Genomic DNA, 224,148 nt, shown 5'->3' with positions numbered 1-224,148 from the left:
GGCGTTCCAGGTTGCGGAGCTGGACCGCGAGGTCGCCCTCCACGGCGGCGTGGGCGGGGCCGCTGCGGCCGATGGGCAGGACCTCCTCGCTGCGCATGTCCTCCAACATCAGGGCGAACGCGGCGTACATCGCGACGAGCGCCACCAGGAGGCCGAGGACCCCGGACGTGCGCGTGAGCCATTCGGCGCCGGTGAGACCCGACAGACCGGTGGCGGCCCAGCGGGGCAGGGAGACCGCCAGGACGAGCCACAGCGCGCGCTTGGGCCGGGTCACGGCGGTCATCAGCGCCCCGAAGCAGAGGAGCGCCAGATTGAAGACGCCCAGCACGCGCAGGCCGTCGGCCGCGCCGCTGAACATGACGAGTGCATAGGCCAGCCAGCTGCCGGCGAAGACGGCCATGAGCGTCGCCGCGATCACGTCACGGGCACCGAAGGCCAGGATGCTCACGAGGAATTGCAGGGCGAAGGCGGGCAGTACGCACAAGGCGACGGCGCCGCGAGCCGCGTCCTCGAAGAGCCCGAGCTGCATGCATCCCGTCATCACGGAGGCGATCGCCACCGTGAAGAAGCCCAGCGGCATCGGTGAGGCGATGGGGCGCAGGTTGATCCGGGTCATCGACCGGAGGTCCGGTTCGAAGCGGCGTCCCGGGGGAGCGTCCGGTCGGCCGGACGGCCCGTCGTCGGCGCCGTCGGCGGAGGCGGAGTCTGTACTCATCGTGGGGATCTCTCGTTCAGTGCTCGAAGCAGGGGTCGAGGAACGGCGGAGGCGTCTCGGGAGTGGAGCCACGGGCGACGCGCCACCGGCGGTGCTGCTCGGACTCGGCGACGGCCTCGGCCACGAGCGTCGCCTGGCGGGCACCGCTCTGGTAGCCGCCGAAGTGGGCCACCGGGCTCCACTCCGGGCTGACCGGCGGGACGGCTTCGTCGAGTCCCTCGTACTCCGCGCTCGCGTAGACGATGCGGCCGCCGACGACGGTGAGCACGGATTCGATGTCGGGGATGGCGGCCTCGGGCACGGTGAAGTAGTCGTCGGACAGGATCGCGAGGTCGCCGTAACAGCCTTCCCGCAGGCTTCCCTTGACGTCCTGCTCGCCGGTGAGCCGGGCTCCGCCGCGTGTGTAGAGGCCGAGGGCGGTCTCCCTGCTGATCAGGTTCCCGGCCGGGTAGAGCGCTGTGCCGCCGACCGTGCGCCCGGTCACCAGCCAGTGGAGCGCAACCCACGGGTTGTACGAGGAGACGCGGGTGGCGTCGGTTCCTGCGGCGACGGTCAGGCCCCGGTCGAGCATGGCCCGGACCGGCGGGGTGTGGGCGGCGGCCTCGGCGCCGTAGCGGTCGCGGAAGGCCGTGCCCTGGAAGGACATGCGGTTCTGGATGGACACGGCGCCGCCGAGGGCGGCGATCCGGTCCAGGCTGTCGGCCGAGACGGTCTCCGCGTGATCGAAGAGCCAGCGGTTGTCGCCGGGGAAGAGTCCTTCCGCGGCGAGCTTCTCGAAGACGGCCAGATCGCGGCGGATCGTCTCGTCGTAGGTCGCATGGAGCCGGAAGCCCCAGCCGCTCTCCATCAGGAGTCGGACGGCCCTCTCGAACTCGGCCTCGTACCCATCGGCGAGCTCGGGACGGGGCTCGGAGAAGTTCTCGAAGTCGGCGGCGGCCCAAGTCAGGTTCTCGCCCGCGCCGTTCAGCCGGAGCCACTCGTCCCCGTCCTCGGGCTTCACCATCTCGGTCCAGCGCTTCAGGTCGGCGAGCTCCTGACCGGCCGTCTGCGGGAACAGGTGGTAGGCGATCCGCAGGGACAGCTCCCCCGACCTGGCGAGGTCGACGACCGTGGCGTAGTTGTCGGGGAAGTTCTGGAACCCGCCGGCGGCGTCGACCGCAGAGGTCAGCCCGAAGCGGTTCAGCTCGCGCAGGAAGTGTCGCGTCGACGTCCGCTTGTCGGCCTCGTCCAGCGTCGGCGCCTTGGCCAGGGTCGAGTACAGGATGAGAGCGCTCGGCGCCGCGAGGAGGACGCCGTTGGGTTCGCCGTCCCGGCCCCGTACGATCTGGCCGCCGCGCGGGTCGGGGGTGTCGCGGGTGAACCCGGCGGCCCGCACCGCGGCCCGGTTCATCAGGGCGGACTGGTACAGGTGCAGGACGAACACGGGGGTGTCGGGAGCGGCGGCGTTCAGCTCGGCGACGGTCGGCATCCTGCGTTCGGCGAACTGTTCGGCGGTCCAGCCGCCGACGACCCGGATCCACTGCCCCTTGGGGGTGCGGCCGGCCTGCTCGCGCAGCATGGCGAGGGCGTGGCGGAGGCTCCGCACCCCGTCCCAGCGCAGCTCCAGGACGTAGTTCAGGCCGCCTCTGATGACGTGCAGGTGCGAGTCGTTCAGACCGGGGATCACCCGGCGGCCGAGGGCGTCGACGACCCTGGTCCCCGGCCCGACGAGGTGGGCGAGGTCGTGGTCGTCGCCGAGGGCCGCGACCCGGCCGTCGCGGATCGCGACGGCGCGGGCCTCGGGACGGCCGGGGTCACCGGTGAACACCTTCGCGTTGCGGACGAGGAGGTCGGCCTGTACGTGTTCCTGCCGCGGTGCGGGAACGACGCCCGCGACGGGCATGCTCGTCGACGGCCCGGTCATGCCAGGGCCTTGCGCAGGGTGTCGGTGGCGACGCCGATGGCGAGTTCGGCGGCCTGCGTCTCGCGCAGCGCGTTCAGCATGACGAAGTCGTGGATGGCCCCTTGTACGCGAAGGGCGGTGACGGGGACGCCGGCGGCGCGGAGCTTCGCCGCGTACGCCTCGCCCTCGTCGCGCAGGACGTCGGCCTCGGCGGTGATGACCAGGGCGGGCGGCAGGCCGGTGAGCTGCTCGGTGGTGGCGCGCAGCGGCGAGGCGGTGATCTGGGCGCGCTCGGCCTCTTCGGTCGTGTACTGGTCCCAGAACCACTTCATGGCGTCGCGGCGCAGGAAGTAGCCCTCGGCGAAGTCGTGGTATGAGTCGGTGTCGAAGCCGGCGTCGGTGACCGGGTAGAAGAGGACCTGGTGGGTGAGGCGGACGTCGCCACGCTGCTTGGCCATGAGGGTGAGGGCGGCGGTCATGTTGCCGCCGACCGAGTCGCCCGCGACGGCGATCCGCGTGCCGTCGAGGTCCTTGTGGTGTCCCTCGCGGGCGATCCACTGGGCGACGCTGTAGTTCTGCTCGATGGCGACGGGGTAGCGGGCCTCGGGCGAGAGGTCGTACTCGGGGAAGACGACGGCCGCCCCGGTGCCGACGGCTAGTTCGCGGACGAGCCGGTCGTGGGTGTGGGCGTTGCCGAAGACCCAGCCCGCGCCGTGGATGTAGAGGACGACGGGGAGCGGGCCGGTGGCGCCGCGCGGGCGGACGATCCGGGCGCGGACGTCGCCGGTCGGACCGCCGTGGACGGTGACCCATTCCTCGTCGACGGCGGGCAGGGGTACACCTTCACCGCTCTGGACGTCGTCCACGGCCTTGCGGCCGTCCGCCACGGGGATCTGGTAGAGGTACGGCGGCTGGGCGGTGGCGTCGGCGAAAGCCTGGGCGGCGGGTTCGAGGGTCGGCCGGTTCGGCATGAGGGGTTCTCCTTCGGAGGGTGTGCGGGGTGGGGCGAGTCGGGACGGTTCTCAGCGGGTCGCGCGCGCGGCGTCGAGGATCACGTCCGTGACCACGGCCGGGCGGGAGACGACCACGGCGTGCGACGCGTCCACCTCGGTGGTGTGCGAGCCGGCGCGCCGGGCCATCCACCGCTCGGCGGCCGGCGGGATGTTCTTGTCGGCGGTGGCGATCAGCGCCCACGACGGGATCGTCTTCCACGCCGCTTCCCCCGCCTTCTCCTCCAGCGCGACGGTGGAGACCGGGCGCTGGGTCGCGGCCATGACGCCCGCGTCGGCGGCGGGGACATCGGCGGCGAACTGACGGTGGTACTCGGCCTGGTCGATGACGAGTTCGGTGCCGGTGCCGCCGTCGGGCAGCGGGTACGGCTGCGGGTCGACCGTGTCGCCGAGGGTGGATCCGGGGAACTTCGCGGCCAGCTGGGCCGCGCTCTCGCCCTTGTCCGGGGTGAAGGCGGCGATGTAGACGAGGGCCTTCACGCGGCTGTCGCCCGCGGCGGCACCGCTGATGACAGCGCCGCCGTAGGAGTGGCCGACCAGGACGACGGGGCCGTCGACGGTGGCGAGCACGCCCCGGAGGTAGGCGGTGTCGTCGGCGAGGCCGCGCAGCGGGTTGGCGGTGGCGACGACGGAGTAGCCCGCGCGACGCAGTCGCTCAATCGTGCCGCTCCAGCTGGAGGCGTCGGCGAACGCCCCGTGGACCAGAACGATGGTGGGCTTGGGAGCATGCCGGACGGTGCCGGCGGCGGGCGAGCTGCTCGCGGGTGCGGCACCGATCAGGGAGGCCAGCATCGCGGGCAGGGCGAGGGCGAGGGCGAGGGTGCGCTTCGTGGGAAGCATGTGCGGTTCCTTGTCGGGTGGTGAAGCGGCAGGCTTGCTCAGTCGAGGAAGGCGAGCAGGGCGGTGTTGACCTCGTCGGCGTGGGTCCAGATCAGGCCGTGCGGGCCGCCTGGCACGATCGTCAGCTGGGCGCCGGTGATGCGCTGGGCCAGCGGGATCGCGGTGGCCTCGACGGGCAGGGTGCGGTCGGCGTCGCCGTGGATGATGAGGGTGGGGACATCGATGCGCGGCAGGTCCGCGCGGAAGTCCGTGAGCCAGGCCTGGACGCAGTCCAGGGTGCCCTTGGCGGAGGCGCTGACGGCGACGTTCCAACTGGCCTGGACCGCCTGCTCGCTGATGCGCTCGCCGCCGAGCACGTCGACGTTGTAGAAGTCGGCGAGGAAGGCCGTCATGAACGCGAACCGGTCGGCGGTGATGGCCTCTTCGATGCCCTCGAAGACGCTCGCGTCCACCCCGCCCGGGTTGTCGTCCGCCTTCAGCAGGAAGGGCGGGACGACTCCGATCATGACGGCCTTGGCGATGCGGTCGGAGCCGTACGTGCCGAGGTAGCGGGTCACCTCGCCGCTGCCCATGGAGAAGCCGACCAGGACGGCGTCGCGCAGGTCGAGGGTGGTGAGCACCTCGTTCAGGTCGGAGGCGAAGGTGTCGTAGTCATAGCCGTCGGCCGGCTGGTCGGAGCGACCGAAGCCGCGCCGGTCGTACGTGACGACCCGGTGGCCGACGGCGAGGAGTGCGGCGGTCTGCTTCTCCCAGGAGGCCCCGTTGAGCGGCCAGCCGTGGATCAGCACGACGGGCTGTCCGGTGCCGTGGTCCTCGTAGTACAGGTTGATGGGTGCAGAGCCGCCTTCGGCGACCTTGATGAACGGCATGGTGGTGCGCTCCTTGCGTCGGTGTGTCGTTGCGTTTCGGATGGACGGGCGGAGGTGGCCTCAGAGTCCGTACGCCTCCAGCAACCGCAGCCAGACTTCGCTGACCGTCGGGAAGGCGGGGACGGCGTGCCACAGATGCTCGAGCGGGACTTCTCCCACGATGGCGACGGTGGCCGTGTGGATGAGCTCGGTGGCCATCGGGCCGGTGAGGGTGCAGCCGACGACGACGCCACGGGTCTCGTCGACAACGAGCTTGGCGTGGCCGCGGTAGTCGTCCGCGTACAGCGCGGCTCCGGCGACGTCGTCGATGCGGTATTCCACCGCGCGTACCGCGACTCCCGCTTCGCGTGCCGCGCGTTCGGTGAGACCGACGCTCGCGACCTCGGGGTACGTGAAGACTGCCTGGGGGACGGCGATGTGGTCGGCCTCCGCGCTCCAGGCCTGCCGGCGGCCGGTGTCGGCGGGGCGGCCCGCGGCGCGCTCGGCGATCGCCGCGGCGCAGGCGCGTGCCTGGTACTTGGCCATGTGGGTCAGCGGCGCACGGTGGTTCACGTCGCCGACTGCGTAGAGCCAGTCCCCGTCGAGAGCGGTGACGCGGCAGGTGTCGTCGACCGGGAGCCAGTCACCGGGCGGCAGTCCGACGGTCTCCAGGCCGAGGTCCGCGGTTCGCGGGCGGCGGCCGACTGCGGCAAGCACCTCGTCGCAGACGAGGGTGGCGCCGTCGTCGGTCTCCACGGTCACGACACGGGTGGTCTCGTCACGGGCGACCCTGGTGGCCGAGACCCCGAAGCGGATCGTGACGCCCAGACCGGTCAGACCCCGGGTGACCTCTTCGCCGGCACACGGCTCCCAGCCGGTCAGCAATGCCTGGTCGCGGACGAGCAGGGTGACGGAGGAGCCGAGAGAGCACCACGCGGTGGCCATCTCACAGGCCACCACTCCCCCGCCGATGACAACGAGCCGCTCGGGCACCGCGTCGGCCGTGGTGGCCTGCCGGTTGGTCCACACACCGATCCGGTCGAGCCCTTCGACCGGCGGCAGCGCGGGTTCCGTGCCGGGGCCGAGGACGACCGCGAGCCGGGCCCGCAGGGTGCGGACCGTGCCGTCGGCCCCGGACACCTCCACCCGGCGCTCTCCTGCGAGCCGTCCACGCCCTCGTACGAGGGGTATGCCGGCGCTGTTCAGCCAGTCGGCCTGGCCGGTGTCGTCGCCTCGGCCGGTGAACCGGTCGCGGCGGGCCAGGACGTGCGCCGGGTCGAGCGCCGCGGTCACCGACTGCCGCGCCCCGTCGACCGACCGCGCGGCTTCCCTGGCCGCGCCGGGACGCAACATGGCTTTGCTCGGCACGCATGCCCGGTAGGAACACTCGCCGCCGACCATCTCGGCCTCGACGACGACGGCGGTCAGTCCTGACCGGACGACCCGGTGGGCGGCGACCTCGGCGGCCGGCCCGCCACCGACCACGACGACGTCGTACGTGTCCTCCATCAGCCGTGCACCAGGGGGGTGTCCACGAGGTGCTCGGCCAGGAACCACACCTGCGCCTCGCCGGTGCGGATGACGTCGGAAACGAGCAGGTCGGTGCTGCCCTCGTCGCCCTCTGCCGATATCCGGGCGGCGGCGTCCCGCGCGTCGATCAGGATCCGCTCGTGAGCGTCGAGGAGCCGCGACAGCATGACGGGGACCTTCTCCACGCCGTCCGGCGGCCGGGGAATCGCCGTCAGCTCCGCAACGTGGCGCGGGTCTCCGACAGCGACGCCGCCGAGGCTCTGGATCCGCTCGGCCAGCATGTCCACGATGCCCAGTTGGGCCTCCGCATGCTTGTCCAGCATGAGGTGGAGCGAGTAGAAGGTCGCCCCGCGCATGAGCCAGTGGTGCTTCTTGTAGAGGGAGTACAGGATCTGCGTGTCGGCGAGTACGCGGTTCAGTCGCTGGCACGCGTACATGCGGGTGTCGTGGCTGAGGCCGATCGGCAGCTGCTTGAGCGTGCCGAACGTCTGGGTCTCGTCGCCCTTCTGGTGCAGCAGCGGCTGGCCGCCGCCGCGCGGGGGTGTGGTGGTGGGTGCGGATTCCATCAGGTGCTCCTGTTGTTCGGTGGTGGGCCCGGCCGTCCGGGCGGGGGGCGCGGGACGGCCGGGCCCGGTCTTCGCGGCTCGCGCTCAGCGCCCGCCGTGGCCGGCGCTCTGCGGCGCCGCCCGGTGCAGTACGAGCCGAGTGAGCAGCCCGCTCCCGACGCCCGCCGCGAGCACGAGGGCCGTCCACCACAGCGGGTACGGCGTGAAGCCGAGGGCCGCGTCGAGGGACCAGGCGCCGGGTCCGGTGGCGACGAGAGCGGCGGCGGCGCCGATGAGGACGAGCGGGTACTCGTAGCCGTCGTTCTGCACCCAAAGGCCGTTGTGCCATTTCACGGTGAGGGCGACGGTCATGACCCCGATGGCCCCGGTCGCCGCGAGCGGGGTCAGAAAGCCTGAGGCGAGCAGCAGACCGGATCCGATCTGGCCACCGCCCGCCGCCAGTGCGGTGAGGGCTCCGCCGCGGAATCCGTCGGCGCGGAACTCCTCCGTGCCGCCCTCGAGTCCCCTGCCGCCCAGGTGCGAGCTGATCTTCTGCACGCCATGACCGGCGACGAGCAGGCCCACCAGCAGACGCAGGATCAGAATGCCGGTGTCCAAGGGGGTCAGCCCGCCGCGTGCGCGCCGATGACGCTCTGCGCGTACACGACACCCAGGCCGTACGCGCCCGCGTGGGCCTTGACGATCTCCATGACCGCGCCGTACGTCTCCTGGCGCGCCCAGTCGCGCTGCAGCTCAAGGAGCACCTGCACCCAGGTCACCGGCACCGCGCCGGCCGCGATCATCCGCTGCAGCGCGTGCTCGTGGGCGGCCGGGCTGACGCCGCCGGAGGCGTCGGAGACCACGTACACCTCGTACCCCTGCTCCAGCGCGGACAGTGCGGGCAGCACCAGGCAGACCTCGGTCCACAGGCCGGAGAGGATGATCTTCTTGCGCCCGGTCGCCCTGACCGCCGCCACGAGCGCCTCGTCCTCCCAGGCGTTCATCGTCGTGCGGTCGATGACCTCGTGCTTGGGAAACACCTCGGCGAGCTGAGGCAGCAGGGGCCCGGAGAACGACTCAGCGGCCACCGTGGTCAGGACGGCGGGCACATCGAACGCCTGAGCCGCCTTGGCGAGACCCACGGTGCTGTTGATGATCGCGGCGCGATCGCCGCTCCCGGTGCCGAAGAACATCTGCGGCTGGTGGTCCACGAAGAGCATGACCGCGTTGTCGGGCGTGAGCAGGTCCGCGCTCGGGGCAGCCTGCACCTTGGTGATGTCGAACATGAGGGGTCCTCTCGGAACGGTCGGTACTGCGCCTGCCGCCTTCCCGCGGCTCGGCACACCCCGAAGCTACGACCATCCCGACCGACCGACTTGTCTCTCTGTGCTCAGGAGTTGGCACGACAGCGCACCATCCGCCCAGGACCGGGACCCCTTTCCGGTCGGCCGGCACCCACGTCCGTTCAGCAGCAGGTCAGGGCGGCTCGATCCAGTCGCCGGGATCCGGGGGGGCAGCGAATACCTCGCCTGATCCAGCGGATCACGTGGAGAGCCGGATGCTCGGCCAACGGGCACGTCCGGTTCGGCGGGCGGGGACGGGAAAACCGGCACTGGTAACAGTGCACGGCGTCTCGTCCCCGACCCAACACATGGAACTGGACTGTCACGGCGCTGAGCTGCTGTTTCAGGTTCTGACCGAGCGAGAGGAGGAGAACAGTGTCGCCATCGCGTCCAACAAGTCCTTCGGACTCTGCGCGGCCATCGTCGACCGCCTGACGTTCAACGGCACGATCATCGGGACCGGCACCGACTCCTACCGGATCGCCTCCACCCGGGCACGAGCCGAAGAACCCGCCACGGCCGGCTGACCGCCCGCGGTGCGACTCAACGGCCCGCCTCAGGGCAGGCCCCGGGAGGCAAAACAGCCGGCCGGGGCCAGCCTTGAGGGCCGGTCATTTTCGCCAGAACAGGTGGTGCGTCACCCCGCTCGGGCTGGGAACGACCTCCAGGTGGAACCGGTCGAGCAGCTCATCGGGGGACTCCCAGAGTCGTACTCCGGACCCGAGCTTCACCGGCGAGACCGCCACGTGCAGCGTGTCAACGAGGTCGGCGTCAAGGAACTCCCGGATGGTGGTAGCCCCGCCGCCGAGTCGGACGTCCTTGCCCTGCGCCGCCTCCCGGGCCTGTTCGAGGACCGTGGCAGGGTCGCCGTCGACGAAGTGGAACGTGGTGTCGGAGAGCGTGAGCGAAGGACGCTTGTGGTGCGTCAGCACGAATACCGGGGTGTGGAACGGGGGCTCGTCACCCCACCAGCCCTGCCACTCATGGTTGTGCCAGGGCCCGCGCTGGGGCCCGAACTTGTTGCGGCCCATGATCTCGGCGCCGATGTTGCGGGCGTAGTCCCGCGTGAGGTAATCGTCCAGGCCCCGGCTGCCCCCGGGGTCGGTGCGCATGGGCCAGCTCGCCGTGGCGCCGGCCCAGGCGAACAGCCTCTCGGGCTCGACATGACCGAATGGCCTCTCGAGGGTCTGGTCCTCACCGGCACCGATTCCGTCACTCGAGACGTTGAAGTTCTGGACTCTCAGTAGCTGAGCCACATGTTCCTCCTGTGTTGTCGACGGTGGTGAGACTTGCCGGGCCGGGAAAACTCATCGCTGCGTCCGTGACCAGTCAGAAACTCGGCGTCGGCAACCTCAACCGCCAAGCCCCTGCACCCAACTCATTCCGAAATGATCAGCTAGCCAAATGAGTTGGCTTCTCACTCTCAGGATGAGTCTCCGTAGCGGGTGGCAATCGCGGCGGCGCGGTTGCGTAGGGAGGTGCGCAACGACTGCGGGGCCAGGGCTTCCGCGTCCGTGCTGAGCTGCCACAGCGCCCATTCGGCGTGTCGTGAATCTTGGAAGGTCACCTCCAGCCGCAGCCGGCCGTCTGCGTCGGGTTCTTCTGCGCGGACGGCCAGCGCGGTGTCCAGCAGGTCCTCCCGCCGCGCCGGGTTCACCCGTACCAGCACGGTGATGTGGTCGCCGGAGAGAAACTGCGCGGAGCGCTCCCGCCAGATCCGGTCCAGATCGACCCGGTTTGGTCGCTGTGCCGTTTCGGGGAGTTCCTCGGCGGCCAACACCCGCGACAGCCGGTAGGTGCGGTCCGCGCCAGATCTCGTGGCCAGCAAGTAGACCCGGTCGCGTACGGTGACCAGGCCGATCGGGTCCACCGTGCGCCACTGCGGTGTCTGGCCTGTGGCCGCGTAGTGGATGCGCAGCTTGTGTCCGGCGAGCACCGCGCGCCTGACCTCGATCATTGTGGTGTCGGGTACCTCCTCAATGACCAGCCGGCGTGAGAGCAGGTCGGTCTCCGGGTCGACGAGAAATCGCTGGGCCGCGTCGCTCGCGGTGGCCCGGTGGCTTTCGGGCAGCGCGTCGACCACCTTCCGCATGGCCGAAGCGAGCGCCGAGCCGAGGCCGAATACCTGCTCGCCGCGGCCCGATCCGGCGGTCAGCAAGGCAAGGGCCTCGTCGTGGTTCAGTCCGGTGAGCTCGGTCCGGAAACCGGGCGACAACGCGAAACCGCCGTGCCTGCCGCGTTCGGCGTAGACCGGGACGCCGGCCGCGGACAGCGCCTCGATGTCGCGCAGCACGGTGCGGGTGGATACCTCCAGCTCGCGGGCCAGCGTGTCCGCTGTCAGCCGACCGCGCTGGCGCAGCAGTAGCACGAGTGAGACCAACCGGTCGGCACGCATACGAGAACTTTAACGGAATACATGACTGAGGGTGTCGTGATTTGTTGGGAGGCTCGTTGACGCGACGTCAAAGCCGGCGGCTACCGAGCCGATGGACGTACGTACTCCCGATGAATCGAATGGAGCTGATATGGCAGTGGAACGAACGGCGGTCAACCCGGTGACGTGGTCGGTGGAGATGGGATTCAACCAGGGTGAGGTCGTCTCCGGGCACACACGGACCCTGTACATCTCGGGGCAGACCGCGATGAGCGGCGACGGCAAGCCCCAGCATGACGGTGACATTGCAGCGCAGTTGACGCTGAGCATCGACAACCTGGAGGCCGTGCTCGGCGAGGCCGGCATGTCTCTCGCGAACCTCGTCCGGCTCAACGTCTACACGACCGACGTCGATCTGCTTTTCCAGCACTACGGCGTGCTGGCAGCGCGGTTGGGCGCCGCCGAGGTGGCGCCGACCACCACGATGCTCGGGGTGACGCGACTGGCGATACCCGGCCAGATGGTCGAGCTTGAGGGGACCGCCGTCGCGTAATGCGACCTCGCCCTGCCTGCTACTTGTGCCGGTTGAACCGGCACAAGTAGCAGGCAGATGGGTGACTACCTGTGCTCAGAATGGTGACAATCGGCGCCCATGGCCTCGACGGCGAGTCCTTCCTGCAACGACTGCGCGACCGGTGTAGCCGCCTTCGGCCCACACCAGGCTGATCTTCCTGAACCGCTCACGCATCCGGGGCAGCATGATGCGGGCAGCCTGGCGGTCGGTGACGTCCGCGGCAGTCACCAGGACCATCAACAGCAGGCCGAGGCTGTCCGTGATGACGTGTCGGCGCCTGCCGTTGATCTTCTTCCCGCCGTCGTAACCGCGTGAGGCCGCGGGCACCGAGGCGGCCGCCTTGACCGACTGCGAGTCGATGATCGCCGCAGTCGGCTCGCGGTCGCGGCCCGCGGACGCTCGCGGGCCTTGCCGCGCAGCCGGTCGTGCAGCTCCTTGACCAGCCGTTCCTGCGCCACCTGCGGAAGAAGTCGCAGACGCGGTCCCATGCGGGAAAGTCCGCAGGAACGGAGCGCCACTTGACACCGTTATCGGTGACGTAGAAGACCGCATCCAGCATCTGCCGGTGACAGTAGCCCTCCGGCTGGCCGCCCCGGCCCTCCAGTCACGCAGGCACCGCCAGCGCGTCACGCACCACCACCCACTCCGCGTCGGTCATGTCCGACGGATGCCGCCGCACCCTCTCCAGCCGGTCGGCTGCGTTCCCGAACCGGTGAGCGAGGCAATCGCACACCGACGGCGCCGAGTTGAACCCCGAGGACGAAACCGCGCACAACTGCATCAACAGGGCCGCCGGTCTCACGAGTTGGCTTCAACAACCCTAATGCTGCACCAGAGGCCCTGCCTTCATGCACCCCCACCCGGCCAAGTCCACAAGACCAGGCACCCTGTTCGACCAGAACCGTCCTCGTGATCGATAGGAATACGGCTTCTAAAGATCAAGCTGACCACGCTATCGCTTTGTGGCATGCGCTGGGGACTACGACTTGGGTGCTGTCTCGGGTGCGGGCCTGTACGCCGACGGGGACCACGGCTGCGGCTGCTCGAAACGTACAGCCACTCCTGAGTGCGGAGGGCGCCCGCAGCCTCAAGCCTCAGTCGACGTCCGCGTACGACGTGCCGAGTTTGAGGCTGTCGATGCGGTTGATGATCTCGTTCTCCGGGTGATCGCGGTCGTAGGCGCCCCACTTGGGATCGTTGTAGGTGTCCCAGGTGCGGCCGGTGTAGCGCGTGGAGCCGTTGATGAAGGTCTGCTGGGCCCCGTCGAGCCGCAGCTCGATCCAGCCTCCGGTGGTCGAGTCCGAGGTGTGGATCGCGAAGGCGAACCGGTGCCAGTCGAAGGCCGCGATCGGAGCGGACCAGATCTTGTTCCACACCTCGCCCGGTTCGATGTAGTAGAGGTTGGCTGAGCCGCCGGAGACCGTCATCAACACCGGGTAGTTCTGGCTGGAGTTGGGATACGACTTCCACTGGAAGACGACGAAGTCGCCGCTGGCCAGGCTGGTGGTGGACAGTTTGCTCTCCCAGCCCAGGTAGTACGTGCTGTTGTTCTGGAACGTGTAGTTGGAGCCGCCGATCCTGATGCCCTTCGACTCGCAGCGGTCGATGCCAACTGCCTTGGTGTACCGCCAGATGTCTCCGTGGCCGTCGGTCTGGGCCGCGGAGACGATGCCGCCCGGTGACGGGCACTCCAGACTGCCGAAGACACCGATTCCGTTGGTGGTGTCACCGTCCCAGGTGAGCGAGGCGCTCGCGGGTGAGGCGACGATGACGGACCAGGCGAGTATCGCTGCGGGGAGAGCCAGAAGACGCTTGCGCACAGGTTTCCTTTCACTGGGCAGTGGGCGGCAAAGGGCCTTGCCCACAGGGAACTTGATGCCCAGCGAGTGTGATCCACAGGCTTGAGAAAGCGGAATACCTTGTTCTGTTTTTTCTTTCCCGAACCTCAGAAAGGCGCTTCACAACAGCCCGTGGTGGCAGTGCGCTTTCGAGCGGCTGCGCGAGGAAGCCCATCGGATCCTGGCCGAACTCGGCGAGGTGGAGAGCCGGCTGGAGCGGTTGGTCATCGCGCGTGAGACGGTGGCCGGGGTGCTGATCGGCCCCGCCATCAAGGGCTCGGAGTGCTTCGGCCCCCGTGCTGCTGTGTAGCGCGGGGGCCGAAGGGGTGCCGTCCTCGCTCCGACTCAGGTCACTGGATTCCGGCGGCTCTGGTCACCATGCGTTGATGACCGGCGCGTCGGGTTCGTGCTCCCGCCAGGCCTCGTTGAGGCGCGCGAGCCGGTCCGCGGCGGCGATGCCGCGCAGGGACGCGACCTTGCCGTCGCTGACTTCGAACGCCACGGCGCCCACGACCCGGTCGTCGACCACGGCGAGGACGGCCGGGGAACCGTTGATCAGCGCGATATGGATCGCGGGCGAGCCGCCGGCCAGCCGCCGCTTCGCCGGCGTGGGCTTGAAGCCGGCCCGCACGTAGGAGGCGACCCGCTCGCGCGTCTTGTACCGCAACAGCCGCTTGCCCAGTCCGGCGCCGTCCGAGACCGCCGTCACGTCGTCGGTGAGCAGCGCCACCAGCCGTTCGGTGCGCCCCGACGTGGCGGCGGCGAGGAACTCCTCGACGACCCGGCGCGCGGACGCGGGGTCGGCCTCGACGCCGCTGCGGCGCTCGGCGGCGACCCGGATCCGGGCCCGGTGGACATGCTGCTGGCTCGCGGACTCGGTGATGTCGAGGATCCCGGCGATCTCGGCGTGGCTGTACGAGAAGGCCTCACGCAGGACGTAGACGGCCCGCTCGACCGGCGAGAGGCGCTCCAAGAGGGTAAGTACGGCCAAGGACACCGATTCGCGCTGCTCGAAGGTGTCGGCCGGGCCGAGCATCGGGTCGCCCTCGAGGAGCGGCTCGGGCAACCAGGCACCGGCCGCTCGCTCGTGGCGCGCCTGCGCCGAGCGGAGCCGGTCGATGCAGAGATTGGTGACGACCTTGGTCAGCCACGCCTCCGGCACCTCGACCCGTTCGCGGTCTGCGGCCTGCCAGCGCAGGAACGTGTCCTGCACGGCGTCCTCGGCGTCGGCGGCCGAGCCGAGCAGACGGTACGCGAGCGAGGCCAGCCGGCCCCGGCTGGCCTCGAACCGATCGATGGCTGCGTTGTCCATGCGGAACAGCCTATGCGGCGACCCTCACACCGGCCCGGTCAGGCGCGGTGGCCAGGCGGCGCTTGCGCTTCGGCATGCCGAAGGTCGGGTGGGCGATGCCCCACCCGGCCCCCTTGAGCACGCCCGACTTGAGCCGCGCGGCGGTCCGGCCGCCCAGGTACCAGGACTTCGACCGGACGTCCCCGTCCACCATCTGGAAGATCGCGTCCCGCCGCCCGAGGCTGATGTGGTTGCCGTGGTACTTCAGCCCGGTGGTCGGGACCTCGCTGCCCGTCAGGCGCGCGATGATCGCGGCGGTCGCCTGCATGTTGGTGAAGCCGGCCGAGGCGCAGGACATCGGCAGCGGCCGGCCGTTCTCGCCGATCGCGTAGGCGCAGTCACCGGCGGCGTAGACGTCCGGGTGCGAGACCGAGCGCATGGTGCGGTCGACGACGATCTGGCCGGTCTCGGCGACCTCCAGGCCGCTGGCGGCCGCGATGGGGTGCACGGCGAACCCGGCCGACCACACGGTCACGTCGGCCGGGATGGACGTACCGTCGGCGGCGATCGCCCGTGTCGGCTCGACGGCTTCGATGCCGGTGTGCTCGTGGACGGTGATGCCGAGCCGGTCGAAGGCCTGGCGCAGGTGACGGCGGGCCTTCGGGGAGAGCCAGGCGCCCAGCTCGCCGCGGGCGGCGAGCGCGACCGAGAGGTCGGACCGGGACTCGGCGAACTCGGTGGCGGTCTCTATGCCGGTCAGCCCCTCACCGACGACCAGCACAGTGCCACCCTCGCCCAGGCCGGCCAGGCGCTCGCGCAGACGCAGCGCCGAGGACCGGCCGGTCACATCGAAGGCGTACTCGGCCACGCCGGGGACGCCATGGTGGGCTACGGAGCTGCCGAGCGCGTAGAGAAGCGTGTCGTACGCGAGCTCGCCGTCGCAGTCCTCGCCGGTCACGGCGACGGTCCTGCGCTCGGGGTCGACACCGGTGACGCGCGCCAGGCGCAACCGCACCCCCGTGCCCGCGAATACGTCGGCGAGCTTGCGGAACGCGAGGTCCTGGCCGATCGCGAGCTGGTGGAGCCGCATCCGCTCAACGAAGTCGGGCACGGCGTTGACGACGGTGATCTCGGTGTCGGCGGGGGAGAGCCGGCGGGCCAGGTTTCCGGCGGCGAAGGCCCCGGCGTATCCGGCGCCGAGTACGACGATGCGGTGTTTCATGGCGTTGCTCCTGTCTCGTTCGCGTGCCCTTTGAACGAGACGGCGCCCCGATTGCTGACAGGAGCCGGGTGTGACGCGGGTCACCGAACCAAGACGAGCGGCTGAGCCTCCGACAGGCGCTTGGGCCTGTCTTGGGCAGTCGAAACGGGGTGATGGGCAACTACGGATCGAGATGGCCAACTATCGGTCGGCGTTACACCAGTCCAAGCTTCTGTGTGTTGTGGTCGGGTAGCCGGATCACGTTGCTTCATGTCCACCCTGACCAGCGTCCGCTACGACTCAACTCCCGGACCTTCTACAACTGGAGCGAGGGCAAGCGGCACGTCCAAGCTGTGATCGTCATGGCACCTCGTAGGCACCGCCGTCTACAGATCGCTCTGTTGCTCCAGGCGCTGAACGACACGGGCGGCGTGCTCAGCACTCCTGCGCGCCTCCCGCAGGGCACGCTCCGCCGCCTGCACAGCCGAACCAGCCTCCACCGCGGCCGCCCCGGTCTCGGCCTTGGCCTGACGGGCCGCCTGCAGCTCGCGCTCCAGGTGGCGAACCCGTTCGGTCGCTTCCTCGGCCCTCCCTCCGGCAGATTCCTGCGCATCGCGGGCCTCCCCGAGCTCCTGCTCGTGTCCGGCGACCTTAGCGTCGGCCTCCTCCGCAGTCGCACGAGCCCGTTCGAGGTTATGGCGCCGAGCCGCTTCACGCCCTGGCTTCTTCTTCGGCGCGGGCTGTTCCGCCGAGGCCGGGAGGTCGGGCACCGTCTCCGGGGTGACAGCGGCAAATCCGACCGTGACCTCGGGCACCTTCACGAGCCGGCCCTTCGACCACTGATCGGCGACGTCCGGGTGGGTGAGCACGCCGTGGAGGCTCTGCTCGATCTCGTGCAGCACCGTGTCGCTCACCGGCTCCCCGGCTCCCCGGGCCAGTCCGGCAGCCGTACGTGCAAGAGCGGTGACGAGCTGGTGCTGCTGCTGGCTCGCCGCACGCAGCCGCTCGGCATCAAGCGTCCGGTGGGCCTCGCGCAGCGTCTCCCCCAACGCCAAAAACTGCTCCGCCTCCTGCCGCCCCTCACGGGCCAGAAGGTTCGCAGCCCACGCCGCGAGCACCGGCCGACGCAACGCGGCGATCGCCTTCGCCCCGGCCATGTCCTTCTCCTTCCGAGCCTCGGCAACGTACGCATCCCGCGCCGGAACAAACTCGGCCGGCTTCAGCCCATACAGCTTCTCGGCAATCTCCTCGACATCCACGCCACCCACTCTGCGCCGCCCACACGCGGCCGACACGATCGCGCCCGTCGCACCTCCGCCGGATGCCCGACCCGATCACCCACCCGGCCGCTGCTTCATTGCTGGCCCCGCGGGGTGCCGATTCCGCTGCTCGCCGGCACCCGGTTCTTCGCAGGAAGAATCTCCAGGTCCGGGCGAGCAGATCAGAGCCGAGTCACCCCGTAGCAGGCCGGCGGCGCGGGCCCCGTGTGCACGGTGGACGAGTTCGCGGACGGCCGTTGGGGCGATTGATCGTCGGTGAGCTCCTCCGGCGATCGTCCGGCGTGTGCGGCGAGGGCCCCAGAAGGCAGCCGCGCACAGTGGACCGGGGCTTCCGGCACCGGCCCGGTCCAGCAGGGAACGGAGACAGCGTCGACGGACACCGAAATCGACAGAATGATCTTCCTCATGACGCTCCTCCTCCAAAGACTTGAGCGTCATGGTGGCGAGGATCGCTCCGGTGGTCGTCGCACCACGCCGACGGAGTGGGGCGCGGTCAGCCCGGGTACCCCCCAAGCCATGCCGACAACTCGCGCTGCAGCCGCAACTCCGCCTCGCTCAAGGGAATCTCCGGACACAGCCGCTCCGGATGGCCGGGCGTGGGGCCCTGCGGGGACGCGGCGGGCAGCGGGGGCGGAGGGGGCGGGACCCAGAGCCCACCGAAGGCGATGAGCGCCTCCATGAGCAGACGCAGGCCGCGCAGAACGAACAGAGACATCCGGCCACTGTGGTGCCCGCTGCCAAAGCACCGCTAAATGAGCGCCGATCAGAATCAGCCAATGAGCGCTACGTACGTACTTTCCCCGATGTGCGGACATACGCGCGAAGCGGACAGTTGTTCGGGAACGCACACTCGATCCCCGACTGTACGAGGTCTCGATGCGCTACGAACTGCTCGGCCCCCTCCGGGTACGCCACGCCCAGGAGTGCTTCTCCTTGTCCGCCCCCAAGATGGAGATGATGCTGGCCGCTCTGCTGATCGGGAGCGACCGGGTCATCACCAAACAGCAGCTGGTCACCGAATTGTGGGGGGACCGGCCACCGCGGCGGGCCTCCGCCGCGGTGCATGTGTACATATCGCAGCTGCGCAAGTTCCTCGCCACTGCGGGCGATCCGGAAGGCCGGGCCATCGTCACCAAACCGGCCGGTTACCTGCTCCGCCGGGAGGGAGCGGGCCATGACGTGGACGAGTTCAAGGACGCCATGCGCCAAGGACGGGCGCAGCATGCTTCCGGCCGTCTGGAAGAGGCGCTGCATTCGTTCGACCGGGCTTTGTCACTCATCCGCGGGCCGGCACTTGACGGACTCGCGGAGGGTCCGGTGCTCACCTCGTTCGCGACCTGGGCCGAGGAGGAACGCCTGGAGTGCCTCGAACTGTCGGTGGAGGCCCGTACGGCGCTCGGCCGGCACCGGGAGGTCATCAGCCTGCTGAACACACTGATCGCCCAGCACCCGCTGCGCGAGACGTTCTACCGGCAGCTGATGCTGGTGCTCTACCGCTCGGAACGGCAGGCGGAGGCCCTGCAGGTGTACCGCTCGGCGCAGCGGGTCCTGCGGTCCGAACTGGGTCTGGAACCGCATCGCTCGTTGCGCCGCCTGCATCAGGCGATCCTCACCTCGGACCGGCTGCTCGATCTGCCCGCGGCGAGCTGAGCCGCGCTGGGGGCCGACCGGACCGGGCGTCGGGGTCACGGTCCGGCCGGCCCGCTCGAGCCTGTCGTCAAACTCGCGGCGCAGGCGGGGGTTTGACGACAGGCTCTAGCGCGGGCCGGTCATCATCCGGACCAAGGCGGCGCGGGTATTGATCCCCAACTTGCTGTAGATGCGCGTCAGATGGGCGTCGACCGTGCGCGGGGACACCAGCAGACGCTGGGCGATGTCCCGGGTCTTGAGCCCCTCGGCAGCCAGTTCCGCCACTTCGCGTTCACGGCTCGTCAGCTCCGTCAGCGAGTCCACCGCGACTCCGCCGGACGCCCGGCGTGCCGTACGGGCGAGCTCCTTGGCCCGCAGTCCCGCCGCGGTGTCGCCCAGCATCCCGTACGCCTCGTCGTAGCAACGGGCGGCCTCGGCCGGCAGCGACCGGGCCAGCTGCACGTGTCCGTGGGCCAGCAGGGCGTGCCCGGCCGGTTCGGCGAGGTTGACGGCGGCTGCCGCGGCGGCCGCGCGTTCCACCCACTGTTCGGCGTTGCCGCCGGTCGCCGCTGTGGCGGCGGTGAGCAGTTCGTACACGCGGGCCGCGAGGATCGGCGCCGGTTCGGACACCCTTCTGGCGTCCCTCGCCGGGAGCAGCAGGGCGAGGGCCGTGGCCCCGTCTCCGTCGGCGAGCGCCGCCTCGGCGAGCAGCAGCGCCACCACCGTGGCCCGCGGGGCCCCTCCCGCCGAACCGGGCGGTACCGCAGTGCGCGGACTGTCCGTCCGGGTGCGGCCGAGCCAGGCCCAGGCGGCCGTGGTGACGGCGTCGGCGAGCGCCGCGAGATCGGTGCGGCCCGCGGCCAGGGCGGCGGTGCGAGCCTGCGTCGCGATGTCGAGCGCCTCCGCCATCGCGCCGGCCTGGTAGTCGATGTAGGCCAGCAGGTTGAGCAGGACCGGCAGCAGATGGAGGTCGCCGCGCAGCCGGGCCTCGGCCAGGGCGCGTTCGGTGTGGGCGCGGGCGGGCCCGTACCAGCCCATCGCCGATTCGGCGCAGCCGAGCACCATCAGATACGAGGCGAATGCGCCGCCTGCCGGGGCGTCCGGCTCCAGTCCGTCCAGGTGGTGGGCTCCGGCGTCGATGGCCGTCTCGGCGGCGTGCAGGTCACCGGCGAAGACCGCGCTCAGACCGCGCAGGGCGAGCGCGCCGCCCGTGGTGACGGCATCGGCGTACTCGGTGTGTCTGCCGAGCGCCTCGACATCGGCGCGCTGTGGCACGTGGCCGGCGAGCACGCCGACCAGCTGGGTCTGTACATGAAGCGCGGCGGCCTCCGTACGGTCGGCAGGGTCCTGGGCGGACAGAGCGGTGGCGAGCAGCACGCGGGCGTCCTCGACCCGGCCGAGCGCGGCCTGTACGAGCGCGAGGGAGGCGGCAGCGGCGGACCGTTGTGCGGAGGGCCGGTCGGCGAGGACGGCGAGGATCTCCCGTACGAGAGCGCGGATCCGCTCGGTGTCGCCGTCGGCGGCAAGCGCGCGCACCACCGTGAGCCACAGGGCGCAGGACTCCGGGTCGTTCCCGCTGCCGGCCGTCGGGCTGTGGTCGGCGCGGTGCAGGCGCAGGGCGAAGGTGAGCCAGTGCGCGGCGAGCGACACCTTGCCCGCGGGCAGGGCTGCCCGGGCCGCCGCGGTGAGGACCTCCCGGTCCGAGGGACGTGCTCCGGCGCCGGATCGTACGACATGGGGTGCGCGTTCCATGGGGGGTGCGCCGAGGGAGGAGAGGTGGTCGAGCGCCCTGCGGTGCGCGGCGGCGCGCCAGCAGGGGTCGGCCTCGCTGTAGAGGCAGTCGCGCAGGAGCGGGTGGCGGAAGGAGAGGCCGTCCGGACCGGTGGCCGAGCGGATCAGGTCGCGCTTGCGCAGGGCGCCGAGCACCCGGCAGGTCTCATCCGTGCCCAGTTCGGCGACGGCGGCCACCGCGTCCACGTCGAAGGTGTTGCCGAGGACGGCTGCGGCGTGCGCGGTGAGCCGTTCGGTGCGGCTGAGGAGGGCGTACTCGGAAAGGAGTCTGGCGGTGAAGGTGTCCCGTGCGCCGAGGCCGGGTGAGTGGTCCGCCGACCGTTCGACGGCGGCGAGGGCAGTGAGGTAGAGGGGGTTGCCGCCGCTGCCCTCGTGGAGTCTTTCCAGGCCCGGTTCGTCTACCTCGACGCCGAGCAGTTCGGCGCTCTGGCACAGCGTGAGGGGGCCGAGTGCCACCTGTTCCACCGTGCCGAGTTCGACACCACGCCGGACGGAGACCCTCAGGGCGAGAGGTGCCTGACGGGGCCGGTGCGCCACGGCGATGGCGAGCCCGCCGCCGACGGGCCAGCGCATCAGCATCTCCAGGAGCTGTACGGAGCAGGCGTCGGCCCAGTGGAAGTCGTCGAGGAGCAGCAGGAGTCCGTGCGGTGACGCGGCGACGCAGTCCGCGATCATCCTGCGTATCTCGGCGAAGAACTGGCACTGGCGGGTGAGGCTGCCCGCCTCGGGCTCGACGGTGTCGGGGTCCTGCGGGGGTTCCGCGAGGGTCCTGATCAGTCCGGCCGCCGCGGTGGCCCGGACGCCGGATCCGCCGCCCAGGGATCCCAGCGCCTCGATGAACGGGCGGAAGGGGGCCCCGCGTTCGGCCTCGACACAGAGTCCGCGGAGCACGAGCACACCGTGCTGCCGGGCCTCCCGGGCCAACAGGGTGAGCAGTCCGGTCTTGCCGGATCCCGGGTCGCCGGTGAGTTCCGCGGCCGCGTCGTGTCCTGCGGCGGCGGCCCGTACGAGGTGCCTGAGTTCCTCGAACTCCGCTCCTCGGACGGTGGACTGGTGGTGTGTGCCTGCGGTCTTCTGCCATCGGAACGCCGGGAAGGCCCAGGAGCAACTGCGGCCCGAACGAAGCCTAGGAGAGTGCACAGCGGACGGATTGCTGCGTAACAGAACCTTCATGGACCGCTTACGAATCAGCGGCTGCCCGGCGAACGGGACACGCCCCAGAGGCTGGAGGGGAGAGCGGTTGCGCGGGCTTGGCGGCGCCGGGGCCGAACCAGAAGGCCAGCGAGACCAGGATGGCTGCGACGGTGAGCACCGAGGCCCAGACGAAGACCGAGGAGATGTTCTCGGCGACGCCGCCGTCGCCGGAGGTGAACGGCACCAGGAGCACCGCGAGACCGACGGAACCGCCGATGGTGAGGGCCGTCTGCAGGACACCCGCGGTGACACCCGCGTACTCGGGCGGCGCCGTGGTGAGGACGACCATGTTGAACGGGATGATCGCGATGCCGACGCCGATGCCGATCAGGACGATCTGCGGGAGCACCCCGGCGGCGTAGGTGCTGTCACCGTCGAGGCGGGTCAGCCAGGCCACTCCGGCCAGGACGAGGACCAGTCCGCCGACCGCGCGGACTTTGAGCTCGACGTTGGCGATGTACTTGGTCAGTACCTGGGTGCTGACCAGCAGCGCGAATCCGAAGGGCAGGATCGCGAGGCCGCTCTCCAGGGCGTTCAGATCCAGCACTCCCTGGAGGTACTGGACCAGGTAGATCAGAAAGCTGGTGAGTACGGCGGCCAGGAGCAGCAGGTTGATGAAGGCGCCGGCCCGGACGCGGTCGGCGAAGACCTGCCGCGGGAGGAGCGGCTCCGAGCTGCGCGAGTCCACCAGGAGAAGCGCGATCCACAGGACGAGGGAGGCGGCCAGCGGAATGAGGGTCCAGGTGTCGCCCCAGCCCTCTTCGGCAGCGTGCACGAGCCCGTAGACGGCGGCGGTGACAGCGGCGGTGACCAGTACGGCGCTGGGCAGTCCGAGCGAGCGGGCGTGCGTGGGCTCGTCCTTGACGCCGAGCGCCTTGACCGTGACGAGCACGATGGCCAGGCCGACCGGCACGTTCACCAGGAGGCTCCAGCGCCAGTCGCCGAGCCAGGTCAGTACGCCGCCGAGCACCATGCCTGCGGATGCGCCGAGGCCGGTGACAGTGGAGTACAGGCCGAAGGCGCGCTGTTGCCGCTCCCCCTCGAAGACGACGGTGAGCAGGGCAAGTCCGGTGGGTCCTGCGATGGCCGCTCCCGCGCCTTGGAGCACCCGGCCCACGAGCAGGACTTCCAGGTTGGGGGCGAGTCCGGCGAGCAGGGAGGCGACGATCACCAGGCCGATGCCGCCGAGGAAGACCTTGCGGTATCCCAGTACGTCCCCGAGCCGGCCGGCCAGCAGGAGGAGTCCGCCGAACGCCAGGAAGAAGGCGTTCGGCACCCAGGACCCGGTGGCGACCGTAACGCCGAGGTCGTCCTGGAGGGTGGGCAGCGCGACGTTCACGATCGTGCCGTCGAGCTGGAGCATGAATTCCGCGCCCACGATCGCGGTGAGCGCCAAGGCCCACGGCGTACGGGACGGGGCGTCCCGGGACGGAATGTCGCCGGAAACGGTGTCAGCGGTCATGGGGTCCTCCACGGTCAGCGGCCGGGTTACTATGGTGAGCCAGCCTCAGGTTAGGCAGCCGCAGTTAACCTGAGGCACTCTCAGGTAGTCAAGTGGAGGCATCGTGGCCGAGACCGAGCCCTATATCGCGCAGCGTCCCAAGCGCGCCGACGGCGCCCGCAACTACGACGCGATCCTGGCCGCGGCACGCAAGGCGTTCGAGGCGGAGGGATCCGAAGCCTCGCTGGAAGACATCGCATCCCGGGCGGGCGTCGCGATCGGCACGCTGTACCGCCACTTCCCTACCCGCGCCTCCCTCGTGGAGGCCGCCACCCGGGACGGGCTCGCCGACCTCGTGGCCCACGCCGAGGCACTGGCCGTCGGCGACGACCCGCTCGAAGCACTGGCGGAGTGGATGCGCCAGGCTGTGCGGCACTTCAGCACGTTCCGCGGTCTTGTCGGCATCCTCGCCCAGAGCATGTACGACGAGGGCACGCCGTCGCACGCCGCCTGCAGCGCCATGCACGGCAGCGGAGCCCGGCTGCTCCGAGCCGCGCAGGACGCCGGCCAGGTACGGGCCGACCTCACGGCGGACGAGTTGTTCGACCTGCTCAGCGGCGCCGCGTGGGTGCGGGAGAACGCCCATCCGGAGCGTGACGGCAGTCCGCGCTTCCTCCAGCTGCTCCTGGAAGGCATCGTCACCGGCGCCCCCGGGCGCTGACGCACGCCCGCAGGTGCACAGTCCTTTTAGGACCGCTTGAGAGGCCCCTCGTAGCGTCTGCGCGCATCGGCGTACGACGTATAGGAGGCCACATCGTGGTGTTGAAGGCCCTGTCGGACCGGCTGTCCCCGGTGTTCGGCACAGTGAATTCCGCGGTCGGTGCCGGCCCGCGTCCAGTTCGCCCCGCGCTGAACCCACCCGCGTCCCCAGCCATCCGCGCGTTCACCGGGCGCCCCCCTCGGCGCCGTCGCCGTCCGTGCTGTGGCTCTCCCTGTCGTCGCCGCCGAGCAGTTCGGCGACATCGTCGCGGAGCAGCATGCGCACGCACCAGCGGAAGTGGCCGTCCGCGCCCGCCGGATCAGCCAGTCGAGTTCGAACCGGCCGTTCTCCGGTTCCCAGGTGGACCAGACCGACTCGCCGACGCGGATGACGGTGAACTTCGCCTCCGCCATGAGATCGAGGTCGGTCTTGAGCCGCTCGTGCGGCTGGTACTCGTGGCAGTAGGCCGCGCCGAACAGGACGCGCGCGGGCAGATCAGTCATGCGAAGCCCTCGGGAGACGTATGGGTTCTGGCCGCCGGGATCCGGTCGTGCGTCCCGGCGGCCGGGACGGGGAGGTGGTGGGCGTTGGAGGTCGAGCCGGTCACGGACGTACCGGACTTGGTCACGTGGTAGGTGAGGGGGCGTCGCTGTAGAAGTGGGACTTCAGCGTCACCGGTGCGCCGTCACGCAGCGAGCCGAGGAACTTGTCGGTGAGGGTGATGGTGTTGTTCTCGTAGCCGGGGTTGAAGGAGACGTTGTACTCCTGGTAGGTCGTCCAGTCGGAGGGGCCGGCGTTGCTGCCGTCGGCGTACGTGGCCTCCATCGTGGCGAGCTGGTGGTCGCGGAACTGAGTCGGTATGGGGAGCGAGTTGCTGGTTCCCGTCGCGTTCGCCTGTTGTGGGGTGTCGTACGTCGTCACATGGATCTTCCAGGGCAGACCGCTGGAGAACCGGGCCTGGAGCGTCGCGTTGACGCCGTCGTCGTGATCGCCGGTCAGCCTGGTCAGTGCGCGGACGGTGAAAGGTGAACCGGTCGCCGGAGAGGGTGTCGCCCCGTCCCGGGAGAAGCTTGGTCCTGCCGTGCCACAGGCCCCGGAAGCGGCGTCGCCGTGCAGCTTTTGTCGGGAGGCGAGGAAGGGTTGACGCCTCACGCGGTCAGCGGCTCGTAGCCGTACCGGTCGAAGTGGTTGACGCCCTGGGCGGCATGCAGGCCGATCACCCGGCCGATGAAATCGCCGGCCGCCTCGGTCGGTAGACAGCGGCCGTCGAGTGTCGCGAGCGAGGTGAAGGTTCCGTCCGGTAGTTCGACGCCGAGGGAGACGACGTCGGGTCGGTGCGCGCGTCGCGCGGTGTGGGCGGCTCGGCTTTCCGCACGCCGAGAACAATCGGGCCCAGGGGCACCGGCTGTGTGGCCAAGACGGCGCGCACCGAGCCGACGCGCGAGACCTCGCGCCTCGGTGCCGTCCGCCTCGATCTCGTAGCGGTGTTCTTCGTCGAGCCGTACGGCGAGCCCGCCGCATCCCTGCGCCGGATCGATCAAAGGGCGCGCCCGGCACGCCCGATACTGGTGGCGCAGACCGACGAGGACGACGTCCGGCTCATCCAAGGAGGCGCCGCGTGCTCGCAGCGTCAGAGAGCGTGGGCGCTCCTTCGTGGTCCAGTGCTCGGCGGACCGGTCGCGCACGGAGATCCAGGTGGGATGCAGTTCGCTGCGGTCGAAGTCGTCACCGTCGTCCCAGGTGACCGGGGCGAGGAAGGCCTCGCGGCCGAGCACGTGCCATCCGGGGGTGCGGCTCACCGTGGAGCCCGCGGACGGCAACAACGGCTCATCTGGTGATTCATGGCAGCAGCCCCCTCGGAGGATCGTCGAAGCGCTTCACCCAATGACGCAAGGCATTGAGGAATTTCTGACGAAACAAGAGGCTGCAGGCAATGCAACCTTCTTTCTTGTCAGGCATTGACATCACATCTTAGGCAGTGGCAGCGTCGAAGCGCTTCACTAACCGATGTCTCTCCCTCTCGTTGAGGTGGCCCTCCCGTGGGTTCTGCTTTCCTACCCGCCGTCGGCCGGCGGTCGTTCCGCGATCCCGCGCTCCCGTGGGCCCAGCGCGTCGACGACCTGCTGCAACGGCTCACGCTCGAAGAGCGGATCGCTCTGCTTCACCAGTACGCGCCGCCCGCCGAGCGCCCGGGCGCCGCCTCCTTCCGCACCTGGACGGAGGCACTGCACGGCGTGGCCTGGCTCGGCGGGGCTGTCTTCCCGCAAGCGGTGGGGCTCGGCGCCATCTGGGACGGGGACCTCGTGCACGAGGTCGCCACGGCCGTGTCGGTGGAGAGGCGCGCCTTCCACCGGCACCGCCGGCCGACGATCGGCTCCGGCACCAACAGCCTTAGGCGTGGGCGCCCGTGGTGAATCTGTTGCGCGATCCGCACTGGGGTCACAACGAGGACAGTTACTCCGAGGACCCGCACACCGGTCGGCCGACGACGGCCTACTGCCGGGGCCTTGGCCGCGAGGGCCCGTACCCGAAGATCACCAAGTACCCGCACCGGCACAGCCGCGACCGTGTGGAGGCGACCTTCGCCACCCTCGACTGCCTCGACGGCGTCCACTTCGCCCAACGGGCCACCGCTCCGGCGCTGTTCAGCGTCGGCCTGACGGCCCCTGTATGCCCGCCCTCCACGGTCGACGCCGCCATCAACCACTACGCGGGCCAGGACCGCACCGTGACCGTGTGGCCGTTCGCCGACCACGACGGCGGCTGTGGCTCCAACCCGCCCACCCGACTGGCCTGGCCGCACCGGCGCGGCCTGGCTCCGGAGCTCTGAACACCGTGTCCGACGCATCCGGGCCCACCGATCGCCCGTTCCCCGACCTGCCCGCCGGGTTCCGCTTCGGAGCCGCGACCGCCGCCTACCAGATCGAGGGTGCCTATGACGAGGACGGCCGTGGCCCGTCCATATGGGGCACCTTCAGCCACACCCCTGGCCGTACCCTCGGCGGCGCCACTGGCGACACCGCCTGCGACCACTACCACCGTTACCGCGAGGACATCGCCCTGCTGCGCGGACTGGGCGTCGACGGCTACCGGTTCTCGATCGCCTGGCCCCGCCTGCTGCCCCAGGGCACCGGGCCGGTCAACGCCAAGGGCCTGGACTTCTACGACCGGCTGATCGACGAGCTGCTGGCCGCCGGTGTCGCGCCCGCCGTCACGCTCTACCACTGGGACCTACCCCAGGCCCTGGAGGACCGCGGTGGCTGGCGCGTCAGGGAGACCGCCGAGGCGTTCGCGCAGTACGCGGCCCTCGCGGCCGAGCGCTACGGGGACCGGGTGGAGCGCTGGATCACCCTCAACGAGCCGTACTGTTCCGCCTTCGTGGGTTACGCCGAAGGCCGGCACGCGCCCGGCGCCGAAGAGGGCCGCGGCGCGCTGGCGGCCGCCCACCACCTGCTGGTCGCCCACGGCCTTGCGGTACGTGCGCTGCGCGCCGCGGGCGCCCGCGAGATAGGAATCACCCTCAACCTCGACCGCATCCACGCCGCCTCCGACCTCCCCGAGGACCGGGCCGCCCTGCGCCGGGCCGAGGTCCTCCACAACGAGGCGTGGACCGAGCCGCTCCTCGCCGGACGCTACCCCGCACACGAGGACCAGACCTGGGCCGGCCTCGCCGCCGGCCCCTGGCGGCGGCCCGGCGACCTGGAACTGATCGGCGCCCCGCTGGACTTCCTCGGCATCAACTTCTACCGCCCCGTGACCGTCGCCGCCGCACCCCACCGTACGGACGACCCCGAACTCCGCACCGCCGTGGACATCGGCGTCATCGAGCTGGACCCGTACGGGACCCGGCACACCACCATGGGCTGGCCCGTCGTCCCGGAGGCACTCACCGAGCTGCTCTGCGGACTTCGCGCCCGCTACCCGCGGCTTCCACCGGTCTGGATCACCGAGAACGGCTCCGCCGAGGCCGACACCGTCGGCCCCGACGGCCGGGTCCACGACACCGCGCGGATCGACTACCTCACAGACCATCTCGCCGCCGTTGCCGCCGCTGTCGCCGCCGGGGTGGACGTGCGTGGCTACTACGCCTGGTCCCTGCTGGACAACTTCGAGTGGGCGCGCGGCTATGGCCAGCGCTTCGGCCTCGTCCACGTCGACTACGACACGCTGACTCGAACGCCCAAGGACAGCTACCACTGGTACCGGGGCCTGATCACCGCGCACCGCGCGCGGACGGAGGAAACCACCCCATGAAGTTCACCGACGGCTACTGGCTGATGCGTCCGGGCGTCACCGCGCGCTACGCCACCGAGGTCGCGGACGTCCGGGCCGACGAGCACCGGATGACCCTCTACGCGCCGGTGAAGCACGTGCGCCGCCGCGGCGGCATGCTCAACAGCGCGCTGCTGACGGTCGAGTGCTGGTCGCCGGCCGAGGGCGTGATCGGGGTACGTGCCACCCACCACGCCGGGTCGGGGCGGCGGAGGCCGGAGTTCGCACTGCCCGGCGCGCAACCGGATGTGGGAAAGGTGTGCCGGGACGGCGCGGTGGTCGAGCTCAGTGCGGGTGAGCTGTCGCTGCGGGTGGACACCTCACAGCCGTGGCACCTGGAGTTCACCGCCGACGGACGGGTGCTGACCTCCGTGGGCGAGCGCGGCACCGGCTTCGTCACCGACGCCGCCGGCCGGCACTTCATGCTCGGGCAACTCTCCCTGGGCGTAGGAGAGTCGGTGTACGGACTGGGTGAGCGGTTCACCCCGTTCGTCAAGAACGGGCAGGCGGTGGACATCTGGCAGGCTGACGGCGGCACCAGCAGCGAGCAGGCGTACAAGAACATCCCCTTCCACCTGACCAACCGCGGCTACGGCGTCTTCGTCAACCACCCCGGCAAGGTCAGCTACGAGATCGGCTCCGAGTCGGTCGGCCAGGCCCAGTTCAGCGTCGAGGACCAGTCGCTGGAGTTCTTCGTCGTCCACGGCCCGACCTCGAAGCAGATCCTTCAGCGTTACACCGCGCTCACCGGCCGCCCCGCTCTGCCCCCGGCCTGGGCGCTCGGCCTGTGGCTGACCACCTCCTTCACCACCGACTACGACGAGGCCACCGTCAACCGCTTCGTCGACGGCATGGCCGAGCGCGGCATCCCGTTGAGCGTCTTCCACTTCGACTGCTTCTGGATGCGCGGCTACCAGTGGTGCGACTTCGCCTGGGACTCCGACACCTTCCCCGACCCGGCCGGCATGCTGAGCAGGCTCAAGCAGCAGGGGCTGCGGATCTCCGCCTGGATCAACCCGTACATCGCGCAGAAGTCGGCGATGTTCGAGGAGGCCATGCGCGAGGGCTATCTGGTGCGGCGCCCGGACGGCAGCGTGTGGCAGTGGGACCTGTGGCAGCCCGGCATGGCCCTGGTGGACTTCACCAACCCGGCCGCGCGCGACTGGTACACCGGCAAACTGAAGACGCTGCTCGACCAGGGCGTGGACTGCTTCAAGACCGACTTCGGCGAGCGCATCTCCACCGACGTCGTCTGGCACGACGGCTCCGACCCCGAGCGGATGCACAACTACTACACCCACCTCTACAACCAGGCCGTCTTCGAACTGCTGCGCGCCGAGCGAGGCGAGGGCGAGGCGCTGCTGTTCGCCCGCTCCGCCACGGCGGGCGGCCAGCAGTACCCGGTCCACTGGGGCGGCGACTGCGCGTCCCACTTCAACGCCATGGCCGAGTCGCTGCGCGGCGGCCTCTCCCTCGGCCTGTCCGGCTTCGGTTTCTGGAGCCATGACATCGGCGGCTTCGAGGGCACCCCGACCCCGGCCGTGTTCAAGCGCTGGGTGCAGTTCGGGCTGCTCTCCTCGCACAGCCGCCTGCACGGCAGCAAGTCGTACCGCGTGCCGTGGGACTACGGCGAGGAGGCCGTCGACGTCACCCGCGAGTTCACCCTGCTCAAGCACCGCCTCGCCCCGTACCTCCAGCGCGCCGCGCAGCAGGCGCACACCACCGGTGTCCCGGTGATGCGCGCCTTGGTGCTGGAGTTCCCCGACGACCCGACCGCCGCCACCCTCGACCGGCAGTACATGCTCGGCGACGACCTGCTCGTCGCCCCGGTCTTCACCGACGACGGCACAGTCGAGTACTACGTGCCGGAAGGCACCTGGACCAATGTGCTGACGGGCACTCAGATCACCGGTCCGCGCTGGGCCCGTGAGCAGCACGGCTTCCACACCCTGCCGCTGCTGGCCCGCCCGGACTCGGTCATCGCACTGGCCGCCGACGACCAGCACCCGGTCTCCGCCTGGGCGGACGGCGTCGAACTGCGGGTGCACGCCTTCGCCGACGGCGCGGAGCACACCGTGGTGATCCCCAGCACCGACGGCCCCGGTGAGACGGCCCGCTTCCACCTGCGCCGCCGGGGCGGCCGCCTGCACGTGACCACCGACAGCCCGCACCCGTGGCAGCTACGGATCGGCGGCCCGAACGCAACCGTGCACACCCGGCCCGCCGGCACCTCGGAGGCCGACCTGCCGTACCCGGCCTGAACCGGCCAGCCAGGGCGGGGTCCCTGCGCGGCCCCGCCCTCGGCGCGGTTCGCCGCCGACGCCGCCGATCTCCACGCCCACAACCCGAAAGCATGCCGCCATGCGTAGCCAGACCAAGCGACACCTGGCCCCCGATCAACTGGACGCCCTGCTGCGCGCCGGCGCCGGCGTCGGATGCCGGGTGGAGAGCGAACTGTCCGACGGCTGGTTCAGCGCCGTCTACCGAGTCCGGCTCGACGACGACCGACCCGCCGCCGTCAAACTCGCCCCGCCGGACGGGGCCGCCGTACTGCGGTACGAACGAGGCATCCTCGGGACGGAGGCCATGGTCTACCGGCGGATCGCAGGTCTTCCCGGCGGCGGGGTACCGGTTCCGACACCTGAACTGCTCTACGCGGGGAGGGAGTTCCTCGTCCTCTCGGTCGTCGAGGGCACCGCGTGGGACAAGGCCGCCGGCCGCCCGACCCACCCGGCCGAGGCGGCGGCACGCCGCGAACTGGGCGCGATCACCGCACGCCTGCACACGCTGGCACCCGAGGACGGCCGGTTCGGCTACCCGGCCGCGCAGTCCGGGCTCTTGGCCACCGACTGGCGGACGGCGTTCACCGCGATGGTCGAGGCGCTCCTGGAGGACGCCGAGCGCTGGCAGTCCCCGCTGGACGCGCCGCCCGCCGAGATCCGCAGGCTCGTCGCCGAGGGCGGCCACGCCCTCGAAGAGGTCACGGAACCCAGGCTGGTCCACTTCGACCTGTGGCCGGGCAACATTTTCGTCGACCCCGCCGACGACGGGAGCCACGCGCGGATCACCGGACTCATCGACCACGAACGGGCCTTCTGGGGCGACCCGGCCGCCGAACTGGTCTCGCTCGCCTTCGGCGGCGACGCCGGCCCGGACAGCGACCTCATCGCCGGCTACACCGCGGCGGGCGGAAGCCTCGACTTCGGCCCGGCCTTCCAACACCGGCTGGCCCTCTACCAGCTCTACCTCTGCCTGCTGTTGGTCGTCGAGTGCGGGCCCCGCGGCTTCGGCCCCACGCACCTCGCGTTCTGCCGCCGCATGCTCGCCGACGCCGTCACCCGCCTCCGCACCGCTGCTCGGACGGCTCCGTAACGGCCCCGGCAGGTGCCGTGTCCAGCGAGCCCATGAGCGGGCGCAGGGCGGCGAGCAGTACGACGGCCGGGGTGAGAAGGCGACAGCCGAGGCGTCGAGGGTCAGGCCGACGACTGTGGCGCAGAACGGGGTCCCCGAGGCTGCCGGACATCCAGATCACGGTCGCGGTGCCCTCAGCCCGACCGGACCGCCGGTAACTGGCCTGTCGTGACAGGAAAACGTGGTGCGGACGGACCAGTGCGGTGTCGCCTGAGCGAGGGTCCATGAGCAGCTCCAACGCCATTGATGAGGCTTCGCGGAAAGTTCCACCGCCTACGGAACCGAGCGCGGGCGCAGACACGGAGGCACGCCCCCACGCCCGTCGGCCGACGGCGAGAGTCCCGCCCTGGGGCGTACCCAACCCGGGGCGGGACTTGACGGTTCCGGCAAGGCGGCCGTCACCCCCGAGGCGTGTACGGCCTCGGCGAGAACGTAGGCGTACGGGTCACGAGCGCAATCACGGTCTTCAGCACGAGGTCCTCGCGTCGACGCCGGATCAGCGCCCCGAACCCACCCGGGAAACGCTCACCGGAATCCGCTCGGTGGATCCGGGCTCAGCTCACGGCACCCGACCTCACGACCCGCACATGGCCGGCCGGTATGTGCAACGCTCCGCTGACGGGTTCGTCAGTGAGCATTTCCCGGCCCTGTGCTGTGACGACCGCATCGTTGTCGGCGTGGTTGACGAAGAAGGTGAAGGTCTCCTCGTCGTTGCGGCGCACGAGCACTTCGACCCCGCTCGGCATGTTCGCCACGCCGGTGGGGCGCACCAACGAACGCGCCAATGCGAGCAGCGCATCGCTGTCGAGTCCGGCCGAGACGTAGACCGCACAGCCCCCGGTCTCCAGCGAACGCGATGTGATCGCTGGACGACCGCCGAGGTGCCCCCCGGAGTACCGAGCGATCACCTCGGCGTCGCCCACGCGGACGAGTTCGGTCCACTCTGCGCCGGACCACCCGTTGTCGAGGGTGAACGTCTCGCCCTCCTGCAGCGGCCGGAACTCCTCGCACCACGCGCCCAGGAGGTCACGGAACGCGCCGGGGTATCCGCCGAGCCGCACCCGGTCGTGCTCGTCCACGATCCCCGAGAGGAAGCTCACCACGACCGTGCCGCCCGCCTCGGCGAAAGCGCTCACGCGCGCCGCCGTCTCGTCGTCGGTCAAGAAGAGCCCCGGCACCACGAGCACCTCGTACCCGGTGAAGTCGGACCAGGGCGGAAGCACCTCGATGCTCTGGTTCAGCCGCCAGAACGCGTGATGCCAGTCCCGGACGATACGACCGTAGGCGAGGTGATTGTTTGGCTTGACGCCCTTCATCATGGCCCAGCCCGCCTCGTCGTCGAAGAGGATGCCGACACGGGCCTGGGGAGCACGTGAGCCCATGACCGGGGCGAGCCGCTGCAGGTACCGGCCCAGCGTGCACACGTCGCGGTAGAGATCGGTGTCCTCACCGCCGTGCGGAACCATCGCCGAGTGGAACTGCTCCGCGCCGGCCCGGGAGGCGCGCCATTGGAAGAACAGGACGCCGTCGGAGCCGTGACCCACGTGGCTCAGGCTGTTCCGGATCAACTCGCCTGCCGTCTTGGCACGGTTGCGCGGTTGCCAGCTCACGGCGCTGGTCGAGTGCTCCAGGAGCATCCACGGACGGCGCTGTGTCGTCATCGCCCGCATACGGTCACCGGAGAATGCGACGTCCTGCTCGGGGAACGCGTCGGATGAGCGCGTGTAGTGGTCGTTCGCGACGATGTCCATGTGCCGCGCCCACCGCGGGTAGTCCACGCAGTCGGGCTCGGCGCCGACCATGAAGTTCGTCGTGACGGGGAGCTCGGGCGTGACGCTCTTGAGCACCTCACGCTCGGCAAGGTAATGCGCCAGGAGCTCGTCCGAGGAGAAGCGGTCGAAGTCGAGCACGAGCGACGGATTCTTCGAGTCGTTGCCGTGGGGCGGGATGATGTGTGCGAAGTCGCGGTACGTGTGGCCCCAGAAGGCGGTTCCCCATGCCTCGTTGAGAGCGTCGAGCGTCCCGTACTTGCGCTGCAGCCAGCCGCGGAACGCCGTCGCCGACGTGTCGCAGTAGCAGCTGCCGTTGCCGCCCCCCAACTCGTTGCTGACGTGCCACATCACGACGTGGTCGCGGTGGCCGTAGCGTTCGGCGAGCGCACGGGCGATTCGGAGCGCGTACGCGCGGAAGACCGGACTGCTCGGGCACCAGCCGAGCCGGGAGCCTGGCCAGCGCGGCCGCATGTCGTGGTCGAGAGGGGAGATCTCGGGGTGGGCCGCAAGCAGCCAGCTCGGGGGCGCGGCCGTCGGGGTGGCGAGGTCGACGGCGATGCCGTTGTCCGCGAGGAGGTCGACGATCTCGTCCATCCACTCCCAGTCGAACTCACCGTCGGCCACCTCGATGAGGCCCCAGGAGAAGATGCCGAGCGAGACGAGGTTGACGCCGGCCTGCGTCATCAGGCGGACGTCTTCCTTCCATACCTCCTTGTCCCACTGCTCGGGGTTGTAGTCGGCTCCGAAGCTCAGCCCGCGCGTGGGCCAGTCGTTGTCAGCGTGGGACCAGGTCATCCTTTGACTCCTCCAGCTATGAGGTCGAGGCGCCAGAACCGTTACAGGAACAGCACCAGGGCGATGAGGGGAACGATCGCGAGCGCGGCGCCGACGATGGCCGGCGTGTAGAGGGAGAGCGAGCCGGAGCCGCGCTGCAGCAGGGAGTTCAACCCGACGGTGAGGGGGAAGGCTCGGGTGTCGGAGAGCATGAGGACGGCAGCAGGAAGTTGTTCCGGATGCCCAGGAACTGCAGCAGGAACACCGTCACCATCCCGGGCACCATGAGGGGGAACACGACGCTGCGGAAGATCCGCCACTCGCCGGCGCCGTCGATCCGCGCGGCTTCGAGCATCTCAGCCGGGATGGTGCTCGCGGCATACACCCGGCACAGATAGATGCCGAATGGGCTGATGTTGCTCGGGAGCAACACCGACCACTGCGTGCCGGCCAGCTCCGGATCGGACAACAGCAGGTACTGCGGCACCGCGAGGGTGATGCCGGGTATGAGCATCCTGCGAGAATCGCGACGAAGAAGATCCGTCCCGCTCGGAACTAAAACTTCGCCACGGCGGAGCCGGCGGAGGCCGACACGAGCGTTGACAAGATGCCGCCCACGCCCGCATGGAGGAGCGAGTTCAACGCCCACATTCCGTAGGCGCCGCCGTCATAGGAGGAGAGGTCGCCGAGATTGTCGAGCGCAGCGGTTCCGGGGAGGGAGGGCAAGGGCCGGGCGCGAACGCCCGGTGCGGCGGCGTCAGCCCGTTGCTCTGCCGGTGACGGTGGTGCCGTTCCTGGTGACCTGGTAGGTCACCTTCGTGCCGGTCCAGAAGTGGAACGTCAGGGTGACGGGTTCGCCGTCCCGCACCGCTTCGAAAAAGGCCGGGAGCAGGGCGATGGTGTCGCCCGCGTGGTCGGGGGCGAAGCTGCGGTTGTACTCCTTGTACGTCGTCCAGTCCGGGGGCCCGGCCGCCATGCCGTCCGCATATGTCGCTTCCATGGTGGCCAGGAGGTCGCCGCGGAAGGCCATCGGCACGGTGAAGCCGGCCGTGGTGCCGGAGGCGTCCGAGGCGGTCGGAGTTCCGGCGGTGATGATCCGGAACTCCCAGGGCAGGCCGGTGGAGAAGTCCGCGTGCAGGCGGGCGTTGAGGCCGAGGGCGCGGTCCCCGGCGAGACGGGTGAGCAGGGACGACTTCAGGGTGAGCTGGTCGCCGGAGACGGCGTACTCCGTGCCGTCGACCGGGCCGGAGGCCGTCCGCAGTCCTTCGAGGCGGGCGCCGTTGAGCTGGAGGCCGAGGGTGCGGTCCGGGACGGCGCCGGTCTCCGGGAGGAAGACCAGGTCGCTGTCGGCGGTGGCCGAGCGGGTCGTCCAGCTGGACTTGATCTCGTCGAAGACGCCCTGGTCGCGCCACTTCATCGCGCGGCGGTCGTAGAAGGCGCCGTTGTCCCACAGGGCGATGGTGACGCCGTGGGTGCGGGCGGCATGGCCGATGGCTTCGAAGTACTTCAGCATCTCGCCGCGCTCGATGGCCCCCTCACCGGAGTCGAAGCCGAGCAGCCCGTACTCACCGAGGTAGACCGGGATGCCCTTGGCGATGAAGTTGTCCCGCATCAGGCCGAAGACCTCGGCCATGCTCCGCCGGGAGTCCTCGTCGAAGCGGATGCCGCCGGCGATGTTCGCACTGAACGGGTAGTGGCCGTAGTAGTGGACGGTGGCGGCCAGGTGGGGGTCGTCGAGCTTGGCGATGGTGGCGTTGAGGTCGTCCATCAGGGCCTGCGACGGGGAGGCGTGCAGGGTGGGCAGGACCAGGACACGGGAGTCGTTCTTGCCGCCCGAGCCGCGCACGATCTTGTGGAACGAGGTGTTGAGCTCGTCGAGGAGCGCGGTCTTCTGTGCATCGGTGGCGTCCTTGAACTGCGGTTCGTTGACGCTCTCGAAGAGCAGCTTCTGCGAGGTGTTACGGAAGGTGGCGGCGATCTGCCGCCAGGTGGAGTCGAAGCGGGCGCGGACGCCGTCGTGATCGCTCGGCATCGCCGAGATCCAGTCCCAGGAGTCGTGGTGGACGGGCATCTCGACGTACATGCCTTCGGCTATCGCCCAGTCCGTCACCTCCTTGACCCGCTTCAGGTAGGCGGCGTCGATCGTGTACGGCGCCGTGTCGGACTGGAAATTGCTCCAGGTCACCGGGACCCGGACGCTGTTGAAGCCCTGCGCCTTGATGTTGCGGAGGAGCTCGCGGGTGGTGCGGGGCATCCCCCAGGACTCCTCGTCGGGGATGGCGTCCAGGGAGTTGCCCAGGTTCCAGCCGGGCTGCATGGCGGCCATCACCTTCAGGGCACGTGTGGCGGGCGGCTTGCCGCCTCCGCCGTCCTGTGCGGTGGCCGCGAGCGCGCTGCCACCGCACAGGGCGATCGCGACGACCAACGTCAGCAGCAGCCGTACCGCCTGGCCGGGGGAGCCTCGCCGGGAGCGTCCGGCCCCGGGTGTCGTCTGTCTCATGTCCGGTCCTTCTGTGGGGTGTCGGGTCAGGTGTGGCGTCAGGGATGGACCGGCTCATAGCTGAACCGGTCGAAGTCGACGCGCCCGGCGGCGGCGTACATGCCGAGGACGCGGCCGGTGAAGCCGCCGGCGACCTCGGTGGAGAGGTAGCGGCCGTCGAGGGCGGCGAGTTCGGTGAAGGTGCCGTCCGCGCTCGCGGTGCCGAGGCGTACCAGGTCGGGTCCGGTACGGGCGTCGTCGAGGGTGGTGTGCGCGGTGATGTCGACGGCGAGGACGACGGGGCCGGGCGGCAGAGGGCGGGCCGCGACCTCGCTGCGCAGCGGGCCGATCCGGGCCAGGACGCGTACTTCGCCCTCGCCGGCCTCGATCTCGTAGTGGTGGTGTTCGTCGAGGCGGACGGCGAGCCCGCCGCGGCCCTGGGACGTGTCGGCCTCGGCCCGTACCCGGCAGGAGAGGTGCTGCTGGCGGTGGCCGAGGAAGGTGACATCGGCGGCGTCCAGGCTGTCGCCCCGGGCGTGGAGGGTGAGGTGGCTCGCGCGCTCCTCGGTGGTGATGTGCTTGGCGGGCGGGGTGCGGAGGCTGATCCAGCGGGTGTGCAGGGTGGCGGTGTCGAAGTCGTCGCGGACGGGCTCGCCCGCGTCCGTCCCGCTCACGATCTCGCCCACGACGGGCCAGCCGTCCACCCACTCGACCGGGGCGAGAAACGTCTCACGGCCCAGGACGTGCCAGCCGGGGGTGCCGCCGCCGGGACGGACACCGAGGAAGACCATCCACCACGAGCCGTCGGGGCCCTGGACGAGGTCGCCGTGGCCGGTGTTCTGCACCGGATGATCGGTGGAGCGGTGGCTGAGGACCGGGTTGTCCGGGCACGGCTCGAAGGGGCCGTCGGGGCGGGGACCGCGGGCGATGGAGATGCCGTGGCCGCGTTCGGTGCCGCCCTCGGCGATGAGCAGGTACCAGTAGTCGCCGATCCGGTAAAGGTGCGGTGCTTCGGGTGCCTTGGCACCCGGCGTGCCGGACCAGAGGGTGCGCGGGGTTCCGACGGTCTTCCCGGTCTTCACGTCGAGGCGGGCCTGCTCGACGCCGGCGACGGTGCACCAGCAGGTGCCGTCCTCGTCCCAGGCGAGGTCGGGGTCGATGCCGGGGACGCCGGGCAGAGGGACCGGCTCGGACCAGGGTCCGGCCGGGTCGGTGGCGGTGACGAGCAGATTGCCGCCGCCCGGGGAGACGTCGGTGACGATGAGGTGGAAGCGGCCGTCGTGGTGACGCAGGGTCGGGGCGTAGATGCCGCCCGACGATGCGGTACGGGGCGTGAGGTCGAGCTGGGAGGGCCGGTCCAGGACGTTCCCGATCCGTGTCCACTGCCAAAGGTTCCGGCTGTGGAAGACCGGGATGCCGGGGAAGTACTCGAAGCTGGAGCAGACCAGGTAGTAGTCGTCGCCGACCCGGCAAATGCTGGGGTCGGGGTGGAAGCCGGGGATGACCGGGGTCGGGGTCACGCGATGCACTCCTCAGAGGAATTCGTGGCACCCGGGACCGCGTGGTCGGCGGCCGGGTGTTCTGTCACCGCGGTGCCGGTGAGCAGGTCGTGGCCGGTCAGCGGGTTTCGGCCCACCCCGCCTGGCGCGAGCGAATACCCTCCGTCGTCGAAGCGCTTGACCACTGCACCACTGCGTCAAAAGTAGCCACGGGCCACGGACGTAACAAGAGCTGCGCCACGGAAAGAATTCTTCGTTGGCTCGCCGACCGGCAACTCCAGTGCAGGCGACTGCCATCGACGGCGTGACCGACTCAAGCTCCACCCCGCACTCCCTGCGAGGTGGGCCGCACTTCTTCGCCGAGAGGAACCCTGCGACTTTCCCAGCGAACTGTCATCCGTCGAAGCGCTTCGATCGCTCCATTCTCGTCGCGGCGCAGGGTGGTGAGGGTTGCCGTGCGAGGGCGGGCGAGGAATGTCCGTGCGGGGCAGGGAAGGCCGAGGGCCGCCCGGCTCACTTCTTCTTCACGCCTTCGTTCCAGATCGGCTTGGCGATGTTCGGCTTCACCGTCGTGGTGATGACGCCCATGACGGTACGGACGTACCGCCGGTCCTCCAGTTCGCGGAGCATTCTCGCGGCGAGATCTGTGCCGGCGGTGAAGAGCCGTCGTCGCTGGTCTCGGCGGTGCGGTAGCCCGCGACCTCGGAGTGCTCGCCGAAACACCCCTGTCGGCCGGACCGGGACAGACTGCCTCGACAAGCCGGGGCCGCCGGGTGCGACAGGGTGCGAGCGACTGCGGTGGCAAAAACTGGGCAGCGCCGTCACCCGGCGGGGTGCGTGGGTGCTCGATGATGGTTCCGGCGGTCAGCAGGGGGAGTTGGTCTGGGTGAGCAGGCCCATCCGCCAGGGCAGTCGGATGTAGTCGCCCCCGGCTCTGGGGTCCATGCCCTGGTAGACGTACTGCAGTCGGCACGGATCGATGGTCAGGGTCTGGTCGTTGCCTGCGCGGACCATCTCGCCGTGGCTGATGTCCTCGGTCCAGGCGCCGCCGGGGAAGGTGACGTTGTTACGGCTGGCGAAGGGTTCGTTCTCCGTGGCGGCCAGGGGGGTCCAGCTGCCGGTGAGGCTGGTGGAGGTGAAGGAGCGGAAGTAGCGCCGGCCCGAGGTGTTGCTGATGGCCTCCTGGAGCAGCAGGTACTGGTTGCTGCCGGCGACCTTGTACACGTTGGTCGCCTCGAACAGGTTGTTCTTCGTGTCCGCCATCACCATCTGCGTGTTCCCGAAGCCGTTGGGGAAGTTCGCCAGGCTGGTCTGGGCGCGGTAGATGTGGCCGTTGTCGTCGCTGAAGAACAGGTGGCAGTTGGTGGTGTCGCAGATGACCCAGAAGTCGATCCAGGTGCCGTCGCCCTTGTTGTCCTTGACGATCTGCGGCTCCTCGGACATGAAGAGGCGCGGCGCGGACCACTAGCGCGGGTCGGCCGGGTTGGTGCTTGTGGAGTAGGTGGGCGGACCGGTCTGGTAGACCATGTACCAGAGGTTCTGCGGCGCGAAGTAGAACACCTGGGGCGCGGCCCGGTAGCCGGGGCCCATGGGCGAGGTGTCGAGGTAGGTGTGCGGCGCGGAGGCGGCCTGGGACCAGTCGCCGAAGCTGAACTGCGCCAGACCCCAGCCGGACGAGCCGGCGGTGGTCGGGGACCACCGGCCGCGCGAAGGGCGCCGCACTCACCCACTCCAACCTGACCTGGAACAGCGTCAACACCCTCATCGACGCCGACTTCGCCGCCGACGAGGTCACACTCCTGTCAGCGCCGCTGTTCCACACGGCGACCCTCAACATGACGTGCCTGCCGACCTTCCTCAAGGGCGGCACACTCGTCCTGGAGGAGTCGTTCTCACCCTCCCGCACCCTCACCCTGGTCGAGGAGCACGGGGTGACGTTGATGTTCGGCGTGCCCACGATGTTCGCGCAGATCGCCGCCGAGAAACGCTTCGCACAGGCCGACCTGTCGTCCGTACGGAAGCTGATGTGCGGCGGAGCCCCGGTTCCCCAGGCACTGATCCATACGTACGAGGCGCGCGATCTGCGCTTCGTCCAGGGCTACGGCATGACCGAGGCGTCCCCCGGCGTGTGCCTCCTCGACGCCGACAACGCCCTGGCCAAGGCGGGCAGCGCGGGCCTGCCCCACTTCTTCAACGACATCCGGATCGTCGACCCGTCCGGCGTCGGCTGCGGACGCGCGCACCACCCTTGCAGGCGAAGAGGGGAAGCGACGGTCTCATCGAAACGGCGGCCGTGCCGAAGTCAGTGGTAGAGCTGGCCGAGCATGCGGTTGAAGAGGTACCTCTGGGCGGAGGCGTGCCAGTCACCATGCTCGTCGCGGCGCCTGCGGTAGTGGAGCTTGGCGCCAGGCGATGCGTTGGGACGGAGAAGGCCCAGAAGTAGCCGACGTGGTTGAGACGGTCGTCCTTCACCCATCGTCGTGGAACCCCGGCCGACGCACGGCTGGGGTTCCACGAGAGGGCGAGTATCGGTCAGCTGGTGGAGTTGCCCACGCCGTAAACCGCTCGTCTACCCGCTGGCAGACCGCACCAGATCGCGATCATCGTGGATCAGGCGGATCAGCGCTGCAGGGTAAGGACGCCCGGCCGGTACGGCAGTTGGTCATAGGGGCCGCCCGCGGTGGGGGACTTGCCCTGGTAGAGGAACTGCAGGTTGCACGGGTCGATGGTCATGGTCTGGTCGGGGTTGTTGCGGACCAGGTCACCGTGGCTGATGTCGTTGGTCCAGGTGGCACCGCTGTTGGCCTTGCCCGCGAAGGGGTTGCTTTCGCTGCCGGCCTGCGGGGTCCACGAACCGCTCAGGCTGGAGGCCGTGAACGAGCGGAAGTAGCGCCCATTCGCACCCATCGCTTCAACGATCATGAGGTACTGGTTCTGGCCCTGAACCTTGTAGACCTGCACCCCCTCGAACAGGTTGTTCGTCGAGTCGCTCATGATCGTCGTGTACGACGAGCCGAAGCTGCCCGGGAAGTTCCCGATCGGCATGCTCGCCCGGTAGATCTTGCCGTTGTCACCGGCGAAAAACAGGTACATGTTCTGGCCGTCACCGATCAGGGTCTGGTCGATCGGGCCGGTGGTGGAGCCGGAGATGCTACCGGTGAACAGCGGCTGCGGCGAGGACCAGCCGTTGGGGTTGGTGGGGTCGCTCGACGTGCGGTAGACGAAGGCCGACGCACCCCACTGGTACGCCAGCACCCAGATGTTCTTGGGCGCGAAGTAGAACAGCGTGGGCGCCACTGCGGCCTGGCTCATCCCGGTCTGGCCGGCCGACGCCATGTCCGACCAGCTCGTGAAGGGACTGAACATCATCGAGCCGTACGACGATCCCGACGAGTTGGACGCGTAGACCAGGTGCTTGCCGTTGTACACCACGCTGGTGAAGTCCTTCAGCGAGACCCACCCGTTCGCCGGCTGCGCCAAGGCACCCGTCGACGTCCACCGGTACGTCGACGGAAGAGAACACGTGCCGCCCGTGGACAGGCCGGTCCACTTCTGGCTGCTGCCGCCGTTGCACGTCCGGATCTCCACCGCCGTGCCGTTGGCCGTACCGGAGCCCGTGACGTTCAGGCACAGCCCGGACTCCACGCCGACGATCGTGCCGTCGGCGTTCACCCGCCACTGCTGGTTCGCACCGCCGGAACAGGTCCAGATCTGCACCCGGGTACCGGCCGCGGTGGCGTGGCCCGGAACATCCAGGCACCTACTGCCGTACACGGTCAGCTGGTTGCTGTCCGTCAACGTCCACTGCTGATTGGTCCCGCTCCAGCAGTCGTAGATCTGCAGGTACGTGCCGTTGGTCTGGCTGGCGTCCGGCACATCGAGACACCGACCCGAACCAACACCGCGCAAGGCGCCACTGGTAGCCGCCTGAGCCGGGTTGGCGACGAGCATCGCCGCCAACGCGACCAGGGCCGCAACCGCGGCGGCGAGCACTACAGACAGATGCCTGCGGCTGAAATTTCCTCTGCGCATGGGGACTTCCCAAACCTTGAGTAAGCGGTTCCGGTTGGCCCCGTCAGAGGCTGTCCGGACTGTCGATGTGGTGCGTTGGTAGCGGTCCGTGGGCACCACGGCTGACCCCTTGTGACTTCCCGGTCCTGCGAGACCTTCTGAAAGACCGGTGGCGCCCGGCGTCTTCGGGCCGTTGCGAAACGCACCGGCCCCTGTCGGACGTTGATCGTCGTGGTGCAAGCCCACCGCACGGTGACCCCCACGTACTCCGCGAGCCGTTCGAGCTCTGATCGGGACCGGGGCCCGCGCGGGACGGTGCGGATTGGATCGTTCATGTCATTCCATAAGCGAGACGGAGCTGAGGAATCGAACGGCTCAACGACATACCGTGCCCCACCTGAAGTGGGCATCGAGCGTCACCGGGCCGGGTGGCCGCTCGGGCGCCCGGAGTGGAGGCTCGGACGGCGTCGGATGAGCCCGTCGCGGTCCCGGGCGCCATCAGGACTGTCGCGGCCGGCAGGCCCAGGACCGAGGCTCGGCGACGGCCGAAGCGTTTGAGCGGGTTCATGCTTCTCCTCGTACGGTCGGGTGCGGGTGGGGGGTTGGCCGGGATCGGCTCGGTTCAGGGCGTGGACAGCTCGAACCGCGTGACGCGGCGCACGACGACGAGAGAACGGTTGATGCGGCCATGACATACACATGCGCGGCGCGCTCCTTGCAGCTCCGCGTTTCGGTGGGCGTGACCCGTAGGCGCCCCGCTGTGCGAGTGGAGCGACTCTGGCGTGTTCGTGATATCGAACGAGGTTCGAAGTGTCGAGCAACCTGAATGATAGGGAATCGGCGAGCGGCGTCAATACCTCTCGCATGATTCGCGAGCAACACCGAAACATTCGTAGGGCTTTATGAACAAAACCCGCAGGTCAAGCCAATCGGATGGCCGAGTTGCGCAGATGGACAGTCCTTAGGGGCCGGAGCGGGGCCGGTTTCACGGACAGTGTTGACATGGCCGACCGCCTCTCCAGTATCCGTGGCACCCAGACTTTCCGAACGGTGCGCGAAATTTCGAACCCTCTTCAGGTGATCCCCGGGAAAGGGAACTCTTCTGAATGCCCAGACGATCAGGCGGACGACTACTCCGCCTCCTCGCCACCGCCGCACTCACGGTCACCGCGTCGGTGACGGCCTTCTCCCGCTCCAACGCCGAGCAAGAACCCTCATTGCAGCCGAAAGCATCTCGAACTTCGTAGCCAGCATCGGAGAAGGCTGCCCGGCCGCCACATGGAGCGTCCTGCCAAGCGGCAATCCAGCAGCACGGTGGAGGCGAAAAGCGGTTCGGCCGACGGGGTGGCCGTCGAGTCCGACGACCTGCGCTACCACCACAACGCGATCACCACCTCGAACCGTTCTACGACCGGGTCGAATGGGAACTCGGCGTGGCCGGGCACGCCCACCCCGGAGAAGGCCCCCGCAAACGCGACTACCCGATGGCGCCGTTCCCCCCGACGGCCGCGCACCACGTGCTCGCGGCCGAGACACTTCGGTGGCCGACGGGAGCGGTTCCACTGCTGCTGAACACCGAGCCCCGGAACAGACGCGCCGCGTGCATCCGCTGTGGACAGTGCGTGGGCTTCGCCTGCCCCGTCGACGCCCGCAACGGCACCCACAGCACCGTTCTGCCCCGCGCTCTCGATCTCGGAACCGATTCGCCTGGTCGGCCCGTCATCTCTCCTGGACCGCACGGGAGTTGGGCAGGCTCCAGCCGAGGATGAAGGCGATCCGCTGCCCGGCCGACACGGTGAAGTCGAGGCGGGTACGGGCCCGTTCGACGGAGAGGCGCACGCCGGGGTCGCAGTGCAGCACGGCCACATCGGGTCCCGCGACAGCCTGCCGGTCCTCCCCACCGCCCGGATCCACGGCAGGATCCGGCTGTGGTCGAAGCGGAGCCTGAACTCGCCCCGCATCTCCACCTGCCCGATCTCCACCTGCCCGCTGACACCTTCGACGACGCGCACCATACGCGGGGCAGCGCCGCGCGGCGGCATGAAGTCCGTCAGCTCACGGTCCCCCCGACCGTATCCCAGACGGATTCGAGGACCAGCGTGTCACCGCGACAGGAACGGCGGTTGCAGGGGCGACGGTCGGCCGGGGCGATCCACCCCTGTCCGTTGGATTCGTCTCCGAGAAGCGCGGCGAAACAGGCGGGAGAATGAAACCGCGGCATGCACAGCCAACCGATTGGCCCGTCCCTGCCGACGAGAGCCGCCGTCTCAAGGTCTCCGATGAGAGCGGAATCCTCGATGCGCCTGACCATCAGCCCAATTCTAGACCTGGCCACACCCATTGACGCAAGGTGCGGTGATCTCGTAGAATTTTCTCAGCGTTTTTCTGCATTCAGGTGCCTCCATTCTCTCGTCCCGTCGCCCGCCCTGCCGGACCTTGACCCAGCGGCGCATGGAGGCGCAGCATCAGGACATCAGCATTCCCGCCTCCTGAGGTGATCTCGTTGGTCACTCATCCGCGCCGCCGCGCCACCGACTTTCCGTCGGAAGCGTTCTCCGAGGGAATTCCGGGCCGCCCGACGGTGAGCCTGGTGATTCCTCTTCGGGAGCCGGGTGCGGACCTTTCGTGGCTGGTCGGACAAGTGCCGGAATGTGTCGGCGAGGTGATTCTCGTGGGCGAGCCCGCCGGGAGTGTTCCCGATCTGCGGCCGGCGGGCGCCGGACCCGCACCGCGCTTGGTGGAGTTCCCCGTCAGCGGCCCGGAGGCCCTGCTGCACACCGGCCTGACCGCCGCGACCGGCGACTGTCTCGTACTCATCGAGGCGAACGGAACCATGTCGCCCCTGGAGATCCCGCACTATCTGCACTACCTGGAGAGCGGTTTCGACTTCGTCAAAGCGTCGCGTTTCATCGGCGGCGGCAGCCCGGCCGGATATCCCCTGCTCCGCAGGCTGGGCCACCGATTCCTGCTCGCGGTGGCACTGTTGCTCTACGGGCAGCGACTGACCGATCTCTGGTACGGATTCTGCGCATTCCGGCGCGGGTTCGTCACGCTGCTCGATCCGAGTGGCGACGGAATGGAGCTGGACGTGGAGGTCGTCACGCACGCCCTGCACTACGGACTCCGTATCGCGGAAGTTCCCAGCCGGGAACTTCCGCGCCGCGACCGCACGCGCCACCGGCACACGCTCCACGAAGGGGTCCGGATTCTGCAGGCCCTGATCGCGGGGCGCCCGCGTAACGCGCTGCTGCGTCTGGTCGCCGCATCCAGCAAGAGCAGCTGATCCCCCGCTCCTGATGTGCTAAGCCTGGAATTTCTATACCGTTCGGAATTCTGGGCGCGCGAGGCAGCGGACGAGAAGGCGTCGGAGCACCTCGCGAATCATCGAAAGAGGCCCATCGTGATCACCGTTCAGGTTCGCCGGCATCCGGCGCCCCACGAGCCGCATCCGCTGCGGCGGGCGACCGGCTGGCCTGTCACGGTATCCCGGCCCGCCTCCCCCAACACGCCCGCCCGGCACGGAGCGCACCCCGCCCGCCGGGCCTCCGACCGTCTGACCCCGGCGGCCCGCGCCCCCGCGCGCCGCCACCCACCGCGCGGGCGGCCGGCGTGACGACGCCTCCGACGGCCATCCGGCCGACGCGAACGGCGATCCATCTCCAGCACCGTCCGATGACGCCCCCCGACGGCCCCACCACGCCCTGATCCGGGGCGCGGCGCGGGTCCGGCGCACGCCCGGCGCGGGTCCGGCGCGGGTCCGGCACGGGTCCGGCGCGGGTCCGGCGCGGTGCGCACCCGGCGGAGGAGACTCCTGATGGCCCTCGCCCCGACCACCCGCGCCGGCGTCATCGGCCGTCTGTAACAAGCCCGCCGCCACCGTCCGCGCGGGCCTCCCGCGCACTGGCGTCCCCCATGTCCCGACCCGCCCCCCGGTCGACCTCGAACTGATCATTCCGGCTTTCAACGAAGAACGGCGGCTGCCCACAACGGTCGCGGCCACCGTCGACTTCCTGGCCCACCGGCCCTGGTCGTCAGCGGTCGTCGTGGTCGACAACGACAGCGCCGACTGCACGCTCGAAGTGCTCGCCCCGTTCCGCGACCAGCCCGTCACGGTGTACGCCATCGGGTGCAGCGACCACGGCAAAGGCGCCGCCTAACGGGGGGCATCGCCACCTCCGCCGCGCGCTACGTCGGCTTCGCCGATGCCGACAACGCGACCCCCATCGCCACCCTCGACCCGGTGATGACCCTGCTGCGGGAGGGCCACACCGCCGTCATCGCATCCCGCCGCGCACCGGGCGCCCACTACGAGATCGAGCAGTCCGCGCTGCGCAGGTGCGGCGGCTGGCGGTTCCGGCGGCTGGCGAGCCGCACCCTGCCGGGCGTCGCCGACACCCAGTGCGGCTTCAAGTTCTTCGACGGCCCGCACGTCCGCGCCGTCCTCGACGAGTTCCGCATCGACGGCTTCGCCTTCGACGTGGAGATCCTCGCCCGCCTCGTCCGACAGGGCGAGGACGTGGTCGAGGTGCGGTGGACTGGTCGGACTTACCTGGTTCGACGTTCTCGGCGGGGCGCGACGGACTGCGCTCCATGACCGACCTTCTCCGGATCTCTGGCTCCAGGTGACCGTGATGACCGCACTCGCACTCGACCAGCTCGCCCGTGCCGACCTCCTCTTCCTCAACTGGCGCGATCCCTCGACCCCCAGGCCGGCGGTGCCGAGGCCTACTGCTAAGAAATCGCCCGACGGTTCTCCGACGCCGGTGCGCACCTCACGCTCTTCTCGGCGCGGCACCCCGGTTCCGCGCCGAGCTCCCGGTGGCAGGGCATGCGGATCGTGCGAGGCGGCGGCACCTTCGGCGTGTACCCGGCCGCGGCCCGGCACCTGCTGCGCCACCGGCACGCATACGACGCCGTCGTCGACTTCCAGAACGGCATCCCGTTCTTCTCACCGCTCTTCACGCCCCGCTGGATCGCCGGCATCTGCGTCATCCACCACGTCCACCAGGACCAGTTCGATCTGCGCTTCCAGTGGCCGCTGAACGTGGCCGGCCGGCTGATGGAGAAGCAGTTCAGCCGGCGGGTCTACCACGGGCGACCGATGGTCGTCGTGTCCCTTTCGACCCGGGAGGGCACCCGCAGGGGGCCGGGGACGCCGGGCCGCCGGGACCGGGTGCCGAGGTGGGGGAACCCGCAGATCCCGAGGGCTCCCGCGCCGGAGCCGACGGTCCGGCCCTCCCCGACCCGGCCCTCCCCGGTCCGACGGCCGCCACGGCGCGCACCCACGCCCACGCCCACGTCAACGGCCGGCCCCACACCCACGTCGACGGCAACCCCCGCGACACCACGGCCGCCGGCTCCCCCTCCCCCGCCGTACGGCTCGTCGTCGACGCCGCCTGGCGGGGCGAGACCCGGCCCGCCGGCGACGACGAGCTGCGTGGCGCCCTGGCGGTGGCCCGCGGCAACCAGGTCGAGGTACGGCTCGCCCGGGCATATCCCCGGCAACTGGCGCTCACCCTGGCCGAGGTGAACCGTTCGACCGAGCTGTTCCGGGCCGATCTCTTCGAGGCCACCGGCCGACTGCACCACGCCGGCATCCCCACGGTGCTCATCAAGGCCGACCCGTCGGGCGACCACGTGTACGGAAACTTCGACCTGGTCGTGCCGAGCGGGCGCTGGCGGGCCGCCGAGTCGACGCTCGCCGGCTGGTACACGCGCCGGGAGACGTACTGGCTGGAGCGGTCCACGAAGGTGCTGCTGTTCCCGCTGCGCGGGCAGGCCGCCCATCTGCACGCCCAGGTCTCCTCGTTCGGGGTGCCTGTGCTGCCCAACGACGGACTGTTCGCCCGCGCGGTGCCCTGCGACGGCTGCCCCTGGCTGCTGCCGAGCCCGGCCGACCGGCTGCGCATCTGGCTGGCGCACGGCCTGTTCCAGAACCTGACTCTGGACCTCTCCGAACTGCTCGCCGTCCGCGCCCTGCTCCGCCCCGAAGTGGCGGCCGAGGCCCGACGGGAAGCCGCGCGGGAGGGCTGGCCGGCCAGCAGCCTGGCCGCCCTGCGGACCGTGGCGCAGTCACGGCTTCAGCTTGTCGGCCTCCCGGACTTCGTGCAGGTGGATAAGGACGTCGAAGGACTTGGCGATCGCGATATCGCGCGGCTCGTAGGGGAACTGGGTGCCGACGTTAAGCGTGGGCCGTGCGGTGTTCAACCAGGCACGCGCGGGGGCCGGGGCGTGGCGGACGTCGAGGTAGAAGTCCCGGTGTCGGACCTGGTCGAGAGTGTGCTCGTTCCTGCCGGGGTTGGCGGCACCCACTGTGAACCTCTTCCAGTCGCCGCCGAGGGCGGCGTCCTTCGACAGGAAGGAACCCTGGTTGAAGGTGAAGCCGATGGGGAGGTAATTCTTGCCCATTGTGTCGCGCAGGAATGAGCCCTGTGTCTTGGGATACATCTTGGGGTCACCGGCGATGTAGCCGACATGGTCGTTGTGTGCTGACAGCAGCACCTTGTCGCCGGTTTGCCGCTGCCACCAGGTGACATTCTCGGCCATCACCTCGTCGCGGAAGCGCTGCGAGGCGGCCACCGAGTCGGGGTCAGTGACGTCCATCGTAAGGAATTTGGTGGTCTGGGCGATTGACCGGGCGTTCTGCTCAGCCCACGTGAAAGCCTCCTCGCCGGAGTCCTCTTGGCTGCTGACCAGTTCCAGGGCCTGCTGTGCCTTGGCGGCGAGCTGCTGTCGTTCCGTGAGCGGCTTGCCCAGGTAGGCGAAGACGTCGTCGATCGGGCGCAGGCCGGCGTAGAACTCGTTGAGCCGTGGCAGCGCCTCTGGGTGGTTGCGCTGCACGTAGCCGGTCACCCGGCCGAAGAACTCGTCGCTCAGTGTGGGAGCGCCGAGGTCGTTGCCCATGAAGTGGACGGTGCGGCCGGGGTGGCTGCGGTTGTGATCTCGCATCCACTCGATAAGGCTCACGAACTCCTCTCGTTCCCAAGGGGAGTTGCCCAGTGTCTCCTTGGCGATCTCGCGGACGTCGCCCTTGCCGGTCTGGAGATAGTCGTTGATCTGGAGCCCTGAGGACCAGCTCATCTCCAGGGAGAAAGTGGTGAAACCCTTCTTCTCCACGAGGTAGCGGAAGACCCGCTCCTTCATGGTGAAGAACTCGTGAGAGCCGTGAGTGGCCTCGCCGAGGCCCACCACCTTGGCGTCGCCGATGATCGAGGCCAGGGCTCGCAGGTCGGCCGTGTTTCCCCCGGGCTCCGTCGAGCGCAGCGGGTGCGCCGCGCGCTCCAGCGCGCGGACCGCGTTCTGCTTCCCCTCAGCCACGTCGGCCGGTGCTGCTTGGACGACCACAGGAACGAGGACCGCTCCCATCGCGGCCACTGCGGTGGCCAGCAGCCCCCGCCGACTGATGCCCTTCCGGAGCCTATCCATATTATTTACCCCTCAACTTGTGTTATGCGACTTGAGAGAATCGTCGCCTCGATTCCATGGCCACGAAAGGGAGCCAGGTTCCGAAACGTTCCGGGGGGTAGCCCCCTCTCGGAGGTGCAGCGGACAGCATGGGCGGACGTCGTTGCCTGGATTGGCTGTCGCCACGATCGCCCCGAACTGTCGGATGGATGTGCACGAATGGAGTGGTCAGTTATGCAGGACCGATACGTCCTGCAGCTTCGTGCCGCACCGCCGTCCTCGGACTGCCGCTGACCCTCCGCCTCGTTTCTGGCCATCGGCTGACGACGTGCCTTCCCTGCCGACCCACTTGGCGGACCGGCTGGAAGTCGCTGGGTGACTGGAGGGCTACCAAGCCCTGCTGCACTGGCGGACGGAGAACGAGATCACTGGCCTGCACGCCGTCCCGTACGACGTCGAAACCGAGGTCGGCGTCTCGAAGGACTCCTCCCTGGGAAGGTGGGTGCACCACCAGCGCAAGGCACTCCGGGCAGGCGAGCTGGAGGAACGGCGCAAGACCCTGCTGGACGCGCCGGAGGCCGGGATGGTCTGGGAGCCGGGCGAGGAAGCATGGGAGAACAAGCTCGCCGCGCTGCGGTCGGACCGGCGGACCACCGGGCAACCCGCGCCCCGGCAGGAGCCGTCTGGGGCGAAGGTGAGGCGATGGTGCCGGTCGGGCAGCACATCGCCGACCTCCGCCGGAAGGGACAGAAGGACGGCCTGGGTTTGAGACTGTCCTTCCACGCCCAGTTGATGCAGATGCACGGCATCACTATGCAAGGGGCCATGGGCATGTCGGCGCTCAGCGCCCTCGCGCTTGCCGTCATGACGCGAGGCGCCTCACGGCGGCTGGCCGCAGGCGCCGGGCTCCTCGTAGCTGCGTCCTTCCTGATCACCCGTCTCGGCAACGTCCCCATCGATGGCCGTATCAAGCAGTGGGCGGCCACCTCGGCACCCGCCGATCACGCCGAGATCCTGACTCAGTGGGAGGCGTTCAATTACGCCCGCACGAGCGCCGCGTTCGCTGCCTTCGCGCTGCTGATCCTTCTCTCCTTGCGCCGAAGCCATTCCGCTCAAGGTCTCAACGCCAGCCCCTGGAGAGTGTCTTGACAATCAGTGGGGCAGGTGGGTTGTCGGCGCCGTTCCCGCGAGGAGTTGCGGCGCTCGCGCAGCCTCGACCGTGAAAGCAGTCGCAGCAGGGCGGCGAAGCCGGACACTTCATACCGGCGAGCATCCAACTGACTTGCGTCATCGCCAGAAGTGTCAGCCCCAGATCGGCATTCGTGTCACCACCCGAATCCCGGAACGAAACATGCTGAACAGCAGTACCTCGACGTGCGGCAGCGCACTGCATCACACAATGCCGGAGACGAGGCAAGGACCCATCACCGCCTTCCGTGAAGTCACCTAAAGCGGGCGCGGGTTGTCGCCTCCGGGCCCGTGCCCGGCAAAGGGCGAGTGCGGGGTGGCATTTCCCTGACCGGCGTCGCCCCGCTTCTGTCGTGGCAGGCCGGCCCACTACGAGATCCCGCGCCGCCTGCGGCTCATGGATACCTTCCCGGCAACCGTCAGCGGTAAGGCGGTCGGAGTCCGGGTAGCGGCGGCGCGGGAACTCGTGGGCTGGGTGATGAGCCGGATCAGCGGATTTCTGTGACCCGGTGTTCCTGGCGCGCCGCACAGTTGGAGTTTTCCACCGACACGTACACGTTGGCGATGTTGCCGCCCCAGCTCACACAGTGGCCCTTGCCGTAGACGTAGCCCGGCCCCGCGTACGACGTGAAGTACCCGGAGTCCCCGGCCCACTCGTCGGTGTCCGGGACGTAGATGTACGTGGACATGTCCTTGGCCGTGCCAGGGTTGGCGCGGATCGTCGCGACGCAGTTCTTGCCGTTCGAGGAGTTGTACGTCAGATAGACGGTGCCCAGCGAGCCGACGGGCACCGAGTTCACGGTCTTGTAGGCACTGCCGCAGACGCCCTGTGGTGTGACGTTGGGTGCGGCAGAGGCGGTCGTGGCGAACACGGCCGTGGCGCCCACCACCAGTGTGGTTAACGCCCCGACAGCCGCGACATTACGCATGCTTCCCATATTTCCCCCTTGTGTCCCTGAGAGCGGTTTGCTCCCACTTGATGTGACCCCCGAACGACAAGGATGGTTGTGCTGGCATACACAGGTGCCGGGTGAACCTATGGATGAAGTGATCGGACAAAGGGACGCAGTATGGATCGAGGGATCAGGGCAGGATCCCTGTGGCGCTTGAGTGCGATCTCTCGCGTCATCGACAGCAGATTCACCTGTTCGTTAACACGCGGTCACCGCCAGCGCGGGCCTTGGCATACAACGACGGCCACAACGCCTGAGTCCCAGGCACACAGGCGGTCACCAACGCCTCGGCAGTGTCGGCAGCGACGCGCAGCGCCTGCTCACTCCACACCCGCCCGCTGCGATGCACGTCCCGGTGCACGACCGACTCCCTTTTCACTCCTCCCGATCGCTTCCTGTCCGAGGCAGGCCGGGACAGGTGTCGGCCCGGCGGGTCGGCCGGCGGCGCGGAACAGCGACAGGCTCGTACGGCGGGTCTGGGAACGGGTTCCCGCAGGTCGGTCCCGGCACGGCCCATACCGGTCGACGGTGACTCCAGTGATGTCGGTGACGGCACGTCACGTCAGCGAGACCGGCGGGCGTTGAGCCGGGCGGACTGGCGCGTCAGGTGGTCGCGCTCGGCGAGGTTTGGGGCCTTTTGGGCCGCCTCGGTGTACAGCCGTGCCGCCGTCGCCAGGTCGCCGTCGCGCTCGTGGAGGTACGCCGCCACCGCGGCGTAGCGGGGCAGTGAGTCGTTCAGCGCCGCGAGCGCCGCCAGCCCGGCGCGCGGTCCGTCGGCCTCGCCGACGGCCACCGCACGGTTGAGCCGGACGACCGGGCTGTCGGTCAGGCGGGCAAGCTCGTCGTACCACTCGACGATCTGCACCCAGTCAGTCTCCTCGGCGGTGGGCGCGTCAGCGTGGAGTGCCGCGATGGCGGCCTGGGCCTGGAACTCGCCCAGCCGGTCGCGGGCGAGGGCCGCCTGCAGGATCTCGACGCCCTCGGCGATCGACTCGGTGTCCCACCGGCCGCGGTCCTGCTCGGCGAGCGGCACCAGGCTGCCGTCGCGCGCGGTCCGGGTGGCGCGCCGGGCGTGGTGGAGCAGCATGAGGGCGAGCAGCCCCGCCACCTCGGGGTGGTCGATCGCGGCCGCGAGCTGCCGGGTGAGCCGGATGGCCTCGGCGGCGAGGTCGACATCGCCGGAGTAGCCCTCGTTGAAGACCAAGTAGAGGACGCGCAGTACGGTGGCGACGTCGCCGGGCTGGTCGAACCGCACGCCGGAAACGGTGCGTTTGGCCCGGCTGATGCGCTGGGCCATGGTCGCCTCGGGCACCAGGTAGGCCCGGGCGATCTGGCGGGTGGTCAGCCCTCCGACGGCGCGCAGCGTGAGCGCGACCGCGGACGACGGCGTCAGCGACGGGTGGGCGCACAGGAAGTAGAGCTGGAGCGTGTCGTCCACCACGGGCGCGGGCCCGGGCGCCGGCTCCTCGTTGACGAGGTCCTCACGCCGGCGGCGGGCGGCGTCCGCCCGGGTCGCGTCGAGGAACCGGCGCCAGGCCACGGTGACCAGCCAGCCCTTCGGGTCCCGCATGGGGTCTCCCCTGCTCGAAGAGCTTGAGGAAGGGTCGGCCGGCCAGACGCGGACCGCCTCGACCAGCGCGTCCTGCACGGCGTCCTCGGCCGCCGCGAAGTCGGCTCCGCGGCGGACGAGGATCCCGAGCACGCTCGGCGTGAGGCTCCGCAGCAGCACCTCGTTCACCTGAGGGGTCACTCCGTGATGGTGGGCAGCGCGGCCAGGAACGGGCGCACCTCGAGCCACTCGTGGATCGGGTCCCCGCCCGCTCCAGGAGCGGCCGAGAGCTCCCCGGCCAGCTCGATGGCGCGCTCGTAGTTGTCGACGTCGATCACCATCCAGCCGGCGATGAGGTCCTTGGTCTCGGCGAACGGGCCGTCGGTGACCGGCGGGCGCCCCTCGCCGTCGTACCGGACGAACGTCCCCTCGGGGGAGAGCGCCTGGCCGTCGACGAACTCGCCGGTCCCTTCCAGCCGGGCCGCGAAGTCGTGCATGTACTGCATGTGCGCCGAGATCTCCTGCGGTGTCCACTGGTCCATGGGCACGTCGTTGACCGGAGCCGGAGCGCCGCGGTAGTGCTTGAGCAGCAAGTACTTAGCCATCGTGTTTCTCCTCGGTGCTGGTGCGACCCATTTTGGTCACGTTCACCACGGGGACGGAGCCAGACACGGGTTCTCGACATCGCCGGCAACAAGCACCTGATGTTTCCCGGCCGGCTCTACTCGATCGTCGCGGCGCTGGAGACCGGACGCACTCCGTGGACCACAATCGTGGACGCCATCCGGCCGGCGCCTGGGGCCGAGTGAGTTCGTCCTCGGCAAAAGCCGGACACTTGGGGCGAGAAGCACGTGGTCACCGTGAACGACACTCGCCGCTACCGAAAGGCCACTGCTCTGGCCTGGGACCGGCTCCACCCGCGGCTGACCCGCCGGGCCGAACCATCAACTCGGGATCCCGCCATCATCCTGCTCAGCCCTAAGATCACCGACCGCCCGCCAAGACGGTACTCGCCGACGAACCGGTCCCTACCGAACTCACTCACGAGTCGACCAATCACCCACCTTCTGATCGAAATTCGATCAATCGACAAGATTGCATTGACTCGATCAACGACCGCACATAGCTTCTGGCGGCATCCGACCTCCAGAAAGGTGTTGCGTCATGTCCATCGGACCATTCCCAGGACGGCATGCGATGAGCGGCGGGTTCATCGCTGTCGCCCTTGCCCTCACCGGCAGCGTCGCCCTTGCCGGCGTGCCCGCCTCGGCCGCGGGCAGCACCACCTACGTGGACTGCTCGCGCCCGGCCGCCGGCGACGGCAGCCAGACCTCGCCCTTCAACAGCATCGGCCAGGCCAACGCAAAGACGTACTCCCCCGGTGACACGCTCGCCTTCGCGTCCGGCACCACCTGCACCGGCTCCCTCGCCCCCAAGGGCAGCGGCACCGTATCCGCCCCCATCACCCTCACCCATTACGGCACCGGCACCCTGCCCGTGATCGACGCCAACGGTGCCCCGAACGCCGTCTCCCTGACCGACCAGGACCACTGGCGGATCAGCAACCTCAAATTGACCAACCCCGCCTCCTCCCTCGCCCGTCGCACTGGCCTGCGGATCTCCGCCACCGATGGAACGGCGCACCGCGGCTTCGACATCGGCAACCTCGTCGTCGACCGCGTTGCCGGTCAGACGAACAAGAACAGTCCGACCACCGAGGACTTCGTCCAGTCCGCCGGCATCGTCACGGGCGCGAGCGGCACGAACTCGACCCTCAACGACGTCCACGTCCACCACAACCAGGTCAGCAACACGGGTGGCGGCGGCCTCAAGATCCGTGTCGGCGCCATGGCGGTCAAGGGTTCCGGCGTACTGATCGAGCACAACGTCATCAAGGACGTCGGCGGCGACGGCATCATCGCCAGCTATGCCGACGCGCCCATGATTCAGTACAACAACGCGTCCGGCATCGGCAACGGCGTGTACCCCTTCACCGGCGGCAACTTCGCCGGCATCTGGGTGCTCGGCGACCACAACCCGACCATCCAGAAGAACGCCGTGTACGGCATCACGCGGATGTCCGTGGCCGACAGCCAGGCGTTCGACTGCGACTGGGGCAACACCGGCACCTGCACGATCCAGTACAACTTCAGCCGCGACAACATCGGCGGCTTCTTCCTCGACTGCGACGGGTGCGGACCCATCGGCGGCGCCAAGCAGATCATCCGCTACAACATCTCCGAGAACGACTGTCGCATGAGCAGCGTCAGCGCCGGCCGATCCGCGCTGCACATGTACAACAACGTCATCTACTGCACGGACAAGAAGTTCAGCATCACACTCCCCGAAGAGAGCGTCGTCGAGAACAACATCTGGGTGGGCACCATCGACTCCCGGCTGCCCACGGGCCCCGGGATCTCCTGGCTGTGGAACGTCTTCCAGGGCGTGCCGAGGCCGACCGCCAACGGCATCGTGGGCGACCCGCACTTCGTCAACCCAGGCACCGGCGGCGACACCATTCTCTCCGTCAACGGCTACAAGCTGCGGTCCACGTCCCCCGCCCTGAACAACGGCTCCGTGATCAGCGGCAACGGTGGCCGCGACTACTGGGCGAATCCGGTGTCCACGACCACGAAGCCGCACCGCGGCGCGTATAACGGCCCGGGGTTGTAGGCCTCCGGGAAGGCGACCGCCACCGCATCGACCAACGCTCGCCCGCTCCGCGCCTAGAGCTGTATGTCATCTCAGTCAATTACGCCTACTGAGCTCTTTCAGCGTTGCCGCTCCAGAGTGAGGACGGCCGCGGCGATTGACGACATTCGATTCGGGCTGCACCGGGCTCTGCGGAAGATGTGCCAGGACTTCAGACGGGCCACGCCCCGCTCCACCGGTGCCCGTGCCACCGAGAGTGCGCGGTTGACCGTTTGCTGGGTCGGCGGCAACCCGCGGCCGGGTGGGCGTCTGACGGGTGTCGTCTCGCCGACCGCTCCTACCTGAGGGCAGGGCCGTGGGCTCGCAGATCCGGATGATCCGGTGGGCACGGGCCGCGGTCAGGTCGTGCGTGCGGCCAGGTAGGGCGGGTGAGATCGGAGTAGTCGGCCCGGCCGTCACCGACCCGGTCGCACTCCGCCAGGGTGCCGTCCAGCAGGACGTAGTCGGGGTCGGCTTCACGCAGGGCACGCAGCAAGCCGGGCGCGCGCTCGGCAAGCAGGTCAATGACGGCTGCCGTGTAGGCGTGGGCGGTGCCGACGGCGATACCGAAACCGGCCGCGATCTGCGCAAGGGGGTCGTGCCGTCGCAGGTACACCAGGCCGACCAGGGCACGCTGGTGCGGCGGGAGCTTGCAGCGGCGGTCACCCTCGCGGGTGACGATGAGCATGGTGACCCACTCGACCAGGGCATGGGGCAGGTCGAGTGCGTCAGGATAGGCAATCAACGAGGCTCCTGCGCCGGTGAGTTGAGACTTCGAACACCTCCCTCAACGGCACGGGAGCCTCGTGCGTTGCGGACACCGACCCCCTCACCGCTCACCGACGAAATGCGCGGGTACTGGGTGACGAAAGGGCGCGCGCGGACCCTAAAGGGCTTGAGCGGCGTGGACAGCTTCGAGCCGTCCGTCCGTACGGCGCAGCCGGAGGTGCGGTCGGCTGCCCGAGATGGTCGGCTGGGCCTGACTCTGCAAACTTGCGCGCAAGGGAGCCCAGCATGGCAATCATCGCGATCTTCGACCAACCCGGCATGACCCAGGCCCAGTACGAACAGGTCTCCAACAAGGTGAACCGCGACCGTGGCCTGGTCAAGAAGCCCGCGGACTGGCCCGTACCCGGCCTCATCTCGCACACCTCCGCCCCCACTCCCGATGGCTGGTACGTCGCCGACGTCTGGGAGTCCGAGGAGGCGTTCCACCGCTTCAGTGAAGTCGTCCTGCCGCTTTTGCGGGAGGCCGGTGCTCCGGAGGTGGAGCCGAAGATCTACCCGGTCTTCAACCTGGTGACCCCGTAGCCGTCGGTCTTCTGGTACACGACGAGCCGTGGCACCCCCACAGCCCCCGTCCTCAGGGAATGCTGCGACTCGACAGGGGGATCGCCACTGGTGCGATCCGCAGAACCACAGGTCAACGCATTTCGCGGTAGCCCTCACCTGATCAGTGGCCATGCTGAAAGAGCTCACTGAGTGATGAAGTTACACTGAGTCGCCCGACGCGCGTTGACGAAGAGCTGGGCACAATCGGGCCTCGCAGCGGGTGCGCGTTTGCCGATCGGTTCACCACGGCATGGAGGGGGCCTGACAGATCGGTCGCAACCTGGGCGCACGGAACCGTCGTGCTGTGTGGTGTATCTGTGTTCCGAAGGAAGCGAGTTCTGCGGCACGGGGGTCCGGCCCCCCGTATCAGAGGGCCGCGTCCGCCATCGCGGCACCGGCGGACGAGCGCCCGATCCCCGATCCCCGATCCTATGCTGAGCAGCACATAGCCTCCGGCCATTCCCGGCCTGCGCATCCATGCGCTGCCGCGGATGCGCCGGGGGCTTGCCGATCCGCGGCCGCGTCTCAGAAGCTGCGTGAGTTGGCCGCGAACTGCGGATCGTCCTCTGCTTGATCAGTCCGTCGGTCGAATCGCAGTAGCCGCCACCGGTCGTGGCGACGGGCCGGCACTCTCCCCGCGCTCGGGCGAACCGAATGGTCAGCCCAGGATCAGATCCTTGACGGCCCGCTCCGTCCAGTGGCCGGCTGCCCCGGGACAGCCCGCCACGTAGGCGGCAACCGCATCGACGTCCCACGCGCCCGCTTCCAGCAGACCGGCCACGAGGTGGCGCATATAGGCAGGCGACGGCTCCACCCACGGCACATCGTTGACACCCCAAGGCGCCGTGAAGGTCAACACAGGCAGTCCGTCCACCTGACCGGCACAGACGAGCGTTTCGTATCGCCCGTCACCGAGGCTGTCCCTTCCGTGGTTCACCACCTCGGTCAGGTCGAGGTCCGTGCCCGGTTCCTTGTACAACTCCTGCGCCATGATGTCCGCGAACTGGGCGGCCGAAACGAGATGCGCGCGAGCGAATACGCGATGGTCGCCACCCGGGTCGTAGAAGGCCCTGCCACCGCCCCACACCGGCGACTCGGTGGCGAAGTACACGGTGCCTGGGCGTTCCAGAGGAATGGACCGGGCGGGCAAGGTGCGATCCCTGCATCCCGGACAGACCCTGTTCGCACCATGCGGCCGGCCCCCGACGATGTAGCAAGCCAGACGGTCAAGGTGCATGTTGGAGCCGTAGGACATGTACCAGACCCTCGGCGGCGAAGTGCCCTTCACAGGACCGCGCAGCCACGCACGCAAAGAGCCCACATAAGTCGAAAGCCCGCGAGATACTCCCCCGCCGCACTTCGCCTTCTCTCCGACACCCTTACCCCGCCCGTCACGTCATCGCAGCCAGGGTTCTGGCCATTGCTCGGCCAACGGCACCGCACAAGGGCTCGGCGCCCATGGCCAATCCATCTGTTGGTGATGTCGTTCACAGCAAGCAACCCCAAGCATTCTTCCCGGCACCGCGAGAGGACACAGATCCTGTCGGCACATGCCCCTCAGTACCAGTCAGATCGGCCCCGCAGAAAAGTGAGGCCCTGAGAAGAGCAACGCCACACAAGATCATGAGTTACGCCCGCCCGCTCCCTTGCGGCGTGGCCGGGTCATGCCGACGACACACGGCCGGAACTTCTCATCGAGGGATTGCCGTCACACAAGAGCGGTCACAACCTGGTGCGACGTTCAGCCACGATCGTGTCTGGGCGTTGGTTCGGAGGTGCCGTAGTTCCGACAGGTCAGTTCGCCGTCAGGAGGCTGTGCGACGACCAGGGCTACCGCCCGGCCACGGACTCTTCGGTGAGCCGCAGAGCGGCGCCTGCCCGCCCGAATCCGCGAGAACATCGTCCCGCGTGTGGCAGGGGCAGCAGTTCCGGGGCAAGCGGATCGCCCTGGCGACCACGGCTTGGCAGTCGCTGTGACGGTGGGTCCGTTCACGTAGTCGGGCCTGCTTCGGCCGCCCAAGGACCGTCGGGTCTCGGCCGCCGCCGCGGCGGAGCACACGATGTCGGCAAAGATGAGACTGGCGGTCGGGACGATTCCGATCACGGCCCCCTCGGCGGCCGGAGGTTCCGCGGGCACCTCGGCAGCTTGGTCGCCCGGCCAGACGAAGCCGAGTTCGGCCGCGAGCTCGGCGACGCGGATACTTCCTCGCTCACGGACGAGTTCGACCACCCGCTCATGGCGCTGATCGACGTGCGGTCGCATGGGCTCCCCCCTTCAATCAATACGATCACAATGGTGTTCGACAGCCCCGGGCCGGGCCCCCGGCGGACATGATGCGGTCATCGAACGCGGAAACAGGCTGGACAGGCCACGGCGTCCGGGAGCTGGACCGTGCGGCGGGACGGAGAGGAACAAGCGCATGCGCGAGCGCGTGGACGAGCGGCACAAGCGGGTGCTCCGGCTCGTGCGGGAGCACAGGAGCGTACGGATCGCCGACCTGGCCGCCGAACTCGGGACCTCCGTGGAAACCGCCAGGCGGGACGTCGCCGCACTCGCCGACGTGGGGCTCATACGACGACTGCACGGATCGGCCGTCTGGCCGACGGCCCGGCTCAGCCCGCGCGAGACCCGCCTCGTCCGGTCGGCGCCGGCCGCGCCGGGCGGACTCATGCTCGGCATGGTGGTGCCGGCGGCCGGCTACTTCTATCCATCGGTCATCCGCGGCGCCCGCGACGCAGCTGCGGCCGTCGGCGCGCGGCTGCTCGTCGGAACGACCGACTACCGCAGGGACCAGGACGCGACACGGATCGAGACCCTCGTCGAGGCCGGCGCCACCGGTCTGCTCCTGACCCCCAGCTGGGGTGTCGAAGGGCCGGACCCAGGCGACCTGCAGCAGCTCGCGGATCTGCCCGTGCCCGCCGTGCTGGTGGAGCGGCACGTTCCGATGGGCGCACCGGGAGCGGAGGGCGACCGCGTCAGCTCCGCCCATGCGCAAGGCGCAGCCTCAGGGGTGCGGCATCTGGCGGCCCTCGGTCATCGCCGCATAGCCCTGCTGTCCCGGACCACGCACTCGTGCCCGCACATCCGGCGCGGGTACCGCGCCGCGATCACGTCTCTCGGTCTCCCCGAGGACGATCTGTCCCCGCTCGGGTCCACCGGTCCCGGCGGGTTCGAAACCTTCGAGCAGGACGCGGACCGGCTGCTCGACCTCGCCGAATCCGACGGGGTGCGGGCCGCGATCGTGCACACCGACGCCGATGCGATCAATCTGCTCCAGCGGCTTACGGTCCGTGGGCTTCGCGTGCCCGAGGACTTCGCGATCGTCTGCTACGACGACGAGTTGGCCGGGCTGGCGGATGTACGGCTCACCTCGATCGCGCCTGCGAAACACGCGATGGGCGAAGCGGCCGTGAAACTCCTGCTGCGCCGGCTCAAGGAACCCGGCGCGGAGAGCTCACACATCGAACTGATGCCGCAGCTTCGCGTGCGGGAGTCGTGCGGCGCCCATACATCTGACTGACCATCGATTGACCGCTTCTTGACCGATTGAACGTCGAGTGTTGACTTCGGGAAGCCGGAATCCCAGTCTGGCCAACCAGTAGGACCGCTCACCGCGGTCCGATCTGAAGATGTCCGGCACCTTGCGAGGCCTTCCGAGCGCCGACCGCGCGCATCGGGGCTCCGCATCGGCCGGTGCAGCCCCGACGAGGATGACCGTACGCCGGACCGGGAGTCCGACCGCCAAGGCATCCCCACAAGGATTGGGTCCTCCATGACTGCTTTCGCCTGGCACCGCCGCGCCTTCCTGCACGCCACCGGGGGCACCGCCCTCGCCGTGGGGCTCACAGGATTGCCGCTCCGCCCCGCCGTCGCCGGTGAAACAGTCGCCACGGACGAGCAGTTCGCCGCCCTTCGGGCCAAATGGCGCGACCTCCTCCTGGGCACCGGGTTCAGCCCTACCGCCGAGCCGTTCAAGACGCTGCTCGCCAACCTCGGCACGTCCGCCCGGGGTTACCTGTCGACCATGGCTCCCGCAAGCGGTTCGCTCTGGCCGGGGCTGGTGTGGAGCGACCCGGAGCCCGACCTCGACGCCGAGTCGTACGCCTTCTCGTCGCGCATGAACGACACCTACAACAGGCTGAATGTGATGGCGCAGGCCTTCTGTCAGGCCGGTACCGGGCTGACCGGTGACACCGTACTGCTGAATGCGATCACCGCGGGACTCGACCACGTCCACGCCGAGGTCTACAACGAGAACACCACGCGGTACGGAAACTGGTGGAACTGGCAGATCGGCAGCGCGCAGGCACTCATGGACACCTGCGTGCTCCTCCACGACCACCTGTCGGCAGACCGGAAAGCCGCCTTCTGCAGGGCCGTCGACCATTTCGTCCCCGACTCGGCGGTGGCCCAGTACACCGGCACAAGCACGGGCGCAAACCGTGTCGACCTGTGCCGCAGCATCATCCTGCGCGGCATCGTCGGCGAGAACCCGGACAAGATCGCGCTCGCCGCCCGTGCACTGGCCCCGGTCTTCCCCTATGTGGCCTCAGGAGACGGCTTCTACTCCGACGGTTCGTTCATCCAGCACCGCAACGTCCCCTACATCGGCGGATACGGTGCGGTGCTCCACGACGGCGTCGGACGCCTTCTCGCGCTACTGCGCGGATCCGCCTGGCAGCTGAACGACCCCAACACTCAACTCTTCCTCGACACCGTCGAAAAGGCCGTCGCACCATTCATCTACAACGGACTGATAATGGACAACGTCACCTCCCGCGGCATCAGCCGCAACGGTGGCAACGAGCATCAGCGCGCCCACGGCCTCCTCGCCACCCTCGTACTGCTCGGCCAGGGCGCGAGCCCCGAGGAGAACGCCCGCTGGCGGGCAATGGTCAAGGGCTGGATGCGGCGCGACTACTACTTCCCTGCCCTGAAGAACCCCGGCCTGAGCCTGATCCGGGCGTCGCTGCTGCAGAGCCTGCAGGACGACACATCTGTCACGGCGGCCCCCGAGCCTGTCGAGCACCGGCTGTTCCACAACATGGACCGTGCCACCCACCGCCGCCGCGACTGGGCCGCATCGGTCTCCATGGCCTCGAACCGCATTGCGCACTACGAGTTCGGCAATGGTGAGAACGCCCGCGGCTACCACACCGGCGCCGGCTGGCTCGCCTGGTGGGGCAGCGACTTCGGCCTCGAACAGTACTCCGACGCCTACTGGCCGACGGTCGACCCCTACCGCCTCCCCGGCATCACCGCATCCCGCAAGCCACTCACCGACGGCGAAGGGGGCAACTGGGGCCAGCCGATGCCCGACGCCGCCTGGGTCGGCGGCACCACCGACGGCGAGTTCGGCGCCACCGGCCAGCACCTGAAGGGCCTGGCCGGCACGATGGAAGCCAAGAAGTCCTGGTTCTGGCTGGACGACTCCGTCGTCTGCCTCGGCGCCGGCATCACATCCGCCGACGGGTACCCCGTCGAGACCACCATCGACAACCGCCACCTCGGCACCAGCGGTGCGCCCGCCCTGACCGTCGACGGCAGGACCCAGCCGACGGCACAAGGCTGGACAGCGACCTTCAAGAACGCCCAGTGGGCGCACATCGCCGGCCAGGCCGGCTACGTCTTCCCCGGCGGAGCCGACGTCAGCGCAGTACGCGAGGAACGAACCGGCGCCTGGAAGGACATCAACGCCGGCGGGCCCACCGACCCCCTCACCCGCCGCTACCTGACCCTGTTCACCGACCACGGCCCCGACCCCGTCGACGGCCGCTACGCGTACATCCTCATACCGGGTGCAAGCGCCAAGGCCACGGCCCGGCGCGCCTGCGACCACGGCTGGCTCAACATCCTCGCGAACACGGACCGCCAGCAGGCGGTACAGGTGAGCCGTCTCGGCTTCACCGCGGTCAACTTCTGGGCAGCCGGCACCGTGGACAGGATCACCTCGAACGCACCCGCCTCCGTCCTTGTCAGGGAACACGGCAACAGCACCGCAACCATCATCGTCTCGGACCCGGCCAGGGAAGCCACCTCCCTGGAAGTCTCCTGGAACCGGCGGGTCTCCAAGGTGCTCTCCAAGCCGACCACCCTGCTCGACGCCACCACCGGCCCCTCACTGAAGCTGACATTCAACGACCTCACAGGCCAGGCCGGCGCCCCGCAGAAGATCACCGTCCGCCTCACCTGAACCACACGACGGTCGCCCACCACCAACGACCGGCCACCGCCCGCACGCCACATCCCCGCCCGGAGGCAACATCCGATCCGTACTGCACACCCTCCTCAAGGACAACCGTCACCGGCACCAGCAGCTCCTCGCCACTGCCACCGCACCCATGCTGGTCCGCGGTCTACGCAAGGGCGCAGCCGAACCAGGGGCGGACAGCAGCCCGGAGGCCGGGGCCGGGCGGTGGCGGTTGGACGCTGAGCGAGCCTCAACTCCGCCCACAGCCGATGGCCAGCCGGGCCGGGGCAGGCCCTAGGGTCTGTCGTTTGGATCAGGCCGGATCAGGGAGCGGGGTCTGGTGCGTGCAGCTGCAAGGCGGAGGATTGAGGCATGGCGAATGGGGCCTCCCCTGCTCGATCGAAGCCGAGAGCTTGCGGGAGCGCGTGCCAGACCCCGCGAGGCCCCGCCTGGCGTGTCTCGCGCGCCGTGACGCTCGGACCTCAGGAACTGGGCGCGCCCATCGTGGGCATTCAGAACGAGTACAGCCTCGTCGAGCGGACCGCCGACCGCGAGCTGCTGCCGATGGCCGAGAGCCTCGGACTCGGCGCTGCCCTGTGGTCCCCGCTCGGCGGCGGACTGCTCACCGGAAAGTACCGGCGCAGCGCCGAGGGGCGGCTGAGCGACCTGGGGGCAGTCATCCACACGGAGAGCACCGACCAGAAGACCGCCGTCGTCGACGCCGTCCTGGCCATCGCCGAGGAGATCGGCGTGACGCCCGCCCAGGTGTCGGTGGCCTGAGTGCGGGAGCGTGCCGCCCAGTCCGCGACGTCACTCGTCCCGATCATCGGGCCGCGCAACCTCACCCAGCTCGACAGCTACCTGGGCGCTCTTGACGTCCAGCTGACCACCGAGCAGTTAGCCCGCCTGTCGGAAGTCGGCGCGGGGCCCCTCGGAGTCCCCCACAAGGCGATCGCCGCCTCCCTGGGCGGCCTCCAGGGAGGCGACTCCAGCCGCGTCATCGCGGCGGCCGCACCGGTGGCCTGATGCTCGCGGCAGAAGCCGCACCGGTGATGCCCGCCCGCCGCATCGGCGAGGGGTTCCAAGAGACCGAAGCAAACACCACAAAGTGTCTTGTACTGGGAGAAGCCCAGGATGAACAGCGATCCCGCCCCTCGCGGACGGGCAACGGAGACGACGATGAAGACCTTCATGATCGAGCGGTACGGCGACAAGGCCGGCGTGCGCGCCGCTGAGATGCCCGACCCGCAGGTGGGCGCCGACGACGTCCTGGTCCGTATCCACGCGGCGAGCGTCAACCCGCTGGACCTCAAGCTCCGCGACGGGGACTTCAAGGCGATCCTGCCGTACCGCCTCCCGCTCATCCTGGGCAACGACCTCGCCGGGGTGGTGGTCCAGGTGGGATCGGCCGTCACGCGGTTCGCGGTGGGCCATGAGGTCTACGCGCGGCCCGACAAGGACCGCATCGGCACGTTCGCCGAACTCATCGCCGTCCACCAGGACGACGTGGCGATCAAACCGGCCACGCTCACCATGGCGGAGGCTGCGTCGCTTCCCCTGGTCGCACTGACCTCGTGGCAGGCACTGGTCGAACGGGCACAGGTGCAGCCGGGCCAGAAGGTCCTGATCCACGCGGGCTCCGGCGGCCTCGGCACCATCGCCGTCCAGCTGGCCAAGGAGCTGGGCGCGCACGTGGCCACCACCGCGAGTACGGCCAAGGTCGACCTGGTGAAGGAGCTCGGCGCGGACATCGTCGTCGACTACAAGAAACAGGCTTTCGAGACGGTCCTTGTCGGCTACGACGTCGTCCTGGACACCCTCGGCGGCGAGACGCTCGAGAAGTCCCTGCAGGTACTCAAGCCCGGCGGGAAGGTCATCAGCGTCGCAGGCCCTCCCGACGCGGCCTTCGCCCGCGAGCTGGGCGCAAACGCGATGCTCCGACTGGCGATGAGCGCGCTGAGCTTCAGGACCCGGCGCCGCGCCAAGCGCCGCAACGTGACGTACTCGTTCCTGTTCATGAAGGCCAGCGGCGACCAGCTACGCAAACTCACGCCGCTCATCGAGGCCGGGAAGATCCTTCCCGTCGTCGACCGTGTCTTCCCGTTCGAGGAGACCCGGGAGGCCATGGAGTACGTCGAGAAGGGCCGCGCGAGGGCCGGCAAGGTCGTCGTCGCGATGAAGTGAGGGCGGGCCCCCGCCGGACGACTGGTGAAGACCTGCTCATGCAACGAGAAGATCCCACACCCCCACTACCCCCACTACCCCCACTACCCCCAGGAGCAGGTCATGAGTACACCGCGTAGTTCCCCCACACCCGCCCCGACGTCGTACAAGAGCGCGCCGACCCGTTCCGTGTCCGTGCGCGGCGTCGACTTCGTCTACAGGCAGCTCGGTCCGCAGGACGGCGTACCGCTGATCCTCCTCCACCACCTGGCCGCGGTCCTGGACAACTGGGATCCACGCATCATCGACGGACTCGCCGCCCGACGCCGAGTGATCACCTTCGACAACCGCGGAGTCGGTGCGTCAGGCGGCTCCACGCCCGACACCATCGAGGCGATGGCCCACGACGCGGCGCTGTTCATCCGGGCACTCGGCTTCGACCAGGTCGACCTGCTCGGCCTGTCGATGGGCGGCTTCATCGCCCAGGTCGTCGCAGCAGAGGAACCGCACCTCGTGCGCAAGATCATCCTCGCGGGCACGGGCCCCGCCGGAGGCCCCGGCATCGACAGAGTCACGTCGCTCACCATCCGGGCCACGCTGAAGGGCGCACTGACCCGGAAGGATCCGAAGCAGTTCCTCTTCTTCACCGACACCAAGGGCGGCCGACGGGCAGGGCGCGCCTTCCTGGATCGGCTGAAGGAACGCACGGACAACCGCGACACAGCCATCTCGCTGTCGTCGTTCCGCGCCCAGCTGAAGGCCATCCGCCGATGGGGCCTCCAGGCGCCGGAAGACCTGTCGCGCATTCAGCATCGGGCCCTGGTAGTAAACGGTGAGAGCGACCGGATGGTGCCGAGTGAAAACACACGCGATCTGGCCGCACGGCTGCCCCAGGGCGAACTCGTCCCCCTCTACCCCGACGCCGGACACGGAGGGATCTTCCAGTATCACGACGAATTCGTCTCACAGGCGCTTGAATTCCTCGAAGCGTAGCCGGACCGGCAACACTCGACAGGCCCGGGACCCGACACCGATTCGCGCGCGATCTCGTCTCCGACGCCCACGCCGAGCGGGCCGCGCGGCCGGGGACGTCCCGCTCGCGCCCGGCCGCCCGGTGCGTCACTGCCAGACGCGGATCCAGTCGACGTACATCGTCGATCGGTAGTCCAGTGGTGCTGTCGTGACGTCGCCCTCGGCCCAGTCCAGAACCTCGTGGGAGAGGATCGGATATTCCTTCACCTGACTGATCAGTTTGGGGTCGGTGACGGTACGCACGACCGTGCCGTCGTACGTGAACTCCATACGTGACGCGGTCCAGTTGAGACCGATGGTGTGGTAGTGCGTACTGTGCAGGGCGGCGGCCGGGACGACCTGGGCGGATTGCTGGTGGTCGGCTCCATAGCCGTCGTAGTGGATGGTCGCGGCGTATTTGTCGTCGGCGTACGCGCTCTCGATCAGGTCGATCTCCGCACCGTCCTCGGCGCTGCCCTTGATGCTGCCCCAGCTGTGTGTCTGGAGCCAGACCGCACCCAAGTGCCCCTCTGTGGGCGGGACATGAATGCGCGCCTCGAGGGTGCCGTGGGTGTAGTCGAAGACACTGTCGGTGTCGACGCGGCCGCCCGCGTACTGGTTCGTGGCCACGTTGCGCAGGTCGATGGCGAGGTTGCCGCCGTTGTCGGGGATGACCCGGACGTTGGCCGGCTTGTACCACCAGCGGATGCCGTCGGTTCGGTCGGTCTCTGTGCGCTCCTGGTCGCGCACCTTCCACTTCGTGGTGTCGAGCGCCGAGCCGGTGAACTCGTCACTGAACACCAGGGTTCCGGCAGGTCCGGCGGCGGGCTGGGCCGACGCCGGGGTCGCGGTGTCCACCAGTGCGGGTGCGGCGGACGGAACGGCGTATGCGGTTGAGCCGAGCAGTGCGGCGGCCAGCGAGGCAGCCGCCACCGTGCGGAGGGTTCCGGTCATCATGACTCCCTTGTCAGAAAGCATTGGACGGGGCGGCCGTCGACCGTGCGGAAGGCGACGACGGTGCTGCCGTTCTGGATGAGGGTGGTGCAGGGCTGGTCCGCTGTCGGGTGCCAGCGGCCGTCGAGCGTGACGCGCAGAGTGTGCGGAGCGCTCGGGCTTCCCAGCCAGGGTCGGGAGAACGGGCTGTAGCGGCCGGTGTATTCGCCCTTCTCGTACTGGGCGTGGTCGCGGCCCTCGTAGAGACGCAGGTCCGGGTCGCACACCGACAGGACGAGCGTCGCGCCGCCGGCAGTGTCGGACGGGGTGCGGACCAGCAGCATGCAGGGTGTGTCGACGGCCCGGACCGGCCCGTCGCCGGTGAGCGTGCGGCTCGCGTCGAAAACGGCGTACCCGGTGATGCCGGTGGACCGGTCGGTGACGATGTGCGCGGTGTCGTCGGCGCGCAGGACCGTGTACGGCGCCCGCGCCTCGTCGGCCATCGCCTCGGTGAAGTCCGCCATCGACTCGGCGGTCGCGCCGACGAGCATGGCGTACGCATACGACGCACCGCGTGGCGCGGTCCCGTGGCGCAGCCAGGCGGTCGCGAAGTCGCCGCGCGTCTCGGCGTCCGTGCCGTGGTGGCGCGAGAGCTGGCTGGAGCGGGTGAGCGCGAGATGCTGGCCGGGCGGGAGGTAGTAGCCGAGGCCCTTGTCGTCCAGCAGCCACTGCGCGGAGGTGAGTTCGCTGTGGTGCTCGTAGGGGAACGCGGTGACCGGCTCCGCGCCCACATGGGTGGACGCGGTGGTGGTGGCGAGGCGGGTCTGGAAGAGGGTGGTTTCCGTCTCGTGGGCCTCGTCGCCGTTCTCGATGCCGGTGCCCAGCGCGACGACCCGGTTGTCGAAGAGGAAGACGGACGTACGGGCGCGATGGCTGCCGTCGTACTTGGGGTGCTCGCGCAGCCGCATCGCGAACATGCCGTTGCGGCCGTCGATGGTGTGGCCACCCGCGAACCGCTCCTCGGTGAGCATGACTTCCTCGACGGTGCCGGTGAGGTCGCCCTTCAACTGTGCCCACGGCTTGTGCAGGGTGGTTGTGCCGGGGCGGCGGTTCCAGTCGTATCCGTCGTGGCTGTAGCCGCTGTCGAGGTTGGTGACGGGGCTACCGCGGTGCAGGACCTGGATCTGACCGTAGGTGTTGTAGCGGCCGTACCAGTTGGAACCTTCGTAGATCTCGGTGGACCACAGGTAGCGGTTGTGGCCGCGCACGGTCACCTGCCAGGTGTCACGGCGCTGCACGGCGAGTGCGGCGTAGTTGTAGGCCCAGGCGCCGGACGGTGCGCTCTCCGCGGTGACACCGGCGGCGGCGAGTCTGGCCGCGATCTTCTTCTGAGCGGTGGCGGGGGCGGCGGGCAGCAGGCGCAGGAAGGCGGCGCCGATCTCCGGGTCGAGGTCCTTGGAGCCGTCGGGGGTGCCGGCGATGGTGAGCCACTGGAAGGGCGAGACGACGAGGCCGGTGGTGCCGATGGGATTGCGGCCGCTGAGCGAGATCGGCCAGTGGCTGGTGTTGGCGACGACGCGCATGGTGAGGACGGCCTGCTTGAGGGTGCCGTGGGCCTCGGCCGAGACCCGGAAGAGGCCACCGCTCATGACGTACACGATCGGCGCGAGCCCCACGAATCCGTCGCGCGCGTAGTCGGGGAAGAACCCGACGTGGTGGAAGGTGGTGCCGTCGGTCTTGAGGCCGTCCTGGATGCCGTCGGTGGGCAGCAGATATCGGCTGAGCCAGTCGCGCAGTGCCTTCAGATACGCGACCTGGCGGGCCTCGCCGTCCTGGAGGAGGGCGACAGCGAGCTTGCCGCGCACGGTGGTGTTGATGATGTCCGACGTGGAGCCGTGGGCGTTGCGGTGTTCGAGGCCGCGGAAGATCCGGCCGAAGCCGGTGAGCCAGGTCAGGTCGGCGCGTACGGCCTCGAACAGGCCTGTCTCCCGCAGAACGTCGCGCATCAGGTACACGGAGTCGTAGTAGCCGCGGATGTCGTAGCCGACGTGGTGGATCGTGCCGAGGCAGCTCCCGTACGCCCAGCCCTGCTCCCGCAGCCGCTCCACGAGCCGTACATAGAGCGCGCCGATGGCCGGCCTGTGGGCGGCGCCCGCCACGTCGTACGCCTGGGCGGTCTTCTGCATGAGGTCGGTGACGGCGCGCAGAGTGACAGCGCCGACAAAGGTCTTGAGGTCGACGCTGATCTCCGGCGGATAGATCTGAGACTGGTACGAGAACACGGGGCGGCCGGCGAGGAGGGCGTTCGCCTGGCCCGTGAGGGTGGCGACGTAGGCATCGTCGACCTTGGGAGCGGCGGCGAGGTAGTCGGCGTGGTAGCGGGTCTTCAGGGCGCGCAGCGCGTCGGTTTCGGCCCCGGACGGGTCGGGGGTGGGGATGGTGGTGCGGGTGAGGATGCGGTCGAAGAGGTGCAGCGCCTGCCAGTGCTGCTGGTCCCAGTCGTCTCCCTCGACGCAGATCTCGGGGACCTGTGCGTCGCGGGTCGGGGCGTCGGGACGCAGCGCCACATTAAGCAGCAGCTGGTCGATCCAGAGCGTGCCGGACCTGCGGGGCGCGATGATGCGGAGCGTGTCCATGGCCGGGTGCGGGCGGCCGTGCATGTCGTACGCATAGCGCACCCAGGCGGTACGCCAGCCGGTGAAGTCCAGCCGGAACTCGAACCAGCAGTCGGTGCGGCTCCCCCGCCCGAACTCGAAGCGCACGACGTCGTCGGTGCCGGTGGACTTCTCGTTGTGGATCCACACCGAGAAGGTGTCGACGGTGCCCTGCCACGCCTGGTCGGCGAGCGGCCTCGGCTCGTACGGGTCGGCGGACCAGGCGAGCTCGGCGTCGACGGTGATCACGGAGCGCGGGCCGTGGTCCCAGCGCAGGGAGCGCGTGCCGCAGACGGATCGCACGTCGCTGATGGCGAGCCCGGCGTCCGGGCTCGCGGTGATCTGCTGCGGTACGGCGGATTCAAGGAGGAACGCGGGCGGCCGCAGTGCCAGAGCCCGCTCCTCCAGCTCGGTGAATACGGGCGCCTCGGCGACCCCTTCGGCAGCCTCCGCGGCGTCGGCGGCCGGGGCCGCGACGAAGGGCAGGGCCACGGCGCCGGTGGCGGCGGCGCCGTACGCCAGCAGTCTGCGGCGCGAAACGGGCGGAGCGGGGAGAGCGTCCATGAGCATCCTCCAGGGAGCTGAGCTGGGACGTGAGCCGGTGCTGAATCCGATGCCGAATTGCCTGCGGACGTTAGGGAGGTTCGACGATAGGATTCAAGGAGCATTCCGCCGGCGATCGGGAATTGCTCCTTCTTCGCACGCCCAGGGGGGACCGTGTCGGCCCGAGAACTCAAATTCCGCAAGCTCACCGCCGATCTGCGGCGAGGCATCCATGACGGCACCTGGCCGCCGGGCAGCAAGCTGCCCACCGAGCGGGCGCTCGCCACCGAGACCGGCCTGTCCGTCACCACCGTCCGCAGGGCGTACGAGGACCTGGTCGCCCAGGGCCTCGTGGAGCGGCGGCAGGGCGCGGGCACCTTCGCGCTCGGTCTCCCGCCACGCGTCCCCGACAGGCGCAGGATCGTCGGCGTACTCGTACCCGACACCGCGCTCTACTACCCACGCGTCATCCAGGGCATCCAGGAGGTGCTGGCCGAGGCAGGTGCCCAGTTCGTGCTGGCGTGCTCGCACTACGACCCGAAGGCGGAGGACGCGGCGATAGCCGAGCTGCTGGCTGCGGGTGTACACGGGCTGCTGCTGGTGCCGGGCCTGCATGCCTCCGACGATCCGGCGCGACGCACGGACGAACTGCTCCATCTGCCCGTCCCCGCCGTACTGGTGGAGCGGCGGCTGACGGCGGCGGGTCCCGGCGACCCCACGGAGCACGTCTGCACGGACCACGAGGGCGGCGCGTACGACGCCGTGCGGCATCTGCGCGCCCTCGGCCATGAGCGTCTCGCGCTGGTCGTCCGCGTCGACGCGCCGACCGCCGCGCCCATTCGGACCGGATTCGCCCGCGCCGTCGTGGACTTCGCACTGCCCGAGGCGGTGTACGACAGCGCCGTGATGGACGCCTGGAACCCGGACCGCGCCGACGCCACCGTGGGGAAGCTCGTTGCCGCAGAGGTCACGGGCGCCCTGTGTTTCGGCGACCGCGAGGCCGCGCTGGTGCAGTCGGCGGCCCGGCGGGCAGGGCTGCGCGTCCCTCATGACCTCGCCATGGTCAGTTACGACAACGAGTTCGCGGACGTGGCAGAGATTCCGCTGACTGCCGTCTCGCCGCCCAAGTTCCAGGTGGGCCGGCTGGCAGCGCAGATCCTGTTGCGCCGTCTGTCCGACGGCGACGCGTCACCGCTGCACCAGGTGCAGCTGCGCCCCAATCTGGTGGTCCGCGCGTCGTGCGGCGGGCGCACGCGGTGACGGGTTCCGGGGCGCTGCCCCGGAACCCGGTGATCAGGCGATGCGGGACAGGTCCTCGGCCCGTACCTCGCCCAGCAGCCGCTCGCCCGCAGCGAATCGCTCCGCCTCGCCGACCGCGAACGCGCCGAGCAGCCGCACTTCCGTGCCCATCGCGCCCGCGATGTGCGGGGTGACCAGCACATGGGGCAGGGTGAGCAGCAGATGACCCGGTGGCAGTGGTTCCGGTTCGGTCACATCGAGGACCGCGTCGATGCGCCCCGCCGCGCAGTGCCCTGCCAGCGCCTCGGTGTCGACGAGGCCGCCGCGTGCGGTGTTGATGAGCACCGCGCCGTCCCGCAGCAGGCCGAGCGCCCGCGCGTCGATCAGATGTCTCGTCTCGGGCAGCAGCGGGGCATGCAGCGAGACGATGTCCGAGCTAACCAAAAGCTCGTCCAGGCCCACGAGTCGGGCCCCGAGCGCGTCCGCGTCCGCGGCTTCCAGATACGGGTCGTGCACCAGCAGCCTCACGCCCGCACCGGCCAGCCGCTCCAGTACCAGCCGGCCGATCTTCGAGGCCCCGACGATGCCGACCGTACGGTCGAGCAGGCCGGTGTCCGGGGAGACCGTCAGGTCCTGGGGCCGGCCCGCCCGGTACTCCCCCGCCGTGCGGAACGCCCGCTTGGCCGACAGATGGATCGCGGCGAGCGTGTAGTCGGCGACCGGCGCCGCGTTGGCGGGCGCGGCCGACGAGACCGTGATACCGCGCTCCCAGACTGCCGGGGTGAGCACATGCTTGACGGAGCCCGCCGCGTGCATGACGGCCCGCAGCCGCGGTGCGTCCGCGAGCACACTCGCGTCGACCGCCGGGCAGCCCCACCCCGAGATCAGCACATCGGTGCGGGACAGGGCCTTGCGCGCCTCGGGCCGCCCGAAGTCGTCGACCACCAGATCCGGTACGTCGCATACCGCGCCCAGCCGCGCCCGTAGGTCGTCGGGGAGTGCCAGGGCCGCCACATCCTGGCGCATGGCGATGAGAGCTGTAAGTCGGGGTGACACAGTGCGTTTTGCCCTTCCATGACCGGCAACCTGATACGTGTACGTACTACTTGCCGGAGCCGAGGGTCATGCCCTCGATGATGCGACGGCCGAGCCAGCTGTAGAGCCCCACCAGCGGCAGGACGACCACCGCGATGCCTGCGAACAACCCGCCCCAGTCCGCGCCGTTGTACTGCATCTGCTGCATGAAGCCGAGCAGTGCCAGCGGCAGCGTCTGGAGTTGCTGATCCTGGATGAAGACCAGTGCAAAGAACGTCTCCCCCCAGTGGTTGATGACATTGAGCAGCAGCAGGGTGATAAGCCCGGAGCGTGCCAGCGGCAGCATGATCCGCCAGAAGGTGTACGCCGGGGAGGCGCCGTCCAGGGCCGCCGCCTCCTCCAGTTCGGCGGGCAGCGAGCGGAAGAACCCCGTCAGGAAGAAGACCGCGAACGGCATCGAGGTCGCGGTGTAGAGCAGCCACAGCCCCCAGAGGTTGTTGACGAGGCCCAGGGGCGCCATCACCTGGTACAGCGGCAGGAACACGGCATGCGCCGGGATGCCGAGGCCGATGGCGAACAGCGAGGTGGCCGCACCCGCGCTCCGCGCCCCCAGCCTGCTCAGCGCGTACGAAGCGGGGGCGGCGAGGAGTACCGTCGCGAGCGCCGTACCTCCCACCAGTGCAAGGGAGTTGAGGGCGGCCGGGCCGAAGTTTCCGGCGCTCCAGGCCCGTTCGAAATTGTCCCAGTGGACGGCGTCGGGCACCGACCAGGGAGAGGCGATGATGTCCCTGGTCCCCTTCACCGAGGAGGCCATGATCCATGCCAGTACAAGGACGTTGAAGGCCACGAACGCCCAGACCAGCGGGGCGCCGAGCAGGCGTTGTGTCCGGCCGGCGCGCAGAGTCGATGCAGAGCTCACAGTGTTCCCCGTTCAGAATTCGAGCGCTTCGCGCCGCATCAGGCGACGGATCAGCACCACCAGGACGCCGACGAGCGCGAGCGTGACGACGGCCGAGGCCGCGGCGACGCCGTACTGCGGTACACCCGTCGGTGCGAAGACCGAGGTGTACGCGTACAGCGACGCGGTCCAGGTGGACGTGGAGGGCATGGAGCTGGCCGAGCCGGCCATGGCGAGGATGAACTCGAAGGTCTTCATCGCGTTGATCGTCCACAGCACCGCGCAGATCCCGATGACGTCCCAGGACAGCGGCAGAGTGACGTGGCGGAAGCGCTGCCAGGCGTTGGCCCCGGCCAGGGCGCAGTCCTCGTACAGGTACGGCGGAATGCGGTCCACTGCGGCCATGATGATCGTGGTGTAGTAGCCGGTGCTCATCCAGATGATGCCCAGCATGATGATCTTGAACTGGTTCTCTTCGGCGAGCCAGGCGGGCGGATGCGCGATGCCCATGGAACGCAGCGCCGTGTTGAGCAGCCCGTCGGCCTGGAAGAGGAAGCCCCAGAGGATCGAAATCACCAGCGCGGGGACAATGTTCGGGAAGAAGATCACCGAGCGGGCGGTGGACCGTCCGGCCAGATCGCGCAGCAGCATCGTCAGGACGAAGCTGAGCAGGAAGGTGACGACGCCGCCACCGAAGAGCAGCAGCAGCGTGTTGCCGAAGGACGTCCGGAAGGCCGGGTCCTGGAACATCCGGGTGTAGTTGTCCGCGCCCACCCACTCCATGGGGCCGGCGCCCGCCCACGTGTGCAGGCTGATCCAGGCGGTGGCGACGACGGGTGCCAGCAGGGACGCGGCGTACAGCAGGAAGGCGGGCAGGACGAACGGCAGGTACAGGCGCTTGCGGTGAGCGGCGAACGGGCCCACGGCGCCCCGGCCCGCCACCGTGCGGCGGGCCGGGACTGTACGCGCGCCGTCGGCGACGGCAGTGGTCATCAGCCCGCCCGCTTCCAGAAGTCGGCGCTCTGCGTGGCGAGCTGGTCGCTGAAGTCCTGTGCGGAGATCTTGCCGGTCACCAGCTTGGTGTGCAGCGGGTGGAAGGTCTTCGTCCACCACTCGGCGAAGTCCATGTCGACGCCGTCGAAGGTGTTGTACGGGGTGTTCTCCTTCAGGGCCGCGGCGGCGTCGGCCATGGCCGGGGCTACCTCGATGTCCTCGCGGGCGACGATGCCCTGCGCCTCATCGGCGTACGCCTGCATCTGCTTCTTGCCGTACAGGAAGGCGACGAACTTACGCGCCGCCTCGCCCTCCTTGGCCTTGCTCGGGACGACCCAGCCGAAGGTGGTCGCCTCGATGGGCGCGCCGGAGCCCGGTGCACCGTCGGTGGGGAAGGGCAGCATCCTGAAGTCGAAGCCGGGCGTGGCATACGGCTTGGTCTCGCCCGCGATCCAGGAACCCATCAGCAGGAAGCCTGCCTTGCCCGTGGCCCACTTCTGCTGGATCGCCGGGAACTTGCTGGCGTCGTAGCCCTCGGCGAAGTACCCGCCCCTGGCGAGGGTGGAGACGCGCTGGGCCGCCTTGACGTAACTCGGCTCCTTCCACCGCTTCCCGCTCTCGTCGGCTGCCGCTGCGTGGAACGAGCCCGGGCCCATCGCGCCCACCACGAAGTTGCTGTACCAGTAGGCGCCGTAGTCGGGGATGTCCGCGTCGAGGGCGAGCGGGGCGCGGCCCGCCTTCTTCTCTCCGGCGAGTGTCGCCTGGAAGGCGTCCCAGTCCTTAGGGGGCTTGTGGCCGAGGCCGGGGAAGGAGTTCCCGTCGTACCAGAGGCCGTTGGCGACGATCGCGTAGGGCAGGACGACCTGCTTGCCATCGGCCTTGCCCAGCTCGAGATACTTCGCCGGCACCACGTCGCCGACGGTCTTTCCGGGCTCGCCGGGGATCGGTTCCTTCAGTACGCCGGACAGGTCGGAGGCCGTGTTGGTGGACACCATCATCGACTTGACCTGGGGGAGGTTGCGGTCGACGAGGTCGGCGGCCGGCACGCCGTGGAGGGTCGGCTGCAGCTTCTTCAGTACGTCGCGGCCCTGCCACTGCACCTTGACCTGGATGCCTGTCTCGGCGGTGAAGTCGTCGATGGCGGCGGACAGCGCCTTCTGCTGCGGCTCGCCCTCCTTCCACATCGACCAGTAAGTGAGCTCCTTGCCGCTGCCCGCCGCGGCGCCGCCTGTCGAGCCGCCGCATGCGGTCAGCCCGAGGGCGAGCGCGCCGGCCACGCTCATGGCCGCGGTCCGCCGGATCAATCGTCTGTTCATCGCCCTGCTCCTCAACGCCGTTGTCAGCCTGTTGATCGGCAGGTCTACTCACCCTTCACATACGCAATCAATAAGCAATCACTGAAGTGATGCTGAATATGTTGACCATTGCTCTCCCATTGCTCATTGCAATGGTGTGCGGACGGGGCTAAAACATGACTCGCAGACGACCCGGCAGAGCAACGGAGAAGAGACCCCATGAGCGCCGCCGCACATGTCACCGCGGAGATCGCAAGCCAGCCGGAGTGCTGGACAAGGGCGGCGGAGCTGGCCGTCTCCGTCGCCGACCGGCTGCCGCATCCGGGCGAGCGGGTCGCCGTCGTCGGGTGCGGTACGTCGTACTGCATCGCCCGCGCCTATGCCGCGCTGCGGGAGTCGACGGGCCTCGGCGAGACCGACGCCTACCCGGCCTCCGAGGTGGCGCTCGGCCGCCCGTACGACCGGATCGTGGCGATCACCCGCTCCGGTACGACGACCGAGGTGCTGCACCTGCTCGCCGCGGTCGCGGGGCGCATCCCGACCCTCGCCATCACCGGCGTCACCACCGCGCCCGTCGCCCACCGCGCGGACGCCGTGATCGGCCTCGGCTTCGCCGACGAGAAGTCCGTCGTGCAGACCCGGTTCGCCACCACCGCACTTCAGCTGCTGCGCGCGGGCCTCGGCACCGACCTCACGCCCTCCATCGCCGACGGCGAACTCGCTGTCGCCGAACCGCTGCCGCGCAGCTGGCTCGAGCGGACACAGTTCACCTTCCTCGGCAGCGGGTGGACGACCGGCCTCGCCGACGAGGCGGCGCTCAAGCTGCGCGAGGCGGCGCGTGTCTGGACCGAGTCGTACGCCGCGATGGAGTACCGGCACGGCGCGATCAGCATCAGCGACCGGTCGAGCCTGGTGTGGTCCTTCGGTGATCCCCCGGCCGGTCTGGAGGACGAAGTCGCCACCACCGGAGCCCTGTTCACCGCCGACGCACTGGATCCGGTTGCTTCCCTGGTCCGCGCCCAGCGCCTGGCCGTGGAGCTCGCCGGCCGCCGCGGCATGAACCCGGACCGCCCGCGCAATCTGTCTCGCTCGGTGATTCTGGCGGGGGCGCCTGCCTGAGCGCCGGCCGGGAAGACGTGAACAGCCGAGCACCACCCACATGACGCTCTTCTCATCGAAGAGCCTCCTGCGAGCAGGATCACCCGAGCACATCATCCGGCTGGAGCGCGCGAACAAACACCCAGCTCACGGCGGGTTGAATCACTCGGGTTCGAGCTGCGGCAACCAAGAACCCCGGAGCAGCACGAGTCGACTCAGCACTCGCGAACGGCTCGGACTTCACCGGGATCCAGCGAGGAACCGGGGCTTCAGCCCCGGGAGGAGTCGCTTCTCTGGACTGCTCTGACCCGCAGGTCACATCGGACGTTTCTGCTGCTCGATCACGGCCTGCGTGCCGCACGGCCGGACATCAGCCTGAACCTGATGGCGCTGCAGCGCATCTACGACGTGCGCAAGGCACAACTCGCCATCGCTCAGCTGTCCCAGAGCTATCGGGGCGACGACCCGGTTGTCGGCACCGCCGAGTCGATCGAGGTCATCGAGGGCGGAGCCGCCATCGCGAGGTCACCGGGCCGACCGTCGTCAAGCAGAACATCACCTGGACACTCCCGGCCGGCGACGACCTGGCCCTGTCCACCCGGCTGCTCAACTCGACCAGCTTCACCGACCCCACCTTCAAGGGCAGCTACCTGGGCACCGTGTACCGCGCCACGGACGGCGCCATCTACGTGGACACCGACCTGGACCACGTCTTCTCCGAGGACGAGTTGATCCAGCCCTACAAGGTCGACCACCAGATCGGCTACATCGGCACCGACAACCTCGACACCGCGCTCGACGAGCGGCAGCCGTTCACTGTCGAATTCAAGAAGTTCTCCCCGACGTTCTCCGGCATCAATGTCAACGCGCACGACGTGGCCCCCGGTACCCACGTCGCCGGTACCACCGCCGCCAACGGGGCCCGCAGGCCACCGGTGCCGCAGCGCTCCTTCTGTCCGCCGCCAAGCAGTCGGGCGCCGATGCCGGCCCGGCCGAGCTGCGCAAGGCCATCTATTCCTCGGCCGACTACAACGGCCAGGTGGATGCCATCGCCCAGGGACACGGCCAGTTCGACGTCGAGAGGGCCTGGAGGTTCCTGTCCAAGGGTGTCGCCGGCGTTGAGGACATCGCCGTCTCCGCGCCGGTCTGCACCGCGCTCTCCGACGAGTTGACCACCCGGACACCGGCAGCGGCCTGTTCAACAGCTGCGCCCCGGGCAGCGGCGGCCAGAACGTCGGCGAGCGCCGTACCTACGACATCACCCTGACCCGCACCGGCGGCGAAGTCGGCGCCCCGGCTTACGAACTCGGCCTCAAGGGCAATGACGGCACCTTCCCGGTGCCGGAGCGCGTGACCCTGGAGATGGACGTCCCGACGGTGATCAAGGTGATCTCCGAGCCGAGGACGCAGGTCACTCACAGCGCCGTCCTGACCATCGACAACGACAACGCGCGGGGCCTTGAGCAGTCCGCGCTCCTGGCCGTCGAGGCCGCCACCCGCTCACCGCGGACACCACTTGGGCAGCGAGCGGGAGTGTGAACCGTAACGAGACCGTCCGCTACACGTGGCCGTCCCGGCCGGAACCAAGACCCTTACGGTCGACCTCTCCGGTCTCACGGCCGGCAGCCAGACGCGCTGGTGGGCCTTCACCCCCGAGGGCGTCGACGGCGAGTCGTCCGGTGCCGGCTCGATCTACTGCTACGCCAACTACCTCGATGGCAACGGCTGCAACCCGGCCGCTCGCACCTACGCCAACCCCCAAGCGGGCGTCTGGGAGTTCGTGGTCGAGTCCCGCCGCACGAGTCCTCTGCTCAGCAACCCCTTCCACCTGAAGGCGTCCATCACCTCGTAACCGCGTGATATCCACCGGACCGGCTGGGGCCACCTGTCCTCGGCCGGTCCGCACCCGTCCCTGAGGAGCCCCGACAAAAGCGTTGGGCCGTCATGCCGTGGCCTCCCATACGGCGACCCGGGCGAGGAGCTCGCCCCGGCCGATGGAGTCGGCCCGCGTAGCCGGAACGGTGCAGGCGTGGGCTCCGGCGACCGCGCCGTAGAGGGCGCACCGCCGGGGCGGCTCGCCGGTCAGCCGCCCGAACAGGAATCCGGCCGCGAAGGCGTCTCCGGCACCGTTGGAGTCCACCACAGGCCCGGGGGGCGTGACGGCCGGAATGTGGCTCAGCTCGCCGTCGACCAGCAGATACGCCCCTTCGGCCCCTGCCGTCGCGACGACCACGTCGGCCCGGCCGCGCTCGACGACCTGATGCATGGTCCGTTCCGTGTCCGCCAGGGTGGTGGTGGACAGGAAGACGATGTCCGCCTCGTAGGCGAAGGGCTCGTGGTAAACGTTGACACCGTCCCAGTTGTGCAGGTCGGTCGAGACGGTCACGCCGGCCGCCCGCAGCTCGGGGAGGGCGAAGGCGCAGGGGTACGTGATGGAGACATGGGCGTGACGGCTCGCCACTGCCAGGGCCCGGACCGTCGCCGGCGGCAGTCGGTCCTCCTCCCGGGAGCGGCTGTCGTCGTACAAGGACAGCCGCCGTCCGTCGGGACCGACGAGATTGACCGCCCGCTTGGTGCCGCCGGGCAGGGGGACCTCGGTCAGCGCGATGCCCCGGTCGCGGTGCAGCGCGCGGACCAGGTCTCCCGCGTCGTCGTCGCCGATCATGTCGAGGTGATGGGTCCGCAGACCCAGCGCGCTCACTCCCAGAGCGACGAAGTCCCCGGTCTGCCCCGCCCGTGTTTCGATCCCGGGCCGCACCATGTAACTGTCGGCGTAGGGCAGCGGCAGCTCGGGGACGTACACGATCGTGTCCACGCCTGCGCCTCCCAGGACGAGGACGTCGGTCTCGGTGCTCATGGGGCATACCTCTCGAACCTGAGGTGGGCGAGGGCGAGGAGGCGTCGTCGCCACCACGCGGTCAACGGGACGGGCCGTCACCTGTGTCTACCGGCAGGTGAGTCAAGCAGGCCCTCACCACCTTGGCAATAACTTGCAGACTGTTGCCGAAATTCTTTGCGAGCATCGGCACGCGACCCCTCGGATCGCGGCAGAGCTCCGCTACGGCGCCACTACGGCCCGTCCGGCCCAGCATGGCCTCACCGACGAGGGAACCCGCCGCCATAGTGAGCGGTTACTACCCCCTACAGGCCGTTATTTGCCCTTCATCCCATAGAAACTGACGGAAACTTTGAGGTATCTCTTGCGCTCCAATAGCAACCGCTTACATTCTGTGCCGGGAAATCGGCGAGACGGCTGATGACAGGTACCTGATAGCGCGTAGTCGGGCCGAGCTCTCAGGGCAGGCTCGGCACGTCTCACTCTGCAAGGCCAACAGCAAGCCAATGGAGGAGAGATGAAGTGGTACTCAGCGAAGGTGAAGGCAGCTTTCGCGGCGACAGTGTTGCTGGCGGCTCTGTCCCTGCTGTCGTACGCACCGGCGACAGCGGCGCTTCCGCAGCACGGCGAACAGCGGGCTGTCGGCACATCCGCATCGAGCAACGCCGGAACCATGGCGGTGGGCTACACCCTGCTGGGGAACAAGTACCGAGGCGACGCCGGACTGGGAACGTGCCTGCGCACCTTCAGCGACACTGCCGCCGTGCAGGTCGGTGAGTGTACCGCCCAGGGCGGCCCCACCGACCTCACGTCCATGCGCCAGTGGCAGGCCGTGGACCAGGGCAACGGCTACATCCTGGTGCAGAACAAGTACCGGACGGACGCCGGGCTCGGAGACTGTCTGCGCACCTTCAGCGGCAGCGCTGCCGTGCAGGTCGGTGAGTGCACCGCGCAGGGCGGCCCCGCCGACTACACCTCCATGCGCCTGTGGCGGGCAGTCGACCAGGGCAACGGCTACGTCCTCCTGCAGAACAAGTACCGAGGCGACGCACAGCTGGGCACGTGCCTGCGCACCTTCAACGGCGCCGACACCGTCGAGGTCGGCGACTGCACCGCCCAGGGCGGCCCCGCCGACTACACCTCCATGCGGCTGTGGGACGACGACGCCTTTGCCTCCGGCTGGGCAAGTCGCCCGGTCACCGGTCAGAAGCGTGCCCTGGTCATGGCGACCCACTGGAACGATGCCACTCCCGCCGATCCTGCCGCAGTCGAGCAGGCGACCCTCGGAACCGGCTACCCCTCTCTCCGGTCGTATCTGCAGGAGGTGTCCGGAGGTGCACTCGACCTGACGGGCGACATGCTCACCGACATCGACCTGGGAACGCGGCCGACCGGATGCGACTCGGCGTCGATTCGGAGCTCCGCCAGGACGGCGGCACTGGCGCGGGGCGTCGACCCGGATGCCTACGACTACCTCTTCGTCGACCTGTCGCGTCATTCGGCCTGCGCGTGGGAGGGACTGGCCTCCCAGCCCGGAAACTGGATCCTCTCCAACGGCGTGGGCTACAAGACATGGATGTGGACCCACGAGTTCGGCCACAACCTCGGCTTCACGCACTCCGACACACTCAAGGCCTGCCCGAGCACGAGCAGCGTGACGCAGCTGAACAGCTCCTGCACGGTGTCCGGAGGCGACGACCCGACAGACACCATGGGGGGCGGCGGCATGCACCTCTACCCGGTCGACTACCGGCAGTTCGCCGGGTGGATCCCGGCGGCCCAGGTGATCAAGGTCGTGTCCAGCGGAAGCCACGAGCTGGGCGTTCTCGGAGTGAACGGGACCCAGGAGTACCGCATCGCCCGCAGTGACGGCAGCTATCTGTCCCTCGAATACCGCCGCGCCACCCCGCCCTACGACGCCTACGACTCCGCCGACCCCTTGGTCAACGGCGTCATCGTCCGCATCGTCACGAGCGGAGCAACGGTGCACAACAGGCTCGTGGACGCCACGCCCGCCACGACGACCACCGCCGACGCACCACTGGCCGTGAGCAGGACGCTCGTGGACGAGATCGCCAACGCGGCCGTCAAGGTCTGCTCGGTCGACAACCAGGGCGCGGACCTCAGAATCGCGATCGGCAGCACAACGCCCCCATCCTGCTGATCGACGGACCCATCCTGGAAGCGGCGCCCCTCGTCGACCGTACAACTGCGGAGCCCAGCGGTAACTGCCGCGTCCGCACGGTCGACGAGGGGCGCCGTCGCAATCGCCGCGATCTGGACCGACTCGCCCGACACCTGGAAATCCAGCTGCCCCCAGCGACCTGGCCCGTCCCACTGGAGCACCCGACGCGATAGTCGCCACCGGCGCCACGTTCGCCACCGCCGTGCGTAGCGGCTATGCACTTCATGCACGCAAGGACTCCAGGGCGCGTGGGCGGGACCGGATCGCCTGTGAGGGGCCGAACGGCCCACGTCCGGCGGGTTCGGAACGGTCCTGTCCCGATGGCCGTGGCAGCATGGGCGCACCCTTGATCGGAACGATGGCGCGCGGCAGGTGGATCGTGAACGGACCCGTCATCGACTACCAGGCCGTCTTCCAGGCCCTGCCGGGCGCGGTCGCGCTGCTGAAACTCGACCTGGTGTACGCGGATGCCAACGAGGCGTTCCTGTCGATGTCCGGGCGCACCCGCGAGCAAGTCATCGGCCGCTATTTGTTCGACGTCTTCCCCGACAACCCCAACGACCCCGGGGCGACCGGAATACGCAACCTGTACGCCTCGCTGAGGCGGGTCGCGGCCACCGGGGAGCGCGACAGCATGGCGTTGCAGCGCTACGACGTGGAGGACCCTTCCCGGCCCGGGGTGTGGCAGAAGCGGTACTGGAGCCCGGTCAACGCCCCCGTCTTCGCTGCGGACGGCACCATGGCGCTGCTGCTGCACCGGGTGGAGGAGGTCACCGAACTCATCCGCGCCCGCGGCGCCTGCGGCGACAGCGACCGCGCCCAGGTCCTCGAAGCCGAGCTCTACAATCGCGCCCGGGAACTGCAGGAGGTCAACGAACGCCTGCGGCAGGCCCATGCCCGCGAACGCGAGGTGGCTCTTCATCTCCAGCGGGCGATGCTGCCCGTGCCCCGGCCCCTCGGTCATCATCGTGCGGCCGTGCGCTACCAGCCCGCCGTGGGCGCCCTGAACGTGTGCGGCGACTGGTACGACCTCGTCGACCTGCCCGGGACGGGCCGCACCACCGTCGCGGTCGGCGACGTCGTCGGCCACGGACTGCGCGCGGCTGGCGTCATGGGCCAGCTGCGCAGCGCCCTGTCCGCAGCCTCCCGTGTCGCCGACGGGCCCGCCCAGGCCCTGGAAGTCCTCGGCCTGTACGCGCGCGTTGTCGACGGGGCGGAATCCACCACTGCCGTGTCGGTCTTCATCGACTGGAGCAGCCGCACCCTCACGTACAGCAGCGCCGGCCACCCCCCGCCCGCCCTGCTGGCTGCCGACGGCACCGTCACCTTCCTCGACCAGGCCACCGACCCCCCGCTCGGCGCCCGCCCCGAACACGCCTCGCGTCCTCAGGCGCAGGCCGCGTTCACCGAGGGATCCGTTCTCGTCCTCTACACCGACGGGCTCGTCGAGCGCCGCCACGAAGACATCGACACCGGCCTCGACCGTCTCGCCGACTCCCTCACCCGCCACCGCGCCGCCACCCCTGACACCCTCGCCGACGCCCTCCTGGCCGACCTCGTCCAACCCGCAGGGATCACCGACGACACCGCCCTGATCGTCCTGCGCCTGTGACGAACGGAGAAGCGAAGACCCCTCGCCTCTCCGGGACCAGGACTTCGTGCTCCCACCCGACTTGTGCCCGGCGCCGTGCGGCCAGGGCCGCCGCGGCAGTGGACCCGAGGGCGCACAGCAACTCCATCACCCTGTCGTTCGTCCGTTCGAGGAGTTGCCGGGTGAGCCGTTCCATCAGCTCGGGGTCGGGGCGGCCCCCCGGCCCGGTGAGCTGGACCCGGTGGGGCGGCTCGGGCAAAGGAGCTGTGCACCGGCCTGTACGTCCTGTCTCAGAGACGGCTTCTACTCCGGCGGTTCGTTCATCCAGCACCGCAACGTCCCCTACAACGGCGGTCGGTGCGCTGCTCCACGACGGCGTCGGACGCCTGCTCGCGCTTTCAAGCGCCCTCTTTGACCAGCATTTCCGCGTCTCAGCTCCGGGGGCGACCAGCCAGTAGAGTCGGTCCGAGGAGAGTGCAGATCTGGGGGCCTCATGACGGTTGCGGATACACCGCCCATCATCTTCGTACACGGGACGCGGTTCAGCGCTGGACAATGGAGCCCGCAACTCGCCGCGCTCCAGGAAGACTTTCGGGTTGCCGCCGTTGACCTGCCAGGCCACGGCGCTCGCTCTGCTCAGCCCTGGAGTCTGAACGCAGCGACGAAGATCATCGCTTCCGCGGTGGACTCGCTCGACCATGGGCCGGCTCTGGTCGTCGGTCACTCGCTCGGCGGATACGCCTCGCTGGAGTTCGCGCGGCGCTGCCCAAAGCAGCTGCGGGGGCTGGTCCTTGCGGGGGCCAGCGCCTCAACTTGCGGTCCGTGGGCAACGCAGTATCGGTGGGCCGCCGGGCTTGTCCCTCGCATACCGGCGGGCCGGTTGGCACGCTGGAATGACAGGTTGCTGCGTCGGCTTTATCCTCCCGAGGTGGTGGATGCCACCATCCGCTCCGGCTACGCCTTCCACACTCTGCCCGCTGCCTGGGGCGAGGTGCTGGGCCGCTTCGACGCGGATGCGATGCGTCATGTGGCGGCCCCCGTGCTCATCCTGAACGGCGAGAAGGACACCGTCTTCCGGTCCGGCGAGAGGGAATTCGCTCGCGCGCATCCGCACGCCCGTGTCGAGTTGATCCCCAGGGCGAGACATCTCGCGAACTTCGACGATCCGGATGCTTTTACGGATGCCGTCCGCCGCTTCGCTCTGCAACTACCTGCTCACAGCTGAGTGTGACAGGGCAGGGGCCGATGGCGGACCGCTGGACTTGGCTGATCATCGCCGACGCACACCGGACTACGGCTTCCCCGCCCGCTGACCTGCGTAGCCTCGCGACAAACCAATCCCGCTGAACAAGCTCACTCCGACCCTCGTCCGGCCAGGGTTCAGGAGCTTGCGCACGAAGGCGCCTTCACCGGCCCGCGCACCGGAGCTCTCGCGCGCCCGGCCCAGGCCGATCGCGTCGCGGTCGTGCCATCCGCCCGCACTGCACAGTCACTCCACCAGCACGGGGCGTTGCCGGTCACTCATCCTCGACAAACAGACGCCCTTGCCGCCACCGCTGCCGACCGGCCCCCGCGCCGTTCGAGGTAGTCGGCAGGCGTACGCGCGGAGAGTGGCCCCCTCAGGATCGTCGAGGCGACCATCCTGTCATCGGGGCCTGGCCACCTGCGTGCGAAGCATGAGGGCGTCCTCTGATCGCCACCAGCCTGAAGATCACTAACGGGATACCCGCTATGGGTACGCGAGCGTGACAGCGATCGGGGCGAGACGTTCAGCGACGCCGTCTTCGCCCTCATCCTCACGCTGATGCCGGTCGAACTATTCGGACTCGTACCGCAGGAGCGGATCAGGAAAGGCTCGAAGACACCCTCCTGCACCCATGGCCCGCCATCGCGCGTACGTCATCACCTTCCTGACTACTAATCAGGTAAAGCTCACCCGACACAACATGTGGCACCAGGTCGAGCGGGTCAGCCAGACGCTCCTCACGTTCAACCTCGCCCGGCTTCTCTTCGTGGCGCCTTTCCCGTGGACGGCAAGCCTCCTGACCTAACACCTCCAGTGCAGTCACGACAGTCGGGTGCTCACCGCCGCGATCCATGCGGGCGTCGCCCTCGGCGCGGCCTTCATCAGCGTCCCGCCCCTGCGTCACGGCGGCCTTCGCGTGGTGTGTCACAGGCCTGCGCGTCCCTTCAAGGCCTGCGTGTCCCTTCAGGTTCGGGCGCTGGCGCAACCGAGGCGACTCTTTACATGCACACGCAGTCATGACGTGCTTGCAATAGCCCGCGTACACAACTATTGTCGACGCTTATAAAGCGCTACCGCACCTAAGGATCGATGTCATGCCCCTAGCACTCCTGGCCCTCGCCATAGGGGCCATCACGTTCCTCTTCGTGGCGGCGTTGGGACTGGTGGGCCTGGCCGGGATCGCCAAGCTGGTGCCCGACCTGCCCAAACCGGAGGGCGTACGGCTGCGCCATGAGCTGAGCGCGTTCAAGAACGTGCAGGTCCTACTCGCCATGGGGATGACCGTTCTCGGCTTCGGCGGTGTGTTCGCGGCCATCACTTACATCGCGCCGATGATGACGCAGGTCACCGTTTACGCCGACTCCTCGGTGACCTGGCCGTTGGTGCTGCTCGGTCTGGGCATGGTCGCCGGGAACCTGGTCTGCGGAAAGTTCGCCGACCGCAAGCTCATGCCGATGCTCTACACGGCGCTGGGCGGCCTGGCGCTCGGGCTGACCCTGTCCACTGTCGGTGCTCATGACAAGGCTGCCGCAGCAGTGGCTGTGTTCCTGATCGGCGACCTGGGCTTCGCCACCGTACCGCCGCTGCAGAAGCGGGTCCTGGACCACGCCCACGGCGCCCCCCTGGCGTCGGCCGTCAATATCGGCGCCTTCCACGCCGGCAACGCCCTGGCCGCCTGGCTCGGCGGCATGTCATCAGCGGCGGGCTCGGCTACACCTCTCCCAACTGGGTCGGCGCACTCCTGGCCGCCTCCGCCCTGGCCCTCGCCGTCCTGTCCAGCTCCCTGGAGAAGCGGGCGGCGCAGCGCTCGCCCTCCACCAGTGGGGCTGCGCTGCACAAGCAGCCCATCGCCGTTCCCTGAGTTACGAAGAGACGGCGTCGCACCGCAAGAAGGCTCCGCCGGGAACGCGCCCCTTCCAGCAGGGGCAAGCGGTCTCCGCCGATGCTCGCGTCCTGCACTGAGTGGAGACCCCCGCCTTCGACGACGGCTTCATCACGGCGTCGCAGACCGTCCCCACACCCCCAACTCCGACACGGCCCCCTGACCCCACGTTCCGCAGACCCGCGCAGATCACCCCCGCAAGGAGACACAGCATGACCTCCATCCCCCACATCACCCTCAACAACGGCGTCGAGATGCCGCAGCTGGGGTTCGGCGTCTTTCAGGTCCCCGATGAGGAGACCACCGCCGCCGTGAGCACGGCACTCGCGGCCGGCTACCGCAGCATCGACACCGCTGCGATCTACGGCAACGAGCGCGGTGTCGGCCGCGCCCTCGCCGAATCGGGAATCGGCCGGGACGAGCTGTTCGTCACCACCAAGCTGTGGAATGCCGACCAGGGCTACGACAGCACCCTGGCGGCGTTCGACGCCTCGCTGGACAAGCTCGGTCTCGACCACGTCGACCTGTACCTGATCCACTGGCCCACCCCGGCACGCGACCTGTACGTCGACACCTGGCGCGCCCTCGAGAAGCTGCTCGCCGACAACCGCACCCGCGCGATCGGTGTCTCCAACTTCCAGCCGGCCCACCTCCAGCGCCTCCTGGAGCACAGCAACACCGTGCCGGCCGTGAACCAGGTCGAGCTTCACCCGGGACTGCAGCAGCAGGAGCTGCGCACCTTCCATGCCCAGCACGGCATCGCCACCGAGGCGTGGAGCCCGCTCGCCCAGGGCGCACTGCTCAAGGACGAGGCGATCAGGTCCATCGCCGCGCGTCACGGCGTGACCCCTGCGCAGGTGGTACTGCGCTGGCACCTGCAGATCGGCAACGTGGTCATCCCCAAGTCCGTCACGCCACAGCGCATCCGTCAGAACCTCGATGTCTTCGGCTTCAACCTCACGCAGGCCGACATCGAGGCCATCACTTCGCTCGACAGCGGCATGCGCACCGGCCCCGACCCCGACACCCTCAACTAGCCACCGGCCGTTCCTGGCGAGCCCACACCGGGCCCGCACCGGGCCCACCCCGGGTCCGCCAGGATCGGCGCCCTCCCGCTGAAAGCAATCCGCACCCGGATCGACAGATCGACGTACTACCGAAACCCGTGCACGACACCACCCCGATCGCGGTAGCGGGCAGCGCCCGGCAGAGCCCCAAAATGGATCGCTCAGCAAGCTGATGCCGGCTTGAACTACCCACGCGAGCCGAGCAACCCTGCGCCCGCAGGTCAAGCAGTGGCAGGAATTGGCCTGCGCACGGGGCGCAACGGGCTCATCGAACGACCCCGTGAGATGTCGGCCCTCGGTGTCGCGCACGTCTCCCTCGATCTGCGTCCCGGCGATCGCCCGGTCGACGACGTACTCGAGGAACTGGCCGCACACATGCTGCCGCGTTTTCCCACCCCAGCCCTTCAACCTTCAGGACATTCCCATGAGCGTCAGGCACCTGCTCCCCTCCCCACTCGGCTTCGGTACGGCCCCGCTGGGCAACATGTTCCGCGCCATCCCTGACAACGAGGCCGCGACCACCGTCGAAGCCGCCTGGAATCACGGAATCCGCTACTTCGACACCGCGCCGTTCTACGGAGCGGGCCTGTCCGAGATCCGGCTCGGCGACGTCCTGTCGCAGCACCACCGCGACGAGTACGTCCTGAGCACCAAGGTCGGCCGCGTCGTCCTGGACGAAGTGGAAGACCCGACGGCCCGGCAACTGGGCGAGAAGGGCGGCCTGTTCGAGCACGGACGCCCGAACAGGATGGTGAACGACTACTCGGCGGACGCCACCTTGCGTTCCATCGAGGACAGCCTCAAGCGACTCAGGACGGACCGGCTCGACATCGTGTGGGTGCACGATGTGGCGCAGGACTTCTACGGCGACGAGTGGCTGGGCGTGTACGAGAGCGCCCGGACCGGCGCCTTTCGCGTCCTGGACGGGCTGCGGGAGGAAGGCGTCATCCAGGCGTGGGGGCTGGGCGTCAACCGGGTCGAGCCCCTGGAACTGACCCTGGACCTCGACGAGCCGAAGCCCGACGCGTTCTTGCTCGCCGGCCGCTACACCCTTCTCGACCACGACCGCGCTCTGCAGCGCCTGCTGCCCGCTGCCGCCGCCCAGAACGTCGACATCGTCGTCGGCGGACCGTACAGCTCGGGCATTCTGGCCGGTGGACAACACTTCGAGTACCAGAAGGCCCCCGCGGAAATCGTCGCCAAGGTGGAGCTCATCAAGGAGCTCGCCCAGAGGTACGGCGTCGGGATCAAAGCAGCCGCCTTGCAGTTCTCACTGGCTCATCCCGCAACCGTGGCGGCGATTCCCGGCGCCACCCGACCGAGCCGCATCGCCGAGGATGCCGCCGCGCTCACCGAGTCGGTACCCGCTGCATTCTGGGCGGCGTTGCGCGAGGAGAAACTGATCGCTCCCGACGCCCCCGTCCCGACCGTCTGACCTGAGTTCCGGCGCCGACGCGAAGGGGGCAGTGTCCGACGGGCAGGGACGACTGACGCCCGGCGCCCCGTCGGCCAAGGCCCTGAGCATGCACCGGTTGAGTGTTCCGGCGGGTGCGCAGGATGTGTCCTTCCGCACCAGTGACGGGTGGTCTTCGTACAGCATCTGCCTCACGTTCCGCTCGCCGAAGCCGAACATGGAGGATTTCCTGCATCGCATCGGTGTTCCGCGGAGTGGGATGCGTAAGGGGTTCTACGTCGAGGACGCGGACGAGGCCGGCTGGTCGAACCGGCCGGGCCGGACCTACCTCAAGGGCTCCTCGGACGGAACGAGCGAACCGGGCCCGGCTCCCACGTATACGGTCTCGGTCGACGTGACCGAGGGCAGCGAATTCACGGTGTACCTTCGCTCGGTCGTCATCCCTTCCTGACCCGATGAGGCGGCCGAGCGCGGCGCATTCGGTGGCAGATCCGCGACGGCATCTGCCAAGCCTTCGACGCTCGGCTGCGCCATCATCCGCCGGCGACGGTACGCAGCTCATAACCGAATCGGCGTCAATCCTAGGCTCCATCGGCTCCAAGCGTGACAGCCCCGAGACCGGACGGCAGAGGGAGTACGGCTGCCGCCACTGCCTCCTGGGCCGTGGTCGCTTGGGCGAGGGGAACCCTGCCCAAGATGTCTGCGCCGACCTTGTACCGGTCGACGTCCTGCGCGAGCAGACACGGCCCGACGGGGCCGCACGATCAACATCGGAGGTCACCGGCGCCCCCTGGACACCCTCACCCACCGAGTCCTGCACACCTACCTCCTACACCGGCAGAAGCGGTGGCCCCACACGGCCAACCGGCGTCTCCTCCTGACCAGCGCCACCGGTCATGGACAAGGCCCCGTTAGCGACTACTGGTGCCACCTACAGTTCACAGGCCGAGCGGCCTCCCTCGAGCAGCTCGATCGACCGGCAGCTGGAAGAAGCACTCGCGGGCGGCGGTGATCCCCGGCGCTTGCCGCGCCTGACCCCCTGGCGATGTGAGAGTTGACTCTCACGTATTGTGAGAGGAGACTCTCACGTTATGAACTCCAGTAATCGCCTGGGCGATATCGAGATCAGTGACCCGCAAGCGATGCGGGCGTTGGCGCATCCGGTGCGGCTGGCGATCCTTGACCACTTGCAGCGGCACGGGCCTGCCACCGCGACGCAGCTCGCCCCCGACGTGGGAGCAACGCCGTCGGTGACCAGCTGGCATCTGCGGCACTTGGCCAGCTTTGGACTGGTCCGCGACAGCAAGCCTGGCTCGGACCGCCGCCAAAGGAGGTGGGAGGCAGTGGCACGCGGCTTCCGGTTCGAGACGCCGCAGGATCCAGCTGATGAGGAGGGCCGGTCGGCCGCGCGGGTACTGTCGCAGCAGATGTTCCTGCGCTATGCAGACCTGCCGGGCCGGTGGGCAGCAGAGGTGGAGCCCGAACTCGATCCGGCGTGGCAGAGGCTGGCAGGGTTGGCCAACACCCGCCTCGTCGTTTCTGCTGAGGAACTCGCCGCCATTGAGGACGGGATCGAGCGCATCCTTGCGCCGTTCGTCACTCGCGACCCGGCCGAACGGCCGACCGACGGCCGCGGCGTCCAGCTGATGCGCTACGTTCTGCCGGAAGGTGCCGAGGAGCAGACCGGGCAGACGCTGTGAACGGCCCAGGCCAGACCGCTGCGATATCGCTGTGCCGAGATCAACGGTTCCGCCGCTTCTGGGCCGGTAACGCGGTTTCACAGTTCGGCGACCGGATCACCGAACTGGCCCTGCCCTTGATCGCCGTCAGCACCCTAAACGCCTCGGCCAACCAGGTAGCGTGGTTGACCGCACTCATCTGGGTCCCGAACCTACTGGCAATTCTCCTAGGGGCCTGGGTTGACCACCGGGCTCGCAAACGCCGTCTCATGATCCTTGCCGACCTCGTGCGCGCCGCAGTGCTGCTCAGCGTCCCGGCAGCCTACCTGTTAGGAGCAGTGACGCTCGGTCAGCTGTACGCCGTGGCGTTGTTCACGGGCGCTGCCGGAGTTCTGTTCAACACCGCCTATCCGCCGTTCTTCGTGGGACTCGTGCCACGCGCGTCCTACGTGGAGGCGAACAGCAAACTCAGCGCCAGCCGATCCGCATCGTATGTCGCTGGCCCGGCCATCGGCGGCGCTCTGATCCAGATCTTCACCGCTCCCGTAACCCTCGTCGTTGATGCCTTGACCTTCCTGGCATCGGCGGTCCTGATCGGCCGTGTCTCGGTCGACGAACCGCCGATATCGGCCGGCACCACGGCACCCTCGCTTTTGCAGCGCGCCAGGGAGGGACTGGCACTCGTCGTCCGTCATCCAGTGCTGCGGGCCAGTCTGGGATGCGCAGCGACCGTCAACTTTTTCACGTTCCTCGCGGGCAGTGGGCTGATCGTGCTGTTTGCCAGCCGGAACCTCGGTCTATCCGCAGGAGTCATCGGTATCGCGTTCGGGATTGGCGCGACGGGTTCCGTTTTTGGCGCCCTGGTCGCTCCGAATGTCTCGCGTCGGTTCGGCGTGGGACGCAGCATCGTCGTGGGCGCGGTGCTCTTCCCCGCGCCGATTGCCATCGCCGCTGCTGCGGACGGTCCGTTCTGGCTCCGCGCCGGGGCCTTGGCCGCGTCCGAGTTCCTGTCCGGCTTTGGTGTCATGCTGTTTGACGTCAACCTCAACGCCCTGCAGACCGCTGTGATCCCCGACGGCGTGCGCAGTCGCGTAGCCGGCGCGTACAGCACGATCAATTACGGGATACGGCCCGTCGGCGCCATCGTCGGCGGCCTCCTGGCCACCATGGTCGGGTTGCGGGCCACCCTCCTCATTGCCGCCGTTGGCGGAGCCCTATCGCTGCTTTGGCTACTGCCCTCACCGATACCTCGCATCCGCTCCCTGACACCGGACAAAACCGCGGATGCAGTTAGTTGATCCTGTGCTCGCCGGCGGACACGCGGCACTGACACCGGTACGGTGCGGACCTTCGCTCTCCTCGAATCCGAGCCGCACGTGCTACCGAAACCGCCTAAAGGCGCGAGTTCGCCACGAGGGGCACTTCGGGAATCGTGAACTCACAGTGGACAGTCGGCGCCCGCCTCCGTTCCCGTGGCCTCGGAGAAGCCGGTCTCCTGTGATCACCCGTCGTACGCGCCGATCCGGTGCCGCCGGCCCGCCCCGGCCGATCGAGTGACGTACGAGCGCGGCCGAAGGCCGTTCCCGGAGTGCCGGGCTAGCGTGGGCGGGCGTCTCCCCTACCCGTCCCCGAGCCCCGCGGAGCAGGTCATGACCACCCCCCTCACCTCACTGACAGGGAACTATGCCCTCGACCCGGCCCACACCCAGATCGGGTTCGTGGCCCGGCACGCCATGGTCACCAAGGTGCGCGGTGCGTTCAACGAGTTCGAGGGCATGGGCTACTTCGACGGCCAGGACCCCGCCAAGTCCTCCGTGTCGCTCACCATCAAGACCGCGAGCATCGACACCCGCAACGAACAGCGCGACGGCCACCTGCGCACCAACGACTTCCTCGACGCGCCGAAATTCCCGGACATCACCTTCGCGTCCACCGGGGTCGAGCAACTCGACAGCACCCATTTCCGGCTGACCGGAGACCTCACCATCAAGGACGTCACCCGGTCGATCAGCATCGACTTCGAATACCAGGGCAGCGCCACGGACCCGTACGGCAATCTCCGGGTCGGGTTCGAAGGCTCCGTGCCGATCAGCCGCAAGGACTACGGCGTCACCTGGAACGCCGCGCTGGAAGGCGGTGGCGTCCTGGTCAGCGACAAGGTGGTCCTGGAGTTCGAGGTATCCGCGATCCGCCAACCCTGATCCAACCTGCCCTATCCAGTACGCTCTTGCGCGCCGGCACCGCAATCACGTACCAGCGGGCGGCCACTCACGAGCCGGGGCCGGTTCGTTGTCGACGAGGTTGAACTTGCGTATGAGCGACCTGATCGTCACTGGCGCCCGGCCCGTAGAAGCCGCCGTAACGGAGGGCCGCGCCGCCGACCTAGCCGACCACGTCCTCGACATTGCTGACCGCCTCCATCCCTGACTGCGCCGCCGTCCCCCATACAAGTCCAGCGGGTCCTCCTCCGCCTTCACCCATCCGCCCTCGCGGACGCATCGGGTATTGGAGCGGCCTCGCCCAGTCGACCGTCACCGGGCATCTGCGTGACGCCATGGCGAGAATCGACGTCACGCAGCCGCAGTACTGGGTGTTGAACCGCGTGAATGCCGGGCCCGAAGCGCCGAGCCGCGAGGAAGTCGTCAGCCAGCTGACGCCCCTCGCGGACGGGCAGCACGAGATCGCACGGGTCGTCGACCAGCTCCTGCACCGCGGCTGGTTGCGGGTCGATGCCGGGCAGCGCCTGCAACTCACCGAGGCCGGGGAAGCTGCCAGGGCGCGGATGCGCGAGCTGGCGAGCGAGCTGCGCGCCGTGGTCCACGAAGGCATCAGCGATGAGGAGTACGTGGCCGCGCTCAAGGTGCTCCGCCGAATGGTCGCCAACGTGGACGGACGGGGCATCCTGACGGGTCGCTACCCGACGCCGACTGAACGCCGCTCGGCCCGGAAACGGTAGAAGCCCCAGCCGGCACCGAGCACAGCGGCCGTCCACACTATGGCCTCAGCGACAACGACATCCAGGTGCGAGTTGACGAGCGGCTGGGGCGGCAGCACCACCATCTGCAGGGCAGCGCCAACAGGAACCGTCCATGCGGCAAGCAAGCCGACCAGCCCAGGCCGCCTGATCGTGGCGCCCACCGCACCCAACACCAACCCGAGCGGCAGCCCCACCACCAGCCATCGGACCATGCCCGTGCCGGCCCCCCAGACGAAGGCATCCGGACGAGAGAAAGGGCTGCAGCGGAACCGGGCGGAGCATGCTCCTCAACTCGCTTCGCCATATCCATCTGCCGACTCAGGGCCGATCATGATCAGCGGCACCCCCAATCCTCGCACGCAGCGGCATACCATCAGCCGTGTGGCTGGGAGACGGCAGGGTACGTCAGGGGCAGGCGAGCGCACTGTCGGGAGGCCCGGGCCGAGGCCGCAGTCGCGGCGTGGGAGGCAGCTGCGAGCGTGCCGGCGAATGCGAGCAGTGGCCAGTTGGTCGCCAGGGCGGAGGCGGTGGCGAGCGCGAGTGTCGTGACTGCCATGGCGGCGCTGGCGGTTGTACCGGCCCAGGCGACCATGAGTGGCAGCCGCTGTGGCGTGGGCAGTCGGCGGGCGAGGACTCCGGTTGCGGCCAGAGCCACCGCGGCCAGCAGTGCGGCTATGGTCGCGACACCTGCCAGGTGGACGGCCAGCAGTTGGGCTGTGTAACGGAGTTGCCAGGCCCCTTCGAGGTCGGGGGTGCGAGCCAGGTACCAACAGGCGATCAGGAACGGGGCGGTGAGAGCGACGGCGCGGGCGGTGTGCCTGGCCTGGGCGATGGTCAGTTCCTGTTGGCAGCTCGGCACGAGTTCGTCGAGCGTCCCGAACTCTCGTACTGCTTGCTCGGCCGCGCGTTCGTGGGGCGTTTCTTCTCCGGTGAGTGCCTCAGCCGTGTCCCTGAGGCCGTCGTGAATTTCCTCGATCATCCGGGTCTTGGCCTTGGCCGGACCGTGCAGGGCGGCCGTCAGGGCCGCGACGTGCTCCTGGATGGGATCGGCGTGCCGACCGATGGCGTTCATGTGGCGAGGCCGGGCGGTGTGGCGGGGTTCAGGACCGAGCCGATCGCCGTGGTGAACTCGCTCCACGCCGTTCGCTCGTTGGCCAGCGTGCGCCGTCCGGCGTCGGTGAGTTCGTAGCATCGCCGTCGTCGTTCACCGGCGGATTGCCAGCTGCTGCTCAGTAGCCCGATCCGCTCCAGCCGGTTCAGAGCCGGGTAGATCGTGCCCGTGCGCAGTTCGAGTACGCCACCGCTGCGGTCCTGAACCGCGGCGATGATCGCATAGCCGTGCAGCGGGCCCGTCTCGAGCACGGCCAGCAACAGTCCATCAAGGTGCCCTCGCACCGCATCCGCCTTCATGAGTAGGCAGCCTACCCAATATGGGTGTAGGCAGTGTATGTATTGGCAGCCAACACATTCATGTTCCTACTTGGAGGCACCCGCAGTGACGAAGCTGCTGTTGTCCGTACACGTCCTCGCGGCGATCCTGACCGTCGGGTCGATCACCGTGGCGGCCTCGATGTTCCCCCGTTACGCGCTGCAGGCATTCGGCGACGGAGGGGAGGGCGGCCGGCCCGCCGCGACCGCCGCACTCCTGCACCGCATCTGCCGCGCCTACGCACTCGTCGGTCTCGCCGTGCCAGTCTTCGGGATAGCAACCGGTGCCCAGCTCGGCGTTCTCACCGACGTCTGGCTGATCACTTCACTCGCGCTGACCACGATCGCCGCGGTCCTCCTCGCGATGGCCATCCTGCCCGGCCAGCAGCGCCTGCTCGCCCTGGCCCAGGAGGCGCCCTCGCAGCACGTGCCCACGCAGGCGGCGCCCACCGAAGAAGCGGCGCGTTCCACGGCGACCCGTCTGGCGATGCTCACCGGCATCTTCAACATCCTCTGGGCGGTCGTCGTCATCCTGATGATCGTCCGCCCCGGCTCCACCACGGGTGCGTGATTCCGGTGCGTACCCTGCGGTTCGCGGCCGGGATCGAGGCCCTGTCCCTCGCGGCCTTGCTGGGCAACCTGCTCAGCACGCACACACCGGCGATCTCACAGCTGCTCGGCCCGTTGCACGGCACCGCCTACCTCGTCGTCATCGCAGCCACTTCGATGATCCCCCCGACCCTCTCGTCGGGCGCCCGAGGGCGCGCCCTGATTCCGGGATTCGGCGGGCTGCTCGCCCTACGGCAGATCCGGAACTGCGCGCGAGCAAGCCGACCCCATACTCACTAGGCAGGGGAAACCTCGCCTACTTGGAAACAGTTGATGACTCAACCCCCCTCCTGGGTCAGATACCGGTACCTGTACCGGAACCACCGACTGCCGCTCTCACTGTCTGCACCACACCCCGTGGGGGTCGCCCACCGACGGCGACCCCCACAGGCGAGCGCTTGAGAGCGCTCCCACCATGCACGCCCGGCCGGCACGCCAGGGCTCCTTCACCGTCAAGACTCGAACGCATGGCGACGTTTGGTAATCAACAACTGCCTCTGGTGCGCGCTCTATTGACACTACGTTTCAGGAGTTTTACGTTCCTTGCCATCTGAGAGCGCTCTCAATGGCGTCCTCCGTCCTCCTCCCACGACTTCGAGGTGCTGCTCATGCAAGCCTCCTTCTCCAGACCTGCCGCGGCGACGGTGCTGACCATCGCCCTGGCCGCCGTGGGTCTGGGCCCTGCCGCAGCCCCGGCGGCAGCCGCTACCGTCCCCGCCGGTTCCGGCAGTTATTCCGACGCCCGTCCCGCCGGCACCTCCGGCCCCACCACGAACACCGGCGCCCCTGTCACGCCCAAGCTCACCGCGGCGGCGCGGGACAAGCCGGTCCCCACCAACGACTGGTGGACCTCGCTCGCCTACCAGCGCTACGGCGACAACCCGTACTCCACCCCCATGTACGGCCACCCGCTCACCTACCAGGCCACCTCCGGTGGACTGGAGGTCGGCTACCCGACCACGCCCGCGGTCGTCGGGGACGGCCGCCAGTACGAGTACGCCCACAAGGCCGACCTCACCGTCGGGCTCAACGGCCTCAACTCCCCCGACACCAAGGCCGACGACTGGTCCGACTGGACGGTCACCCCCTACTGGTCGGACGGCGCTCGTACGCTGCGTACGACCATCGGGCACGGCATGCCCTTCGTGTACGCCAAGGGCTCCGGCGGTGACGCGCGGATCACCACGGCCGGCACACCGACCGTCTTCGCCGACAATGGCAACGTCCTCGGCATCACCGTCGCCGGGCACCACTACGCCCTGTTCGCCCCCACGGGCAGCGACTGGACGGTCTCCGGCTCGGCCATCACCGCCGGGCTGGGCGGCAAGGACTACTTCTCGCTCGCCGTACTGCCGTCCACCGACGCGCTCGCGACGTACCGCAAGTACGCCTTCAGCTTCGTCACCGGCTCCCAAGTGAGCTGGGAGTCCACCGGCGGCACCGTCAAGGCGACCTACAGCCTCACCACCGAGGCCAAGGAGGGCACTGAGCGCGGCACGCTCCAGGCGCTCTACCGGCATCAGTGGCTGAACACATCCGACCCGCTCACGCCGTACACGTACGTATCCCCACGCGGCACCATGAAGGTGCGGGAGTCCGCCTCCTTCACCACCAGCCAGAAGAACTCCGGCGTGCTGCCCGCTCTCCCCGCGTCGAGCGGCGTCGACAAGGCCCGGCTGACCGGGTATCTCAACGAGGTGGCGAACGCCTCCGATCCGTTCTCCGGCGCCAGTGACACCTACTGGACCGGCAAGGCGCTCGGCCGTCTCGCCCAACTGGTGCCCGTCGCCGACCAGATCGGCCAGCCGGGCATCCGGGACAAGCTGCTCGGCCTGATGAAGGGCCGGCTGCAGGAGTGGTTCACTGCGGGCGGGGCCAGCGAGTTCAGTTACGACAAGGACTGGAAGACGCTGACCGGTTACCCGGCTTCGTACGGCAGCGACACCGAGCTCAACGACCACCACTTCCACTACAGCTACTACGTGTACGCGGCGGCGATCGTCGCCCAGTACGACCAGGCGTGGGCCGCCGACTCCGCCTGGGGCACCATGGTCAAGACCCTCGTGCGCGACGCCGCCAACCCCAGCCGCACGGACACCGCGTTCCCCTTCCTGCGCGGCTTCGACGTGTACGCGGGCCACAGCTGGGCCTCCGGTCACCAGGGATTCGCCGCAGGCAACAACCAGGAGTCCTCGTCGGAATCCATCAACCTCAGCGCCGGACTCGTCCTGTGGGGCGCGGCAACGGGTGACACCGCACTGCGCGACCTCGGCAGCTACCTGCTGACCACCGAGTCGGAAGCGATCACTCAGTACTGGTTCGACACCGACCAGCAGGTGTTCCCCGGCTCCTTCGGGCACGACACTGTTGGCATGGTCTGGGGCAGCGGCGGCGCGTACTCCACCTGGTGGACCGCGAACCCGGAGGAGATCCACGGCATCAACGTCCTCCCCGTCACCGGCGGTTCGCTTCACCTGGCCCGTGAGAAGGCCGCGATCAAGCGCAATATCGCCGAGATGGAGCGCGAGAACGGCGGACCGGCCGTCGAGTGGCGCGATCTGCTGTGGGAGTTCGAGTCGCTGGCCGATCCTGCCGCGGCGAAGGCCAAATGGGATGCGGGCAACGGGGGTTACTCACCTGAGCAGGGTGAGTCCAAGGCGCACACTTACCACTGGATCACGACGCTCGACAGTCTGGGAGCTCCCGACCTGACTGTCAGTGGGAACATCCCGACCTCCGTAGTTCTCGTGAAGAACGGCGTCCGGACCTACACCGCCCACAACCACGGTTCCACCGCCCGCACCGTCACCTTCTCCGACGGCGCAACCCTCTCCGTCCCGGCCCGCTCCACGGCCACCGGTACGGGTACCGGTGGCGGGGACCCCGATCCCGACCCCGACCCGGAGGAGCCGGGTCCGTCCACCGGCAACACCTTCCGGCTGAAGACCGGCGGCACGCTCACCACCGCCACGGATGGAGCTGCCGGGGCCGACACACTGGCCTCCGCCGACGGCGTCAACCGGGACGGTACGCCGTACAAGCCGACGGTCTACGAGATCAGGAACGTCGACGGGACGCTCGCACCTGGTACGTCCACCGCGTTCCGCCTCCGGGTCGACGCGGGTACGACGCTCGGGCTCGCCCCGCAGGTCAGGGTCAGCTACGACCTGACGGGCGACGGCACCTTCGACCGGGCCGAGACCTTCCGTTACTTCGCGACCGACCCGGTCACGGGGTGGGAGGAGTACACCCAGGCCGTGGGCACGAAGTCAGTGACCGGAAGCCTGGGCAACCTCCAGGGCGGCACGGTCCGTCTGGAGATGTGGAACGCGCTGAACAGCGGTACGTCGCAGGTGCAGACCGGGACGGACGGGGCGGTGCTCAAGATCCCGTACGTCTGACCGTCTGCGTGTACGGCTGATTCCGGTCGTCTGTGCGTCCTTCTGATGGCGATCCTCTGGGCGTACCCACGTGGATACGCCTCACGTGCGGCGGGTTTCGTGCCACTCAGGCCGAGGCCCGCCGTACCAGTGTGGTCGGGGTGATCACGGAGTCGAGGCCGTCGGCATCCGCACGGTCCTCGCTCAGACCGCGCAGCAGCAGCCGGGCCATCAGTCGGCCCTGGCCCTCGATGTCCTGTCGCACGGTGGTCAGTGGCGGATCGGTGGCCTCGGACACCGACTCCATGTCATCGAAGCCGACGAGCGCCACGTGCTCGGGAACCCGAATTCCACGCTCCCGCAGCACCCGCAGTGCACCCGAGGCCATCAGGTCGTTGGCGGCGAACACCGCGTCGAGGTCGGGCCGCCGCTCCAGCAGCTCCGTCATCGCCTGCGCCCCGCTCTCCACGGTGAACGCTCCCTCGGCGACGAGCGTCGCGTCCACGTCCAGCAGGATGTCCTGGTAGCCGTGGAGCCGGTCCATGGCAGAGGTCTGGTCGGGCGGCCCCGCGATGTGCGCGATCCGCTCCCGTCCGAGGTCCCGCAGACACTGCACGGCCGCCCGCGCGCCGCCACGGTTGTCGGCGTCCACGTACGGCACGGCCCGGTCACCCGGGGCCGCGCTCCAGCTCGGCCGGCCGCCGTACACCGTCGGCACCCCGGCTCGCCGGGTGATCGCGGGCAGCGGGTCGTCGGTGTGCAGGGAGAAGGCGAGGGCCCCGTCGACGTGGCCGCCGGACAGATAGCGTGCGACCCGGTCGAAGTCGTCGGGTCCCTCAACGATCAGCAGGACCAACTGCGTGTCGTGGGCGGCCAGTTCCCTGCTGATACCCCGGAGCTGCTGGGAGAAGAACGGGTCGGAGAAGATACGGTTCTCGGGCTCCGCGATGACCACAGCCACGGCCCCGGTCCGCCGTGTGACGAGCGTGCGCGCGGCGTGGTTCGGGATGTACCCGAGCTCCTCCACCGCCCGCAGGACCTTGTCGACCAGGGGTTTACGTACTCCGTCGCCCCCGTTCACGACCCGTGACGCGGTGGCCCGGGAAACCCCGGCACGCGCCGCGACTGCTTCCAGGGTGGGTCGGGACCCGGGGAACTGCTTGGGCAAGGCGGGAGCTCCTCGTCACTGGGGACGGCGGCGGCACGGGCCGACCATGACGACCACCGGATCGGCTACAGCGTAACGCCGCGCGGTCGGCGCGGTCCGAGTGTTCCCAACCGGTGGGCAGCGACCGCGCGAGACGGCCTCGGGCGGTCAGCTGCTGCCTCGGGCAATCGCGATCTTGTGTGCTCAACTCGACCAACCGGACCCAAGAGGGTAATGCGCTCAGTCGTTCTGCTTCTGCCACACCTTGACGGCCGTTTTCGGGTTGGACGCGGAGTTCGACTTGTGTGTCACCGAGCAGCGGTACTGCTTGCCCAAATACGTGACCCGGTCGTTTGCTGAATACTGCCGGTTGACTTTCCACTCCGAGAATCCCGCTGCCATGTGAGGACTTCCTTTCCGCAGACCGACACACTGTCGGCCTGCGGGGGATCTTCCCACGTCTGCCGCAGTCTCCGGATCAGCTGTCTCCAGATCAGCTGTCTCCAGATCAGCTCCGGACACCGGAACGCCTCCGCCGGACACCGCGACGCCGCACGCTCCATCGACCGGTGAAAGGATGCGCGGGACGCGGGACGCACCCGCGAGAGCTGGGCGGGGGAACATGCTGGAGGGGCCGGCGGGGCTGGACGCGGTGGACTGGCGCGGGCTGGAGCCGGTGCGGCCGGATCTGCCGGCCACCGACGTACCGAAAGTGCTGCGCCGGATAGCGCGGGCGGACGCCCACACCCGACCGGAGGCCTTGGGCCGGACGTACGGCGATCTGCAGGACCTGCTCCTGGCCCCTGGTCGTGTCACCGACGCGGGCACAGCCGCGCTGCCGTTCCTGGTGGACCTCGCCGTTGACCCGGATACGGTCGCGCGACCGGACTTGATCGACGTGATCGCGGGTCTGGCCGCCAACGGCACGGCCGCCGGGACCGGGGCGTCGGACCCGGGCTGGGATACGGCCTGGCGGCAGCACTGGCCCCGACTGCGAAGTCTGCTCGTGGACGCGGACCGGGTCGTACGGCGGTCCGCGCTGCAACTGATATCCGACCGGACCGGCTCCCTGCTGGAGCGGTGGCACGAGGAGACCGACCTCTCGGTCCGGGTGACCGTGTTGCTTGCGCTGGGCGCGGCCGCTGGCGTCGAGGACCCCGCGGGTGCGACGGTCACGGAGGCACGCGCGGTGCTGGACGACGCCCTCCATGGCGAGGACCGGGTGCTGCGGGTGGCGGCCGTGATCGCCACGGCTCCCCTGGACCCGCAGGCACCACTGCGCGCCCGCCCGATGTTGCTGGAGCTCCTCACCGATCCGGCACTCGCCCCGGAGTTCGGGAAGGTCTGGTACACCCTGGACTGCGAGTATCCGTACGACCGCAATGACGTCGCAGCCTGGGTCGTGCACCTTCTGGGGGACGACACGCGGGCGACGACCTCGTTCGTGGCCGGACTCGCCGAGGCCGGGAACCGCACCGGCGACGCGGAACTGCGCCGGTGCGCGCTGGACGAGGCATGGCGTCTGCTGGTGGCCCGGCCGTCGACGGCCACCTCGCTGCTGCCGCTGGCGGCCGGCCTGCTGGCCGACCGGGACGACGACGTGCGCTACAAGGCGGCGCATTTGCTGGCGGTGCTCGGCCGCCGGGCAGCCCCGTACGCCGACCGGCTCGCCGCCCTCCTCGACGACTCCGGCGAGTCACGGCTCTTCGACGGCACCGTCGGCGACCACGCGCGGTGGGCACTGACCCGGATCGGGGACCCGCGTGCTCTACCGGATCTCGTCGAGCGGCTCGTCGCGCCGTACCGGGACATGCAGGGCCGGGGTTACTGCATCGGCGACCCACGGCAGCCTGACGTCGCCGACGTACTCCGGCCGCTGCGCGCACACGCCGAAGAGCTCCTGCCCGCGGTACGGGAGGCACTGCGGGACGAGGTCGCCCGCGCGGGCTGGCTGGTACGGGATCTCCGGGAGGTGCTCCAGGTGTGGGGCGAGGACCCGATGCTCCCCGGTGAGACGGAGCCGTACGCCGAGCTGTGGGAGCCGCCGCTGATGGAAGCGGCGCAGGCGGAGACGACCTTGCTGGCGTTCGCCGCCGACGGGGAAGGGCCGCACTGGACGTTCAGCTCCGCCCTGGCCTCGCTCATCCACCACGGACACTCCGCCCCGCCGGTCCGGGAGGCGCTGGCCACGCTCCGGACCGCGGACCGTCGGCTGTCGGAGTACGGCGACTACCGGGTGTTTCTCCAGGACGAGGAGATCCGCGAGCGCATCGACGCGGTGCTCGCGCTGCCGTAGTGCCGCCGCCCTTGACGGCGTCGGTCCTGCCCCGGCCGGTTGCCGGTCGTCACGCCCGCGAGCAGAGGGAGGCACGGACGCCGCGTCCCGGAGTCTCGTGCTGTCAGAGTTCCCGGGCGGGAAGGTCGGCCAGGCCGGTATTCGCCGCGCCGGGTCCCGCTCGCGCAGAACGATCCGGCCCAGATTGCCCTGGCCGACGACGGCCAGGCCGCGGCCGAAGCGATCGCAGCCCCTTCCCTCGACACATTGGGTGCGGCGACCGCGGCTGCAGCACCCGGTCAACGGGCCTGACACGCCCCATCATTCGGCACTCATTCAGGACCGAATCCGACCTGATCGGGCCCTAGTGTCGTCGCATCACGAAGAGCCGGAAGAAGGGGCAAGACTGATGAACCACACTGCACCCGAGGGCTACACCAACGTTGCGCCGTGGGTGGTAACGGACGACACAGGCGCACTGCTCGACTTCATCACCGCCGCATTCGACGGCAAAGAGCTCGCGCGGGTGCCGGTCGAAGACGGCACCATCGGCCACGGCGAGATCCGAGTCGGCGACACGGTCGTGCTGGCCTTCGACCGACGGCCCGACTGGCCGGTAATGCCCTCGCTGCTGCGCATCTATGTCCCGGACGCGGATGCCGCCATGGCCGCGGCTGTCGCGCACGGGGCGCAGGTCATCACCGAGGTTGCTGACAGCGCGTGGGGCGATCGCGGAGGAAGGGTACGGGACCCGTTCGGCAACATTTGGTGGGTGACGAGCCGGGTCGAGCACGTCGCACCGGACCTGGCCTGGCAGCGCATGTCCGAGCCGAAGTACGCCGAGGCGATGCGCATGGCCCAGGAAACTCTGGACGCCACGCTCAGTGGCCGGGAGTCAGGGGTATCGAGTCCCCCGCAGAGCCCGACCAACTGAGCGCCTCGTTCAACCAGGCGGCTGTTGTACGCAGTTGGAGGACGCGAGCGGTACGTGAGGCCGTCGATGCCCCTGGCCGGCGTATCGGGTCAAGCCGAGGGCGTACGGTGCGGCCGGCATGGCAGTTACCGAGCATGTGCGTCGAGGCGTTCGTCGTTCATAGCGGGACCGGACCGCTGTCCGGCCCCGCGCAGCAGATGGTCCGAGGCCCGCGCCAACCACTCCACGACTCCCCCTCGTCAGGGCGAGTTCGCGGCAGCGTCAGGTGCGGCGGGCCAGTAGATAGGCCCGGCGGGTGGCGACTTCATGGGCGTAATGGGTGCGCTCCATATGCATCTCCACGGTGAATCCGGCCCCTTCCAGCAGTTCGGTGATGTACGAGGGCTCGAAGAAGCGGAAGTCGACATCAACGCCATACCCCCACCACTCGTCCCGGTGCACTACCTCGTCACCGATGTGGAAGGAGAGGAGGAGAAGCCCGGAAGGCCGCAGTACCCGCCTCGCTTCCCCGAAGGCCCGGTGCAGGTCGTCGGGGTCGAGGTGGATGATCGTGTAGAAGGCAACTGCGGAGCCGAACTCGCCGTCTTCAGCGGGAAGTTCCAGCAGGTCGCCCTGTCGGAACTCCACCTGTGCAAACCGGCGACCGCCGGCCTCGATCATGCCCGCCGACAGATCGACTCCGACCGTTCGCGCGCCCTTCGCGGCGAGCCAGGCTGCCACGTGCCCGGGGCCGCAGCCGAGATCGGCGATCACAGTTCCTGGTTCAGTCTGTTCCAGGAGGGAGGCCAGGAGCGCCCGGTCAAGCGGCTTCTCCGCGAGCTCGTTATGCAACCGGGCCGTGTATTCCTCGGCCACGGTGTCGTAACTGCGACGTACAGAGTTGTGATGGCCATGATCACCCATGCGGCCAGCATGCCACGTGGCCGCTGGGCACGGCACGGCCCCTCCTGGCCATCTACCTTACCGGTCGCAGCTCTCGGATCAGCATGATGAGCTGTCCGTTGAGCTAGAGACCGGAGCTGGGCCGAAAGGTAATCGACCCTGTCATCGCGGCGGGTCAAAGGGTGTATCCGCAGGGCACGGAAAGTCCTGGCTGCATGACTCCAAGCGGCACCAGTTGCCAGTACGGCCGACTGGGGCCCTTGGTGAGCAATGCCCACCCACCATGGTCAGCGGACGGCGCTTCACACACACTCTCTGACCTCACACCGGATCCGCTCTTCGGGTGCCAGCCATCATCACGGCGCCGACGAACCGGGCACAGCCCTACGCGGCCTTCGGTCCACCCGCGTGTGCATCGAGAAGGGGATCTTCAGGCGCCTTACGGTCTTCCCATGCGATCTGTCCCTCGGTGGGTCCTGTTCTCTTCGGTGTCTGCCCCGATCCTGCTGGTCGGGGGCTGGGCGAGCTCAGCGGTGTTCCAAGGGCCCGGCTACGACCCCGCTTCGAAAACGATCAGCATTCTTGCGTCGAATGGCGCCGACGGGTACTGGGTGATGACCTCAGCTCTCATCGCCCTCGGTGCCTGCCATGTGGTCACCGCCTGTGGGCTGCGTCCTGCGGCATATCCTGGACGCTTGGCGCTGTGCGGCGGCGGAGTGTCGGCGATGCTGCTGGCCGCGTTCCCGGCGCCGAGCAGTGGGGGCTCGCTGAAGCATGGTGCTGTGGTGGCAGTCGGCTTCTCGCTTCTCGCGTTGTGGCCCGTCCTGGCCGTACGACGCGCGACCCTCGGCCGACGCCGCGCAACCGGGCGCCGTCCGGCAGAAGCGCTGCCACCTGCGGGGAGCGCTCCGTGGGCCCTGCGGCCCGGACCGTCCCTCATGGCGACGACACTGATGTGGCTCGGCGGTGTCTGGTTCTTGCTCGCCCTGTTTGTGCACGACACCGCTGGGGCCGCTGAACGCGTCCTGACGTTCACACAGTCGCTGTGGCCTCTTGTGGTGGTCGTCTCCTGTGTACGGCAGACCACTCGCGACGATGAACTGACGTGAGGTGCTGGCGGTCGCCGCCTCCGCCTCCGCTATATCGGACAACGGCCTCAGGCCGGTCGCCCCGATGCCCCGATGCCTCGATGGCCCGATTCACGCACGTGTACGTCGAGTTGGACTGGTACGACGGTCCCCGCGCCGGAGTCGTCGACATCGACGGCCTGGCTCACATTTTTCCCGTGCTGCGGGATCAAGGCCCGCCACGACGAGCTGGAGGCACTGCTCGCCCGTCACCGTCAGATACCCGCCGGCGCACCGCGGCTGGTCGCCGAAGGGCAGTTCCCAACTCTCAACGGATTCCCGCTGTAGCGGTCGGGCCGAGCGTCCGTGGCTCGGTCGGCCGGGGTTGCGCGAGCAGCGCGGCGGCGATAATCACCAGAATTCCGACCAGCTGCAGAATCGACAACGCTTCATGCAGAAACAGATATCCGAGAAGGGTTGCGACAATCGGACTGGCCAAGGCAAGGAAGGAGACCGCCAGTGCCGGCAACCTCTCCATCCCACGGAACCAGATCGCGTAACTGATGACAGCGCCCAAGGAGATGAGATAGGCAAACCCTAGGACGTTGGTACCAGTGAGGGTGGTCGGCAGCCCTTCGATGGACAGGGTGAAGGGCAACAACACGAGTCCGCCGGCGACAAGCTGCCAGCCGGTGAAGGGAAGTAGCCCCACTCCGGCGGGGCGCCCCCATCGTTTGGTCATGGTGATGCCGGTAGCCATGCAGGCGGCTCCGCCCAGCGCCGCCACCACGCCGATGAAATCCAGCGCCACTGTCCCCTTGAACACAAGCAGCACGACACCGCCCGTGCCGAGGGCGCACGCCACCACGTGCAGGAGCCGAGTCTTCTCCCCGATGAACAGCGCCGCCAGGATCAGTACGAACATCGGCTGCGCCGTCATGATCACCGCCGCGATGCCACCCGGTAGGCGATAGGCCGCGACAAACAACAGGAAGAGGAAAGCGCCGATGTTGAGCGTTCCGAGCACCAGGGAGCGCCACAGCCATATTCCGGTCGGCAGCGTGCATGCGAAGGCGAGCAGAATCAGGCCCGCAGGAAGCGCCCGCACGGTGGCGGCCAGCAGCGGGCGGTCCGGCGGTAACCACTCCGTCGTCACCAGATAGGTGCTTCCCCAGATCGCCGGAGCCAGAGCCGTCACGCCCGCGGTGAGGAGTTGCCGGCCGCTTTTCATGCCGCGCCACCCTCCATGCCGATGCCCATGTCGATGCCCATGTCGATGCCGCACCTGTCACCGAATGCACCGCTGCCAGGGAACCTGCATATGTTCACGTTCAACCATTCCTCGATAGCCGGGGTGATAGTCCGCAGCTCCGGATAGCCGCAACCAACACAGCGAAGCCCCGAGCGCACGCACATTCAGGAGCCCTCTGTACTGCTGGACTTGTCACGCTCACAGTCTCGGCCGGATGTGATCAATGAGTCCAACACATGTTTGTCACCTCATCTATCGTGATTCAAGATGGATGCATGGAGCTCCAGCAGATGCGCTACATCGTCGCCGTCGCCGAGACGAACAGCTTCACCCGGGCCGCCGAGCGTTGTCTGGTTGTCCAGTCCGCCCTCAGCCATCAAATCGCGCGCCTGGAACGGGAACTGGGCGCGAGACTCTTCGACCGCACCAGTCGCCGGGTTCGGCTGACACCGGCCGGTGCAGCGTTCCTCCCTGCGGCCCGTCAGTGCCTGGACGCCGCCGAGCGCGCGGCCGCCGAGGTCGCCGCGGCTGTCGGTGAGGTACGCGGACGGCTCGCCGTGGGCCTGATCCCAACCGTCGCTGCGGTCGACATCCCACGTGCCCTGCGTGACTTCCGCCAGCGGTACCCGAACGTGCGCATCAGCCTGCGCGTGGGCGCGAGCGATGAACTCGTCGAGCAGGTCAGGGAGGGAGCCATCGAGGTGGCCTTCCTCGGGCTGCCGACCACGGCGCACCCCCAGGGTGTCAACGCCCATGAACTCGCCCGTGACCGACTCGTCGCCGTCGTCGCGCCGGACCACCTGCTCGCCGGAGAACCAACAGTCAGTCTTCGCAGGCTTTCCTCCGAGGCGTTCGTGGACTTGCCGGCCGGGACGGCGGGACGCGTCCAGTCCGACCATGCTTTCGCAGCCGCTGGTCTCAGCCGCGACGTCGCCTTCGAAGTGACCACTGCAGACTTCATGGCTCGACTGGTCGAGCAGAGCCTCGGAGTCGCCATGCTCCCCTCCGCCTACGTGCCTCAACTCATCGGCGTCACCACCATCGAGGTCTCCGATGCACCGGCCCGCGTCGAGTACGTCGTCTGGAGCCGTGGAAGCCTTACGCCTGCAGCGACGGCATTCCTCGCCATTCTTGACATCCCGGCCGTACTCGACACGGATTGAGACCGACGCGGATTGAGACCGATATGGCTTGTGAAACCTCGTAAGGGTTCGTACCAGCGGCGCCAGGTCGCCCGAGCAGGGCGGTGAGCCGCGGTTCGCCACCCGCCGTCGCTACCCGTGCTCGGTGGTCACTCGTCGGCGGCCGTGCGGAATAGGTCGAGCATGTCATTACACCTCGGCGGATACCCCGTCCACGAGCAGGACGATCTTGCCGGTGGTGCGGTCGGTCTCGCCCAGGGCGTGGGCCTTGGCCGCCTCTGCGAGGGGGAAGACCGCCTCGACATGGGCGCGCAGGGCGCCGGACTCCGCGAGGCCGGCGATGGCGTTCATACCGGCGTGGTCGGCTTCCACGAGGAGCGTCTCCACGCGTACGCCCCGCTCGGTGGCCTTCGCCGCCTCGTCCGGGTCCGTGCCCGGAAGAAGGGACACGAGGACGCCGCCGGGTCGCAGGACATCGAGGGAGCGAATGCGGGTGTCACCGGAGAGCGGGTCGAGGACCACGTCGATGTCCTGGGCCACGTCCCGGAAGTCGGTGGTCCGGTAGTCGACGACCTCGTCCGCGCCGAGAGAACGGACGAAGTCATGCTTGGGGGCACTCGCGGTGCCGATGACGTACGCGCCGCGGGACTTGGCGATCTGGACGGCGAGGTGTCCGACGCCACCTGCGGCCGCGTGGACGAGAACCCGCTGCCCTGCGGTGACCCCCGCTGTGTCGACGAGCGCCTGGTACGCGGTGAGCGCCGCGAGCGGAAGTGCGCCGGCCTGGATGTGGTCGATACCGTCGGGCTTGCGGGCGAAGGCCCGGGCGGGTGCGCTCACGTACTCGGCGTGTGCCCCGACGCCGTACGGGTAGGGCAGCATGCCGAAGACCTCATCGCCGGGCTTGAAGAGTGTGACGCCAAACCCGACAGCCTCGACGACACCGGAGACGTCCCAGCCGAGAACGAGCGGCATGCGGTCCAGGAAGAGGCCGCCCGAACGGTGCTTCCAGTCGGTGGGATTGAGCCCGGCCGCCTTGACAGCGACCAGGATCTGACTCGGGCCCGGTGCCGGCCTGGGGAGCTCGATCTCCTTGAGCACGTCGGGCGTTCCGTGGGTGTCCTGGCTGATGGCTCGCATGGTGGCGTTGTTGGTCATGCACTCAGCTTCGCGGGCGCTCTCGCCGCGTACCATGGCACGATTGCCATCTTTCGACAGGATCGTGCCATGCCGCGTCGTGCTCACCGTGTCGTCGTTCTCGCCCTGGACGGGGTGTACCCCTTCGAGCTGGGCATCCCGAGCCGCGTCCTCGGCTCCGCCGAGGGCCGCTACGAGGTCCTGACCTGCTCCGTCGACGGCCGGCCCGTACGTACCAACGCCGACTTCTCAGTCACTGTCGAGCACGGCGCGGAGGCCCTGCGCACCGCCGGGACCGTCGTCATCCCGCCCTACGATCCGGCTCTGCTCACCCGCGAGGTCCCGACGGAGATCCTCGCAGCGCTCGCCTCGATCCCTTCGGGCGCACGCATCGTGTCCATTTGCACGGGAGCGTTCCTGCTTGCAGGTGCCGGACTCCTGGACGGCCGCCCTGCCACGACCCACTGGGCGCTCGCGGCCACCTTCCGGGACTGGTTTCCAAAGGTGGCACTCGATCCGGACGTGCTTTTCGTCGATGACGGGGACGTAGTGACGTCGGCCGGCGCCGCCTCGGGGGTGGACGTCTGCCTGCACCTCGTACGCAAGGACCACGGCGCCGCCGTCGCCAACCGGGTGGCCCGTGCGTGCGTCGTGCCGCCGTGGCGGGACGGCGGGCAGGCCCAGTACATCGAACAGCCCGTGCCCGAGGCCGCCACGAACGGGACCTCGGCCACCAGGCAGTGGGCGCTGGAGAACGTGCACGAGCCACTCACCCTGAGAGAACTCGCCGATCACGCCCGGATGAGCCTGCGGACCTTCGCCCGCCGGTTCAACGAAGAGGTCGGCATGAGCCCGGGACGCTGGCTGATCCAGCAGCGGGTGGCCCGCGCCCGGCATCTGCTGGAGTCCACTGATCTGCCCGTGGACGACATCGCCGGCCAGGTCGGCTTCGCCACCGGTACCTCCCTGCGCCAGCACCTGCACGCCTCGATCGGAGTCTCCCCGCTGGCCTACCGGCGTACGTTCCGCGGCGAGTTGGCGCATCCCGGGGCGGCGGCCCCGGAAGAAGCGTCGTTCTGAGCCGGCGGATATTCCCGGCGAGCCATTCGACTTCCAATACCAGGCATGCACTTTCCCATTGGAAAACCGCTGAGGTCCCCGTATACGTTCAAGGACATCGCCGCACTGACGATCTATGCCCGAAGCGTCAACGCTCGCAGAAGCGTCGAGGTGCACGATCACCCTCACCCGGGCCGGACTGGCCCCGCATCCCTCGGAGACACCCCATGTCCAAGATTCTTTTCGTGATGACCGGCGTCGACTACTGGACGCTGGCCGACGGCACCCAGCACCCCACCGGATTCTGGGCCGAGGAAGCCGTCGCCCCGTACGAGGCATTCAAGGCCGCAGGCCACGAGATCGTCGTCGCCACGCCCGGTGGCGTCGTCCCGACCGTGGACAAGGGCAGCCTCGCGCCCGAGGTGAACGGCGGCCAGGAGGGCGCCGACAAGGTCGCCGCGACCCTCGACTCCATCACCGAGATCAGGAACCCGATCCGGCTGGAGGACGTGAAGCCGGACGACTACGACGCCGTCTTCTACCCAGGCGGCCACGGCCCCATGGAGGACCTCGCCGTCGACGCCACCTCCGGCAAACTGCTGATCGACACGCTCGAATCCGGCAAGCCGCTGGCCATCGTCTGCCACGCCCCGGCCGCAATCCTCGCCGCGACACACGCGGACGGCACGAACGCCTTCGCCGGCTATCGGGTGGCCGCCTTCACCAACGTCGAGGAAACCCAGGCCGGCCTCGCCGACAAGGCGAAGTGGCTGCTGGAGACCCGCCTCCTGGAAGCCGGCCTCGACGTCCGGACCGGCGAGCCGTGGGCGCCGCACGTCGTCGTCGACCGCAACCTCGTCACCGGCCAGAACCCCTCCTCCTCCGCCCCGCTCGCGGTCGAGCTCCTCAAGAAGCTGGCCTGAGCGGGCGAGCGGGCGCGGTGGGAATGGCGGGAACGGCGGGAACGGCGGCCACCGAAGACGCCTCTGGCTGACAGCCCCACGCAACGAGTCATCGGAATTATTAGGCTTATCGCATGAGGCATGCAGATCCCAATGGCAATGGCCCCCCGCCGCAATCCACCGGGCAACCCACCGCGCCACTCGCGCCGGACCTGAACCTGCTGCGTACGTTCCTGGCCGTGTACCGCTCCGGTTCGTTCACGGCCGCCGCCAAGCTCCTGGGGCTCTCGCAGCCAACGGTGACCACCCAGATCCGCGCCCTGGAGCGTCAGACAGGCCGCGAAATGTTCGAGCGACTGCCGCGCGGGGTCGCCCCGACCGCCGTCGCCCACGACCTCGTGGCTCGCGTCGCCGCACCCCTCGACGCCCTCGCCGCCGCCACGGGGCAGCACACCGCAACGAACGAACAGGCCGCTCCCGTACACCTCGCAGGGCCGGCCGAGCTGCTGTGCACCCTCGTCCTGCCTGCGCTCGCCCCCTTGACCGCCGAGGGCGTACGCCTCCGCGTGAGCATGGACCTCACCGATCCGCTCCTGGAGGAGCTCCGCGCCGGGCGCCATGATCTCGTGATCGCCACAGCCCGCCCGCGCGGCAGGACTCTGACCGCCTTTCCGCTCATGGACGAGGAGTTCGTGCTGGTCGCCGCACCCTCCTGGGCCGACCGCCTCACGCCACGCCTCGCCGCCGTCGGCCCAGCCGCGCTGCACACCGTCCCACTCGTCACGTACGCGGAGGACCTGCCCATCGCCCGCCGCTACTGGCGCCATGTCTTCGGTACGCGCCTGTCCTGCAGGGCCGCCGTCACCGTGCCCGACCTGCGCGGCGTACGCGCCGCGGTCGTCGCAGGGGCCGGATACACCGTCCTGCCCCGCTATCTCTGCCTCGAGGAACTGGCCTCCGGCACCCTCGTCGCCCTGTACGAACCGGAGGACCCGCCCATCAACACCGGCTATCTCGTCCAGCGGCCCGGCACCCCTGGCAACCCCGACGTCATCCAGGTCCGGGACCTTCTGCTCCAAGCGGGACGCACCTGGTGACTGCGGCGACCTTCGGTATCGCACACACCGCGCTACCGCACATCGCGGTTCGGCCTGAACCGGAGGGATCGCTGCGCCGCCGTGCACCTCGCAGGTCACCGCACGCCCCACCAACAGTGCTCTCCCCCACCCGGCTCGGCCGGATCGCGCCCTACCGCGCCTGACGGTCCGTCCGGACCCTGAGGGCATGGGGGACGCCGAGAACACCGAAAACCGTCCGGACCACCTCACTCACACCTTTCGCTCGCCCCTCGAAGGAACCACCGCGCCCCGCCCGCCCGCTCCACCCGACTGCCCGTACTGCGACCTTCCGCAGGACCGGTACTCCACCCACTACGCCGACCACTGGGTCCTCCTCGAACCCAGAATTCTCGTCCCCGCCCACACCCTCCCTCCAAGACGGCGATGGATCATCACACCGGACGGGGCCGCGATGAATCTGTGGGACGCCGAACCACTTCCCGGCACCCTGTGCCGCATCCCCCACCGCATCGCCTGCCCCTGTCTCCCGTCCGAAGACCACTGGCGGTGGGTGAGCGCCCTTCGGCAGTACAACGGGCAACGGGCACAGCGCCTGTTCAACCTGCCCGACGAAGGGTTCACGGATACCGGATGACCACGGCACGCCGGCGGACCGGCTCACCGGCGGATGCGGGCGATGAGCAGGGCCACGTCGTCGTGGTCGTCGGGGTTGCGCAGCTCCGCCAGCAGGTGATCGCAGGTGTCTTCGATGTTGCGTTGCGGGCCGTCGAGGAGGGTGAGGAGGGTGTCGAGGCGGGTGTCGATGTCCTGGTCGCGGGTCTCGACCAGGCCATCGGTGTACAGAAGCAGTTGGTCGCCCGGGTCGAGGTCCACGGACGTGGTACGGAAGGGGACGCCGCCCACGCCCAGCGGGGCGCCGGTGGGCAGGTCGAGGAGTTCGGGTGTGTGTCCGGGCCGCATACGGACGGGAGGCAGGTGTCCCGCGGTGGAGATGTGGCACTGCGCGCTGTGGGGGTCGTAGAGCGCGTAGATGCAGGTGGCGATGTACGGGTCGAGCCCGGCGGTGATCCTGTCCAGGTTGCGCAGTACGTCTGCGGGCGGCAGGTCCAGACCGGCGAGTGTCTGGGTGGCGGTGCGGAGTCGTCCCATGGTGGTGGCGGCGTTGATGCCGCTGCCCATGACGTCGCCGACGACGAGCGCGGTCCTGTCGCCGGTCAGGGAGAGGACGTCGTACCAGTCGCCCCCCACCTCGATCGCGGCGCCCGCGGGCTGGTAGCGGGCGGCGACCTCGAGTCCGAACAGGGACGTGGCGGGGTCGGGCAGAAGACTGCGCTGGAGGGTGAGTGCCGTATCCCGCTGTGCCTGGTACCAGCGGGCGTTGTCGATGCATACGGCCGCACGGGCAGCCAGTTCGCCGGCCAGAGTGGCGTCGTCGTCGGTGAAGGGCAGCGGGTTCCGGGCGCGTACGAGGTCGAGGGCCCCGAGGACCTCCCCGCGGGCGATCAGGGGCACGGCCAGGTAGGAGTGGACGCCTGCCTCGGCGAGGAGCGCTGCGGCCCGGGAATTGCGGGCGATGAGACGCAGATCGGCCTCACTGACGTGCGGGATCATGACGGGCCGGCGGGTGTTGACGCAGCGGGCGATCAACCGCTCGGCGTCGTACCGGGCCACTTCGCCCGGCTGGTCGGCTGCCGCGACGGCGTCGGTGGGATAGGCGGTGGCGACGGCCAGGGCACGGAACACTGCGGGCCCGTGGGAGGGGTCGGGGTTGCGGTGCCCGATCAGGACGGCCTCGAGAACGTCCACCGCGGCCATGTCGGCGAGTTCGGGCACGGCGACATCGGCCAGCTCACGGGCGGTCTGATCCAGGTCCAGCGTGGTGCCGATGCGCACGGATGCGTCGGCGACCACGGCCAGGCGGTGCTGGGCACGTTCGGCATCCAGGGCCGCGCGGTGCCGGTCGGTCACGTCCACGGCCGAGACGCCCACGCCGAGAACTTTCCCGCTGGAGTCCTCCAGCCGATAGAAGGAGACCGACCAGGCATGCTCGATGTCGGGGTCGTCGTGTGTGCGGCCCACGGTGTATTGGTCCACCAGCGGAATGCCGGTGGCCAGCACCTGTCGCATCGCGGATTCGGCGGTGCCGGCGTCCAGGAACGTCAACGCTTCTCGTACGCTCCGGCCGAGATGGTCCTTGGCCGACAAACCGTTGATCCGCTCCAGGGCGGGGTTCACCATCACGTACCGCAGCTCCGTATCCACGACGGCCAGCCCGATCGGTGACTGGTCAACCAATCGGACGGACAGAGCCAGGTCGCGTTCCACCCGCCGCAACGTCGCCTGGTCGGTTGCCAGCCCAAGGGCATACAGATCCCCGCGGTCGTCCAGCAGCCGCATGTTGCGGAACTCCAGCAGTCGGGTCCCGCCGTCCTTGTGCCGTACGGGGAAGGTGCCCGCCCAGCTCCCTTCGCCGCTCATCACCTCGCCGAACAGCCGAAGCACGAGATCGACGTTCTCCTCCGCGACCAGCAGTTGGACAGCAAGCCGGCCGAGCGCCTCCTCCGCGCTGTAGCCGATCAATGCCTGCGCCTGCGGACTCCAGAACACGATCCGGCCGTCGGCGTCCAGGACGATCGCCGCCACGCCGAGCACATCCAGCAGCCCGCCCGGAGGCGAGCCGCTCAGTTCAGCCCGTCCCGCAGGGCCCAGATCGGCCTGAGACCCGTCTGTAGCCATCGTGTCTGCCGCTCCTTCCGCCGCAGGCAGGCCCGTAATCGCACACGCCCGGCAGGCGCCTCCCCCTGCAGTGCCGAGGCCTCTCCCATAGTCCCCCGCCTGAGCCACCCCCGCAGCACTCCGTCATGGGGCATCGTGGCACCTCTCGCCGAGCCTTCACCCAGACCCCCTCCCAACGCGGCTCAGCCGCGGTAGTGGTCGGCGAGAGTCGTGAACGCGGCTTTCGGTTCCCATGGCATGTCGGGATAGGCGGCTCCGAGGCGGTCCTCAAGGACTTTGACGATGCCGTAGCTGGCCAGATCCAGGTCCTGGCGGGGGTCGCCGCCGGGGCGGTGCAGGTGGTCGTAGGGCGCGACGGTGAACACGAAGGTGCTGTCGATGCCTCCGGCGTCGAATGCTTCCAGCAGTTCGCGCAGATACGCGGCCTGTCCGGCTTCATCGCGGGCGTAGTGTCCGTTCAATCGAAGAGGTGCACGAGTGTCCTTGTCGTACTCGACGATCTCCAGACCGTGAGCGCCCCTGTCACCCGCACCGTCGTAACTGGCCGCACCGAACTCGGTGATCGCGACCGGCTTTCCCTGCTCGACGAGGTTACGGACGCCTTCGGCGAACTGGTCGGTGATCGCGGCCGACCGATAGAGATCCATGGACATGATGTCGAAGGGGGTCCAGTCGACGCGCTCAAACGGAACGGCGGCGTAGGTCACCTTGCCGCCGAACCGCTCGCGGACCAGCACCGTGGCCTTGCCGAGGAAGTCGTTGACACGTGCACCGACCTCGCCGATGTGCTCGCGCACGCGATCCGGCCGGCTCAGCAACGCAACCCGCTCGTCACTACTGTCCCCGGGCAGAAATCCCTTGTTCATCAGGCTCAGCTCGGCGCCGGCAACGAACACGACTTCGGCTCCCCGCCGCCTGAGCCGCTCTGCGCGCTCGGCACAGTCGGCGAACAGCGAGAGCATCTCGTCGGTGGCCAGCTCAAGCGGGTAGGGGGAAAACCAGACCTCGAGGCCGAGGTCGGCGGCGTACCCCGCCGCCAGCTCGATCCGTTCAGGATCGCCACCCATCACGCGGACCGCATTGCAGTGCAGGTCGTCACGGATGATGCGCAGCTCGCGCTTGACCACCTCCGCTGAGAAATGCTTACGGCAGATCACCCCCCTGCAGACGCCATCTACCGCCGCTGGCCGAACCGGCTCGCGCTCGGCATCGCCGCCCATGGACATCTGGCCACGACGGTCCACCCACCCGACACCGGCACTCTGCGCGGCGACGTCCTTGAATGGCTGCGTGAGGCGAACCGCTACTGAGCTCCCCCCTCGGTGCGATTCTGCGCGAACTGCTCTCCGCCGCCGGCGGAACGTCGGAACTCCTGGCGCAGCTCCAGGAACAGTCCGGCGACGCCGCAGCCGCCCCTTGGCTGACCATCCTGGGGCGCGCGGTCGCACGCGGCGAAGCGTCCCCCGAAGCCCTCCATCCACGGGTCGCCACCGTGGCCATGGTCCTGCTACGCAATGAATTCGTCGTGCGCGGGGCCCCTACCGCACCCGATGACGCCCTTGTCGAGATCGTTGACGAGGTGTACCTGCCATTGCTGCGAGGTCGAGGCACATCACCAGCCTGAGGAAAGCACCCGCAGCAGATCTCAGGCGTGAGGCAATCGCAGCCCGGGGCTGCGTGGGAACTGACGGCTACTCAGTGGGCCGTGTCGGAGCCGTCGTTACTCAAGAAGACAAGCCGGAGCCGACGCCTTGGGATCAGCCGGACCGCCGGACGGACCACAACAACGCCCCGGGCTCCGGCGAGCGGCGCCCAGGGCTTGTGCTGTCACTGGTGTCGGACAACGCCGCCCGGCTGCTCCTCGTTATCCCAGTTGGCCGGGCTGGTAACCACCGTCGGCCTGCCGGGTGATGACGCCCATGCGGTTGCTGGCGTTGATGAGGGCGATAAGCAGCGCCAGGGCGGCGAGCTGCTCCTCGTCGTAATGCTGGGCGGCATTCGCCCAGGCCTCGTCCGTCACACCACCGGCCGCATCAGCGATGCGGGTGCCCTGCTCCGTCAGCTCGAGCGCGGCGCGCTCGGCTTCGGTGAACACCGTGGACTCCCGCCAGGTCGCGACCATGTTGACGCGCACCGGGGGCTCCCCGGCATGCGCGGCGTCTTTGGAGTGGATGTCGGTACAGAACCCGCAACCGTTGATCTGACTCGCGCGGAGCATCACCAGGTCCTGTGTCGCGGACGGCAGCGTCGAGTCATCAATGATCACCTTGCTCGCCGAGGCGAAGTACTTCAACGACTTGGCTGCGAGCGGTGTGCCGAGGAGGTTCAAACGAGCTTCCATGATGCGTCCCTTGCGTTGTTGGCAGATTCACCTCCATGACGAGACTGCTCCGCACAATGTGACTGGACGGCGGTGACGCACACAGCGGCATGTCCACCGCGGACGGCGTCGGTGAGTACCCGAAGTCGGACCAGAACTGGAGCGAGAAAGTCCTCACCCGGATTGTGCACACATTGAGCGCCCGAATGCCGTGACCGTGAGGGTGGTACGGCGGCTCAACCCCCGGTCTCCGCACCGCGTGGTTCCGTGCCGCACAGCACCGCGGTATACCCACCACCGCGATCACCGCCACCCGGCCGACGAGCTCAGTGGGGCCGAGCAGACCTCGCAACCTGCTTCCCGTCGGCGAACAGCGCCGTGGGCTACGGCTGTCACGACTCCTGCAGGCCGAGCGACAGCCGTTCTGACCATGCGGACGCCCCCGTTGCCATTCCTAGGGCTCCTAGTTTATAACTAGAGCTCCTAGGAACATGGGGAGGGCGCATGGCGCGGGCCGGGTTGACGGCGGAGCGGGTGACGATTGCGGGCGCCGAGCTGGCGGACGAGGTCGGGCTTGACCGGGTGACCATGTCGCAGGTGGCGCGGCGGCTCGGAGTGAAGGATGCGAGCCTCTACTCGCACGTCCGCAGTCTGGAGGATCTGCGCGGGCGGATCGCGCTGCTGGCGGCGGACGAGAAGACCATCCGTATCGCGGAGGCGACCGCCGGGCGGGCGGGCAAGGATGCGCTTGTCGCGTTTGCGAACGCCTGGCGGGAGTACGCCCGCCAGCATCCGGGCCGCTACATGGCGACGCAGACCCCGATCCAGATCGACCCTGAGCTGGCCGCAAGAGCGCCCGGTCCGCGGCGCGCGGTCGAGCTGACCTACGGCATGCTGCGCGGCTACGGACTGGCCGAGCCCGATCTGACCGACGCGGTCCGGTTGCTGCGCAGCACGTTCCACGGGTTTGTCGCGTTGGAGGCGGCGGGCGGGTTCGCGCACGAGCGTTCGCCGCAGCACTCCTGGGTCCGCGCCCTCGACGCCCTGCACACCCTCCTGGAGCACTGGCCCCCGTCCCGAGAAGGAGACCCCTCATGATCACCCCGACCCTCGGCAGCCTGCGCGTGAACGGCGCGACCCTGCACTACGAAGTACGCGGACAGGGCCCCCTCCTGCTGCTGATCCCCGGCGGGGCGGGCGGAGCGGCCTCCTTCGATGGCATCGCCGACGACCTCGCCGCCGAATACACCGTCGCGACCTACGACCCGCGAGGCATGTCCCGAAGCGCTCTGGACGACCCCGAGGCCGAGCAGCAAGTGGCCGAACACGCCGACGATGCGTTCCGGATGCTGGAACTACTGTCGCCCGAGAAGCCGGCCCGGGTGTTCGGCGCCAGTTCGGGCGCGATCGCCGCCCTGCATCTGCTCACCGCCCATCCTGAACGCGTCCAGCGCCTCGTGGCGCACGAGCCGCCGGTTGTGGAGGTCCTGCCGGATGCCTCCGAACATCGCGCGCTCATCGCGCGCGTGCAGGAAACCTTCCGCACACAGGGGCTCATGCCGGCGATGGCCGTGTTCGCTGCGGGTCTGAAGAAGGACGGCGACACCACCGAGCCGAAGGCCCAGATCGAGCTTCCACCGCAAGCAGCGGGGCGGGCCGAGCAGACCATGGCCAACCTGCCGTACTTCGTCGGGCGCATCGTGCCCAGCTTCATGTCCTACGCCCCGGACATCCGCCGGCTGGAGGCGCTGTCGAACCGGCTCGTGCTCGCCTGCGGCCAGGACTCACGCGGCGAGCTGCCCTACCGCCCGGCCGCCTTCCTGGCCGAGCATCTCAGCACAGAACTCCTGCACTTCCCCGGTGGGCACACCGGCCTGACCACACATCCCGCCCAGTTCGGCGAACTCCTTCGGAAGGCCTTCCGCGCCTAGGGACTCTTGTGAAAGTGCTGGTCACAGCCACTCGTTGAGGACTGCGACCCGCACGGTCACCTCGTAGCGGACAGGTTCGGGGTGAAGCCCCAACCACCAGGAGACTCACCATGACCACACGCCAGAGGCGTCATCACCGGCGTGGTCGGCGCATGAGCGCCAGACAGGTAGCAGCCTGCGCCGCGGCAGTCGCGGCGGCCATCACCGGCGGCATCTGTACCATCCAGGCCACGAAAGCCGACAGCAAGCCCACCCAGCAGGAACGGGAATGCACCCGGATCCTGGACCGCATCGAGAACGTTGAACGCGAGTACGCCGATTACCTGGCGGCGGACACGATCCCGTCCGAGTGCGTCCCCGAAGCGTTGGAGCGCGGCCTGCTCGACGAGGAACAGCGTTGAGGCCGGGTGTGGCAGGCCGAGTACACCGAGGACACTGAGCGCTCATCGGCGGCTGGACGCGGCGCTGCAGGCGACGCACGCCGTGAGGCCGAAGGCAGGCCGCTTCTTCTTATGCCGGACTATGAATTGATCTTGGAGATAAGACCAGAACAGCTCAGACGTAGGCTGCTGGCCATGGTGCGATTCGATGCGGTCAAGACGGTGTTCTGGGGCGTTGGCGATTATGGCGTCCAGCCACCCTTGACCGACGAGACGGTGCAGGAGGCCGAGCGCGAACTCGGCGTGAGCCTGCCCTCCACATTGCTCGAACTTTTGCGGGTTCAGAACGGCGGCAGCACGGCTGCCGACCGCAACGTGTTCCCCACCAGCCAACCAACTTCGTGGAGTGAAGACCACATCCCCTTCCCTGACTTGATGGGCATCGGCCGACGCGAACGGATGTCCTCGTTGCTCGACACCCCGTACTTGGTCGAAGAGTGGGAGCTGCCCTCGCCGATCGTGCTGCTCTCCGGCGATGGGCACTGCTGGGTCGGGCTCGACTACCGTGCTTGCGGCAGGAGGGGCGAGCCCTCGGTGACCTTGTTCGATACAGAACTCAGCTCGGAGCTCGCGCTGGCCGGCGACTTCCGGTCTTTCGTCGAAGGGCTGACCTCGGGCAGCGCTTTCGGTAGCGACCCTGAGGAAGTAGTCGTGAGACCGCTTCCTTGAGCGCGCGGAGGCCATGTGCTCGATCCTGGTGTCGCGGCCGAGGTCACGGGTGCGCCGGCCGACGATCTGGATCACACCGCAGGCTCTCGGGCTACTGCGTAAGGACTGCCGACGTTCGGGAAGGAGATCATGTGGTCATGAACTCCATGGCTGCTCCGGAGCGGGACCCTGTCGAAAAGAACCAGATCAAGGTGTGGTACCGATTCGTGCCGCGAGAGGGCTGGCTCCCCTACGACACCGAGGGGCTGTGGGCCACGCGCCTGAGTGAGGACACCGCCCGGGTGGAGAACGTGCCTTTCCTGCAGGACGGCGTCGCTCAGGGCGAGACAGTTCGGTTCGTTACTGATGCCGATGGCCTCCACTGGGCCAGGGAGCGAGTGAAGGCATCGGGCAACTGCACCGTCCGAGTCCTGTCTGTTCCCAGCGGACCGTTGGGGCGAAGCGCCGAAGCCGTGTATCAGCGGTTGGCTCCGTTCGGCTTGGTCGGGGAGGTGTTCAGCGAGGAACTGCCCCTGGTGGCACTCACCGTGCCGGCGGATGCGGACCTCGGTCAGGTCAAGGCGTTGCTGGTCCGCGGCCGGGAACAGGGCTGGTGGCACTTCGAGGAAGCCTGTGTCACCGATGCGTGGCGAGACGCGTAGTTCTCGGGTTCGAGTGGACGAGGTCCGGGGCCGCTTGAGGCTGGTGAGCTCGGCAATCGCGACGTCGAAGCCGGAGTCGTCGAAGAAGCCGAACTCGGAACCCGGCGCCAGTTCGGGCTCGCCCGGTGCGGGAGTTCCCTCCCCCGCACGTCAGTGTGTGGAGCGCCCTATTTGCAGGACAGCCGGAAGACAACACACACGGACCGTCATCGTCCGGGCACAACGGGTCCACCACCCGCAGGATTACTCCCCGGGCGGCCCTCCGGATCTCTGCGTCGAAGAAGGCTGTGACCAAGGTCTGGCGCCTGACTGATCCAGCAACCGAGGAGAGGTCGCAGTCCACCACGAGGTGCCACCGGTGACTGGCCCTGTAGCCACGTCGAGCCGACGCGTAAGGTGCCTGGATGATTGGGACACCAGAGGCATTCTCGCGGAGCACCATCGAGCGCGAGGGAGAACCCGGAGCGGCATGGCTCGCCGAACTTCCCGGCATTGTGGACGAGTTGCTGCAGTGCTGGGGATGCGTGCCGGACGGCGAGGTCATGCATGGGGGCGTCGGAGTCATTGTCCCGGTGCTACGGCAGGCCACGGGGGCCGCTGTGCTGAAGGTGTCCTTCCCGCATCCCGGCAACGTCCACGAGCCGGACGCCTTCGCAGCCTGGGGCGGGCGGGGAGCCGTCCTGCTGCACGAGCGTGATGACGAGCGCTTCGCGATGCTGCTGGAGCGGGGCCAGTCATCGACGCTGGCGGAGGTCGAAGACGACGACGAGGTGGTGAAGATCGCGGGGCGAATCAGCCGTCGGCTGGCCATTTCCGCGCCACCCGGTCTGCCCCGGCTGCAGGACCGGGCCGGTGCGTGGGAGGAGCAGCTGCGCAAGGATGCCGAGGAGCTGACGCACACTCTGTCGCCTTACGTCGTCGACGCGGCGGTGGCGACCGTCCGTGAGTTGGCCCGCGTTCAGCCGGACACCCTCGTCCACGGGGACCTCCACGCAGGAAACATCCTGGGCGCCGAGCGCGAACCCTGGCTGGCCGTCGACCCCAAGGGGTACGTGGGAGACCCCGCCTACGACGGCGGCACCCTGTTGAAGTCACGTGCGCTGACGCTCCTCGAAGCGGACGACCTACGAGCGACGGCCCATCGTGCTCTGGACATCTTCGTCGATGCTGCGGAACTCGATCGCGAACGCGTCCAGCGCTGGGCCCAACTCCACGCTGTCCAGGCCTCGTTCTGGGGCCGCCGTCACGGATTTCGCAGGGCACGCAGTGGGCCACAACTGGACTGGCTCACCGATTTCGCGGACCATCTGGCAACCCTGCTCACGGAGCGCGGCTGAAGCCGGCGCGCCGTACCCTGCCCGCGATGGCGACCACGCCGGCCGTCTACACCGTCGTGCAGCTTGCCGTGCCGTTCTGGGTCCGGCCCCACCTGGCCACGTCGGACCGGACCACTATGCCGATCGCATCCGGTACCCACCTCGGTATCCAGGAGGAGGGCAAGGAGATCGTCGTACCGCTCGAGGAACCCGGTGGCTGGCTCACCTCCGAACAGACGCTGGACGCCGCCGGTCAGCCGGCCTCCGTACCGTCGTCCTTCGCCGACTGTCTGAGCCCCGAGTCGGGCATGCCGCCCAGGGAGAAGGTCGACGGCTGCGTCGCCGACCTCGGCAAACTCGGCTACCGGCAGCAGGCGACCCATCAGCCCGCCGGCAACTTCTGGACCCTGCAATGGGCCGAGACGGCGATCTGTCTCGGCGTCGCCCTTGGCCTCGTCGGATTCTGCGCCTGGTGGTTCCGCCGCCGTCTGAACTGATCACTCACCGGTCCGGCCATCCGTGGCCGGCGAGGCGAGGAGGGGCAGCCGAGACCGGCTGCCCCTCCTCGTTACCGGTGGTCGCTCACGACGCGTTCGGACCCACATCGGCTGCCGTGAGGGGACGGCGGACGGGGGCCACGCTCGCATACTCGTCGGCGCCGACGTCACGTGTGCTGCCTCGCGGGTGGCCGTCGATGTCATCGGCCACGGAGGGGCTCCCCAGCGTTGCCGCATTGATCGCGGGGCTGCCCGACGACAGCCGGAAGATCCCGTCGGACTCCTGCCGAAGGAGCGGGTCGACCCGGCGGTAGCCGCCGGCGGGGATGTTGCCGTTGGTCGCCGCGCCCCACAGGATGTTGCTCTGCCAGGTGAAGCCGGTGGTCTTACCCATCGCGACCAGGCTGCCGGCACTGCCTACCAGGAGGTTGTCGGCGATGACCACGCTCCGCGGCTCGTAGTCCCGAGTCTCTCCCGAAAGCGTTTTGACATTGCCGACCAGGGTGTTGTGCACGATCACCGCGCGGTCGCATGCGTCGTTGCCGCGCCTTTCCTCGGTCGTCTCGCCTGCGTGGTGGTCGCGGGTGGTGCCGCTGCCGATCACCAGGGCGCGGTCCGACAGGCCGCCGAGGTAGTTGTTGACGACCAGATGGTCGTTGCCGTACACCCGCACTCCGTTGACGCCGTCGATCAGGTAATTGCCCTCCACCCTGGAGTGGTTGCCGTGCCGCAGCACGATGCCGCCGCGGCTGTCGCGGATGGTGTTGTACCGGATGGTGTTGTCCGAGGACTTCACCGAGATGGCCTCGGGGTCTCCGTCGCACCGCTCGAACAAGTTGTGCTCCACGACCGCGTTGGCGCTGGACAGCGCCCGTCCGCTGAAGCCGAGCCGGATCGACTCGCCGCCGTTGCCACCGGCGAAGCTGTGGTCGGAGAAGTGGTTCCTGAAGATGCTCAGCCGCTGGGCCATGGCGGTCGCGCCGGGACCGTCCACGACGAGGAAGATGCCCTCGGTCGTCTTGTCGTGGAAGCGATTCCGGTCGATCTTGACGTCGTCGCCCCGCACGACGACCCAGTCGAATCCGCTGCCGACATCGGTGAATCCGAAGTCGTTACGGGTCAGCCGGATACGCGTACAACCAGCCGGGATCTCCAATGATGTGCTCTGCCGGAAGGCGAAGTCTCTCACTGTGATGTTGCTCGCGTTGCTGAAGACGAAGCCGCGCTCTCCCCGCAACACCACGCCGCCGCGGGATTCCGCGACGATGGTGATCGGTGCGTCAGCAGTGCCGTGCTTGCCCGAAACGCTGATCGCGCCGCCCGACGGGACGGTGTACGTACCGTTGGCCAGGACGATCTGATCGCCGGGAACCGCCCGGTCGATCGCTTTCTGAAGGTCTGCCAGGGAACCGACCGGGGCGGCCGCCGCCATCGTGGCGTAGAGCGGCGCGGCGGCGAACGCCGCGCCCAACAGGGTGCCTGTGAGGAAAGTACGTCGTTGCATGATGCCTCCTGATGGAAACGGGAAGGGCCGGGGCTGTCACGTCAGCGGAACGCGTCCACCCGCTCGGGGAGCGGATGGACGCGGTACTGCGGACTGCGGACTGCGGACTGCGGACCGTGCGCTGAGCTCTAGAAGTCGTCGGCGCCGTTGCGCAGCTCGTACGTCCAGTAGCCGGTCTTCGCGGCCGCGTCGTCGACCGCGATGCCGCCATTGGGCGCGGTGACGGTCTTGCTGCCCTCGGCGGGGCCGTCGGAGGCGAAGAGGTTCACGTAGAAGGAGGTGACGGCGTGGTTCTCCTCGTCGACGCCACCGTTGTTGATCCGCACGGCCGCGTACGCCGGGGCGCCGGCCTGGAGCACGATGGGCGTGCCCGGCTTGCTCTTGGCGACCGGCGGAACGTCCTTCGAGGTCTGGGGAAGGTCACCGAACCCGATCAGCGGGTACTGCAGCAGCGTGCAGGTGTGGCCCGAGATGTTCTTCGCCGTCAGCGTGATGTGTGTGGTGGGCACACCGTCCTGCTTGGCCGCGGTGACCTTCACATCGTTGACGGTGCAGGCCGGGGCCTTGACGGCGCTCTTCTTGGCACCTGCCATCGTGGCAGCATCGGCGGAGCCGCCCGTGTCCGAACCGGAGGTGCCCGAGCCGCCCGTGTCCGAACCGGACGTGCCCGAGCCGGCAGTGGTCGAACCGGTCGTGCCCGCACCCGCGTCGCCCTTCGCGTTGTCGTCGCCGCCGCAGGCGGTGAGCGCCATGCTGAGGACGGCTACGGCGGTCGCGGCGAGAACGGCCGGACGGCGGATGGAGGTACGCATGTGGGGCTCCCCGTGTGATGCGGTCAGTACGCGGTCGATGTCCGATGCGAACATCTGGTCTGCTCTCAGCTTGCGACCGCGCTCTGCCGTCCTGCTGACGTCCCACTAACGTCCCGCTGACGCCCCCCCGATCGGCCGTCGAACGCGCGCCGCCGAAGGACATCGCTCGTCAGTCCCAGGCGTTGAACAGCAGGTCATCGCCGAAGTGTTGACTCGGACACAGGCATGGTGAACGGCTCACGATCGAGCACCAGAAAACCCCCGTGGGTGAAGCCGAAGGCCCTTGAGATTCCTGCGGTCCGGCACCGACCCTCGCGAAGCCTCTGGTCCCCGGGGCTCGGTGCGTGCCTCGACGGCATCTTGGCATGAGCGGCGCCCCCTTCGTCGGAACGGACTCCAACAACGCACTGGTTAGGATCTTCCAAGACCTCGGCGGGTCAATCACGCCAAGGAATTCGATCATGGGGAACACAATGCGAAAGACACTCACCGCAACGGCCTTCGTCCTGGCCACAGCCTTGTTGACGGGATGTGGCGGCGGCGAGGCGGAGTCCGCGAGCGAGAGCAAGGGGAAGACCCCCACCGCTCAACAGTCCGAGAAGCCAAAGGACTCCGGCAGTGGCGCCGTGAAGCAGGGCGCTCCGCACGAGGTGACGATCGAGGTCAAGGGCACGGGCACGGGCAACGTCATGTTCACCCTCGACGACTCGGGCTTCGAGCAGGTGACCCTGCCCTGGACGAAGACGGCCACCATCGCCGCACGGGGCGCCGAGCAGCAGGTCGGCCGGCTGGTAATCGTCACGCCCGGCAACATGACCCGGCCCGACGGCAAGATCGTCGCCGCTCAGTGCTCGATCACCGTCGATGGCAAGAAGGTCGCCGAGAGCAAGGACGACTCGGGCAAGCCCTGCTCGTACAAACTGAAGTAGCACCCGACCGTTCCCACGGAGGGATGTCCCCCGTTCCGAGGGGGCGGCCGGCATCCTCCGCATAATGTTCGGCCGGCCAGGCCGATCCGACCCCGGAACGGAACGCCCGGCAAGCGAAGAAGTGAGGCAAGGCATGGCACGTACCGCAGTTGTCCGGTGGACCGCATGGATAGCGGGGGTGCTGGTCCTGGGCCTGCTGGCGAGCTGGATCTGGTGGCGGGAGAGCGACACAGGAGCCCGCTGGCGATTCGACAAGGCCATGGAGACGTACTGCGGGGGTGTGCTGGCCCACGAGAAGAGCCCTCTGTTCGAGGGCCTTTGGCCCGGCCTGGAACTGCGGAACGATCGCACCGTCGGCCGCGACGCACACGCCTGCCTGTTGGGCGACCACCGACGAGAGGTGACCGTGGCGCTCCTTCGCGGCGAGGAGCTCGGGAGCCAGGACATGGAGGAGATCCTGCCGCCCTTCGGCGGCAGTCGGTTGCCCATGCCATTGACCGGGGGCTGGCGTGGTGTTGCCGACGGCCATTCGGTCCGGGTGCTGGTCGGTTGTCAAGGCAGCGATGATGTCGTCTCGGTGACCATCGACTCATACATTTCGAGGACCTCCGACGTGCAGGAAGCGCGGCAGGAGGAGGAGAGCGGGTGGCTCGAAGAGGACGTGTACTGGGCCCGGTTCGCCACCGCGACGGCCGTCAAGGCAGCGACGCACTGGGGCTGCACGACCGAAGGGGGCAAGCCCCTGCGGGCCCTGCCCCCGGTCACCACGGAGGAACCGACCACGGGCGCGGACGGCACGTGCGCAGGGCTTCCCTTCGGCCGCGACCAGCGGCTGGACACCGTGGAGGAGACCACGGCCGGTGACCGTGGCCTGTACGAGATGTGCAAGGTCGGGGCCTCTCACTACTTCGACGCACGCTACGTCTTCGCCGCTCATTTCGGCCCCTACGCGCTGCGTGCCCGGGGCGGGGATTCCACGTACGACACCCACGAGCAGGCCGGGACTCACGACGGCACGTTGTGGGCGAGTGCCCGCTGCCCCGGCGACTCCGAGCGGGCCCTCTTCAGCGGATACGTGCCACCCGAGGCAGCCACCGTGTGGCTCCCTGGAGAGAAGGGCAGGGAGACCTTCGGACTGCCCGCGTTCCGGGAGTTCGCGGAGCGTTCGGCCGCGCGGCACGGCTGCACGGACCTGCGCCTGCCGACGGCGCGGACTCGGTGAGGCCAGAGCACTCCCAGTTCACACCGAGCCACCCGGGCGCGCAGCGTACGGCTCCGGGGTCTATGAGGTGCGTTCCAGTAGCATCGCCATGCCCTGGCCGCCTGCGGCGACGACCGTGATCAGAACCGTGGTGAGGTCGTCCTGGCGCAGTGTGGTGAGTGCGGTGGTGGTCAGGCGGGCTCCGGCCGCGCCGTACGGCTCGACGAGGGCGATCGAGCCGCCGTGCGTCTTCATCTGCTCCGGGTCCAGGCCGAGTTCGGCGCAGTAGGCCAGGATCTGCGCGGCGAAGGGTTCGTTGCCCACGATGGTGCCGACGTCCGCCAGGGACAGGCCGGACGGAGAGGCTCTGCTCGTTCTTCGATGGTCTTGGGGTCCGGGCCCTGCTCGGGGAACGGCTCGGCGAGCAGGGAGAGGTCGGCCAGTTCGTTCAGCGAGACCGCGTACCTCTTCGATCGCGCGTGGAACGCCATCGCCACGTTTGATGACATGGTGCTGACCGTCGCGGGAGGCGGTCCCGGCCGTACGGGCCACCTCACCCGGATCGGCATCGACGCAGGTACGTCCGTGGATACGCCGGCAGCGATTCCTGTGGTGCGGGACGGGTGTCGACCTGTTTGGGCACCCTGCCCAGGGCGTCGTGCCGTGCTGCCGGGACCCTTCGCGGGCGGCCATCAGCCCTCGACCACCGGTCACGGCTGGTCCTGCTCGGAGCGCCCACCGTATGGGAACAGTGCTGTGCAGGCACATTTGCGTGTACGGAGGGAGGGGACAGCCTCGTGGGGATCTTCCGCCAGAGCGAGCGGCAGGGGTCTGGAGTGCACGATGTGCAAGCGGGAGACGGCCCGGGTGAGCGCCACGTACAAGCGGTTCAGACCGCGGGGCTCGGCTTGGACGATGGCAGCGGGCTCGACCACGACGACGTGGTCGTACTCCAGGCCCTTGACTGCGGAGGCCGGCACCACGGTGACGCGAGCGCCCAGGGTGTCCGGCCCGGAGGCAGTGATCCCGGCCGCGGTGAGGGCGTCGTACAGCCCCTGCGACTCGGCGTCGGCCGCGACGACACCGATGGAACCGGCGTGCGCCAGCGCTGTGTTCACGGCCTCGACGGTGGCGGCGGCCGTGTCGTCGGTCCGCGCGATACTCGCCTCGCCGTCGCGGCGCAGGGAGCGGGACGGCGGTACGTCCACGTCGAGATGCCCCAGCAGAAGGTTGGCGAGTTCGGCGACAGCGACAGGGACGCGGAAGCCGGTGGTCAGAGGGGTGATGACGGCTTCGGGTTTGCCCAAGTGGGCGAGGAGTCGCGGCCAGTCGCGCGCGGCCCACGGGGTGGTGCCCTGGGCGAGGTCGCCGAGGACGGTGAGCGAGCCGAAGGGCGAGCGTCGAGCGATGACGCGGCACTGCATGGGGGAAAGATCCTGCGCCTCGTCGATCACGATGTGCCCGTAGCCGGCCGGGCGCTCGATCAAGCCGGCAAGTTCGTCGAGGAGTACGAGATCGGCCGCTGACCAGCGGGCCGATTTATGGGAACGCGGCGGCTTGGCCCAGAGGAGAGCGCTCTGCTCGCCCGCGTCGAGGGCGCCCTCGGCCGCGACGGCAAGCAGATCCGGGTGGGTGAGCAGGTCCGCGAGGATCTCCTCGGCCTGCACGGCGGGCCATACGGCGTCGAGCACCGCGGTGAGCGGGCGGGCTCGGGAAACCTTCTGGACCCAGAGGTTGGTACACGGACCGGCACGGTGCTCGGCCTGTTGCTGGATGCGGCGGACGATACGGGCGCGAACCCGGTCGCGCCCCACCGCGTACGGAGGTTCCTCAGCGCGTACGTCCCGGACGATCTGTGCCAGTTCGTCGGCCGAGACGCGCCAACGGTACGAGCCGTCCGCCAGCGCGATGGACTGCGCCGGCTCCGGACTCACTCGCGCGTACAGCGCGCGGCGCAGGACTTCGGCCAGGCGGATGTCGTGCTTGAGGGTTGCCGCGTGCTCACTGTCGTGCGCCGTGACCAGGTGGCGGGCGATCTCGTCGTCGAGGGTGGACTGCCTCACGCTGGTCTCGCCGAGGGCGGGCAGCACTTCGGAGATATAGGAGAGAAACGTCCGGTTGGGGCCGAGGATCAGCATCCCGCCGCGCTGGATGCGCTGCGGGTAGGTGTAGAGGAGGTACGCGGCCCGGTGCAGCCCGACCGCGGTCTTGCCGGTGCCGGGGGCGCCCTGGACGCAGAAGGTGGTGGCGAGGTCCTCCCGTACGAGGTGATCCTGCTCGGGCTGAATGGTGGCGGCGATGTCGCGCATGGGCCCGATGCGCGGACGCTCGATCTCTCCGGCGACGATGCTGCTCTCCCGCGTCTCCCCCGCGCCGAGGTGCTCGTCCTCGATGCTGGTCAGGTCGGAGGAGTGGCCGCGGCTCGCGTACGACCAGCCGAAGCGGCGCCGGACCGCGACACCTTGCGGGTCGTGGGGACTGGCCTGGTAGAACGCCCGGGCGACGGGGGCGCGCCAGTCGACGACGAGCGGCGGTGAGGACGGATGCGACGTGATGCGCAGACGCCCGATGTGGTACTGCTGACCGGCGTGGTCGCCCGCTGTCTCGGAGCCCGGGGTGAAGTCGAGGCGTCCGAAGAACAGCGGCCCTTCGGGCAACTCCCGGAACTCTTTCGCCTGGGTCCGCAGCTGGTAGCCGAGCACTTCGGCGTCGGCGCCGGACGCGGAGACGTCCTCGCCGACGACCACCTGTTCCTGCGCACCGTCGATCATGGCGTCGAGCGCGGTGCGGCAGGCGTCGTGGAAGGACCGTTCCTGGTCGAGGGCATCAGTGAGTACGGAGTCGGAGCGAGGCATACCACCACAATAATGCAACCCAAGAATGTTTGTAACTCGGTTACGATTCCTTTCCACGTGTACGTGCGGCTGTGCGCCGGCCGCCGAGGTTGCCGAAGTCCGGCAGCCGGGCCCAGGTACGACACTGCCGCATCCCCGCCTGCCACCAGGTCAGCGGCGTGTGGCTCAATGCTCCCGGAGAGAAGAGAGGGGGCCGAAGGTGGCTGCGCAGAAGGGGGAGCAGGTGAGGCGGAGCCGGTCCGGGAAGGGATGGCTGCGTGCGGTGGCCTGGGCGCCGCTCTGACTGGTGTTGCTGGGGGTCTCTGCGGCACCGAGCATTCCGGTCCCCGAACTGGTCGCCGACGAGACCGGGCTCGTCGGCGCCTCCGTCGCCATGGCCACGGCCGTTACGCTGTTCAGTTCCGACCCCGGGTTCATCTGGGTGTGGCCCGCTTTCCTCACCGCCCCCGCTTCACTCCTCGCCGCAGCGGTCGGTGGGGCGGTCTGGGATTCGGAGGACGGCCCGGCCTGGGCCCTCGTCGGCACACTCATCGTCTGCGCGCTGATCCAGTCACTCGTCCTCGGAACGCTCCTGGAGGCTCTGCGCAACAGCCGCCGTCGGAGGCGCACACGTCCGCACCACAGCTGAAGCGTTCCGCGCGTGCTCAGTCCAACAGTGCGGCCGCCTGCCGACGTGCCTGGTCCAGCCACGCCGCCCGCGCTTCATCGCTCGAGCCCGTGACCGTACGGAAGACAGTCCGGCGCACGTCGCCGACTCCCACGTACGGCAGGACGCATGTCGACCAGATTCTCTCCAGCGGGTCACCGAACTCGTTCTCCTCGCGGTCGGCAGGAGTGTCGGAGGTGTTCAGGACGAGAGCCCTGCCGGCCTTCAGAAGCCCTGCGGGCTCACCCTCCGCCGTACCGAGCTTGTAGGCGACACCGGGCGCAAGTACACGCTGGACCCAGCCCGTCAGGACAGCGGGCGGCATGCCCCACCAGTTCGGGTGGACGAACACCATGGCATCGAGCGTGGCCACCTCTGCGCGATGCAGCGCGACCTGCGCGTCCTGGGCGAGCGGCGCCGACTGAACCGTCCCGGTCTCACCGGCGGACAGCACCGGTTCGAATCCCTCGGCGCAGAGGTCGTGCGCCAACACGTGGCAGCCTCGCCCGCGCAGCTCCTCCACGACAGCATCAAATACGGCGTGGTTGAAGCTTCCCGGCCTCGGATGCGCGAGATACACCCCTGTACGCATTGCTCGTCCCCCACTCGACACACAGATCATTGGCGTACCCGGGTTTCTCCCGGACCGCCAACTCCCCCTGGACCATAGCTTCATGCATAGAGGACAACAGTCCGGAGTCTCATGCCGCGCATGATCGGCCGTGTGCAGCGAATCCGTATCTCCGAAGAGCTCCAGACACTCACAGCGCCCGTTCGCGCTTCAGCCTGCGCCCTTCCCTGCCATTGGGGTGGCAAATGACCAGGCCCGCCATGCCGCCGGTGCCGGTGAGGCGGATCAGGGGCGTGTCAGTGTTGCTGTCGGGGGAAGTCTTGTCCGTCATACCGCCGTAGCCGGGGTCCACTGCGTCGGTCTCCGCGGCCCGATCTCGGCGATGACGATCGTGACTCCGGCTGCCTCACCGTGCAGACCGATGGGTCCGTCGGCGCATGACCGTGCCCGGCTCACGGCACCTGCCGAGCCTCCTTGACCTCAAGCTCGGTCGAGGTCCTAACGTCACGGCATGTCGATCACCGCTTGATGACAGGAGAAGACCTCATGATCCTCGTGACCGGAGCCACCGGAAATATAGGCAGCACCCTCTTGCAGGAAATCCAGGCGTTCGGCGCCGGACCGTTGAGGGGACTCACTCGTGACATCGCACGGGCCGCGTTCCCGGAAGGGGTGGAAGCCGTTGCGGGCGACCTCGCTCGGACAGCCTCGCTGGAGCCCGTGTTGGAGGGGGTGCGATCGCTGTTCCTTGTGTCACGCATGGGCTCGGATGCCGAGATCATCGAAGCGGCCCGGCGGGCAGGCGTGGAACACGTAGTGCTGGTGTCGTCCATCACCGTCCAGACTCATCCGCATCTGGGCCCCGCTGTCGAGAACATGGCTGTCGAGGGACTGCTCAAGGACAGCGGCATGAAGTGGACGATCCTCCGGCCGACACAGTTCGCCTCGAATGCCCTGTGGTGGGCGGGAACGATCCGCGAGCACGAAGCGGTCCGCGTGCCGTACGCGGACATCGGACTCCCCGCCATCCACCCCGCAGACATCGCATCGGTGGCTCGGTTGGCACTGACCGAGTCGGGTCACGAAGGGCGAACGTATGCGTTGACCGGTCCGGAGCGCATCACGGCCCGGCAGCAGGTCGGGGCCATCGCGGCAGCACTGGGGCGCGAAGTGCCGTTCGCCGAGATCAGCCGAGAGGAAGCCCATCGTCACATGGCCGTGTTCCTGGGCGACGAAGCGGCGGACGCGGTGCTCGACCTGACGGGGGCGATGTCAACGACGAGCTGCTCACGGTGCGCGACACTGCGTCCCGGATCATCGGCGCCCCGGCCAGGACGTTTCAGCAATGGGCCTCGGAGCATGCCGCCGCCTTCCGCTGAGCCGCACCGTCAGGGGTCAGACGGGCAGGGACGAAAGCCAGTTGGTCAGGAGCCGGTTGATCTCGGCAGGGCGCTCCTGCTGGATCCAGTGGCCGCAGCCGTCGAGGACCTGAGAGGACATCAGACCGGGCAGTGTGGTGGGGTACGCGCTGATTGCGTCAGCCATCCACATCGTGGAGGCATCCAGGCTGCCGCCGACGAACAAGGACGGTTGAGTGATCGGCGCACCATCGAAGTCGGCGAGATCCTCCCAGTCCCGGTCCATGTTCCGGTAGCGGCCCAGCGCCCCGCTCATGCCGGTCCGCTCGAACTCGCCGGCGTAGAGATCGAGGTCGTTCTCGCTGAGCCAGGCAGGCCGGGGCCCGGTGGGAAAGCGGTCGCGCAGCGTGCCGCCGCGGGCGACGAAGTGGGGGTCGGGGGCGCCGGTCCCGGGCATGGTTTCCCCGTCGAGCGCCGCGTAGAAGCCTGCCAGCCAGCCGCGTACGTCGGGCTCGATCTCGGCCTCGGCCCGGCCCGGCTCCTGGAAGTAGGAGACGTAGAACTCCTCCTCCCCGCCCATCTGCGCGAAGACCTCACTGGGCCGCGGCCCGCCGCGCGGGGCATAGGGAACGCTGAGCAGTCCTACCGCACGGAAGACGTCGGGCCTGACCAGGGCGGAGTTGGCAGCGATGGTCGCGCCCCAGTCGTGGCCGACGATCACCGCGGACTGTTCGCCCAGGGCATGCACGACCGCGACGTTGTCCTCCACCAGCTCCAGCATGCGGTAGGCGTCGGTGCCTGCGGGCTTGGAGGAACGGCCGTAGCCCCGGACATCGATAGCCACCGCGCGGTACCCGGACTCGGCCAGGACCGGCAGCTGGCGGCGCCAGGAGTACCAGGATTCGGGGAAGCCGTGCACGAGCAACACCAGCGGTCCGGTGCCCTGCTCCACCATGTGGATACGGCCTGCAGGGCCGGCGATCAACCGGTGAGTAACGTCTGTGGCCTGCTGCGACATGAGCTCTCCCATGCTCTCGATGTGCCGTGTGCCCGAGACTGTGCCTTGATCATGCGGGGGACGGCTCGGGTGGGGCGAGTCTCGTTGCCGCTTCGGCAAAACGAAGCTGTGGCACCAGAGCCGACATCACTGAACGCGGCAGCGAGGGGTTGGCAGCCGCAGCTTCCACCACCTGCCAGTCGGGGTCCGTGAGCAGCTCCGCGACAACCGTTGGTGGCAGTGCCGGGTGCCCGGCGGCCAGGGGCCTCGCCTGTTGGACCGGCAGGCAAGCGAGCAGAGCCGTGGCCGTCGCCTGGCGATGCCGGGCAATCTCGCGAAACACCTTCTGCACCGGTGGTTCGTGCCGAGTCAGGTCCTCGAGCAGCGCCGGGGTCGCGTCGGGGTTGGTTGCCGCCTTGGCGACGACCCGGATTCCGTGCCGGTCGACCATGCCGCGCAGCTGGGCGTCCGACAGGCCCGGGTGCGGAGCGATGGACTTGAGCACTTTCGCATCGGGGTCGGTGACCAGCGCATCGCGGATCTCGGCCGGCAGATCGCGCCGTTGGGCGAGCAGCATGCGCGCGGCGGGGTTGGGCGAGTGGGCCAGCTCCTCGACCTCGGCGGGGGTTGCGGCGGCGATACGCGGCAGCAGGGTGGCGCCGATCCTGGTGGCGTGAGCAAGGTGCGTCAGTACGTCCAGCGGCACGTGTGGGTTGTGTGCCAGCCTGCGCCGCACCTCGTGGTCAGGATCGCCGGCCAGCATACGGAGCAGGGCGTCGTCGATCGCGGGATTCTCGGCCAGGTCGGCCCGCACTCCGGGACGGGGCTCCACGGCGAGCCGTCGGCACACATCCGGGGGCAGGTCGGGGCGTGCGGCGAGCGCCCATTGCAGCAGCAGTGACGGATGGTCGGCGAAGCGGATGACGGCTTCGGTGGGGGTGGCCGGGTTCTGCAGTGCGGCGCGCTGCATGTCGTGCAGGGTGGATTCGTGGGAGCCGTCGCAGGAGGCGCCCGGCCGCAGATCGCAGTCGAGCCGCGGGCACTGCGGATCGTGCGCGAAAGGCGTCTCTTCGCGGTCGCAGACCAGGCATCGCTGAGCGGGGCGCAGTCCCTTGCCGGTGATCAGCGCCGCCAGTACGGCCGGTGGCGTCGACTCGTTGGCCGCTACCGCGCGGCGCACCTCCGCATGCGGGTGCCCCGCGAGTCCGGCGGCCACGTGCGGCGTGGTCCACAGCGCGAGCTCCGCGACGACTCGTACGTCCTGATCCGTGGCAAGGATCTCCACCACGTCGGCAGGGAGGTCCGGGCAGGCCGCCAGCTTCTCCCTGTGCTCGTAAGCCGGGTCTGCCGCGAAAAGGCGTGCCCAGGCCGGTCTGCGCGCCCTGGCCGGTGCGAGGAACCTGACGGGGACACCCCGTGGCTCGGGACGCCGTCCGGCCACGGCTCCGAGCGTCGCGCAGGGCTCTTGCAGCAGGTCGGCGGCCAACGTGATCCGCCGACGCGGTCGCGGACATCGCCCGGGCGACCGGCCGCGACATCCAGTACACCCCGCTGACCACCGAGGCGTACACCGCCGAGCAACTCGCCTACGGTGTGCCCGAGGTGTGGGTGAAGTTGACGATCGGTCTGTACGCCCACGTCCGGTCGGGAGCCCTGAACTCGGTCACCAACGACGTGGAGAAGGCGCTGGGCCGCCCGCCGCGCGACTTCACCGACTATGCACGGACCGCTGCCTCCCAGGGGCGTGGGAGAGCTGACCGGTACGCAAGGATCAAGGAGCGCAGCTCAGAGCGGCGACGCTGAAGGCCAGGACCGGCTCGATGAACCAGGTGGCCGGGGACAACCCGTCGGGTGGCAGGTGCGTGGGTCACGGCGTTCACCCTGACCGTGTCACCATCCCCGTCTCGTAGGCGAGGATGACGAGATGGACCCGGTCCCGGGCGTCGAGTTTGGACAGCAGGCGGGCCACATGGGCCTTGGCCGTGGAGACACTGATGCAGAGCTGGGCTGCGATCTCACTGTTGGACATGCCGCGTCCGATCAGCGTCAGTACCTCGCGCTCCCGCTCCGTGATGCCCTCGACCGCTCGCCGGGGAATGGGCTCGGGACGTGCGGCGAATTCCTCGATCAGGCGGCGGGTGACACTCGGCGCGATCAGAGCGTCCCCGGCGGCGACCACCCGTACCGCTGCGAGGATGTCGTCCAGGTCCATGTTCTTGACGAGGAATCCGCTCGCACCGGAGCGCAGAGCCGCGTACACGTAGTCGTCGTCGTCGAACGTGGTGAGGATCAGGACCCGGGTCGTCGTGACGTCGGCCGTGATCATCCGGGTGGCCTCGATGCCGTCGATGCCGGGCATACGGATATCCATCAGCACCACGTCGGGGTGGACGTCCCGGACCAGTTGGAGTGCCTCGGCGCCTGTCGCGGCCTCTCCTACGACATGGATGTCGTCGGTGTCGGCCATCAGCACGCGCAGGCCGGAACGCACGAGCGGCTGATCGTCGGCGAGCACGACGTGGATCGTCATGACAGGTGGGCTCCTTCGGGCAGAGGAAGTCGTTCGGGCAGGGGAAGCCGCGCCGCTACGCGGAAGCCGCCTTCGGGGCGCGGCCCGGCGGTGAACTGGCCCCGCAGTAGAGCGACCCGCTCGCGCATGCCGACAATGCCGTAGCCGGTGACGCCATCCGTACCCGTGACGAGGCCGCCACGCCCCCGGTCCTCGACCTCGACGGACAGTTCGCCGCGACGGTAGTCGACGGTGACGTGGCAGTCGGAGGTGCCCGCGTGGCGTACGACGTTGGTGAGCGATTCCTGAATGATGCGGTAGGCGGCCAGCTCGATGTCGGCCGGCAGCGTTCGCCGTTCCCCGCGCCATCGCAGGTCCACACGGATGCCGGTGACACTCCCCGATGCGACCAGGCGCTCCAGGCCGTCCAGGCCGGGCGTCGGTTCACGCGGCGCTGCGCCCGGCGCGGAATCGCTATCCGCGTGACGGAGCGCGCCCAGCGTCCGCCCCAGACCGGCAAGGGTCTCCTTGCTGGTGGCCTCGATGGCAGCGAGCGCGTTGCGGGCCTCGTCCGGCTGCGTGTCGATGACGCGCCTTCCCACTCCCGCCTGAATGGCGATGACGCCGACGCTGTGCGCGATCATGTCGTGCAGTTCACGTGCGATCCGGAGCCGTTCGGCTGTGACGGCCTGGGCGGTGGCCTGGGAGTGCAGCGCCTCCGTGTGTTCGCGGCGCTCCCGGGCCGAGTCACCGGCCGTCCACGCGGCGGCGAGTGCGAGGACAACGAGCGCGAGGGTCTCCACGTGCGGCCCCGTCCCCGCCCGAAGGTGGAGCGCGAACACCGCTTGGGCACCAAGAGCCATGGCGGCGGCGGCGAGCGAGGTCCTGCGCGGGCGTGTGGCCGCGATGTAGCCGACGCCGAGGTCACCGATCAGCACCTGGAGAAGGCCGAGCTCCGTCATACTCCTCGCCGCTGCCCCGGCCAGACCGCCGGCCAGCAGCACCGCGAGAGCCGGCAGCGGTGTGTGCCGCAGCCGGCTCGCGGTCAATGCTGTGAGAGCAACCGCCAGCAGTAGCAGGAAGGCGGAGAAACCCTCGCGGCTGTCACGCATGGTGACGTACAGAATCCAGGGGTACGCGATGGCTCCGCACCAGCTCAGGGCCACTCCCGCACTGCGCAGTGCACCCCCCGGCAACGGTGGACGTGACATGACGAGCATGGCCTGATCGTAGATGCGGACGTCCTGGCGGGCTATTGGCCCGTGGGCGTACGCCTTCGGGCTACTCGTCGGCGCGGCACGCGCCGCCGGCAGACGGTGGTGCGTTGCCGGACGTAAAAGCCCCGACTGGTCGGGGGAGGCCAGCCGGGGCGGTAAAGGGTGTGGGCTCGGAGGGCTGTCGCCACTCGGCGAGGGGCTCCATGGGGCTTCAGCCGAACGATCTTCCCCATGGGCTATAGGTGAGGCCCGGGGACACTGTCCCCTCCGTACCCACATACAGATAAACGGTCGACCATCCAGGGTTGTTCCAGGACCTCTCCCCCGCCGACAGTGAGCTGCGCCACCCCGTACTTCCTCGAGCGCGCTCGAGGCGTCGGCGTGGCAAAGAGGCCCTGCCGTCCGGCCGGAGCCGCTCGGTAGGCTCGGCCCATGCCACCTGCCGAACCTCACACCACCCCCTTCCCTGTACCGGCCGAGTTCGTCCGGTACGCCGTGGCACTGGAGCCGGCAGAAGTCGGCTGGGGGTACGTGACCGGCCGGCTGAGCGCCGAGGATGCCGTACGCCTCGCCTTTCTGCGTCGATGCGACCTGAGAGAGCGGGCCGGGGAGTTCGCCCGGTTCGAAGCGCTGGAACCGTCCGCGCCCGAGCTCGGCGTCGTGTGCCGTGAGCTTGCCGAAAGCCAGGATGATGCCCGTCGGATCTGGGACTATCTGGCACTGAACTGGTCCTGTTCCCGCGCCGACGGCGAGGAGGCCGACGTACTTGATGCGCTGGCTGCGGGGCGGGACGAGTTCCTCCTCGGCCGTGCAGCCTCCGGGGAGGGTATGAACTGGCAGAACAGTTCCGCCCTGCTGGGAACCGACCGCCCGGAAGAGATCGACGCAGCTTTCGACCGGGGGGAGGATCTGGTAGGCGTGGCAGTGATCGGTCTCGCGCTCAACCATCCCGACGCGCACGCGATCCTGCCCAGGGTTGCCCGGGCGCTGGAGTCGGCGGACGCCGAGCAGCGTCGTCAGGGCCGTGTCGCACTCGCCCATGTCGCGCGGCTGCACCGCACCGTCGACCGCCGCTGCCTGGAACTGCTGCGGTCCCAGCCCCGGGGCAACGAAGCCGACGACGATCTGTGGTCCTACGTCGCCCATCGTCGGCTCCCGATATGGCTGTGGCGTCACCATCTCGCTGAACGGCTGACCTGGCTGCTGCGCGACCGCTGGCGCGACTGAAGGCGCGGGGCGACCCTCACCGGAAAATGGGAGGCCGGGACGCAGACCGCTGTGCGAGGGTGGCGGATTGTCAGCGGCCCCTCCCCCTCCGCGAACTCCCACCAGCTCACCATGGAGCGTCAGTGACACCACCTCGCCTGGACCCGTTGTTGCAGCAGTTCGACTTTGCCTGCGAGCGCCTGACCGGACGCCTGACCGGACCTGTGATGGACAGCGGCGACGGTTCGGAAACGAAGGTTGGCCCCCTCACCGACGAGGAGTATTTCTGGGAGCCGGTGCCGGACTGCTGGTCCGTCCGGCGGCGTGCGGACGGCCCGGGAGCACGCGCGACCCTCCTGGCCGGAGCCGGTGACTGGGGGCGCGACGCCGCGTCCTACCCGCACCCCTGGCCGCCGCCCTTCACCACCCTCGCGTGGCGCCTGAGCCACCTGAGCGAGATGCTGACTCTCCGCGCGGAGCACACAGCCGGCGGCCGCACCCTCACACGGAACGACTACCGCATCAGTGGTGACGTGGCAGGCGCCGTCGCCGCCTTCACTGCCGGCGCCACGGCCTGGCGGGACGCACTGCTGAGCGTCGACGACACCGCGCTCGACACCGTCGGATACTGCACCTACCCGCACGGCAGTGATGCGGAGGAGCCGTTCCTCGACATCGTGTGGTGGGTCAACCAGGAAGTCCTGCACCACGGGGCCGAGATCGCCCTGATGCGAGACCTGTACCGCGCACGACAGCTCTGACCGGTCGGGCAGCGGTCGCGGTTGGCGCCGGCGCCGGAGAAGCAAGCCCCGGCGTGAGGGGCACGACGTGCGGCCGGGGATCATACGGGTGTGACCAATTTGGGTTCGGCTTCCACCCCCTCGGTGCGAGGGACGGCCGCTCACTGGGACGAGGCGTCCGCACTCCCCTGGTCGAGGGGCCGCAGGAAGCGGCGCTCGTAGCGCCGGATGCACTGCGTCCGGCGAGCCAGCTCGAACGCGGCCTGGCACTCGGGGTCGGTGACGCTGTCCGCCCGGTACCGCTCGTACTCCGCGAAACCGGGGAACGAGAACAGCGCGTACGCGATGTCGCTGTCACCCTCGCTGGGCAGGAAGTATCCATGGTGGGTACCCCCGAACCGGTTGACGAGGGTGACCCATCGGCGGCCGTACTCCTCGAAGTCCTCGATGCGGTCGGGGTCGATCTCGTACTTCAGATGAATGGTGATCATGTGACGGCATGATGCCCGAACGGGGCAGACCCCGCTGAACCGGGTGCCGAGTCGTCGCCGCCTGAGCAACGGCCCGCGCGAAGCCGGCAGCCGGCCCGTGAATTCCGCTGGGAGATCCCGCCGGAGGCCCGGTATCGTGCGGGCCGGAATCAAGGGGGTCAATGGTGCGCCCAATCCTGCTGGTCGATGTGGACGGGCCGCTCAATCCGTATGCCGCAAAGCCGTCTCGCCGGCCCGAGGGCTACGAGACGCACCGACTGGTGACGCCTCGCTGGGAGGCCGGCGAGCGGCGTCGGCTGACCGAGTGGGGGCTGCCGAACAAGGCGGTGAAGCCCCTGCGTGTGTGGCTCAACCCGCACCACGGCCCGGCGCTCGGCGCGCTTCCCTTCGACCTGGTCTGGGCGACGACCTGGGAGGAAGAGGCCAACACATACGTCGCGCCGGCCCTGGGCCTGCCGAACCTGCCTTTCATTTCCTGGGCCTCGACACGACACGAGCCCGAGGGCGGTGTGTTCTGGAAGACGCCGGAGATCGTCGCGTGGGCGAAAGGCCGCGCCTTCGCGTGGGTCGACGACGAGATCACGGAGTCGGATCACGCCTGGGTCCGGGCTCACCATGACGGCCCCGCCCTCCTGCACCGGATCGACCCGCGGCGCGGCCTCGTCGTCGACGATTTCGCCGCGCTGAAGGGATGGGCGGCGGGTTTGGGCTGACTCACTCCGACAGCGGTGTCAACCAGTCCCGCCCTAAAGGTGGTTACCGGTGACCCTGCAGGCGCGCGCGCAGCAGGTTGGGGTCCGTGGCCGTGGTGTACGCGGCGCTGAGTACGTACACCTCCTTGCCGCGCAACGCGACCGAGGTGGGGTTCTGAAGTCCGTCGTCGGTGTCGAGGACGGTGGTGGTGGTGCCGTCCGACTGGATGCGCACGATCTTATTGGGGGCGTTGAGGGCGGCGAGGACCTCGTTGCCCCGCCCCGTGAAGGCGAAATCGTCGATGCCGGTCATGCCTGATGCCTTGAGCTGCGGCACTCCCGCACGGTTTCCGGGGCGGATCGGAATGCGCAGGAGTGTGCCCTTGTCTAGATTGGTCACCCACAGCGCGCCGCCGTGCACCTTCGCGCCGTTGGCCCCGAGGAAGCCCGTCGAGGCCAGCTCCGGAGCGGTGGACCACGCGGTGGGTGTGCCGCCGGACGTGGGGACGGTCCACACCGTCCCCAGCACCGAGTCGGTGATGTAGAGCTGTCCGCTGTGCCGGTCCAACGCCAGTCCGTTGGGCATGCCGTCCGCGGGCAGTGCGGCGATGCGTTGCGGCGCCTTCCCGGGGAGCAGACGCCACAGCCCCGTCAGGTCCGCCGTGCCGGTCGCGTACAGCACGTACACGGTGCCGTCCGGGGCATGGACGATGCCAGTGGCCAGGGGGAAGCCCAGGACGGGTGTGTGGACTCCGCCGTCGGCGGGTGCGGGAAGCGTCGCCTTGATGCGCGTGGCGCCCCAGGGGGTCACGTGAGCCACCTGGCGGCCGGCGGCGAAGGTGACGAGGGCCGTGCCGTCGCGCAACAGGGCGATGTTCTCCGGGAGCTGGCCTGCCGACAGGTCGAAGTGGGTGGCGATCCGCACATCCGTCAGCGGCCCTGCAGCCGATGTCGCGTTGGCCGTCGGGGTCGCGTTGGCCGGCAGCGCCGTTGCCATGGCTGCTGCGGCCACCAGAGCGACCGTCTTGATGATCTTGCTGCTTGGCTTGGACATGGTTCCTTCACTGTTTTCGGGCATGCGGCAGCCGCGGCGCGGCGCCGACGGTCGAGAGTTGAGGGTCGAGCAGCGCCTCGAAGGGCGCGATCGTGTTGTCAGGTGGTGCGGGTTGCGGCGTCCTGGCGTGGATGGGTTGTTGCCCGCGGCGCAGTGCCGTGCGCGAGCAGCGTCAAGGCGGTCGCCGAAGGGGAGCCGGGGGCTGCCGTGGCCACCACCAGGGCCGGGCCGTTTCCTTGCGGGCTCTGGAGCGTCTGCTGGGTGACTGTCAGCGTTCCGACCAAGGGGTGGCGCATTTCGTAGTCGGCGACATCGCAGGCCAGGATTCTGTGATCGGCCCACATCGTGGCGAACTCCTGACTGCGCATGGTCAGTTCACCGATGAGACCGGCCAGCAGTGGATCGTCCGGGTACAGGCCGGCGGTCAGGCGCAGGTTGCCGACCACGGCCCTGGCCTTCGCGGGCCAGTCGGCGTAGAGGTCGCGCGTGTGCGCGTCGAGGAACACCAGCCTGGCCATGTTGGGCCGCTCGCCGGGTGTGTTGGGGCTGTCCGGGTCGAGATGGCCTGCGAAGAGTCCGTGTCCCTGGCTGTTCCACGCCAGGACGTCGCTGCGGCGGCCGAGGACGATGGCGGGTGTGCCCTCGATGGCGGCCAGCAGCGCGCTGGTCGCCGGGGTGATGCGTTCGGCGGGCGGCCGGGTCGCGGCTCTGCCCCGTTTCGGCGCACGGGCGAGTGCGTGCAGATGGGCACGCTCGGATTCATCCAGTCGCAGGGCGCTTGCCAGGGCGTCGAGCACTTCTCGCGAGGCGTTCCGTGACTGCCCCTGCTCCAGACGGGCGTAGTACGGCGCGCTGATGCCTGCGAGCATCGCGAGTTCCTCCCGCCGCAGTCCCGGCACCCGGCGCCGCTCGCCGTAGGTCTGCAACCCGACGTCCTCGGGGCGCAGTTGGCCTCGGCGTGCCTGGAGGAAGTCGGCGAGGTGCCCGTGCTTGTTCATGGTGCCGAGTATGCGCAACGCCGCCGCACCGCGCCTCACCCTGTCGGGGTAGGGAATCGCAGGGTCTGGCTCGCTGACCGTACGGAGGCCGACTTCACCCGGAAATCTCTCCGGTCGCCACACGAAATTCAGTTGGCCGGTACGGCCGGGCGTGCCAGGGTGATCAACACCAAAGGGGTGTAGCTCAGAGGCCAGAGCGCCGGTCTCCAAAACCGGATGCCGCAGGTTCGACTCCTGCCACCCCTGCCAGGACATTGAGCGTGCGTGTCATGCCGCCCCGTCTGGTCGGCGCGGACCACTCCAGCGCCGGCCACAGCCTCCGCGTAGACCCGCGTCGGGCCCTTTCGCGTAGACCCGCTGTCAGACCCGTTCGAGCGGCCGGTGCGGCTCGGCGGGGAGCTCCACCGTGATGGTGTCGCCGGGACGCACCACGCCGCCCTCCAGCACGATGCTCATGATTCCGGCCTTCCGTACGACGCTCCCCGCCGCGTCCCGGCCCACGACCTGCTTCAGCAGCCCGTCCTGGAAGTTGTCGATCTGCAGGCACGGGTTGCGGAGGCCGGTGACTTCCAGGACCGCGTCGTCGCCGAAGCACAGCCGGGCACCGACGGGCAGGCCGAGCAGGTCGAGGCCACGGGTGGTGACGTTCTCGCCCAGCTCCCCGGGCACGACCGAGAAGCCGGCCTCGCGGAGCTCCGTGAAGAGTTCCTCGTGGATGAGGTGGACCTGGCGCAGATTCGGCTGAGTGGGGTCCTGCGCGACGCGTGAGCGGTGCTTGACCGTCACACCCGCGTGGATGTCGCCCTCCACGCCGAGTCCGGTCAGCAGGGTGATGCTGTCCCGGTTCGGCTTGGTGAACGAATACTCGCCGTTGCTACTGACCGCTGCCACAGTCCCGCTCATGCCGCGGAGCCCCCTCTTCACAGGTAATGGTGATCCACCCGGAGCCTAACTCCGGGGCCCGACTCCGGGCGAGACCCCCCGGGGCCACGCACGAAGCGCAGCCACCGCTCATCCTCCGCGTACCGCGGAGCCCTCCCGTCCCCCGGGTACGGTCACTCGGGTTCGTCGGCGACCGGCGGGAGGTTCGGTTCCATGAACAGACCCGCGTACTGCGGCTTCGGCTGCCCCTCGTCGAGGCCGGGGCCGTTCAGCGCCTGCCCATCGGCAGGAATGTCGTCCACGCGGCGCTGCGCCTGACGGGGCGAGGCATAAGACATCGAGTCTCCAGTACATGGCGGTAGCGGTGAGAGGACGCAGCCCGAGCAGATTGCAGGGCTGGTCCAGCGACGAGGTTCCGGCGCCGGTGCAGCGACAGTTCCACGAATCGGAATCTTGCCGCGCCTGCAGACTCTAACCCCCGGATCGCCGGGACAGCCAGGCCACCACGGCGAGGGGCGGGAACCAGTGCCCGAGATCCTTCGGAGTCGGGCCGCTCCGGGGGATCTCAGCTGGTGGCGGGCTCCCCGTCACCCTGCGACGGAGCGAGCTGCGATGCGACGAGAATCGAGACGCGGGTGATCAACGCGGCGAGCAGAATCGTGGCGATTCCTTCGACGCGAAGTTCCGCGCCCGCCGCTTCGCCGAGCCAGGAGAGCAGCCACCAGATAAGGGCGTCCTGAACGACGCCGGCGGCCCCGAAGGCCAGGAGGACCGGGGCCCCCACGCGCGCCGAGGGCCCGATGAACACGAGCTGGGTGATGAGTGCAACGGCGAGGAAGGCGACGGCAATTGAGTACATCACGTCCACGCCCTCCGGTCCGAGGGTGACGCCGGGCAGCAGGCCCCCTGCGAGACAAACTCCGACGAGAGCACCGAGCTTGCGTCTGCCTTGATCTGTCATGCGCGAACCCTGACACACCGCGGCCCGCTACGTGAAGAATTTGTGAAGCCGCTTACGGCAGGTGTCCGTGCGGCCGGAGTTGCACGTGACCGGCCAGGGCGCTCGGAGGGTACAGACCACGAGCGTCGGGCGACCCGACCATCCGGAATCCGGACTTGGCCGAAACTTTCCATTGATGTCTGCTGCGGTTCCCGCACCCGGCGATTCCGTTGAACGAGGGGCCGATCGCATCGAAAACAGCAGGAATGAAGGCACCCGACAACGAATTCCGAAGATGTACTGCTCTTGACCTGCGGAAGACATACGGATTGCATGACGCCGCCGGGAGCGACGGAACCACTCACCACCCGCTCGTCTGGAGGCGATACCGCTCCCGCGCTCAGACTCCGCACCTGTTGATCGGAACCGCAGAATGACCGACACGCTCAGCGCCCCCCAGGCGCTCGCGCCCGCGACCCGACCCACGCCGCAGAAGCTCAAGCGCTCCATCGGCGTCGTGGGCGGGACACTGCTCACGCTCTCCTGCGTCACACCCGCCTCGACCCTCTTCGTCGTCGTGCCGGATCTGTTCTCCACCCTCGGCACCTTCACCGCACTCACCATCGCCATCGGCTCTCTCCTCTGTATCGGAGTCGCCTTCTGTTACTCGGAGTTGGGTACGCTCATTCCGAGCGCGGGCGGTGAGTACGCGATGGTGTCGACGATGGCCGGACGGCTGGCGGGGTGGCTCGTCTTCGTCCTGTCACTGCTCGTCGTCATGATCGTGCCTCCGGTCATCGCCATGGGCACAGCCGACTATCTCGCCCCTCTCGTGGACGTGCCCGCCCCCCTCGCGGGCGCCGGAGTCATGCTCCTCGCCACCCTCGCGGGCCTTCTCGATCTGCGCGCCAACGCGTGGATCACCGGGATCTTCCTCGTGCTCGAAGTGATCGCGGCGGGCATCGTCGCCGTCCTCGGGTTCGCCCATGCGGAGCGCGGCCCCTCCGCACTCGTACAGGGCTCGGTCGTCGCGGAAGGCGGTACGACGTCCACGGTCACCGCCGTGATGGTGATCTCCGGGCTGGCGATCGCGCTCTTCATCACCCAGGGCTTCTCGACGGCCGTCTATCTCTCCGAGGAGTTGGAGAACCCTCGCCGCAACGTGGCCCACACCGTGCTCGCCACGCTCGCCATTTCGACGGCCGTCATCCTCGTCCCGGTCGTCGCCATCACGATGGGTGCCCCCGACCTTGCCGCCCTGGCCTCGGGCGACCTCAACAGCATGGTCGCCGCGTGGTCCAACTCGGCCGTCGGTACGTTCGTGAGCCTCTGCGTCGCCCTCGCGATCGTCAACGCGGGCATCGTCATGGTCATCCAGAACTCGCGGGTCCTGTTCGCGTCGGCCCGTGACAAGGCGTGGCCGGAGCCGGTCAACAAGGCCCTGTCCCGCCTCGGCGGCTTCGGTTCGCCGTGGGTGGCGACGCTGGTCGTCGGCGTCCCCGGCGCCGCACTGTGCTTCGTCAACCTCGATACGTTGTACGGCGTCACCGGTGTCTCGGTCACTGGCATGTACCTGCTCGTCGCTGTCGCCGCGCTCCTCTGCCGCCGCGGCTCGCACCGGGAGACGCAGGCCTGGCGGATGCCGCTGTGGCCCGCGATTCCCGTGCTGCTCATCGCGGTGCTCGGTTACATCCTCGTACAGCAGGAGACCGAGTACCTGCTGTGGACCGGTGGGATCACGGCGGTCGCCACGCTCTACTGGGCCCTGTATCTGCGGCCCCGCAGGGAGACCCGCTGGCTGGTCAGCATTCCGGAAGACGCTCAGGTCTGAGCGAGGCGCTCCGGTGCGGCCGCACGGGTCCTTCCGGGCATCACACGCCCGCAAGAACCCGTGCCGCCCGCCCGGCGGCCGGGGGACGCTACCCGACGACTACAGCGTCAGCTTGAACCCGTCGTGGCTGCGCGCGAACCCGAGCGAGCCGTAGAGCCGGTGGGCCTCCTCGCGCCGCTTGTTGCTGGTGAGCTGTACCAAGGTGCACCCGCGCCCGCGCGCCCGGTCGATGGCCGACGTCAGCAACCTCCGGCCGAGTCCGGCCCCGCGCCGGTCCGCACGCACGCGTACGGCCTCGATGAGCGCACGCTCCTGACCGTGGCGCCCCAGGCCCGGGATGTACGTCAGCTGGAGACAGCCGAGGACCGTACCGTCGCCCTCGTCGATGACGACGATCTCGTTGCGCGCGTCCGCGTCCACGGCTTCGAACGCGCGCGTGTATGCCTCGTCGACGTCGACGGTCCGCGGATCGACCACGGAGTCCTCGTCCGACAGAAGGGCGACGACGGCGGGCAGATCCCGGCGGGTGGCGGTGCGAAAGATCATGCCAACGAGCATGTCAGACCGCCCAGTCGGCGAACGAACGGACCGGGCAGCGCCTCGGACGGCCCGGACAGCGGCGGTCTATCCCTGCCGGGCGGGGAACGCGTGGCGCCGTCCGTGGAGCGTCATGCCGAGCGCGACGAGGAGGAGCGTGAGGGTGCCCCACGCGAGGGACGAGGTTCCGAATCCGCCGAGCAACAGTCCACCTACGATGCCTCCACCTGCGATTCCCACGTTCCAGCCGGTCACCATGACGGACTGGACGGTCTCCGCGGCGGGTCCGGCCGCGTTGGCGACGGCCGTCTGCAGCAGGCTCGCGGCCCCGCCGAATGCGAGCCCCCACAGAGCGGTGGCGGCGAACACGGCCGCGGGCAGAGTGGTCAGCAGGCCGAGTGCCAGTACGGCCAGCGCGAAGAGGGTGGTGCTGCTGATCACGAGCAGTCGCAGGTGCCGGTCGATGTAGACGCCTGTGATCCAGATACTGGCCAGCGACGCGATACCGAAGACGAGCAGCACGGCGCTGACGTCGTCCTCCAGGCCCACGGGTGCGAGGAACGACGCGATGTAGGTGTAGAGCACGTTGTGTGCCATGACGTAGAGAAGGGTGACGACGACGACCGGGACCACTCCGGGAATGGCGAAGACGCGTGTGAGGGGCGTGCGCTCGCCCCTGGCCTGTCCCGGGAAGTCCGGCACGGCAGTGAGCACCCAGGTAAGGACGAGTGCGCAGAGCAGGGCCATGACGCCGAACGTGTAGCGCCAGCCGATCAGGCCGGCGATCAGTGTTCCGGCGGGCGTGCCGATCGCGAGTGCGACAGGTGTACCGGCCATCGCGAGGGTCAGGGCCTTGCCCTGCTGGTGCGGTGCGACCATGCGCCGGGCGTATCCGGCGACGAGTGCCCAGAGCGTCCCCGCGAACAGTCCCGCGACGAATCGGACCGCCAGCGTCAGCGTGAAGTTCTCGGAGAGGCTGGTGAGGATGCTCGTCAGCACGTACCCGGCGAGCGCGAGGACCAGGAGCCGCCGACGCGGCCACCCCGTCGTCGCGCTGATCAGCGGGATGGCGCCGGCTATGGAGCCGAGGGCGAACACGGTCACCGTCTGGCCCGCGGCCGACTCCGAAATTCCGAGATCGCCGCTGATCGCGGGCAGAATCCCCGCCGGCATCGTTTCGAGCATGATCGTGATGAACCCCGCGGCCGCGAGGGCGAGCAGGCCGCTGAGGGGGAGACGCTCCGACCGCACAGCGGGTTCGGATGTCTGTTGTGCGTGAGTCATGACCCTACCGTGCATGGTTGACATTAGTGTCAAGGTCAAGCCGGAGCGGTCGGGCCTGGGAGAAGTCGGGCCTGGGAGACGAGGACTCACCTGAGCGGTTCCGTCCTGAGCGCCCATCGGTCAGCGGCACACCTGCGCGGCCGTCACTCGCTCCTCGGCGACGTCCAGTGCATGACGCACCGCGCCCAACGCGACTGCCCGTTCGCCGAGCATCGAGGCGCTCAGCGCGACCGGTATCAGCGCGTGCGCCCGCAGGTGCTTCCGTACGGGTTCGAGCAATGTATCCCCGGCGCGCGAGACCCCGCCGCCGATGACGACCCGGCCGGGGTCGAGTACGAGCAGGAGTGCCGCCAGGCCCCGGGCGAACCGCGCGGCCACCCGGTCGACCACCTCGACGGCGGCCCGGTCGCCGGCCTCCGCCGCCGCGAAGAGCGGAGCGATGTCGTGGTCGTCGCCGACCGGTGCACCGGCCTCCACGGCCAGCCGGTGAATGGCCTCGGCGCCGACGAGGTGCTCGAACGGGCCCATGCCGTCGGCGGCGCGGGGGCCGGGCGGGGCGTCCGGGTCGCGTACCAGATCGATGAAGCCCAACTCACCGGCAGCGGCCGAATTCCCCCGGTACGGCCTGCCGTTGATGACGATGCCGGTGCCGATCCGCGTGCCCCACTGGACGAAGACGAGGCAGTCACTGCCGGTGCCTGCACTGCCCAAGGAGTCGAGGGCGGTGTCGGTGTCGGGACCGGTGTCGGCCGCGGCTCCCCGCCAGCGCTCGGCAAGCACCGCGAGATTGACGTCGTTGTCGATGGACACCGGGCAGTGCAGCCATTCGCGCAGCATCGACACCGCGGGAAGACCGGCCCAGTCGGGGATGCTGGGGGCGAGCAGGACCTCGCCGCGCTCCCGGTCCACGATGCCGGGTGTGCCGGTGCTGACGGCCCACAGGCCGGACAGCGGCACCCCGGCCTCGGCCGCCGCCGCCGTCAGCGCGGTCCGGACCGTGCCGAAGAGCTGGGGCCCCGCCGAGCCTTCGTCGACCGCTGCACGGTGACAGGCCAGTACCGTCCCCGCCAGGTCTGCAATCATCACCAGGACCTTGTGGGGCCCGATGTCGACGCCGGCCACATGTCCCGCCTCCGCGCGGAATCTCGCGTACTGGGCGGGCCGGCCGAGCTGCGGCGTTCCGGCGGACGCGGTGAACTCGACCAGTCCGCAGTCCCTCAGCTCCGTCAGAGCTCTCGTGACCGCGGGCCGCGACAGTCCGGTCCGCGTGGCGAGGTCGGTGACCCTGGCGGTGGGCGCGTCCCCCTCGCGGAGCGCGGCCAGGACCGCGGCGACGTTCATCCGGCGCAGGACATGTGGACCGGTGGCCGCTGCTCTCGCGACTGGCATGCGCATCAACTCCCTTCCCCGTACGTGCTGTCGGCACTGTACCCAGCGCATCCGGGTCGAAGACTGCGCGTCCTCTTGACGGCCGGAGGGGGCCGTACCCATATTAACGAATGCTCCGTTACTAAATCCGTACGCAGCTCCACTCCCCCGCACGCTCCTCCCCAATTTCCGTACGTCTCCACACACTTCACCGGACGAGGTCCCCCTTGAGAAGCCTCAGATCCTTGGCCGCGGCCTGCACAGCCACCGCTCTCGCTGTGCTCGCCACGGTCCTCAGCACTCCGTCCGCACCCGCGGCGGCCCCGCCCCCCGGCAGGCAGGCATTCGCCGTCGGTCCTGCCGAGGCGGCGCTGGGCCGGCTACTTCCACAGCACGTCTCCCAGATCGACCTCGTGCCGGTGAGCCGCCCGGACAGCGGTGACTACTTCACCGTCTCCGGCACGGCCGGGCGCGTACGTGTGCAGGGCACCAGCCCGGCCGTGCTGCTCAGCGGCGTCAACTGGTACCTCAAGCACACGGCAAAGGTGGACATCGGCTGGCCGGGCAACAGTGCGTCGAAGCTGCCGTCCCGGCTCCCCGCGCCGGCGGGCACGGTCCGCAAGGACGCCTCGGTGCCGCACCGGTTCGCCCTCAACGACACCGACGACGGCTACTCCGGCGCGTACCGGAAGTGGGCCTCGTTCGAGAAGCAGATCGATCTCCTCGCACTGCACGGCGTCAACGAGGTCTTCGTGCAGATGGGCGCGGACGCCGTCTACTACGACACGTTCCAGGAGTTCGGCTACACGAAGTCGCAGCTCAGGTCCTGGATTCCCGGCCCCGCGCACCAGCCGTGGTGGCTGATGCAGAACATGTCAGGCTTCGGCGGGCCGGTCACGGACCAACTGCTCGAACAGCGTGCGGCACTGGGCCGTAAGATCGCCGACCGGTTGCGCCTACTGGGAATGACGCCGGTCCTGCCCGGCTACTACGGCACGGTCCCGCCCGGATTCACGGACAGGAACCCCACGGGCCCCGTCGTTCCCCAGGGTGGCTGGGTCGGCTTCGAGCGGCCCGACTGGCTGGACCCGCGCAGTGCGATGTATCCGAAGGTGGCCGCGTCGTTCTACCGCCACCAGGCGGAGCGGTTCCGCAACTCCTCCATGTACAAGATGGATCTGCTCCATGAGGGCGGCAGGCCGGGAGACGTGCCCATCGGCGACGCCGCCAAGGCGGTCATGAGCGCACTGCAGACCGCTCACCCGGGTGCCACCTGGGTCCTGCTCGGCTGGCAGAGCAACCCCTCCACACAGATCATCGACGCGGTCGACAAGAGTAAACTGTTCATCGTCGACGGCCTGGCCGACCGCTACGACGGGCTGGACCGCGAAACCGCCTGGCACGGCGCTGCCTACGCGTTCGGGACCATTCCCAACTTCGGCGGTCACACCACAATGGGTGCCAACACCGCTGTCTGGGCAACGCGGTTCGAGGAGTGGCGCACCAAGCCGGACAGTGCGCTCCGAGGCATCGCATACCTGCCGGAAGGCACCGACGGCAACCCGGTGGCGTACGAACTGTTCACCGAACTCGCCTGGCGTACAGGCACCTTGGACCACCAGGCCTGGTTCGCCGACTATGCCGAGCGACGGTACGGCGGCGCAGACCCGCACGCCGCCAAGGCCTGGGAACTATTGCGGACCGGCCCCTACAGCACCAGGTCGGGCAGCTGGAGCGAGTCCCAGGACAGCCTGTTCACCGCCCGTCCCCGGCTGACGGCCACCACGGCGGCCAGCTGGAGTCCCGCGTCCATGCGCTACGACGCGTGGACCGTGCAGAAAGCGCTGGACGAACTGCTCCAAGTCGCTCCGGAACTGCGGGATACGGACGCCTACCGTTTCGATCTGGTGGACGTGGCCCGCCAGGCGCTGGCCAACCGGAGCCGGACGCTGCTGCCGCAGATCAAGGCAGCGTACGAGGCGAAGAACCTCGCCCTGTTCCGGCAGCACGCGACGGAGTGGGAGCAGGATCTCGCCCTCCTCGACCGGCTGCTCGCCACCGACAGCCGGTTCATGCTGGGGCCTTGGCTCAGGGACGCCACGTCCTGGGGCAACACCGACGCTGAGCGGGCGGCGGCCGAGTTCGACGCACGCTCGATCCTCACCACCTGGGGGCACCGTTCCGGCAGCGAGTCCGGCGGGCTGCGTGACTACGCGAACCGCGAATGGTCCGGTCTGCTCTCCGGCTTCTACGCCAAGCGCTGGACGGCGTATCTGGGCTCTCTCGAAACGGCGCTGGTGACGGGGCAGGCTCCGGCCACGATCGACTGGTTCGCGAGGGACAACGCCTGGAACCTGGAGCGCACGGTCTATCCGGTGAAGCCCACGGGCGACCCGGTCGCGCTCGCCGGCACCGTACGCGCGTCGCTTCCCGCGCCGGCCGTGGCGGGTCCGGTCACGGGCATGGACGGCCAGTGTGTGGGCGTCTCCGGTGGCGGTTCGGCCGACGGGTCGGCCCTTCGGATGTCCACCTGCGACGGCACGCCCGCGCAGACCTGGACCGTGCCCGGAGACGGCACGGTGACGGCGTACGGAAAGTGCATGGACGTCCGCAACGGCTCCACCGCCGACGGCACGGTCGTCCAGCTCTACCAGTGCAACGGGACCCCGGCCCAGTCGTGGACGCACCGGGCCGACCGTACTCTGCAGAACGTCAAGTCCGGGTTGTGCCTGCACGCGGAGGGCGGCGGCGCGGAGCTGCTGATCCGTGCGTGCACGGCAGGTGACGCACAGCGGTGGAAGCTGCCCGGCCAGGAGTGACCGACACGGATTCCGGTGGCCGTCGCCCGCTGCGGGCGGCGGCCGTCGTCCGTGCCGCGCCGCTCACTCGGGGGCGTTCCCGGATTGCCGTCCGGGCCCGAACGGGCCGTCCAGAGCGGCCCATTGGAGCAGCATGATGGTCTTGGCGTCGGCGATCTCCCCCTCGCGGATCATCGCCAGTGCGCGGGGGAAGGGCAGTTCCACGGTGACGATGTCCTCGCCCTCGGCGGCCACACCTCCGCCGCCGGTGGTGGTCGCCGAGGTGTAGGGGGCGGCGAAGAAGTGCACGCGTTCGGTGACCGAGCCCGGACTCATAAAGACGTCGAAGATGTGCTCGGCCGCGCCCAGGGCGTATCCGGTCTCCTCGGCCGCTTCCCTGCGGATGGCTTCCTCGGGGCTGTCGCCGTCCAGCAGTCCGGCGGCCGTTTCGATGAGCATCCCGTCCGGGTGGCCGTTGACGTAGGCCGGGAGGCGGAACTGCCGTGTCAGGAGCACGGTGCGGCGCTCGGGGTCGTACAGGAGGATGGTGGCGCCGTCGCCCCGGTCGTACGTCTCGCGTTGCTCGCGGCTCCAGTGCCCGTCGCGGTGCTGGTAGTCGAAGGTCGTTCTGCGCAGCACGTACCAGTCGCAGGAAAGGACCTCCACCTCGCGGACCCGCACGCGCGGGTTGCCGGTCAGGCCGAGGCCGTGGCGGTCCAGGCCGGTACGGCCGCGGCGGTCGGGGGTGTCGATGCCGGCGGTCAACGGACGGCCGGGACGTCGGCAGGACTGTTGTAGACGCGCTTGCCCTCCGCGCGGGCCTGAGCCACCATCCTGTCGGCGCCCTCGGAGGCCCCCGGGATGCGCAGCACGGCGTCGCAGCGTGAGAGCAGTTGCTCGGCTATCGGGTGGAAGATCTCGTCGAAGAGGGCGTCGCCCGGTCGTTGGCTTCCCGCAGCCTCCAGGAGCGGAAGGGCCAGTGCCTCACCGGTGATACCGAGATGGCCGGCACGGAAGAGTGCCAGTGCGGCACGGGTCATGGCCCGTACGTTCGCGTCGAGCGCGGCCGGATCGTCTCCGGTGCCGGATCGGTAGGGGCCTGCGACGAGGATCATCTGCGGGCCGGGGGCGGGGATGGGGGCAGCGTTCATCGGTCACCTCGGTGGCGGTGGGTGGAATTCAGGCAGGTTCAGGCGAGTACGACGGGAACGCCCGCTTCACGCAGGGCCTTCAGCGTGTGCGGACCGTTCGGATGGGTTTCGGGGTCCTCGGCAGCGGCATCGGTGACGAGGCTGTCCACGGCCCCGAGGGGTGCGACCTGGCTGAACGCCCGGACACCGAGTTTGGTGGCATCGGCCACCGCGACAGTACGGGCCGCCTGGGCGAGACCGGCCTGCTTGACGGCCGCGTCGTCCAGGGAGAACTCCGACCAGCCGTGCTCGGCATGGACACCCCCGATGGACATGACGAAGCAGTCGAAGGCCAGCGATTCCAGCGTGCGGAGGGCGAGGGGACCGACCAGGGAGCGCTCCCCCGCGCGGGAGCGTCCGCCGACGACGATCAGATCGATCCCGGGGCGGTCGGCAAGGCGCACTGCCGCCTGAAGGCTGAGCACCGCCACCGTCAGGGGCGCGCGGGCGGCGAGGTGTTCCGCGACATGGACGGTGGTGGTGCCCGCATCGAGCAGTACGCGGGAGCCCGGTTCCACCATCGCGGCCACACCCGCGCCCAGACGGTCCTTCGTCGCCGCCTGCCAGGGTTCGCGTGCCGAGAAGCCCGCGTCCTCGGCGCGCGTCCGGGTAGCGACGGCTCCGCCGTGCACTCTGCGGACCAGGTCCTTGCGTTCCAGCGCGTCGAGGTCTCGGCGCACGGTCATCTCGGAGACGCCCAGGCGTTGGGCGAGCTCCGCGACGGAGACCCGGTCGGAGCCCTGCACCAGCCGCAAGGTCAGGTCGAGACGATCAGCAACACTCATGAGTCATTTCTACCATGTAGATGTTCGAACGCACATGAATATGTGTGATCACCGACCCCATCAGTGGATTCCCCCCTCCCCTCACTCGTGAGTTTCGGCGAGGGTGGGGGCGGAGGTGGCCCCTAGTGCGCAACGAGCAGGACGAGCTCTTCGCGTCGGTGGACGCGCTACTGGAGCAGGCGGCAGCACAGAACGATTTGCCGGACCCGGCCGAGCGCAAACGTCTGCGCGAAGCCGGTGGGCTGAGCCAGGATCAGGTCGCGCGGGCGCTGTCGGTGCGGCGCGAGACCATTACCGGCTGGGAGTCGGGGCGCACCGAGCCACGACCGCCGAAGCCCGGCACCCGGAGGTGAAGCCTGGCGACGGCGCCGCTTCGGGGCCCGGGACAGTTACGGGTCAGGTGGTGCCACAGCCCCAGGAAACAGGGCTCCAGCAACCCGTCGGCCCCGCGCCGCCCCGCCGCGAGGCAACAGCCTCCTGACCCCGTGGCCCAGGCCCCCGCTGCCCCGCTCGATCCACGCTTCGCCCACGGCCCTTCGCCGTACTGGACGGCGACGGGACGGCGTACTGCATCGGCGGGCCCTGGACCCGCGTGTACCGGCCCGCACAGGCGGGACGGCGTCAGTGTGTGCAGTTCGCGATCCTGCCGTGGGGCGCACTCGACGCACGCTCCTGGGGCAATGCCGCCGAGCTGGGTGCGGCCGAACTCGCCTCCGTACTGGGTACATACGCGATGCGTGTCCTCACCCCCCGTGGCTCGACGGCCGTGCAGACGGCTCTCGCCACGCAACGCAACCCGCGCCCTCGGGTCATCTGAACCTCGAAGCCGAGGCGTTGATCCCCGTGGCCCTGCTCTCCGACTGCGCCGACTACCTCGCCGACGGGCCCGGCCCGCTGGACTTCCTGCCGCACACACCGGAAGGAAAGCCGGCTCCCGGCTCCTTCCGGCTCGGCGTCAGCCCCGGCATGGTCAAGCACGAAGGCACCCAGGATCTTCTGTGGGCGGTACGAATGCTTGACGAGGGCCACAACCCGGCCCGGCACATCAAGGGCACGGACGCGGCCGAGGGCGGCGAGTGATGACCCGGACCACGCACCTTCTGCTCCCGTTCATCCCGCCAGGAGCATCGCGCCACCTCGGCGAAGGCGTCTGCCACCGCCCGCGAAAGGACTTAGATGGGCATCCTCGGAGACAGCCTGGAGAAGGCGTCCGCGAACACCGCCACCCGCCCGCTCCCCAAGTCCGCCCCGGCCCAGATGCGTTTCCTGGTCAAGCAGCACGCCGGCTCCACCAGGACCGTGGCCCAGCTCCTGGGGGTCTCGCAACGCACAGTGGAGCGCTACCTCAAGGCCCAGCTGAAACGACCGCGTACCGAACTGGCGGCCCGCCTCACCGACGAGGTGCGCAAGCGGTGGCAACCACGGGTACGGGGCCGGGCGAAGAAGCAGGCCGCGAACACCGGCGGCATCGTGATCGAGACCCGCGCCCGGTTCGGATTCACCGCCGCCCCGGGAACGACGGACGCGTAGGCCGGCGGCAGGTGCTGGGTGATGAGTCTGATGCGGCCGTCACAAAGGCAGGCTTGTTGTCACCAGGTCCTCTGCGCGTGGTGGCTATGTAAGCCGTTGGTTTGCTTCTCTGCTAGGAAGCAGGTGCGGTGGCAAGCGCGGGCTGCTCATGCTCAGTTGACGGCCCGGGTACGGGCGTACCGGCCCGGGGTGATGCCCACGATCCGCTTGAAGTGCCGGGTGAGGTGGGACTGGTCGTAGAAGCCGGCGGCGGTCGCTACCTTGCCGGGCGGCTGTCCGTCGAGTAGCAGACGGCGGGCCAGGTCGACGCGGCGGGACATCATGTACTGGTGCGGGGCGATGCCGAAGGCGCCGCTGAAGGCGCGTACGAGATGCGTGGGGTGGGCGTGGACCAGGCGCGCGGCCTCTTCCAGGGCGATTCCTTCAAGCAGTCGCTCGTCGAGAAGGTCACGCAGGCTCTGGGCGATGCCGCGGTCGGGCCCCGCGCTGCCGAAGGCCAGCCTGGGACGCAGATGCTCGCGCAGTCGCTCCCCGATGAAGGCCAGACGGCTCTCCGCCTCGAACTCGTCTCCCCGGTTCGCGAGGGCTTTGTGCAGCTGTCCGACGCGTCTGCGCAGGACGGGATCGGTGAGGTCCGGGCCGTCCACCGCCGGCCCGATGAAGGTCTCGTCCAGCTGCGTCATGTCGAGGTAGAGCACCCGCTTGCGAAAGCCGTGAGGGGTGGCAGGTGAGCCGTTGTGCGGGACCTGCGGCGGGAGCAGGCTCACGGTGCCACTCGGAGTGCCGCGCTCGTAGCGGTCCAGATCGTAGCGGACCGCACCGTCGTCGACGATCAGCAAGGTCCAGGTGTCGTGGACATGCATGGGGTACGCGTGCTCGGTGAAGTGTGCGTGGAAGACCTCCACAACACCCGCGACCTGCGGGCGCCAAGCGGAGATCTCCTGCCGGGGCATCACGCAAAGAACGTACAAGACGGAGAAGGCGCGCACCCTGGAGTCTCGAAGCATGAGAACTGACGATGAGACCGAGGCTGGGACCGGGGTTGAGACCGGTGCAGGGGATGAGAATGTGCCTGTCCGCTTCGACACTAAGATCGCCGTCCTGCTGCGCGAGGATCTTGAGTCCTGGCAGCGGCTGAATGTGACCGCCTTCCTGGTCAGCGGGCTCGGCACGGCGTCACCCGAGGTGATCGGTGAGCCGTACACGGACGCCGACGACACCGCGTATCTGCCGATGCTCCGCCAGCCCGTGCTGGTCTTCGAGGGGACGAAGGAGATCCTGACCGCCGCGCACCGTCGTGCGCTGACCCGCTCGCTGCCGAGGGCCGTGTTCACGTCAGATCTGTTCAGCACGGGCAACGACCGGGACAACCGGGCGGCTGTACGGGCCGTGGGCAAGGATCAGCTCGATCTGGTTGGGATGGCCATCTATGGGCCGCGCAACGCGGTGGACAAGGTCCTCAAGGGCGCGCGAATGCACCCCTGAGTGTCTTCACATCTCGCCGATCCCGATCATCGGCACTCGGGCGGCTAAGCGCCTTCCAAGGCGATAAACGCCCCGCAGAAGACGACACGGCCAGCATGGGACCACCGTTCGACGCACTCGCGGGTCAGAGCTCTGCTGGCGGCTGTGGAGGGTGACAACAAGCTTGCAAACTGGGCGTCGGTGGCAACAAGACCGCCTCGTTGGTGACAGCTGTCGTGCTTCGTGCGGCGGGCAGCCCCAGGTCGGCTGGCGGCGACGGTGACAACTATCGTGCTTCGGCTCAGATGAGCCGAAGCACGATAGTTGTCACAAGGGCAGGCTTGGCGACCCCCGTGCAGGCCACGAATGCTGTTGCCGCGGCGTTGAGGAAGAGCACGAACGTCGAGGACTTGCCTGCCGTGCCGATGCGACCGATCCGGAGGCTCTTCCCCCACCTCTTCAAGGATCGTGGGGGGATGCGACACCGATCCGCGCCGGGCTCGGCCGCAGATGGGCGTCCCACCCTTTCGAGCCGCAGCTGCGCGCTCAGCTGACGGCAGCGCCGAACCACTTGGGCAGCCGGCTGAGCAGATCCTGCTGATCGTCACCGACCCACGCCACGTGGCCGTCCGGTCGCAGCAGTACTGCGGGCACGTCCAGTTCCTCGCTGACGTCGACGACGTGGTCGACCCGATCTGCCCAGCCCTCCACCGAGAGCCGGCCGGTCCGATCGAGTAGCAGGCCGCGTCCGCCGTGCATCAGCTCGTAGAGACGCCCCTGCTTCAGCCCCACGTCCCGCATCCGCCGGCCGAGCAGTTCATGGCCCTCACCGAAGTCGTAGCGGACCCCGACCGCGGTGATCATCTCGGTGACGTACCGATTCACCTCCTCGAAGTCCATCAGCGTCGAGAACAGCTCCCGCAGCGCGGTCGCACCCGGATCGGTCCCCAGCAGCGTGATCTGCGCGCGGGTGTTGTCCAGCACACGAGCGCCCACTGGGTGCCGTTCGGCGTGGTAGCTGTCCAGCAGCCCTTCCGGTGCCCAGCCGGTGACCGCGGCGGCGAGCTTCCAGCCGAGGTTGAACGCGTCCTGCACGCCGAGGTTGAGCCCCTGCCCGCCGGTCGGCGGGTGGATGTGCGCCGCGTCGCCGGCCAGCAGCACCCGGCCGACCCGGTAGCGCTCGGCCTGCCGGGTGGCGTCGCCGAACCGGGACAGCCAGCGCGGCGAGTGCACGCCGAAGTCGGTGCCCGCGAACGCCCGCAGCTGCTGCTTGAACTCATCGAGGGTGGGCGCAGTCACACGGTCCTCGGCCACCCCGTCGGCGGGCACGACAACGCGGCACACCCCGTCCTCGTTGGGTGGGGTGACGCCGAACCGCAGGTGGGTCTTGTGGACTTCCGCGACGGCAGCGGCAATCGTCGCCTGATCGTCGGTCACCTCCATTTCGCCAAGCAGCGTCTCGACCTTGGCGGGCTCGCCGGGGAAGCCGACGCCGAGCAGCTTGCGCACCGCACTGCGGCCGCCGTCACACCCGACGAGGTAGCGCGAGCGCAGTTGCGTGCCGTCCGCCAGCCCGACGGTCACCCCGTCCTCGTCCTGACTCAGCCCGACCACTTCGCAGCCGCGCCGGATCTCGGTGCCGAGTTCGAGGGCCCGCTCGTTGAGCAGCCGCTCGGTGACCGGCTGCGGAGTGGCGAGGCCGTACGGGTGAGCCGTGTCCAGCCGGTCGGGCCACGGCTTGGCGATGCCACCGAAGAGACCGCCGACCTGGAACTTCTCACTGACCGCGAGGAACCGGTCCAGCAGGCCACGCTGGTCCATCATCTCGACGCTGCGCGCGTGCAGGCCTTGCCCGCGGGACTGCTCGGTCGGCTCGGTCAACTTCTCCAGCACGACCACGTGCACGCCATGCAGCCGCAATTCGCCGGCCAGCATCAAGCCGGTCGGTCCGCCGCCGACCACGATCACGTCAATCATCAAAACGCCCATTCAACGAGATTGGATTTCGGCCAGCCGCTCCGCGCGGTCCGGCGGCACGCACACCCGCACACCCGCACCTCCGCGCCGAGTCCGCGCAACCACACCGCGAGCCCAACCGGCGGTTCGACGTTCCCGCGCACCTCATGCGTCGACAACAGCAGATGCCCTTCGCGAGTCTGTCATTTCCGCAGGTCCTGGCCTTCGCCGATCATTCTGCGGCACGACCCGGGCCTTGCCGCAAGCCCCCTGGTGCGCTATAAGTTGAGAGTGGTAATGAGTGGGTATTCTCCTTGCCCTTTGTCGTCCACTGTGGACGACAACCTCCTCCCAAGCGGCGACACACCACGTACGGCGATGCCGGAGCTCCAGGGCAGGGTCAGGCCGACGGTGACGGCACGAAGGTCCGCGGATGGAGGCGGCAAAGATGCCGCCGACTTCAGATCCGCTCAGTTCGGCTTTCTGGATCCAGCCCCGGACCATGTCGACTCTTCCGGATCATGCCGGGCGCGCGGCGCCGATCCCGCCCGCACCCCGAGGGCGGATCAGGGTGAGCTCCGGGGCGGCTCAGGGTGATCGCCGACGATCAACTGGCAGTGCGGGGGCTACGGTTGCGCCTGACGCAGTCACATTGAGGTCAGCCGACTGAGCACCGGATCGAAGCCCTCAGCCGTCGGCATCTCCCGTTGAGTACGCGGTTGGCAGCAGGATCTTCCCAACTCCAGGTTGACTGGGCGGCTGCCGTGGGACGCGCCGATTGCGCCTCACACTGGTTCGTCCCCGAGGGCAGCCCCTGTCGGCATGCCCCGCCAGGGCTCTGACCCAGAGCTGCACCACAAGCACAAAGCGATCGGTCGATACGCCACGGCCTGACCGACTACCTCATCAGCCGAAAGCTCCCGCCCCGGCGGCCAGAAGATCAAGTTTCTGAGGTGACCAGACGGACATGTCAGGGCTCTGCCGAGCCTGTCCAGCCGGCTGTCCACCTCCTCGTCGGAGGCGGTAGTCCGCATCCGTGATCCGCTGCACGAGCACGACCGCCTACGCCAACCGTCACATCGCGGGCCGACACAGCGCCCTGCGGTCAGGAAGCAAGTTTGATGCCGGCGGCGACCGGGAGGTGGTCGCTGCCTGTGGCGGGCAGGGTCCGGGTGTCAGTGACGGTCGCCGACCGGGTCATGATGTGGTCGATCCGGGAAACGGGGAAGGCCGCGGGCCAGCTAAAGGCGAAGTCCCGTGCCTGCGCGTCCATTTGCGAGGTGACCGGGGCCAGCCCGCGATCGTCCGCTGTGCTGTTGAAGTCACCGAGCAGAATCACCTTGTCCAGCTTCTCGGCGGCGATGGCCGTCCCCAGCAGGTCGGCGCTTTCGTCCCGCCAACCTGAATCGAAGCCGCTCAGCCGGACACGGACCGAGGGCAGATGGGCGACGTAGACAGCTATCTCGCCCCACGGCGTACGCGCACTGGACCGCAACCCGCGGCTCCAGCCCTCCTCGATCGCCTTGGGCTTGATGTCCAACAACTGCACGTCTACCAGCTGGTATTTCGACCAGAGGCCGACTGTGCCTTCGACTGCGTGGTAGGGGTACTCAGCTGCCAAGGCCGTCTCGTAGAGCGGCAGCGCGGAAGGTGTCAGCTCTTCCAGAGCGATGAACTCCGGCGCGGCCTTGAGCAGAGCTTCTGCAGTGCCGACGGGAGTGGTGTTCTCGTCACTGACGTTGTGCTGGAGCGCCGTGATGTCGTGTGTGCCCCGGTCTCCGGGGAGGAGCAACCCGCCGAAGAGGTTCGCCCAGACGACTGCGGGGAGCAGCAGGGACACCAGCGCGGTGGCCGAGCGGCGCAGCAGGGCCAGGACGAGCAGCACCGGGACGGCCAGGCCGAGCCAGGGCAGAAATGCCTCCAGCAAGCTGCCCAGGTGGCCGACGACGTTGGGCACGGAGGCGTGGAAAGCCATCAGGCCGGAGGCCAGCATGGCCATCGACGCAAGAACACGCCCACGCGCCCAGGATGACCGGCCCTTGGCATCCTTGTCCCACCGCCACCGCCACCGGCCGATGTGACCCAGCCACCGCCAGGGTGCCGCAGTCGTCGATTCCGACGCCACCCTGCTGTTCGCCCGCGCCACTGTCCCACCCACCTGCCTCGGACCCGTCCTCGGCCTGGAGCCATGAGCACGACGTGCCTCATACGACGCGTGGCTCGGTGATCAGGTTCCGGACCCGGGAACATCGTGCTAACCCAAGTGACCCGCCGGTCAAGCGTGTGGTCCAGACCGTCGGTCTGGGAAGGCGGCGGGCACGGCGAGGTCGAGGTCCTTGCCTGCTGTTGCCGGCACTGCCTCGAGGTCGCGGACTGACCCGCCTGTCGCCGGACAAGCCCGAGGCCGACGCCGAGTTGTGGCTTCCGGTGGAGCGGGAACAGGGCTGAGCAGAACGCCAGTTGGCAGGTGTCGAACCCGCCGGGCGCTCCAGTGGGCCGAACAGGCAGGCTGGAGCGCCCGGATACAGGATCACGGCATGGTGCGGGAGCCGAGGCTGTGGTTGTCTCAGGTTCGGGTTCGATCAGACATGGGGGTGTCATATGGATGAGGCCGGGAGTATGGCCTTAACAGCCGTACAGATTCTGACCGATCTGGCGACCGGAGCAGCTACCGCACTGGGGGCCGAGGCGGGCGAGGCGCTGGCCGACCTCGTGCGGGCGCGGCTCGGTACGTCCGACCGCGGTCGCGCCGCACTCGCCGGGCTGGGCAGCGATCCGGCGGACCCTTCGGCGACGCAGGGGCTGCAGGAGGCGATCCGGGAGGCGCTGGTGGCCGATCCCGACTTCCGGCACCACATGACAGCCGTGCTCGCCGGTCCGCCTCCGGCGATCGCGCCGGCGTATACCGTCAGCCCCTCGTACGCCAACAGCATCGTCATCGGCAGCGGCAGCAAGGTGCGGCGCAGCCAGATCTCGCTGGGTCCGCTGACGGTCAACAACACGCGCAGCGCACGAGGCGCCCTGGTCGGAATCGTCGCCGTCCTGCTCGCACTGCTGGCACTCGGCGGCTACGGCGCAGTCCAGTTGTTCACCGACGACGACTCCCCCGGCCGGTCCGGCGAAACGTCCGGGCGGAACCCCGGCGACGCGGCCTCCTCAGGCGACACGGTCTCCCCTGGCACGCCCGGCACGTCGGCCTCCGCCACACCCGACGGCTCGGCGCCGGTGCTCCTCGGCGTGAAGCAGGCCTGGCAAATCCTGCCGGACGCGGCGAGCCTGCCGGACGGCTGGAAGCTCGCGAGCAACTCGCCCACGGAAGAACGGTGCCGCAGTACTCGTATCGGCGGGCTCGAAGAGGGGGAACGTCACTACATCTGCCGTTCGAGCTCGCAGCTCAATGTGCGGTCGGTGTACGAACCGGGGGTCGCCGTGTCGTTCACCGAGGTGCAGATCGAGGTCCTGCCGTACACGAGCATCGAAGAAGCGGCCGAGGCGTACCTCGGGGTGAAGCGGGAACAGGCCGCCTTCGAGGGCTCCGTGAGCTCGACCGAGCTGGAGAAGCCGTTCGGGGACGAGTCGGCCGCCGTCGTCTTGAGGTACACGGGTACCGATGGTGTGTTCAGGTCGCAGGCGCGCTCGGTGGTCCGTTCCGGGACCGTGGTAGCTGCTGTGAACGTGATCCACGAGAACGGCGGCGCCCCCGATATCGGCTGGCTGTCTTTCCTTACCGAGGCGATGGCCGACCGCACCCAGCAGGCGCTCGACGGTGAGGTTCCGACGGCGAGTGTCGGGCCGTAAGGCCGCACGCGACCGCATACCCGATCATGTACAGCCAGAGCCGCTTCGGCCGGTGTCGGACCACGCAGGAGCCTTAACGATGTCAACCGCCTCCCCCGGCAACAACAGCACCTGGAAGGGACTGTGGAACGGGTCCCCCGGTCTTCCCCACGTCCCGCTCGACGAAGAGACACGGCAGCGCATGGACCTGCCGGGCACACTGCTGCCTGCCCCGGAGGGCCTGAATCAGCCGGTTGTCTTCGAACCTGCGCTGCAGCACTTTTCCAATGCCTACCGGGCGGGGGAGCCACGCTTCGAGGACCCGGAGACCGGCCGGGCGTGGCAGCGGGCACGCCGCACTGTGCTGGATGTCGTGCTTGCCGCGATCGCCGAAGGCCCATGGGCACGGCATCTGGTGCTGCGCGGCAGCGTGCTCATGGCGACCTGGTTCCCGGAGACCGCGCGTGACCCCGGTGACCTCGATTTCGTCGTCGTCCCCCAGGAGTGGGCCATCACCGAGCCACGTACCGCGGAATTGTTCGTGGGCATCGCGCAGGCTGCCGCAGCGGCCGCACCGCGCAGCGACGTCGTGATCGACGCGGGCGGCGCGGTTACCGAGGACATCTGGACGTACGACCGGGTGCCGGGGCGGCGCATGCTGCTGCCCTGGACCGCGCCGGGCACCGCCGGCGGCACCGTCCAGCTCGATGTGGTGTTCAACGAGACTCTGCCGGCGCCTGCCATGCTCACGGAGCTGAGCCCGTTGGGGGCGGGCCCCGGCTGCCGGGTTCTCGCCGCCACCCCCGAGCTGTCCTTGGCCTGGAAGCTCCTGTGGCTGGTCAGTGACGCGCATCCGCAGGGCAAGGATCTCTACGACGCGGTCCTGCTGGCCGAACACTCACCTCCCTCCTACGAGCAGATACGTGACGCCTCCGTCCTCGGAGGGCACGAAGGACTGCGCCCCGCGGGCCGGTGGTGGCTGGAGAACCTGATCACGGAGGACGGCTGGGCGCACTTCGCCGCGGAGCACCCATGGGTGGAGGGCACGGCTGCGAGCTACACGGCACGGCTCGAACGCGCCCTTGCACCGCTCCTCCATGCGGCCGAGCCGCACGGGGAAGACGACTACGACCGTTGGGCCCGGTGGCTGAGACCGCTGGTGGATGCCTGCCGAGCCTCGAACGCCCCACATCCCGCCGATCCCCTGACTCACCTCGTGCAGTCCGAGATGAACGGCCTGACGGCTGCCGTCATCGTCGTACGGGAAGTCCTCGGGCGCCGTACGGTCAGCGTTGAGGAAGCTCTGGGCGTCGTCATGTCCCACGATGCTTTCGGCATCTGGCGCGGCTACACGGACGCGCAGTCCCGAGTCCTCGGGGAGCTGTCCTGACCGTGTCAGGCGGGCGCCCGTACCGCCCGGGCGCGGCAGGCCCGGGAGCTGTTGGGGTCGCAGGAGTGCCCTCGCCGAAATAGGATTCAGGCACTTACGCACAGCGGAGCGGCCATGAACCGGCGTCGGACCCCCCGCTCAGCAAGCGCCGAGGAGCTGCTCACTACGCTTCACCACCTGACGGCGCGTGCCCGGCAGGAAGTGGAACTGCATCGAGCCCGGGTGGAGCTGGCCCAGGCACTGCAGCGCGGGATGCTCCCTGCCTCGCTGCCCACGCTCCCCGGGCTTCAGACCGCTGCCCGCTACGCCCCGGCGCACCACGGGCTGGACATCGGCGGCGACTGGTACGACGGATTCGTCCTGCCCGACGGGTCGCTGGGCTTCGCCATCGGCGACGTCCAGGGCCACGATGTCGAGGCCGCCGCCTTCATGGGTCAGATCCGCATCGGCATGCGCGCCATCGCCGGCACCGAACCCGACCCGGGTGAGGTCATGGGCCGTACGAACGACCTGCTCGTGTCCGTCGGGTCGACTCTCTTCGCCACCTGCACGTTCTTCCGCCTCGACCCGTTGACCCGGGAACTCCACAGCGCGCGCGCCGGTCATGTGGCCTGCGTATGGGCCACGGCCGACGGGCGTGCGGGCGTCACCACCGACGAGGGCGGGATGCCCCTGGGAATCGCGGCGCACGAGCGGTATCCGGTGACCCGTCACACCCTCGATACGGCCGGAGCGTTCGTCCTGCTCACCGACGGAGTGGTCGAAGGCCCGTCGTTGCAGATCGATGAGGGCCTGGACCGTATCCGCCGGATCGTGAGCGCCCATGTGGGGGCCACGGCCGAAGCACTGGCCGACGAGATCCTGCAGGCGGCGGAGCTCACCGGCCACGAGGACGACGCGGCCGTCCTCGTCCTGCGACACGAGGCCGCGCCCCGTCGGCCACAGTGACGTATCGGCCACAGTGACGCAGGGGTCCGCATAGCGTGTCACGGCCGCGAGGCGTCACTGCCGGTGTCTCATGAGAGCCGTGATCCGTAGCAAGGAATCGAGACGCCGGGCCGTATCCGTACTTCAGATGCTCGGCGTCGCCGCCGCCTACTACGTGTCCGCGAAGCTCGGCCTCCTTCAGGAGGTGGTGGTGCACGGCTCCGTCGTCACTCCGCTCTGGCCACCGACGGGCATCGCTCTGGGGGCGCTCCTGTATCTGGGCACCCGGATCTGGCCGGGCATCGCACTCGGTGCGCTGCTCACCATCATCGACATCAGCGGCTCCCTCACCCTCTACGGTGCCGGGATCGCCGCGGGCAACACCCTGGCTCCCCTGTGCGCCTTTCTCACGCTGCGCCGGATCGGTTTCCGTGTCGAGCTCGACCGGCTGCGGGACGGTGTCGCGCTGGTCTTCCTGGGCGCGCTGCTGGGGATGCTCATCAGCGCGACAGTGGGTTCCGGGGTGCTGATGCTCAGCGACAAACTGCCACCGGGCCGGTTCTGGCTGGTGTGGTCGGCCTGGTGGGTGGGGGACGCGATGGGCGTCCTCGTGGTCACACCGTTCCTGCTCGTGCTGCGCAGGGCGCGGCTGCCCCGGTCGACGGACCGGTGGGCGGAAGCGGCGTTGCTGCTGGTCATCGCGGTTGCGGCGACGGTGGTGGCGACCAGGGGCTCGCTGTCCATGATCTACCTGGTGTTCCCTGTCATCGTCTGGGCGGCCCTTCGCTTCGAGCTGCCCGGCAGCGCCCCGTGCGCCCTGCTCGTATCCGTGCTCTCGGTCGTCGCCGGGAGAGAGGGCGTGGGGCCGTTCGAGGACCACACCGTGCTCCAGGTCATGGTGAACCTCGCCTTCCTCAACGGCTGTGTGGCGCTCACCGCGCTGCTTCTGGCCGCGATCGTCACCGAGCACCAGAACATACGGCGTGAGACGGAGCTGGCATGCGAGGAGCTGGCCGCGCTGGTCGAGCAGCTCGCGCCACTTCCCCCGATTCCCCGGCCGGACACCGGAACCGGCCTGCGGGACGGAGACCCCTGACCCGGATGGATGGGATGCTCGTACGGGAGCGGCCTGCTCAGTACGGGAGCGGGCGGCCGGACGGTGTACGCAGGTCGAGCGGCGGCGGTCCCGTGGGCGGCGCAGGACGACGAACAATCTGGATGCGGCCCATGGCCACCACCCCCTCCTGGTTATCCGGTATGTGCCCACGGTGGCGTCCTTCACACTTCCGCCCACGCTCGGCGAGTGCGCCCGGATGCGAACACCACGGGGTGCGGCCACCCTGGAGGGGTGGGGGTGCCGACTCTAGGAGGATCGCCCATGTCCGCGATGGACAAGATCAAGAAGATGCTCAAGGGCCATGAGGACCAGGCCTCGAAGGGCGTCGACAAGACCGGCGACATGATCGACGACCGGACGCAGGGCAAGCACCGCGGCAAGGTCGACACCGGGCAGGACAAGCTCAAGCAGCAGCTCGGCACCGACCGCGACCAGGACGAGACGCCCCCGCCCAGTACCTGAACCCGTCCTCCGCCCGTTACCCGCGCCGGATCCCGGCGGGCTTCGCGCCCGCCGGGATCCGGCGTGTTGTGTGCCCGCCGGGATCCGGCGTGCTGTGTGCCCGCAGCGGATTTCTTGTTATCTTCCCGGCCTCACCGCATCTCCCGAGTGTGGGACGTGACGAAACAGGACTCCGAAAGAGTGAGCACACCATGGGCGAGGCACACGAGACGGCGTTGATCAGGGCCGCGCAGGCCGGTGACGAGCAGGCACAGGACCAGCTCGTCACCGCATATCTGCCGCTGATGTACAACATCGTCGGCCGGGCGCTCAACGGGCACGCCGACGTCGACGACGTGGTGCAGGAGAGCGTGCTGCGGATGCTCCGCGCGCTGCCTTCGCTGCGTACGCCCGACAGCTTCCGCTCCTGGCTCGTGGCGATCACCATGAACGAGATACGGGGACACTGGCGTGAGCGCCGGTCGGAGTACATACCGGCCGACGGTCTCGAGGTCGCCCATGACGTGGTCGACCCCGGTGCGGACTTCGTCGGTCTGACCATCATCCGGCTCGGTCTCTCCGGCCAGCGCCGCGAGGTGGCCGAGGCCACGCGATGGCTGGACGAGGACGACCGCGCCCTGTTGTCGCTGTGGTGGCTGGAGACCGCCGGGCAGCTGTCCAGGTCCGAGGTGGCGCTCGCGCTCGAACTGTCTCCGGAGCACACCGCGGTGCGGGTCCAGCGGATGAAGACCCAGTTGGAGACGGCCAGGCTGGTGGTCCGGGCCCTGGCGGCGGAACCTCGCTGCACCCTGCTGGAGTCGCTGGCCGCCGAGTGGGACGGAGTTCCCTCCGCCCTCTGGCGCAAGCGGCTGGCCAGGCACGCCCGCGACTGCAGGGTGTGCTCGGGTCACAGGGTGGGTCTAGTCCCGGCGGAGGGGCTGCTCGTGGGACTGGCCCTGGTTCCCCTGGCGGTGTCCGCCGGCGGCGCCGCACCGGATCTGCTCCTCACCACTGCCACGTCGCACTCCGGGCGCCCGGGACGCGCGGAGCGCAGACGCCGGCAGACCCGGCGGCGCCGGCGCAGCACGGTGCTGGCGGCGCTGATCGCCGTCGCGGTCCTGGGCACCGGCGGTGCAGCGGTACACCTGTACGCGGATCAGGAAGGCCGGGACGAGGAGAGCCAGGACGAGACGCCCGCGACAGCGGCCGCGCCCGCGTCGCTCCCCACGGCCTCGACGCCCGCTCCCCCGCCGACGTCCTCCTCCCCCTCGCCCTCGCCGAGCAGGTCCCGGACACCAAGTGCCTCCCCCACTCCCAAAGCCACGCCGAGCACACGGAAGCCTTCTCCGCCGTCCACGCGTCCCGCGCCGCCCAGGACCGTGGAGCCGGCTCCCTCCGGCATGTCCGAACAGGTCACCGCTCTCGTCAACTCCGAGCGTACGAAGGAGGGGTGTGGAACCGTCCGGAGCAACGAGCAGCTCGCGACGGCCGCCTCGCGGCACTCCGCCGACATGGCGGCCCGCGACTACTTCTCGCACACCGCCCCCGACGGTTCGGACCCGGGTGACCGCATCACCGCGGCCGGGTACCGCTGGAGCACCTACGGAGAGAACATCGCGAAGGGCCAGCGCACGGCGGCCGATGTGATGGATTCCTGGATGGAGAGTCCGGGGCACCGCGCGAACATCCTGAACTGCTCGTTCAAGGAGATCGGCATGGGTGTGCAGGACACCTCCGCGGGCCCGGTGTGGACCCAGAACTTCGGCACCGCGATGTGACGCACACTCCGTTCGGCGGCTGGGGAGGCCGACCGGGGGCGGGAGGCCGGCCGGAGGCCGACACCTTGCGGAAATCGGGCGGAAGCATTCCCTCCACGTTGGGGCCCTAGGCTGACGTCAGCGCTCAGGCCGAAGGCGTCCGCGCGAATTCCGATTCCCCGCGCACCACAGGAGTCCGGTGTTCACACCCGCCTTTCTCACCCCGTCATCTCCCCTTCCGCTGTGGCTCGGCCATGTGCTGCGGACTCAACAGGGGCCCGTCCGGTGGAGTGCTGTCCTGCGTGGGGCTCTCGCCGCGGTTTCGCTGCTCGCGCTCGTGCTCGGCGGGCACCCGACGGCCGGAGTTCCCGTGGCGCTGGGCGCGATGTTCGCCGGAATCAACGACAGGCCGGGAAGTCGGCGGGCTTCGGTCACGCGGCTGGGGGTTCCGGCCCTGGCGGGCGCCGTCGGTCTGTTGCTGGGCACCGCGACGGCGATGACCGCCGGTGCGGAGCGGTCCCTGTTCGTGCTGCCGCTCGTCTTCGGGGTGCTCGGGCTGGTAGCGGGAGCAATCAGTTCGGTCGGACCGGTCGCTTCCGCCTGCGGTACGCAGCTGATGGTGGCGGCCGTGATCGGCGCCGGCATGCCCCTGCCGGAACCGGGGTGGCTGCGTGCCCTGTTGTTCCTGGCCGGGGCGGGCTGGCTCGCCGTGCTCCGTCTCGCGCTGCCTTCTTCCAGCACGTCCGGCAGTGGCCCGTACCGCTTCGACGGTGAACGGGAAACGGTGGCAGCCGTCTACACAGCCGTGGCGGATCTGCTCGTCGCGGCCGGCGGACCTCGTGCCCTCGCCCACCGTGCCGCGCTGACCACCGCCCTCGACCACGCCCAGGACGCCCTGTCCGGTCCCCGGCTGCGGCGGTACGCGAGTTCCGCGGCCGAACGGCGCCTGCACGCGCAGTACGCCGCGGCGCTGCCGCTGGCCGAGGCGGCGACCGCGCTGGCCTGGGCGGGCGACCCGTTGCCCGCCCGTATCGCGGAAGGCCCCCGCCGTCTGGCCGCCACGGTGCGTACGGGTGGGCCTTCCGGTCCTCTTCCCGCCCCGGCACGGGGTGATGCCGGACTGCGCGCCCTGGACGATGCCCTCCTGCGGGCCGCCACGGCCTTCGACTGCCGCACCGGACAGCGGCTGCGCACCCGAGGCCAGGGCTCCTACGTCTCCGTGCTGCGCAGGGCTTTCGGCGCGGCGGGCCGCGAGTACGGCATCCGGGTCGCGCTGTGCTGCGCGACGAGTACGGCGGTGGCGCAGAGCCTGCACCACGACCACTGGTACTGGCTGCCCGCCACCACCGTGTTCCTCGTCAAGCCCGATCTCGGGCCGCTCGTCTCCCGGGTGCTGTGCCGGGCCGTGGGCACCGTGGCGGGCGCCGTCGTATTCGCCGCACTCATGCTGTTGGCGTCCGGTCAGCTCGCGCTGGTCGGGGCAGTCGCCCTGTGCGGCGCGCTGATCCCGGTCGCCACCCGGCACTTCGCGGCGCAGACGGCGGTGGTCACCGTGCTCGTACTCTCGCTGGTGCTGCTGGCCGGGGAACCGCAGGCGGCCTGGGACCGGGTGGTGGAGTCGCTGCTCGCGTGCGCAACGGTTCTGCTGGTCGGCCACCTTCCGCTGCCGGGACAGCGCGGCCACACCGTCCGCACCGCCCTCGATACCGCGGAGAGCGCGGCGCACCGCTACCTCGGGCACGTCCTCGCTTCCCCCGAGGACCACACCGGGCGAGGGGCGCTGCGGCGCGACGCCTACCGTTCGCTGGCGGCGGCGCGAACGGCCATCGACCTGTCGGCCGCCGAACTCCCGGCGGTCGCCCGGCGTACGGCGGGATCGGAGGACATCGCGGGTGCGCTGGAACGCCTCATCGACACGACGACGGCCTGCGCGGTGCATCTCCACCACAAGGCCGCCGAACTGCCCGCCACCCATGCCGAGCGGCTCGCCGAGCAGTTGTCGGCGCTCGGCGAAATGTGGGGCGAGGAGTGGGGCGAATCCCGGGGCGAGGAGCGGCGGAAGACCGTCTCCGTCCTCTGACCGGCGCCCTGTTCCGGCCCGTCAGGCGTCTTCGTAGGATGTTGCCATGATCGCTGAACTGCAATGCGTGGTGCTGGACTGCCCGGACCCCCTGCGTCTCGCGGGGTTCTACGGCGCCCTGCTCGGCGGGACCGTCAACCGGCCCGATCCCCGGTGGGCGGTCGACGAGAGCTGGGCGACGGTGCACACCGCGAATGGGGCCGTGTACGCGTTCCAGCGAGTGGCGGACTACCGCGCGCCGCAGTGGCCCGACCCGGCCGGGCCCCAGCAGCTCCACCTGGACTTCGCCGTCCCGGATCTGGACCGGGCCCAGGAGGAGGTGCTGGCCCTGGGTGCGAGCATGCTCGGCGAGGGTTCCGACGGGCGCGGCTGGCGCGTCTTCGCGGACCCGGCGGGGCATCCTTTCTGTCTCGTACGACACTGACCTTGAGGACCTGTGCCTTGATGAGCGACCACACGCCCAGCGGTACCGGTCACGGCCACCGCACCGTGCCCCTGCTCCGGATGAGGTCCCGGGACCCCGACGAGGAGCATCGCGCGGCGACACCGCTGGAGCTGTTCTTCGACCTCTGCTTCGTCGTCGCGGTCGCCCAGGCGGGTGTACATCTGGTGCATGCCCTGGCCGAGGGGGATCCCGGCCACGGCGTCACCGGATACGTCTTCGTCTTCTTCGCCATCTGGTGGGCGTGGATGAACTTCACCTGGTTCGCCTCCGCGTACGACTGCGACGACGTGCCGTACCGGCTCGCCACCCTCGTACAGATCTCGGGTGTGCTCGTCCTGGCGGCAGGAGTGCCCCGGGCCTTCGAGCACGCCGATTTCGGCGTCGCCATCATCGGCTACCTGATCATGCGGGTGGCGCTCACCTTCCAGTGGCTGCGGGCGGCAGGCGGGGAGACAGGTGCGGCCAGGGCCACCGCGCTGCGCTACGCGGCGGGGCTGGTGATCGTCCAGGCCGGATGGGTGGTGCTGCTGTTCCTGCCCGCCGGGGCCTGGAACTGGGGCTTCGTGCTCATGGCCGCCGCCGAAATGGCGGTGCCCGCCATCGCCGAGCGTCATCAGCGCACCACCTGGCATCCGCACCACATCGCCGAACGCTACGGGCTGTTCACCATCATCATGCTCGGCGAGACGATTGCCGCCGCGACGGTGGCGGTGCAGTCGGCGCTCGACGATTCCGCCGCTCTCGACGAACTGATCCCGATCGCGGCCGGCGGACTGGTCATCGTCTTCGCCGCGTACTGGTTCTACTTCTCCGTCCCCATCCACGAGCATCTGACCGCCAGTCGACGGGCGTTCGTGTGGGGATACGGCCACTCTCTGATCTTCGCCTCGGCGGCGGCGATCGGCGCGGGCATCGAGGTGACGGTGGAGCAGGTGACGCACCATGCGCACATCTCCGCGTTCGCCGCGGCTGCCGCCGTGACGGTGCCCACGGCGCTCTTCATGTTCATGGTGTGGGCGCTGCACGCCCGCCACTTCAAGGAGGGCAGGCGCCAGCAACTCGTTCTTCCCGTCGGCGCGCTCCTCGTGCTTGTCACCACGTTCGCGGGGCACTGGGCCGTACCGCTGGCCGGTCTTGTCTGCGCGCTCACCGTCGCCGTCGGCGTCTCGTTGTCCGCGGACCGTTCCGACGCCGGGTGAGGATGCGGAGCACAGAGAGGTGCCCGGGCGCCTTCCTGGCGCCCGGGCGGGTGATCAGCGGGTGAGAAGGGTCAGCGCGGCGCAGGTTCCGCTCGCCGCGCCGATGGCGAGGACGACGGCTGCGAGGCAGCGTTTTCTGAGCAGGCGATAGCGGGCGGAGTATTCACCGCGGAGTTCGGCGGCCCGCTCGGAGATGCGGATGAGCGAATCCCGGCAGGAGGCCACACGGTCCGCCGTGTAGACGCGTTCGACGTCTTCCCGCTGAGCGCGGGTGAGCCAGGGGAGCTGGTCGGTGAAGCGACCGGCTCGCCGGCGGGCGTCCTCCACCTCGGCATTCCACAACAGGTAGCCCTCCAGCTGGGCCAGGCCCCTGGCGCTGTCCTTGTCGTGCTCCACGGCTTCCCCTTCTCGTCGGGCCGTCCTCGTCCTGGGCGGGCTTCCTCACGTCGTCCACCGGTCGCCCGGCAGCATCGGCTTGTTGGCGGCGTCATCGAGCTGACGGACCGCGGGGTGGTGCAGATCGAACGCGGGGGATTCGGAACGGATCCGCGGCAGCGTGAGGAAGTTGTGCCGCGGCGGTGGGCAGGACGTGGCCCACTCCAGCGAACGGCCGTAGCCCCACGGGTCGTCGACCTCGACCTTCTTGCCGTACTTGGCGGTCTTCCACACGTTGTAGAGGAACGGCAGCATCGACAGGCCGAGCAGGAACGAGGAGATCGTCGAGATCGTGTTCAGAGCGGTGAAGCCGTCGGCCGCGAGGTAGTCCGCGTAGCGTCGCGGCATGCCCTCGGCACCGAGCCAGTGCTGCACCAGGAACGTGCCGTGGAAGCCCACGAACAGCGTCCAGAACGTGATCTTGCCGAGCCGCTCGTCCAGCATCTTGCCCGTGAACTTCGGCCACCAGAAGTGGAATCCGGCGAACATCGCGAAGACCACGGTGCCGAAGACGACGTAGTGGAAGTGCGCGACCACGAAGTACGAGTCGGAGACGTGGAAGTCCATCGGGGGCGAGGCCAGGATGATGCCGGTCAGACCGCCGAAGAGGAAGGTGACCAGAAATCCGATGGACCACAGCATCGGTGTCTCGAAGGACAACGACCCCTTCCACATCGTGCCGATCCAGTTGAAGAACTTCACACCGGTCGGTACCGCGATGAGGAAGGTCATGAAGGAGAAGAACGGCAGCAGCACACTGCCAGTGACGTACATGTGGTGCGCCCATACGGTCGCCGATAGGCCGGCGATGGCGATCGTGGCCGCGATCAGGCCGATGTAGCCGAAAATCGGTTTGCGGCTGAAGACCGGGATGACCTCACTGACGATGCCGAAGAACGGCAACGCGATGATGTACACCTCCGGGTGGCCGAAGAACCAGAAGAGGTGCTGCCAGAGCAGCGCTCCGCCGTTCGCCGCGTCGAAGACATGCGCACCGAACTTGCGGTCCGCCTCCAGTACCAGCAGGGCCGCGGCGAGTACGGGGAAGGCCAGCAGCACCAGGACAACCGTCAGCAGGACGTTCCAGACGAAGATCGGCATGCGGAACATCGTCATGCCGGGTGCGCGCATGCAGACGATAGTGGTGATGAAGTTGACCGAACCGAGAATCGTGCCGAAACCGGAGAAGGCCAGCCCCATGATCCACATATCGGCGCCGATCCCGGGAGAGCGGATCGCGTCGTTGAGGGGGGCGTAGGCGAACCAGCCGAAGTCGGCCGCACCCTGCGGGGTGAGGAAGCCCGCCACGACGATGATCGAGCCGAAGAGGTACAGCCAGTACGCGATCATGTTCAGCCGCGGGAACGCCACGTCGGGCGCGCCGATCTGCAGGGGCATGATCCAGTTGGTGAATCCGGCGAACAGCGGTGTCGCGAACATCAGCAGCATGATCGTGCCGTGGATCGTGAACGCCTGGTTGAACTGTTCGTTCGAAATGAGCTGCGTACCCGGACGCGCCAGCTCGGCACGCATGACCAGGGCGAGCACACCGCCGATGATGAAGAAGGCGAAGGACGTGACCAGGTAGAGCGTGCCGATCGTCTTGTGGTCAGTGGTGGTCAGCCACTTGATGACCACATTGCCCGGCTCCTTGCGCCGTATCGGCAGCTCGTTCTGGTAGACCTCGGCATCCGCCGATTCTGAGGTGTCCCTCGTCGTCACTGCGACACTCCTTCGGTCGACGGCCGTTCGCGGACTCGGCGACCAGAATGGACCCGCAGCCAACCGTGCTGTGGGACATCCTTCTCAGCGCAACGATGGCAGCCGCCAAGGACACTCCTTTGGCCGACGGCTGCGCCTCCGCGGCCCTCGGAACGGATCAGGACGGACGGCGCCGACCGCTATCCGCCGGCCCACTCGCGCATGGCCTGCCGTGAGGGGAAATCCGCAACGTCCCGGTCCAGTGGGTGGTCGGTGTACTGGTGGATGCGCCAGGGTGCCTTGATGCGGGGTTTGCCCGCGGTGACGTAGTCGGCGATCCACAGTCCGTCGCCCGCGTACGAGGTCGTGTCGTGGTTGAGCCAGAAGTGACGGTTGCAGTACAGCAGGACGCGATGACCGGGTCGCAGGCGCTTCACCGCACGGATGAAGCGGTCCTTGTCGGCGTTGCCGGCCCTCGTGCCCTCGCCGGTCTGTTCCCAGTCGACGGCAAGCAGGTCACCGGCCTGCTCGGGAGCCTTGCTCACGAAGTATTCAGCCTGGTCGGTGATGTTTCCCGGCCAGAGGAAGTGGTAGAAGCCGACGACGCAGCCGGCCTCTCGCGCACGCTCGGTCTGGCCCCTGAGACGCGGGTTGATGTAGGAGCGGCCTTCGGTGGCCTTGATGAAGACGAAGTCGAGACCGTCCGTGTCGAAGGACGTCTGGTACGCGCTGACGTCGACACCGTGCAGCATGGGCGCCACCTCCAAGTGGGGGTAAGAGGTTCCGGCTCTTCACCCCTACGTGCCCGGGCCGCCGGCCTCCCATCCGTCGGCGGGAAGGAAAACTGATCCAACGCCATCGGAATAGCGCCCGGCTGCGCACAGTTGGTGACCGAATGAGACTTGGTCACATCACGCATCTCTGCATCGGAAGGTCGGAGCCATGAAGATCGGCATCATCGGAGCGGGCAACATCGGCGGCAACCTCACCCGTCGTCTCACGGCCCTCGGGCACGAGGTCTCCGTCGCCAATTCGCGCGGCCCGGAGACCCTCACGGACCTGGCCGAGGAGACGGGCGCCCACCCCGTCACCGCGAACGAAGCGGCGCGGGACGCGGAGCTCGTCGTCGTGACGGTCCCGCTCAAGGCCGTCCCGGCCCTGCCGAAGGACATCCTCGACGGAGCGGCGCCCGGCGCGGTGGTCATCGACACCGGCAACTACTACCCGCAGCAGCGCGACGGCCGCATCGACGCCATCGAGGAAGGGCTGCCGGAGAGCCGCTGGACCGAGCAGCAGATCGGCCACCCCGTCATCAAGGCGTTCAACGGGACGTACGCGCAGGACATCCTCGACCGGGGCCGCCCCCAGGGCACTCCCGGCCGCCAGGCGCTGCCCGTCGCGGGTGACGACCCGGCCGCCAAGCAGACCGTGCGGGACCTCATCGACGAACTGGGCTTCGACACCGTGGACGCGGGCGGCCTGGACGACTCGTGGCGCCAGCAGCCCGGCACACCGGTGTACGGCAGCCAGGGTGACGTGGACACCATCGTCAAGGCCCTCGCCGAGGCGTCCCCGGAACGTACCGCGGAGTGGCTCGCCTGATCCCCAGTCCCTGCGGGAAGGCGGCCGGGAGACTTCCGATACGCGACTCCGAGCGCGTTTCTGGCGGCGTTCCGCCGAACCGTCGGCACCTCCCCGAAGCGCTACCTCAACGGCGACACCACAGGTGAGGCGTCTGATACGAGCGCGCGCCAGCGGCGGTCGAGCAGGAGCCAGGACCTGTCACGCATGGCGCATCCTTCTTACCCGTCGTAGTCGGTCCCGCGGCTGACCGCCTCCCACTCCAGCCTCAGCGGGTCCGCTCGGTGGCCAGCGCGTCGAGGATGGCGGCCGCGGCCTTGTCGGGGTCGCCGGCCTGCCTGCCGTCGCTGCCGGGGAGGTTGGCGCGGACCGGGCCGACGGGCTCCACAGCGAGGTCGTCCACACCGAGCAACGGGATGGACTTCGAAGGGCGTAACAAGCGCGGTTCGCTGCGCTGGACGACGAAGTGCACGGTGACTGCCGCCGAGCCCGGGAAGCGCTTCGTATTCCGGGTCCACGCGATCGGCGCGCGGCGCCCGCTGCTGCCCGGGGCGATAGCCACCTGGGAGTACCGCTTCGAACCGGTCGACGACGGCACGCGCGTCACCGAGATCTGGACCGACAACCGGCGCGCGTGGCCCGATTTCCTGGCCAACGCCTTCGACCGGATCGCGACCCGGGGGCACACGTTCGCCGAGTTCCAGGCCGGCGACATCCGAACCACGCTGGAGCGACTGAAGGCCGCGCTGGAGGGCAACTGAGGCGGGCAGCGAGCCGGTTGCCGGGCTCCGGCGCCTTCGGGCGCCGTCTGCCGAGTCTCGTACGGCGGGCGGCGCCCGCTCTGCTCATGGGTTCCAGTGCGAGGGACGGGTCAGGGAGGGCGGCAGCTTGGTGCCGGTGTCGCCCCTGGCCGCGTTGAGCTGGGCCTGGGTGAGGAACAGGCTCCCGGTGAGGTCGGCGCCCGCCAGATCGGCGTCACGGAAATCGGCGCCGATGAGATCTGCCAGCCGCAGGTCCGCTCCGGTGAGGTCGGCGGCGATGAGATAGGCGCCCCGGAGGTCGGCGCCTTGCAGGTCGGCGCCGCGGAGCCGGGCTCCGATGAGGTCGGCGCCGCGATGGTTGCGCTTCTTGCGCCGGGGCGCGGTGGCGCGCACGAGTTCGCTGGTACGTAGGAGCAGGGCAGCCACGCCGTCGCGGTGCGCCGACACGTCCAGCTCGGCCAGGGAGCCGGCCGGGCGGTCCGTAAGGCGTTGCGTGGCGTCGAGCGCTTGCCCGATCTCGGCATGGAGGGACTTCGCCGCGGGCAGCGCGAGTGCCTCGGTGAGATACCAGAGCAGTTCGTGAAGCTGGCGCATCACCGGGAACACCTGGAACATCTGTTGGGAGGTGCCGGGCTCCCGCCGCCAGTCCCGGCCTCCGTAGGTCTCCTGGGAGACCTTCTGACCGGCACCGAAACAGTCGTAGACGGTGCAGCCGGAGAATCCCTCGGACCGCAGCCGGGTGTGAATCCCGCAGCGGAAGTCGTCCCGCAGATTGCGGCAGGGCTCCCCCGCCTCCTTGTTGATCGCGAAGTCAGCCGAAGCGGTCAGGGTCAGTGCGACGCAGCACAGCCCGAAGCAATTCGCACAGTCGGCGCGCAGAGCTGGGTGCTCGCCGGCGGGGACGGCAGTCGGATCGGTGTCGGGCACGGTGCGTGGCTTCCTCTGGTGTACGTGCGGGAGGGACGAGTTTAACGAGGTGTCACCCATACGCGCCGCCCCTTGATCATCGCCTGACGGACCGGCCGCCGTAACGTCCCGTTTCGCCCTACTCCCCAGGCGAAAGAGCCCCCTTTCATGCGTGTACGTCCGATGGCTTTTCCCCGTTCCGCATCCCGCCGCGGTCACGGTCACCGACCCTTCGCCCGCCGGCTGGTCGTCTCCCTGCTGCTCCCGTTGCTGACCGTCGCGGGCGGCGCACTGTTCGCACCGGGCGTCGCTGTCGCGGCCCCCGCAGCGGTCCCGTCGCTCTCCATCGCCCTCGCGCCGACTGCCGACGGTCCGTGCACGAGCAGCGACCCGGTCGTGTGCGCGATCCGGGAGATGACGCCGGAGGAGCGGGCGGAAGCGCGCGAGGTCCGGATGCGCTACCACGAGCTGCTGGACCACATGGGGCAGGTCGAGCAGCAGATGCGTGACGAGGGCCGGTCGGACGAGGAGATCGCCAGGGTCCTGGTGAACATGCGCAACGAGGCGAAGGACATCACGAGGGCCGGGATGTCTCCGGACGCGGTGGCCCTCCTGGAGGCCCGCAATATGGTCAAGTACGGCAACCCGCTGGGCCCGACGGCCGACCAGCAGTTCGCCAAGTACGGAAGCTGGGACAAGGTCATCGACGCGGCGACCCGCAGCAGTGCCGCCGTCGACCAGGAGCTCGGTCTGGAGCCGCGCCGCTGATGCCGCCTGTCGTGCTGCAGGACTACGACCGCCACGGCGAGGTATGGGTGCTCGACCCGGACTCCGGCCGCCTCTCGCCCGGCACCCCCCGGACCACCGACGGCGCGAACGCGTTGGACCTCTGCCACGGCTTCGTCCATGCCCTGCCGCACGATGCCCTCTCTTCCAGGGCGGCTGCCGAAGGCGCCGCCCTGTACGCCGAGTCGTCGAGGCTCTGGCTGCAGCTCGGCGCCGACCGGTGGGACTGCGATCTGATGTCGGTGCGGTACACCCGGCAACCGGACGGCACTCGCCTCCTCACGGTCGCGTCCCAGGAGGGCCCGCCGCGGGAGGTGCCGGTGCCTGCCCCGGACACCGGTCCGTTCGATCCGTCCTACGACTGGACCGATGCCCTCGCGGACGACTTCTTCCTGTGGGCGGCCGATCAGCTCTCCGAGCCCGGCCACCGGAGCGTGCTTCGCGCCCACTACCTGCGGGGATTCGCGCCCGTGTGACCGGGGCGTCCAAGGTCCGTCCCCGAGCACTGTCAGTGGGGTGGCGCACACTTGGGCTCACGCAGGTCACCGCCGAATGGGGGCACCGATGAGCACTGCGGACGAGACGGGATTCGAGCCCGCGACCGGGGACGGTCCGCTGCTTCCCGGAGCCGGGGAGAAGCGCGCGGGGTCGGTCAGGACCGCGTACGAGGGGATGCTGCAGATCCGGCGGCTGACCAATACGGAGCACGCGAACCCTCAAGCGATTCCCGCGTCTTGGGAGCTCCATCGCACGGTCCGGGCCGTGGCGCTCGCCCTGGAGGCCGCGGGGCTGCCGCCCTCCGCCGTCGACGCGTCCGGCCAACGGGTCGCCCTCGGCTATCGCGTGGGCCCGGGCGAGTCCCACGGTTGCGTCCGTGTCGAGTGGCTGGGCCCACCCGGCAGCGGGGCCGCCCGCGACGAGGAGGAGGCACTGCCGCGGTGCGCGGAAGTGCTCCAGCAACTGGGCTGGACGGCCCTGCTGTACCGGGGACCGCGCCGAAGACGCTTCCTGGAGGTGGAACCACCGGCTGGTTCCCCGCGCGCGGGCGGAGCCTGAGCGGGCTCGACCGTGGGTCGCGGTGCCTGGGAGCCCGTTGTCAGACCCATGGTGAATGCTTGACGGTCCGACACCTCTGACCGGGAGATGCTGAGATGCGCAAGGATGAGATCGCCGCGGCGCAGGCGTATGTCCGTCTACTGGAAGCCACCCGGGCCGCGCTCGCCGACCCGGATGACGCCCCGCTGTATATACCGTTGCTCGCTTCGCCGATCGCGGAGGCCGATGAGGCGCTTCGGAGCGCGGGGCTGTCGGGGAACGAGGAGCGGCTGTTCTCCCTCGTACGGGCCCTTCGGCCCAGCCTGACCGGCTCAGAGCGCTGAAGGACCGTCGGGGGCGCCGCAGGTCCGGCGCCCCTCAGCGTCGCTACGGGGCGCCGTACAGGAGCGAGCCCGGTGTGGTGAGGAGCTCGCCGGTCTCCAGCCAGGTCTTGAGGCCGGACAGGATCATCGGCCAGCCGCCGTACAGCTCTTCGGACGCGCCCTCGCGCAGTTCGTCGTGGGTGACGGTCAGCCGGCAGGAGTCGCCGACTGGCTCGATCTCCCAGGTGACGCGGGTCGTCCCTTCGCTCTTCGCCTCGTCGCTCCAGAGCGCCACCATGCTCTGGACGAGCTTGCGCGGCGGGTCGACCTCCAGATTCCTGCCTTCGCCCAGCGGGCCGGGTGCCCCGGGTGCGCTCATCTCGAAGTGTGACCCCGGTGTCCAGTCGGAGGTGATGCCTGCGCCGAAGTTGTACTTGCTCCGGATGGCCGGATCGGTGATCGCCTCCCACAGACGCTCGGGGGTGGTGCGGATGTAGATCTCGAAGACCTTCTCCATGGGAATCTCCAGCCGGCTCTTGAGGCCGCTGAGCCCTGCGGCCCAGGGCTCCGCGTACTTGCTCACCCACCGGTCGTGGACGAGCCGAATGGGCACCGGGTTCAGGAAGTGCAGCTTCTCCCGGCCGCGTCGCCTGCTGACGACCAGACCGGCCGCCTCCAGCAGTTTGAGGTGCTTCATCACGGCGAATCGCGTGATGTCGAAGCGGGCCTCCAGCGCACCCAGTGTCTGTCCGTCCTCGCGAAAGAGCTCGTCGAGCAGGCTGCGCCGGGTCGGGTCGGCCAAGGCTTTGAACACCGCGTCCATGCCTTCAAAAATATGTGACCTTTTGGTCACCTGTCAACCGATCGGAACGACATCCGGAGACGCCTGGGTAATGCACCTTTCACCCAGGATGAATTGTTTCAAGTCATAAAGAAACCTTGTTCAGCTGCTTGACTGGCCGAGCCATCGAAACCTAGCGTACGTTCCCGATGAAACGATTCACATCCTTCGATCGCAACGGTCGCCGGATGACTCTGCTTACGAGGTGTTCATGTCTGATGTGTCGGCCGCCAAGGCAGCTCTGAAGTCCCAGGTGATCGAGACGCCGTCCTGGGGTTACGGCAACTCCGGGACACGTTTCAAGGTGTTCGCCCAGCCCGGAGTCCCGCGCGACCCCTTCGAGAAGCTGGAGGACGCCGCCCAGGTCCACGCCTTCACCGGCGTCGCCCCCAAGGTCTCGCTGCACATCCCGTGGGACAAGGTCGAGGACTACGCGGCACTGACCCGGCGCGCCGAGGATCTCGGACTGCGGATCGGCGCAATCAACTCGAACGTCTTCCAGGACGACGACTTCAAGCTGGGCTCGGTGACCCACCCCGACCCGAAGGTCCGCCGCAAGGCCACGGACCACCTGCTGGAGTGTGTCGACATCATGGACGCCACCGGCTCCCCCGATCTCAAGCTGTGGTTCTCCGACGGCACCAACTACCCCGGCCAGGACGACATCGCGGGACGCCAGGACAGGCTGGCCGAGGCGCTGGCCGAGGTGTACGGGCGACTGGGCGACGACCAGCGGATGCTGCTGGAGTACAAGCTCTTCGAGCCGGCCTTCTACACCATGGACGTGCCGGACTGGGGCACCTCGTACGCCCATTGCCTCAAGCTCGGCCCGAAAGCACAGGTCGTCGTGGACACCGGCCACCACGCCCCCGGCACCAACATCGAGTTCATCGTGGCCTTCCTGCTCCGTGAGGGGAAGCTCGGGGCCTTCGACTTCAACTCCCGCTTCTACGCGGACGACGATCTGATGGCGGGCGCGGCCGACCCGTTCCAGCTGTTCCGGATCATGCACGAGGTGGTCAAGAACGGCGGTCTCGACGCGGAGACGAACGTCAACTTCATGCTCGACCAGTGCCACAACATCGAGGCGAAGATCCCGGCGGTCATCCGCTCGGTCACCAATGTGCAGGAAGCGACCGCGAAAGCGCTCCTGATCGACGTCGAGGCCCTGGCGCAGGCACAGCGCTCCGGCGATGTCCTCGCGTCGAACGGTGTCCTGATGGACGCCTACAACACCGATGTACGACCGCTGCTCGCCGAGGTGCGCGAGGAGCTGGGGCTCGCACGGGACCCCTTCGCCGCGTACCTCGCCTCCGGAAACCAGGAGCGGATCTCCGCCGCACGGGTCGGCGGCGAGCAGGCCGGCTGGGGCGCCTGAGCTCCCGTACTCCGTTCGTAGCCCGCACGCGCCCGCCCGGCCTCACCACGAAGGAACTCTCATGACGTCCGCGACACACGCCGAAGTCGCCGCGCTTCTGGAGCGCGCCCACCGGATCGGCTCGGACCCCCGCAACACGAACTACGCCGGCGGCAACACGTCGGCCAAGGTCTCCGCAGCCGATCCGGTCACCGGAGGCGAGACCGAACTGCTCTGGGTCAAGGGCTCGGGCGGTGATCTCGGCACGCTCACCGAGTCCGGTCTCGCCGTGCTCCGCCTGGACCGGGTCCGCGCGCTCAAGGACGTGTACCCGGGGGTGGAGCGCGAGGACGAGATGGTGTCCGCGTTCGACTACTGCCTGCACGGCAAGGGCGGCGCCGCTCCGTCGATCGACACCGCGATGCACGCCCTGGTGGAGGCCACGCACGTCGACCATCTGCACCCGGACTCGGGCATCGCGCTGGCGTGCTCCGCCGACGGCGAGAAGCTCACCGCCGAGTGCTTCGGCGACAAGGTGGCCTGGGTGGGCTGGCGCAGGCCCGGCTTCCAGCTCGGCCTGGACATCGCCGCCGTCAAGGAGGCCAGCCCGCAGGCCGTCGGCGTGATCCTGGGCGGTCACGGCATCACCGCCTGGGGCGACACCTCCGAGGAGTGCGAGCGCAACGCCCTGTGGATGATCCGTACGGCCGAGGAATTCCTCCAGGAGCGGGGCAGGGCCAAGCCGTTCGGTGTCGTGCTCGCCGGCCGGGAGGCCCTGCCGGACGCGTTGCGGCGCGAACGGGCCGCCGCGCTCGCCCCGGTGATCCGCGGTCTCGCTTCCACCGACCGTGCCCAGGTGGGGCACTTCACGGACGTGGAACCGGTACTGGACTTCCTCTCCCGTACCGAGCACCCCCGCCTCGCGGCCCTCGGCACCTCGTGCCCGGACCATTTCCTGCGTACGAAGGTCAGTCCCCTCGTACTCGATCTGCCCGCGGACGCGCCGCTGGACGAGACGGTCACGCGTCTGAAGGAACTGCACGCGGAGTACCGGGAGGAGTACCGCGCCTACTACGAGCGGCACGCCACCGCCGACTCCCCCGCCATGCGCGGCGCGGACCCCGCGATCGTGCTGGTACCCGGGGTCGGCATGTTCTCGTTCGGCAAGGACAAGCAGACCGCCCGGGTCGCCGGGGAGTTCTATCTGAACGCCATCAACGTGATGCGTGGCGCGGAGGCCGTCTCCACGTACGCGCCGATCGAGGAATCCGAGAAGTTCCGCATCGAGTACTGGGAACTGGAGGAGGCCAAGCTGCGCCGGATGCCGAAGGCGAAGGCGCTGGCCACCCGGGTCGCTCTCGTCACCGGCGCGGGCTCCGGCATCGGCAGGGCCATCGCGCAGCGGCTGGTCGCCGAGGGCGCGTGCGTCGTCGTCGCGGATGTCAACGCGGAGAACGCGGCGGCGGTCGCGGAGGAGCTCGGCGGGCCCGACAAGGCCGTCGCGGTGTCGGTCGACGTCACCGGCGAGGAGCAGATCGCCGAGGCATTCACCTCGGCCGTGCTGGCCTTCGGCGGTGTGGACCTCGTCGTGAACAATGCCGGTATCTCGATCTCGAAGCCACTGCTGGAGACCACGGCACGGGACTGGGACCTCCAGCACGACATCATGGCGCGCGGATCGTTCCTCGTCTCGCGCGAGGCGGCCCGGGTGATGCTGGCGCAGAATCTCGGCGGGGACATCATCTACATCGCGTCCAAGAACGCGGTGTTCGCGGGACCCAACAACATCGCCTACTCGGCCACCAAGGCCGACCAGGCCCACCAGGTGCGTCTGCTGGCCGCGGAGCTCGGCGAGCACGGCATCCGTGTCAACGGGATCAACCCCGATGGTGTGGTGCGTGGTTCCGGCATCTTCGCCGCGGGCTGGGGTGCCCAGCGCGCCGCGACGTACGGCATCGAGGAGGAGAAGCTCGGTGAGTTCTACGCCCAGCGGACCCTGCTCAAGCGCGAGGTTCTTCCCGAGCATGTCGCCAACGCCGTTTTCGCACTGACCGGCGGAGACCTCACGCACACCACCGGTCTCCACATTCCCGTCGACGCCGGTGTGGCGGCGGCTTTCCTGCGCTGACCACATGCGGTTCCGCCGCGCCACGTCTGCCACCGCCCCGGCGCGCCGCTCGGCGTGCCGGGGCCCGGTGTCGATCAGGTGCGGCCCCGTCCGGATCGGATGAGTAATTCAATGCCTGCGACTTCACGACACGACGCGGTTTTCGCCGCCGTGGATCTCGGCGCCACCAGCGGCCGGGTCATCACGGGCAGGGCCGGACCCGACACACTGCTCCTCACCGAGGCGCACCGCTTCCCCAACACCCCGGTGCGGCTGCCGGACGGTCTGCGCTGGGACGTACTCGCCCTGTACCAGGGGGTGTTGGACGGGCTGCGTGCAGCGGGGCGCCAGGGCCCGGTCACGTCCATCGGGATCGACACCTGGGCCGTGGACTACGGTCTGCTCGATGCCGACGGAGCTCTGCTCGGGCTGCCGTTCCACTACCGGGACAGCCGCAACGGCGCCGCGGCCGCGCGGGTGCTCGCGCGCTGCGGCGCGCGAGAGCTGTATGCCGTGAGCGGGCTGCAGCACCTGGCGTTCAACACGGTGTTCCAACTGGCCGCGCACCGTTCGACGACGCAGTGGCGGGCGGCGCGGAAGCTGCTGCTCATGCCCGATCTGCTGGTGCACTGGCTGACCGGTTCGGTGGGCGCGGAGATCACCAACGCGTCGACGACCGGTCTCTTCGACGCGCGCAGCGGCACGTGGTCCGATGCGCTGATCAACCGGCTGGGGCTGGAGCGTTCGCTGTTTCCCCCGCTGCGCGAACCCGGTGACCCGGCGGGGACGCTGCTGCCTCATGTCGCCGAGTTCACCGGGCTGCCTGCCCGTACTCCGGTCACGACGGTCGCCTCCCACGACACGGCGTCGGCGGTCGCAGCCGTGCCGGCTTCGGAGCCCGGTTTCGCCTATGTCTCGTGCGGCACCTGGTCCTTGGCCGGGCTCGAACTCGACGCACCGGTGCTCTCCGACCGGTCGCGGGCAGCGAACTTCACCAATGAGCGCGGGGTCGACGGGACGGTCCGCTATCTCCGCAACATCATGGGCATGTGGCTGCTGGAGGAGTGCCGTCGCGCCTGGGAACGGGAGGGTACGGCTCCGGGCCTGGCGGAGCTCCTCGCCGACGCGGCGAGGGCACGGCCGTTCGCCGCGATCCTGGACCCGGACGACGCGGAGTTCCTGGCGCCGGGTGACATGCCGGCCCGGATCGACGCCTTTCTCGTACGGACCGGGCAGACACCGCCGGACAGCCCCGGTGGCTATGTGCGGTGTGTGCTGGAGAGTCTGGCGCTGGCGCATCGGCGGACCTTGCGGCAGGCCGCCGAACTGGCGGGCCGGGAGCTGACCCGCGTCCATCTGGTCGGTGGCGGATCGCGCAATGAGCTGCTGTGCCAGTGGACCGCCGACGCGACCGGCCTGCCGGTGACGGCGGGGCCGGCCGAGGCGACGGCGCTCGGCAACATCCTGCTCCAGGCACGGGCCCACCGGCTGGTGGGCGACCTCGCCGACATGCGCCGGCTGGTCGCCCGCACGCAGGACCTGCGCCACTACACCCCCCGGGCGGATCAGCGGGACTGGGACCGTGCGGCGGCACGGCTGGAGAGCAGTTGAGCGGCCTTAGTTGAGTGGTCTGACCTGCTGTACGGGAGAACCGAGCCCCAGCTCCTGGTCACCGAGCGGCGCGAAGTAGCGGGCTACGTCCACCTCGGTGACGTCCGCGAGTTCGGCCGGGTGCCACTTGGGGTCGCGGTCCTTGTCGATGATCTGTGCGCGTACTCCCTCCACCAGGTCGGGCGCGGTGAAGGCCCGGCAGGAGACGCGGTACTCCTGGTCGAGCGCTGCCTCCAGGCTGTCGAGGTGGCGCGCCCGGCGCACCGCGGCGAGCGTGACCTTGAGTGCGGTGGGTGACTTGGCGAGGAGTGCCTCGGCGGTCTCCTTCGCCTCGGTCACACCGCTGCCGTTGAGCCGGTCGATGATTTCCTCGACGGTGTCGGCCGTGTAGCAGGCGTCGATCCATGTGCGGTGCGTGGCAAGCTCGCCTTCGGGAGCCTCGGACGCGTACTCCAGCACCGTCTGCACCACGTGGTCCGGGCCGGCGCTCCCGGCGAGTGCCGCGGTGAGGTCCGACAGCCGCTCCGAGGGTACGAAGTGGTCGGCCAGCCCGCACAGCACGGCATCCGCCGCTCCGACCGCCTGCCCGGTGAGCGCCAGGTGGGTGCCGAGTTCGCCAGGCGCCAGTGCCAGGAGGTGGGTGCCGCCGACATCGGGGACGAACCCGATGCCGGTCTCGGGCATGGCGACGCGCGAGCGCTCCGTGACGATGCGGATGTCGCCGTGGGCCGACACGCCTACGCCGCCACCCATCACGATGCCGTCCATGAGCGCGACGTACGGCTTGGGGAATCGAGCGATGCGTGCGTTGAGCTGGTACTCGTCGCGCCAGAACGCCAATGACGCCTCGCCCCCTGCGCGCGCGTCGTCATGGATGGAGCGGATGTCCCCGCCGGCGCACAGCCCCCGCTCCCCCGCCCCGCTGATCACGACGGCGACGACCGAGTCGTCCTGCTCGGCGGTCGTGAGCCCTTCGTCGACGCGCCGCACCATGGCGTGGGTCAGCGCGTTGAGAGCGCGTGGCCGGTTGAGCGTGATGTGGAGGGTGTGGCCTTCGGCGTGCAGCAGGACGGTGTCGTCGTTCATCTATGCGCTCCCGGTCAGGGCCTGGGCGTGTCTTCCGCCGGTCGTGGACGATCTTTCCCTGTCATTCTGCGACGGCGGTCGCCCGGCCCGGCCAGCGGGTGACCGCCTCGCGCCCCACTCAGAGTGCCTTGTGCATGATGTGCAGCCCGACGTAGCCCTTGACCGGATGGTTGAAGCCCTCGGGCAGTGTCCCCAGTACCTCGAAGCCGAGCTGCTTGTACAGGCGCACCGCGTAGACGTTGGTCTCCACCACGGCGTTGAACTGCATCGCCCGGAAGCCCGCGGTGCGCGCCCAGTCCACGGTGTACTCGCACAGCGCCCGGCCCACGCCCTTGCCCGAGTGAGCGGGATCGACCATGTAGCTGGCGCTGGCGATGTGCGAGCCGTTACCCATGTGGTTTCGGTTCATCTTGGCCGTGCCGAGGACGGTGCCGGAGTCGTCGACCGCGACCACGGCACGGCTCGGCGCCTGCACGAGCCACCACTCCCGCGCATCGTCCCTGCCGAGGTGGACGGGGTAGGTGAACGTCTCGCCTGCCGCGACGATTTCGTGGAAGAACGGCCAGATGGCGGCCCAGTCCTCGGTGGTTGCTTCCCTGATCAACATGGGGATCAGAATGCCCGTTCCCTTCGCGGGCCGCGAATCCCTTGCCCATGGGAACGACAGGGAACCCAATGGGCGCCGCACTCACCGAGCCGCTCGGCCCCGAGGGGCTACGGCGATGCCACCCGCCTGCGCAGTCCGAGCCGGGCCAACAGGCCTGGCCCCGCGCCTCGTTCGACCACCTTGTCCGATGTCTCCTCCGACGCGGACGCCTCCCCCGCCGCCTGCGGCTCCGCCACCACGGCTGCCTCCGGCGGCATGCCCGCCCCCTCGGGCGCGACGCGGCCGCCTCGTTCCTCGCCGGGACGCGGGGCCGCCCTGGTCTCGCGCGCCAGGTCCAGCTCCAGGGTCAGATTGACCCGCCGCCACAGAATCTCGTCCGGATCATCGGCGAGCAGCAACTGCGCCATGATCTCGCGCCCGCTCACCGATCCCGGGCGTCCGAAGACCGGCTCCGGCCTGACCCTGGCCAGGTAGGCGCGCTCGTACGGATCGTCGACCACCTCTGCGAGCTGGACCGGATCGAGCGCATGGGCCTGCACGGATGCGCGCACCCACGCGTCCTCTGTACTGCTCAGCAGCCTGTCGATCCTGCCCGTACGCCAGTTGCGCGCCCGCCAGTCGGTGCCTGCCTCCAGCATCGTGCGCATCCCCACCGGACTCTTTCCGGCAAGCAGCCCGGGTTCCCGCGTGGCGAACCGGGCAAGGTCCTCGGCGAGATAGAGCCACACCACCGCGCGGTAGCGGTTGAGATAGAACGAGACCGGCGAGACGCACCCCACCCGGGCCAGCCGCGTGAAGCGGACCGGACTGATACCGAGCAGTCCGGCCGCCTCCGCCGTCCCCACGGTCCGCACCTGGTCACGCAGCGCTTCAGGGAATCCGGGCTGGGCGCGCAGTCGCGCGATCTCCTCGCTGCGGACCCTCGGCCGCCCGCCGCCCTGTCCCGCGGTGACTCCGATCAGCCCGAGGTGCACGGCCAATTCGAACTCGCCGCGCCTGAGCTCCAGTTGTTGCGCGGCGCGGCCCGCGGCCACAGTGACCGCGCCACCCGCGTCAGCACCTTCGGCACCGCCGGCGGCGTGCCTGCGCGTCGCTTCCGTAACAGCCATGACTGTCCTCCCCCGTGAGGCTCGAATACTCTGTGTGATCACGGTAGCCCGGAGGAGGCTCTCCCCGTTCGGCCTGTGGATAACTTCTCGGCCGAACGAAAGGCACACGAAAGACGCACCAAAGACGCAGGTCAGAGGCGACTGGGGCCGTCGGCACCGCCGTTACGTATCGCTACACCGAGATGTTCGCCCACCCGGTTCACGAGCAGGGTCATCTCGTAGGCGACCTGGCCGACATCGGCCTCGGCCGCGCTCAGTACACACAGACAACTCCCTTCGCCCGCGGCCGTCACGAACAGCAGCGCCTCGTCGAACTCCACCATGGTCTGCCGCGCTCGTCCGGCCCTGAAGTGCCGGCCCGAGCCGCGGGCCAGGCTGTGCAGACCCGACGACACCGCGGCGAGATGTTCCGCGTCCTCGCGTGCCAGTCCCGTGCTCGCCCCGGTCACAAGGCCGTCGTTGGACAGCACCAATGCGTGCCGTACGTGCTCCACCCGGCCGGTCAGATCGTCAAGGAGCCAGTCAAGTCCCCGGTCCAACGCCATGCGCTCGTCCTCCCCGCTCATACGTTCCCCACATCGCGCGTAAGCCTCGCGTACCGCTCCCGTACGGGCAAGCGCCTCTCGTTCACCGGGGCGCCGCTTCGCGCCACGCCCCTCCCCGTCCGAGGATGGCTCCATGGCACACCACATGACTCGGGACGCATGGCATTCCTTCGTTTCGGAGGGCACACGCACAGGCAAGTTGTCGACCGTTCGGGCCGACGGCAGCCCCCACATCGCTCCCGTCTGGTTTCTCCTCGACGGTGACGATCTTGTCTTCAACACCGGTAAGGAGAGCGTGAAAGGCCGCAATCTGGCCCGCGACGGCCGGGTGGCGATCTGCGTCGACGACGACCGCCCGCCCTTCGCATTCGTCGTGCTCCAGGGGCATGTCGAACTCAGCGAGGACCCTGCCGAACTGCGGTACTGGGCTACCCGGATCGGGTCCCGATACATGGGCCAGGAGGCGGCCGAGGAGTTCGGCGCGCGCAACGGCGTACCCGGCGAACTCGTCGTGCGCGTACGCGTGGACAAGGTAGTGGCGATGGCCGCCGTCGCCGACTGACGGCAGCCTGTCGCCGCGCCTTCGGAGCTAACTCACGGAGTCGAGAAGCCGGGCCGTGTGCATCCGCCCGGCGTACTCGACCATACGGATCAGGACTTCTTTTCCGGAGTCGCGGTCGCGCGCGTCGCACAGCACGACCGGCGTGCCCTGATCCAGGTCCAGGGCGCGGGACACGTCCTGCGCCCCGTAGGTGCGGGCGCCCGGGAAGCAGTTCACGGCGACGACGAACGGGATGTGGCGGTGTTCGAAGTAGTCGACGGCCGGGAAGCAGTCCTCGAGCCGCCTGGTGTCGGCGAGGACCACCGCGCCCAGTGCTCCCTGGGCCAGCTCGTCCCAGAGGAACCAGAAACGGTCCTGTCCCGGTGTGCCGAACAGATACAGCGACAGGCCGGATCTGATGGTGATGCGGCCGAAGTCCATGGCCACGGTCGTGGTGGTCTTCTGGTCGACACCGCCGGTGTCGTCGACCGTCTGTCCGGCTTCACTGAGCAGTTCCTCGGTGCGAAGTGGCCGGATTTCACTCACGGCGCCGACCAGGGTCGTCTTGCCGACCCCGAAGCCGCCTGCGACCAATATTTTCAGGGCGAGGGCGGTGGACTCGCCGCCTTCCTCCCCGCCCGTGGTGTCAGCGTTTCCAACGTGCTCGGAGGGCATCGATCACTTCTCTCACGCATGAGCCTCAAGATGTGGAAGTACTGGTCAGAGCCATCTTGTCGAGCTCGGTCGGGTATCTTCGGGCATCGGTACGGCGGCAGTAACAGCAGGGCACGGGCATGGGTAAGGGGACAGCATGGCAAGCACGGGACCTGCCCCGAGGGGTGTGATCGGTTTTGACCGACGCGACCGAACGAAGGTCGTCAATTGTCCGTATGCGGTCTTGATCCGAAACCGGATGGTCGATTTTTAGCCATCCGGATGCAGCTGTCAGAGGGCCCGGAGGCCGTCGATCACCTCGCGCAGAATCCGCTCGTTGGGCAGCTGAGCGGGCGGTACGGGGCGGCTGACCCGCACATGGCCCGCTTCGAGCAGATCGCCGAGCAGCACCCGCACCACGCCGACCGGCAGGTCGGCGTCGGCAGCGAGTTCCGCGACCGACTGTGTCTCGCTGCGGCACAGGGTGAGCAGCGCCCGGTGTTCGGGGCCGAGCAGGGACTCGTCGGCTTCATCGGGGTTGCTGTCGGCGATGTCGACGAGTGCGATCAGGTCGAAGCGCACCCCGCTGGGGCCGGGCTTGGTCCGTCCGCCCGTCATCGCGTACGGACGTACCAGGGGGCCCGCTTCGGCGTCGTACCACTGGCTGCCCGGCAGGGCCTCCTCGTCCGCCTTCTCCCGTGCCGGGTACCGGGCGTGGGCCCCGAAGGGGATGCGGGGCACCTTCGAGTGGTCGGGTTCCTCGGTCATGCTCACGTCTCCGTCCCGTCAGCCCGCGGTCTGGGGTCCCACGAGCCGCGGCGGCGTCCGCAGGTGCTCGCCCACTCGCTTCACGAGGCGCGCCATCTCGTACGCGACCAGGCCGATGTCGGCGGCGGCGGTGCTCAGCACCGCGAGGCACGAGCCGTCCCCGGCCGCGGCCACGAAGAGGAAGCCGTCGTCCATCTCGACCATCGTCTGCCGCACTCCCCCGGCCCTGAAGTGCCGGCCCGCTCCCTTGGCGAGGCTGTGGAAGCCGGAAGCCACCGCCGCGAGGTGCTCGGCGTCCTCGCGGCTGAGCGCGCTGGAGGCACCGACGGCCAGGCCGTCGCTGGAGAGCACGACGACGTGCCGCACCTCACCGACCCGCGTCACCATGTCGTCGAGCAGCCAGTCGAGTTCGCCGGAGCGCCGGGACCCCGCCGTCCATTCGTTCACGGTCATGCCTGGTCTCCTTCGATGGGATGACGGGGTCCGGTGTGCGGCCGGTGTCGTGCGGGGGCGGCTTGCGGAGCCGTATGTCCGGGCGCGGGGCCGCCACCGCGGACCCATCCGTTGCGGTACGCGGTCATGCGGTCGCGGGCCTGTTCCGGGGTGCGTTCGGCAGGTGACGATGCGCCGTCGGCGCTCTCCCGGGGCGGTTCGGGGCGTGGTTCCTCGCGCAGTTGGGGGACGAGGCTGGCCTGCCGTACGCGACGGGGCAGATCACCCTCGTCGCCTCCGTCCGGCCGGTCCGGCGCGTGCGTGAGGGGAGTCCGAACCGTATGCTCCGATCGCTCCGACCGATCCGTGAGGCGGGCTCGGCCCGGCTTTCCCTCATCCATGGTTCGGGGACGCTGCCGCTGCCGCAGGCTGGTGACAGGTGGTGTCCCGGGGCCCGGTGCCGACTCGATGGCCGGGACAGCGACCGGGGCGGGGAACACGGTGGCGCGCGGGCGCGGGTCCGGCCGGTCGGCGTCGTCCCGGTCCATCGTCGCCGTCGCGGGGCCGGTGCCCGCCGCGGCGGGTGTCCCGCCCGCGGGCAGGCCGCTCGGCAGCAACGCGGTCGGCACCAGGACGACAGCGGTCGTCCCACCGTAGGGCGAGGTCCGCAGCTTGACCTTGATGCGGTGGCGGGCCGAGAGACGGCTCACGACGAAGAGCCCGAGGCGGTCGCTGTCGAAGAGGTCGAGGGTCTCGGACTGCTCGATCCTTCGGTTGGCCTGCGCAAGGAGCTCCCCGCCCATGCCCAGTCCCCGGTCCTCGATCTCCAGCGCGTAGCCGTTGCCCACGGGTTCGCCGCTGATCCGCACCTTGGTGTGCGGCGGCGAGAACTGTGCGGCGTTCTCGATGAGTTCGGCGAGCAGATGCGTCAGGTCGGCGACCGCCTCGCCCTTCACTGCCGCGTCGGGCAGCTGACGCACCTCGACCCGCGCGTAGTCCTCGATCTCCGAGACGGCCGCGCGTACGACGTTGGTCAGCGGTACGGGCGTCCGCCAGGCCCGCCCGGGGGCCGATCCGGAGAGGATGATCAAGCTCTCGGCGTGGCGCCGCATGCGGGTGGTCAGGTGGTCGAGCCGGAAGAGGTCGCCCAGCTCGTTGGGATCCTCGGCGCGGCGCTCCATGCCGTCCAGCAGGTTGAGCTGGCGGTGGACGAGGACCTGACTGCGGCGGGCGAGGTTGACGAAGACTCCGGAGATGCCGCTGGCCAGTTCGGCGCGTTCGACGGCGGCGCTGAGGGCGGCCCGGTGGACGGTGTCGAGTGCCTCTCCCACCTGGCCGATCTCGTCGTGCGAGGACCGGCCGGGCGGCGCCTCGGCCTCGATGTCGAGCTCTTCGCCCTCCCGCAGACGCTGCATGGCGTGCGGCAGTTTGTGCCGGGCGATCTCCAGGGCGCTGTTGCGGAGGCTCACGAGTTCGACGACGAGCGCGCGGCCGATGCGTACGGAGATGACGAGCGAGGCGGCCACGGCGACGAACCCGAAGAGGACCGCCGCGCCTGCGGGACTCAGCAGCCCGCCGGCCAACGGATCGGCGCGGTCGGCCGCCTGGCGGGCGGCGCCTGTCTCGATCGCGCGCAACTCGCCTCGTACGGTCGCGGTGTCCCGTCCCCAGTCGGCGGCGGTGACCGCCTGTGCGGCCTTGCGGCCGGGCGTGGCGGCCAGCACCTTCTCCTCGGCCGCCTGAATCCTGCGGTACGCGGCTTCGTCGGTGAGGGACCGCCATGTCCTGCCCGCGGCGGCGGGAAGGTCGGCGCCGGCCGAGTCGGCGAGGCTCCGGCGGCTCTCGACGGCACCTGTGAACCGGCGGAGTGCCGGGCCGTCGAGGGTTCCGGTGAGGGCCCCCGTGGCGAGCAGCGCGTCTTCCCGCGACAGCATCTCGCCGGCCCGGCTCAGTTCGAGCAGGACCCGGGCGTCGGAGCCGAGTTCGGCGTCCTGGATGCCGGTGAGCGCGCCGGATACGCCGAACGCCGCTGTGATGGCCTCCGTGTACTGCGTGTACGCGGCGTCCTGGTCGGCTTCCGTGCCCTGGCCCTCGGTTCCGCCGGTCGGCGGGTCCAGCAGGCGGGTGCGCAGCGCGCCGAGCGGCCGGGTGCGGTCCAGGAAGGTGGTGAGGCGGTCCGTAACCCCGGCCGGGACGCCGCCCGCGTCGGCGATCGTGTAATTCTCGCCGAGCCGGAGTGCGGCGAGCGCGGTGTCGGTGCGCCTGGACTGCTGCCGCAGTTCGGCGACGTGTCCCCGGTCCGGGGCGACGAGTTGGCGCAGCGCCGCCTTGCGTTCGGCCTGCAGGGCGTCGACAGCGCCCGAGACGGGGCCCCGCACGGTGGAGTCCACCCGTTGCAACTGGCGCAGGCGGGCCACGTCCTGGGCCGTCGTCACTGTGGCGAAGCCCCACAGGGCGAGCAGCGACACGACGGGCACCATGAGCAGCGAGATGATCTTGGCCCGTACGGTCCTGGGGCGCAGGGACAGGCGGCGCGACTCGGACTGTTCCTCCGTCGTGTGCGCCCACGCCTCCCGATCGTGTCGTTCGTCGGCCGGCGGCCCTGCGTGCGCGCGCCGTCCGCGCGTCGGGGGCGCGGGCCGGGCGGCGGGCGCGCCGGTCTCCGGGGTCGTGCGGGGTGGGCGCATGGCCTCCTCGTTCCGGTGTGAGCTCTGTGACACGTGGTGCGGGTGGTTCGTCCGCCTGCTCACGGGCAGAAGCGGGCGGGCTGAATCAGGGGGCCGGGGCAGCTTGTGTCTCCGTCGGGTTCCGTACGGTGTCGGCGGGAGCCGTGCCGGGCCGTTCGGCCGAGGCGTAGGCGGCCCGTTCCCGGGCCGTGGGCGAGAGTGCGACGAAGGCCGAGGTGAGGAAGAGGTAGGAGCCGAGGCCGACGGCGAGCGGGAAGATGAACTGCATGACCGTGGCGCCGGGCAACCGGCTTCCGGAGGGGACGACTCCCACATCGACGGCGAACATTCCGGTGTAGTGCATGCTGCTGACAGCCGCTCCCATGACGAGGGAGGCGAGGGCGACGGCGCCCGGTGTCTTGATATTGAGTGCGGCCCACAGCGCGGCGGTGGCGGCGACGACCGCGATCACCACGGAGAGCGTCACCAGGAGCGGGTCGTACCGGATCGTGCCGTGCAGCCGAAGGGCGGCCATGCCGATGTAGTGCATGCTCGCGACGCCGAGTCCGGTCGTGAGCCCCCCGACCAGCAGCGCCTGGGGCCGGCCGCGGCCGTACCCGACGGCGAAGACCCCGGCTCCGACCACCACCATGGCGACCAGCAGGCTGAGCAGGGTGAGCGGCACGTTGTACCGGATGTCGGTGCCCGTGACACCGAATCCGAGCATCGCGACGAAGTGCATCGTCCAGATGCCCGTGCCGATGGCGGAGGCGGCGGTGAGCAGCCAGTTGCGACGCGACCGGCCGCTCGTATTGAGCGCACGCACGGTGCAGCGCAGTCCGAGCGCGGCTCCGATGGATGCCATCGCGTACGACAGTGCGGGTGTCAGCCAGCCGAAGGTGGCGTGGTCCAGGTGTCCCATGAATCGGGGACGTTAGCCCGATCGAGGGCACACGACAGGGGCGCAGTTCGAAAGCTGATGGAATATGACAGAGAGATGTTCCCGAACGATCGCACAGCGCTCGAACATGCGCACCGCTGCGTACCGTTTCGTTCGCATGGGGACTGCGCGATCATGTGCGTATGGCTGACGACCGCACACACGTACAGGACTTCTTCACCGTCCGGGCCGCCGACTGGGACAGCCGCTTTCCCGATGACGGTCCGTACACCGCCGCCGTCGACGCTCTCGGACTGAGGCGGGGCGACGCGGTGCTCGACGCGGGCTGCGGTACGGGGCGCGCGCTGGCCGCCCTGCGCGAGGCGGTCGGCCCCGAAGGGGCCGTCCTGGGGGCGGATCTCACGCCCGCCATGCTGGAAACCGCGGTACGCGCCGGACGCGACCGCAGCGGCACCCTGCTCCTCACCGATGTCGCTCGGCTGCCGCTGCGGAACGGGTCGCTCGACGCGGTGTTCGCGGCCGGTCTGATCTCCCATCTCACGCACCCCGGGCCGGGCCTGCGGGAGCTGGCACGCGTGGTGCGACCGGGCGGGCAGCTGGCGCTGTTCCACCCGGTCGGCCGGGCCGCGCTCGCGGCACGGCACGGCCGGGCGATCACCGACGAAGATCTGCGGGCGGAGCCCATGCTCCGCCCGCTGCTGGCCGGTTCGGGGTGGCACATGGACACGTACGTCGACGAGGACGACCGCTTTCTCGTCCGCGCCGTACGCATCGGCTGAGCTACCGGCCCACGCGTTACTCGGGACGTGCGGCTATGGCTCCCACCAGCGCGTCGGGCCGGTCGAACATGATGCAGTGCGCCGCACCGGGAATGGTGAGCACACGCACACCCGACTCCATCAGTTCGTCCGCGCCCGGGAGTTCACTGCTCAGGGCACCCTGCAGATAGGTCCGGTCCGCCGTCGACTCCATGAGCATGCGGCGCATGGTGGGCTCGGTGCCACGCATCAGCCCGGCCGCGGTGCGATGCAGCGCCAGCGGGTCCGTGAGCCGCATGGTCGAGGCCCACATCGGGCGGACATGCTCCAGTACGTGGGCGAAGCCACCGCCGTGCACAAAGTCTTCCTCCGTCCACGAAGCGATGCCGCTGCTCCCCGTCGTCCTCGGCGGGTCCGGATCGAGATTGGCCTCCGTCAGCACCAGGCGCGCGACCAGGTCGGGACGCCGGTGGGCCAGTACTACAGCCACCGCACCGCCCATGCTGTGGCCGACGAGCTCCGCTCCCCGCACACCCGCTTCGTCCAGCACGACGGCCAGCGCGTCGGCATGGTCCTCCAGGGTGTATCCGAAGTCCGCGGGACGGTCGCTGGTGCCGTGCCCCGGCAGGTCGACGAAGAGCGACCGCCGCCCTGCGAGCGCCGGGTCGGCGGCGATATGGGCGTGGTACGCGGCGGACATCGCCCCGAGGCCGTGCACATAGACCGTGGCCGTTCCGTCGCTGTCCGGGCTCGTCGTCGACTCCGTCCACCGGATCTTGCTGCCCTGCTCGTCGAACTTCGCCTCGTTCATGAACCTTCTCCTCTGCCCGCACTCCATCGGCTTCGCCGCCTGCGACCGGATCCGCACAATACATCGGCGTCGATGTATAGCGCCACCGTTGTACGCCGTCGTCGCTGTACCGCGCCATGCGGCAGAATGCGGGCATGCTGGAGCTCGCCATCCTTGGATTTCTGTACGCCTCCCCGTTGCACGGCTATGAGCTGCGTAAACGCATCACGGCCCTCACCGGGCATGTGCGGCCAGTCGCGGAGAGCACGCTCTATCCGGCGATCAAGCGACTGGAGAAGTCGGGCCTGCTGATCCGGGAGACGCAGCCGGGCGCGACGGCAGCCCCCCGCCATGTACTCACCCTCACCGACGAGGGCAGGGCGGAGCTGCTCCGGCGGCTCGCGCAGCCTGCCCGAAGCGACATCACCGACGAGAACCGGTGGTTCGGTCTCCTGGCGTTTCTCCGGCATCTGCCGGACCCTGCGGCTCAGGCGGACGTGCTGCGGCAGCGGCTGGCGTTCCTGGAAGAGCCTGCGAGCTTTTTCTACGAGGGAGACCGGCCGCTGCGCGCGGAGGAAGTGGACGACCCGTTCCGACGGGGCATCCTCACGATCGCCCGGGCGACCAGCGAGGCGGAGCTGCGGTGGCTGCGCGCCACGTTGGAGTCACTCGACCGGAGTGTCTGACCCACGTACGTGCGCGACCGGGCAGCCGCGGACGCCCGGGGTGGGGAACGTACCGAGTGCGGCGACCTCGTAGCCGTCCGGGTATCCCTTGATCTCCGGATTCTGGCGTGCGTAGTGCGCCGTGGAACGGGGCGGCAGGAGGCGTACCGCTCGGGCCCGCAGGCGCAGCGCCCCGCGCGTCAGCCCTCGGGCGACGGGACCCGGCCGCTCGTAACGGAAAGCCCGCAGCAGTGAGTCGTCCAGGAGGGCGAGGCTCGCCCCGCGCACGACGCGGGCGAGGGGGCGTGGGTACCAGGAGGCCATCAGGGCGAGGGTCGCGTCGGACACCTTGCGCGCGCCCTCGTCCCAGCCGAAGTGCGCGTCCTCGTACGCGTCGAGCGTGCGCTCGAAGTCCTCGTACGTCTGGGGTGCGTCCTTGATGCCCATATGGGCGCCGAGCGTGCGGTAGTAGACAGCGATAGCTGTCAGCTCGTGACTGGAGAGCCGGCGCCATCCATAGGTGTCCAGCCAGCGTTTCGGCATGACGACGAAGGTGCACAGCACGTAGCGCATGTCGTCGTTGCTGATGTCGTAACTGCGGTGCATCTGGTTGATCCGCCGGACGGCAGTACGCCCGGCTTGACTGGCGAATCCGTGCTCGGCAACGGTGTCCAGGAGCAGCGCGGTGTCGTCGTAGCGCTTTTGCGAACGGTCCGTCAGTTCGGCTGTCTCGGCCAGGAGTCGGCCGATGCTGGGGACGGCATAGGTGCGGTAAAGGGCGACTTCGAGGGCGCGCGTGATGTCCCAGGGGAACTCGTAGGCCACGGTCAGCCGGTAGATCTCCAGGAAGTCCCGCTCCGGGTCCAGTTGCTGAATCTCCTTCAGCCGGTCGTACCGCTTCGCCATGCTGTCCCCCATCGTCGGCCGGACGTCCACCTTACGAGGAGCTGGACGGCGCGGCTGCACGCGCGGTGCGCTCCATAGGGTCTCTACCCGGCGCTGAGCAACGCATTCCGACGGCCGGCCGGCGGTACGCCACCGGCTGCGGCCCCGGTTGTCAGGGCCTCGACGATGGGGTTACCGACTGGTTAAGGTGCGGGCCGACGGATCAAGCCATGACGAGAACGAGGAGGGCGCTGTGGCCGGGACGCAAGACACGGTCGCCGATGACGACGCACTGTATGTGCTGACCGCGGTGCTGTTGACGCCCGCGCAGTTCCCCAGCGTGCTCGGCGACGACTACGTGGCCGCGTGCGGTGCGCTGGCCCTTGAGCCGTATGCCGAGGGGTACGGCCTCGTGCTGGGCCAGGACGGCGGCGGGGCCCGTTGGACCGTGGTCGTCGACGATGTCTCGCTGGTCGCGGTCGCCATCGCTTCCTGGGACTGCGGGATGGAGTACGACCTCTCGCCCGACGACCGCTCGGTGGTCTGTGCGCTGCCGGGCTGGCCGCTCGCGGTCGCGGTCGCGGCGCCGGGTGTCCCCGCCCCGCACGACCCGCCGCCCGACCCGGAGGCCGCGGGCGAGGAGCCGGTCCCGCTGGCACCGCCGGACACGGAGACCTGGGGGCCCGCGCAGCGGCGCCTGGGTGCGGACGAGGTCGCCGCGCAATGGGCGGCGTGGCGCGAGCAGGTCGACGACGAGACGGCCTTCGGGCGGCCCTCGGAGAGCGCCGGCGACGCGGACGTGGAGGCTGCCGAAAAGGCCGAGGACGGGCAGGACCCACCCGTTCACAAGGCCTCGGAGGACGTACAACAGGAGGAGGCCGGCGAGCCCGAGGTGGCGGACAGCGACTCCGCGCCGTCCGGCCGCCACCCCGGCATACGAAGGGCTCTCGACGAAGCCCGCGCCTATGTCGCCGCTCCGCCTCCGCCCGGCCGCATCCGGTCGGCGTTCGCACCGGGCGGCGCCCGCACCCTGCGCGTCGACGGTCCCGGCTGGTCGCTGGTCGCCAGGACCGACGACATCGCGTTCGCCCTGCTGGACGAGGAACCGGGTGAGGTGCTGCCCATCGGACGCGGACGGGAACTGCCCGGCCTGCTGACGGCACTGGCCGACATGGCCGTCCGGCCGGCCTGAGCGCGTGGCACCGGGGCGCCGGCACCGGCCCTGAGCTCGTCTCAGGGGCCGGGTCGGACTGCCGTAGGCAATGCTTCAGCGCCGCCCGCGAGGCGGGCGGCGCTACGGCGGACGTTATCGGCGCCGGGTCAGCGGCCTATCTGCTTGCGGCCGGCCCTGCGGATCCTGCGTCGCTGGGACGGGTCCAGCATCAGATACCCCGCCACGGGCACCCCGATCAGCACGAGCAGGGCCCACCAGAATCCGATGAGCGGCCACAGGACGGCTGCCGCGACAACTCCACCGAGGGCGATCTTTGCACCGTTGGACATGGTCCCTGCCTCCTTCGCGGCCGGAGCCGCTCCTGCTGTGAGAACGCCCGCACGCACCCATCGGTTCCAGGGAGCCGCGCTTATCGCAGCGGTTCGCCGACCTCGTGCATGTGTGTCAGCGCCTGCCGGTAGGACTCGATGAGTCCAGTCTCCGCGTACGGCATGCCGATCGCCTCGCAGTGGGCCTTGACCAGCGGCTGGGCGAGTCGGAGGTGGGGGCGGGGCATGCTCGGGAAGAGGTGGTGCTCGATCTGGTAGTTCAGCCCGCCCAGGAACCAGTCGTTGAGGGCCGAGCCCCGGACGTTGCGCGAGGTGAGGACCTGACGCTGGAGGTGGCCCCAGCGCTCGCCGTCCGGGTCGGGCATCTCCATGCCCTTGTGGTTCGGGGCGAAGGCCATGCCCAGGTGGAGGCCGAACAGGGCGTGGTGCACGAGGGCGAAGACGACGGCCTTGCCGAGCGACATGGTCGTCAGGAGCAGCGTCGCGTACAGCGCGAGGTGGCTGACCATCAGTGGGCCCGAGACCATCCGCTCACGCATGGGCTGGCTGCGCAGGAACTGGAAGCCGGAGACCTTGAGAGCGATGCCTTCGAGGAGCAGCATCGGGAAGAAGAGCCGGGCCTGGTTACGGGTGAGCCAGCGCGCGAAGCCTTCTCGCTGCGCCGCCTGCTTCTGGGTCCACACCAGCGCTCCGACGCCGACGTCGGGGTCCTTGTCGATGTGGTTGGGGTTGGCGTGGTGGCGGTTGTGCTTGTCGTTCCACCATGCCTCGTTCATTCCGAGGAGCAGGTTGGAATGGACCAGGCCGATGTTCCGGCTCGTCCTGCGGTTGCCCGATATCTGGGAGTGGCCCGCATCGTGTCCGACGAAGGCCATCCGGGCCCACACCAGGGCCAGCGGCAGGGCCAGGAGCAGGGACCACCAGGTGTTGCCGAGGAGCACCAGACCGGTGATCACGGCTCCGAGCGCAAGGAAGTTGACGGCGATGCCCGCCGCGTACCAGCCGGTGCGACGCTCCAGGAGCCCTTGGCCCTTGACGGCCCGCAGGAGGGGTGCGAAATCGCTCCCGGTAGTCCCGGAAGCAGTGGAGCTGCCGAGACTCTCGGAGTCGCCGGGCACCTCCGCTCCGTCGCGAGCGTGTTCAGCAACGGTGGCTACCGCCTGGGGCATGACGTCTCCGGTCTCTGGGCATCTGCGCTGACCTCATGAAACGTACGGATGGGAGGCCCGCGGCAGCCATGACGCCACCACCCGGCTTTTCGGGGGGCATGCCCCCCGCACCGGTGGTGGTGCTGACTACACCACGAGTCCCTGAAGGCAGAAATGAGTGACCTGGATCACAGCGCATTTCTCCCGGAAGGAGCCTTGGGTGGAGTACCCTCGGCGACCCCGGCCCCACTAGTCAAATTTGAGGAATCTGACATCGCTGTGCACAGGCTTCCTGCGGCAACGCTTTCCGAGATCTCTGAACTGTCCCGCTGCTCCGCAGTCTTCCTCCCCGCAGATCCGGCCCGTACCGGCCTGATCGCGTTCTGGAACCCGGACGGTAGCACCCCTCCCCAGGCACCCGGGATTCCGCGGGAACTGACCGTCGTCGGGGCGGACGCCCAACCGTACGTGGTACCGGCGTTGCTCCTGTCCGTACGGGAGGCTCTTCCCGTGCTCACGCGGGCGCGGGCGAGCGGACACGCCTCCCCCGCTGTGGCGTTCTGGGGTGCCGCGGGCCTGCTGGCCCTGCAGCTGACCGCACGAGGACTGCTCCTGCCGGGGCTGAGCGCCACCGATCACGATGCCTGGCGGGCCGGCCCGCTGACGGCGGAGGACTTCGACCGGATTCGGACGCTCGCGGCAGCCATGCCGCCCACCGCGCACGCGGTGCCGCTCGATGAGGCGGCCGAGCCCGTCCTGCTGGCCGAACCGGAAGCGCTTCTGCGCGCGTTTCTGGACGCTGCGGCCGACTGCCTTCCGCGGACACCCGCCGCCGTTCTGGCCACCGGAAGCCCCGTCCTCGCGGCCGAGGAGCCGCAGAAGTGCGCTGATCAGCGTGGTTGGGCAGCCGATGTGGCGGCCGGTCACGACGCGGGTGTACGACTCTCCCTGCGCATCGAGGTCTCGGGGATCGGGGAGTCGGCAGGGGACACAAGCGGAATGGTGGACGAGGTAGTCGCCGGACCCTCGTTCCGGGCCGTTCTGCAGGTCCACAGCGTCAGCGATCCCACGCTCGTCGCCGATGCGGCCGACATCTGGGCGGGCACCGCTCCGACGGCCGCGGCCTTCGGTCCGAGGGCCCGGATGGACGCCCTGCTCGCGCTGCGTCGCGCCGCGCGCGCCTGGCCTCCGCTGACACCGCTGCTGTCGGCCGCGGTACCGGATTCCGTCGAACCGGCGGACGAGGAGATCGCCGAACTGCTGGGGCCCGCCGCGCGGGCGCTCGCCGCGACCGGCGTCCAGGTTCACTGGCCCAAGGAGCTGGCCCGCAAGCTCACCGCGCGTGCGGTGATCGGTCCCGTCGACCCGCATGAGGCCGACGACGGCCAGGACGGCGCCAAGGGGCCCGGTCGCAAGGAGTCGGACACACCGTCCTTCCTCTCCGCCGACGCACTGCTCGCTTTCAACTGGTGGTTCGCACTCGGCGATCAGAAGCTCACCCGGGAAGAGCTCGACCGCCTCGCGGAAGCCGGCAGGCCGGTGGTCCGCCTCCGCGACCAGTGGGTGCTCATCGACCCGGAGGAGGCCAGGCGCGCCCGCGAGACGCAGGACCGCAAGGTCACTCCCATCGACGCGCTCGGCGCCGCGCTGACCGGTTCCACCGAGGTCGACGGCCGCCGCGTCGAGGTGGCGGCGACGGGCTGGCTCCAGCAGCTGCGGGACCGGCTCGCCGATCCGGAGTCGGGCGGGAACCAGACGATCGGGCAGCCCGGCGCCCTCACCGCGACCCTGCGCGACTACCAGCTGCGCGGACTGAACTGGCTCAACACCATGACGTCCCTCGGCCTCGGCGGCTGCCTGGCCGACGACATGGGCCTGGGCAAGACGATCACGCTGATCGCACTGCATCTGCACCGCCAGGGCGTCGATTCCGCCGCGGGTCCGACGCTGGTGGTGTGCCCGACCTCCCTGATGGGCAACTGGCAACGGGAGATCGAGAAGTTCGCGCCCGGTACGCCCGTACGCCGCTTCCACGGCGCGTCACGCTCGCTGGACGGGCTGGCCGACGGCGAGTTCGTGCTCACCACGTACGGCACGATGCGGCTCGACGCGCCACGGCTCGCCCAGGCCGAGTGGGGCATGGTCGTCGCCGACGAGGCCCAGCACGTCAAGAACCCGTACTCGGCGACCGCCAAGCAGTTGCGGACCATCGGAGCACGCGCCCGCGTCGCACTCACCGGAACCCCGGTGGAGAACAACCTCTCCGAGCTGTGGGCGATCCTCGACTGGACGACACCCGGTCTGCTGGGCCGGCTGGGCACCTTCCGTACCCGGTACGCGAGCGCCGTCGAGGGCGGCAACGACCCGGGAGCGGCCGAGCGGCTCGCCACGCTGGTGCGCCCGTTCCTGCTGCGGCGCCGCAAGTCGGACCCGGGGATCGCCCCGGAGCTTCCGCCCAAGACCGAGACGGACCGTGCGGTGTCGCTGACCGCCGAACAGACCGGTCTGTACGAGGCGGTGGTACGGGAGACCATGGCCGAGATCTCCGGCGCCGACGGCTTCGCGCGCCGCGGGCTCGTCGTGAAGCTGCTGACCGCGCTCAAGCAGATCTGCAACCACCCGGCGCAGTACCTCAAGGAGGAACGGCCGCGTATCGCGGACCGGTCGGGGAAGGTCGAACTGCTCGACGAGCTCCTCGACACGATCCTGGCCGAGGACGCGAGTGTGCTGGTCTTCACCCAGTACGTGCAGATGGCCCGGCTGCTGGAACAGCACCTGGCGGTGCGCGGCGTCCGTACCCAGTTCCTGCACGGTGGCACGCCGGTCGCCGAGCGCGAGGCCATGGTCAACCGGTTCCAGGCCGGCGAGGCACCGGTCTTCCTGCTGTCGCTGAAAGCGGCCGGTACGGGGCTGAACCTGACCCGCGCCGGCCATGTCGTGCACTTCGACCGCTGGTGGAATCCGGCCGTCGAGGCCCAGGCCACGGACCGTGCGTACCGGATCGGTCAGACGCAGCCGGTGCAGGTGCACCGGCTGATCGCCGAGGGGACCATCGAGGACCGGATCGCCGAGATGCTGGCCCGCAAGCAGGGCCTCGCGGACTCGGTGCTCGGTTCCGGCGAGACGGCGCTCACCGAACTGACCGATGCGGAACTGGCCGATCTGGTGGAACTGCGAGGGGGCGCCCGATGAACGACCGATACGAGACGGACGACGAGTACGAGGAGCAGGGCATCCCGGCGGGACAGGAACCGGAGCGCACGTTCGCCGCCCTGCCGCCCGCCAAGGGCCGTGGTTTCGCGACGTCCTGGTGGGGCCAGGCATGGCTGAAGGCCCTTGAGGACACGGCACTCGACGGTGAGCAGCTCAGGAAGGGGCGCCGGCTGGCCCGCGAGGGCAGGGTCGGCGCGGTCTCGGTACGGCCCGGCCGGATCACCGCGGTCGTCCAGGAGCGGGACTCGACGGCGTACCGAAGTGATGTGCTGCTTCAGCAGCTCAGCGAGGAGGAGTGGGACCGCTTCCTGGACATGGCGGTCGACCGGGCGGGGCACATCGCCGCGCTGCTCGACCGGGAGATGCCGCCGCATCTGGTGGAGGACGCGGCTGCAACCGGAGTGGACCTGCTGCCGGGGATCGGGGACCTGGAGCCGGAGTGCACCTGTGAGGCGTGGGACCACTGCCCGCACACGGGGGCCCTGTGCTACCAGGTGGCGCGGCTGCTGGACCAGGACCCGTTCGTTCTGCTCCTGATGCGTGGGCGCGACGAGCGCCGGCTGCTCGACGAGCTCCAGGCCCGCAGCGTGGCCCGGGCCGTCCGGGGAGCGCCCGCGTCGTCGGGGGCGCAGGAACGGTCCGGGGCGGCTGCGCGGGCCGGGGTCGGGGCACGGGAGGCGTTCGCGGCGCGGGACATTCTGCCGCCGCTGCCCGCCGCTCCCCCACTGCCTTCGGAGCCGGGGCAGGCGCCGTCACTGGACACGGAGTCCGGCCCGGCACCGGGCATCGATCCGGCGGCGCTGGAGTTCCTGGTGTCCGGCACCGCCGTACGGGCGTACCGGATGCTCACGGATGCGCTGGCCGAGGGACACGAACAGCAGCCCGTTCCCGTTGAGTTGACCGTCTCGCAGGACGCCGTGCGGCTGGCGGCCGATGTCCGGTCGGAGCCGCGGATCGCGGCCCGTATCGCCGAGGGGGCGGGGCGGCAGCGGGCCGACCTCGAAGCGGCGGTGCGCGCCTGGCAGTACGGCGGGCCCGCGGCGCTGACCGTCCTCGACGAGGAGTGGGAGCCGGACCCGGAGTCCCTGGCACGGGCCCGCACGCAGCTCGCCGAGGCGTGGGAAGAGGGTGAGCGGCCACGGCTGAGGGCCGGGCGCAGCCGTTGGACGGTCGCGGGCGCCGATGTCCAGCTCCGGTACGGGCCCGACGGACGCTGGTGGCCGTACCGCAAGGAGCGGGGGCGGTGGATGCCGGTGGGACCTGCGGACAACGACCCGGCGGGCGCACTGGCGGGCGCTTTGCCCGACGCATAGGTCCGTCCGGGGTTTCGTTGTGTTCCGGCCCGGTGCGGGGGATCCGCCACCGGGCCGGAGGACGTCCGTGAGCAGCCTGGGGAGCGCAGCCCCTACGGGGCGACCGGCAGCTGACGCTTGTGCTCGGTGAGGCGGTAGCGGTCGACGATCGTTTCGAAGACCCGCTCGTCGACCGGCTTGCCCTCCAGGAAGTCGTCGATGTTGTCGTAGGTGACCCCGAGGGCGTCCTCGTCGGTCTTGCCCGGGTCGAGGCTCTCCAGGTCGGCCGTCGGGGCCTTCCAGACCAGTTCGGTGGGGGCGCCCAGCAGGTCCGCGACGGCGCGCACCCGGCGCTTGGTCAGGCCCGTCAGCGGGACCAGGTCCGCGGCGCCGTCGCCGAACTTGGTGAAGAATCCGGAGACCGCCTCGGCCGCGTGGTCGGTGCCGACGACCAGACCGCTGTGCGCGCCCGCCACCACGTACTGGGCGATCATGCGCTGCCGTGCCTTGATGTTGCCGTGCACGAAGTCCTGGTGGTGGGCGTCGCGGAAGCTCACACCGGCGGCCAGCGCGGCATCGAGCGCGGCATCGCTCGCGGGCTTGATGTCGACGGTCAGCACGTGGTCGGCCCGGATGAAGGAGAGCGCGAGCTGGGCGTCGTGCTCGTCGGCCTGGACCCCATAGGGCAGCCGCATCGCGTAGAACCGCGCTTCGTGGCCGGCGGCCCTGGCCCGCTCGACGGCGAGCTGGCACAGGCGGCCGGTGGTGGTGGAGTCGACGCCGCCGCTGATGCCGAGCACCAGGGAGCGCAGGCCGGTGGAGGTCAGCCGCTCGGCGAGGAAGGCCACCCGGCGCTCGATCTCCCGCTCGGCCTCGAAGGTCTCGGCGACCTGGAGTTCCCGGGAGATCTCCTGCTGCAGGGCGATGGACGCCGGCTCGCTCACGTCTGCTCCTTGTTCCGGTTCACGGTGCGCTGTCCCGGCCACCCTATCCAGGAGGTGTCCGACGGACAGGAGGAGGTCGGGCCGTGGCCGGCCATGATCCGCCGGACAGGTCCCAGGTGTGGGGCGCGCACGCGTTCGTCGCGTGCTGTCCTCACGTTCAACTCGATGTCACGGCGCATTGAGGCGGAGGGCAGATCCTGGCGCTCATCCGAGCGTTTGTGCACCAGGAGGCCCCATGCCCGCCCGTATCACCCGTCGCTCTCTCGCCGCGGGGCTGCCGCTCGCTCTGCTGTCGACGTTGTGCGTGGCCGCGACGGCTGGTGCACACGACCGTCACGGGCAGCACGGCGGCGCCGGGCCGACCGCCCGGATCACCGGCAGTGCCGTGCTCGGCGACGTGCCGCTGGCCGGTTTCAGCAACGGCCTCCTGCCCGGTTCGGTCTCCGACGACCGTGGCGTGCAGCTCGGCGGCATCGGCAGTGACATCTACCCGGCGGGCCGCAAGGGCGAGTTCTGGACGGTCACGGACCGGGGCCCCAACGGTCAGATCAAGATCGACGGCAAGAAGCGGCGTACGTTCCCCGTGCCCGGCTTCGACCCCGCGATCGTGAAAATACGCGTCACCGGCAAGCGGATCGACGTACTTCAGGCGCTCCCCCTGACGACGGCGTCCGGCACCCCGGTCACCGGCCTGCCGAACCAGCCGAGTCGTGACGAGGCCCCCTACGGCCACGACGCACGGACCCCCCTCGGGTACAACCCGAACGGCCTCGACACCGAGGGCATCGTCCGCGCGGCGGACGCTTCCTTCTGGCTGGTCGACGAGTACGGCCCCTCGCTCGTCCACGTCTCCCCGCGCGGCCGCGTCCTGGCCCGCTATGTCCCGGAGGGGCTCCGGCTGGAGGGTGCCGGTTACCCGGTGATCGAGGCACTGCCGGGCATCCTGCTGAACCGCAGGATCAACCGCGGATTCGAGGGTCTGGCCCTGCTGCCGGGCGGCGATCTGGTGCTGGCCGTGCAGAGCCCGCTCTCGCTCCCCGACGTGGACGCGGGCGAGAGCTCGCGCAATGTCCGGCTACTGCGCTTCTCCACAAAGAGGCAGGCGGTCACCGCCGAGTACGCCTACCGGTTCGACCCGGTCGAGGTCGTCGACCCCAGCGAGGACGACACCTCCGAGCTGAAGGTCTCCTCGGTCGTCGCGCTCGGCCCTCACACGCTGCTCGTGGAGGAGCGCACGGACAAGGCGGCGCGGCTGCACCGCGTGACGCTGCCTCACGGCTCCGGAATCCTGGGCTCGGCCTGGGACGACCCGGCGGCCTCGCCTTCGTACGAGGAGCTCACCGACCCCTCGGCGGCGGGCGTTCCGGTTCTGCGCAAGAGTCTCGTCGTCGACCTCGGAACGGTCGAGGGCATCCCCGGCAAGATCGAGGGCGTGGCGGTCACGGGCCGTGACACCCTCGCGTTGATCAACGACAACGACTTCGGGATGACGGATGGCGCGGACGCGTTCGACGCGAACGGCCGGCTGGTCGACAGCGGCATCGAGACCTCGGTGACCCTCCTGAAGCTGCCTCGCCCGCTCCGCGGCTGATCCCTTACGGCCGACGGCCGTCGAGCACCGCCCTCAGAAGGCCAGCGCCTGCTGAAGGTTGTGCTCGGCGATGGCCGCCATCCCGGCCCGGTCGGAAAGTCACCGTCCAGCAGTCGGCCAGGCCCCTGGAAGACGCCTTCCGCGTCTCGCAAAGTCGCTCTGGGCATCCGTACACCGAGGCTCCATCTCGCCGACGGGGAGGGTGAGTTCCAATGTCTGCGACACCAACTACACCTGCGTGGCGAAGATCCGCAAGGAGTGGCTGCCGCGGGGGGAACCGAACCGGGGGCTCCATCGTCATCTGCGGGAGACAGCCGCACTGTTCCCGCGCGGCTGACCTGCCCCGATGGAGTGCGCCGATGGACCGAAGAAGAATCCTTCAGGGCGCCGCGGCCACCGCCGCTGCGGCTCTCCTGCCCGCCTCGGCGCGCGCGGTGGCCGCCTCCACGGGCGAGACGGACTATCCGCAGGCGGCATGGGCACCGGCGTCGCCCTCCAACTACACAGCGGCGAACCGGCCTTCGTCCCATCCGGTCGACTTCGTCGTCCTCCATGTCACCCAGGCCACGTTCGGCAACACGGTCGGGATCTTCGCGAATCCGGCGAAGCAGGTCTCGGCGCACTACGTGGTGCGCTCGGCGGACGGGTACATCGCCCAGTGCCTGCGGGAGAAGGACATCGGCTGGCACGCCGGGAGCTGGGAGTACAACACCCGCAGCATCGGCATCGAGCACGAGGGCTGGGTGGATCAGCCCGCCTACTTCACCCACACCATGTACGAGCGTTCGGCGAGGCTCACGGCGGATGTGTGCGACCGCCACGGCATCCCCAAGGACCGCGCCCACATCATCGGCCACCACGAGGTCCCGGGCAGCGACCACACCGACCCCGGGAGCAACTGGGACTGGGTGCGCTACATCCGCCTTGTCAACCTCGCCTGAGCCCCCACGCACCGGCGCGGCCGAATACTCTCCGCACCGAGGTTGTCGCGGAGGCCGACTGCGACGACGATGGGGAGATACGGCGCCCCTGGACGGGAGGGTGAGTTGACGGACCCCTGGGTGGCCCTGGCAGCCGATACCGATCCCGGTGAACGGCTGCACGAACTGCGCCACGCCCACGAGGTGTTCACCTCCGCGGGACGGCTGGAGCGCCCGGTGCGTACCGTGGTCGGCGAATCATGGCGGCGCTCGGCGCGGGCGCGGGTCAGCCCGGACGGTGCGGCCCTGGTGGACCTGAACGCCGACGACCTGGAGCCGTACCGGGCCGGCCATCCGCTGGCGCGTGCGATGCCGGTGATCCGCGAACTGATGGGCGCGTACGCGACGGACGGGGAGCATCTGCTCGCCGTGTGCGACGTGCACGGCAGCCTGCTGTGGGTCGAGGGGCACGCGGCGGCCCGGCGGCGCGCGGGACTGATGAACTTCGTGGAGGGCGCCCGCTGGGCGGAGTCCGTGGCGGGCACCAACGCGCCGGGCACCGCGATCGCCGTGGACCGCCCGGTCCAGGTGTTCGCCGCGGAGCACTTCCTGCGGCCGGTCCAGCAATGGACGTGCGCGGCGGCCCCGTTGCACGATCCGCACACCGGACGAGTGCTGGGTGCGGTCGACATCACGGGCGGCGACCGGCTCGCGCATCCGCACAGCCTCGCCTTCGTGCAGGCGGTGGCACGCGCCGCCGAGAGCCAACTCGCCCTGCTCGCACCGGCGCCGGCCGGGGACAGCGTGCAGCTCAGCGCGCTCGGCCGGGACGAGGCGCTGCTGGTCGCGGGAGGCCGCAAGGTCCGCCTCAGCAGGCGGCACAGTGAGATCCTGGTGGCGCTGGCCCGTCATCCGGAGGGCATCGGCGGCGAAGAACTGCTCGTCGAGCTGTACGAGGACGAGTCGGTGACCCCGGTGACGCTGCGCGCAGAACTCTCCCGGCTGCGACGGCTGTTGGCGCCCGGGCTGCTGCAGTCGCGGCCGTACCGGCTGGCAGCTCCGATGGACGCGGACTTCGACACGGTGGCCCGCAGGCTGGCCTCCGGAGCGGTGGCCGCGGCGCTCGGCGCGTACGCCGGACCGCTGCTTCCCGGCTCGCAGGCACCCGCCGTCGTACGGCAGCGGCAGCGGATCGCCGACCAGTTGCGCGCGGCACTGATCGCCCGGGGCGATCCCGGACTGCTCGCCGACTGGGCCTACAGCCCGTGGGGCGAGGACGATCTCCCGGTGTGGCGGGCACTGGCGACGGCGGTGCCTCCGGGCCGGCGGGCGGCCCTCCTGGAAAGGGTGCGGGGGCTCGACGCGGAGCAGCGCGGATAGCGGAACAGTGACGCAACGGGGTTGCAACGTTGTGTTCCCTAGCCTCGCGCCGAGGGCCGTCCAACGGCGGGCGGCACCGGAATCCGGGAGGCCACAGAGATGACCCGTTACGCTGCGCCGGGTACCGAGGGCGCCATCGTCTCGTACGAGTCGCGCTACGACCACTGGATCGGCGGCGCCTACGTCCCCCCGGCGCGCGGCCAGTACTTCGAGAACCCGAGCCCCGTCAACGGCCGCCCCTTCACCGAGATCGCCCGAGGCACGGCCGAGGACGTGGAACGCGCCCTGGACGCCGCGCACGCGGCGGCCCCGGCCTGGGGAGCGACCGCAGCGGGCGACCGCGCCAACGTGCTGAACAGGATCGCCGACCGGATGGAGGCGCATCTGGAGGAGCTGGCGGTCGCCGAGACCTGGGAGAACGGCAAGCCGGTACGGGAGACTCTTGCCGCCGACATCCCGCTGGCCATCGACCACTTCCGGTACTTCGCGGGTGCGCTGCGCGCTCAGGAGGGGTCGCTCAGCGAGATCGACGACGACACCGTCGCGTACCACTTCCATGAGCCGCTGGGTGTGGTTGCTCAGATCATCCCCTGGAACTTCCCGATCCTGATGGCCACTTGGAAGCTCGCCCCTGCACTCGCCGCAGGCAACGCGGTGGTCCTCAAGCCTGCCGAACAGACCCCGGCGTCCATCCATTTCTGGCTGAAGCTGGTGGCGGATCTGCTGCCGCCGGGCGTGGTCAACATCGTGAACGGCTTCGGGGTGGAGGCGGGCAAACCGCTCGCGTCGAGCCCCCGCGTCGCGAAGATCGCCTTCACCGGCGAGACGACGACTGGCCGGCTGATCATGCAGTACGCCTCCGAGAACATCAAGCCGGTGACGCTCGAACTGGGCGGCAAATCCCCCAACATCTTCTTCGACGACGTGTGGTCCTCGGACGACGACTTCCGGGACAAGGCCCTCGAAGGGTTCACGATGTTCGCCCTGAACCAGGGCGAGGTGTGCACCTGTCCCTCGCGTGCACTGATCCAGCGGGGGCACTACGGCGAGTTCCTGGAGGCGGCCGTCGCCCGCACCGAGCAGATCGTGCCGGGCCACCCCCTGGACACCGACACGATGATCGGGGCACAGGCGTCCAACGACCAGCTGCAGAAGATCCTGTCGTACCTGGACATCGGCCAGCAGGAGGGCGCAAAGGTCCTGACCGGCGGTCAGCGGATCGAGCACGGCGGCGAACTGGAGGGCGGCTACTACGTCCAGCCGACGATCTTCGAGGGCGACAACCGGATGCGGGTCTTCCAGGAGGAGATCTTCGGCCCGGTGGTGGCAGTGACCTCGTTCTCGGACTTCGACGACGCAATCACCACGGCCAACGACACGCTGTACGGCCTCGGGGCGGGCGTCTGGACCCGCGACGTCAACACGGCCTACCGCGCGGGCCGGGCCATCAAGGCGGGCCGGGTCTGGACGAACTGCTACCACGCCTACCCGGCACATGCGGCCTTCGGCGGGTACAAGCAGTCGGGGATCGGAAGGGAGAACCACAAGATGATGCTGGAGCACTACCAGCAGACGAAGAACCTGTTGGTGTCGTACTCGCCGAAGAAGCTGGGTTTCTTCTAGACGCCCAAGAAGGGCGCCTGAGCAGGTGATTTACATGCCAGGCGCCCTTAGCGGCAGGCATCTAGGCTGTGCAGCGAGATATGCGGTAACTCCCGATATCGCCCAGCCCTGTCCCACCTCCGACCAGCTGTTCCGGGGCATTTCCGGGCCAAGGCCCGCCCTACGTGCTGTCCTGCGCGGTGTCGTCCGATCGCTCCCATCTCCGCATCGACTCCTCTATCAAGCTGTTGGCATGATTCCGCGCCTCGGCCAGGAACTTGGCGTAGTAGCGGAAGAGGACCTGGATACTCTGTCCGGCCCTGCGCGCACACTCAGCGGGGTCGACACCCGAGGCAAGCCAGAAAGAAATTCCTGTGTGGCGCAGGTCGTAGGGGCGCTTCGCCAGCTCAAGGGCATGCTCGTCGAGGGTGAGCACCGCCTCGCGTGCCCGTCGCCATGTAATCCCGTACGCGGCGGGGTCTATATATTTGGCCGCAGCATTGCGGAACAGGCGACCGTCGGGTGCAACACCGAAGCTCTTTATATGATCGCGGAGCATGCTGACCAGTACAGGCGGGATAGGGACCGGCCGCGTCGCCCTGGCAGCACGTCGCTTCAGTGAGTGGATCTCGTGGACGGCACCATCATCAGTCCACTCCTTCCCTGCCGTGACAACTCCTCCTTTGAGGTTGAGGAGCCCCCATCCACTAGCCGGCAGGCGGCACTGGGACTTCTGCAAGTGGATGGCCTCAGCCGGTCGCATGGCGGCGTAGTACATGCAACCGAAGAAGGCGTACAGGTGTGGGCCGCGACCAGGTAGGGCCTTGACCCCGGCAAGCAGGCGTGCAACCTGCGCCGGATTGGGCACGCAGTCCGGATCGACCTCGTCGGCAACTTCTGGCGCAGACCAACGCAGGCTGCTCAGCGGATTCTGGTTGAAGTACCCACGTTCCACTGCAACCCCGAATACCTCATTCACCGCAGCCTTCTTGCGCTTCACGGTCTTGGCAGCAGCAGCGGTCCCATCGACTTTGCGGCACAGGGCATCGAGCCCCCGGCGCAGCACATCGGGCTCCTCCAACTCGCTGACGGACAACGAGTGACGCTGCAGCCACTCCAATGCAACCTTCCACTCCTCGGGCGGTTCGTCATTCCAAGCTTTCTTGTTGAATGCCCACGAGTACAAGGCCCGCCGCAGTTCACGAGGTGCCTGGGACATGAGACCTGGTTCAACGAAGGCCGGTGTGACGGTCGCGAGGGCATCGGCCAACGTGCGGCGTGTATTTCCCGGCGTGCGGTCCCACCGCTGCTCGATGTACTCCCTCGCGAGGACGTACCAGGTGGTGCGCTGCTTGAGGACCCGAAGTTCGGATGCCGGCAGGCCAGTCCTTGCATCGAACGGCTCACCGTCGGGCGCGGCCGTGACAAGCTTGGAACGTCGGCTCTCCGCGAGTCCTTTCGTGAGGAAGGACTCAGATTTCTCCCTACCGTTGACGGTCCAGCGAACCTCAAAGCCCTTACGTCGTTCTGGCCGCTCACGGATGTCCCAGAAACGAACCCTGTAACTCATCGCCATTCAGGCGTATCCCTTTCACACGCTTCCCACCATGCATCTAGATCGGCGCGGCGGCAGCGCAGTTCGCCATTCGGAAGTTTGATCATGCGGGGCGCCTGGCCACGAGCGCGCAAGCGGTAGAACGCCGAGTGGCTCATTCGGATTTCCGTCAGAACCTCGGCGAGTTTGAGCGCAGGAGGACGAGCCATTTTTCCCCAGAAGTTCGGACGAGTTGCCAGACGCTAAGCGACACAAAGGGGTTATCCCGACTGAGCGTTGGTATGAGAGGTCACTGCATCCGCACAGCTCCACCGCCAAGCACAGCCGCTGCGAACTCTTCAATGGTCGCGACGATCGCCGGTTTGGCCAACCGGCGATCGTGGTCTATGTTGCGCGCCGCATCAGACGCACCCGACAGCTTCTCGGACTGGCCGCGGCCAGCAAGCCAACCGGCATGAGCGCAGGACGGGATGAGGTCTCACCATCCGTAACGAGCACCGCAGACCGTTATCAGTGAGGCGGAGGCGGACAAGATTCCGCACCACTCCACGCTCGGGGGCCATGGCATCGACCACACGCCGTGTTGCGGCTCCAGGGTGCGCCGCAACGTGCGCGGGGACGACCCTGTCTCGGCGGTAGCCGCGTTGCAGCAGGTCTCGCCGAACAGGCCAGCCGCGCAGACGACCAATTCGGTGAACACGACGCCGTAGTCCCCCCGCCGCCGCGGGGGCACGGCCCGGATCGAATAGCGGAATTCGGCATATGAGCCTCCTAATGGGGACCTTGCCGACAAGGCAGCCTGGTGTGGTGCGGGGTAGCGAATCAGTCGCAGCCCTGGCCACACCGGAGTCTTTGCGCCACCTGACCTGGCATTTTCCGGGACGCTTTACGTTGACATGATCCCGGCGGAGGTTTCCAGTCTTCTGGAGTTCTTTCTTGTCTGCCGTGGGCGGATGCCCACCGGCGGCTCTGTGTGGAGTTCTCCCGTCGCAAACCTATTGAAGCGAATGGAATGCGCCGGCGCCGGGACTGTCCTGAACATGGCTCTGTCCCGTAATCGGTGGGTGTGCACGCTCTGTGGCTGGAGGCACTGGCGCTCGGATACCGCGTCGCCGTACGGCCGTCCCGGCGGAAGCTCTTCACCCCCTACCGGCTGATCTCCGCGCTGCGTGAAGCCGGATTCGGGTCGAACCAGGTGGTCCTGCTCCCCACCGGCCACACCGTCGCGGACGAACTGGTGGCCCGCAGCCGACCTGGCGATGGTTTACGGCGCTGACGACGTGATGGCAAGACACGCAGGCCGCCCCACTGTGCTGCCGCAGGGGCCGGGCCGTACGAAGATCCTGCTCACCGGAACTGACTGGCAGTCTCATCTGGACACCGTAGTGGCCTCTGTCAGCGACCAGGGCGGAGCGGCCTGCCTCAACGCCACCACGGTGTTCGTCGAAGGCGACTCGACCCCGGTCGCCGAGGCCCTCGTGGCGATCCCCAGCCTGCCCTCCGAAGACGACAAGGCCGTCCTGCCCGTGCAGCCGTGGCTGCGGCCCGCAGGGTGGAGAACTATCTGCTCGGCAGGGCCCGGGGAGCGAGGGCGGGAACGGCGTCGTGGACGAACTGGGCGACGGCAGCGCGGTCCTGCGCGCCGCGGTATTCCGCGTGGACAGTCCAACCGCGCCGCAGACCGGAACGGAACTCGGCTTTCCCTGCGTCTGGGTGGCCCCTGGCCCCGGAAAGACCCTGTGACCCCGCTGCGCCACAGCCTCGTCACCGTGGGGACAGCAACAAGGATCAGACGCCCCCTCGCCGAGTCGAGCCCCGGCGGAAGAAGAGCGCGCGTCGACAGCGGTGGAACGCACTTCCGCTGTCGACGGGCATTTGTATCGCCCTGTCGGCATGGGGATGCGCGCTGGTGTTCGGCATTTGGCTGGCCAATCTCACCGCCCCCCTTCCGCTAACGCACTGCAGCGGATACCCCCGCAGGCGGTGCTGACCAGCTGGGACAACTTCTTCGGCGACTACGCCGAAACCCACGACGGGGTGCACTGCGGCCTGCACGTCTCCTCCCCGTCGATCCTGCTGGAGAACCGCGACTGGCTGGTCCAGCACACCGCCTCGTACGCCTTCGTCGACCCGGAGATCGGACCCACGCCCCGGCCGTGACGAGCTGGCTCGTCGTCGTCGCCCAACGGCCAAAGGCCGCCGCATGACCCCGGCGCTCGGCGACAGGGCCCGCGTCTGTGACCACGCAAGCGTCGGGGTACTGATCTCTTCCCCGAGCGGCCTCCTGGTGTTCGAGCGGGCGACCCCTCCGACCGGAATCGCCCCGGTCGCCGGCCACGTCGACCAGCATGGCGGCCCCGAGCAGACAGCGCGCGACGAGGTCTCCGAAGAGGTCGGTCTCACCGTCACCCACCTGCACCTGCTGCTGGACCAGTGGCGCCCCAACCGCTGCCGCCGCACGCCCAGCGGTCCGGTCGGCCACCACTGGCGGATCTTCCAGGCCGAGGTTGCCGGGTCACTGCGTCCCTCTCCCCGGGAGGTCCGCGCCCCTCGGTGGGTCCACCCCGACCAGCTGCAGCAGCACGCGCTGCGGACCGCCGCGTACGCCAACGGGCACCTGGACCGTGAGGAGTTCGAGCGCGAACCCGGCCTGGAGCCGGTGTGGTGCCGCTTCCTTCACGACCTTGAGCTCGTCACCCTGCCCTCGGCCGACCTCGACCGGATCGAGGCCGTCCTGTGAACGGCGACCAGGGGCCTACCTCAGCGGGAGCCGACCGCCCAGCCGGCCGCGAGGCGGCGAGCGTGCGCACGGATCCGCTCGCGGTCCGCGGGGAAGACGCTGTCCCAGTCGGTGTCCAGACGAAACCATCCCGTCGGCTGGTTCTGCTCCCCGACGAGCGGTACGTCGCGTCCCGCAACCGCGGCATAGGACAGGCCCAGCGTCGGAGACCAGTCGGCCCGGTAGGAACGCACCGCCACGGCTGCGGGCTCGGGCAGCAGTTCGCTGCGCAGGCCGGTCTCCTCCAGCAGCTCTCGTGCCGCAGCCGCACGCGGCGCCTCGCCCGGCTCCACCTTGCCGCCTGGCGGCACCCATCCGCGCACCCGGTGCTTGACCAGCAGGACGTGCTCGAAAGCAGGGTCGGTGACCCACACCTCGGCCGCCAGCGGCTCCATCGGATGCCGACGGGCTTCCTCCAGCCAGGCCCGTGCACCGTCGAACTCCCATGCGGCGAGGCGGGCATCCGCAACAGCCTCATCCAAGATCACCTGACCGACTTCACCATGACTCACCCGCCCCACCCTAGGCCGACGAACCGGCCGGACATCGCAGCGACGAGCAGGCAGCCACCCGGGGGTGTCCGGCCGACCCGGTGGCCCCTTCGGGCTGCAGGGCGATCACGCGTGGCGCCCGCTTCACACGAAGGAATCCAGCGTGCACGATGAGCAGCTCTCGGACCGGGGAGCCTGGGTCGTCCTCGGCGGCGTCCACCTCCTCAACCGCACCGCGCCATGGCGGCCAGACGAGCCGATCGTGCTCGTACGGGTACCACCGCAGGAGGTGTGCCAGCCGGCCACCACCGTGATCGTCCGCTGGAATGCGCTGGGGCCCTGCCCGGCCGAAGCACTGCGCCCTGGCGGCACCCGGCTCGGGGCGGCCAGGATCGACGGCGGCGAGCTGTTCCCCGACGCCATCGCCGGCCCCGCCCTGCGCGGTCTGGTCGGCGTCAAGCCCGCCTCCGGCCTGGTGCCGCTGTGCTACCTGGCCGAACATCCCGGCGGCGGCTACCACGCGTACGCGCAGATCCGCTTCCACCCCGAGGACGCCTGCTTCGTCCGCACCACCCGAGAACCAGTTGGTCACGGTCCGGTCGAGGAACTGCGCTGGCTCGAGCCCGTCCTGACGGCGCACGCCGAGTCGAGGATGGCGCTCAACAACCACCTGCGGTACTTCCGCAAGCACTTCTCCGGCACCGAGCTGGAGTTCAAGTACACCCTCGACCCGGCACCGGACATCTGGTCCGCGTCCATGGGACTGCTCAAGGCACTGCGCGACGGCGAGCTGGAAGGCTGCCGTCCGGAGTACCGGGAAGAGTTCCAGATCCACCACACCGAGAACCATCTGTTCGACGTCACCGGCCCCGAGCCCGAGGTCGGTTACGCCTCCTTCATCCCCACCGTCACCGCCGGGCACGTGCTCAAGCGGAAGTGGTTCACCGAGGACGCCTTCGCCCGCCGCGAGGAACTCACCCCTGGCCTCGACATCACCCCCGACCGCTTCGAGGCGTTCCTACACAAGGACTTGGGTCTCCAGGTCCGGGCCATGCCGCCCTTCCAGCGCGTCCGTTACGACATCCAGTGCGAGTCGCTGCGTACCGGACACGTCTACGGCATCTTCCTCGACCGCTGCGCCCTCCTGGCGGCCCCCGACGTGGTGCTCTCCCAGTGCGAGCTGGAGTACCTCCGCTCGCGCAGCATCCTCGACCACGACCAGGACGAGGTCCTCATCGAGATGAAGCGGATCGACAGCTGGCTCTGCGAGTACCTCGCCAGTCACGGCTGGGCGGCCGAGCACACCTTCTACTCCAAGCGCAGCTTCCTTCGCGACGCCGTCGCCCTCCGCCCGGACCTCGCCACGCCATGACCGACCAGGCGGCCTCCGGCAATCCCCCGCAGGAAGTACCGCAACCCACATGAGTGATCGAACACAGCATCACAGCCCGCCCTACCCGACCACAGAAGGAGAGGGCCCGGTATTCGAAATCAGGTTCTAGATTTCGCCCGCCTCCACCCGTTACGGCGACAGCAGACCCACCGTTACCCGATCACCTGTCCGCATCTCGCCCCGAGGAGCCCCCATGCATCCCGTACGCCGCAGCGCTCGTTCATCCTGCGTTCGAAAACACCGCTGCCTCCTCGGGCGCCAGCCTTCACCTCGCCTCCGACCGCGCCGCCCTGCTCTCCGACGGATCACGACCGGATACGAGGTACCTGGCATGACGGACTCCACTCGCCTCCCCTCCCCCCTCCACGCCTGGGTGGGGAGCGTGCTGGGCCCCCAGGCCGGTGTGCGGGACTCCTCGCATGACCGCGAGAACTCCCAGGTGTGGAGGGTGACCGGACCCGCCGGCGACCACTACGTGAAAGTGGCGCCCAAGCCGATCCTGTACACGCGGGAGACCCGTGCCTACCGGGTGGCCGTCCCTCACCTCGGTCACGGCAACGCCCCGGTGCTGCGGGACAGTTCCGCGGAGCTGCTCGCCCTGATCCTGACCGCCGTGGACGGCGAGCCGTTGAAGGAAGAGGAGTCACCCGCGCGCCGCCGCACGGCCCACCGGCAGGCCGGCCAGCTCCTGCGCCGCTTCCACGACGCGATGACCGGCACCCTGCTCCAGCCGGAAGCCGGCGCAGTCGTCGAGAACACGGTGGCCGGCCTGGACAAGCACCTCGCCGAGGCCGGCGACCACCTGTCCGCTACGGAAGCCGACCTGCTGCGGCGCCTGGTGAGCGCGCTGCCCGGCTGCGGACCGCTACCGGCCGGGTGGCGGCACGGGGACTTCTGGGAGCGCAATTTGCTCTGGAACGGCCAGCGCTGCGCATTGATCGACTTCGAGCGCAGCGAACCGGGCCCCTGTGTCACCGACTTCGTCAAACTCGCCACCTCACTGTGGCCTAATCGTCCCGAGCTGCGGACCGCCCTGTTCGAGGGGTACGGCCGACCTCTGTCCGAGGCAGAGGAATACGCGCTGACAGCGTTCGCAGCAGCTGACGCCGCCAGCGCTCTCGCCTACGGTCCCCGGCACGGCGACCCGCTCGTGACCGCGCGCGGCCGGCGCACCGTCGAACGCCTGATGCAGGAGGGCCGTCTGTGAGCGACGCGCCTCACCTGCTGATCGCTGACGTGGCCCAGGTCCTGCTCCGTGCGAACGGTGCCGCCCTGTGCGTACGTCGCAGACCGGACGCGACCCTCGCACCGGGGCAACTCACCGTCGTGGGTGGCCATCTGGAAGCTGGCGAAACCCTCGACCACGCCGCGCGGCGCGAAGCGGAAGAAGGGACGGGGGTCCGCATCAGCGTCGAGCAACAGGAGTTCTGCGGCCTCATTCACCACCACGTACCCGGCGACGGCCCAGATCGGATTACCGCCGTGTTCGTCGCCCCAGTCGTGGGCGGGCGAGCCGCACAACGCCGAGCCGGACAAGCACGAAGGGCTGTTCTGGGTGTCGATGGAGAAACCCTCGCCGGACTGCCACCCGTACACCACCGCCATCTTCCACATGATCACCCACGGCCCGTCCTACCGGGCTCTGAACTGGCCGACGCAGGGAGGCAGCGAGTGAAGCGATTCTTCGGCAAGGTCCGCATGGCGGAGCCCCAGGTATCCGAGGCAGAACGCGAGCTCTTCGGCGGGCCGTTGCGCTACGACATGGGCTGGTCCCAACACGAGCACGCGGGACTGGACTTGACCATGCGCTCCGCGCTGCGCCAGATGCCCAGACTCGTCGGCGCTGCCCTGCGGATGGCCTGGAGCGCGGATCGCCGTGCGCTCGTGGCGGTGGCGATCAGCGAACTCGGCCAGGGCATCGCCGCCGCGGTCGGCCTGCTTGCCATCAACGCGGTCATGCACGCGCTGTTAGGGGGCGGAGACGCTGTCGAGCGGCTGCACGCGTTGTTGCCGGGCCTGCTCGCCGCCGCAGGCGTCGCCGTCGTGAACTCCGCCCTGGCCGGGTGGTCGACCTCTCGGGCCGGCCGCCTGGAGCCGAAGGTCGAGCGGATCGCCACCACGCAGTATCTGGCCGCGGCCACCGCCGTCGAACTCGAAGCTATCGACGACCCGGACTTCCGACGTCTGATCGACATCGCCCAGTACGGGCCCGCCTCCGCGCGCCGCATGATCGGCGCCTGTGTCTCCGCGCTGAACAGCAGTATCTCGCTGATCGCCACGGCCGGTGTGCTCACCGTCCTGCATCCGGCGCTGCTGCCCATGCTGCTGGTCATCGCCGCGCCCCGGGGTTGGGGCGCCATGCGGGTGGCACAGGAACGCTACGTATCGATGATGAGCTGGATCGAGCACGTGCGGGCCAGCCGCCTTATCGGCAACCTCCTCACCGAACGCACCGCCTCACAAGAAGTGCGCATCCACGCCGTCGGTCCCTTCCTCCTCGACCGGTACCGGCGCATGGCCGCCAGCGCAGAGTCGGAGCAGGAGCGTCTGGCCTCCAGCAAGGCCGTCACCGAATGGGTCGCCTCCGCGCTGTCCGGGCTGGCGATGGCCGCCACCTACGGAACGATGATCTGGCTGGTCATGGCCGGTCACATGAGCCTCGCCGTCGCCGGCACCGCAGTGATCGCGGTACGGACCGGGTCGGCGAGCCTGGGCGCACTGGTGATGAACATCAACCAGCTGCACGAGGAGTCCCTCTACGTGCGGGACCACGGTCAGTTCCTGGCCGAAGCTGCCCAACGCGCCATCCCTGAGACCGGCAATCCCGTCCCTGACCAGGTCAAGCAGGTCGCACTGGAACACGTCACCTACCGATATCCTGACCGCGACGCGCCGGCCTTGGACGACGTCACGCTCACCTTCCCCATGGGGTCGGTCACTGCCGTCGTGGGCGAGAACGGCTCCGCCAAAAGCACCTTGATGAAGATCCTGTCCGGTCTGCTGCTGCCTCACGACGGCACGGTGAAGTGGGGCGAGGCCGACATTTCCGGGCTCGAACGCGCCCAGGTCTTCCAGCGCGTCTCCCTGCTCACCCAGGACTTCCAGCGCTGGCCCGTCACGGCCGCGATGAACATCCGCATCGGCCGTCCCGACCACGACGCCTCGGCCCACGACCTGCAGCAGTCCGTCGACTACGCCGGAGCCGGGCCCGTCACCGCCAAACTCCCCAACGGGCTGGACAGCATGCTCGGCCGCATGTTCCGCGGAGCCATCGAACTTTCCGGCGGGGAGTGGCAGAAAGTGGGTCTGGCCCGCACCCACTGGCGTAGCTCAACATCGCAATCGGACAGCGTCCTGATTGTCGACGAGCCGACTTCCGCCCTCGACCCGGAAGCGGAGATCGCTGCCTTCGACCGTATCCGGCGCCTGGCCGCCCCGCACCGGGCCGTCGTCCTGGTCACCCACCGCATGTCCGGTGTCCGTCACGCCGACCGCATCTACGTCCTCAACCAAGGGCGCCTCGTCGAGCACGGCACCCACGACGACCTCATGGCCGCAGGCGGGCGGTACGCCGCCATGTTCGACACCCAGGCCGCCCAGTACGCCCCGACCCCGAACGTCCCGAAGCCTGCTTCGCCCAGCGTCTTGGACAAGGCATGACCCGCTCCACCGAAAGGCAGAGCATGTCCTCCTCCCTCCCTCCGTCAGCACGCGTTGCATCGCAGTCCGTTCTGTCAGCAGCGCAGTACGCCGCAACCCGGCACGCGGTGTGGCTCGGGGCCGCCGCGATCATCACCGATCAGGTCGGCCGCGTCCTGCTGGTCCACCCGACCTACCGCGAGGACGACCGGTGGCTGCTGCCCGGCGGAGTCGTCGAACCCGGCGAACACCCGCACGCCGCCTGCCAGCGCGAGATCACCGAGGAACTGGGCCTGGCGGAACTGGCCCTGTCGGGCGTGCTTGCCGTCCACTCCCTCTCGCCGCACCACCCAGACATCAGGCCCGCCGCGCCCTTCCCTGGAGAGATCCGGTACGTCTTCGACGGCGGAACCCTCACCCCCGACCAGGCGAAGGCGATCCGCCTGCCTCGCGAGGAGCTGTCCGAGTACGCCTTCCTCGAAACCCGGGACGCGGTGCAGCGGCTGCGCCCCGTGGACGGGCAGATCATGCTCGCCGCCTACCGTGCCCGGCTCGGGAACACCGCCACCGCGCACCTCGCCGACGGCCGGCACATCTTCGACGTCCCGGCGCTGGATCGCCATGACGTCCACGTCCGCTACCGGCCCATGTGGGACAGTCCCCTCAACCGTGGCCCTGTGCCCGAGCGGCTCCCCGTGCAGCAAGCCTGGGCGTGGTGCTTCGTTCCCGACGGCCGGGTCGCCCTCGTTGCCGACCCCGGCCCCCGGGGCGCCATGCCCATGCTGCCAGGCGGCACCGTGGAGAAGGCCGACACGACGCCCGAGGCAACCCTCCACCGCGAAGCCGCCGAGGAAGCCCAGCTCACCCTGACCGACCCGGTGCGACTGGGCTGGGTGCTCGATGAGACGGGCGAGGTCTACGGCGGGGTGGGGCCCAACGCCAGGCTCCGCCTGGCCGCCCGTGTCACCGGCATCGGGCCGGCGGCCGTCGACCCCGCCACCGGCCGCCCCTTCGCACGCCTGCTCGCCACCCCCGCCCAGGCAGCTGCCCTGCTCGGATGGGGCCCGCCAGGGGCGCGGCAAGCCCGCCTCGCCACTGAAACGGCCCGGGAGCGGTGGGGCCTGCCCACCGCTGGCCCCACCGCCATCGAGGAAGTCCCGGCGGAGGGGATGCGGCTGAGCTGAAGCGAACGCCCCCGCCTTGACTCGTTCCGCATCGCGCCCCTCCGAGGTACACCCATGCCGATGTCGCACCACCACATCCGCACCACCGTCGAGACCTATCTCGCTCGTCACCCTCACGAGCGACCGCAGCTCGGCGGCCTCCTGGAAGCCCTCGACCGGCCCACCGACATCGCCAGCCGCTCCACCTTCTCCGGGCACGTCACCTGCGGTGCCATCGTCGTCGACCCCCTCGGCCGCGTCCTGCACGTGCTGCACCTGGCGAGCGGGAAGGTCCTCGCTCCCGGCGGGCACGCCGAACCCGTCGACGAGTCCCTGGCAGAGGCGGCCCTGCGGGAGCTGCACGAGGAGACCGGGATCCCACCCCAGGCCGTGGCACCGTGGCCCGGCTACGAGGCCGTGCCGTTCGACGTCGACATCCACGACATCGACGCCCACCCAGGCAAAGGCGAACCCGGCCACCAGCACTTCGACTTCCGCTTCCTCTTCCGCCTACGCACCGCCACAGAGGTGCCCGTGGTGCTGCAGGAAGAAGAAGTCGGCGGCATCGAGTGGCGGCCCCTGGACAAGGTGGCCTCCCCCTCCCTGCGCGACAAGCTGCTCAAGCTCACGCCCGCCGTCGAACCGGAGACGGCCAACGCCTCCGCCCTGATCTACAACGACCGCGGTGAATACCTGCTCCACCTGCGCGACTACTTCCCCGGCCAGATCTGGGAGCCGGGCATGTGGTCGCTCCTCGGCGGCGGCCGAGAACCCCAGGACACCACCCTGGAACACACCGTGCGACGCGAACTCGACGAAGAAGCCGGACTGCACATCCCCGACCTGACCCCGTTCGGCACCGAGGAAGCGGTCGACGCCGCCGGCGCGACCCTGCCCATCGCCATCTACGCCGGAAACTGGAACGGCGACCCACGCGAACTCCGTCTGACGGAAGGGGTGATGCTTGCCTGGTTTGCTACCGACGATCTCCACCGTCTGCGCATCACAACCT

Annotated in this window: 206 protein-coding genes, 1 tRNA gene and 15 pseudogenes (2 of these 222 running past the window's edge); 115 read left to right on the top strand and 107 right to left on the bottom strand. The window is 69.2% G+C overall.

Going from position 1 to position 224,148, the window contains the following annotated elements; genetic code table 11:
* The 9 genes from ACFT7S_RS07585 to ACFT7S_RS07545 form a co-directional block, all read right to left on the bottom strand.
* On the bottom strand, positions 1-715 hold the 5' portion of the coding sequence (locus ACFT7S_RS07585; protein WP_382728320.1) for an acetate uptake transporter family protein. It extends 26 nt beyond the left edge of the window; 715 of the gene's 741 nt are visible here — the first part of the coding sequence; it begins with the start codon at positions 713-715; its stop codon lies off the left edge, out of view.
* A gap of 16 nt (positions 716-731) precedes the next feature.
* Complete coding sequence (locus tag ACFT7S_RS07580; RefSeq protein ID WP_382728317.1) at positions 732-2,618, bottom strand: amidohydrolase; 1,887 nt, start codon at positions 2,616-2,618, stop codon at positions 732-734.
* Positions 2,615-3,568 (bottom strand): alpha/beta hydrolase, encoded by a 954-nt coding sequence (locus tag ACFT7S_RS07575; RefSeq protein WP_382728314.1) that lies wholly within the window; start codon positions 3,566-3,568, stop codon positions 2,615-2,617. Before ACFT7S_RS07575 ends, ACFT7S_RS07580 begins: the two co-directional genes overlap by 4 nt.
* 51 nt (positions 3,569-3,619) lie before the next feature.
* On the bottom strand, positions 3,620-4,447 hold the full coding sequence (locus ACFT7S_RS07570; RefSeq protein ID WP_382728311.1) for an alpha/beta fold hydrolase: 828 nt from the start codon (positions 4,445-4,447) through the stop codon (positions 3,620-3,622).
* A gap of 38 nt (positions 4,448-4,485) precedes the next feature.
* Positions 4,486-5,316 (bottom strand): alpha/beta fold hydrolase, encoded by an 831-nt coding sequence (locus ACFT7S_RS07565; RefSeq protein WP_382728309.1) that lies wholly within the window; start codon positions 5,314-5,316, stop codon positions 4,486-4,488.
* A 60-nt stretch (positions 5,317-5,376) separates the two neighbouring features.
* Positions 5,377-6,804, bottom strand: coding sequence for a dihydrolipoyl dehydrogenase family protein (locus ACFT7S_RS07560; RefSeq protein WP_382728306.1), 1,428 nt, complete (start codon positions 6,802-6,804; stop codon positions 5,377-5,379).
* Entirely contained in the window at positions 6,804-7,391 is a 588-nt protein-coding gene (locus ACFT7S_RS07555) for a Dps family protein (RefSeq protein ID WP_382728304.1), read from the bottom strand. Before ACFT7S_RS07555 ends, ACFT7S_RS07560 begins: the two co-directional genes overlap by 1 nt.
* Positions 7,392-7,475: 84 nt before the next feature.
* Positions 7,476-7,988, bottom strand: coding sequence for a DoxX family protein (locus ACFT7S_RS07550; RefSeq protein ID WP_382728301.1), 513 nt, complete (start codon positions 7,986-7,988; stop codon positions 7,476-7,478).
* Between the two features lie 5 nt (positions 7,989-7,993).
* Positions 7,994-8,656, bottom strand: a complete 663-nt coding sequence (locus ACFT7S_RS07545; protein WP_382728298.1) for a hydrolase — start codon at positions 8,654-8,656, stop codon at positions 7,994-7,996.
* 362 nt (positions 8,657-9,018) lie between these two features.
* On the opposite strand from ACFT7S_RS07545, the pseudogene ACFT7S_RS07540 reads away from it, so the two are divergent.
* Positions 9,019-9,240: pseudogene (locus ACFT7S_RS07540) on the top strand (ATP-binding protein); the annotation flags it as partial.
* 84 nt (positions 9,241-9,324) lie between these two features.
* Here the strand turns inward: ACFT7S_RS07540 and ACFT7S_RS07535 are convergent.
* Entirely contained in the window at positions 9,325-9,969 is a 645-nt protein-coding gene (locus ACFT7S_RS07535) for a dihydrofolate reductase family protein (RefSeq protein ID WP_382728295.1), read from the bottom strand.
* 167 nt (positions 9,970-10,136) lie between these two features.
* Complete coding sequence (locus ACFT7S_RS07530; protein ID WP_382728292.1) at positions 10,137-11,108, bottom strand: helix-turn-helix transcriptional regulator; 972 nt, start codon at positions 11,106-11,108, stop codon at positions 10,137-10,139.
* Positions 11,109-11,244: 136 nt separating this feature from the next.
* On the opposite strand from ACFT7S_RS07530, the gene ACFT7S_RS07525 reads away from it, so the two are divergent.
* Complete coding sequence (locus ACFT7S_RS07525; RefSeq protein ID WP_382728557.1) at positions 11,245-11,640, top strand: RidA family protein; 396 nt, start codon at positions 11,245-11,247, stop codon at positions 11,638-11,640.
* Between the two features lie 75 nt (positions 11,641-11,715).
* Here ACFT7S_RS07525 and ACFT7S_RS07520 read toward each other — a convergent pair whose 3' ends face one another.
* The 7 genes and pseudogenes from ACFT7S_RS07520 to ACFT7S_RS07490 all read right to left on the bottom strand — a co-directional run bounded on the left by ACFT7S_RS07520 (position 11,716) and on the right by ACFT7S_RS07490 (position 17,986).
* Entirely contained in the window at positions 11,716-11,988 is a 273-nt protein-coding gene (locus tag ACFT7S_RS07520) for a transposase (RefSeq protein WP_382728289.1), read from the bottom strand.
* Positions 11,989-12,160: 172 nt separating this feature from the next.
* Positions 12,161-12,220: pseudogene (locus ACFT7S_RS07515) on the bottom strand (hypothetical protein); the annotation flags it as partial.
* A gap of 535 nt (positions 12,221-12,755) precedes the next feature.
* Positions 12,756-13,481 (bottom strand): heparin lyase I family protein, encoded by a 726-nt coding sequence (locus tag ACFT7S_RS07510; protein ID WP_382728286.1) that lies wholly within the window; start codon positions 13,479-13,481, stop codon positions 12,756-12,758.
* A gap of 391 nt (positions 13,482-13,872) precedes the next feature.
* Positions 13,873-14,811, bottom strand: a complete 939-nt coding sequence (locus ACFT7S_RS07505) for a sigma-70 family RNA polymerase sigma factor (RefSeq protein WP_382728283.1) — start codon at positions 14,809-14,811, stop codon at positions 13,873-13,875.
* A 10-nt stretch (positions 14,812-14,821) separates the two neighbouring features.
* Positions 14,822-16,012, bottom strand: coding sequence for an NAD(P)/FAD-dependent oxidoreductase (locus tag ACFT7S_RS07500; RefSeq protein ID WP_382728280.1), 1,191 nt, complete (start codon positions 16,010-16,012; stop codon positions 14,822-14,824).
* A gap of 365 nt (positions 16,013-16,377) precedes the next feature.
* Positions 16,378-17,250, bottom strand: coding sequence for a hypothetical protein (locus ACFT7S_RS07495; RefSeq protein WP_382728277.1), 873 nt, complete (start codon positions 17,248-17,250; stop codon positions 16,378-16,380).
* 514 nt (positions 17,251-17,764) lie between these two features.
* Positions 17,765-17,986 carry a DUF6059 family protein gene (locus ACFT7S_RS07490; protein WP_382728274.1) on the bottom strand — a complete coding sequence of 74 codons (222 nt, stop codon included), beginning with the start codon at positions 17,984-17,986 and terminating at the stop codon, positions 17,765-17,767.
* 161 nt (positions 17,987-18,147) lie between these two features.
* On the opposite strand from ACFT7S_RS07490, the gene ACFT7S_RS07485 reads away from it, so the two are divergent.
* The gene (locus ACFT7S_RS07485) at positions 18,148-18,921 is read left to right on the top strand and encodes a BTAD domain-containing putative transcriptional regulator (RefSeq protein ID WP_382728271.1); all 774 of its coding nucleotides are present in this window, start codon (positions 18,148-18,150) and stop codon (positions 18,919-18,921) included.
* Positions 18,922-19,026: 105 nt separating this feature from the next.
* Here ACFT7S_RS07485 and ACFT7S_RS07480 read toward each other — a convergent pair whose 3' ends face one another.
* Together ACFT7S_RS07480 and ACFT7S_RS07475 are read right to left on the bottom strand one after the other, a co-directional pair.
* The gene (locus tag ACFT7S_RS07480; RefSeq protein ID WP_382728268.1) at positions 19,027-21,864 is read right to left on the bottom strand and encodes an ATP-binding protein; all 2,838 of its coding nucleotides are present in this window, start codon (positions 21,862-21,864) and stop codon (positions 19,027-19,029) included.
* Between the two features lie 7 nt (positions 21,865-21,871).
* Entirely contained in the window at positions 21,872-23,347 is a 1,476-nt protein-coding gene (locus ACFT7S_RS07475) for an MFS transporter (RefSeq protein WP_382728265.1), read from the bottom strand.
* Between the two features lie 103 nt (positions 23,348-23,450).
* Here ACFT7S_RS07475 and ACFT7S_RS07470 point away from each other — a divergent pair, with 103 nt between their 5' ends.
* Entirely contained in the window at positions 23,451-24,047 is a 597-nt protein-coding gene (locus ACFT7S_RS07470) for a TetR/AcrR family transcriptional regulator (RefSeq protein WP_382728263.1), read from the top strand.
* 26 nt (positions 24,048-24,073) lie between these two features.
* Here ACFT7S_RS07470 and ACFT7S_RS07465 read toward each other — a convergent pair whose 3' ends face one another.
* The 3 genes from ACFT7S_RS07465 to ACFT7S_RS07455 all read right to left on the bottom strand — a co-directional run bounded on the left by ACFT7S_RS07465 (position 24,074) and on the right by ACFT7S_RS07455 (position 25,885).
* Positions 24,074-24,589 (bottom strand): beta-galactosidase, encoded by a 516-nt coding sequence (locus ACFT7S_RS07465; protein ID WP_382728261.1) that lies wholly within the window; start codon positions 24,587-24,589, stop codon positions 24,074-24,076.
* Positions 24,590-24,710: 121 nt separating this feature from the next.
* Positions 24,711-25,238 (bottom strand): hypothetical protein, encoded by a 528-nt coding sequence (locus ACFT7S_RS07460; protein ID WP_382728258.1) that lies wholly within the window; start codon positions 25,236-25,238, stop codon positions 24,711-24,713.
* Entirely contained in the window at positions 25,235-25,885 is a 651-nt protein-coding gene (locus ACFT7S_RS07455; RefSeq protein WP_382728255.1) for a hypothetical protein, read from the bottom strand. Before ACFT7S_RS07455 ends, ACFT7S_RS07460 begins: the two co-directional genes overlap by 4 nt.
* Before the next feature lie 240 nt (positions 25,886-26,125).
* Here ACFT7S_RS07455 and ACFT7S_RS07450 point away from each other — a divergent pair.
* From ACFT7S_RS07450 to ACFT7S_RS07430, 5 genes and pseudogenes are all read left to right on the top strand, one after another.
* Positions 26,126-26,610: pseudogene (locus ACFT7S_RS07450) on the top strand (glycoside hydrolase family 3 N-terminal domain-containing protein); the annotation flags it as partial.
* A 45-nt stretch (positions 26,611-26,655) separates the two neighbouring features.
* On the top strand, positions 26,656-26,916 hold the full coding sequence (locus ACFT7S_RS07445; protein WP_382728554.1) for an acetylxylan esterase: 261 nt from the start codon (positions 26,656-26,658) through the stop codon (positions 26,914-26,916).
* 5 nt (positions 26,917-26,921) lie between these two features.
* Positions 26,922-28,340, top strand: a complete 1,419-nt coding sequence (locus ACFT7S_RS07440; RefSeq protein WP_382728253.1) for a GH1 family beta-glucosidase — start codon at positions 26,922-26,924, stop codon at positions 28,338-28,340.
* Entirely contained in the window at positions 28,337-30,619 is a 2,283-nt protein-coding gene (yicI, locus tag ACFT7S_RS07435; protein WP_382728250.1) for an alpha-xylosidase, read from the top strand. Before ACFT7S_RS07440 ends, yicI begins: the two co-directional genes overlap by 4 nt.
* A 100-nt stretch (positions 30,620-30,719) precedes the next feature.
* Complete coding sequence (locus ACFT7S_RS07430) at positions 30,720-31,730, top strand: phosphotransferase family protein (RefSeq protein WP_382728247.1); 1,011 nt, start codon at positions 30,720-30,722, stop codon at positions 31,728-31,730.
* A gap of 593 nt (positions 31,731-32,323) precedes the next feature.
* Here ACFT7S_RS07430 and ACFT7S_RS07425 read toward each other — a convergent pair.
* The 5 genes and pseudogenes from ACFT7S_RS07425 to ACFT7S_RS07405 form a co-directional block, all read right to left on the bottom strand.
* Positions 32,324-34,336, bottom strand: a complete 2,013-nt coding sequence (locus ACFT7S_RS07425; protein WP_382728244.1) for a beta-galactosidase — start codon at positions 34,334-34,336, stop codon at positions 32,324-32,326.
* A gap of 148 nt (positions 34,337-34,484) precedes the next feature.
* A complete protein-coding gene (locus tag ACFT7S_RS07420) occupies positions 34,485-34,802 on the bottom strand; it encodes an ABC transporter permease subunit (RefSeq protein WP_382728241.1) in 318 nt (105 codons plus the stop codon).
* 270 nt (positions 34,803-35,072) lie between these two features.
* Complete coding sequence (locus tag ACFT7S_RS07415; RefSeq protein WP_382728238.1) at positions 35,073-36,815, bottom strand: cellulase family glycosylhydrolase; 1,743 nt, start codon at positions 36,813-36,815, stop codon at positions 35,073-35,075.
* Between the two features lie 38 nt (positions 36,816-36,853).
* Positions 36,854-38,314: a glycoside hydrolase family 43 protein gene (locus ACFT7S_RS07410; RefSeq protein ID WP_382728235.1), complete on the bottom strand. Its 1,461-nt coding sequence runs from the start codon at positions 38,312-38,314 to the stop codon at positions 36,854-36,856.
* 843 nt (positions 38,315-39,157) lie between these two features.
* Positions 39,158-39,982: pseudogene (locus ACFT7S_RS07405) on the bottom strand (non-reducing end alpha-L-arabinofuranosidase family hydrolase); the annotation flags it as partial.
* On the opposite strand from ACFT7S_RS07405, the pseudogene ACFT7S_RS07400 reads away from it, so the two are divergent.
* A pseudogene (locus ACFT7S_RS07400) lies at positions 39,982-40,515 on the top strand (AMP-binding protein); the annotation flags it as partial. The pseudogenes ACFT7S_RS07405 and ACFT7S_RS07400 overlap by 1 nt on opposite strands.
* Positions 40,516-40,598: 83 nt before the next feature.
* On the opposite strand, the pseudogene ACFT7S_RS07395 reads toward ACFT7S_RS07400, so the two are convergent.
* The 4 genes and pseudogenes from ACFT7S_RS07395 to ACFT7S_RS07380 all read right to left on the bottom strand — a co-directional run.
* Positions 40,599-40,780, bottom strand: a pseudogene (locus ACFT7S_RS07395) (IS110 family transposase); the annotation flags it as partial.
* Between the two features lie 132 nt (positions 40,781-40,912).
* The gene (locus tag ACFT7S_RS07390) at positions 40,913-42,325 is read right to left on the bottom strand and encodes a non-reducing end alpha-L-arabinofuranosidase family hydrolase (RefSeq protein ID WP_382728233.1); all 1,413 of its coding nucleotides are present in this window, start codon (positions 42,323-42,325) and stop codon (positions 40,913-40,915) included.
* A 1,698-nt stretch (positions 42,326-44,023) separates the two neighbouring features.
* A complete protein-coding gene (locus ACFT7S_RS07385; protein WP_382728230.1) occupies positions 44,024-44,218 on the bottom strand; it encodes a hypothetical protein in 195 nt (64 codons plus the stop codon).
* A 136-nt stretch (positions 44,219-44,354) separates the two neighbouring features.
* Positions 44,355-44,615, bottom strand: a complete 261-nt coding sequence (locus ACFT7S_RS07380; protein ID WP_382728228.1) for a trehalase-like domain-containing protein — start codon at positions 44,613-44,615, stop codon at positions 44,355-44,357.
* Positions 44,616-44,975: 360 nt separating this feature from the next.
* Here ACFT7S_RS07380 and ACFT7S_RS07375 point away from each other — a divergent pair, with 360 nt between their 5' ends.
* From ACFT7S_RS07375 to ACFT7S_RS07365, 3 genes are all read left to right on the top strand, one after another.
* Positions 44,976-45,587 carry a glycosyltransferase family 2 protein gene (locus tag ACFT7S_RS07375; RefSeq protein ID WP_382728225.1) on the top strand — a complete coding sequence of 204 codons (612 nt, stop codon included), beginning with the start codon at positions 44,976-44,978 and terminating at the stop codon, positions 45,585-45,587.
* A gap of 661 nt (positions 45,588-46,248) precedes the next feature.
* Complete coding sequence (locus tag ACFT7S_RS07370) at positions 46,249-46,461, top strand: glycosyltransferase (RefSeq protein WP_382728551.1); 213 nt, start codon at positions 46,249-46,251, stop codon at positions 46,459-46,461.
* Entirely contained in the window at positions 46,431-46,898 is a 468-nt protein-coding gene (locus ACFT7S_RS07365) for a hypothetical protein (protein ID WP_382728222.1), read from the top strand. The genes ACFT7S_RS07370 and ACFT7S_RS07365 overlap by 31 nt, the downstream gene beginning before the upstream one ends.
* Before the next feature lie 491 nt (positions 46,899-47,389).
* Here ACFT7S_RS07365 and ACFT7S_RS07360 read toward each other — a convergent pair whose 3' ends face one another.
* Positions 47,390-47,893 (bottom strand): hypothetical protein, encoded by a 504-nt coding sequence (locus ACFT7S_RS07360; protein ID WP_382728219.1) that lies wholly within the window; start codon positions 47,891-47,893, stop codon positions 47,390-47,392.
* Between the two features lie 483 nt (positions 47,894-48,376).
* Positions 48,377-49,729 carry an erythromycin esterase family protein gene (locus ACFT7S_RS07355; protein WP_382728216.1) on the bottom strand — a complete coding sequence of 451 codons (1,353 nt, stop codon included), beginning with the start codon at positions 49,727-49,729 and terminating at the stop codon, positions 48,377-48,379.
* 358 nt (positions 49,730-50,087) lie between these two features.
* On the opposite strand from ACFT7S_RS07355, the pseudogene ACFT7S_RS07350 reads away from it, so the two are divergent.
* A pseudogene (locus ACFT7S_RS07350) lies at positions 50,088-50,473 on the top strand (helicase associated domain-containing protein); the annotation flags it as partial.
* Positions 50,468-50,857 carry an anthrone oxygenase family protein gene (locus ACFT7S_RS07345; RefSeq protein ID WP_382728548.1) on the top strand — a complete coding sequence of 130 codons (390 nt, stop codon included), beginning with the start codon at positions 50,468-50,470 and terminating at the stop codon, positions 50,855-50,857. The pseudogene ACFT7S_RS07350 and the gene ACFT7S_RS07345, both read left to right, overlap by 6 nt.
* Before the next feature lie 527 nt (positions 50,858-51,384).
* Here ACFT7S_RS07345 and ACFT7S_RS07340 read toward each other — a convergent pair.
* From ACFT7S_RS07340 to ACFT7S_RS07330, 3 genes are all read right to left on the bottom strand, one after another.
* Positions 51,385-51,834, bottom strand: a complete 450-nt coding sequence (locus ACFT7S_RS07340; RefSeq protein ID WP_382728213.1) for a spore-associated protein — start codon at positions 51,832-51,834, stop codon at positions 51,385-51,387.
* Between the two features lie 577 nt (positions 51,835-52,411).
* Positions 52,412-53,587: an RNA polymerase sigma factor gene (locus ACFT7S_RS07335; RefSeq protein WP_382728545.1), complete on the bottom strand. Its 1,176-nt coding sequence runs from the start codon at positions 53,585-53,587 to the stop codon at positions 52,412-52,414.
* A gap of 8 nt (positions 53,588-53,595) precedes the next feature.
* The gene (locus tag ACFT7S_RS07330; protein WP_382728211.1) at positions 53,596-54,003 is read right to left on the bottom strand and encodes a YciI family protein; all 408 of its coding nucleotides are present in this window, start codon (positions 54,001-54,003) and stop codon (positions 53,596-53,598) included.
* Between the two features lie 559 nt (positions 54,004-54,562).
* Here ACFT7S_RS07330 and ACFT7S_RS07325 point away from each other — a divergent pair.
* Positions 54,563-56,071 carry a right-handed parallel beta-helix repeat-containing protein gene (locus ACFT7S_RS07325; RefSeq protein WP_382728208.1) on the top strand — a complete coding sequence of 503 codons (1,509 nt, stop codon included), beginning with the start codon at positions 54,563-54,565 and terminating at the stop codon, positions 56,069-56,071.
* Positions 56,072-56,169: 98 nt separating this feature from the next.
* On the opposite strand, the pseudogene ACFT7S_RS07320 reads toward ACFT7S_RS07325, so the two are convergent.
* A pseudogene (locus tag ACFT7S_RS07320) lies at positions 56,170-56,834 on the bottom strand (transposase family protein).
* 269 nt (positions 56,835-57,103) lie between these two features.
* On the opposite strand from ACFT7S_RS07320, the gene ACFT7S_RS07315 reads away from it, so the two are divergent.
* Positions 57,104-57,400 (top strand): hypothetical protein, encoded by a 297-nt coding sequence (locus ACFT7S_RS07315; protein ID WP_382728206.1) that lies wholly within the window; start codon positions 57,104-57,106, stop codon positions 57,398-57,400.
* A gap of 679 nt (positions 57,401-58,079) precedes the next feature.
* Here ACFT7S_RS07315 and ACFT7S_RS07310 read toward each other — a convergent pair.
* A complete protein-coding gene (locus tag ACFT7S_RS07310; RefSeq protein ID WP_382728204.1) occupies positions 58,080-58,571 on the bottom strand; it encodes a histone deacetylase in 492 nt (163 codons plus the stop codon).
* 1,270 nt (positions 58,572-59,841) lie between these two features.
* Between ACFT7S_RS07310 and ACFT7S_RS07305 the strand changes: the two genes are divergently transcribed.
* The 6 genes from ACFT7S_RS07305 to ACFT7S_RS07280 all read left to right on the top strand — a co-directional run bounded on the left by ACFT7S_RS07305 (position 59,842) and on the right by ACFT7S_RS07280 (position 66,768).
* Positions 59,842-60,942: a LacI family DNA-binding transcriptional regulator gene (locus ACFT7S_RS07305; protein WP_382728201.1), complete on the top strand. Its 1,101-nt coding sequence runs from the start codon at positions 59,842-59,844 to the stop codon at positions 60,940-60,942.
* Between the two features lie 252 nt (positions 60,943-61,194).
* Entirely contained in the window at positions 61,195-63,615 is a 2,421-nt protein-coding gene (locus ACFT7S_RS07300; protein WP_382728198.1) for a polysaccharide lyase 8 family protein, read from the top strand.
* 369 nt (positions 63,616-63,984) lie between these two features.
* On the top strand, positions 63,985-64,392 hold the full coding sequence (locus ACFT7S_RS07295) for an aldo/keto reductase (protein ID WP_382728196.1): 408 nt from the start codon (positions 63,985-63,987) through the stop codon (positions 64,390-64,392).
* Positions 64,393-64,638, top strand: coding sequence for a hypothetical protein (locus ACFT7S_RS07290; RefSeq protein WP_382728194.1), 246 nt, complete (start codon positions 64,393-64,395; stop codon positions 64,636-64,638). It begins immediately after the preceding gene.
* A gap of 153 nt (positions 64,639-64,791) precedes the next feature.
* On the top strand, positions 64,792-65,796 hold the full coding sequence (locus ACFT7S_RS07285; RefSeq protein WP_382728191.1) for an NADP-dependent oxidoreductase: 1,005 nt from the start codon (positions 64,792-64,794) through the stop codon (positions 65,794-65,796).
* A 102-nt stretch (positions 65,797-65,898) separates the two neighbouring features.
* Positions 65,899-66,768: an alpha/beta fold hydrolase gene (locus ACFT7S_RS07280; RefSeq protein ID WP_382728189.1), complete on the top strand. Its 870-nt coding sequence runs from the start codon at positions 65,899-65,901 to the stop codon at positions 66,766-66,768.
* 126 nt (positions 66,769-66,894) lie between these two features.
* Here ACFT7S_RS07280 and ACFT7S_RS07275 read toward each other — a convergent pair whose 3' ends face one another.
* Positions 66,895-67,743 carry a family 16 glycosylhydrolase gene (locus tag ACFT7S_RS07275; RefSeq protein ID WP_382728186.1) on the bottom strand — a complete coding sequence of 283 codons (849 nt, stop codon included), beginning with the start codon at positions 67,741-67,743 and terminating at the stop codon, positions 66,895-66,897.
* Positions 67,740-70,937 carry a chondroitinase family polysaccharide lyase gene (locus tag ACFT7S_RS07270; RefSeq protein WP_382728184.1) on the bottom strand — a complete coding sequence of 1,066 codons (3,198 nt, stop codon included), beginning with the start codon at positions 70,935-70,937 and terminating at the stop codon, positions 67,740-67,742. The genes ACFT7S_RS07275 and ACFT7S_RS07270 overlap by 4 nt, the downstream gene beginning before the upstream one ends.
* 153 nt (positions 70,938-71,090) lie before the next feature.
* On the opposite strand from ACFT7S_RS07270, the gene ACFT7S_RS07265 reads away from it, so the two are divergent.
* Entirely contained in the window at positions 71,091-72,176 is a 1,086-nt protein-coding gene (locus ACFT7S_RS07265) for a substrate-binding domain-containing protein (protein ID WP_382728181.1), read from the top strand.
* A gap of 33 nt (positions 72,177-72,209) precedes the next feature.
* Here ACFT7S_RS07265 and ACFT7S_RS07260 read toward each other — a convergent pair whose 3' ends face one another.
* From ACFT7S_RS07260 to ACFT7S_RS07245, 4 genes are all read right to left on the bottom strand, one after another.
* Positions 72,210-73,181 carry a hydroxyacid dehydrogenase gene (locus ACFT7S_RS07260; protein WP_382728179.1) on the bottom strand — a complete coding sequence of 324 codons (972 nt, stop codon included), beginning with the start codon at positions 73,179-73,181 and terminating at the stop codon, positions 72,210-72,212.
* 76 nt (positions 73,182-73,257) lie between these two features.
* The gene (locus ACFT7S_RS07255; RefSeq protein ID WP_382728177.1) at positions 73,258-74,109 is read right to left on the bottom strand and encodes a carbohydrate ABC transporter permease; all 852 of its coding nucleotides are present in this window, start codon (positions 74,107-74,109) and stop codon (positions 73,258-73,260) included.
* A 12-nt stretch (positions 74,110-74,121) separates the two neighbouring features.
* Complete coding sequence (locus tag ACFT7S_RS07250) at positions 74,122-75,081, bottom strand: carbohydrate ABC transporter permease (RefSeq protein WP_382728174.1); 960 nt, start codon at positions 75,079-75,081, stop codon at positions 74,122-74,124.
* A complete protein-coding gene (locus ACFT7S_RS07245; protein ID WP_382728171.1) occupies positions 75,081-76,397 on the bottom strand; it encodes an ABC transporter substrate-binding protein in 1,317 nt (438 codons plus the stop codon). Before ACFT7S_RS07245 ends, ACFT7S_RS07250 begins: the two co-directional genes overlap by 1 nt.
* Before the next feature lie 198 nt (positions 76,398-76,595).
* Here ACFT7S_RS07245 and ACFT7S_RS07240 point away from each other — a divergent pair, with 198 nt between their 5' ends.
* On the top strand, positions 76,596-77,495 hold the full coding sequence (locus ACFT7S_RS07240) for an SIS domain-containing protein (RefSeq protein ID WP_382728168.1): 900 nt from the start codon (positions 76,596-76,598) through the stop codon (positions 77,493-77,495).
* A gap of 428 nt (positions 77,496-77,923) precedes the next feature.
* On the opposite strand, the gene ACFT7S_RS07235 is transcribed toward ACFT7S_RS07240, so the two are convergent.
* Positions 77,924-78,346 (bottom strand): hypothetical protein, encoded by a 423-nt coding sequence (locus ACFT7S_RS07235; RefSeq protein WP_382728165.1) that lies wholly within the window; start codon positions 78,344-78,346, stop codon positions 77,924-77,926.
* 167 nt (positions 78,347-78,513) lie between these two features.
* Here ACFT7S_RS07235 and ACFT7S_RS07230 point away from each other — a divergent pair, with 167 nt between their 5' ends.
* From ACFT7S_RS07230 to ACFT7S_RS07220, 3 genes are all read left to right on the top strand, one after another.
* On the top strand, positions 78,514-78,741 hold the full coding sequence (locus ACFT7S_RS07230; RefSeq protein WP_382728163.1) for a hypothetical protein: 228 nt from the start codon (positions 78,514-78,516) through the stop codon (positions 78,739-78,741).
* A 71-nt stretch (positions 78,742-78,812) separates the two neighbouring features.
* Positions 78,813-79,013, top strand: coding sequence for a hypothetical protein (locus ACFT7S_RS07225; protein WP_382728161.1), 201 nt, complete (start codon positions 78,813-78,815; stop codon positions 79,011-79,013).
* Positions 79,014-79,038: 25 nt separating this feature from the next.
* Positions 79,039-79,326 carry a hypothetical protein gene (locus tag ACFT7S_RS07220; protein ID WP_382728158.1) on the top strand — a complete coding sequence of 96 codons (288 nt, stop codon included), beginning with the start codon at positions 79,039-79,041 and terminating at the stop codon, positions 79,324-79,326.
* Positions 79,327-79,416: 90 nt separating this feature from the next.
* Here ACFT7S_RS07220 and ACFT7S_RS07215 read toward each other — a convergent pair whose 3' ends face one another.
* Complete coding sequence (locus ACFT7S_RS07215; protein ID WP_382728155.1) at positions 79,417-80,331, bottom strand: adenosine kinase; 915 nt, start codon at positions 80,329-80,331, stop codon at positions 79,417-79,419.
* A gap of 496 nt (positions 80,332-80,827) precedes the next feature.
* On the opposite strand from ACFT7S_RS07215, the gene ACFT7S_RS07210 reads away from it, so the two are divergent.
* The 8 genes and pseudogenes from ACFT7S_RS07210 (at position 80,828) to ACFT7S_RS07175 (ending at position 90,146) form a co-directional block, all read left to right on the top strand.
* Entirely contained in the window at positions 80,828-82,474 is a 1,647-nt protein-coding gene (locus ACFT7S_RS07210; protein ID WP_382728153.1) for a hypothetical protein, read from the top strand.
* A 379-nt stretch (positions 82,475-82,853) separates the two neighbouring features.
* Positions 82,854-84,107, top strand: coding sequence for a PP2C family protein-serine/threonine phosphatase (locus ACFT7S_RS07205; protein WP_382728542.1), 1,254 nt, complete (start codon positions 82,854-82,856; stop codon positions 84,105-84,107).
* 472 nt (positions 84,108-84,579) lie between these two features.
* Positions 84,580-85,311, top strand: a complete 732-nt coding sequence (locus ACFT7S_RS07200) for an alpha/beta fold hydrolase (RefSeq protein WP_382728150.1) — start codon at positions 84,580-84,582, stop codon at positions 85,309-85,311.
* A gap of 652 nt (positions 85,312-85,963) precedes the next feature.
* The gene (locus ACFT7S_RS07195; RefSeq protein WP_382728147.1) at positions 85,964-86,137 is read left to right on the top strand and encodes a TMEM175 family protein; all 174 of its coding nucleotides are present in this window, start codon (positions 85,964-85,966) and stop codon (positions 86,135-86,137) included.
* Between the two features lie 325 nt (positions 86,138-86,462).
* Positions 86,463-87,193: pseudogene (locus ACFT7S_RS07190) on the top strand (MFS transporter); the annotation flags it as partial.
* A 233-nt stretch (positions 87,194-87,426) separates the two neighbouring features.
* Complete coding sequence (locus tag ACFT7S_RS07185; protein ID WP_382728146.1) at positions 87,427-88,251, top strand: aldo/keto reductase; 825 nt, start codon at positions 87,427-87,429, stop codon at positions 88,249-88,251.
* Positions 88,252-88,705: 454 nt separating this feature from the next.
* Positions 88,706-89,716: an aldo/keto reductase gene (locus tag ACFT7S_RS07180; RefSeq protein WP_382728143.1), complete on the top strand. Its 1,011-nt coding sequence runs from the start codon at positions 88,706-88,708 to the stop codon at positions 89,714-89,716.
* Positions 89,717-89,954: 238 nt separating this feature from the next.
* The gene (locus tag ACFT7S_RS07175) at positions 89,955-90,146 is read left to right on the top strand and encodes a hypothetical protein (RefSeq protein ID WP_382728140.1); all 192 of its coding nucleotides are present in this window, start codon (positions 89,955-89,957) and stop codon (positions 90,144-90,146) included.
* A 130-nt stretch (positions 90,147-90,276) separates the two neighbouring features.
* On the opposite strand, the gene ACFT7S_RS07170 is transcribed toward ACFT7S_RS07175, so the two are convergent.
* The gene (locus tag ACFT7S_RS07170) at positions 90,277-90,435 is read right to left on the bottom strand and encodes a hypothetical protein (protein WP_382728540.1); all 159 of its coding nucleotides are present in this window, start codon (positions 90,433-90,435) and stop codon (positions 90,277-90,279) included.
* A gap of 351 nt (positions 90,436-90,786) precedes the next feature.
* On the opposite strand from ACFT7S_RS07170, the gene ACFT7S_RS07165 reads away from it, so the two are divergent.
* The 4 genes from ACFT7S_RS07165 (at position 90,787) to ACFT7S_RS07150 (ending at position 94,330) form a co-directional block, all read left to right on the top strand.
* The gene (locus ACFT7S_RS07165) at positions 90,787-91,395 is read left to right on the top strand and encodes an ArsR/SmtB family transcription factor (protein WP_382728136.1); all 609 of its coding nucleotides are present in this window, start codon (positions 90,787-90,789) and stop codon (positions 91,393-91,395) included.
* A complete protein-coding gene (locus tag ACFT7S_RS07160; RefSeq protein ID WP_382728133.1) occupies positions 91,392-92,672 on the top strand; it encodes an MFS transporter in 1,281 nt (426 codons plus the stop codon). Before ACFT7S_RS07165 ends, ACFT7S_RS07160 begins: the two co-directional genes overlap by 4 nt.
* 351 nt (positions 92,673-93,023) lie before the next feature.
* Positions 93,024-93,575, top strand: coding sequence for a YceI family protein (locus ACFT7S_RS07155; RefSeq protein ID WP_382728131.1), 552 nt, complete (start codon positions 93,024-93,026; stop codon positions 93,573-93,575).
* 278 nt (positions 93,576-93,853) lie between these two features.
* Positions 93,854-94,330: a MarR family winged helix-turn-helix transcriptional regulator gene (locus ACFT7S_RS07150; protein ID WP_382728537.1), complete on the top strand. Its 477-nt coding sequence runs from the start codon at positions 93,854-93,856 to the stop codon at positions 94,328-94,330.
* Between the two features lie 394 nt (positions 94,331-94,724).
* Here the strand turns inward: ACFT7S_RS07150 and ACFT7S_RS07145 are convergent, their stop codons facing one another.
* Positions 94,725-95,423, bottom strand: coding sequence for a permease prefix domain 1-containing protein (locus ACFT7S_RS07145; protein WP_382728129.1), 699 nt, complete (start codon positions 95,421-95,423; stop codon positions 94,725-94,727).
* Positions 95,420-95,761, bottom strand: a complete 342-nt coding sequence (locus ACFT7S_RS07140; protein ID WP_382728126.1) for a PadR family transcriptional regulator — start codon at positions 95,759-95,761, stop codon at positions 95,420-95,422. The genes ACFT7S_RS07145 and ACFT7S_RS07140 overlap by 4 nt, the downstream gene beginning before the upstream one ends.
* An 85-nt stretch (positions 95,762-95,846) precedes the next feature.
* Between ACFT7S_RS07140 and ACFT7S_RS07135 the strand changes: the two genes are divergently transcribed.
* The 3 genes from ACFT7S_RS07135 to ACFT7S_RS07125 all read left to right on the top strand — a co-directional run bounded on the left by ACFT7S_RS07135 (position 95,847) and on the right by ACFT7S_RS07125 (position 99,789).
* Positions 95,847-96,350, top strand: a complete 504-nt coding sequence (locus ACFT7S_RS07135) for a hypothetical protein (protein ID WP_382728123.1) — start codon at positions 95,847-95,849, stop codon at positions 96,348-96,350.
* Positions 96,347-96,628, top strand: coding sequence for a hypothetical protein (locus tag ACFT7S_RS07130; RefSeq protein ID WP_382728120.1), 282 nt, complete (start codon positions 96,347-96,349; stop codon positions 96,626-96,628). Before ACFT7S_RS07135 ends, ACFT7S_RS07130 begins: the two co-directional genes overlap by 4 nt.
* A 368-nt stretch (positions 96,629-96,996) precedes the next feature.
* Entirely contained in the window at positions 96,997-99,789 is a 2,793-nt protein-coding gene (locus ACFT7S_RS07125) for a glycosyl hydrolase (protein WP_382728117.1), read from the top strand.
* Positions 99,790-99,895: 106 nt separating this feature from the next.
* Here the strand turns inward: ACFT7S_RS07125 and ACFT7S_RS07120 are convergent, their stop codons facing one another.
* On the bottom strand, positions 99,896-100,936 hold the full coding sequence (locus tag ACFT7S_RS07120; RefSeq protein ID WP_382728114.1) for a LacI family DNA-binding transcriptional regulator: 1,041 nt from the start codon (positions 100,934-100,936) through the stop codon (positions 99,896-99,898).
* A 219-nt stretch (positions 100,937-101,155) separates the two neighbouring features.
* Positions 101,156-101,317, bottom strand: a complete 162-nt coding sequence (locus ACFT7S_RS07115) for a carbohydrate-binding protein (protein WP_382728112.1) — start codon at positions 101,315-101,317, stop codon at positions 101,156-101,158.
* Between the two features lie 220 nt (positions 101,318-101,537).
* Here ACFT7S_RS07115 and ACFT7S_RS07110 point away from each other — a divergent pair, with 220 nt between their 5' ends.
* Entirely contained in the window at positions 101,538-103,211 is a 1,674-nt protein-coding gene (locus ACFT7S_RS07110; RefSeq protein ID WP_382728109.1) for a hypothetical protein, read from the top strand.
* Positions 103,212-103,599: 388 nt separating this feature from the next.
* The gene (locus ACFT7S_RS07105; RefSeq protein WP_382728107.1) at positions 103,600-104,124 is read left to right on the top strand and encodes a VOC family protein; all 525 of its coding nucleotides are present in this window, start codon (positions 103,600-103,602) and stop codon (positions 104,122-104,124) included.
* A 261-nt stretch (positions 104,125-104,385) separates the two neighbouring features.
* On the opposite strand, the gene ACFT7S_RS07100 is transcribed toward ACFT7S_RS07105, so the two are convergent.
* Positions 104,386-105,027, bottom strand: coding sequence for a class I SAM-dependent methyltransferase (locus ACFT7S_RS07100; protein WP_382728105.1), 642 nt, complete (start codon positions 105,025-105,027; stop codon positions 104,386-104,388).
* Positions 105,028-105,458: 431 nt separating this feature from the next.
* On the opposite strand from ACFT7S_RS07100, the gene ACFT7S_RS07095 reads away from it, so the two are divergent.
* The gene (locus tag ACFT7S_RS07095) at positions 105,459-106,115 is read left to right on the top strand and encodes a DUF998 domain-containing protein (RefSeq protein ID WP_382728102.1); all 657 of its coding nucleotides are present in this window, start codon (positions 105,459-105,461) and stop codon (positions 106,113-106,115) included.
* Positions 106,116-106,401: 286 nt separating this feature from the next.
* Here ACFT7S_RS07095 and ACFT7S_RS07090 read toward each other — a convergent pair whose 3' ends face one another.
* Complete coding sequence (locus tag ACFT7S_RS07090) at positions 106,402-107,304, bottom strand: EamA family transporter (RefSeq protein WP_382728099.1); 903 nt, start codon at positions 107,302-107,304, stop codon at positions 106,402-106,404.
* A 296-nt stretch (positions 107,305-107,600) separates the two neighbouring features.
* On the opposite strand from ACFT7S_RS07090, the gene ACFT7S_RS07085 reads away from it, so the two are divergent.
* Positions 107,601-108,488, top strand: coding sequence for a LysR family transcriptional regulator (locus tag ACFT7S_RS07085; RefSeq protein WP_382728096.1), 888 nt, complete (start codon positions 107,601-107,603; stop codon positions 108,486-108,488).
* 168 nt (positions 108,489-108,656) lie between these two features.
* Here the strand turns inward: ACFT7S_RS07085 and ACFT7S_RS07080 are convergent, their stop codons facing one another.
* Positions 108,657-109,625: an NADP-dependent oxidoreductase gene (locus ACFT7S_RS07080; protein WP_382728094.1), complete on the bottom strand. Its 969-nt coding sequence runs from the start codon at positions 109,623-109,625 to the stop codon at positions 108,657-108,659.
* A gap of 69 nt (positions 109,626-109,694) precedes the next feature.
* Here ACFT7S_RS07080 and ACFT7S_RS07075 point away from each other — a divergent pair, with 69 nt between their 5' ends.
* The 4 genes from ACFT7S_RS07075 (at position 109,695) to ACFT7S_RS07060 (ending at position 113,278) form a co-directional block, all read left to right on the top strand.
* Positions 109,695-110,684, top strand: a complete 990-nt coding sequence (locus tag ACFT7S_RS07075) for a GlxA family transcriptional regulator (protein WP_382728091.1) — start codon at positions 109,695-109,697, stop codon at positions 110,682-110,684.
* 206 nt (positions 110,685-110,890) lie between these two features.
* Positions 110,891-111,586: a type 1 glutamine amidotransferase domain-containing protein gene (locus ACFT7S_RS07070; RefSeq protein WP_382728088.1), complete on the top strand. Its 696-nt coding sequence runs from the start codon at positions 110,891-110,893 to the stop codon at positions 111,584-111,586.
* A gap of 113 nt (positions 111,587-111,699) precedes the next feature.
* On the top strand, positions 111,700-112,662 hold the full coding sequence (locus tag ACFT7S_RS07065) for a LysR family transcriptional regulator (RefSeq protein WP_382728085.1): 963 nt from the start codon (positions 111,700-111,702) through the stop codon (positions 112,660-112,662).
* A gap of 187 nt (positions 112,663-112,849) precedes the next feature.
* The gene (locus ACFT7S_RS07060; RefSeq protein ID WP_382728082.1) at positions 112,850-113,278 is read left to right on the top strand and encodes a DUF6083 domain-containing protein; all 429 of its coding nucleotides are present in this window, start codon (positions 112,850-112,852) and stop codon (positions 113,276-113,278) included.
* A 23-nt stretch (positions 113,279-113,301) separates the two neighbouring features.
* On the opposite strand, the gene ACFT7S_RS07055 is transcribed toward ACFT7S_RS07060, so the two are convergent.
* Positions 113,302-115,380: a SpoIIE family protein phosphatase gene (locus ACFT7S_RS07055; protein ID WP_382728079.1), complete on the bottom strand. Its 2,079-nt coding sequence runs from the start codon at positions 115,378-115,380 to the stop codon at positions 113,302-113,304.
* A 182-nt stretch (positions 115,381-115,562) separates the two neighbouring features.
* Positions 115,563-116,600, bottom strand: a complete 1,038-nt coding sequence (locus ACFT7S_RS07050) for a hypothetical protein (RefSeq protein ID WP_382728076.1) — start codon at positions 116,598-116,600, stop codon at positions 115,563-115,565.
* On the opposite strand from ACFT7S_RS07050, the gene ACFT7S_RS07045 reads away from it, so the two are divergent.
* Both ACFT7S_RS07045 and ACFT7S_RS07040 read left to right on the top strand, forming a co-directional pair.
* Positions 116,520-116,690, top strand: a complete 171-nt coding sequence (locus tag ACFT7S_RS07045; protein WP_382728582.1) for a hypothetical protein — start codon at positions 116,520-116,522, stop codon at positions 116,688-116,690. The two genes, ACFT7S_RS07050 and ACFT7S_RS07045, sit on opposite strands and share 81 nt — an antisense overlap.
* A complete protein-coding gene (locus ACFT7S_RS07040; protein ID WP_382728535.1) occupies positions 116,687-117,004 on the top strand; it encodes a TetR-like C-terminal domain-containing protein in 318 nt (105 codons plus the stop codon). The genes ACFT7S_RS07045 and ACFT7S_RS07040 overlap by 4 nt, the downstream gene beginning before the upstream one ends.
* A gap of 240 nt (positions 117,005-117,244) precedes the next feature.
* On the opposite strand, the gene ACFT7S_RS07035 is transcribed toward ACFT7S_RS07040, so the two are convergent.
* Positions 117,245-117,721: a carboxymuconolactone decarboxylase family protein gene (locus tag ACFT7S_RS07035; RefSeq protein WP_382728073.1), complete on the bottom strand. Its 477-nt coding sequence runs from the start codon at positions 117,719-117,721 to the stop codon at positions 117,245-117,247.
* A 483-nt stretch (positions 117,722-118,204) separates the two neighbouring features.
* Between ACFT7S_RS07035 and ACFT7S_RS07030 the strand changes: the two genes are divergently transcribed.
* The 7 genes from ACFT7S_RS07030 to ACFT7S_RS07000 all read left to right on the top strand — a co-directional run bounded on the left by ACFT7S_RS07030 (position 118,205) and on the right by ACFT7S_RS07000 (position 123,194).
* Positions 118,205-118,798, top strand: coding sequence for a TetR/AcrR family transcriptional regulator (locus tag ACFT7S_RS07030; RefSeq protein WP_382728070.1), 594 nt, complete (start codon positions 118,205-118,207; stop codon positions 118,796-118,798).
* Positions 118,795-119,631 (top strand): alpha/beta fold hydrolase, encoded by an 837-nt coding sequence (locus ACFT7S_RS07025; RefSeq protein WP_382728067.1) that lies wholly within the window; start codon positions 118,795-118,797, stop codon positions 119,629-119,631. Before ACFT7S_RS07030 ends, ACFT7S_RS07025 begins: the two co-directional genes overlap by 4 nt.
* Positions 119,632-119,741: 110 nt before the next feature.
* Positions 119,742-120,032 (top strand): hypothetical protein, encoded by a 291-nt coding sequence (locus ACFT7S_RS07020; protein ID WP_382728065.1) that lies wholly within the window; start codon positions 119,742-119,744, stop codon positions 120,030-120,032.
* Positions 120,033-120,206: 174 nt separating this feature from the next.
* Positions 120,207-120,740, top strand: a complete 534-nt coding sequence (locus tag ACFT7S_RS07015) for an SMI1/KNR4 family protein (protein ID WP_382728062.1) — start codon at positions 120,207-120,209, stop codon at positions 120,738-120,740.
* Positions 120,741-120,877: 137 nt separating this feature from the next.
* A complete protein-coding gene (locus ACFT7S_RS07010; RefSeq protein ID WP_382728060.1) occupies positions 120,878-121,381 on the top strand; it encodes a DUF4265 domain-containing protein in 504 nt (167 codons plus the stop codon).
* Between the two features lie 404 nt (positions 121,382-121,785).
* Entirely contained in the window at positions 121,786-122,718 is a 933-nt protein-coding gene (locus tag ACFT7S_RS07005) for an aminoglycoside phosphotransferase family protein (protein ID WP_382728057.1), read from the top strand.
* A 26-nt stretch (positions 122,719-122,744) separates the two neighbouring features.
* On the top strand, positions 122,745-123,194 hold the full coding sequence (locus ACFT7S_RS07000; protein ID WP_382728054.1) for a hypothetical protein: 450 nt from the start codon (positions 122,745-122,747) through the stop codon (positions 123,192-123,194).
* Positions 123,195-123,279: 85 nt separating this feature from the next.
* Here ACFT7S_RS07000 and ACFT7S_RS06995 read toward each other — a convergent pair whose 3' ends face one another.
* Both ACFT7S_RS06995 and ACFT7S_RS06990 read right to left on the bottom strand, forming a co-directional pair.
* Positions 123,280-124,698 (bottom strand): chondroitinase-B domain-containing protein, encoded by a 1,419-nt coding sequence (locus ACFT7S_RS06995; RefSeq protein WP_382728052.1) that lies wholly within the window; start codon positions 124,696-124,698, stop codon positions 123,280-123,282.
* A gap of 128 nt (positions 124,699-124,826) precedes the next feature.
* Positions 124,827-125,510: a DUF4232 domain-containing protein gene (locus ACFT7S_RS06990; protein ID WP_382728050.1), complete on the bottom strand. Its 684-nt coding sequence runs from the start codon at positions 125,508-125,510 to the stop codon at positions 124,827-124,829.
* Positions 125,511-125,983: 473 nt separating this feature from the next.
* On the opposite strand from ACFT7S_RS06990, the gene ACFT7S_RS06985 reads away from it, so the two are divergent.
* Together ACFT7S_RS06985 and ACFT7S_RS06980 are read left to right on the top strand one after the other, a co-directional pair.
* The gene (locus tag ACFT7S_RS06985; protein WP_382728047.1) at positions 125,984-126,439 is read left to right on the top strand and encodes a hypothetical protein; all 456 of its coding nucleotides are present in this window, start codon (positions 125,984-125,986) and stop codon (positions 126,437-126,439) included.
* A 133-nt stretch (positions 126,440-126,572) separates the two neighbouring features.
* Positions 126,573-127,661, top strand: coding sequence for a hypothetical protein (locus ACFT7S_RS06980; RefSeq protein ID WP_382728044.1), 1,089 nt, complete (start codon positions 126,573-126,575; stop codon positions 127,659-127,661).
* 60 nt (positions 127,662-127,721) lie between these two features.
* Here ACFT7S_RS06980 and ACFT7S_RS06975 read toward each other — a convergent pair whose 3' ends face one another.
* Positions 127,722-127,964 carry a hypothetical protein gene (locus ACFT7S_RS06975; protein ID WP_382728043.1) on the bottom strand — a complete coding sequence of 81 codons (243 nt, stop codon included), beginning with the start codon at positions 127,962-127,964 and terminating at the stop codon, positions 127,722-127,724.
* Positions 127,965-128,350: 386 nt separating this feature from the next.
* Positions 128,351-130,495 carry a HelD family protein gene (locus tag ACFT7S_RS06970; protein WP_382728040.1) on the bottom strand — a complete coding sequence of 715 codons (2,145 nt, stop codon included), beginning with the start codon at positions 130,493-130,495 and terminating at the stop codon, positions 128,351-128,353.
* Between the two features lie 286 nt (positions 130,496-130,781).
* Between ACFT7S_RS06970 and ACFT7S_RS06965 the strand changes: the two genes are divergently transcribed.
* Complete coding sequence (locus ACFT7S_RS06965; RefSeq protein WP_382728037.1) at positions 130,782-131,123, top strand: SCO4225 family membrane protein; 342 nt, start codon at positions 130,782-130,784, stop codon at positions 131,121-131,123.
* A gap of 16 nt (positions 131,124-131,139) precedes the next feature.
* Here the strand turns inward: ACFT7S_RS06965 and ACFT7S_RS06960 are convergent, their stop codons facing one another.
* Entirely contained in the window at positions 131,140-131,733 is a 594-nt protein-coding gene (locus ACFT7S_RS06960) for an NAD(P)H-dependent oxidoreductase (RefSeq protein ID WP_382728034.1), read from the bottom strand.
* A 169-nt stretch (positions 131,734-131,902) separates the two neighbouring features.
* Complete coding sequence (locus tag ACFT7S_RS06955) at positions 131,903-132,043, bottom strand: hypothetical protein (protein ID WP_382728031.1); 141 nt, start codon at positions 132,041-132,043, stop codon at positions 131,903-131,905.
* Between the two features lie 215 nt (positions 132,044-132,258).
* Between ACFT7S_RS06955 and ACFT7S_RS06950 the strand changes: the two are divergent.
* A pseudogene (locus ACFT7S_RS06950) lies at positions 132,259-133,091 on the top strand (NAD(P)H-binding protein).
* Positions 133,092-133,107: 16 nt separating this feature from the next.
* Here the strand turns inward: ACFT7S_RS06950 and ACFT7S_RS06945 are convergent.
* Positions 133,108-134,088, bottom strand: coding sequence for an alpha/beta hydrolase (locus ACFT7S_RS06945; RefSeq protein ID WP_382728029.1), 981 nt, complete (start codon positions 134,086-134,088; stop codon positions 133,108-133,110).
* Positions 134,089-134,137: 49 nt separating this feature from the next.
* Positions 134,138-135,508, bottom strand: a complete 1,371-nt coding sequence (locus ACFT7S_RS06940) for a hypothetical protein (RefSeq protein WP_382728026.1) — start codon at positions 135,506-135,508, stop codon at positions 134,138-134,140.
* A gap of 167 nt (positions 135,509-135,675) precedes the next feature.
* Between ACFT7S_RS06940 and ACFT7S_RS06935 the strand changes: the two genes are divergently transcribed.
* Complete coding sequence (locus ACFT7S_RS06935; protein ID WP_382728023.1) at positions 135,676-135,870, top strand: hypothetical protein; 195 nt, start codon at positions 135,676-135,678, stop codon at positions 135,868-135,870.
* A 73-nt stretch (positions 135,871-135,943) separates the two neighbouring features.
* Here ACFT7S_RS06935 and ACFT7S_RS06930 read toward each other — a convergent pair whose 3' ends face one another.
* A complete protein-coding gene (locus ACFT7S_RS06930) occupies positions 135,944-136,597 on the bottom strand; it encodes a response regulator (protein WP_382728020.1) in 654 nt (217 codons plus the stop codon).
* Positions 136,594-137,796 carry a sensor histidine kinase gene (locus ACFT7S_RS06925; RefSeq protein WP_382728017.1) on the bottom strand — a complete coding sequence of 401 codons (1,203 nt, stop codon included), beginning with the start codon at positions 137,794-137,796 and terminating at the stop codon, positions 136,594-136,596. The genes ACFT7S_RS06930 and ACFT7S_RS06925 overlap by 4 nt, the downstream gene beginning before the upstream one ends.
* 429 nt (positions 137,797-138,225) lie before the next feature.
* Here ACFT7S_RS06925 and ACFT7S_RS06920 point away from each other — a divergent pair, with 429 nt between their 5' ends.
* Together ACFT7S_RS06920 and ACFT7S_RS06915 are read left to right on the top strand one after the other, a co-directional pair.
* The gene (locus tag ACFT7S_RS06920; RefSeq protein ID WP_382728014.1) at positions 138,226-139,020 is read left to right on the top strand and encodes a hypothetical protein; all 795 of its coding nucleotides are present in this window, start codon (positions 138,226-138,228) and stop codon (positions 139,018-139,020) included.
* 122 nt (positions 139,021-139,142) lie between these two features.
* Positions 139,143-139,760 (top strand): DinB family protein, encoded by a 618-nt coding sequence (locus ACFT7S_RS06915; protein WP_382728012.1) that lies wholly within the window; start codon positions 139,143-139,145, stop codon positions 139,758-139,760.
* Between the two features lie 140 nt (positions 139,761-139,900).
* Here ACFT7S_RS06915 and ACFT7S_RS06910 read toward each other — a convergent pair whose 3' ends face one another.
* Positions 139,901-140,230, bottom strand: a complete 330-nt coding sequence (locus tag ACFT7S_RS06910) for an NIPSNAP family protein (RefSeq protein ID WP_382728009.1) — start codon at positions 140,228-140,230, stop codon at positions 139,901-139,903.
* A gap of 161 nt (positions 140,231-140,391) precedes the next feature.
* Here ACFT7S_RS06910 and ACFT7S_RS06905 point away from each other — a divergent pair, with 161 nt between their 5' ends.
* Positions 140,392-140,943 carry a hypothetical protein gene (locus tag ACFT7S_RS06905; protein ID WP_382728007.1) on the top strand — a complete coding sequence of 184 codons (552 nt, stop codon included), beginning with the start codon at positions 140,392-140,394 and terminating at the stop codon, positions 140,941-140,943.
* A 43-nt stretch (positions 140,944-140,986) separates the two neighbouring features.
* Here the strand turns inward: ACFT7S_RS06905 and ACFT7S_RS06900 are convergent, their stop codons facing one another.
* Positions 140,987-141,976, bottom strand: coding sequence for a hypothetical protein (locus tag ACFT7S_RS06900; protein WP_382728004.1), 990 nt, complete (start codon positions 141,974-141,976; stop codon positions 140,987-140,989).
* Between the two features lie 98 nt (positions 141,977-142,074).
* Positions 142,075-142,974: a helix-turn-helix domain-containing protein gene (locus ACFT7S_RS06895; RefSeq protein WP_382728002.1), complete on the bottom strand. Its 900-nt coding sequence runs from the start codon at positions 142,972-142,974 to the stop codon at positions 142,075-142,077.
* Positions 142,975-143,147: 173 nt separating this feature from the next.
* Between ACFT7S_RS06895 and ACFT7S_RS06890 the strand changes: the two genes are divergently transcribed.
* Positions 143,148-143,223 (top strand) — tRNA-Trp (locus ACFT7S_RS06890).
* Positions 143,224-143,334: 111 nt separating this feature from the next.
* On the opposite strand, the gene ACFT7S_RS06885 is transcribed toward ACFT7S_RS06890, so the two are convergent.
* From ACFT7S_RS06885 to ACFT7S_RS06875, 3 genes are all read right to left on the bottom strand, one after another.
* The gene (locus tag ACFT7S_RS06885) at positions 143,335-143,877 is read right to left on the bottom strand and encodes an MOSC domain-containing protein (protein ID WP_382727999.1); all 543 of its coding nucleotides are present in this window, start codon (positions 143,875-143,877) and stop codon (positions 143,335-143,337) included.
* A gap of 152 nt (positions 143,878-144,029) precedes the next feature.
* Entirely contained in the window at positions 144,030-144,194 is a 165-nt protein-coding gene (locus ACFT7S_RS06880) for a hypothetical protein (protein ID WP_382727996.1), read from the bottom strand.
* Positions 144,195-144,421: 227 nt separating this feature from the next.
* Positions 144,422-144,817 (bottom strand): hypothetical protein, encoded by a 396-nt coding sequence (locus ACFT7S_RS06875; RefSeq protein ID WP_382727993.1) that lies wholly within the window; start codon positions 144,815-144,817, stop codon positions 144,422-144,424.
* Between the two features lie 412 nt (positions 144,818-145,229).
* On the opposite strand from ACFT7S_RS06875, the gene ACFT7S_RS06870 reads away from it, so the two are divergent.
* Positions 145,230-146,627, top strand: a complete 1,398-nt coding sequence (locus ACFT7S_RS06870) for an APC family permease (protein ID WP_382727990.1) — start codon at positions 145,230-145,232, stop codon at positions 146,625-146,627.
* Positions 146,628-146,726: 99 nt separating this feature from the next.
* Here ACFT7S_RS06870 and ACFT7S_RS06865 read toward each other — a convergent pair whose 3' ends face one another.
* From ACFT7S_RS06865 to ACFT7S_RS06855, 3 genes are all read right to left on the bottom strand, one after another.
* Positions 146,727-147,173, bottom strand: a complete 447-nt coding sequence (locus ACFT7S_RS06865; protein ID WP_382727987.1) for a GNAT family N-acetyltransferase — start codon at positions 147,171-147,173, stop codon at positions 146,727-146,729.
* A gap of 78 nt (positions 147,174-147,251) precedes the next feature.
* Entirely contained in the window at positions 147,252-148,448 is a 1,197-nt protein-coding gene (locus tag ACFT7S_RS06860; RefSeq protein ID WP_382727984.1) for an MFS transporter, read from the bottom strand.
* A 120-nt stretch (positions 148,449-148,568) separates the two neighbouring features.
* Positions 148,569-149,837, bottom strand: a complete 1,269-nt coding sequence (locus ACFT7S_RS06855) for an ROK family protein (protein WP_382727982.1) — start codon at positions 149,835-149,837, stop codon at positions 148,569-148,571.
* A 206-nt stretch (positions 149,838-150,043) separates the two neighbouring features.
* Between ACFT7S_RS06855 and ACFT7S_RS06850 the strand changes: the two genes are divergently transcribed.
* Positions 150,044-152,635 carry an alpha-N-acetylglucosaminidase TIM-barrel domain-containing protein gene (locus ACFT7S_RS06850; protein ID WP_382727979.1) on the top strand — a complete coding sequence of 864 codons (2,592 nt, stop codon included), beginning with the start codon at positions 150,044-150,046 and terminating at the stop codon, positions 152,633-152,635.
* 63 nt (positions 152,636-152,698) lie between these two features.
* Here the strand turns inward: ACFT7S_RS06850 and ACFT7S_RS06845 are convergent, their stop codons facing one another.
* From ACFT7S_RS06845 to ACFT7S_RS06835, 3 genes are read right to left on the bottom strand one after another with little or no spacing between them, the layout of a single operon-like run.
* Positions 152,699-153,379: an NUDIX domain-containing protein gene (locus tag ACFT7S_RS06845; protein ID WP_382727976.1), complete on the bottom strand. Its 681-nt coding sequence runs from the start codon at positions 153,377-153,379 to the stop codon at positions 152,699-152,701.
* Complete coding sequence (locus tag ACFT7S_RS06840) at positions 153,376-153,765, bottom strand: DUF4406 domain-containing protein (protein ID WP_382727973.1); 390 nt, start codon at positions 153,763-153,765, stop codon at positions 153,376-153,378. Before ACFT7S_RS06840 ends, ACFT7S_RS06845 begins: the two co-directional genes overlap by 4 nt.
* 38 nt (positions 153,766-153,803) lie before the next feature.
* On the bottom strand, positions 153,804-154,589 hold the full coding sequence (locus tag ACFT7S_RS06835; protein ID WP_382727971.1) for a DeoR/GlpR family DNA-binding transcription regulator: 786 nt from the start codon (positions 154,587-154,589) through the stop codon (positions 153,804-153,806).
* A 125-nt stretch (positions 154,590-154,714) separates the two neighbouring features.
* Here ACFT7S_RS06835 and ACFT7S_RS06830 point away from each other — a divergent pair, with 125 nt between their 5' ends.
* The 4 genes and pseudogenes from ACFT7S_RS06830 to tpg form a co-directional block, all read left to right on the top strand.
* Positions 154,715-154,942 (top strand): helix-turn-helix domain-containing protein, encoded by a 228-nt coding sequence (locus ACFT7S_RS06830; RefSeq protein WP_382727968.1) that lies wholly within the window; start codon positions 154,715-154,717, stop codon positions 154,940-154,942.
* A gap of 275 nt (positions 154,943-155,217) precedes the next feature.
* Positions 155,218-155,406, top strand: a complete 189-nt coding sequence (locus ACFT7S_RS06825) for a hypothetical protein (RefSeq protein ID WP_382727966.1) — start codon at positions 155,218-155,220, stop codon at positions 155,404-155,406.
* A 26-nt stretch (positions 155,407-155,432) separates the two neighbouring features.
* Positions 155,433-155,669: a hypothetical protein gene (locus ACFT7S_RS06820; protein ID WP_382727964.1), complete on the top strand. Its 237-nt coding sequence runs from the start codon at positions 155,433-155,435 to the stop codon at positions 155,667-155,669.
* 96 nt (positions 155,670-155,765) lie between these two features.
* Positions 155,766-156,113 (top strand): annotated as a pseudogene (gene tpg / locus ACFT7S_RS06815) (telomere-protecting terminal protein Tpg); the annotation flags it as partial.
* A gap of 158 nt (positions 156,114-156,271) precedes the next feature.
* Here tpg and ACFT7S_RS06810 read toward each other — a convergent pair.
* Entirely contained in the window at positions 156,272-157,072 is an 801-nt protein-coding gene (locus tag ACFT7S_RS06810; protein WP_382728532.1) for an AraC family transcriptional regulator, read from the bottom strand.
* 52 nt (positions 157,073-157,124) lie between these two features.
* Between ACFT7S_RS06810 and ACFT7S_RS06805 the strand changes: the two genes are divergently transcribed.
* Positions 157,125-157,604, top strand: a complete 480-nt coding sequence (locus ACFT7S_RS06805; RefSeq protein ID WP_382727961.1) for a DUF2000 family protein — start codon at positions 157,125-157,127, stop codon at positions 157,602-157,604.
* Between the two features lie 525 nt (positions 157,605-158,129).
* Here the strand turns inward: ACFT7S_RS06805 and rox are convergent.
* From rox to ACFT7S_RS06790, 3 genes and pseudogenes are all read right to left on the bottom strand, one after another.
* Positions 158,130-159,560, bottom strand: a complete 1,431-nt coding sequence (rox, locus tag ACFT7S_RS06800; protein WP_382727958.1) for a rifampin monooxygenase — start codon at positions 159,558-159,560, stop codon at positions 158,130-158,132.
* A gap of 842 nt (positions 159,561-160,402) precedes the next feature.
* Positions 160,403-160,595: pseudogene (locus ACFT7S_RS06795) on the bottom strand (e9imm peptide); the annotation flags it as partial.
* 49 nt (positions 160,596-160,644) lie between these two features.
* A complete protein-coding gene (locus ACFT7S_RS06790; protein WP_382727955.1) occupies positions 160,645-161,538 on the bottom strand; it encodes an endonuclease/exonuclease/phosphatase family protein in 894 nt (297 codons plus the stop codon).
* A 620-nt stretch (positions 161,539-162,158) separates the two neighbouring features.
* Between ACFT7S_RS06790 and ACFT7S_RS06785 the strand changes: the two genes are divergently transcribed.
* From ACFT7S_RS06785 to ACFT7S_RS06745, 9 genes are all read left to right on the top strand, one after another.
* Positions 162,159-163,337: a hypothetical protein gene (locus ACFT7S_RS06785; protein ID WP_382727952.1), complete on the top strand. Its 1,179-nt coding sequence runs from the start codon at positions 162,159-162,161 to the stop codon at positions 163,335-163,337.
* Positions 163,338-163,416: 79 nt separating this feature from the next.
* Entirely contained in the window at positions 163,417-164,706 is a 1,290-nt protein-coding gene (locus ACFT7S_RS06780; protein WP_382727949.1) for a nucleotidyl transferase AbiEii/AbiGii toxin family protein, read from the top strand.
* 114 nt (positions 164,707-164,820) lie between these two features.
* Positions 164,821-165,654: a PP2C family protein-serine/threonine phosphatase gene (locus ACFT7S_RS06775; protein ID WP_382727946.1), complete on the top strand. Its 834-nt coding sequence runs from the start codon at positions 164,821-164,823 to the stop codon at positions 165,652-165,654.
* A 79-nt stretch (positions 165,655-165,733) separates the two neighbouring features.
* Positions 165,734-166,729 (top strand): MASE1 domain-containing protein, encoded by a 996-nt coding sequence (locus ACFT7S_RS06770; RefSeq protein ID WP_382727943.1) that lies wholly within the window; start codon positions 165,734-165,736, stop codon positions 166,727-166,729.
* A 282-nt stretch (positions 166,730-167,011) separates the two neighbouring features.
* A complete protein-coding gene (locus tag ACFT7S_RS06765) occupies positions 167,012-167,212 on the top strand; it encodes an antitoxin (RefSeq protein WP_382727940.1) in 201 nt (66 codons plus the stop codon).
* Between the two features lie 191 nt (positions 167,213-167,403).
* Positions 167,404-168,969, top strand: coding sequence for a sigma-70 family RNA polymerase sigma factor (locus tag ACFT7S_RS06760; RefSeq protein ID WP_382727937.1), 1,566 nt, complete (start codon positions 167,404-167,406; stop codon positions 168,967-168,969).
* 178 nt (positions 168,970-169,147) lie between these two features.
* Complete coding sequence (locus ACFT7S_RS06755) at positions 169,148-171,028, top strand: FUSC family protein (RefSeq protein ID WP_382727935.1); 1,881 nt, start codon at positions 169,148-169,150, stop codon at positions 171,026-171,028.
* A 46-nt stretch (positions 171,029-171,074) separates the two neighbouring features.
* Positions 171,075-171,452, top strand: a complete 378-nt coding sequence (locus ACFT7S_RS06750; RefSeq protein WP_382727933.1) for a VOC family protein — start codon at positions 171,075-171,077, stop codon at positions 171,450-171,452.
* Between the two features lie 20 nt (positions 171,453-171,472).
* Positions 171,473-172,672 (top strand): low temperature requirement protein A, encoded by a 1,200-nt coding sequence (locus tag ACFT7S_RS06745; RefSeq protein WP_382727930.1) that lies wholly within the window; start codon positions 171,473-171,475, stop codon positions 172,670-172,672.
* 54 nt (positions 172,673-172,726) lie between these two features.
* Here ACFT7S_RS06745 and ACFT7S_RS06740 read toward each other — a convergent pair whose 3' ends face one another.
* The 3 genes from ACFT7S_RS06740 to ACFT7S_RS06730 all read right to left on the bottom strand — a co-directional run bounded on the left by ACFT7S_RS06740 (position 172,727) and on the right by ACFT7S_RS06730 (position 175,560).
* Positions 172,727-173,068: a hypothetical protein gene (locus tag ACFT7S_RS06740; RefSeq protein WP_382727927.1), complete on the bottom strand. Its 342-nt coding sequence runs from the start codon at positions 173,066-173,068 to the stop codon at positions 172,727-172,729.
* A gap of 45 nt (positions 173,069-173,113) precedes the next feature.
* Positions 173,114-174,829: a cytochrome c oxidase subunit I gene (ctaD, locus tag ACFT7S_RS06735; protein ID WP_382727924.1), complete on the bottom strand. Its 1,716-nt coding sequence runs from the start codon at positions 174,827-174,829 to the stop codon at positions 173,114-173,116.
* 179 nt (positions 174,830-175,008) lie between these two features.
* Positions 175,009-175,560 (bottom strand): glycoside hydrolase family 25 protein, encoded by a 552-nt coding sequence (locus tag ACFT7S_RS06730; RefSeq protein ID WP_382727921.1) that lies wholly within the window; start codon positions 175,558-175,560, stop codon positions 175,009-175,011.
* A gap of 157 nt (positions 175,561-175,717) precedes the next feature.
* Between ACFT7S_RS06730 and ACFT7S_RS06725 the strand changes: the two are divergent.
* A pseudogene (locus ACFT7S_RS06725) lies at positions 175,718-176,410 on the top strand (NADPH-dependent F420 reductase); the annotation flags it as partial.
* Between the two features lie 247 nt (positions 176,411-176,657).
* Here the strand turns inward: ACFT7S_RS06725 and ACFT7S_RS06720 are convergent.
* Positions 176,658-176,792 (bottom strand): hypothetical protein, encoded by a 135-nt coding sequence (locus tag ACFT7S_RS06720; RefSeq protein WP_382728579.1) that lies wholly within the window; start codon positions 176,790-176,792, stop codon positions 176,658-176,660.
* Positions 176,793-176,802: 10 nt separating this feature from the next.
* Between ACFT7S_RS06720 and ACFT7S_RS06715 the strand changes: the two are divergent.
* A pseudogene (locus tag ACFT7S_RS06715) lies at positions 176,803-177,150 on the top strand (SRPBCC family protein); the annotation flags it as partial.
* Between the two features lie 84 nt (positions 177,151-177,234).
* Here ACFT7S_RS06715 and ACFT7S_RS06710 read toward each other — a convergent pair.
* Complete coding sequence (locus tag ACFT7S_RS06710; protein ID WP_382727919.1) at positions 177,235-178,077, bottom strand: pentapeptide repeat-containing protein; 843 nt, start codon at positions 178,075-178,077, stop codon at positions 177,235-177,237.
* Positions 178,078-178,224: 147 nt separating this feature from the next.
* On the opposite strand from ACFT7S_RS06710, the gene ACFT7S_RS06705 reads away from it, so the two are divergent.
* The 4 genes from ACFT7S_RS06705 (at position 178,225) to ACFT7S_RS06690 (ending at position 180,221) form a co-directional block, all read left to right on the top strand.
* The gene (locus tag ACFT7S_RS06705; RefSeq protein WP_382727917.1) at positions 178,225-178,824 is read left to right on the top strand and encodes a hypothetical protein; all 600 of its coding nucleotides are present in this window, start codon (positions 178,225-178,227) and stop codon (positions 178,822-178,824) included.
* Positions 178,824-179,318: a hypothetical protein gene (locus ACFT7S_RS06700; RefSeq protein WP_382727914.1), complete on the top strand. Its 495-nt coding sequence runs from the start codon at positions 178,824-178,826 to the stop codon at positions 179,316-179,318. Before ACFT7S_RS06705 ends, ACFT7S_RS06700 begins: the two co-directional genes overlap by 1 nt.
* 88 nt (positions 179,319-179,406) lie before the next feature.
* A complete protein-coding gene (locus ACFT7S_RS06695) occupies positions 179,407-179,898 on the top strand; it encodes a hypothetical protein (RefSeq protein ID WP_382727911.1) in 492 nt (163 codons plus the stop codon).
* 95 nt (positions 179,899-179,993) lie between these two features.
* Positions 179,994-180,221: a hypothetical protein gene (locus tag ACFT7S_RS06690; protein ID WP_382727909.1), complete on the top strand. Its 228-nt coding sequence runs from the start codon at positions 179,994-179,996 to the stop codon at positions 180,219-180,221.
* A gap of 43 nt (positions 180,222-180,264) precedes the next feature.
* Here ACFT7S_RS06690 and ACFT7S_RS06685 read toward each other — a convergent pair whose 3' ends face one another.
* Positions 180,265-181,023 carry an ArsR/SmtB family transcription factor gene (locus tag ACFT7S_RS06685; protein ID WP_382727906.1) on the bottom strand — a complete coding sequence of 253 codons (759 nt, stop codon included), beginning with the start codon at positions 181,021-181,023 and terminating at the stop codon, positions 180,265-180,267.
* 229 nt (positions 181,024-181,252) lie between these two features.
* Between ACFT7S_RS06685 and rhaI the strand changes: the two genes are divergently transcribed.
* From rhaI to ACFT7S_RS06670, 3 genes are all read left to right on the top strand, one after another.
* Positions 181,253-182,419, top strand: coding sequence for an L-rhamnose isomerase (gene rhaI, locus ACFT7S_RS06680; protein ID WP_382727903.1), 1,167 nt, complete (start codon positions 181,253-181,255; stop codon positions 182,417-182,419).
* A gap of 61 nt (positions 182,420-182,480) precedes the next feature.
* Positions 182,481-184,526 carry a bifunctional aldolase/short-chain dehydrogenase gene (locus ACFT7S_RS06675; protein WP_382727900.1) on the top strand — a complete coding sequence of 682 codons (2,046 nt, stop codon included), beginning with the start codon at positions 182,481-182,483 and terminating at the stop codon, positions 184,524-184,526.
* 111 nt (positions 184,527-184,637) lie between these two features.
* Complete coding sequence (locus ACFT7S_RS06670; RefSeq protein ID WP_382727897.1) at positions 184,638-186,116, top strand: rhamnulokinase family protein; 1,479 nt, start codon at positions 184,638-184,640, stop codon at positions 186,114-186,116.
* Between the two features lie 6 nt (positions 186,117-186,122).
* Here the strand turns inward: ACFT7S_RS06670 and ACFT7S_RS06665 are convergent, their stop codons facing one another.
* The 4 genes from ACFT7S_RS06665 to ACFT7S_RS06650 all read right to left on the bottom strand — a co-directional run bounded on the left by ACFT7S_RS06665 (position 186,123) and on the right by ACFT7S_RS06650 (position 189,463).
* On the bottom strand, positions 186,123-187,202 hold the full coding sequence (locus ACFT7S_RS06665; protein ID WP_382727894.1) for an enoyl-CoA hydratase/isomerase family protein: 1,080 nt from the start codon (positions 187,200-187,202) through the stop codon (positions 186,123-186,125).
* Between the two features lie 118 nt (positions 187,203-187,320).
* On the bottom strand, positions 187,321-187,809 hold the full coding sequence (locus ACFT7S_RS06660) for a GNAT family N-acetyltransferase (protein WP_382727892.1): 489 nt from the start codon (positions 187,807-187,809) through the stop codon (positions 187,321-187,323).
* Positions 187,810-187,916: 107 nt separating this feature from the next.
* Entirely contained in the window at positions 187,917-188,918 is a 1,002-nt protein-coding gene (locus tag ACFT7S_RS06655) for a DUF6397 family protein (RefSeq protein WP_382727889.1), read from the bottom strand.
* 131 nt (positions 188,919-189,049) lie between these two features.
* Positions 189,050-189,463: a roadblock/LC7 domain-containing protein gene (locus tag ACFT7S_RS06650; RefSeq protein ID WP_382728529.1), complete on the bottom strand. Its 414-nt coding sequence runs from the start codon at positions 189,461-189,463 to the stop codon at positions 189,050-189,052.
* A 133-nt stretch (positions 189,464-189,596) separates the two neighbouring features.
* On the opposite strand from ACFT7S_RS06650, the gene ACFT7S_RS06645 reads away from it, so the two are divergent.
* Positions 189,597-190,025 carry a PPOX class F420-dependent oxidoreductase gene (locus tag ACFT7S_RS06645; RefSeq protein WP_382727886.1) on the top strand — a complete coding sequence of 143 codons (429 nt, stop codon included), beginning with the start codon at positions 189,597-189,599 and terminating at the stop codon, positions 190,023-190,025.
* A gap of 27 nt (positions 190,026-190,052) precedes the next feature.
* Here the strand turns inward: ACFT7S_RS06645 and ACFT7S_RS06640 are convergent, their stop codons facing one another.
* The 5 genes from ACFT7S_RS06640 to ACFT7S_RS06620 form a co-directional block, all read right to left on the bottom strand.
* Positions 190,053-190,679, bottom strand: coding sequence for an ATP/GTP-binding protein (locus tag ACFT7S_RS06640; RefSeq protein WP_382727883.1), 627 nt, complete (start codon positions 190,677-190,679; stop codon positions 190,053-190,055).
* Positions 190,680-190,949: 270 nt separating this feature from the next.
* Positions 190,950-191,426, bottom strand: a complete 477-nt coding sequence (locus ACFT7S_RS06635) for a DUF742 domain-containing protein (protein ID WP_382727880.1) — start codon at positions 191,424-191,426, stop codon at positions 190,950-190,952.
* Positions 191,427-191,444: 18 nt separating this feature from the next.
* Positions 191,445-191,879, bottom strand: coding sequence for a roadblock/LC7 domain-containing protein (locus ACFT7S_RS06630; RefSeq protein WP_382727877.1), 435 nt, complete (start codon positions 191,877-191,879; stop codon positions 191,445-191,447).
* A complete protein-coding gene (locus tag ACFT7S_RS06625) occupies positions 191,876-194,545 on the bottom strand; it encodes a nitrate- and nitrite sensing domain-containing protein (protein WP_382727875.1) in 2,670 nt (889 codons plus the stop codon). Before ACFT7S_RS06625 ends, ACFT7S_RS06630 begins: the two co-directional genes overlap by 4 nt.
* 85 nt (positions 194,546-194,630) lie before the next feature.
* Entirely contained in the window at positions 194,631-195,446 is an 816-nt protein-coding gene (locus tag ACFT7S_RS06620) for an MHYT domain-containing protein (RefSeq protein ID WP_382727873.1), read from the bottom strand.
* 161 nt (positions 195,447-195,607) lie between these two features.
* Between ACFT7S_RS06620 and ACFT7S_RS06615 the strand changes: the two genes are divergently transcribed.
* Positions 195,608-196,204 carry a class I SAM-dependent methyltransferase gene (locus ACFT7S_RS06615; protein ID WP_382727870.1) on the top strand — a complete coding sequence of 199 codons (597 nt, stop codon included), beginning with the start codon at positions 195,608-195,610 and terminating at the stop codon, positions 196,202-196,204.
* Between the two features lie 16 nt (positions 196,205-196,220).
* Here ACFT7S_RS06615 and ACFT7S_RS06610 read toward each other — a convergent pair whose 3' ends face one another.
* A complete protein-coding gene (locus ACFT7S_RS06610; RefSeq protein ID WP_382727867.1) occupies positions 196,221-196,994 on the bottom strand; it encodes an alpha/beta fold hydrolase in 774 nt (257 codons plus the stop codon).
* 134 nt (positions 196,995-197,128) lie between these two features.
* Between ACFT7S_RS06610 and ACFT7S_RS06605 the strand changes: the two genes are divergently transcribed.
* Entirely contained in the window at positions 197,129-197,659 is a 531-nt protein-coding gene (locus tag ACFT7S_RS06605; RefSeq protein WP_382727864.1) for a PadR family transcriptional regulator, read from the top strand.
* Here ACFT7S_RS06605 and ACFT7S_RS06600 read toward each other — a convergent pair.
* On the bottom strand, positions 197,639-198,544 hold the full coding sequence (locus ACFT7S_RS06600) for an oxygenase MpaB family protein (RefSeq protein ID WP_382727862.1): 906 nt from the start codon (positions 198,542-198,544) through the stop codon (positions 197,639-197,641). The genes ACFT7S_RS06605 and ACFT7S_RS06600 overlap by 21 nt on opposite strands.
* A gap of 232 nt (positions 198,545-198,776) precedes the next feature.
* Between ACFT7S_RS06600 and ACFT7S_RS06595 the strand changes: the two genes are divergently transcribed.
* Positions 198,777-199,715: a hypothetical protein gene (locus ACFT7S_RS06595; RefSeq protein ID WP_382727859.1), complete on the top strand. Its 939-nt coding sequence runs from the start codon at positions 198,777-198,779 to the stop codon at positions 199,713-199,715.
* A gap of 128 nt (positions 199,716-199,843) precedes the next feature.
* Here ACFT7S_RS06595 and ACFT7S_RS06590 read toward each other — a convergent pair whose 3' ends face one another.
* Together ACFT7S_RS06590 and ACFT7S_RS06585 are read right to left on the bottom strand one after the other, a co-directional pair.
* Positions 199,844-200,026, bottom strand: coding sequence for a hypothetical protein (locus ACFT7S_RS06590; protein ID WP_382727856.1), 183 nt, complete (start codon positions 200,024-200,026; stop codon positions 199,844-199,846).
* A gap of 80 nt (positions 200,027-200,106) precedes the next feature.
* Positions 200,107-201,195: an acyl-CoA desaturase gene (locus tag ACFT7S_RS06585; RefSeq protein WP_382727855.1), complete on the bottom strand. Its 1,089-nt coding sequence runs from the start codon at positions 201,193-201,195 to the stop codon at positions 200,107-200,109.
* A 258-nt stretch (positions 201,196-201,453) separates the two neighbouring features.
* Between ACFT7S_RS06585 and ACFT7S_RS06580 the strand changes: the two genes are divergently transcribed.
* Together ACFT7S_RS06580 and ACFT7S_RS06575 are read left to right on the top strand one after the other, a co-directional pair.
* Positions 201,454-204,366, top strand: coding sequence for a DEAD/DEAH box helicase (locus ACFT7S_RS06580; protein WP_382727852.1), 2,913 nt, complete (start codon positions 201,454-201,456; stop codon positions 204,364-204,366).
* On the top strand, positions 204,363-205,700 hold the full coding sequence (locus ACFT7S_RS06575) for an SWF or SNF family helicase (RefSeq protein ID WP_382727849.1): 1,338 nt from the start codon (positions 204,363-204,365) through the stop codon (positions 205,698-205,700). The genes ACFT7S_RS06580 and ACFT7S_RS06575 overlap by 4 nt, the downstream gene beginning before the upstream one ends.
* A gap of 92 nt (positions 205,701-205,792) precedes the next feature.
* On the opposite strand, the gene nadE is transcribed toward ACFT7S_RS06575, so the two are convergent.
* Positions 205,793-206,623, bottom strand: coding sequence for an ammonia-dependent NAD(+) synthetase (nadE, locus tag ACFT7S_RS06570; RefSeq protein ID WP_382727846.1), 831 nt, complete (start codon positions 206,621-206,623; stop codon positions 205,793-205,795).
* A gap of 235 nt (positions 206,624-206,858) precedes the next feature.
* Between nadE and ACFT7S_RS06565 the strand changes: the two genes are divergently transcribed.
* The 5 genes from ACFT7S_RS06565 (at position 206,859) to ACFT7S_RS06545 (ending at position 212,137) form a co-directional block, all read left to right on the top strand.
* Complete coding sequence (locus ACFT7S_RS06565) at positions 206,859-208,214, top strand: esterase-like activity of phytase family protein (protein ID WP_382727843.1); 1,356 nt, start codon at positions 206,859-206,861, stop codon at positions 208,212-208,214.
* Between the two features lie 202 nt (positions 208,215-208,416).
* Entirely contained in the window at positions 208,417-208,551 is a 135-nt protein-coding gene (locus tag ACFT7S_RS06560; protein WP_382727840.1) for a hypothetical protein, read from the top strand.
* 22 nt (positions 208,552-208,573) lie between these two features.
* Positions 208,574-209,155, top strand: a complete 582-nt coding sequence (locus ACFT7S_RS06555; protein WP_382727838.1) for an N-acetylmuramoyl-L-alanine amidase — start codon at positions 208,574-208,576, stop codon at positions 209,153-209,155.
* Between the two features lie 105 nt (positions 209,156-209,260).
* Positions 209,261-210,514: a GAF domain-containing protein gene (locus ACFT7S_RS06550; protein WP_382727836.1), complete on the top strand. Its 1,254-nt coding sequence runs from the start codon at positions 209,261-209,263 to the stop codon at positions 210,512-210,514.
* Between the two features lie 99 nt (positions 210,515-210,613).
* On the top strand, positions 210,614-212,137 hold the full coding sequence (locus tag ACFT7S_RS06545) for an aldehyde dehydrogenase family protein (protein ID WP_382727833.1): 1,524 nt from the start codon (positions 210,614-210,616) through the stop codon (positions 212,135-212,137).
* A 160-nt stretch (positions 212,138-212,297) separates the two neighbouring features.
* Here ACFT7S_RS06545 and ACFT7S_RS06540 read toward each other — a convergent pair whose 3' ends face one another.
* Both ACFT7S_RS06540 and ACFT7S_RS06535 read right to left on the bottom strand, forming a co-directional pair.
* Complete coding sequence (locus ACFT7S_RS06540) at positions 212,298-213,692, bottom strand: tyrosine-type recombinase/integrase (RefSeq protein WP_382727830.1); 1,395 nt, start codon at positions 213,690-213,692, stop codon at positions 212,298-212,300.
* A complete protein-coding gene (locus ACFT7S_RS06535) occupies positions 213,683-213,880 on the bottom strand; it encodes a helix-turn-helix transcriptional regulator (RefSeq protein WP_382727828.1) in 198 nt (65 codons plus the stop codon). The genes ACFT7S_RS06540 and ACFT7S_RS06535 overlap by 10 nt, the downstream gene beginning before the upstream one ends.
* Before the next feature lie 857 nt (positions 213,881-214,737).
* On the opposite strand from ACFT7S_RS06535, the gene ACFT7S_RS06530 reads away from it, so the two are divergent.
* From ACFT7S_RS06530 to ACFT7S_RS06520, 3 genes are all read left to right on the top strand, one after another.
* On the top strand, positions 214,738-214,947 hold the full coding sequence (locus ACFT7S_RS06530; RefSeq protein WP_382727826.1) for a hypothetical protein: 210 nt from the start codon (positions 214,738-214,740) through the stop codon (positions 214,945-214,947).
* Positions 214,948-215,654: 707 nt separating this feature from the next.
* The gene (locus ACFT7S_RS06525; RefSeq protein WP_382727823.1) at positions 215,655-215,831 is read left to right on the top strand and encodes a hypothetical protein; all 177 of its coding nucleotides are present in this window, start codon (positions 215,655-215,657) and stop codon (positions 215,829-215,831) included.
* Positions 215,832-215,874: 43 nt separating this feature from the next.
* Positions 215,875-216,411, top strand: coding sequence for an NUDIX hydrolase (locus ACFT7S_RS06520; protein ID WP_382727820.1), 537 nt, complete (start codon positions 215,875-215,877; stop codon positions 216,409-216,411).
* Positions 216,412-216,431: 20 nt separating this feature from the next.
* Here ACFT7S_RS06520 and ACFT7S_RS06515 read toward each other — a convergent pair whose 3' ends face one another.
* The gene (locus ACFT7S_RS06515; protein WP_382727817.1) at positions 216,432-216,932 is read right to left on the bottom strand and encodes an NUDIX domain-containing protein; all 501 of its coding nucleotides are present in this window, start codon (positions 216,930-216,932) and stop codon (positions 216,432-216,434) included.
* Between the two features lie 172 nt (positions 216,933-217,104).
* Between ACFT7S_RS06515 and ACFT7S_RS06510 the strand changes: the two genes are divergently transcribed.
* The 7 genes and pseudogenes from ACFT7S_RS06510 to ACFT7S_RS06480 form a co-directional block, all read left to right on the top strand.
* Positions 217,105-218,313, top strand: coding sequence for a hypothetical protein (locus tag ACFT7S_RS06510; protein WP_382727814.1), 1,209 nt, complete (start codon positions 217,105-217,107; stop codon positions 218,311-218,313).
* A 352-nt stretch (positions 218,314-218,665) separates the two neighbouring features.
* Positions 218,666-219,541 (top strand): aminoglycoside phosphotransferase family protein, encoded by an 876-nt coding sequence (locus ACFT7S_RS06505; RefSeq protein ID WP_382727811.1) that lies wholly within the window; start codon positions 218,666-218,668, stop codon positions 219,539-219,541.
* Positions 219,538-219,765 (top strand): annotated as a pseudogene (locus tag ACFT7S_RS06500) (NUDIX hydrolase); the annotation flags it as partial. The gene ACFT7S_RS06505 and the pseudogene ACFT7S_RS06500, both read left to right, overlap by 4 nt.
* On the top strand, positions 219,665-220,009 hold the full coding sequence (locus ACFT7S_RS06495) for a hypothetical protein (RefSeq protein ID WP_382728577.1): 345 nt from the start codon (positions 219,665-219,667) through the stop codon (positions 220,007-220,009). The pseudogene ACFT7S_RS06500 and the gene ACFT7S_RS06495, both read left to right, overlap by 101 nt.
* Positions 220,006-221,994, top strand: coding sequence for an ABC transporter ATP-binding protein (locus ACFT7S_RS06490; RefSeq protein WP_382728526.1), 1,989 nt, complete (start codon positions 220,006-220,008; stop codon positions 221,992-221,994). Before ACFT7S_RS06495 ends, ACFT7S_RS06490 begins: the two co-directional genes overlap by 4 nt.
* A gap of 107 nt (positions 221,995-222,101) precedes the next feature.
* Complete coding sequence (locus ACFT7S_RS06485; RefSeq protein ID WP_382727808.1) at positions 222,102-223,157, top strand: NUDIX domain-containing protein; 1,056 nt, start codon at positions 222,102-222,104, stop codon at positions 223,155-223,157.
* A gap of 54 nt (positions 223,158-223,211) precedes the next feature.
* Positions 223,212-224,148: the 5' portion of an NUDIX domain-containing protein gene (locus tag ACFT7S_RS06480; protein ID WP_382727805.1), read on the top strand. Its footprint extends 242 nt past the window's final position; only the first 937 of its 1,179 coding nucleotides appear in the window; it begins with the start codon at positions 223,212-223,214; the stop codon falls past the right edge of the window.

This window comes from Streptomyces sp. NPDC057136 (assembly GCF_042670885.1).
In the GTDB taxonomy this organism is placed as follows: Bacteria; Actinomycetota; Actinomycetes; order Streptomycetales; family Streptomycetaceae; genus Streptomyces.
This window is presented reverse-complemented; position numbering and strand designations above follow the sequence as displayed.

Bases quoted from the DNA above. Each gene is read 5' to 3' on its own strand.
- ACFT7S_RS07580 (WP_382728317.1), bottom strand. From the start codon at position 2,618: ATGACCGGGCCGTCGACGAGCATGCCCGTCGCGGGCGTCGTTCCCGCA.
- ACFT7S_RS07575 (WP_382728314.1), bottom strand. From the start codon at position 3,568: ATGCCGAACCGGCCGACCCTCGAACCCGCCGCCCAGGCTTTCGCCGAC.
- ACFT7S_RS07570 (WP_382728311.1), bottom strand. From the start codon at position 4,447: ATGCTTCCCACGAAGCGCACCCTCGCCCTCGCCCTCGCCCTGCCCGCG.
- ACFT7S_RS07565 (WP_382728309.1), bottom strand. From the start codon at position 5,316: ATGCCGTTCATCAAGGTCGCCGAAGGCGGCTCTGCACCCATCAACCTG.
- ACFT7S_RS07560 (WP_382728306.1), bottom strand. From the start codon at position 6,804: ATGGAGGACACGTACGACGTCGTCGTGGTCGGTGGCGGGCCGGCCGCC.
- ACFT7S_RS07555 (WP_382728304.1), bottom strand. From the start codon at position 7,391: ATGGAATCCGCACCCACCACCACACCCCCGCGCGGCGGCGGCCAGCCG.
- ACFT7S_RS07545 (WP_382728298.1), bottom strand. From the start codon at position 8,656: ATGTTCGACATCACCAAGGTGCAGGCTGCCCCGAGCGCGGACCTGCTC.
- ACFT7S_RS07530 (WP_382728292.1), bottom strand. From the start codon at position 11,108: ATGCGTGCCGACCGGTTGGTCTCACTCGTGCTACTGCTGCGCCAGCGC.
- ACFT7S_RS07505 (WP_382728283.1), bottom strand. From the start codon at position 14,811: ATGGACAACGCAGCCATCGATCGGTTCGAGGCCAGCCGGGGCCGGCTG.
- ACFT7S_RS07500 (WP_382728280.1), bottom strand. From the start codon at position 16,012: ATGAAACACCGCATCGTCGTACTCGGCGCCGGATACGCCGGGGCCTTC.
- ACFT7S_RS07490 (WP_382728274.1), bottom strand. From the start codon at position 17,986: ATGTCTCTGTTCGTTCTGCGCGGCCTGCGTCTGCTCATGGAGGCGCTC.
- ACFT7S_RS07485 (WP_382728271.1), top strand. From the start codon at position 18,148: ATGCGCTACGAACTGCTCGGCCCCCTCCGGGTACGCCACGCCCAGGAG.
- ACFT7S_RS07480 (WP_382728268.1), bottom strand. From the start codon at position 21,864: ATGAAGGTTCTGTTACGCAGCAATCCGTCCGCTGTGCACTCTCCTAGG.
- ACFT7S_RS07475 (WP_382728265.1), bottom strand. From the start codon at position 23,347: ATGACCGCTGACACCGTTTCCGGCGACATTCCGTCCCGGGACGCCCCG.
- ACFT7S_RS07465 (WP_382728261.1), bottom strand. From the start codon at position 24,589: ATGACTGATCTGCCCGCGCGCGTCCTGTTCGGCGCGGCCTACTGCCAC.
- yicI (WP_382728250.1), top strand. From the start codon at position 28,337: ATGAAGTTCACCGACGGCTACTGGCTGATGCGTCCGGGCGTCACCGCG.
- ACFT7S_RS07430 (WP_382728247.1), top strand. From the start codon at position 30,720: ATGCGTAGCCAGACCAAGCGACACCTGGCCCCCGATCAACTGGACGCC.
- ACFT7S_RS07425 (WP_382728244.1), bottom strand. From the start codon at position 34,336: ATGACCTGGTCCCACGCTGACAACGACTGGCCCACGCGCGGGCTGAGC.
- ACFT7S_RS07415 (WP_382728238.1), bottom strand. From the start codon at position 36,815: ATGAGACAGACGACACCCGGGGCCGGACGCTCCCGGCGAGGCTCCCCC.
- ACFT7S_RS07390 (WP_382728233.1), bottom strand. From the start codon at position 42,325: ATGCGCAGAGGAAATTTCAGCCGCAGGCATCTGTCTGTAGTGCTCGCC.
- ACFT7S_RS07380 (WP_382728228.1), bottom strand. From the start codon at position 44,615: ATGGTCAGGCGCATCGAGGATTCCGCTCTCATCGGAGACCTTGAGACG.
- ACFT7S_RS07355 (WP_382728216.1), bottom strand. From the start codon at position 49,729: ATGGATAGGCTCCGGAAGGGCATCAGTCGGCGGGGGCTGCTGGCCACC.
- ACFT7S_RS07340 (WP_382728213.1), bottom strand. From the start codon at position 51,834: ATGGGAAGCATGCGTAATGTCGCGGCTGTCGGGGCGTTAACCACACTG.
- ACFT7S_RS07330 (WP_382728211.1), bottom strand. From the start codon at position 54,003: ATGGCTAAGTACTTGCTGCTCAAGCACTACCGCGGCGCTCCGGCTCCG.
- ACFT7S_RS07325 (WP_382728208.1), top strand. From the start codon at position 54,563: ATGTCCATCGGACCATTCCCAGGACGGCATGCGATGAGCGGCGGGTTC.
- ACFT7S_RS07315 (WP_382728206.1), top strand. From the start codon at position 57,104: ATGGCAATCATCGCGATCTTCGACCAACCCGGCATGACCCAGGCCCAG.
- ACFT7S_RS07305 (WP_382728201.1), top strand. From the start codon at position 59,842: ATGCGCGAGCGCGTGGACGAGCGGCACAAGCGGGTGCTCCGGCTCGTG.
- ACFT7S_RS07300 (WP_382728198.1), top strand. From the start codon at position 61,195: ATGACTGCTTTCGCCTGGCACCGCCGCGCCTTCCTGCACGCCACCGGG.
- ACFT7S_RS07295 (WP_382728196.1), top strand. From the start codon at position 63,985: ATGGCGAATGGGGCCTCCCCTGCTCGATCGAAGCCGAGAGCTTGCGGG.
- ACFT7S_RS07285 (WP_382728191.1), top strand. From the start codon at position 64,792: ATGAAGACCTTCATGATCGAGCGGTACGGCGACAAGGCCGGCGTGCGC.
- ACFT7S_RS07280 (WP_382728189.1), top strand. From the start codon at position 65,899: ATGAGTACACCGCGTAGTTCCCCCACACCCGCCCCGACGTCGTACAAG.
- ACFT7S_RS07275 (WP_382728186.1), bottom strand. From the start codon at position 67,743: ATGATGACCGGAACCCTCCGCACGGTGGCGGCTGCCTCGCTGGCCGCC.
- ACFT7S_RS07270 (WP_382728184.1), bottom strand. From the start codon at position 70,937: ATGGACGCTCTCCCCGCTCCGCCCGTTTCGCGCCGCAGACTGCTGGCG.
- ACFT7S_RS07260 (WP_382728179.1), bottom strand. From the start codon at position 73,181: ATGCGCCAGGATGTGGCGGCCCTGGCACTCCCCGACGACCTACGGGCG.
- ACFT7S_RS07250 (WP_382728174.1), bottom strand. From the start codon at position 75,081: ATGACCACTGCCGTCGCCGACGGCGCGCGTACAGTCCCGGCCCGCCGC.
- ACFT7S_RS07245 (WP_382728171.1), bottom strand. From the start codon at position 76,397: ATGAACAGACGATTGATCCGGCGGACCGCGGCCATGAGCGTGGCCGGC.
- ACFT7S_RS07240 (WP_382728168.1), top strand. From the start codon at position 76,596: ATGAGCGCCGCCGCACATGTCACCGCGGAGATCGCAAGCCAGCCGGAG.
- ACFT7S_RS07215 (WP_382728155.1), bottom strand. From the start codon at position 80,331: ATGAGCACCGAGACCGACGTCCTCGTCCTGGGAGGCGCAGGCGTGGAC.
- ACFT7S_RS07210 (WP_382728153.1), top strand. From the start codon at position 80,828: ATGAAGTGGTACTCAGCGAAGGTGAAGGCAGCTTTCGCGGCGACAGTG.
- ACFT7S_RS07205 (WP_382728542.1), top strand. From the start codon at position 82,854: ATGGCGCGCGGCAGGTGGATCGTGAACGGACCCGTCATCGACTACCAG.
- ACFT7S_RS07200 (WP_382728150.1), top strand. From the start codon at position 84,580: ATGACGGTTGCGGATACACCGCCCATCATCTTCGTACACGGGACGCGG.
- ACFT7S_RS07195 (WP_382728147.1), top strand. From the start codon at position 85,964: ATGGCCCGCCATCGCGCGTACGTCATCACCTTCCTGACTACTAATCAG.
- ACFT7S_RS07185 (WP_382728146.1), top strand. From the start codon at position 87,427: ATGACCTCCATCCCCCACATCACCCTCAACAACGGCGTCGAGATGCCG.
- ACFT7S_RS07180 (WP_382728143.1), top strand. From the start codon at position 88,706: ATGAGCGTCAGGCACCTGCTCCCCTCCCCACTCGGCTTCGGTACGGCC.
- ACFT7S_RS07175 (WP_382728140.1), top strand. From the start codon at position 89,955: ATGCGTAAGGGGTTCTACGTCGAGGACGCGGACGAGGCCGGCTGGTCG.
- ACFT7S_RS07165 (WP_382728136.1), top strand. From the start codon at position 90,787: ATGAACTCCAGTAATCGCCTGGGCGATATCGAGATCAGTGACCCGCAA.
- ACFT7S_RS07155 (WP_382728131.1), top strand. From the start codon at position 93,024: ATGACCACCCCCCTCACCTCACTGACAGGGAACTATGCCCTCGACCCG.
- ACFT7S_RS07145 (WP_382728129.1), bottom strand. From the start codon at position 95,423: ATGAACGCCATCGGTCGGCACGCCGATCCCATCCAGGAGCACGTCGCG.
- ACFT7S_RS07140 (WP_382728126.1), bottom strand. From the start codon at position 95,761: ATGAAGGCGGATGCGGTGCGAGGGCACCTTGATGGACTGTTGCTGGCC.
- ACFT7S_RS07125 (WP_382728117.1), top strand. From the start codon at position 96,997: ATGCAAGCCTCCTTCTCCAGACCTGCCGCGGCGACGGTGCTGACCATC.
- ACFT7S_RS07115 (WP_382728112.1), bottom strand. From the start codon at position 101,317: ATGGCAGCGGGATTCTCGGAGTGGAAAGTCAACCGGCAGTATTCAGCA.
- ACFT7S_RS07110 (WP_382728109.1), top strand. From the start codon at position 101,538: ATGCTGGAGGGGCCGGCGGGGCTGGACGCGGTGGACTGGCGCGGGCTG.
- ACFT7S_RS07105 (WP_382728107.1), top strand. From the start codon at position 103,600: ATGAACCACACTGCACCCGAGGGCTACACCAACGTTGCGCCGTGGGTG.
- ACFT7S_RS07100 (WP_382728105.1), bottom strand. From the start codon at position 105,027: ATGGGTGATCATGGCCATCACAACTCTGTACGTCGCAGTTACGACACC.
- ACFT7S_RS07095 (WP_382728102.1), top strand. From the start codon at position 105,459: ATGCGATCTGTCCCTCGGTGGGTCCTGTTCTCTTCGGTGTCTGCCCCG.
- ACFT7S_RS07090 (WP_382728099.1), bottom strand. From the start codon at position 107,304: ATGAAAAGCGGCCGGCAACTCCTCACCGCGGGCGTGACGGCTCTGGCT.
- ACFT7S_RS07085 (WP_382728096.1), top strand. From the start codon at position 107,601: ATGGAGCTCCAGCAGATGCGCTACATCGTCGCCGTCGCCGAGACGAAC.
- ACFT7S_RS07080 (WP_382728094.1), bottom strand. From the start codon at position 109,625: ATGACCAACAACGCCACCATGCGAGCCATCAGCCAGGACACCCACGGA.
- ACFT7S_RS07075 (WP_382728091.1), top strand. From the start codon at position 109,695: ATGCCGCGTCGTGCTCACCGTGTCGTCGTTCTCGCCCTGGACGGGGTG.
- ACFT7S_RS07070 (WP_382728088.1), top strand. From the start codon at position 110,891: ATGTCCAAGATTCTTTTCGTGATGACCGGCGTCGACTACTGGACGCTG.
- ACFT7S_RS07065 (WP_382728085.1), top strand. From the start codon at position 111,700: ATGAGGCATGCAGATCCCAATGGCAATGGCCCCCCGCCGCAATCCACC.
- ACFT7S_RS07060 (WP_382728082.1), top strand. From the start codon at position 112,850: ATGGGGGACGCCGAGAACACCGAAAACCGTCCGGACCACCTCACTCAC.
- ACFT7S_RS07055 (WP_382728079.1), bottom strand. From the start codon at position 115,380: ATGGCTACAGACGGGTCTCAGGCCGATCTGGGCCCTGCGGGACGGGCT.
- ACFT7S_RS07045 (WP_382728582.1), top strand. From the start codon at position 116,520: ATGCTTACGGCAGATCACCCCCCTGCAGACGCCATCTACCGCCGCTGG.
- ACFT7S_RS07050 (WP_382728076.1), bottom strand. From the start codon at position 116,600: ATGGGCGGCGATGCCGAGCGCGAGCCGGTTCGGCCAGCGGCGGTAGAT.
- ACFT7S_RS07035 (WP_382728073.1), bottom strand. From the start codon at position 117,721: ATGGAAGCTCGTTTGAACCTCCTCGGCACACCGCTCGCAGCCAAGTCG.
- ACFT7S_RS07030 (WP_382728070.1), top strand. From the start codon at position 118,205: ATGGCGCGGGCCGGGTTGACGGCGGAGCGGGTGACGATTGCGGGCGCC.
- ACFT7S_RS07025 (WP_382728067.1), top strand. From the start codon at position 118,795: ATGATCACCCCGACCCTCGGCAGCCTGCGCGTGAACGGCGCGACCCTG.
- ACFT7S_RS07020 (WP_382728065.1), top strand. From the start codon at position 119,742: ATGACCACACGCCAGAGGCGTCATCACCGGCGTGGTCGGCGCATGAGC.
- ACFT7S_RS07015 (WP_382728062.1), top strand. From the start codon at position 120,207: ATGGTGCGATTCGATGCGGTCAAGACGGTGTTCTGGGGCGTTGGCGAT.
- ACFT7S_RS07010 (WP_382728060.1), top strand. From the start codon at position 120,878: ATGAACTCCATGGCTGCTCCGGAGCGGGACCCTGTCGAAAAGAACCAG.
- ACFT7S_RS07005 (WP_382728057.1), top strand. From the start codon at position 121,786: ATGATTGGGACACCAGAGGCATTCTCGCGGAGCACCATCGAGCGCGAG.
- ACFT7S_RS07000 (WP_382728054.1), top strand. From the start codon at position 122,745: ATGGCGACCACGCCGGCCGTCTACACCGTCGTGCAGCTTGCCGTGCCG.
- ACFT7S_RS06995 (WP_382728052.1), bottom strand. From the start codon at position 124,698: ATGCAACGACGTACTTTCCTCACAGGCACCCTGTTGGGCGCGGCGTTC.
- ACFT7S_RS06990 (WP_382728050.1), bottom strand. From the start codon at position 125,510: ATGCGTACCTCCATCCGCCGTCCGGCCGTTCTCGCCGCGACCGCCGTA.
- ACFT7S_RS06985 (WP_382728047.1), top strand. From the start codon at position 125,984: ATGCGAAAGACACTCACCGCAACGGCCTTCGTCCTGGCCACAGCCTTG.
- ACFT7S_RS06980 (WP_382728044.1), top strand. From the start codon at position 126,573: ATGGCACGTACCGCAGTTGTCCGGTGGACCGCATGGATAGCGGGGGTG.
- ACFT7S_RS06970 (WP_382728040.1), bottom strand. From the start codon at position 130,495: ATGCCTCGCTCCGACTCCGTACTCACTGATGCCCTCGACCAGGAACGG.
- ACFT7S_RS06960 (WP_382728034.1), bottom strand. From the start codon at position 131,733: ATGCGTACAGGGGTGTATCTCGCGCATCCGAGGCCGGGAAGCTTCAAC.
- ACFT7S_RS06955 (WP_382728031.1), bottom strand. From the start codon at position 132,043: ATGACGGACAAGACTTCCCCCGACAGCAACACTGACACGCCCCTGATC.
- ACFT7S_RS06945 (WP_382728029.1), bottom strand. From the start codon at position 134,088: ATGTCGCAGCAGGCCACAGACGTTACTCACCGGTTGATCGCCGGCCCT.
- ACFT7S_RS06930 (WP_382728020.1), bottom strand. From the start codon at position 136,597: ATGACGATCCACGTCGTGCTCGCCGACGATCAGCCGCTCGTGCGTTCC.
- ACFT7S_RS06925 (WP_382728017.1), bottom strand. From the start codon at position 137,796: ATGCTCGTCATGTCACGTCCACCGTTGCCGGGGGGTGCACTGCGCAGT.
- ACFT7S_RS06920 (WP_382728014.1), top strand. From the start codon at position 138,226: ATGCCACCTGCCGAACCTCACACCACCCCCTTCCCTGTACCGGCCGAG.
- ACFT7S_RS06910 (WP_382728009.1), bottom strand. From the start codon at position 140,230: ATGATCACCATTCATCTGAAGTACGAGATCGACCCCGACCGCATCGAG.
- ACFT7S_RS06905 (WP_382728007.1), top strand. From the start codon at position 140,392: ATGGTGCGCCCAATCCTGCTGGTCGATGTGGACGGGCCGCTCAATCCG.
- ACFT7S_RS06900 (WP_382728004.1), bottom strand. From the start codon at position 141,976: ATGTCCAAGCCAAGCAGCAAGATCATCAAGACGGTCGCTCTGGTGGCC.
- ACFT7S_RS06895 (WP_382728002.1), bottom strand. From the start codon at position 142,974: ATGAACAAGCACGGGCACCTCGCCGACTTCCTCCAGGCACGCCGAGGC.
- ACFT7S_RS06885 (WP_382727999.1), bottom strand. From the start codon at position 143,877: ATGAGCGGGACTGTGGCAGCGGTCAGTAGCAACGGCGAGTATTCGTTC.
- ACFT7S_RS06880 (WP_382727996.1), bottom strand. From the start codon at position 144,194: ATGTCTTATGCCTCGCCCCGTCAGGCGCAGCGCCGCGTGGACGACATT.
- ACFT7S_RS06875 (WP_382727993.1), bottom strand. From the start codon at position 144,817: ATGACAGATCAAGGCAGACGCAAGCTCGGTGCTCTCGTCGGAGTTTGT.
- ACFT7S_RS06870 (WP_382727990.1), top strand. From the start codon at position 145,230: ATGACCGACACGCTCAGCGCCCCCCAGGCGCTCGCGCCCGCGACCCGA.
- ACFT7S_RS06865 (WP_382727987.1), bottom strand. From the start codon at position 147,173: ATGATCTTTCGCACCGCCACCCGCCGGGATCTGCCCGCCGTCGTCGCC.
- ACFT7S_RS06860 (WP_382727984.1), bottom strand. From the start codon at position 148,448: ATGACTCACGCACAACAGACATCCGAACCCGCTGTGCGGTCGGAGCGT.
- ACFT7S_RS06855 (WP_382727982.1), bottom strand. From the start codon at position 149,837: ATGCCAGTCGCGAGAGCAGCGGCCACCGGTCCACATGTCCTGCGCCGG.
- ACFT7S_RS06840 (WP_382727973.1), bottom strand. From the start codon at position 153,765: ATGAACGCTGCCCCCATCCCCGCCCCCGGCCCGCAGATGATCCTCGTC.
- ACFT7S_RS06835 (WP_382727971.1), bottom strand. From the start codon at position 154,589: ATGAGTGTTGCTGATCGTCTCGACCTGACCTTGCGGCTGGTGCAGGGC.
- ACFT7S_RS06810 (WP_382728532.1), bottom strand. From the start codon at position 157,072: ATGCCCCGGCAGGAGATCTCCGCTTGGCGCCCGCAGGTCGCGGGTGTT.
- ACFT7S_RS06805 (WP_382727961.1), top strand. From the start codon at position 157,125: ATGAGAACTGACGATGAGACCGAGGCTGGGACCGGGGTTGAGACCGGT.
- rox (WP_382727958.1), bottom strand. From the start codon at position 159,560: ATGATTGACGTGATCGTGGTCGGCGGCGGACCGACCGGCTTGATGCTG.
- ACFT7S_RS06790 (WP_382727955.1), bottom strand. From the start codon at position 161,538: ATGGCCATGCTGGCCTCCGGCCTGATGGCTTTCCACGCCTCCGTGCCC.
- ACFT7S_RS06785 (WP_382727952.1), top strand. From the start codon at position 162,159: ATGGCCTTAACAGCCGTACAGATTCTGACCGATCTGGCGACCGGAGCA.
- ACFT7S_RS06780 (WP_382727949.1), top strand. From the start codon at position 163,417: ATGTCAACCGCCTCCCCCGGCAACAACAGCACCTGGAAGGGACTGTGG.
- ACFT7S_RS06775 (WP_382727946.1), top strand. From the start codon at position 164,821: ATGAACCGGCGTCGGACCCCCCGCTCAGCAAGCGCCGAGGAGCTGCTC.
- ACFT7S_RS06765 (WP_382727940.1), top strand. From the start codon at position 167,012: ATGTCCGCGATGGACAAGATCAAGAAGATGCTCAAGGGCCATGAGGAC.
- ACFT7S_RS06760 (WP_382727937.1), top strand. From the start codon at position 167,404: ATGGGCGAGGCACACGAGACGGCGTTGATCAGGGCCGCGCAGGCCGGT.
- ACFT7S_RS06750 (WP_382727933.1), top strand. From the start codon at position 171,075: ATGATCGCTGAACTGCAATGCGTGGTGCTGGACTGCCCGGACCCCCTG.
- ACFT7S_RS06745 (WP_382727930.1), top strand. From the start codon at position 171,473: ATGAGCGACCACACGCCCAGCGGTACCGGTCACGGCCACCGCACCGTG.
- ACFT7S_RS06730 (WP_382727921.1), bottom strand. From the start codon at position 175,560: ATGCTGCACGGTGTCGACGTCAGCGCGTACCAGACGTCCTTCGACACG.
- ACFT7S_RS06705 (WP_382727917.1), top strand. From the start codon at position 178,225: ATGCGTGTACGTCCGATGGCTTTTCCCCGTTCCGCATCCCGCCGCGGT.
- ACFT7S_RS06700 (WP_382727914.1), top strand. From the start codon at position 178,824: ATGCCGCCTGTCGTGCTGCAGGACTACGACCGCCACGGCGAGGTATGG.
- ACFT7S_RS06695 (WP_382727911.1), top strand. From the start codon at position 179,407: ATGAGCACTGCGGACGAGACGGGATTCGAGCCCGCGACCGGGGACGGT.
- ACFT7S_RS06690 (WP_382727909.1), top strand. From the start codon at position 179,994: ATGCGCAAGGATGAGATCGCCGCGGCGCAGGCGTATGTCCGTCTACTG.
- ACFT7S_RS06685 (WP_382727906.1), bottom strand. From the start codon at position 181,023: ATGGACGCGGTGTTCAAAGCCTTGGCCGACCCGACCCGGCGCAGCCTG.
- rhaI (WP_382727903.1), top strand. From the start codon at position 181,253: ATGTCTGATGTGTCGGCCGCCAAGGCAGCTCTGAAGTCCCAGGTGATC.
- ACFT7S_RS06675 (WP_382727900.1), top strand. From the start codon at position 182,481: ATGACGTCCGCGACACACGCCGAAGTCGCCGCGCTTCTGGAGCGCGCC.
- ACFT7S_RS06670 (WP_382727897.1), top strand. From the start codon at position 184,638: ATGCCTGCGACTTCACGACACGACGCGGTTTTCGCCGCCGTGGATCTC.
- ACFT7S_RS06665 (WP_382727894.1), bottom strand. From the start codon at position 187,202: ATGAACGACGACACCGTCCTGCTGCACGCCGAAGGCCACACCCTCCAC.
- ACFT7S_RS06660 (WP_382727892.1), bottom strand. From the start codon at position 187,809: ATGTTGATCAGGGAAGCAACCACCGAGGACTGGGCCGCCATCTGGCCG.
- ACFT7S_RS06655 (WP_382727889.1), bottom strand. From the start codon at position 188,918: ATGGCTGTTACGGAAGCGACGCGCAGGCACGCCGCCGGCGGTGCCGAA.
- ACFT7S_RS06650 (WP_382728529.1), bottom strand. From the start codon at position 189,463: ATGGCGTTGGACCGGGGACTTGACTGGCTCCTTGACGATCTGACCGGC.
- ACFT7S_RS06645 (WP_382727886.1), top strand. From the start codon at position 189,597: ATGGCACACCACATGACTCGGGACGCATGGCATTCCTTCGTTTCGGAG.
- ACFT7S_RS06640 (WP_382727883.1), bottom strand. From the start codon at position 190,679: ATGCCCTCCGAGCACGTTGGAAACGCTGACACCACGGGCGGGGAGGAA.
- ACFT7S_RS06635 (WP_382727880.1), bottom strand. From the start codon at position 191,426: ATGACCGAGGAACCCGACCACTCGAAGGTGCCCCGCATCCCCTTCGGG.
- ACFT7S_RS06630 (WP_382727877.1), bottom strand. From the start codon at position 191,879: ATGACCGTGAACGAATGGACGGCGGGGTCCCGGCGCTCCGGCGAACTC.
- ACFT7S_RS06625 (WP_382727875.1), bottom strand. From the start codon at position 194,545: ATGCGCCCACCCCGCACGACCCCGGAGACCGGCGCGCCCGCCGCCCGG.
- ACFT7S_RS06620 (WP_382727873.1), bottom strand. From the start codon at position 195,446: ATGGGACACCTGGACCACGCCACCTTCGGCTGGCTGACACCCGCACTG.
- ACFT7S_RS06615 (WP_382727870.1), top strand. From the start codon at position 195,608: ATGGCTGACGACCGCACACACGTACAGGACTTCTTCACCGTCCGGGCC.
- ACFT7S_RS06610 (WP_382727867.1), bottom strand. From the start codon at position 196,994: ATGAACGAGGCGAAGTTCGACGAGCAGGGCAGCAAGATCCGGTGGACG.
- ACFT7S_RS06605 (WP_382727864.1), top strand. From the start codon at position 197,129: ATGCTGGAGCTCGCCATCCTTGGATTTCTGTACGCCTCCCCGTTGCAC.
- ACFT7S_RS06600 (WP_382727862.1), bottom strand. From the start codon at position 198,544: ATGGCGAAGCGGTACGACCGGCTGAAGGAGATTCAGCAACTGGACCCG.
- ACFT7S_RS06590 (WP_382727856.1), bottom strand. From the start codon at position 200,026: ATGTCCAACGGTGCAAAGATCGCCCTCGGTGGAGTTGTCGCGGCAGCC.
- ACFT7S_RS06585 (WP_382727855.1), bottom strand. From the start codon at position 201,195: ATGCCCCAGGCGGTAGCCACCGTTGCTGAACACGCTCGCGACGGAGCG.
- ACFT7S_RS06575 (WP_382727849.1), top strand. From the start codon at position 204,363: ATGAACGACCGATACGAGACGGACGACGAGTACGAGGAGCAGGGCATC.
- ACFT7S_RS06565 (WP_382727843.1), top strand. From the start codon at position 206,859: ATGCCCGCCCGTATCACCCGTCGCTCTCTCGCCGCGGGGCTGCCGCTC.
- ACFT7S_RS06555 (WP_382727838.1), top strand. From the start codon at position 208,574: ATGGACCGAAGAAGAATCCTTCAGGGCGCCGCGGCCACCGCCGCTGCG.
- ACFT7S_RS06545 (WP_382727833.1), top strand. From the start codon at position 210,614: ATGACCCGTTACGCTGCGCCGGGTACCGAGGGCGCCATCGTCTCGTAC.
- ACFT7S_RS06540 (WP_382727830.1), bottom strand. From the start codon at position 213,692: ATGGCGATGAGTTACAGGGTTCGTTTCTGGGACATCCGTGAGCGGCCA.
- ACFT7S_RS06535 (WP_382727828.1), bottom strand. From the start codon at position 213,880: ATGGCTCGTCCTCCTGCGCTCAAACTCGCCGAGGTTCTGACGGAAATC.
- ACFT7S_RS06520 (WP_382727820.1), top strand. From the start codon at position 215,875: ATGACCCCGGCGCTCGGCGACAGGGCCCGCGTCTGTGACCACGCAAGC.
- ACFT7S_RS06505 (WP_382727811.1), top strand. From the start codon at position 218,666: ATGACGGACTCCACTCGCCTCCCCTCCCCCCTCCACGCCTGGGTGGGG.